The organism is Pontibacter ruber (genome assembly GCF_023630205.1).
In the GTDB taxonomy this organism is placed as follows: domain Bacteria; phylum Bacteroidota; class Bacteroidia; order Cytophagales; family Hymenobacteraceae; genus Pontibacter; species Pontibacter ruber.
The window spans coordinates 57,672-288,357 of the sequence record NZ_JALPRR010000003.1; the positions used below are offsets into that span (position 1 = coordinate 57,672).

The 230,686-nt window shown below is 48.2% G+C and carries 178 protein-coding genes, 6 tRNA genes and 1 riboswitch (2 of these 185 only partly in view); of the genes, 79 read left to right on the forward strand and 105 right to left on the reverse strand.

Translation table 11 applies throughout. The features are described 5' to 3' along the window. Together MJ611_RS12170 and MJ611_RS12175 are read left to right on the forward strand one after the other, a co-directional pair. Window positions 1-3,209: the 3' portion of a T9SS type A sorting domain-containing protein gene (locus MJ611_RS12170; RefSeq protein WP_250430089.1), read on the forward strand. Its footprint begins 112 nt before the window's first position; only the last 3,209 of its 3,321 coding nucleotides appear in the window; its start codon lies off the left edge, out of view; the stop codon is at window positions 3,207-3,209. A 288-nt stretch (window positions 3,210-3,497) separates the two neighbouring features. After that, on the forward strand, window positions 3,498-7,280 hold the full coding sequence (locus tag MJ611_RS12175) for an outer membrane protein assembly factor BamB family protein (protein WP_250430090.1): 3,783 nt from the start codon (window positions 3,498-3,500) through the stop codon (window positions 7,278-7,280). Between the two features lie 77 nt (window positions 7,281-7,357). On the opposite strand, the gene MJ611_RS12180 is transcribed toward MJ611_RS12175, so the two are convergent. From MJ611_RS12180 to MJ611_RS12205, 6 genes are all read right to left on the reverse strand, one after another. Next, window positions 7,358-7,897, reverse strand: a complete 540-nt coding sequence (locus tag MJ611_RS12180; protein WP_250430091.1) for a cupin domain-containing protein — start codon at window positions 7,895-7,897, stop codon at window positions 7,358-7,360. A 165-nt stretch (window positions 7,898-8,062) separates the two neighbouring features. After that, entirely contained in the window at window positions 8,063-8,314 is a 252-nt protein-coding gene (locus MJ611_RS12185; protein ID WP_250430092.1) for a hypothetical protein, read from the reverse strand. A 62-nt stretch (window positions 8,315-8,376) separates the two neighbouring features. Then, window positions 8,377-8,532: a hypothetical protein gene (locus tag MJ611_RS12190; RefSeq protein ID WP_250430093.1), complete on the reverse strand. Its 156-nt coding sequence runs from the start codon at window positions 8,530-8,532 to the stop codon at window positions 8,377-8,379. A 364-nt stretch (window positions 8,533-8,896) separates the two neighbouring features. Beyond that, window positions 8,897-9,658: an endonuclease/exonuclease/phosphatase family protein gene (locus MJ611_RS12195; RefSeq protein ID WP_250430094.1), complete on the reverse strand. Its 762-nt coding sequence runs from the start codon at window positions 9,656-9,658 to the stop codon at window positions 8,897-8,899. Window positions 9,659-9,836: 178 nt separating this feature from the next. After that, window positions 9,837-10,577 carry a class I SAM-dependent methyltransferase gene (locus MJ611_RS12200; protein ID WP_250430095.1) on the reverse strand — a complete coding sequence of 247 codons (741 nt, stop codon included), beginning with the start codon at window positions 10,575-10,577 and terminating at the stop codon, window positions 9,837-9,839. 10 nt (window positions 10,578-10,587) lie between these two features. Further along, window positions 10,588-11,046: a hypothetical protein gene (locus MJ611_RS12205; RefSeq protein WP_250430096.1), complete on the reverse strand. Its 459-nt coding sequence runs from the start codon at window positions 11,044-11,046 to the stop codon at window positions 10,588-10,590. 317 nt (window positions 11,047-11,363) lie between these two features. Here MJ611_RS12205 and MJ611_RS20640 point away from each other — a divergent pair, with 317 nt between their 5' ends. Together MJ611_RS20640 and MJ611_RS12215 are read left to right on the forward strand one after the other, a co-directional pair. Next, window positions 11,364-12,974 carry a T9SS type A sorting domain-containing protein gene (locus MJ611_RS20640; protein WP_250430097.1) on the forward strand — a complete coding sequence of 537 codons (1,611 nt, stop codon included), beginning with the start codon at window positions 11,364-11,366 and terminating at the stop codon, window positions 12,972-12,974. Window positions 12,975-13,095: 121 nt separating this feature from the next. Further along, complete coding sequence (locus MJ611_RS12215; RefSeq protein ID WP_250430098.1) at window positions 13,096-15,294, forward strand: M3 family metallopeptidase; 2,199 nt, start codon at window positions 13,096-13,098, stop codon at window positions 15,292-15,294. A 170-nt stretch (window positions 15,295-15,464) separates the two neighbouring features. Here the strand turns inward: MJ611_RS12215 and MJ611_RS12220 are convergent, their stop codons facing one another. After that, window positions 15,465-17,231 carry a chloride channel protein gene (locus MJ611_RS12220; RefSeq protein ID WP_250430099.1) on the reverse strand — a complete coding sequence of 589 codons (1,767 nt, stop codon included), beginning with the start codon at window positions 17,229-17,231 and terminating at the stop codon, window positions 15,465-15,467. 811 nt (window positions 17,232-18,042) lie between these two features. Between MJ611_RS12220 and MJ611_RS12225 the strand changes: the two genes are divergently transcribed. Then, window positions 18,043-18,450: a hypothetical protein gene (locus MJ611_RS12225; protein ID WP_250430100.1), complete on the forward strand. Its 408-nt coding sequence runs from the start codon at window positions 18,043-18,045 to the stop codon at window positions 18,448-18,450. 141 nt (window positions 18,451-18,591) lie between these two features. Here MJ611_RS12225 and MJ611_RS12230 read toward each other — a convergent pair whose 3' ends face one another. Next, a complete protein-coding gene (locus MJ611_RS12230) occupies window positions 18,592-18,996 on the reverse strand; it encodes a response regulator (protein ID WP_250430101.1) in 405 nt (134 codons plus the stop codon). Window positions 18,997-19,044: 48 nt separating this feature from the next. Continuing rightward, window positions 19,045-21,156 carry an ATP-binding protein gene (locus MJ611_RS12235; protein WP_250430102.1) on the reverse strand — a complete coding sequence of 704 codons (2,112 nt, stop codon included), beginning with the start codon at window positions 21,154-21,156 and terminating at the stop codon, window positions 19,045-19,047. A 218-nt stretch (window positions 21,157-21,374) separates the two neighbouring features. Between MJ611_RS12235 and MJ611_RS12240 the strand changes: the two genes are divergently transcribed. The 3 genes from MJ611_RS12240 to MJ611_RS12250 all read left to right on the forward strand — a co-directional run bounded on the left by MJ611_RS12240 (window position 21,375) and on the right by MJ611_RS12250 (window position 26,220). Further along, window positions 21,375-21,821, forward strand: a complete 447-nt coding sequence (locus MJ611_RS12240) for a GNAT family N-acetyltransferase (protein ID WP_250430103.1) — start codon at window positions 21,375-21,377, stop codon at window positions 21,819-21,821. A gap of 2 nt (window positions 21,822-21,823) precedes the next feature. Continuing rightward, window positions 21,824-22,069 carry a DUF3820 family protein gene (locus MJ611_RS12245; protein ID WP_250430104.1) on the forward strand — a complete coding sequence of 82 codons (246 nt, stop codon included), beginning with the start codon at window positions 21,824-21,826 and terminating at the stop codon, window positions 22,067-22,069. A gap of 308 nt (window positions 22,070-22,377) precedes the next feature. Beyond that, on the forward strand, window positions 22,378-26,220 hold the full coding sequence (locus tag MJ611_RS12250; RefSeq protein WP_250430105.1) for an SBBP repeat-containing protein: 3,843 nt from the start codon (window positions 22,378-22,380) through the stop codon (window positions 26,218-26,220). Between the two features lie 118 nt (window positions 26,221-26,338). On the opposite strand, the gene MJ611_RS12255 is transcribed toward MJ611_RS12250, so the two are convergent. Beyond that, complete coding sequence (locus MJ611_RS12255) at window positions 26,339-26,620, reverse strand: hypothetical protein (protein WP_250430106.1); 282 nt, start codon at window positions 26,618-26,620, stop codon at window positions 26,339-26,341. Window positions 26,621-26,943: 323 nt separating this feature from the next. Between MJ611_RS12255 and MJ611_RS12260 the strand changes: the two genes are divergently transcribed. Further along, window positions 26,944-28,506 carry a glycerol-3-phosphate dehydrogenase/oxidase gene (locus MJ611_RS12260; protein ID WP_250430107.1) on the forward strand — a complete coding sequence of 521 codons (1,563 nt, stop codon included), beginning with the start codon at window positions 26,944-26,946 and terminating at the stop codon, window positions 28,504-28,506. 71 nt (window positions 28,507-28,577) lie between these two features. Here the strand turns inward: MJ611_RS12260 and MJ611_RS12265 are convergent, their stop codons facing one another. The 4 genes from MJ611_RS12265 to MJ611_RS12280 all read right to left on the reverse strand — a co-directional run bounded on the left by MJ611_RS12265 (window position 28,578) and on the right by MJ611_RS12280 (window position 32,118). Beyond that, complete coding sequence (locus MJ611_RS12265; protein WP_250430108.1) at window positions 28,578-29,039, reverse strand: DUF4268 domain-containing protein; 462 nt, start codon at window positions 29,037-29,039, stop codon at window positions 28,578-28,580. Between the two features lie 261 nt (window positions 29,040-29,300). After that, window positions 29,301-29,543: a hypothetical protein gene (locus MJ611_RS12270; protein WP_250430109.1), complete on the reverse strand. Its 243-nt coding sequence runs from the start codon at window positions 29,541-29,543 to the stop codon at window positions 29,301-29,303. A 60-nt stretch (window positions 29,544-29,603) separates the two neighbouring features. Further along, window positions 29,604-30,503: a phosphogluconate dehydrogenase (NAD(+)-dependent, decarboxylating) gene (gene gnd, locus MJ611_RS12275; RefSeq protein WP_250430110.1), complete on the reverse strand. Its 900-nt coding sequence runs from the start codon at window positions 30,501-30,503 to the stop codon at window positions 29,604-29,606. 58 nt (window positions 30,504-30,561) lie between these two features. Next, entirely contained in the window at window positions 30,562-32,118 is a 1,557-nt protein-coding gene (locus tag MJ611_RS12280) for a gluconokinase (protein ID WP_250430111.1), read from the reverse strand. Window positions 32,119-32,369: 251 nt separating this feature from the next. Between MJ611_RS12280 and glgX the strand changes: the two genes are divergently transcribed. Both glgX and MJ611_RS12290 read left to right on the forward strand, forming a co-directional pair. Further along, the gene (glgX, locus tag MJ611_RS12285) at window positions 32,370-34,508 is read left to right on the forward strand and encodes a glycogen debranching protein GlgX (RefSeq protein WP_250430112.1); all 2,139 of its coding nucleotides are present in this window, start codon (window positions 32,370-32,372) and stop codon (window positions 34,506-34,508) included. 67 nt (window positions 34,509-34,575) lie between these two features. Beyond that, complete coding sequence (locus MJ611_RS12290) at window positions 34,576-34,854, forward strand: GNAT family N-acetyltransferase (protein ID WP_250430113.1); 279 nt, start codon at window positions 34,576-34,578, stop codon at window positions 34,852-34,854. Window positions 34,855-34,948: 94 nt separating this feature from the next. Here the strand turns inward: MJ611_RS12290 and MJ611_RS12295 are convergent, their stop codons facing one another. Beyond that, window positions 34,949-35,554, reverse strand: a complete 606-nt coding sequence (locus tag MJ611_RS12295) for a superoxide dismutase family protein (protein WP_250430114.1) — start codon at window positions 35,552-35,554, stop codon at window positions 34,949-34,951. A 406-nt stretch (window positions 35,555-35,960) separates the two neighbouring features. Between MJ611_RS12295 and MJ611_RS12300 the strand changes: the two genes are divergently transcribed. Then, on the forward strand, window positions 35,961-36,359 hold the full coding sequence (locus MJ611_RS12300) for a helix-turn-helix domain-containing protein (RefSeq protein WP_250430115.1): 399 nt from the start codon (window positions 35,961-35,963) through the stop codon (window positions 36,357-36,359). A 128-nt stretch (window positions 36,360-36,487) separates the two neighbouring features. On the opposite strand, the gene MJ611_RS12305 is transcribed toward MJ611_RS12300, so the two are convergent. The 3 genes from MJ611_RS12305 to MJ611_RS12315 all read right to left on the reverse strand — a co-directional run bounded on the left by MJ611_RS12305 (window position 36,488) and on the right by MJ611_RS12315 (window position 38,822). Continuing rightward, window positions 36,488-36,946 carry an META domain-containing protein gene (locus tag MJ611_RS12305; protein WP_250430116.1) on the reverse strand — a complete coding sequence of 153 codons (459 nt, stop codon included), beginning with the start codon at window positions 36,944-36,946 and terminating at the stop codon, window positions 36,488-36,490. 137 nt (window positions 36,947-37,083) lie between these two features. Then, complete coding sequence (locus tag MJ611_RS12310) at window positions 37,084-38,022, reverse strand: hypothetical protein (protein WP_250430117.1); 939 nt, start codon at window positions 38,020-38,022, stop codon at window positions 37,084-37,086. A 125-nt stretch (window positions 38,023-38,147) separates the two neighbouring features. Then, on the reverse strand, window positions 38,148-38,822 hold the full coding sequence (locus tag MJ611_RS12315; protein WP_250430118.1) for a VOC family protein: 675 nt from the start codon (window positions 38,820-38,822) through the stop codon (window positions 38,148-38,150). A gap of 465 nt (window positions 38,823-39,287) precedes the next feature. On the opposite strand from MJ611_RS12315, the gene MJ611_RS12320 reads away from it, so the two are divergent. The 4 genes from MJ611_RS12320 (at window position 39,288) to thiL (ending at window position 45,934) form a co-directional block, all read left to right on the forward strand. Next, entirely contained in the window at window positions 39,288-40,961 is a 1,674-nt protein-coding gene (locus tag MJ611_RS12320) for a catalase (protein WP_250430119.1), read from the forward strand. A 217-nt stretch (window positions 40,962-41,178) separates the two neighbouring features. After that, window positions 41,179-42,186, forward strand: coding sequence for a DUF3667 domain-containing protein (locus MJ611_RS12325; RefSeq protein ID WP_250430120.1), 1,008 nt, complete (start codon window positions 41,179-41,181; stop codon window positions 42,184-42,186). A gap of 143 nt (window positions 42,187-42,329) precedes the next feature. Beyond that, window positions 42,330-44,129 (forward strand): M61 family metallopeptidase, encoded by a 1,800-nt coding sequence (locus MJ611_RS12330; RefSeq protein ID WP_250430121.1) that lies wholly within the window; start codon window positions 42,330-42,332, stop codon window positions 44,127-44,129. Window positions 44,130-44,908: 779 nt separating this feature from the next. Beyond that, complete coding sequence (gene thiL / locus MJ611_RS12335; RefSeq protein WP_250430122.1) at window positions 44,909-45,934, forward strand: thiamine-phosphate kinase; 1,026 nt, start codon at window positions 44,909-44,911, stop codon at window positions 45,932-45,934. 140 nt (window positions 45,935-46,074) lie between these two features. On the opposite strand, the gene MJ611_RS12340 is transcribed toward thiL, so the two are convergent. Continuing rightward, the gene (locus MJ611_RS12340; RefSeq protein ID WP_250430123.1) at window positions 46,075-46,446 is read right to left on the reverse strand and encodes a hypothetical protein; all 372 of its coding nucleotides are present in this window, start codon (window positions 46,444-46,446) and stop codon (window positions 46,075-46,077) included. A gap of 93 nt (window positions 46,447-46,539) precedes the next feature. Next, window positions 46,540-47,892 (reverse strand): 23S rRNA (uracil(1939)-C(5))-methyltransferase RlmD, encoded by a 1,353-nt coding sequence (rlmD, locus tag MJ611_RS12345; protein WP_262921680.1) that lies wholly within the window; start codon window positions 47,890-47,892, stop codon window positions 46,540-46,542. 521 nt (window positions 47,893-48,413) lie between these two features. Here rlmD and MJ611_RS12350 point away from each other — a divergent pair. Then, the gene (locus tag MJ611_RS12350) at window positions 48,414-49,223 is read left to right on the forward strand and encodes an SDR family oxidoreductase (RefSeq protein ID WP_250430125.1); all 810 of its coding nucleotides are present in this window, start codon (window positions 48,414-48,416) and stop codon (window positions 49,221-49,223) included. 142 nt (window positions 49,224-49,365) lie between these two features. Here the strand turns inward: MJ611_RS12350 and MJ611_RS12355 are convergent, their stop codons facing one another. Continuing rightward, entirely contained in the window at window positions 49,366-49,911 is a 546-nt protein-coding gene (locus MJ611_RS12355) for an SH3 domain-containing protein (RefSeq protein ID WP_250430126.1), read from the reverse strand. A gap of 261 nt (window positions 49,912-50,172) precedes the next feature. Between MJ611_RS12355 and MJ611_RS12360 the strand changes: the two genes are divergently transcribed. Next, window positions 50,173-50,245, forward strand: a tRNA-Lys gene (locus tag MJ611_RS12360). 149 nt (window positions 50,246-50,394) lie between these two features. Further along, window positions 50,395-50,467, forward strand: a tRNA-Lys gene (locus MJ611_RS12365). A gap of 158 nt (window positions 50,468-50,625) precedes the next feature. On the opposite strand, the gene MJ611_RS12370 is transcribed toward MJ611_RS12365, so the two are convergent. Further along, window positions 50,626-51,987 carry a ribosome-binding factor A gene (locus MJ611_RS12370; RefSeq protein ID WP_250430127.1) on the reverse strand — a complete coding sequence of 454 codons (1,362 nt, stop codon included), beginning with the start codon at window positions 51,985-51,987 and terminating at the stop codon, window positions 50,626-50,628. A 95-nt stretch (window positions 51,988-52,082) separates the two neighbouring features. After that, window positions 52,083-52,841 carry an ABC transporter ATP-binding protein gene (locus MJ611_RS12375; protein WP_250430128.1) on the reverse strand — a complete coding sequence of 253 codons (759 nt, stop codon included), beginning with the start codon at window positions 52,839-52,841 and terminating at the stop codon, window positions 52,083-52,085. A gap of 398 nt (window positions 52,842-53,239) precedes the next feature. On the opposite strand from MJ611_RS12375, the gene MJ611_RS12380 reads away from it, so the two are divergent. From MJ611_RS12380 to MJ611_RS12390, 3 genes are all read left to right on the forward strand, one after another. Then, a complete protein-coding gene (locus MJ611_RS12380) occupies window positions 53,240-55,507 on the forward strand; it encodes a TonB-dependent receptor (protein WP_250430129.1) in 2,268 nt (755 codons plus the stop codon). A 117-nt stretch (window positions 55,508-55,624) separates the two neighbouring features. Beyond that, a tRNA-Leu gene (locus MJ611_RS12385) sits at window positions 55,625-55,706 on the forward strand. Window positions 55,707-55,911: 205 nt separating this feature from the next. Then, a complete protein-coding gene (locus tag MJ611_RS12390) occupies window positions 55,912-57,126 on the forward strand; it encodes a site-specific integrase (RefSeq protein ID WP_250430130.1) in 1,215 nt (404 codons plus the stop codon). A 380-nt stretch (window positions 57,127-57,506) separates the two neighbouring features. Here the strand turns inward: MJ611_RS12390 and MJ611_RS12395 are convergent, their stop codons facing one another. Beyond that, window positions 57,507-60,038 carry a S8 family peptidase gene (locus tag MJ611_RS12395; RefSeq protein ID WP_250430131.1) on the reverse strand — a complete coding sequence of 844 codons (2,532 nt, stop codon included), beginning with the start codon at window positions 60,036-60,038 and terminating at the stop codon, window positions 57,507-57,509. Between the two features lie 3 nt (window positions 60,039-60,041). Next, window positions 60,042-61,061: an AAA family ATPase gene (locus tag MJ611_RS12400; protein WP_250430132.1), complete on the reverse strand. Its 1,020-nt coding sequence runs from the start codon at window positions 61,059-61,061 to the stop codon at window positions 60,042-60,044. A gap of 621 nt (window positions 61,062-61,682) precedes the next feature. Between MJ611_RS12400 and MJ611_RS12405 the strand changes: the two genes are divergently transcribed. From MJ611_RS12405 to MJ611_RS12430, 6 genes are all read left to right on the forward strand, one after another. Continuing rightward, window positions 61,683-62,792 (forward strand): AAA family ATPase, encoded by a 1,110-nt coding sequence (locus MJ611_RS12405; RefSeq protein WP_250430133.1) that lies wholly within the window; start codon window positions 61,683-61,685, stop codon window positions 62,790-62,792. A gap of 562 nt (window positions 62,793-63,354) precedes the next feature. Beyond that, on the forward strand, window positions 63,355-63,696 hold the full coding sequence (locus MJ611_RS12410; RefSeq protein WP_250430134.1) for a hypothetical protein: 342 nt from the start codon (window positions 63,355-63,357) through the stop codon (window positions 63,694-63,696). Between the two features lie 639 nt (window positions 63,697-64,335). Continuing rightward, window positions 64,336-67,122 carry an McrB family protein gene (locus MJ611_RS12415; RefSeq protein ID WP_250430135.1) on the forward strand — a complete coding sequence of 929 codons (2,787 nt, stop codon included), beginning with the start codon at window positions 64,336-64,338 and terminating at the stop codon, window positions 67,120-67,122. Beyond that, on the forward strand, window positions 67,115-68,386 hold the full coding sequence (locus MJ611_RS12420; RefSeq protein WP_250430136.1) for an McrC family protein: 1,272 nt from the start codon (window positions 67,115-67,117) through the stop codon (window positions 68,384-68,386). Before MJ611_RS12415 ends, MJ611_RS12420 begins: the two co-directional genes overlap by 8 nt. Window positions 68,387-68,527: 141 nt before the next feature. Further along, window positions 68,528-69,547: an HNH endonuclease domain-containing protein gene (locus MJ611_RS12425; protein ID WP_250430137.1), complete on the forward strand. Its 1,020-nt coding sequence runs from the start codon at window positions 68,528-68,530 to the stop codon at window positions 69,545-69,547. 2 nt (window positions 69,548-69,549) lie between these two features. Beyond that, the gene (locus MJ611_RS12430) at window positions 69,550-69,915 is read left to right on the forward strand and encodes an HIT family protein (protein ID WP_250430138.1); all 366 of its coding nucleotides are present in this window, start codon (window positions 69,550-69,552) and stop codon (window positions 69,913-69,915) included. Window positions 69,916-70,040: 125 nt separating this feature from the next. On the opposite strand, the gene MJ611_RS12435 is transcribed toward MJ611_RS12430, so the two are convergent. After that, window positions 70,041-70,319 carry a hypothetical protein gene (locus MJ611_RS12435; protein WP_250430139.1) on the reverse strand — a complete coding sequence of 93 codons (279 nt, stop codon included), beginning with the start codon at window positions 70,317-70,319 and terminating at the stop codon, window positions 70,041-70,043. A 92-nt stretch (window positions 70,320-70,411) separates the two neighbouring features. Between MJ611_RS12435 and MJ611_RS12440 the strand changes: the two genes are divergently transcribed. Then, complete coding sequence (locus MJ611_RS12440; RefSeq protein ID WP_250430140.1) at window positions 70,412-71,071, forward strand: SOS response-associated peptidase; 660 nt, start codon at window positions 70,412-70,414, stop codon at window positions 71,069-71,071. A gap of 59 nt (window positions 71,072-71,130) precedes the next feature. Here the strand turns inward: MJ611_RS12440 and MJ611_RS12445 are convergent, their stop codons facing one another. Further along, complete coding sequence (locus MJ611_RS12445) at window positions 71,131-72,132, reverse strand: hypothetical protein (protein ID WP_250430141.1); 1,002 nt, start codon at window positions 72,130-72,132, stop codon at window positions 71,131-71,133. Between the two features lie 250 nt (window positions 72,133-72,382). Between MJ611_RS12445 and MJ611_RS12450 the strand changes: the two genes are divergently transcribed. The 5 genes from MJ611_RS12450 (at window position 72,383) to MJ611_RS12470 (ending at window position 78,678) form a co-directional block, all read left to right on the forward strand. Then, a complete protein-coding gene (locus MJ611_RS12450; RefSeq protein ID WP_250430142.1) occupies window positions 72,383-73,918 on the forward strand; it encodes a coiled-coil domain-containing protein in 1,536 nt (511 codons plus the stop codon). Window positions 73,919-73,973: 55 nt separating this feature from the next. Next, window positions 73,974-74,537 carry a hypothetical protein gene (locus tag MJ611_RS12455; RefSeq protein ID WP_250430143.1) on the forward strand — a complete coding sequence of 188 codons (564 nt, stop codon included), beginning with the start codon at window positions 73,974-73,976 and terminating at the stop codon, window positions 74,535-74,537. Window positions 74,538-74,709: 172 nt separating this feature from the next. Then, window positions 74,710-75,174 (forward strand): LexA family protein, encoded by a 465-nt coding sequence (locus MJ611_RS12460; protein WP_250430144.1) that lies wholly within the window; start codon window positions 74,710-74,712, stop codon window positions 75,172-75,174. Then, window positions 75,171-76,448 (forward strand): Y-family DNA polymerase, encoded by a 1,278-nt coding sequence (locus tag MJ611_RS12465; protein ID WP_250430145.1) that lies wholly within the window; start codon window positions 75,171-75,173, stop codon window positions 76,446-76,448. Before MJ611_RS12460 ends, MJ611_RS12465 begins: the two co-directional genes overlap by 4 nt. 82 nt (window positions 76,449-76,530) lie before the next feature. Further along, complete coding sequence (locus tag MJ611_RS12470; protein WP_250430146.1) at window positions 76,531-78,678, forward strand: nuclease-related domain-containing DEAD/DEAH box helicase; 2,148 nt, start codon at window positions 76,531-76,533, stop codon at window positions 78,676-78,678. A gap of 915 nt (window positions 78,679-79,593) precedes the next feature. Here MJ611_RS12470 and MJ611_RS12475 read toward each other — a convergent pair. The 5 genes from MJ611_RS12475 to MJ611_RS12495 form a co-directional block, all read right to left on the reverse strand. Then, window positions 79,594-81,165 (reverse strand): NFACT RNA binding domain-containing protein, encoded by a 1,572-nt coding sequence (locus MJ611_RS12475; RefSeq protein WP_250430147.1) that lies wholly within the window; start codon window positions 81,163-81,165, stop codon window positions 79,594-79,596. A 168-nt stretch (window positions 81,166-81,333) separates the two neighbouring features. Further along, window positions 81,334-82,095: an MBL fold metallo-hydrolase gene (locus MJ611_RS12480; RefSeq protein WP_250430148.1), complete on the reverse strand. Its 762-nt coding sequence runs from the start codon at window positions 82,093-82,095 to the stop codon at window positions 81,334-81,336. After that, window positions 82,092-82,367, reverse strand: coding sequence for a hypothetical protein (locus tag MJ611_RS12485; RefSeq protein WP_250430149.1), 276 nt, complete (start codon window positions 82,365-82,367; stop codon window positions 82,092-82,094). The genes MJ611_RS12480 and MJ611_RS12485 overlap by 4 nt, the downstream gene beginning before the upstream one ends. Window positions 82,368-82,381: 14 nt before the next feature. Then, complete coding sequence (locus tag MJ611_RS12490) at window positions 82,382-82,762, reverse strand: response regulator (protein ID WP_250430150.1); 381 nt, start codon at window positions 82,760-82,762, stop codon at window positions 82,382-82,384. Between the two features lie 9 nt (window positions 82,763-82,771). Beyond that, the gene (locus tag MJ611_RS12495; protein WP_250430151.1) at window positions 82,772-88,012 is read right to left on the reverse strand and encodes a PAS domain S-box protein; all 5,241 of its coding nucleotides are present in this window, start codon (window positions 88,010-88,012) and stop codon (window positions 82,772-82,774) included. 336 nt (window positions 88,013-88,348) lie between these two features. On the opposite strand from MJ611_RS12495, the gene miaA reads away from it, so the two are divergent. After that, window positions 88,349-89,269: a tRNA (adenosine(37)-N6)-dimethylallyltransferase MiaA gene (gene miaA, locus MJ611_RS12500; RefSeq protein ID WP_250430152.1), complete on the forward strand. Its 921-nt coding sequence runs from the start codon at window positions 88,349-88,351 to the stop codon at window positions 89,267-89,269. 122 nt (window positions 89,270-89,391) lie between these two features. On the opposite strand, the gene pfkA is transcribed toward miaA, so the two are convergent. Continuing rightward, window positions 89,392-90,363: a 6-phosphofructokinase gene (gene pfkA / locus MJ611_RS12505; protein ID WP_250430153.1), complete on the reverse strand. Its 972-nt coding sequence runs from the start codon at window positions 90,361-90,363 to the stop codon at window positions 89,392-89,394. Between the two features lie 331 nt (window positions 90,364-90,694). On the opposite strand from pfkA, the gene MJ611_RS12510 reads away from it, so the two are divergent. Together MJ611_RS12510 and MJ611_RS12515 are read left to right on the forward strand one after the other, a co-directional pair. After that, window positions 90,695-91,123 carry a TerB family tellurite resistance protein gene (locus MJ611_RS12510; protein WP_250430154.1) on the forward strand — a complete coding sequence of 143 codons (429 nt, stop codon included), beginning with the start codon at window positions 90,695-90,697 and terminating at the stop codon, window positions 91,121-91,123. Between the two features lie 16 nt (window positions 91,124-91,139). Next, window positions 91,140-91,478, forward strand: coding sequence for a hypothetical protein (locus tag MJ611_RS12515; RefSeq protein WP_250430155.1), 339 nt, complete (start codon window positions 91,140-91,142; stop codon window positions 91,476-91,478). A gap of 54 nt (window positions 91,479-91,532) precedes the next feature. On the opposite strand, the gene MJ611_RS12520 is transcribed toward MJ611_RS12515, so the two are convergent. The 3 genes from MJ611_RS12520 to MJ611_RS12530 form a co-directional block, all read right to left on the reverse strand. Further along, window positions 91,533-92,147, reverse strand: coding sequence for a hypothetical protein (locus MJ611_RS12520; RefSeq protein ID WP_250430156.1), 615 nt, complete (start codon window positions 92,145-92,147; stop codon window positions 91,533-91,535). 40 nt (window positions 92,148-92,187) lie between these two features. After that, complete coding sequence (locus MJ611_RS12525; RefSeq protein WP_250430157.1) at window positions 92,188-93,945, reverse strand: SLC13 family permease; 1,758 nt, start codon at window positions 93,943-93,945, stop codon at window positions 92,188-92,190. Between the two features lie 714 nt (window positions 93,946-94,659). Next, window positions 94,660-95,847, reverse strand: a complete 1,188-nt coding sequence (locus MJ611_RS12530) for an aspartate aminotransferase family protein (RefSeq protein WP_250430158.1) — start codon at window positions 95,845-95,847, stop codon at window positions 94,660-94,662. Between the two features lie 383 nt (window positions 95,848-96,230). Here MJ611_RS12530 and MJ611_RS12535 point away from each other — a divergent pair, with 383 nt between their 5' ends. Next, window positions 96,231-98,177 carry a PAS domain-containing sensor histidine kinase gene (locus MJ611_RS12535; RefSeq protein ID WP_250430159.1) on the forward strand — a complete coding sequence of 649 codons (1,947 nt, stop codon included), beginning with the start codon at window positions 96,231-96,233 and terminating at the stop codon, window positions 98,175-98,177. A 59-nt stretch (window positions 98,178-98,236) separates the two neighbouring features. Here the strand turns inward: MJ611_RS12535 and MJ611_RS12540 are convergent, their stop codons facing one another. Further along, complete coding sequence (locus MJ611_RS12540) at window positions 98,237-98,962, reverse strand: Dph6-related ATP pyrophosphatase (RefSeq protein WP_250430160.1); 726 nt, start codon at window positions 98,960-98,962, stop codon at window positions 98,237-98,239. A gap of 188 nt (window positions 98,963-99,150) precedes the next feature. Here MJ611_RS12540 and MJ611_RS12545 point away from each other — a divergent pair, with 188 nt between their 5' ends. After that, window positions 99,151-99,339 carry a hypothetical protein gene (locus tag MJ611_RS12545; protein ID WP_250430161.1) on the forward strand — a complete coding sequence of 63 codons (189 nt, stop codon included), beginning with the start codon at window positions 99,151-99,153 and terminating at the stop codon, window positions 99,337-99,339. 51 nt (window positions 99,340-99,390) lie between these two features. Here MJ611_RS12545 and MJ611_RS12550 read toward each other — a convergent pair whose 3' ends face one another. Continuing rightward, window positions 99,391-100,470 (reverse strand): MBL fold metallo-hydrolase, encoded by a 1,080-nt coding sequence (locus MJ611_RS12550; protein WP_250430162.1) that lies wholly within the window; start codon window positions 100,468-100,470, stop codon window positions 99,391-99,393. 491 nt (window positions 100,471-100,961) lie between these two features. On the opposite strand from MJ611_RS12550, the gene MJ611_RS12555 reads away from it, so the two are divergent. The 3 genes from MJ611_RS12555 (at window position 100,962) to pepE (ending at window position 102,354) form a co-directional block, all read left to right on the forward strand. Then, a complete protein-coding gene (locus MJ611_RS12555; RefSeq protein ID WP_250430163.1) occupies window positions 100,962-101,159 on the forward strand; it encodes a hypothetical protein in 198 nt (65 codons plus the stop codon). Window positions 101,160-101,257: 98 nt separating this feature from the next. Continuing rightward, window positions 101,258-101,506, forward strand: a complete 249-nt coding sequence (locus tag MJ611_RS12560; RefSeq protein WP_250430164.1) for a hypothetical protein — start codon at window positions 101,258-101,260, stop codon at window positions 101,504-101,506. 128 nt (window positions 101,507-101,634) lie between these two features. After that, on the forward strand, window positions 101,635-102,354 hold the full coding sequence (pepE, locus tag MJ611_RS12565) for a dipeptidase PepE (protein ID WP_250430165.1): 720 nt from the start codon (window positions 101,635-101,637) through the stop codon (window positions 102,352-102,354). 101 nt (window positions 102,355-102,455) lie between these two features. Here the strand turns inward: pepE and MJ611_RS12570 are convergent, their stop codons facing one another. From MJ611_RS12570 to MJ611_RS12610, 9 genes are all read right to left on the reverse strand, one after another. Next, window positions 102,456-102,896 (reverse strand): Spy/CpxP family protein refolding chaperone, encoded by a 441-nt coding sequence (locus MJ611_RS12570; protein ID WP_250430166.1) that lies wholly within the window; start codon window positions 102,894-102,896, stop codon window positions 102,456-102,458. 7 nt (window positions 102,897-102,903) lie between these two features. Beyond that, entirely contained in the window at window positions 102,904-103,347 is a 444-nt protein-coding gene (locus tag MJ611_RS12575; protein WP_250430167.1) for a hypothetical protein, read from the reverse strand. A 34-nt stretch (window positions 103,348-103,381) separates the two neighbouring features. After that, entirely contained in the window at window positions 103,382-103,921 is a 540-nt protein-coding gene (locus MJ611_RS12580) for an RNA polymerase sigma factor (protein ID WP_250430168.1), read from the reverse strand. Between the two features lie 272 nt (window positions 103,922-104,193). Then, window positions 104,194-105,150 (reverse strand): transketolase family protein, encoded by a 957-nt coding sequence (locus MJ611_RS12585; RefSeq protein ID WP_250430169.1) that lies wholly within the window; start codon window positions 105,148-105,150, stop codon window positions 104,194-104,196. Then, window positions 105,151-106,542, reverse strand: a complete 1,392-nt coding sequence (locus tag MJ611_RS12590; RefSeq protein WP_250430170.1) for a vWA domain-containing protein — start codon at window positions 106,540-106,542, stop codon at window positions 105,151-105,153. A gap of 63 nt (window positions 106,543-106,605) precedes the next feature. Beyond that, window positions 106,606-107,463, reverse strand: a complete 858-nt coding sequence (locus MJ611_RS12595; protein WP_250430171.1) for a transketolase — start codon at window positions 107,461-107,463, stop codon at window positions 106,606-106,608. Window positions 107,464-107,553: 90 nt separating this feature from the next. Continuing rightward, a complete protein-coding gene (gene bcp / locus MJ611_RS12600; RefSeq protein WP_250430172.1) occupies window positions 107,554-108,009 on the reverse strand; it encodes a thioredoxin-dependent thiol peroxidase in 456 nt (151 codons plus the stop codon). A gap of 8 nt (window positions 108,010-108,017) precedes the next feature. Next, window positions 108,018-109,910, reverse strand: a complete 1,893-nt coding sequence (locus MJ611_RS12605) for a M23 family metallopeptidase (RefSeq protein ID WP_250430173.1) — start codon at window positions 109,908-109,910, stop codon at window positions 108,018-108,020. Further along, complete coding sequence (locus tag MJ611_RS12610) at window positions 109,897-110,508, reverse strand: fumarylacetoacetate hydrolase family protein (protein ID WP_250430174.1); 612 nt, start codon at window positions 110,506-110,508, stop codon at window positions 109,897-109,899. Before MJ611_RS12610 ends, MJ611_RS12605 begins: the two co-directional genes overlap by 14 nt. Window positions 110,509-110,895: 387 nt before the next feature. Here MJ611_RS12610 and MJ611_RS12615 point away from each other — a divergent pair, with 387 nt between their 5' ends. After that, the gene (locus tag MJ611_RS12615; protein ID WP_250430175.1) at window positions 110,896-111,693 is read left to right on the forward strand and encodes a M48 family metallopeptidase; all 798 of its coding nucleotides are present in this window, start codon (window positions 110,896-110,898) and stop codon (window positions 111,691-111,693) included. Window positions 111,694-111,714: 21 nt separating this feature from the next. Further along, entirely contained in the window at window positions 111,715-112,338 is a 624-nt protein-coding gene (locus MJ611_RS12620) for a hypothetical protein (protein WP_250430176.1), read from the forward strand. A 103-nt stretch (window positions 112,339-112,441) separates the two neighbouring features. On the opposite strand, the gene MJ611_RS12625 is transcribed toward MJ611_RS12620, so the two are convergent. Both MJ611_RS12625 and MJ611_RS12630 read right to left on the reverse strand, forming a co-directional pair. Next, window positions 112,442-113,254: a 3'-5' exonuclease gene (locus tag MJ611_RS12625; protein ID WP_250430177.1), complete on the reverse strand. Its 813-nt coding sequence runs from the start codon at window positions 113,252-113,254 to the stop codon at window positions 112,442-112,444. A gap of 4 nt (window positions 113,255-113,258) precedes the next feature. After that, window positions 113,259-114,641, reverse strand: coding sequence for a UDP-N-acetylmuramate--L-alanine ligase (locus MJ611_RS12630; protein WP_250430178.1), 1,383 nt, complete (start codon window positions 114,639-114,641; stop codon window positions 113,259-113,261). A 135-nt stretch (window positions 114,642-114,776) separates the two neighbouring features. Here MJ611_RS12630 and dnaB point away from each other — a divergent pair, with 135 nt between their 5' ends. After that, window positions 114,777-116,351 (forward strand): replicative DNA helicase, encoded by a 1,575-nt coding sequence (gene dnaB, locus MJ611_RS12635; RefSeq protein WP_250430179.1) that lies wholly within the window; start codon window positions 114,777-114,779, stop codon window positions 116,349-116,351. Between the two features lie 869 nt (window positions 116,352-117,220). Here the strand turns inward: dnaB and MJ611_RS12640 are convergent. The 3 genes from MJ611_RS12640 to hppD form a co-directional block, all read right to left on the reverse strand. Then, window positions 117,221-117,808: a nitroreductase family protein gene (locus MJ611_RS12640; protein ID WP_250430180.1), complete on the reverse strand. Its 588-nt coding sequence runs from the start codon at window positions 117,806-117,808 to the stop codon at window positions 117,221-117,223. Window positions 117,809-118,008: 200 nt separating this feature from the next. After that, window positions 118,009-119,742 carry a phospho-sugar mutase gene (locus tag MJ611_RS12645; protein ID WP_250430181.1) on the reverse strand — a complete coding sequence of 578 codons (1,734 nt, stop codon included), beginning with the start codon at window positions 119,740-119,742 and terminating at the stop codon, window positions 118,009-118,011. Between the two features lie 294 nt (window positions 119,743-120,036). After that, window positions 120,037-121,161 (reverse strand): 4-hydroxyphenylpyruvate dioxygenase, encoded by a 1,125-nt coding sequence (gene hppD / locus MJ611_RS12650; RefSeq protein WP_250430182.1) that lies wholly within the window; start codon window positions 121,159-121,161, stop codon window positions 120,037-120,039. 150 nt (window positions 121,162-121,311) lie between these two features. On the opposite strand from hppD, the gene MJ611_RS12655 reads away from it, so the two are divergent. Further along, entirely contained in the window at window positions 121,312-121,710 is a 399-nt protein-coding gene (locus MJ611_RS12655) for a hypothetical protein (RefSeq protein ID WP_250430183.1), read from the forward strand. A 131-nt stretch (window positions 121,711-121,841) separates the two neighbouring features. On the opposite strand, the gene MJ611_RS12660 is transcribed toward MJ611_RS12655, so the two are convergent. After that, window positions 121,842-124,070: a heparin lyase I family protein gene (locus MJ611_RS12660; protein ID WP_250430184.1), complete on the reverse strand. Its 2,229-nt coding sequence runs from the start codon at window positions 124,068-124,070 to the stop codon at window positions 121,842-121,844. Window positions 124,071-124,924: 854 nt separating this feature from the next. On the opposite strand from MJ611_RS12660, the gene MJ611_RS12665 reads away from it, so the two are divergent. Together MJ611_RS12665 and MJ611_RS12670 are read left to right on the forward strand one after the other, a co-directional pair. Continuing rightward, the gene (locus MJ611_RS12665; RefSeq protein ID WP_250430185.1) at window positions 124,925-125,266 is read left to right on the forward strand and encodes a hypothetical protein; all 342 of its coding nucleotides are present in this window, start codon (window positions 124,925-124,927) and stop codon (window positions 125,264-125,266) included. A 317-nt stretch (window positions 125,267-125,583) separates the two neighbouring features. Then, entirely contained in the window at window positions 125,584-128,067 is a 2,484-nt protein-coding gene (locus tag MJ611_RS12670; RefSeq protein ID WP_250430186.1) for a family 16 glycosylhydrolase, read from the forward strand. 164 nt (window positions 128,068-128,231) lie between these two features. Here the strand turns inward: MJ611_RS12670 and trpS are convergent, their stop codons facing one another. The 11 genes from trpS to MJ611_RS12725 all read right to left on the reverse strand — a co-directional run bounded on the left by trpS (window position 128,232) and on the right by MJ611_RS12725 (window position 138,139). Further along, window positions 128,232-129,206 (reverse strand): tryptophan--tRNA ligase, encoded by a 975-nt coding sequence (gene trpS / locus MJ611_RS12675; RefSeq protein ID WP_250430187.1) that lies wholly within the window; start codon window positions 129,204-129,206, stop codon window positions 128,232-128,234. Between the two features lie 70 nt (window positions 129,207-129,276). Further along, window positions 129,277-129,819 (reverse strand): copper resistance protein NlpE, encoded by a 543-nt coding sequence (locus MJ611_RS12680; protein ID WP_250430188.1) that lies wholly within the window; start codon window positions 129,817-129,819, stop codon window positions 129,277-129,279. Between the two features lie 40 nt (window positions 129,820-129,859). Continuing rightward, the gene (locus tag MJ611_RS12685; RefSeq protein WP_250430189.1) at window positions 129,860-130,339 is read right to left on the reverse strand and encodes a hypothetical protein; all 480 of its coding nucleotides are present in this window, start codon (window positions 130,337-130,339) and stop codon (window positions 129,860-129,862) included. 153 nt (window positions 130,340-130,492) lie between these two features. Next, window positions 130,493-131,404 (reverse strand): EamA family transporter, encoded by a 912-nt coding sequence (locus tag MJ611_RS12690; protein WP_250430190.1) that lies wholly within the window; start codon window positions 131,402-131,404, stop codon window positions 130,493-130,495. 229 nt (window positions 131,405-131,633) lie between these two features. Then, window positions 131,634-132,569, reverse strand: a complete 936-nt coding sequence (locus MJ611_RS12695) for a ketopantoate reductase family protein (RefSeq protein WP_250430191.1) — start codon at window positions 132,567-132,569, stop codon at window positions 131,634-131,636. 15 nt (window positions 132,570-132,584) lie between these two features. Beyond that, a complete protein-coding gene (locus MJ611_RS12700) occupies window positions 132,585-133,370 on the reverse strand; it encodes a queuosine precursor transporter (RefSeq protein ID WP_250430192.1) in 786 nt (261 codons plus the stop codon). Window positions 133,371-133,597: 227 nt separating this feature from the next. Further along, window positions 133,598-134,077, reverse strand: a complete 480-nt coding sequence (locus tag MJ611_RS12705) for a hypothetical protein (RefSeq protein ID WP_250430193.1) — start codon at window positions 134,075-134,077, stop codon at window positions 133,598-133,600. Between the two features lie 90 nt (window positions 134,078-134,167). Beyond that, window positions 134,168-135,085, reverse strand: coding sequence for a ribonuclease Z (locus MJ611_RS12710; RefSeq protein ID WP_250430194.1), 918 nt, complete (start codon window positions 135,083-135,085; stop codon window positions 134,168-134,170). Between the two features lie 14 nt (window positions 135,086-135,099). Next, entirely contained in the window at window positions 135,100-135,477 is a 378-nt protein-coding gene (locus MJ611_RS12715) for an STAS domain-containing protein (RefSeq protein WP_007657896.1), read from the reverse strand. 46 nt (window positions 135,478-135,523) lie between these two features. Further along, window positions 135,524-136,480 (reverse strand): phosphoribosylaminoimidazolesuccinocarboxamide synthase, encoded by a 957-nt coding sequence (locus tag MJ611_RS12720; protein ID WP_250430195.1) that lies wholly within the window; start codon window positions 136,478-136,480, stop codon window positions 135,524-135,526. A gap of 192 nt (window positions 136,481-136,672) precedes the next feature. Further along, entirely contained in the window at window positions 136,673-138,139 is a 1,467-nt protein-coding gene (locus MJ611_RS12725; protein ID WP_250430196.1) for an SDR family oxidoreductase, read from the reverse strand. Window positions 138,140-138,393: 254 nt separating this feature from the next. Continuing rightward, a riboswitch (SAM riboswitch) is annotated at window positions 138,394-138,503 on the forward strand. Between the two features lie 276 nt (window positions 138,504-138,779). On the opposite strand from MJ611_RS12725, the gene MJ611_RS12730 reads away from it, so the two are divergent. The 4 genes from MJ611_RS12730 to MJ611_RS12745 all read left to right on the forward strand — a co-directional run bounded on the left by MJ611_RS12730 (window position 138,780) and on the right by MJ611_RS12745 (window position 143,333). Then, entirely contained in the window at window positions 138,780-140,108 is a 1,329-nt protein-coding gene (locus tag MJ611_RS12730) for an O-acetylhomoserine aminocarboxypropyltransferase/cysteine synthase family protein (RefSeq protein ID WP_250430197.1), read from the forward strand. 8 nt (window positions 140,109-140,116) lie between these two features. After that, on the forward strand, window positions 140,117-141,175 hold the full coding sequence (locus MJ611_RS12735) for a homoserine O-acetyltransferase family protein (protein WP_250430198.1): 1,059 nt from the start codon (window positions 140,117-140,119) through the stop codon (window positions 141,173-141,175). Beyond that, window positions 141,156-142,412, forward strand: a complete 1,257-nt coding sequence (locus MJ611_RS12740) for a homoserine dehydrogenase (protein WP_250430199.1) — start codon at window positions 141,156-141,158, stop codon at window positions 142,410-142,412. The genes MJ611_RS12735 and MJ611_RS12740 overlap by 20 nt, the downstream gene beginning before the upstream one ends. Before the next feature lie 234 nt (window positions 142,413-142,646). Next, window positions 142,647-143,333, forward strand: coding sequence for a hypothetical protein (locus MJ611_RS12745; RefSeq protein WP_250430200.1), 687 nt, complete (start codon window positions 142,647-142,649; stop codon window positions 143,331-143,333). 90 nt (window positions 143,334-143,423) lie between these two features. Here MJ611_RS12745 and lysA read toward each other — a convergent pair whose 3' ends face one another. From lysA to MJ611_RS12810, 13 genes are all read right to left on the reverse strand, one after another. Beyond that, window positions 143,424-144,569, reverse strand: a complete 1,146-nt coding sequence (gene lysA / locus MJ611_RS12750; protein ID WP_250430201.1) for a diaminopimelate decarboxylase — start codon at window positions 144,567-144,569, stop codon at window positions 143,424-143,426. Further along, window positions 144,562-145,893, reverse strand: a complete 1,332-nt coding sequence (locus MJ611_RS12755; protein WP_250430202.1) for an aspartate kinase — start codon at window positions 145,891-145,893, stop codon at window positions 144,562-144,564. Before MJ611_RS12755 ends, lysA begins: the two co-directional genes overlap by 8 nt. Before the next feature lie 323 nt (window positions 145,894-146,216). Next, window positions 146,217-150,638 carry a beta strand repeat-containing protein gene (locus MJ611_RS12760; RefSeq protein WP_250430203.1) on the reverse strand — a complete coding sequence of 1,474 codons (4,422 nt, stop codon included), beginning with the start codon at window positions 150,636-150,638 and terminating at the stop codon, window positions 146,217-146,219. A 475-nt stretch (window positions 150,639-151,113) separates the two neighbouring features. Continuing rightward, on the reverse strand, window positions 151,114-152,319 hold the full coding sequence (locus tag MJ611_RS12765; RefSeq protein ID WP_250430204.1) for a beta-ketoacyl synthase N-terminal-like domain-containing protein: 1,206 nt from the start codon (window positions 152,317-152,319) through the stop codon (window positions 151,114-151,116). A gap of 126 nt (window positions 152,320-152,445) precedes the next feature. After that, window positions 152,446-153,762 carry an adenosylmethionine--8-amino-7-oxononanoate transaminase gene (gene bioA, locus MJ611_RS12770; RefSeq protein WP_262921673.1) on the reverse strand — a complete coding sequence of 439 codons (1,317 nt, stop codon included), beginning with the start codon at window positions 153,760-153,762 and terminating at the stop codon, window positions 152,446-152,448. A 73-nt stretch (window positions 153,763-153,835) separates the two neighbouring features. Then, on the reverse strand, window positions 153,836-154,450 hold the full coding sequence (gene bioD, locus MJ611_RS12775) for a dethiobiotin synthase (RefSeq protein ID WP_250430205.1): 615 nt from the start codon (window positions 154,448-154,450) through the stop codon (window positions 153,836-153,838). Then, entirely contained in the window at window positions 154,447-155,568 is a 1,122-nt protein-coding gene (locus MJ611_RS12780) for an aminotransferase class I/II-fold pyridoxal phosphate-dependent enzyme (RefSeq protein ID WP_250430206.1), read from the reverse strand. The genes bioD and MJ611_RS12780 overlap by 4 nt, the downstream gene beginning before the upstream one ends. Window positions 155,569-155,659: 91 nt before the next feature. Continuing rightward, entirely contained in the window at window positions 155,660-156,658 is a 999-nt protein-coding gene (gene bioB, locus MJ611_RS12785; protein WP_250430207.1) for a biotin synthase BioB, read from the reverse strand. Window positions 156,659-156,911: 253 nt separating this feature from the next. Next, window positions 156,912-158,555 carry an amidase gene (locus MJ611_RS12790; RefSeq protein ID WP_250430208.1) on the reverse strand — a complete coding sequence of 548 codons (1,644 nt, stop codon included), beginning with the start codon at window positions 158,553-158,555 and terminating at the stop codon, window positions 156,912-156,914. 199 nt (window positions 158,556-158,754) lie between these two features. Further along, entirely contained in the window at window positions 158,755-160,077 is a 1,323-nt protein-coding gene (locus tag MJ611_RS12795) for a toxin-antitoxin system YwqK family antitoxin (protein WP_250430209.1), read from the reverse strand. Between the two features lie 31 nt (window positions 160,078-160,108). Beyond that, window positions 160,109-160,642 carry a HEAT repeat domain-containing protein gene (locus MJ611_RS12800; protein ID WP_250430210.1) on the reverse strand — a complete coding sequence of 178 codons (534 nt, stop codon included), beginning with the start codon at window positions 160,640-160,642 and terminating at the stop codon, window positions 160,109-160,111. Window positions 160,643-160,760: 118 nt separating this feature from the next. Continuing rightward, window positions 160,761-161,210: a hypothetical protein gene (locus tag MJ611_RS12805; protein WP_250430211.1), complete on the reverse strand. Its 450-nt coding sequence runs from the start codon at window positions 161,208-161,210 to the stop codon at window positions 160,761-160,763. A 97-nt stretch (window positions 161,211-161,307) separates the two neighbouring features. Then, window positions 161,308-162,492 (reverse strand): acetyl-CoA C-acyltransferase, encoded by a 1,185-nt coding sequence (locus MJ611_RS12810; RefSeq protein ID WP_250430212.1) that lies wholly within the window; start codon window positions 162,490-162,492, stop codon window positions 161,308-161,310. A gap of 671 nt (window positions 162,493-163,163) precedes the next feature. Here MJ611_RS12810 and MJ611_RS12815 point away from each other — a divergent pair. Together MJ611_RS12815 and MJ611_RS12820 are read left to right on the forward strand one after the other, a co-directional pair. Beyond that, window positions 163,164-166,061, forward strand: a complete 2,898-nt coding sequence (locus MJ611_RS12815) for a S9 family peptidase (RefSeq protein WP_250430213.1) — start codon at window positions 163,164-163,166, stop codon at window positions 166,059-166,061. 339 nt (window positions 166,062-166,400) lie between these two features. Continuing rightward, window positions 166,401-166,736 (forward strand): hypothetical protein, encoded by a 336-nt coding sequence (locus tag MJ611_RS12820; RefSeq protein ID WP_250430214.1) that lies wholly within the window; start codon window positions 166,401-166,403, stop codon window positions 166,734-166,736. A 122-nt stretch (window positions 166,737-166,858) separates the two neighbouring features. Here MJ611_RS12820 and MJ611_RS12825 read toward each other — a convergent pair whose 3' ends face one another. Next, window positions 166,859-167,299 carry a PaaI family thioesterase gene (locus MJ611_RS12825; protein ID WP_250430215.1) on the reverse strand — a complete coding sequence of 147 codons (441 nt, stop codon included), beginning with the start codon at window positions 167,297-167,299 and terminating at the stop codon, window positions 166,859-166,861. Window positions 167,300-167,453: 154 nt separating this feature from the next. Here MJ611_RS12825 and MJ611_RS12830 point away from each other — a divergent pair, with 154 nt between their 5' ends. Continuing rightward, entirely contained in the window at window positions 167,454-167,840 is a 387-nt protein-coding gene (locus MJ611_RS12830; RefSeq protein ID WP_250430216.1) for a VOC family protein, read from the forward strand. Between the two features lie 62 nt (window positions 167,841-167,902). Here the strand turns inward: MJ611_RS12830 and MJ611_RS12835 are convergent, their stop codons facing one another. The 5 genes from MJ611_RS12835 to MJ611_RS12855 form a co-directional block, all read right to left on the reverse strand. Next, window positions 167,903-168,547 (reverse strand): HD domain-containing protein, encoded by a 645-nt coding sequence (locus MJ611_RS12835; protein ID WP_250430217.1) that lies wholly within the window; start codon window positions 168,545-168,547, stop codon window positions 167,903-167,905. 55 nt (window positions 168,548-168,602) lie between these two features. Next, the gene (locus tag MJ611_RS12840) at window positions 168,603-169,109 is read right to left on the reverse strand and encodes an acyl-CoA thioesterase (protein WP_250430218.1); all 507 of its coding nucleotides are present in this window, start codon (window positions 169,107-169,109) and stop codon (window positions 168,603-168,605) included. Between the two features lie 49 nt (window positions 169,110-169,158). Next, the gene (locus MJ611_RS12845) at window positions 169,159-169,764 is read right to left on the reverse strand and encodes a TetR/AcrR family transcriptional regulator (RefSeq protein WP_250430219.1); all 606 of its coding nucleotides are present in this window, start codon (window positions 169,762-169,764) and stop codon (window positions 169,159-169,161) included. Window positions 169,765-170,506: 742 nt separating this feature from the next. Continuing rightward, window positions 170,507-171,475, reverse strand: a complete 969-nt coding sequence (locus MJ611_RS12850) for an aerotolerance protein (RefSeq protein WP_250430220.1) — start codon at window positions 171,473-171,475, stop codon at window positions 170,507-170,509. Next, entirely contained in the window at window positions 171,472-172,443 is a 972-nt protein-coding gene (locus MJ611_RS12855; RefSeq protein ID WP_250430221.1) for a VWA domain-containing protein, read from the reverse strand. Before MJ611_RS12855 ends, MJ611_RS12850 begins: the two co-directional genes overlap by 4 nt. A gap of 344 nt (window positions 172,444-172,787) precedes the next feature. On the opposite strand from MJ611_RS12855, the gene MJ611_RS12860 reads away from it, so the two are divergent. From MJ611_RS12860 to MJ611_RS12875, 4 genes are all read left to right on the forward strand, one after another. Further along, window positions 172,788-172,874, forward strand: a tRNA-Ser gene (locus tag MJ611_RS12860). A gap of 115 nt (window positions 172,875-172,989) precedes the next feature. Beyond that, window positions 172,990-173,063: transfer RNA gene (locus tag MJ611_RS12865), tRNA-Pro, on the forward strand. A 72-nt stretch (window positions 173,064-173,135) separates the two neighbouring features. After that, window positions 173,136-173,209 (forward strand) — tRNA-Arg (locus tag MJ611_RS12870). Window positions 173,210-173,388: 179 nt separating this feature from the next. After that, on the forward strand, window positions 173,389-173,958 hold the full coding sequence (locus MJ611_RS12875) for a hypothetical protein (protein ID WP_250430222.1): 570 nt from the start codon (window positions 173,389-173,391) through the stop codon (window positions 173,956-173,958). Between the two features lie 9 nt (window positions 173,959-173,967). Here MJ611_RS12875 and MJ611_RS12880 read toward each other — a convergent pair whose 3' ends face one another. After that, complete coding sequence (locus tag MJ611_RS12880; protein WP_250430223.1) at window positions 173,968-174,579, reverse strand: recombinase family protein; 612 nt, start codon at window positions 174,577-174,579, stop codon at window positions 173,968-173,970. Window positions 174,580-175,274: 695 nt separating this feature from the next. Here MJ611_RS12880 and MJ611_RS12885 point away from each other — a divergent pair. Next, window positions 175,275-176,774: a hypothetical protein gene (locus MJ611_RS12885; protein WP_250430224.1), complete on the forward strand. Its 1,500-nt coding sequence runs from the start codon at window positions 175,275-175,277 to the stop codon at window positions 176,772-176,774. Between the two features lie 62 nt (window positions 176,775-176,836). Here MJ611_RS12885 and MJ611_RS12890 read toward each other — a convergent pair whose 3' ends face one another. Continuing rightward, the gene (locus MJ611_RS12890) at window positions 176,837-177,109 is read right to left on the reverse strand and encodes a hypothetical protein (RefSeq protein WP_250430225.1); all 273 of its coding nucleotides are present in this window, start codon (window positions 177,107-177,109) and stop codon (window positions 176,837-176,839) included. Between the two features lie 443 nt (window positions 177,110-177,552). On the opposite strand from MJ611_RS12890, the gene MJ611_RS12895 reads away from it, so the two are divergent. Genes MJ611_RS12895 through MJ611_RS12915 form a run of 5 tightly spaced genes read left to right on the forward strand, consistent with a single transcriptional unit; the run spans window position 177,553 to window position 186,785 of the window. Next, complete coding sequence (locus tag MJ611_RS12895; RefSeq protein ID WP_250430226.1) at window positions 177,553-180,795, forward strand: helicase-related protein; 3,243 nt, start codon at window positions 177,553-177,555, stop codon at window positions 180,793-180,795. Window positions 180,796-180,797: 2 nt separating this feature from the next. Next, complete coding sequence (locus tag MJ611_RS12900; RefSeq protein WP_250430227.1) at window positions 180,798-181,547, forward strand: DUF4391 domain-containing protein; 750 nt, start codon at window positions 180,798-180,800, stop codon at window positions 181,545-181,547. 52 nt (window positions 181,548-181,599) lie between these two features. Then, the gene (locus MJ611_RS12905) at window positions 181,600-183,450 is read left to right on the forward strand and encodes a site-specific DNA-methyltransferase (RefSeq protein WP_250430228.1); all 1,851 of its coding nucleotides are present in this window, start codon (window positions 181,600-181,602) and stop codon (window positions 183,448-183,450) included. A gap of 30 nt (window positions 183,451-183,480) precedes the next feature. Then, window positions 183,481-186,456, forward strand: a complete 2,976-nt coding sequence (locus MJ611_RS12910) for a type III restriction-modification system endonuclease (RefSeq protein WP_250430229.1) — start codon at window positions 183,481-183,483, stop codon at window positions 186,454-186,456. A gap of 53 nt (window positions 186,457-186,509) precedes the next feature. Then, window positions 186,510-186,785: a hypothetical protein gene (locus tag MJ611_RS12915; protein ID WP_250430230.1), complete on the forward strand. Its 276-nt coding sequence runs from the start codon at window positions 186,510-186,512 to the stop codon at window positions 186,783-186,785. A gap of 60 nt (window positions 186,786-186,845) precedes the next feature. Here MJ611_RS12915 and MJ611_RS12920 read toward each other — a convergent pair whose 3' ends face one another. Next, window positions 186,846-188,330: a site-specific integrase gene (locus tag MJ611_RS12920; protein ID WP_250430231.1), complete on the reverse strand. Its 1,485-nt coding sequence runs from the start codon at window positions 188,328-188,330 to the stop codon at window positions 186,846-186,848. A gap of 618 nt (window positions 188,331-188,948) precedes the next feature. Here MJ611_RS12920 and MJ611_RS12925 point away from each other — a divergent pair. From MJ611_RS12925 to MJ611_RS12940, 4 genes are all read left to right on the forward strand, one after another. Continuing rightward, window positions 188,949-189,407, forward strand: a complete 459-nt coding sequence (locus MJ611_RS12925) for a hypothetical protein (RefSeq protein WP_250430232.1) — start codon at window positions 188,949-188,951, stop codon at window positions 189,405-189,407. A gap of 298 nt (window positions 189,408-189,705) precedes the next feature. After that, on the forward strand, window positions 189,706-190,116 hold the full coding sequence (locus MJ611_RS12930) for a hypothetical protein (RefSeq protein ID WP_250430233.1): 411 nt from the start codon (window positions 189,706-189,708) through the stop codon (window positions 190,114-190,116). Window positions 190,117-190,242: 126 nt separating this feature from the next. Next, window positions 190,243-191,193: an NAD(+) diphosphatase gene (nudC, locus tag MJ611_RS12935; RefSeq protein WP_250430234.1), complete on the forward strand. Its 951-nt coding sequence runs from the start codon at window positions 190,243-190,245 to the stop codon at window positions 191,191-191,193. Window positions 191,194-191,335: 142 nt separating this feature from the next. Then, complete coding sequence (locus tag MJ611_RS12940) at window positions 191,336-192,220, forward strand: carboxypeptidase-like regulatory domain-containing protein (RefSeq protein WP_250430235.1); 885 nt, start codon at window positions 191,336-191,338, stop codon at window positions 192,218-192,220. Window positions 192,221-192,226: 6 nt separating this feature from the next. On the opposite strand, the gene MJ611_RS12945 is transcribed toward MJ611_RS12940, so the two are convergent. From MJ611_RS12945 to MJ611_RS12970, 6 genes are all read right to left on the reverse strand, one after another. Next, on the reverse strand, window positions 192,227-192,652 hold the full coding sequence (locus MJ611_RS12945; RefSeq protein WP_250430236.1) for a c-type cytochrome: 426 nt from the start codon (window positions 192,650-192,652) through the stop codon (window positions 192,227-192,229). Continuing rightward, entirely contained in the window at window positions 192,630-193,292 is a 663-nt protein-coding gene (locus tag MJ611_RS12950) for an SCO family protein (protein ID WP_250430237.1), read from the reverse strand. Before MJ611_RS12950 ends, MJ611_RS12945 begins: the two co-directional genes overlap by 23 nt. Then, entirely contained in the window at window positions 193,279-193,707 is a 429-nt protein-coding gene (locus MJ611_RS12955) for a hypothetical protein (protein WP_250430238.1), read from the reverse strand. Before MJ611_RS12955 ends, MJ611_RS12950 begins: the two co-directional genes overlap by 14 nt. A gap of 50 nt (window positions 193,708-193,757) precedes the next feature. Beyond that, window positions 193,758-194,687, reverse strand: a complete 930-nt coding sequence (locus tag MJ611_RS12960; protein ID WP_250430239.1) for a phosphate/phosphite/phosphonate ABC transporter substrate-binding protein — start codon at window positions 194,685-194,687, stop codon at window positions 193,758-193,760. A gap of 115 nt (window positions 194,688-194,802) precedes the next feature. Then, complete coding sequence (locus MJ611_RS12965; RefSeq protein ID WP_250430240.1) at window positions 194,803-195,228, reverse strand: DUF2267 domain-containing protein; 426 nt, start codon at window positions 195,226-195,228, stop codon at window positions 194,803-194,805. 226 nt (window positions 195,229-195,454) lie between these two features. Next, entirely contained in the window at window positions 195,455-195,784 is a 330-nt protein-coding gene (locus tag MJ611_RS12970) for a DMT family protein (protein ID WP_250430241.1), read from the reverse strand. A gap of 148 nt (window positions 195,785-195,932) precedes the next feature. Here MJ611_RS12970 and MJ611_RS12975 point away from each other — a divergent pair, with 148 nt between their 5' ends. Both MJ611_RS12975 and gyrB read left to right on the forward strand, forming a co-directional pair. Continuing rightward, window positions 195,933-196,580: an SIMPL domain-containing protein gene (locus tag MJ611_RS12975; protein ID WP_250430242.1), complete on the forward strand. Its 648-nt coding sequence runs from the start codon at window positions 195,933-195,935 to the stop codon at window positions 196,578-196,580. Between the two features lie 371 nt (window positions 196,581-196,951). Then, a complete protein-coding gene (gene gyrB / locus MJ611_RS12980; protein WP_250430243.1) occupies window positions 196,952-198,913 on the forward strand; it encodes a DNA topoisomerase (ATP-hydrolyzing) subunit B in 1,962 nt (653 codons plus the stop codon). Between the two features lie 84 nt (window positions 198,914-198,997). On the opposite strand, the gene MJ611_RS12985 is transcribed toward gyrB, so the two are convergent. Then, window positions 198,998-200,365, reverse strand: coding sequence for an alginate export family protein (locus tag MJ611_RS12985; RefSeq protein WP_250430244.1), 1,368 nt, complete (start codon window positions 200,363-200,365; stop codon window positions 198,998-199,000). 135 nt (window positions 200,366-200,500) lie between these two features. Between MJ611_RS12985 and MJ611_RS12990 the strand changes: the two genes are divergently transcribed. Beyond that, window positions 200,501-201,121 (forward strand): HAD family hydrolase, encoded by a 621-nt coding sequence (locus MJ611_RS12990; RefSeq protein WP_250430245.1) that lies wholly within the window; start codon window positions 200,501-200,503, stop codon window positions 201,119-201,121. 104 nt (window positions 201,122-201,225) lie between these two features. After that, window positions 201,226-201,801 carry a GNAT family N-acetyltransferase gene (locus tag MJ611_RS12995; RefSeq protein WP_250430246.1) on the forward strand — a complete coding sequence of 192 codons (576 nt, stop codon included), beginning with the start codon at window positions 201,226-201,228 and terminating at the stop codon, window positions 201,799-201,801. Here MJ611_RS12995 and MJ611_RS13000 read toward each other — a convergent pair. Next, on the reverse strand, window positions 201,796-202,737 hold the full coding sequence (locus MJ611_RS13000; protein WP_250430247.1) for a DUF5996 family protein: 942 nt from the start codon (window positions 202,735-202,737) through the stop codon (window positions 201,796-201,798). The genes MJ611_RS12995 and MJ611_RS13000 overlap by 6 nt on opposite strands. Before the next feature lie 306 nt (window positions 202,738-203,043). On the opposite strand from MJ611_RS13000, the gene ppk1 reads away from it, so the two are divergent. Then, a complete protein-coding gene (gene ppk1, locus MJ611_RS13005; RefSeq protein ID WP_250431391.1) occupies window positions 203,044-205,149 on the forward strand; it encodes a polyphosphate kinase 1 in 2,106 nt (701 codons plus the stop codon). A gap of 79 nt (window positions 205,150-205,228) precedes the next feature. Here ppk1 and MJ611_RS13010 read toward each other — a convergent pair whose 3' ends face one another. Both MJ611_RS13010 and MJ611_RS13015 read right to left on the reverse strand, forming a co-directional pair. Continuing rightward, complete coding sequence (locus MJ611_RS13010; protein WP_250430248.1) at window positions 205,229-206,128, reverse strand: Ppx/GppA phosphatase family protein; 900 nt, start codon at window positions 206,126-206,128, stop codon at window positions 205,229-205,231. A 97-nt stretch (window positions 206,129-206,225) separates the two neighbouring features. Further along, window positions 206,226-207,578, reverse strand: coding sequence for a M23 family metallopeptidase (locus MJ611_RS13015; protein ID WP_250430249.1), 1,353 nt, complete (start codon window positions 207,576-207,578; stop codon window positions 206,226-206,228). A 184-nt stretch (window positions 207,579-207,762) separates the two neighbouring features. On the opposite strand from MJ611_RS13015, the gene MJ611_RS13020 reads away from it, so the two are divergent. Further along, a complete protein-coding gene (locus MJ611_RS13020) occupies window positions 207,763-208,599 on the forward strand; it encodes a murein L,D-transpeptidase catalytic domain family protein (protein ID WP_250430250.1) in 837 nt (278 codons plus the stop codon). On the opposite strand, the gene MJ611_RS13025 is transcribed toward MJ611_RS13020, so the two are convergent. From MJ611_RS13025 to treZ, 5 genes are all read right to left on the reverse strand, one after another. Further along, window positions 208,565-209,137 carry a thioredoxin family protein gene (locus MJ611_RS13025; RefSeq protein ID WP_250430251.1) on the reverse strand — a complete coding sequence of 191 codons (573 nt, stop codon included), beginning with the start codon at window positions 209,135-209,137 and terminating at the stop codon, window positions 208,565-208,567. The genes MJ611_RS13020 and MJ611_RS13025 overlap by 35 nt on opposite strands. 161 nt (window positions 209,138-209,298) lie before the next feature. Then, window positions 209,299-210,807, reverse strand: a complete 1,509-nt coding sequence (gene malQ, locus MJ611_RS13030) for a 4-alpha-glucanotransferase (protein WP_250430252.1) — start codon at window positions 210,805-210,807, stop codon at window positions 209,299-209,301. Between the two features lie 114 nt (window positions 210,808-210,921). Continuing rightward, on the reverse strand, window positions 210,922-213,651 hold the full coding sequence (gene treY, locus MJ611_RS13035; protein ID WP_250430253.1) for a malto-oligosyltrehalose synthase: 2,730 nt from the start codon (window positions 213,649-213,651) through the stop codon (window positions 210,922-210,924). A 6-nt stretch (window positions 213,652-213,657) separates the two neighbouring features. Continuing rightward, a complete protein-coding gene (locus MJ611_RS13040; protein WP_250430254.1) occupies window positions 213,658-216,081 on the reverse strand; it encodes a DUF3536 domain-containing protein in 2,424 nt (807 codons plus the stop codon). A gap of 5 nt (window positions 216,082-216,086) precedes the next feature. Then, entirely contained in the window at window positions 216,087-217,919 is a 1,833-nt protein-coding gene (gene treZ / locus MJ611_RS13045) for a malto-oligosyltrehalose trehalohydrolase (RefSeq protein ID WP_250430255.1), read from the reverse strand. A 217-nt stretch (window positions 217,920-218,136) separates the two neighbouring features. Here treZ and MJ611_RS13050 point away from each other — a divergent pair, with 217 nt between their 5' ends. Genes MJ611_RS13050 through glgB form a run of 3 tightly spaced genes read left to right on the forward strand, consistent with a single transcriptional unit; the run spans window position 218,137 to window position 225,790 of the window. Then, window positions 218,137-220,158, forward strand: a complete 2,022-nt coding sequence (locus MJ611_RS13050) for an alpha-1,4-glucan--maltose-1-phosphate maltosyltransferase (protein WP_250430256.1) — start codon at window positions 218,137-218,139, stop codon at window positions 220,156-220,158. An 18-nt stretch (window positions 220,159-220,176) separates the two neighbouring features. Beyond that, a complete protein-coding gene (treS, locus tag MJ611_RS13055) occupies window positions 220,177-223,512 on the forward strand; it encodes a maltose alpha-D-glucosyltransferase (protein ID WP_250430257.1) in 3,336 nt (1,111 codons plus the stop codon). Next, complete coding sequence (glgB, locus tag MJ611_RS13060; RefSeq protein ID WP_250430258.1) at window positions 223,505-225,790, forward strand: 1,4-alpha-glucan branching protein GlgB; 2,286 nt, start codon at window positions 223,505-223,507, stop codon at window positions 225,788-225,790. Before treS ends, glgB begins: the two co-directional genes overlap by 8 nt. Before the next feature lie 130 nt (window positions 225,791-225,920). Here the strand turns inward: glgB and MJ611_RS13065 are convergent, their stop codons facing one another. After that, entirely contained in the window at window positions 225,921-226,520 is a 600-nt protein-coding gene (locus MJ611_RS13065; RefSeq protein WP_250430259.1) for a DUF2179 domain-containing protein, read from the reverse strand. Window positions 226,521-226,596: 76 nt separating this feature from the next. Beyond that, a complete protein-coding gene (locus tag MJ611_RS13070; RefSeq protein ID WP_250430260.1) occupies window positions 226,597-227,688 on the reverse strand; it encodes a mechanosensitive ion channel family protein in 1,092 nt (363 codons plus the stop codon). 299 nt (window positions 227,689-227,987) lie between these two features. Here MJ611_RS13070 and MJ611_RS13075 point away from each other — a divergent pair, with 299 nt between their 5' ends. Then, on the forward strand, window positions 227,988-230,213 hold the full coding sequence (locus MJ611_RS13075; RefSeq protein ID WP_250430261.1) for a bifunctional alpha,alpha-trehalose-phosphate synthase (UDP-forming)/trehalose-phosphatase: 2,226 nt from the start codon (window positions 227,988-227,990) through the stop codon (window positions 230,211-230,213). A gap of 80 nt (window positions 230,214-230,293) precedes the next feature. On the opposite strand, the gene xseB is transcribed toward MJ611_RS13075, so the two are convergent. Together xseB and xseA are read right to left on the reverse strand one after the other, a co-directional pair. Next, window positions 230,294-230,563, reverse strand: a complete 270-nt coding sequence (gene xseB, locus MJ611_RS13080; RefSeq protein WP_250430262.1) for an exodeoxyribonuclease VII small subunit — start codon at window positions 230,561-230,563, stop codon at window positions 230,294-230,296. Next, a protein-coding gene (xseA, locus tag MJ611_RS13085; protein ID WP_250430263.1) for an exodeoxyribonuclease VII large subunit crosses the window boundary here: on the reverse strand, window positions 230,556-230,686 show its final stretch. Its footprint extends 1,435 nt past the window's final position; 131 of the gene's 1,566 nt are visible here — the last part of the coding sequence; its start codon lies off the right edge, out of view; the stop codon is at window positions 230,556-230,558. Before xseA ends, xseB begins: the two co-directional genes overlap by 8 nt.

Below are 230,686 nucleotides of genomic sequence, written 5' to 3' on the forward strand. Positions count from 1 at the left end.
ATGTCTCTATCCGCTACGATGCTGCCACCGGAAATAAGATTTGGAAAAGCTTCTACAACGGAGGAGGCAATTCCAATGATTTTGCTACAGCCATTGCTGTAGACAATACAGGAGGGGTTTATGTTACTGGGTCAAATGATCAGGAATTTACAGGCTCCGACTACGTTACCGTCTGCTACGATGCTGCCACTGGAAACAAGATTTGGGACAGTCACTACAGCAAAGGAGGTTATTTTGGAGAGGCGTTCATTGCAGTGAACAACCAAGGCGGAGTCTTCATAACCGGCACTACCTATAGTAATGAAACAGGATACGATATTACCACCATCCGCTACGATGCGGCCACAGGCGAGCAGAAATGGGTTAAGACCTACAACGGGGGAAGCAACTACCCCGATTGGGCAAGAGACATTGCCGTCGACCATATGGGCAGTGTATACGTCACAGGATTAAGCAGCGACACTTACATAGATTCTAAGTACATAACTATTCGCTACGATGCGGCCACAGGCGACCAAAAATGGACAAATTTTTACAATGGGGAAGGCAACAATCCGGATGAGGCAAATGCCATCGCTGTCGATAACGTGGGCGGTGTCTATGTGACTGGTACCAGCCAAACCGGGAATAACTCTTACTTATTTATAACAATTTACTATGAAGGAGCCACAGGTATTCAAAAGTGGATCACCTCTTATAGTGGAAAGGACAGCGGCTTAGATGAAGCAGGAGGCATTGTCACAGACAATCAAGGCAGTGTTATAATTACTGGACGCGACTACACTAAAAACACAGGACCTGATATCGTCATTGTCAGTTATAATGCCACTACCGGCGGCAAAGAGTGGGAGCAGCGCTTTAACAGCTTTGGTAGTCAAAGTGATACTGGCATAGCTGTGACAATTGATGCTGCAGGCAACAGTTACGTCACAGGTACCAGTTACAACGATAATTCATACAAAGCCAATATAGTAACCATCAAATATTCCCCTACAGGTGAAGAACTTTGGATAAAAGTATACGAGAAAAACCGAGATAATCATGTTTCTGGTATCGCAGTTGATAACCAAGGTGGAGTCTACGTCACTGGACGCAGCGAAACCGACTATATTACCATACGTTATGACGCCTACACCGGAAAGCAGAGTTGGAGTAGACGTTACAACGGGCAAAGCAATGGCTGGGACCAGGCTGTAGACATTGCTGTCGACAGTGCAGGAGGTATCTATGTGACCGGTTCCAGCCAAACGGGGGATAACACATCAGATTACGTGACTATTCGCTACGATGCAACTACAGGGAAGCAGATATGGGCTACTCCTTACAAAGGGAAGAGCATCAGCAATAATGGAGCAACGGCCATTGCAGTTGATAATCAGGGTGGCGTATATGTTACCGGACAAAGTGATGGGGACTACGCCACTGTCCGTTACGAAGCTACTACCGGCAAAATGAATTGGGAAAGACGCTACAACGGAGAGGCCAATGGTTATGACGAGGCTATAGATATTATCCTAGATAATCTTGGTAGTGTTTATGTTACTGGCAACAGCAGTGGCATCGGGACCTTTTCTGATTACGTCACTATCCGCTACATGGCAACCACAGGAGAGCAGAAATGGGACAGCCGTTTTGATGCTGGAAGGAATGGTTATGACTATGTAGCAGCCATTGCTGTTGATAGTACAGATGGTGTCTATGTGACAGGTCGCAGCCAGAGTATAGGTGGTGAGGATGTGGAGTATGCGTATGACTACGCAACTGTAGGCTACAAAGCGTCTACCGGAGATGAGATGTGGCGTAATCGCTATGATAATAATGGCAGCAATGATTTTTCCACATCTGTAGTTGTTGATAACCAAGACGGCGTGTATGTCACCGGGCATAGTGAGCATAGTGAGGAAGGATCTGGAGGAGGGGTATTTAAAACAATCAAATATAACAGCATAAATGGAGCTCAGATATGGGACATACAGACAGCAAGAGGTGTACTCTATGACACAGGAAGGGATATAGCTCTTGATTCTGAAGGAAGTGTAATTGTAACTGGTTACAGCTTTAGTCTCGGTACGGGCAACGACTTTCTCACTGTCAAGTACAGGCAGAACCAATGCCCAGCTTTAGCAGACGCAGCCATTCAGGGCAACTCTACAGCTGCCATCAAGACCAATAGCTCTATATACTCCCTTTCAGATTCCAGTGCCACTTCCTTTACCTGGCGTATTACCAATGGCAGCGGGGCAGATTACACCAGCTTCAGCGGCCAGGGCACTAACACGATCAAAGTCAACTGGCCTTCAGAGCCTGACATGTATAAAATGCATGTGACCTATGGCGGCGAGGCTGGCTGTCCTACCCGGGACACCACGCTGTACGTGCACGTGTTTGACCCTCAAGCAGGTTTTGTGACCGGCGGGGGCTGGATCACTTCTCCGGTGAACAGTGCATACGAGTTCATGCAAAAAGGCACCAAGGCCTACTTCGGGCTGATGGCCAAGTACAAGAAAGGCGCGGAAAACCGGCTGCAGGGCGAAACGCAGCTGCTGCTCGAAAACGGCTCGTTCTACTTCAGGAGCATTTCCCAACTCTCCCGCACCTTGGTTATCTCCGGCAACCAGGCCTTCTACCGTGGCAGAGGCAAGGTATCCTACAGAGACGACCAGGGCAAGCTGGTGACGGATCCGCGCAAGTTCATGTTCCTGATTTCAGCCACAGACGGGCAGCTCAATAAAGCCAAAGAAGCAGACAAGCTGCGCATACTGGTGTGGGAAATACAGCAGGACGGCACCCGCGGGGCTGTGGTGTATGACAACCAGATCGGCTGCTCCACGAACCTGGGCGAGAACGCAGAGGCTTGCCAGACCATCGGCGGGGGCAACATCGTCATCCACCGCAACGGCGTCAAGAGCGTGAGCAGCCAGTCGGCTCTGGCAGCAGCTGAGCCGGAGAGGGGAGGACTGCAGGCGTATCCGACTGCCTTCTCTAAGCGTACCACCCTCTCCTTTACCAGCGGAGAAGACGCCGAGTATACACTGGAATTGTATGATCTGAAAGGCGCGCTCATCAAGCGCATTGCTGCCGGGTCAATTCAAAGCGGCCAGCGCTATGAGCATGAGCTGCAGGCAGACGGCTTGGACAAAGGTATGTACCTGGTGCGCCTTACCAGTGGCAGCACCGCGCAGACGGTCAAACTGGTCGTGCAGCAGTAAAGTAATCCATAGTAGAACTTAAACTAACCCGCCGTTTTATTTTGGGGAGGCGGCGGGTTATTTAATTCCCTGTCTTTTACAATTTTTAACCTGATCTACACAGTCGGTTACTTATTTTATACTATACCTAATCATATTCATTGTTAACTAAATACAAATACAACGTATTATCAAATAAGTACTTCCCTCACCATATCCTGTTTCCTGCTTTGCGACCTTCCTTTGCCTGCTTGACCAGTAGGAGTAAGTTTTACTGAGCATCTACTCATCATCTATTAGTCAAATATTATGAATACAAAATTACTTTACAGCCTGGGGCTTTTGCTCTGTTTCTTCAGCATAACAGCACCGGCACAACAGCCAACAGAAGAGTGGGTCAGACGGTATGATAGCAAGGGCAGCCAAAACGAATCCTTTGTTGATATTGCCGTGGATGAAGCTGGAAACAGCTACATCACCGGTACTAGTAATCGCACAGAAAGTGGATTAGCATCTACAGGTAGTATTGTGACAGTTAAGTACTCTCCTTCAGGAGAAGAGCTGTGGGCAAAGGTGTTTAGGCAGGATCAATCTACCGGAGCTACAGCTATAGCCGTGGATAACACTGGGGGCGTCTACGTTACGGGGCGTAGTGGTTATTATGGTAATGAATACGATTATATCACTATCCGATACGAGGCGGCTACTGGAGAAGAGAGTTGGGTAAAATATTATAACGGGACTCCCAATGGTTATGATATGGTCAGCGATATTGTGGTTGATAATAACGGGGGAGTCTATGTAACAGGCGCAAGTTCCAATTACTCTTTCGGTATCATCATAACGGACTACGCTACCATCCGCTATGATGCAGCTACCGGCAAAGAGAGCTGGGTGCAACGCTACAATGGGCCCGATAGTGGCAGTGATTATCCTGCTGCCATTGCTGTAGACAGCACTGGTGGCCTATACGTCACTGGGTTTAGCGGCAAGAAAGACGGTAACGGATTAGATTATGCAACAATATCTTATGATGCCTACACCGGTTCCCAAAGATGGGTTACGCATTACGACAGCGGAAGCAATATTTACGATGAGGCAAGGGCCATTGCTGTCGACAACCAAGGTGGCGTTTACGTTACTGGATACAGCTTTGGCAGCAACAATACCAGTAATTTTGCAACAATTCGTTATGATTCCGAAACTGGTGAGCAGACTTGGCTTGTACTCTATACAGGGGAAGAGAACAGTAATAATATCGCCGAGGCCATCTCTGTTGACAATGAAGGTGGTGTTTACGTTGCCGGCACATCTTCCAGAGCAGGGAATAGTTTTGTCTCAGACTTCGCTACTATACGCTATGATGCAGCCACCGGCAAACTGAGTTGGGAGCAGCGTTACAATGGAGAAGGCAGCGGTACTTACATAGCCCGAGCTATTGCCGTAGACAACAAAGGGGGTGTTTTTGTTACTGGCAGCAGCGGCTACTATGGCAGCGACAGCGACTATGTTACCATCCGTTATAATACACCTGATGGCAACGAAAGCTGGGTGCAGCGCTACAACGGACCAGCCAACGGTTTGGACCAGGTCAGGGCCGTTGCTGTCGGCAACACAGGAAGAGTTGTTGTAACAGGCTACAGTGAAGGAAGCGGCACCGGACCTGACTTTGCCACAATCAGCTACGACGCAAAAACCGGTACCCAAAGCTGGGCCAGTCGGTACGATGTTATTGGGGATCTAGCGGATTATACTATAGCCGTGGTTGCGGATGCAGAAGGCAACAGCTACGTCACTGGTACCAGCAGCTATGAATTTGACATGATACAGAATAGGTCTAGTATTGTTACAATCAAATATTCACCATCTGGTGATACGCTTTGGGTGCAGGAGTACAAAGGGGAACAGAGTAACCGAGCTACTGCTATCGCTATTGACAATCAGGGAGGGCTGTACGTAACAGGCTACAGTGACAGAGGTCAGATGCAATATGACTATGTCACCATCCGCTATGATGCAGTTTCGGGCCAGGAAAGCTGGGTACAAAGTTATAATGGCAAGGGTAATGGCAGAGACATTTCCAGGGATATTACTGTAGATGATCAAGGAGGAGTTTATGTTACCGGCTACAGTTATAGCTATACCAACAGCAATGAAACTGAGTTTGGTGATTATGCCACCATCCGTTACGAGGCCTCTACAGGAGAGCAAACCTGGGTAAGCCGCTACGAAGAAGGATCTGCCACTGCAATTGCCATAGATGATAAAGGAGGAGTTTATGTCACTGGTTCCTCTGCCACTATCCGATACGAAGCAGCCACTGGTCAGGAAACCTGGGTGCAACCAAACAATACAGGGGAAAACAAGAGGAGCTTCTTCCAAGATATCTCTGTAGATAAGTCGGGGGGCGTCTACACTACGGGTTCCTTCAGTGACTGGACAGCAAACATTGATAACTATTTGACAGTTCGCTACGACGCAGCCACTGGCAAAGTGGTTTGGTCTCAGCAATATGCCGGCCCTGTAGGAGGTAATGAAGGTGCTTCCGCCATTACTGTAGACAACAAAGGTGGCGTCTTCGTTACGGGTAGTAGCGCAGGCGACAACTTTGCTACAGATTACACTACCATCCGATACGAGGCTTTCACTGGTCAGGAAAGCTGGGTGCAACGGTATAGCAGAGTAGGAAAAGGTGTAAGTTATGACAGAGCTAGTGCAATTGCTGTGGATAGCCTGGATGGTGTTTATGTAACTGGTACGAGTTGGCTTGTAAATAACGATAATGGATTAAGCACGTCCGACAGAGTCTTTAGCACGATAAAGTATAATGCTGCTACTGGTACCCAACTCTGGGATATACAAACTGCCGGACCTAATGAGAGTGCTGTAGATATGGCATTGGACAGGGCAGGCAATATCATCGTCACCGGCTATAGTTTAAATGACATTACAGACTACGACTTCCTGACCGTCAAGTACAGCCAGAAGCAGTGCCCTGCTTTAGCTGACGCAGCCATACAAGGCAAAGCTACCGCTTTAGTCAATATCAAAGGCTCCACCTACACCCTTGCTGACTCTGGTGCCACCACTTTTACCTGGCGCATTACCGACGGCAGCGGCTCTGATTACACCAGCTTCAGCGGTCAGGGCAGCAACACCATCAAGGTCAACTGGCCTTCCACACCTGATGTGTACAAGCTGAGCCTGACGTATGGCGGTGAGGCTGGCTGTCCAGTAAAAGACACCACGCTCTACGTGCACGTCTTTGATCCTCAAGCAGGCTTTGTTACGGGCGGGGGCTGGATCACTTCTCCGGTGAACAGTGCCTACGAGTTCATGAAGACCAATGGCAAGGCTTACTTCGGGCTGATGGCCAGGTACAAGAAAGGCGAGGAAAACCGGCTGCAGGGCGAAACGCAGCTGTTGCTCGAAAGCGGCTCGTTCTACTTCAGGAGTATTTCCCAACTCTCCCGCACCTTGGTCATCTCCGGCAACCAGGCCTTCTACCGCGGCAGAGGCAAGGTATCCTACAGAGACGACAAGGGCAAGCTGGTGACAGATCCGCGCAAGTTCATGTTCCTGATTTCAGCCACCGACGGGCAGCTCGACAAAGCCAAAGAAGCTGACAAGCTGCGCCTACTGGTCTGGGAAATACAGCAGGACGGCACCCGCGGAGCTGTGGTGTACGATAACCAGATCGGCTGCTCCACCAACCTGGATGAAAATGCAGAGGCTTGCCAGACCATCGGCGGAGGCAACATCGTCATCCACCAGAGCGGTGTAAAGCGCGTGAGCTCTCAGTCAACTCTTGTGGCTGAAACAACTCCGGATCAGACAGGACTTGTGGCCTATCCGACTGCCTTCAGTGACCGCACTATACTTTCCTTTGCCAGTGAAGAAGACGCTGAGTATACACTCGAGCTCTACGATCTGAAAGGAGCACTAGTCAAGCGCATTGCTGCCGGATCAGCTCAAAGCGGGCAGCGCTACGAACACGAGCTCAAGGCAGAGGGTCTGGGCAAAGGCATGTACCTGGTGCGCCTGACCAGTGGCAGCACTCTGCAAACGGTCAAACTGGTCGTGCAGAAATAGGTTTGCAACTAAAAAGCAGAGGCCGCTATTCAGAAAATAGCGGCCTCTGCTTTTTAGTTAAGTATAACAAGTATAGCCTAGCGACCAAAATCGTCCTGTACTCTTACGATATCTTCTTCGTCTGATGGCTTTCCTGCATCGGTGTGTTGCCATATTTCAGCCAGCACGCCCCAGTCATCGAGCCCTACCAGGCGGTGGCGCTCGCCCTGTTGTAGTTTTATTTTATCGCCGGGACCCAACGTTTTCCGCTCACCTTCTTCATCGGTATCGCTGGTGACCACGCCTACGGTACCTTTTATTACCTGCCAAATCTCAGCTCTGCGGTGATGATACTGCCATGATAGTCTTTTTTCCGGGGCCACCACTAAGATCTTTGGGCTAAGCTTTCCGGAAATCTTTAAATCATCAACAGAGATACCATCAAAATAAGTATCTGCAAAGCGCTGGGCCTGCTCCTCATCTATCACAAAAAAGCCACCCCATGGCCGGGTGCGATCCTGTTTTTCTACTGTAAAGCCTTTTGTTTCAAGCTCATGCTTCAGCTCTTCAAAAAGTCTTGTTTTGTTTTCTTCTTCCGATACCATGTTTGTATTGTAATCGTCCTCTTCGGGGTTCATCTGTTTAAGCTGGAAATATAATAATACTTATTAAACCAAAGAAATTTTGTTGTAGTCAGTCTGTTCAACAATAGTAGTTTACTGCTTAAGAAAGTGTTTACTTACTTTGTGCAAGTATAGTTAAACGGTAATGTGAAAAGTGGAGAAATAACTAAGCTGTACCTTCTAGAAGTCAAGCATCTCCAGCAGGTTGATCTGGTTGAGATAAGGCTCGAGGGCTTTCTTGCTACTAAAACCTCTTACCAGGCTAATGTGCTCACTTTCGGGGTTGTACCAAATTTCAGCAAAGAAGTTGCCAAGATCATACAAGGCAATACGATAACCTCTTCTGGCACGATACGCCAAAAAAGTACCATGTGCCCAGATTATTTCTAATCTACCTGCAAGGGTGTGGGTGTTGAATAAAGTGAGGTTCATGCACTAGTATACGATGGCAATCAGAAAAGGAAGCAGCCTGTACAGGCTTTGTTACACTATAGTCAGGATGCAGCCCTGGAATGCTGGTCATACTCTTCTTCACTCTCAAAATCCCAGTATACTTCCAGTGTTGTTGGTCCGTCGAGATAAGCCGGAATAGGGGTGTAAATAACCAACCCCGCTTTAAATATCCGCTTTCCGGATCTGGCTAACCGCACAGCTTGCCACATAAGCCTGCTATATATCTCTGAACCAACAGGTCGCCTGCTGTTAACATAAGGGCTCCCTTCTTCGAACTTAAACACAGTTGTATACATGATTCCATTATTCAGGAGGTGCAAAATCTTCTGTATAATATTCTACGTATGTTTTTGTTCATAGATATACAACAAAGCTGAAAACATCTTGTTAAAGTATAGCTTATAACCTGAACAGCCTCTTCAGATCAATCTGTGCCATAAAATTTGTGATAGGATAAGTAGGGAGGAGCTTATAAGCAGCAGGGAGAAAAATGGAGGGCTGACAACAGAGAATCAATTTAGATGTACTCTCTATTGTCAGCTCTTCAGAAGCTCATCAAAACTACTTTTCAGTAACAAAGCTTATTTTAACCAGGATCGGGAAATGATCTGAGGGAAATTTTCCGTTATACGTATCGGTCAGCATTCCCCATTTAGATACATTAAAGTCTTTCGTCACAAAAATATGGTCGATGACTTCGTTGCCTTCATTCTGTTTACCAAAGGCATTGAAGGAGGAGCTGAGCGCATACGGCTGTTTTACTTCTTTGAATGTATCTTTCAGAATATCTGAATTCGCTAGTGCCTGATACCATTCACTGCTGTGATTGCCGTTAAAATCGCCGGTTAAGATGACTGGTTCTTTGCCCGCAATCTCACGGATCTTGCGCAACATGAGTTTGCTGCTTTCGCGGCGGGCTTGTACCCCCTCGTGGTCAAAATGTACATTAAAGACGTAAAATTTCTTTTTTGTTTTGAGGTCCTGTAAATAAACCCAGGATGCAATCCGGTTGCAGCAGGTGGCATCCCAGCCAAGAGATGGTTTGTCCGGTGTTTCGGACAGCCAGAAATCTCCTTTGTTCAGCAGCTTGTACTTGTCCTTCCTGAAAAAAATGGCAGCGTGCTCTCCTTTTTCTTTTCCGTCGTCCCGGCCTACACCGTAACGGTCGTACTCGGTCAACGCTTTGCTTAGGTCATCCAGCTGATTTTTAAAGCCTTCCTGGGTACCCAAGATATCAAACTCATGAAAGCGGATCAACGCCGCTACGGCTGGTGCGCGGTCTTTCCAGAGATTGCCAATGTCGTTGGGGGTGTCTAACCGCACATTGTAGGAACCAACTGTTAATTGCTGTGCTCGGGTTAAAGCTGTAACATTTAGCAGGAGCAGAAGGGAAAGAAGCAATGCTTTTAAATACATAAAATCCATCATTACAAGTAAAATGCAGGCTTTTAACGTACAGCTTTGAAACTATACAGTTGAAGCTTGAACAGTTAAGTTATACTTAATTTTCAGTTTTTTCGAACAACATGAAATGCTGAATGGGAAGAAAGTCTTCCTGTTTATAGAGTCTGAAACCGTTAGCTTCTAATTCCTTTCTGATCTGTTCGGCGCTCATCTTGTGCAGTTCCCTTATGCGAACATCCGGATCCTCTGCCCGGTACTCAAGCAGTAGCAGTTTGCCTCCTGGCTTCAAAGCCTTGTGAATTGCCTGCAGCATTTCCTGCGGGTACTCCAGCTCATGGTACACGTCCACCATAAAAGCAAGATCGAGGGAGCTGTCAGGCAGGTTTATACTTTGGTTTCCTCCTTTTACTACTTCCACATTTGCCAGGCCTAGTTTCTGTTGCCGTTCTTTCAGGGAGGAGAGGAACCTGTCCTGTACCTCCACGGCGTACACCTTACCATCCAGCACTTTGGGTGCAATGCGGAAAGTATAAAACCCGGTGCCAGCCCCAATATCGGCTACCACGCTGTTGGGTTGCAGCGGCATATTTTCTATGGCTAACAGTGAGTTTTCTTCTTCCTGCCGTGAATCTCTGTCCAGCCAGCTTCCGCCTGTTGCCGTCATGATGGCGGCTATTTCACGGCCCATGTATACTTTGCCTGTGCCGCCGTTTTGGGGCTTTTTAGTAGTATAACCCCTGGTAGCAGTCTGCTCTTGCTGAGCCTGGCAGGAGTTGCAGGAACTCAGGGCCAGCACCAAAAGCATCACATACAGCCGGAGTGAAGCAGAGATACGCATTTGATTTATTCTAGGAGGCCAGATTTTCAAGTCGTTGTGTTATATCGTCAATCAGCTCTTCGCTCCACCTTTCAGCCAGTGTCTCGTACTCGGCTTTGTCCCAGCGTGAAAAGTATTCTTTCTCCGGCCAGCTATCACCTTTGCCAGGACCAACCGTGTAGCTGCTGCGGTCGAGTTTAAAGACCAGGTCCTTCGTTATATCGAATGTTTCTGCCCCGGCTTTCTGAAAACCTTCCAGTCGTATTCTCAGACCAAGTTGCTGCACATTGCCATTCTCTATACTTATCTCAACGGCAGAGTCGGCGGCGGGGTCTTTGGTCCAGGTGTCCACCATACGTTCCAGGTTAAAGTTGTCGAATAAGGGTATGACAGCCGCTAAGTTTTGGTGCACATGCTGCGCCAGCGCAGGAAGGATGGCATTGTAAAGCTGCTGTATGGATTGTTTATCGCGTATCGGTTGGTCTTGCATGGGTTCTGTTTAGGACTAAATAGTTATATACGTGGCCTGTTCAAAAGCAGGTTTGTACCATGGATGTATGGTCGAAATTGTGAATTTCCTTTAAGAAATAATATAGAAGAATATTTATAGTTAAAGATAATGATATGCGTTCTTTATATATAACAATTAAAAGTGCAGGTCGTACTATAGTATTATTTTCTCCCCTCCTGTGTGAGCTGTGTATGATCGGAAAATTTATACTTAGATATACTATACTTTTTGCATGCGCAATATTAAGTTCGTTCAATTCAGCGGCTCAATTTACCTCTATTACCAACCTTACGCCCGTGCCTGTTTCCACCGGTACGGGTGAGAAGCCCCAGTCGAAAGTATGGAAGCACGCTGGCCGGTACTGGTGCGTGCTGCCCAACTCGAGCGGCACGCACCTCTGGCGGCTGGAGGGCACAAGCTGGACGCCGGTTCTGAAGCTCTCGAGCAGGACTACAACCAAAGCCGACTGCAAGCTGGTGGGCAACCTGGCCCACATCCTGCTCTTCCAGGGGGCTTCCTCGCAGTTCGTGTCGGTGGAGTATCTTTCAACTTCGGCCACTTACCAGCTTTGGTCTAAACGCACCTCTACCGTGGGCCTGAACCTTGAGAAGGGCGTGGAAACGGCGACCATCGATATGGACGGCACCGGCCGCATGTGGCTGGCCTCGGACGGGAGCACCACCATCCAGGTGCGCTACAGCGATGTCCCGTACCACACCTGGAGCAGCCCCATCACCCTTGCCTCGGATGTGAGCACCGACGACATTGGAACCGTGATTGCCATGCCCGGCAAGATAGGCGTGCTCTGGTCCAACCAAACCACCCGCCGCTTTGGCTTCAGAACCCACCGGGATGGAGAAGATCCTGGTGAGTGGACTGAAGACGAGGTGCCTGCCTCGCAGTCGGCCCTCAATGTTGGAGCAGGCATGGCCGACGACCACCTCAACATGGCCGTAGCAGCAGATGGCACGCTCTACTGTGCCGTCAAGACCAGTTACGACAACAGCCGCTACCCTGAAATTGCCTTGCTTGTCAGGCAGCCCTCCGGCGAGTGGGACGATTTGTACGAGGTATCGAAAAAAGGCACCAGGCCAATTGTTGAGCTTGATGAAAAAAACGATAAAGTGATCGTAATATATACTGCAGGAGATACTGGAGGAGACATTCTTTACAGAGAGTCCATGCTTTCTTCTATAACCTTCAGTTCGCAAATGATATTGATGAGCGGAGGGGCTTATAACAACTCGACCAGCACAAAAGACAACTTCAGCGAGGACGTTGTCATTTTAGCATCGACTAGCAAAGAGGCGGTAGGAGTGCTGGCGAGCAATAAACTGGAGCCTCTGCCAGTAGAGTTGTTTAGCTTTGAAGCAAAACTGGTGAACGACGATGTGGTGCTCAAATGGATAACTGCCTCGGAAAAAAACAACGAGTATTTTAGTATAGAAGCAAGTACCGACGGGCACAATTTCATTTCGATCGGTACCGTGCCCGGTAACGGCACTACGCAGGTACAGAGCCGTTATACGTTTACAGACAAAGACATTTTCCACTATAACGCCGCTCAGGTATACTATCGGCTAAGGCAGGTGGATTACTCAGGTGAAGCAACGCTCAGCCCTGTACGGTTTGTGCAATCTCCTGCTCTGGCAAAGGGGCTTTCGCTTCAGGTCTTTCCTAACCCATTCAAGTATGATCTTCAGGTACAGATAGGCACGGATAAAGCGGAACCTGCCTCGCTGACGTTATACAATGCTCAGGGCAAGGTATTGCTTTCCCAGCAGCCGCTGCTCAAAGTCGGGCAAAACCACATCCTTCTAAACGAGCTTCCCCTCGCGCAAGGCATCTATTTTTTGTCAGTCAGAACAGCCAGCCAGCAGCGGGTTGTAAAGTTGGTTCGGGAGTAAAAGCATTTCTTTGTTGTTGTAACAAGTAAAACCCGTTAGGGTGTTTCGGTTTTTTCGTAACTTGTGATCTGTTACAACAACAGAGTTTTGACTCAAATCTTTTACACCCTTTAAACAACCTATGGGAAACCAATTTATTTCAGCTGGCAAGAAATCAGGTTTGATGGCTTTGCTGGCTTTGGCAAGCTGCACTACTGCACAAAAACAGGAGCAATCGCAGCAGGCACCTACTGCCATGGAACAAAAGCAAGTTGAAACCAACCCACTGTTGAAAGAGTGGACAGGGCCTTACGGTGGCGTTCCGGCCTTCGATAAAATGAACCTGGCCGACCTGAAACCGGCTATGGAAAAAGCAATGGCGCTGAATCTGAAAGAGATCGAAGCGATTGCCAACAACACACAGCCTGCCACTTTCGAGAACACCATCGAGGCCATGGAACGTGCAGGCGAAGAGCTGAACCGTGTATTTGTATACTATGGCATCTGGGGCAGCAACGTGTCTACTCCGGAGTTTAGAAAAGTACAGGCTGAACTGGCTCCACAAATTTCAGAATTCAACTCTAAGATATCGCAGAACGAAAAGCTTTTCCAGCGCATCAAAACGGTTTACGAAAACGCACAGAAGAACCCGCTTCCAGCCGATCAGCAGCGCGTGGTGCAGCTCGTGTACGAAAACTTTGCCCTGGAAGGTGCTGACCTGAGCCCGGAAGCAAAACAGCGCTACGCCGGGATCAATAAGGAGCTTTCGTCGCTATACACTGAGTTCTCCAACAACATTCTGGCAGACGAAGAGAAGTACGTGGTATACCTGACCAAAGACCAACTGGGTGGCCTGCCGGAGTCGTTTGTGAAAGCAGCGGCCAAAGCAGCAGCAGATCTGGGCCAGGAAGGCAAGTATGCCATCATCAATACCCGTTCATCCATGGACCAGTTCCTGACTTACTCTACAGAGCGTGCGCTGCGTGAGAAAGTATGGAAGAACTACTATTCGCGTGCCGATAACGGCGATGAGAACGACAACAATGCCAACATTGCCAAAATACTGAAGCTACGCAACGAACGCGTGAAGCTGATGGGCTTTAACAACTATGCTGAATGGCGCCTGCAGAACCGCATGGCCAAGAACCCCCAAGCTGCCATGGACCTGATGAACGCCGTTTGGCCGGCTGCTCTGGCCCGCGTGAAACAGGAAGTAGCCGACATGCAGCAGGTTGCGAACAAGACCAGCAAAACCAAGATCACCATCGAGCCCTGGGATTACCGCTACTATGCTGAGAAAGTACGCCAGCAGAAGTATGACCTGAACTCCGATGAGGTGAAGCAGTACCTGGAACTGGGCAACCTGACGCAGGCGATCTTCTTTACCGCCGGTGAGCTGTTCAACTTCAAGTTCACGCCGGTAGCGGAGGGTTCTGTACCAGTATTCCACGAGGACGTGAAAGTATGGGAAGTAACGGACAAAACGACTGGCGCGCACATTGGCCTGTGGTATCTTGATCCGTTTGCGCGCCAAGGCAAACGTTCCGGTGCCTGGGCAACTACGTACCGTGCCCACACTACTTTCGACGGCAAAGAAACCGTGCTGGCATCCAACAACTCTAACTTTGTGAAGCCTGCTCCGGGCGAGCCGGTGCTGGTGTCGTGGGACGATGCAGAAACGTTCTTCCACGAGTTTGGCCACGCGCTGCACTTCCTGGCGTCTAACGTGAAATACCCAACCCTGAACAGCGGCGTGCGCGACTATACCGAGTTCCAGTCGCAGTTGCTGGAGCGCTGGCTGTCTACCGACAAGGTGATCAACCAGTTCCTGAAGCACTACAAGACCGGACAGCCAATGCCGAAAGAGCTGGTGGCCAAGATCGAAAAAGCTGCTACTTTCAACCAGGGCTTTGCTACGACCGAGTTCCTGGCGTCTGCCCTGATGGACATGCACTTCCACCTGGCAGATCCGAATGGTTTGGACCCGGACAAGTTTGAGCGCGAAACACTGGCTAAGATGAAAATGCCGAAGGAGATCGTGATGCGTCACCGTTCGCCGCATTTTGGCCACGTGTTCTCCGGTGAAGGTTATGCTACCGGTTACTACGGTTACCTGTGGGCCGACGTGCTGACATCCGACGCTGCCGAAGCCTTTGCCGAAGCGCCAGGCGGATTCTACGACAAGGAAGTTGCCGACAAACTGGTGAAGTACCTGTTTGCGCCGCGCAACTCCATGGATCCGGCAGAGGCGTACCGCAAGTTCCGTGGCCGCGATGCCAAGATAGACGCGCTGATGCGTGACCGTGGTTTCCCGGTACCTGGACCTCAATCTAAAAAATAATACTTTCGTTGCTTAGGTAAAGAACGAAGTATAAAGTATAAAAGCCCTGCCGACTTAATGTTGGCAGGGCTTTTATACTTTCAGCTCCATGCAAACCCGGTGTTATTTGAGCATCTGAACTGAGTGTGTTACCAGCAAATTAGCGCGGTTATCATCCCGGTTACTATTGACTAGAAGAACCTGTTCACTTTGGTTAATTCCTGGCGGTACTGGGTCAGCAACCGGTTTTTGGAAATGAATCCTTTGAACTTGCCATTTCGCACCACCGGCAGCGACCATAGTTTATACTTGTCCAGTTTGTCCAGCACCTCCGTAGCAGGCTCATCCATCTCCACCACTGCCTCAGGCGCATGCATCAGGTCGCGGGCCAGAATGGTATCATAGTTGGACGTATCGCCCAGGCGCTGCCTTAAGTCATTCAGGGTAATAATGCCGACGAGCCTTCCCTGCTCATCCAATACCTGCTGCACATCTTTATCAGACTTCGTAATACTTTCAATCACATCCCGGAAAGTAGCCGTTTCTCTTACAGGTGTTCCATCCTCTTCTACAAGTTGCTTTATACTTAGTTGGTTGAGTAAAATGCGGTCTACGCGCAGGGCTTTGCTCTGGCCCATGGGTTGCACAACGCTACGGCGCAGGTTTTCAACGTAGTACTTCAGGAAATACGAAACTGCGCAAATCAACATCAATGGCACAAAAAGCTGGTAACTCTGCGTGATCTCAGCTACAAGGAATATAGCTGTTACCGGTGCATTCATGATGCAGGCAAAAACGCTGGCCATACCCAAGAATATGTAAGTAGCCTGGTTGATCTGGTAGAAAGGGAAAAATAACACCACCACCTTGTAAAACAGAAAGCCCAGGAGCCCGCCGGTAATAATAGAGGGTGCAAAATAACCGCCTTCGCCCCCGGAGTTAACGCAAATGCCGGTGCTTATGGGTTTTACCATTGTAATCAGGAAGAAGAAAAACAGGTTAGCCCATGCAGTGTTGGGCAGCACAGCCAGCGGCGAATTTACAAAAAGCGACCGCTCTTCGTTGTTGAGCAGCGCGTCTATACTTACATAGCCTTCGCCAAACAGGGGTGGCAACAAAAAGATAATGCTCCCGAGAGCAACACCTCCCACCAATGCCCGCAGGTAGGCATTCTTGATGCGCGAGAGGTACAAGGCACAATAACTATAGGTCCGGAGCAGGTAGTTCGACATCAGCATACCTAATACCCCTAGTATAATTACCAGCGGAATCTGCTCGTAGGCAAAATCTGTCAGCGGTACCTGGAAGCGGAGGTGCTCACCCATGATGAACTCGAATAAGATCTTACCCGCGGCAGCGGCTACCAGCAGCGGAATCAGCAGGGTTGGGGTAAACTCCGGAAGGATGGTTTCGAGGGCAAAAATAAAGCCTCCCATAGGAGCGTTGTAAACAGCCGAAATGCCAGCTGCCACGCCACACCCGATCAGCAGGGTACGCAGGCGGTAGCCCAATCCTAAAAAGCGGCCCACATTGGAGCCGACAGCCGCCCCACTCGAAATAATAGCTGCTTCTACACCGGAGCTTCCTCCAAAACCGATGGTAAGGCCTGTTGTAACGAACTTGGAATAAACGAGGCGAAGCCGGATGATGGACGAATGATTTTCAATGGCATCGATCACATGCCGGGCACCGCCAAAGTAGGCTGTTTTGCTGAAGATGTTGCGGTTAAGAAACGTAACCAGCAGGAAGCCCACCAAAGGCAGCAGAAAATAGAGTAGCTTGGGAGCAAAGTATACGGCATACTGCTCGATGTAGAAGATGATGGTCTTGATCAGGATTGCCGACAACCCCACAATGAGGCCAACGACCATGCTCAGCATAAAGGGCATGATACGGTTGTTGCTCTGCCGCCTGCGCCACTTTAAAAATGCCAGTTGGTATCGGTTTGGTCTGCTCATGTTGTGCTGATCGTATGCATGATATCGTTTCTCAGGAATACACTTATCTTATGAAAAGCCTTTATTAAAACGGTTCATTTACATGATTTTATTTTCCTGGATCAGGCTCACCTCCTGTTAAAGAAACCTGAAATTAATGGCTGCCCTTGTTATAGTTGCTAAGAGCCTATACGCTTCTTTCCCTGTTATGTCAAAAATGCCGGCCAGGCACAGTGCTCCCAATTGATACAAAGATAAACCGTGCCATCTTAATGGCGGGCGAGGTTTTAAAAATTGAAGTGAATTTTTCAGGTAAATGGTAAGAATGCGGGTGTGCCCCGGATGGAGGAACGGCAAGGGCAATATAACCTGAATGAAATGTTTGCCTTCAGCAATGAGTGAACTGTATAAAAACACAAAAGACTCCCGCCAAGGAGTCTTTCATGCATCGAAAATTTTATTTTTCAACTTTTAGCCATGCTTTTATACGTGGGTGTTAGGGTAGGAGGTTACATAATTTTGAAATTTTTTTAAACCTCCTGTAGTAAGTATAGCTGCTATAGTTCGATAGTTATTAAGAGAGTATCGGTTTGTTTCATCGGCAGAGAGGAGATGTTGCAGTTTTAGCGTTGTTCAGGACAGGGGCTGCAAAAGTATAAATGCCGGATGTGCTATGTGATGACTCATTGCTTTATAACATTGGATGTAGTGATACGTGTATGTACATTTTTTTTACACTTTTTGAAGGTCAGGAGATTAATCTGATTGCCATTCTTTGTACTTTCACGCATTCTCTTTTAGTTGTGCAGCGTCGCAATTGTATTGTTATTATATGCTTGAATTAAATTTGCCCTACCTGAACATTGCTGTTGAGGAATACGAAGGTATGATGTATTCGGAGTGGATACGGCAACCTACACACGAGGAACACCTGGAAGGGATATCAAAAATTGTAGAATTTCTGCAACGCTACGCCATTTCACATTGGATAAAGGATTCTACGCTCCTGACATGGCTTCCGCTGGAGAGCATGAAGCAGGAACTACGTCAGATCTTACCGGCCATTACAACTTCTTCGCTAAAGAAAATTGCCTGCCTTGTAACCCGGGATTTTGACTACATGGCTTTGTTTGTAACGATAATGAAGGAAGAGAACATTGTAGTAAACACCCCGATTGACGCGCGGCAGTTCCGCACCTACAAAGCCGCTGCCGATTGGATAGCAGACATACGAGCCTGAGAGAACAGCACGCAGAAATCGCTGTTGCATAAATGAGCATCAGGGGAAGTCTGTGAAGGTGTTGGCGTAAAGCACAGCCTTACATACAAAAGCTGGTTTAGAAGTATGCTACTGTGCTTGTTTTGCTCTTCTGAAACCGGTTTAACTTTCCTCCAACAGGCTGCTAAGTTGCTGCGATGAGAGCGGCTTGTTCAGAAATCCTTTGATTACGTATTCTTTGGCACGCTCTACATCTTTTGTGTTAAGCGAGGTGGAGAGCAGCACAATTTGTACGCCTTCTTTCCCCGGGCAACTCAGCTCCTCAAAAGCCTTCAGAAAGCCGAAGCCATCCAGCACCGGCATGTTTATATCGAGCAGTACCAGCTCCGGTAGTCCGGGGTTGCCCTGCTGTGCTTCGCAAAGTTGCCTGATAAGCGTGATGGCCTCCCTGCCGTTACGGGCAACGAGGATATTCTCAGCAATATCCAGCTTCTTAATGATCAGCTCGTTTAGGAAATTCGTCGCTTCATCGTCGTCAACAAGCAGAATCGTATTTAGTTTTTGCATTGAATGCTGGGTAAAATTAACATATTACGGTTTAGAGTAGCTTATACGTTAATGTTTGAAATTTATTTTAAAAGTAGTGCCTTCGCCGAGCTTACTTTCTACTTCTATACTTCCTCCGGCATTTTCCACGATCTTTTTTACAATGTACAGACCCACGCCTGATCCTTCTACGTGGTCGTGCAGGCGCTTGAACATGGAAAATATTTTATCCTTATCTGCCATGTCCATGCCCAGACCGTTGTCTGATACCGTAAGGATTGTGTACTCAGGCGTACGTTCAGTACGGAAGCGTATGTGTGGTGGCCGGTCCGGAGAGCTATACTTCAGGGCATTGCTCAGCAGGTTGTAAATAATACTTCGGATATTCTTTGCCGAAAAACGTATGATCCCGTCCGAAAAATCAGTTTCTATGCGGGCACCCATAGCTTCGATTATCGGCTCAAAATCAAGGCATACTTCGGCAACTACCTCCGGAAGGTCTACCACCGTGATGTCTTCTCCGGTATCGCGCTGCAGCTTTGCCACTTCAGTAAGATCGCTTACGGCACGTTTAAACCTGTCGATGGATGTTTTGATCATGCTGATGAGCCGCTGCACCATCTCAGAGCTGAGGGTTTCGGCTGGCAGGTACTCTTCCAGCGCTACCATAAGCCCCTCGATGTTGGAAATGGGCGCTTTCAGGTCGTGCGAGGCCGAGTATACAAAATTATCCAGGTCGGCATTGATGGTGAGCAGTTGCCTGTTGATGGTTTCAATCTCTCTGCGGGATTTTACCTGTTCGCTTATGTTTATGGCTACCGCAATCACGCCGCTAACAAATCCCTGTGAGTCGCGCATGGGATGGTAAAGAAAATCGAGGTAGGTCTGCTCCATCTCTCCGTTCCGCTCCAATACGACGGGCAACTCATTGGCAATAAAGGGCTGCCCTGTATTTACCACCTGGTCGAGCAGTGAAATAAAGCCCTGTTCACCGGCTTCAGGAATAGCTTCTATAACCGGTTTGCCTAAAACTTCTTCGGGTTTACGACCCCAGATCTCGCATACTTCAGGGTTAGCCAGGTCAATGATATACTGAGGGCCGCGCATGATGGTAATGCCCACAGGCGCCTGCTGAAAAACATCCTGAAGAAATTGCTGTTGGTGGATCAGTTCTTCCCGGGCCTGCAGGCTTGTGATAGAAGTTGCGATGTGCCCGATCAGCAGCCTGTGGAAGTTCTGGTAATCAGAATTATACTCCAGCCTTGGGCTTATGCCTGAAATAAAGAAACCGATCACCTGATCCAGACCAGGCCTGAAAACAGGATGTATGGCTACCTGATTTGTATTGGTTAAACCTTCCTGCAAAGCATTGTTCCGCATTTGCTGATCTATAAGGATCATCTTTTTGGTTTGAAAGACCTTTGCCAGAGGACAGTTATCCTGCCCCTCCAGATCGTTCATGTTTATTAAAACAGGTGCAACCTCAGGCCTAACGTCTCCTGCCATTCCTACCAGACGGGCCTCACTGCCTGTAGCGTTCAGCAGGTAGATCATACTGAATGGTATATCGCTCTGGTTGGCATCTATAATTTCGCACATCGACTGGCAGGCTTCTTCCAGTTGATGGACCTGGGCAGTGGCATCCGAAATGTCTTTCAGTGTTTTCAACCTTCGCTGACTAAGCAGGGTATTGGTCACTTCAAAACAGGCGCAGAATATACCTTCTACCTGGCCGGCATCATTAAAGGCTGGGCTGTAAGAAAACGTCCAGTACGTTTCTTCGATAAAGCCTTTGCGATCCATCAGAACAAGCAGGTTTTCAGCATAAAATGGATTGGCATCCTGCATGATACCTTCTGCCACTTTGCCGAGTTGGTCCCAGATCTCGGCCCACATTATACGTGCGCTTGCCCCCAACGCTTTCGGATGCTTGTTGCCCAGGGCAGGCAGATAAGCATCGTTATGGAACATGTAAAAATCTTCCGACCACCAGATAAACATCGGGAAATCAGAATGCAGCAACAGGCGGATGTTCGTTTGCAAACTCTGCGGCCAGGTTTCAGGGTTACCGAGTGGGTGGTTGTCCCAGTCGTACGCCCGCATCAGGGCGCCCATTTCACCCCCTCCCTGAAAAAGACTAAAGGTAATGCTGTTAGAAGTTTTGTTTTCCGGTTGAGGCATCGGGATGATAGTTTGATAATAAGAGGCCGTTGTCTTAAAGGTACTAAATTAAATTTTAACGAATAAGAAACAATATCGGTTGGTTACGCCGCAAGTATAGCAGAGGAGGAATGGTGCATTTATTTTAAGTGGCTTTGGCACCGCAAAAACAGACCGGCTGCTGTATATTTGCCTGCGCTACGCCTGGTACGTAGCTTTTACTTTATTTGGATTACTGCATGGCACTTACTAAAATTTGCAAAGCTTTCAACGAATTATCTGCCAACGAACTCTACGACATGCTCCGGGTGAGGAGCGAAGTATTTGTGGTGGAGCAGAACTGCGTGTTCCTCGACATGGACGATAAAGACCAGCTTTGCCATCATATCCTGTTTTACCAGGATGGAACGCTCGTGGCAACTGCCCGCCTTGTGCCGCCGGGCGTATCTTACCCCGAGATGTCGATCGGCAGGATCGTGACCAGCCCCTTGGTACGCGGAACCGGCGTCGGGAAAGTGTTGGTCGACATGGCCATTGAGGAGTGTTACAGGTTGTTTGGCACAGGGCCGATAAAAATCGGAGCTCAGCTGTATGCAAAGGGCTTCTACGAATCGTTTGGCTTTGTGCAGTCCAGCGACGTATACGACGAGGACGGCATCGATCACATTAAAATGATAAAGGCCTAAGTATGGAGTTAGCGGACCAGCCGAACACAGGGATACTGCTTGACCTGGTAAAGGCGAAGATGCCTTTCGGGAAGTATAAAGATACCATACTTTGCGACCTGCCTGTTTCTTACCTGGAGTGGTTCAGCCGGGAGGGCTTTCCACCGGGCAAGTTGGGCATGCAGCTGGCCACACTCTACGAGATCAAGATCAACGGGCTAGGCTACCTGCTGGAGCCTTTGAAGAAGAAAAACAACATGCGGCGCTAGTTTAAAAGCGCCCCTCTGATTCTCTTACACAAATTCTTCCCCCTGACCAGGTGTAGTTTTGCATGCCGTAGGTCTATGCACGCTATATCTGGCAACTTTTCTTTTTGATAAGCTTACATATTAACAGAGGCTCGCATACTACGGATAATGTGGTGATGGCTTGCGCCTCTCTGTTAAGGCGTCTGTTTGCACCTGCTATAATCAGCAGCTGCCACCCCAATTCTTTTCTACCGCCACACCTGCCCTTCAGGTGATGGAATCCCTCTTGGCTATTTTTGATCTGATTCGGCTCTAATCCATGTTACACCATGATCAGTATTTTACCCAATTTTCTAAAGGGGATGTTGTTGCAACGTTTCCTGCTCTTTCTACCTTCACTCATACTTTATTTTAATGTAGCACCTGCCATTGCACAAAAGGTGGCTGCCGAATGGGAGCAGCGTTATAACGGACAGGGGCAGAGCAAGGAATATTTCCAATCTTCTGCCATGGACAAGGAAGGCAACCTATACCTGACAGGAACCAGCTATGGAGCACCTGCTTTCCGGTTCGGTGCAAGCCGGGAACACGGAGAAATTCTTACGGTAAAGTATGCGCCATCCGGAGAAGTACTCTGGAGCAACACGTTTGTAGCAGACAGCTCCCGCGATATCTTTGAGTATAGTGAGGTGGCGTATGGTATAGCTGTAGATGAATCAGGTGGGGTGTACGTCTCGGGTGTCAGGCAAATCCAGACTAGCGATCTTGAAATAAACCAGAAGGTTATACTTTTCAGGTTGAATACAGCAGACGGTGCACAGGTCTGGAACACGACATTTTCTGTTGAAAATGAAGTCTTTGAGCCGGCTGCCATCACCGCAGACCGATCCGGCGGCGTTTACCTGACCGGTACCAGCTACCGGACCTTTAAGTTTGATGCCCGCACCGGTAGCCGGATCTGGAGCGCACGCTATACCGGAGCGGTAGGCAGCAGCGGCGGCAGTGAAACAGACATAGCCCGTGCTATTGTGGTAGATGAGAAGGGAGGTGTAGTTGTTACCGGGCGAAGCTTCCTGAAGTTTCTGTATCATGTTGGGCACGGGCCTGCTTTGCCGGTGTATTCTTACGCCACGGTAAAGTTCGATGCTGCCACAGGCGCCAGCCTGTGGGAAGCACGCTACACCGGCGATACCACCTCCACAGTGGAAAACGATGCCAGGGCCATGGCGCTGGACAGCGCAGGCGATGTGTACGTTACCGGAACACGCAGAGGCACAGTGGCAGACGAAGGCCTTGTTACGATAAAGTATAGCAACAGCAGCGGAGAGCAGCTTTGGACCTCCAGGAACAGCAACGGTTACGAGTCCAATGCCATTGTAACAGATGATGCCGGTGGTGTATACATAACAGGAAGTAGTTATCAAGGTAGTATGTTGCACGATGCGCTTCTTACAGTCAAATATAGTGCAGCAAGCGGACAGCAACTTTGGGAAAACAAACATCCGAAACCACCCGGCGCAGGTTATATCACGTCTCGTACCATGGCCGTTGGTAAGGCAAACGATGTATATGTAGCAGGTATAAGTGGCGATCAGCTGCACAATACCGGTTATACCACCATCCGCTACAATGCTGCTTCAGGATCTACCCAATGGAGAGATTTTTACAGGGTGAGCCTGTCCAGGGGCAATCTCAATATCCACTTGAACAGCAATGGTAATGTTTTTGTGGCAGGCTCCGCCTTTAATGAAGGCTTTGCAAACAGCGATTACGTGTTGCTGAGATACGCGGCAGCTACGGGAGGCCAACCGGAAGTAAATAGATATGAAGCACTTGATAACGCAAACGAGACTGCTATAGTAGTCGCAGTAGATGAGACTGGTAATACTTATGTGGCGGGTATCAGTTTCATGGAATTTAGCGTGGGAACAGGCATCGATCTGGTTATAGTTGCCTACGCTCCGACGGGCGAAGTATTGTGGGAGAAAAGGGTCGATAAAGGATCAGAAGACAGGCCATCTGCTATTGCACTGGATGATGCCGGCGGCATTTATATAACAGGCAGTGCCGGCGACCAGGGAACAGCCGATTACCTGACAATGAAGCTACAGGCAGCGGACGGTGCAGTGGTGTGGGAGTCGTTTTACGATAGCGGAGATAAGGAATTTGACAGTGCCCTCGGACTTGCCCTGGACGGTAGTGGTGGGGTATACGTAACTGGGATGAGCTACAAAAAGGTTGGCGCTACCTCCAACAGCGATTACGCTACGATTAAGTATGATGCTGAAACCGGTGCACAGGTATGGGTAACACGATTTGACGGTGGCCTGAACCTGAGCGATGAAGCCTATGCCATAGCAGCTGATAGTGCCGGTGGCGTGTACGTAACCGGTGGCGCAGCTTTTCAGCCGGACGATTACAATGGGAAAGACTTTGCTACGCTGAAGTACAACGCCGCCAACGGAGAACAACTCTGGCTGGCTCGTTACGATGGCGGAGTTGGTTTTGATGCGGCAGTCCGGATTGCAGTTGCCAACAACCAGGACGTATACGTGGCCGGACAAAGCACTGGTGCCGATACGCTCGTGAAGTATACTACCATCAGGTACACGGCCACTGACGGAAAGCAGCTGTGGCTGTCGGACTACAAAACGGCTAATGAGACCGCTGTTGTAAAAGACATGGCAGTAGATGATAAGGGCGGTGTATACGTGACCGGTTACAGCTATTCTTATGTGGCGGGGCAGCTGTTGTATGCAGATTATGCCACTGTAAAGTATAATGCTGTTGACGGAGCGCAACGCTGGGTGCAACGGTTCGGAGAAAGGAATACCATTTCTAATGCCGCTGCGCTGGCGGTGGATAAGGCTGGGGATGTGTACGTAACCGGGCAACAGATTATGGACCGTGATGGTGGCAGAGCAGGCGTTGCGGCTACGCTAAAGTATAAAGGAGAAGACGGAACACCTCAATGGACAGCACTCACGGCAGGAATTGATGATAGCGGTAATGATATTGCAGTTGATGCGAAGAGCAATATTTACGTTGCAGGCAGCAGCTACTCCACCCGTACCTTCCTGGATTTACTGACGATCAAATACAGGCAGGGGGCTGCTTGTGTACCTGTTGCGGCCAGAGCCATTGCCGGACAAATAGCCATACGTGCCGGTACACCACAGCGCTTTGAGTATAGCTTAACGGGTGCTGGTGCTACCTTGTTTACCTGGGCTGTAACCGGAGAGGAAAGTATAGCTTTAAGCGGGCAGGGCAGCGATAAAATATCCGTTGCTTGGCCAGCTAGCGCATGCGTGTATGAGGTAAGAGCCAGCTATAGTGCCGGGGTCAGCTGCACTGTACAGGATACCTCGCTGACAGTGGCTGTTTTTGATCCGAATGCAGGTTTTGTAGTAGGTGCTGGTTGGCTTGAGTCGCCTGTTGCCATACCGTTGGAGCCAATGCAGCAGACGGGTCGTGCCTATTTTGCCTTTGCTGCCTGGTATGGCCGCGATGGACGTTCCGTACAGGGGCAAACAGCCTTCAGGCTGAGTACCGCAGGCCTGGATTTTCGAAGCAGCCAACATACGCCCATGCGTCTAGTTATAGCGGGCAACAGGGCAAACTATACCGGGCAAGGCATGCTTAATGGGCAGGTGGGCTACGGATTTCTTGTTTCGGCTGTAGACGGAGACCTGGCGCAGGGAAGGCTGCAGGACCGCCTTCGGGTGAAAGTATGGAATCTAGCTACAGGAGAGATCGCATATGACCTGCAAACCGGTGCAGGCGAAGGGGCAATAGCTTCTACTGCCATCTCTAGAGGTCAGATCGTCATTCATCGACCGTTGGGCCGTCCGCTGGATTTGTTGGCCTCAGAAGCCGAACAACTGAGCCAGGAGCTGGCGTTATTGGAGCCGGAACAAACCCTTACTGTCTACCCGACTGCCTTCTCCGATCGTGCGATAACTTCCTTCACACTGCCTTTTGAGGAAGCTTATACGCTGGAACTCTATGACCTGAAGGGAGCGCTGGTGCGCCACATTGCAAGTAGCAGGGCAGAGGCCAGGCAGCGACAGGAGCATGTAATAGAGGCGACCGGATTGCCTGGTGGAATTTACCTGTTGCGACTCTCCACCGCATCCACTTCGCAGGCAATAAAGCTGCTGATAAAGCCTTAGGAAAAGCTTAAGCAAGTATAAAGGTTGGCGATATGACTATGCCGAACACAGATAAGGAAAGGAGACTGAAGGTATAAGGGTGAAGCTGTTATAAATCATAGGGATGCTGATAATAACCCTATGATTTATAACAAACAATATAGGTAAGTGCAGAGAGCATGAGCGGATGTTTTTCTTTCATCTTTTCCAACAGTTGCTCCATTACCAGGTAGTCGCTCACATTGCTGCTGATCTCGTCGCAAAGGAGCAGGTACTTATACCTGATCACACTTATATAACATTTGTCGTCGTTGTCTAGCAAGTAGTTACAGATCCTGTAATACAGCTCGTGAGACTCCCGTTCACTTAGCTCTACTTCCAGTGTATCCTTTATCGCCTTCTTTGCACTTCTTCTTTGCATAGCAAGATTTCGTTGTTACAGGTAACTACTGAATACGAGATTATTTCCTTTGGTATGCTGTAAACATTAAAAATATTTTCTCAAGGGAAATAAGCTAAAACAGAAGCTGTAGTACGTAATTATGCTTGCCAGTGTTTAACCGGAAGCCGCTGGTATCCCGTTTTATGTTGAATGCTGCACGTAAAGGGCACTAAAATTTCTTTTTGTATTATTCTGTGGTTGTATAAATAACCTGGCGTCGTTGGTTCCAGTATAAATGCTCATAATCCTACCTACTTACTACAGGCGAGCCGCTGTACTTACTTAAAGAAAGTAGCACCAACATGAACCGTACAAAATTACTGGAACAGCTGCATGACCCTCACATAAGTTGGGACATCATTGTGATCGGGGGTGGCGCAACTGGTTTGGGCGTTGCCATGGATGCGGCCATACGAGGCTACAGAACACTGTTGCTAGAACAAGCAGACTTTGCCAAAGGCACCTCCAGCAGAAGCACAAAGCTGATCCATGGAGGGGTGCGCTATCTGGCCCAGGGCAAAGTGGCGCTGGTGCTGGAGGCCTTACGCGAACGGGGTTTGTTGCTAAAAAATGCAGCGCACGTCGTTAGAAGGCAAGCCTTTGTGATCCCATACTATAACTGGTGGGACGGCCCTTTCTATACAATAGGGTTAAGGCTTTATGACGTGCTGGCCGGAAAGCTGAGCCTAGGAGCCTCCCGGAGGATCAGCAAAGAGAAAACAATTGAAGCCTTGCCTGTCATCGAAACAAAAGGGCTGAAAGGAGGCATTGTATATTACGACGCGCAGTTCGATGATACCCGCCTGGCAGTGTATCTGGCACAAACGGCCGTGGATAACGGCGCCTGTGTGCTGAACTACATGCAGGTAGTGGGCCTGCTGAAAGATGATACCGGTCGCGTAAGCGGCGTACAGGCACGGGAAACCGAGAACGATAGTACCTACCTGCTGAAGGCCAAAACAGTGGTGAACGCAACCGGCGTGTTTGTAGATGCCATACTCCGGATGGAAAACCCGCAGGCCGAACCGCTGGTGCGCCCCAGCCAGGGCGTGCACGTCGTGCTGGACAGCTCTTTCCTGCCCGGCGACAATGCATTGCTGATCCCTAAAACGGCTGACGGGCGCGTGCTTTTTGCCGTGCCCTGGCACAACAAAGTGCTGGTAGGTACCACCGATACCCTGCGCAGAAAAGTTGAACTGGAGCCTCAGGCGTTGGAAGAAGAAATTAATTTTATACTTGATACAGCCGGCCAGTATCTTACCCGGAAACCCACCAGAAAGGATGTGTGCTCTGTGTTTGCAGGCTTACGGCCCTTGGCCGCTCAGCAGGGCAAAAGGCAATCGACAAAGGAAATATCCCGCAACTTTAAAGTGATGGTAACTGCATCCGGGCTGGTAACCATTACCGGTGGCAAATGGACCATTTTCCGGCTGATGGCAGAGCGCACGGTCGATGCCGCTATTAAGGCTGGTAAGTTATTGCCCAAGCCGTGTACCACCCAGTCACATCCTATACATGGAAACAAACCGTTTGTGCACTGCAACAGCCATTTAGCCCTTTACGGAGCCGATATGCCTGCCATACAGCAACTGATGCAGCAGGAGCCGGAACTCGCACAGAAGCTTCATCCGGATTTCCCCTATACCAAAGCCGAAGTAGTATGGGCCGCCCGCAAAGAGATGGCGCGGACTGTAGAAGATGTGCTGGCACGCAGGGTAAGGCTGTTATTTTTGGACGCCCGCGCTGCACTGGCAGCAGCCCCCGAAGTAGCCCGCCTGCTCTCCCTGGAGCTGCAAAAAGACGAAACCTGGCGTGAACAGCAGATCGCCGGATTCACAGCCTTGGCCCGGCATTATATCCTCTGATGCAAGTATAGACTATACTTGGTAAGTCTAAACTGATCCCATATTTTGGCGACCGTGAGAGCCGGCGAATTCTACTTTAAACTATCAAAGCTATACTTGGCGTCGCTCCAGAATTCATCCAGCGCAATGATGCGGGGTTTAAAGAACGAGATCAGTGTAGGCCAGTCGTCTTTGTTGAACACGTTGGCAGGGGCTATTTCCTTGTAAATGCGGCTTACGGTGCGGCCGTTTTCATCGGTAGTGTGCAGGTCCCATTCCCATTCTTCCCCCAGGGACTCGTGCAGTAAAGTTCTGAGTTCCTCAAATTGCTCAAAGTATAACTGCTGTATTTCCAGGTCGGGGTGCGTGAGTTCGATGGCGATGGAAGCCGATTTCTTTTCTGCTTGCATGCGGAAGTATACATGCTTGATACCGGTTTTATAGTTCGACCAGTTGGTCTTCAGGCCTTCGGCGGAGAGGTGCGGGGATAGGTATTGTCCGAATGCGGTCCAGAAAGCCTGCCGGAGCTGTGAAGCCTGTTCTCGTGTATACATGAATGCAAATTTAAGTATAAAGTAAGACTTTACGGAAGAAAGGAGGACAAGGGCAGCATGCGTAAAGTATGGAGAAGAGAGGGAAATTGCCCTGAACGCAGGTTTCTAAAAAAAATGCAAAAATATTTCAGCCTTTTGTAACAACCGCTAAACTGCCTCCGTATAAAAGCATGGCTAAAAGTTGAAAAGTTAATTTTCACAGCGAAGGCTCCTCATCGTGGGAGCCTTCGCTGTTTTTGTTTTAACCTGTCTCAACTAGCCTCACCTGTCATTCCCCAGGTGCTTCACCAACTCGGTGTAGGCCTGCTCTGCTTCGGCTTTTTCAAACATTTTCTGAGAAGCTCCGAAATCCAGCACCAACTTGGCTGTCTGGCTGCCGGTTTCCGGTTTGTAGGTAACGTAGCAAAGCTTGTTCAGGTCCAGCATTAGCACCGACCGTACGTCGCCGCTCCCCAGGTTTATGGTTATAAAATTTGTTTCCGGCATTGATCTGTCTCTTTCCATCACATCCTCCGCTCTGTTTTATACTTTATACGACCAGCCGCAGGCAAAGGAGCAAGCCATTTAGTCTGCTTTGTCTACCTGGTGCCCTCCAAACTCGTTGCGCAGGGCCGCCACAACTTTGCCGGTGAACGTATCGGTTTCGAGCGAGCGGTAGCGCATCAGCAGCGAGAGCGCGATCACGGGGGTGGCCACCTGCATGTCCAGGGCTGTTTCCAGGGTCCATTTTCCTTCACCGGAAGAGTACATGATGCCCTTGATGGCCGATAACTGCGGGTCTTTGCGGAAGGCATTCTCGACCAGTTCCATCAGCCAGCTCCGCACCACCGAACCATGGTTCCAGACACGCGCTACCTCCTTGTAGTTGATGTTATACTCGCTTTTGTGCAGCAGCTCAAATCCTTCGGCAATGGCCTGCATCATGCCATACTCCACGCCGTTGTGGATCATCTTCACAAAGTGGCCGCTGCCCGGCTTGCCCACATACAGATACCCGTTTTCAACCGACACATCCCTGAAAATTTCCTCGCAATATTGAAACGCTTCGGGCTCGCCACCTACCATGGTGCAGGCGCCGTTCCGTGCCCCGCTCAGGCCTCCGCTGGTACCACAATCCAGAAAATACATATCCGTAGCTTTGAGCTGTTCGGCTCTCCGGACAGAGTCTTTGTAGTTGGAATTGCCGCCATCGATGAGGATGTCCTGGGGGTTCAGGTGCGGCAGCAGCTGGGAGATCACCGTATCGACTGCGGCACCGGCAGGCACCATGATCCAGATCACTTTTCGGCCGGACAGTTGCTGGGCTAGTTCCGGGATCGTATATGCCGGTGTGATACCTTCCGCGGCAGCACGGTCTATGTTTTCGATGGCGATGTCGAAGGCCGTAACGTGGTGCTTGTGGTCGCGAAGGTTGAGGGCAAGGTTGTAGCCCATTTTGCCAAGTCCGATCAGTCCTATTTGCATGGTGTTTTTTTTAAAGAGGTTACAGGTATGGCTGGTCAGGCCTGAAGTATATACTTGATTACTCTGTTCGCTTAGCGATAGTTGTACCCGGATGAAAGTTGGCGATCTGGCCAAATGTGTCCTTCAGTTTGGGGTATAGCGACTCGAACAAGGTATAGCTCTGCATGTAGAGCTGGTGAAGCTCAGGGTCGGGTTTATACGTCTTTTTTACCCGGATCATACTTCCGGCGTCCTCCAGTTTTTCAAGTATACCCAGCGCGTGCATTCCCAGTAGGGCAGCGCCAAAAGCAGAGCCCTCCGGGGATTCCGTCAGGTGTACCTCTTTGTTGAAAACATCTGCCAGCATCTGCACCCATACTTCGGATCTGGAAAAACCGCCGTTCGCATACAGGCAGGCAACCGGCCCGTTGGTTTGTTCCAGTGCTCTCCCAACGTGGTAAATGGTGAAGATCACCCCTTCCATCAACGCCCTCAGGAAGTGTTCGCGGGTATGGGTATAGTGTGCCCCGATAAAACAGGCGCGGGCTGCGGCATCCCAGATAGGGGCGCGCTCACCCAGCAGGTAAGGCAGACACAAGAGGCCGTCTGCTCCGGCGGGTATGGTGGCTGCTTTGTCGCAGAGCAGGGCATACGTATCAATATCTTGTTGCCGGGCTGCAGCCGTTTCGGAAGTATAAAAGTTGTCGCGGAACCAGCGCAGGGCTACGCCGCCGTTGTTCACCGAGCCCCCGATCACGTAATGGTGCTCGTTGAGCACATAACTGAAGAGCCGCTCCTGCAAATCAGTAACAGGCTTATTGGCCATCACCCGAATGGCGCCGCTGGTGCCAATGGTTACCACGGCCTCGCCGGCCCGCACCGCATGTGCACTTAAGTTGGCCAGGCATCCGTCGCTGGCCCCGATGATAAACGGAACCTCAGGCGGCAGTTGCAGGAGCGTAGCATAGGAAGCGTTCAGGTTCCGGAAAGAATAGGTAGGCGGTACGGGCTCGGGCAACTGTTCTTTGGTGATACCTGCTATCTTGAGGGCTTCCGGGTGCCAGTCCAAGTTAAAGAGATTGAACAAGCCCGTAGCCGAAGCCACCGAATAATCCGTTTTATACTTCCCGAAAAGCCGGAACAGCACATACTCTTTTATACCGATGAATTTGCCTGCTTTCCGGAAAATTTCCGGTTGATGGTCGCGGAGCCAGCACAGCTTGAACAAAGGCGACATGGGGTGCAGCGGCGTGCCGGTATGCAGGTAAAGGTGGTGTCCTGCGTCTGTGCTTTTGAGTTTAGCAACATACTCTCTGCTGCGGGTATCGGCCCAGGTGATCAGGTTGGTAAGCTTGTTCCCGTGGGCATCGACAGCCATCAGCCCGTGCATGGCACTGCTGAAGCTGACACCCTCCAGCTTATAAGCTGCCTGGTGCAATAATCTGATTACTGCACCTAAGGTTTCCAGCACAGCCTCCAATACCTGTTCCGGGTCTAGTTCTGCCGTACCCGGCCCTGGGCTTAGGAGGGGGTATTCTTTTGCTTCCTGAAAAAGCACATGTCCCGTTATGCCGAAAGCTACAGCTTTGGTACTGGTCGTGCCGATATCCACACCAACAATCGCTTGCTTTCTCATAGGTTTCATGGCTTGCACGTATAGTACGCAACAAGGGCAAGAGGCAGTTATACTTGCCGGAATGGTTCTCCTCAAACGGAGCTGCTGTAGGCCATTTTGTACTACTTCGTACTTTCCTCTTCCAGTGCTCCCACAGTCAAATCATGCTATACTTTTTAACTCAACAGACTACCTTTTGTATTTTCCGTACATGAGTTAACCTTTATTTAAAATTTAAAATAGTATCACAACCGCTATTAGGTTAGCTTTATATGACGAAAGAAAATATTACAGTATACCCGGGCAGCCCTTTTCCGCTGGGCGCCACATGGGATGGAAACGGAGTGAACTTTGCACTGTATTCTGAAAATGCAACAGCGGTGGAGTTGTGCCTGTTTAACAGCACCACCGACGAGAAAGAATATGCAAAAGTTAAACTGACCGAGCGGACACACCACGTATGGCATACTTACGTGCCGGAGCTAAAGCCGGGGCAGCTGTACGGTTACCGGGTACACGGGCCTTACGAGCCGCATAACGGGCACCGTTTCAACCCAAACAAGCTCCTGATCGATCCTTATGCAAAGGCAGTGTCGGGTACCATCGAGTGGCACGATGCCCTGTTTAGCTACGACATCGGCAACCCGAAGGAAGACATCAGTATGAGCAAGACCGACAGTGCTCCTTTTATACCGAAGTCTGTGGTGGTCGACCCTAATTTTGACTGGGGAAACGATAAGTCTCCGAAGATCCCGTACCACAAGTCGGTTATTTATGAAACGCATGTAAAAGGATTTACAAAGCTGCACCCCGATATTCCGGAAGAAATCCGCGGTACCTATGCCGCCATTGCGCACCCGGCCACTATCAATTATCTGAAAGAACTGGGCATTACGGCAATAGAACTGTTGCCCGTGCACCATTTTGTGACGGACCGCCATCTGCATGAAAATGGTTTGACCAACTACTGGGGGTATAACTCCATCGGCTACTTTGCCCCCGATGTGCGTTACTCCAGCAGCGGCACCCTGGGCGAGCAGGTAATCGAGTTCAAGAACATGGTGAAAGAGCTGCACAAGGCGGGCATCGAAGTGATCCTGGATGTGGTGTACAACCATACCGCAGAAGGCAATCACATGGGCCCGACGCTCTCTTTCAGGGGTATCGACAACGCCTCTTACTACCGGCTTACCGAAGACAAACGTTATTACATGGATTATACCGGCACGGGTAACACGCTCAACGCGATGATGCCGAGCGTGTTGCGCCTGATCATGGACAGCCTACGCTACTGGGTATTGGAAATGCACGTGGATGGGTTCCGATTCGACCTGGCCTCTACGCTGGCACGCGAACTGCACGAAGTAGACCGCCTGGGCTCTTTCTTCGACATCATCCACCAGGATCCTGTTATCTCGCAGGTAAAACTGATCGCAGAGCCTTGGGATATTGGTGAGGGCGGTTACCAGGTGGGCAACTTCCCGGCTGGCTGGACCGAGTGGAACGGCAAATACCGCGACTGCATACGCGATTACTGGCGCGGAGCCGAAAGTATGCTGGCCGAATTTGCCGAGCGCTTTACCGGCAGTTCCGACCTGTACCGGGATGATTACCGAAGGCCAACTGCCAGTATCAACTTCGTGACAGCGCATGATGGCTTTACGCTCAACGACCTGGTTTCTTACAACGAGAAGCACAACGAAGCGAACGGCGAAAACAACAACGACGGCGAGAGCCATAACCGCTCCTGGAACTGCGGCGTGGAAGGCCCGACAGACGACCCGGAAGTACAGAAGCTGCGAAAACAACAGAAGAGGAATTTCCTGACCACGCTGTTTTTGTCGCAGGGGGTGCCGATGCTGCTGGCCGGCGACGAGATAAGCCGCACCCAGAAAGGGAACAACAACGCTTACTGCCAGGACAACGAAATTTCCTGGGTAAACTGGGAAGCTGCCGATAAAGAGTTGCTCCGCTTCACACAGAAACTGATTCATTTCTACCGTAAGCACCCGGTTTTCAGCCGCCGCGGTTGGTTCCAGGGGCAACCTATCAAAGGGATCGGTATAGAAGATATTGCTTGGTTTCTGCCGGAGGGCGACGAGATGTCGGAAGAGCACTGGAACAATGATTTTGCCAAATCCATGGCGGTGTTCCTGAACGGGCACGGGCTGCGAAGCAAAGGTCCGAAAGGGGAGCATATTGTGGATGATAACTTTTATGTGATCTTTAACGCGCACCACGAGCCGCTGGAGTATAAGCTACCGGAAAAGAAGTATGGCCAACGTTGGGTGAAGATTTTAGACACCCATGAAGGCAAGGTAGATGAGAACATCAGCACCCATAAGCACGAGGAGGTGGTAACGGTAGCCGGTCGTTCGGTGGTGCTGTTGATCGAGGCCGGGAAAAAATAAGAATCGTAGAAAGGAAGAGCAGCAGTGCTGTGGTTTAGAGTATGTACAGATTAAATTTTTACCTAGGATGGAGATCAAGATAGTTCACGATGAAGAGTACCAACAGTTTACAATAGAGATGGGAGAGGACGATGCCGAACTGGCCTACTCCAAACCGGCGCCCGATACACTGGACTTTACACATACGTATGTACCGGAGTCAGCGCGCGGCAAAGGGATAGCCAACAAGCTGATCGAGGCCGGGCTGTGCTATGCAGAAGAAAACGGGCTACTCATTGTAGCTACCTGCCCGGTTGTAAAGAAGTTTATCAGCAGGAATCCTGATTATCAGAAACTGTTAAAATAAATTTTACAGCATATAAAACAGGCCTTTGGAAAACCAAAGGCCTGTTTCGTTTTAAAGGATTAGGAGCGGTTAATTCTTTATAATTGCCTGTTGCTTACTTACCGTTGTTCATTGTTCTGATCTGGCCGCAGGCGATGGGGAGTGTAGCTTCGTAGGTGCCATTTACTGTCATGCCGTGCAGTACAATCACATCGTTCTGAAGCGGCAGCAGGTCTATATTTTTAGTAATATCAAAGGTCATTTTATAATCGATGGTGCCATCTGGTGCAGTTGAGAACGGCGTTAACGAAAGCAGCACATCACCATAGTATGGCAAGCCTTCTGCCAGCTCCACGAGCCCGTCTCTGTCCGTATCAGCCGACATCGGCGGGCAAACAGCATTCTTGTTTTTGTCTTTAAAGCCGTGAATATGTTGTGGGTGCAGCGCATCAGGCTCCAGCCCTGTTGCCTGTACATGCACGGTCAGCATATCTCCTTCCAGCATCAAGGTGGCAGTGCCACTTACCCCGGAATTGTTCAGCGGCATGATGTCCACGGTGTAGGTTTTGTTCTGGTTCAGAGAGTTTAACCGATGACTTTCCTGCACCTGCTTGGCTGCCATTGTGGCGTCTGGTGCGACTTCCTCATCGCTGCAGGCACTGAAAACAAACAGGGTACTAACTGCCAAAAAAGCGGATGGTTGTAAGAATAAGTTCTTCATAGTTTTGTTGTTAAGTTGTAAATTTTTTGATGTGCGATACTTACGGTTAACAATCGCTGAACCGGACAAATGTTTGAAAGGTAGTGGCGAATGGATATCAAAGGATGGTGAAAGGTAGGTTTTAGTTAGTGAATGGAAAATCCGGCTGCTTTTGAGCAACCTCAAGGAAAATGACTGGCTATGATTTTCTTTAGGTTTTGCACCATTGCCCAAGGTGTGCCAACAGACAGCCCGGCCTTTTCAATGGTCTTCAAGATGATAGCACTACTACTTGAGTCAGAAGCTGTTCAGGAATTGAGGTTGAGATCATACTTGTGCTGCTCAGGAATTTGAGATTTCATACACACATCGTACACAGTAATTGCCTACTTTTGTGTATCCATACCTGGCACAAAGTGCAAAGCATATGCATAGAGGAGAGATCATAAAAGAAGCTATAAAGACAAGCGGCATCGCCATGAGCGTAGTAGCCGACAAACTGGGCATCAGCCGGAAAACACTCTACAATAAGTTTAAGGAATCGGCAATACCCTATAGCTTTATACTTCGCCTGGGCGAGGTAATACACCACGATTTCTCAAAGGAGTTTCCGCACCTGAACAAGAGCATCAAAAAGGAAACCTTGCCACAAGCGCCGGCTAACCTGCTATTGCCTTTCGACGGCGAGCCGCAGGAAGCACCTAAGCCCAACACGTTGAAAGACTGCGAAGCAGAGCTGCTGCAGTTGCAACGCAAGTATATTGCCTTGCTTGAGAAGTTTAATGAGCTGCTCCTGAAAACCCAGCAGGAAGAAATGAAGATGTAATCAAATCGATTTCCAGATGTTCCAATTAGGTAAGCTCACCCTAGCCCTCTCCTGAGCGGAAAGGGAGCTTTTTACCTGCTAACTTTTCCTGCTATAGCACAAAAGAACAGCTTATGGAGCTTTACCTGTTACCTTGCCTGTGGGAGTTCATCGGCACTGCCGGTACGGAAGGTGGCAACGGCTTTGTCGCCCTTGTAAAGCGTAAGAATTTCGCCTGCTATTCTGTAGGTTGTAACCTCTTCCAGCGTTTTGAGCAGGTAGTTTTCCAGCTCCATGTGCGGGCACGACATCCTGGTTACCGAAAGCTCATAGATCTTTAGCCTGTCACCGGTCAAATTATACTTCCCGCTAAACCGGTTGCACCCGGCAAAACCTTTTACATCACGGTCCTTGGCCTCGAACCTGAGGAAGCAGGGAGTGCCTTCGTCTGGAGCTATTTTTTCCTCACTGATAGAGTACAGTATCCAGTAGGTTTCTACTAGCGCGGTTGGCTCACCAATGGGTTGGGATGTAGGTACGGTGCAGGAAGTACCGAAGAGAAGTATAAACGCTATAAGTATGGCGAAAGCAGGGGCAGGTGTCAGCATAGTAAAAGTCTTTTTTGCAGATACGTACTGATAGCAATTAAGTATAGCTATACTTTGAACAGAGAAGGGTTGTAACCGTTCCCAAAAACAAAAGCCCACAACCATGGTTGTGGGCTTTTGCAATTTTACGGGTTGGTTTATCCTCTCAGGTCGCTTTGTCCCTGGCTGCTGATCGGGGAGTCGGCTGACCAGTCCGGGCCTGATTTACGGCCATAGCCACGCGGGCTGCGGCTTGGGTAATTATCGCTGGTGTGGTCGAAGAGTCCTTCGTCGCGGTCTTGCCCGTGATCGGCTAAGTAGGCTTTGTTAGAGCTGTAGCTGCCGGTCGAGTAGTTATCGTTGCGTCCTTCGCGGTTACGGTTGCGGCTGTCGTAGTTGGAGCCGTAATAGTTGCCATAGTCGTTCTGGCTTCTGTCGCGGGTATGCTCGCCACGATCGTAGTAGCGGTCGTCGAGGTTTTCGCTGTTTTCTATGCTGCGTCTGCCCGTCTGGGAGCCGTGTGCATAGTTATAGTTCTCGTCTGTTCCATACTGATCGAACCTTCTGCCATGCCCCGTGTTGCGGTAGCTGTTCTCCTGGCGGCTGTAGCGCTCGTTGTTGTTGTAATCAGCGCCGCCTTCGCGCCAGCCGGTGCCACGGGTTCTCTCATAACCGCCGTTGCGTTGGTTGCTCATGTATGGGTTCGGGTCGCCGTAGCGGTAGTGGTCTCTGCTTCCGGAGCCGGAATTGTAATTATCCTTATCCCGGTCGCCTTCGCCGCGGTGGCTGTAGCCCGTATTTTCCCACTGGTTCTGGTGCTGTTGTGCACCCTGCCGGCGATTGCCCTGCTGCTCGAAAGCGCCACGGTGGCTGCTGGCCCCGTAACCACCTACCGGACCCGGTGTGTTGCTGCCATAGTAAGATCCCTGGCTGCTGCTTACATTGCGGTATACATGCTCCTGGTCGGGCATGCCGTAGTAGTTGCCCTGGGTGGCGTTGTATCGGCTCAGGTAATTAGACAGGTTATAATCTCCTTCGTTCTGATCGTACGATCTGTTCTGGTTCTCTCGGTCGTAATAATGCTCGTTTCTATTCATAGCTCAATTGTTAGGATAAACATGGTTAACTCTGTTTTTAAACGAGCCTGCGCCTACAGTGTTTGAAAAATCCCTGAAAAGGCATGCCTTCTCAGAAGAACATCGGAGCATACTTGGGGCCTTGCTTATACAGCCTGGACAACCTGGCTGGAGCCGAGCGTTAATGTTCCGGGGTTGCCTGTCTGTACCGTAACGTGCATGGGTTTTGGGATGGCTTGGTTCAGTGTCGGGAACCACGGGCGCTGTTCCTCCACCACGATAAACATCCCTTCTTCATCACCTACTGCCTCAAATTTATCGTTTGCGGTTTTCCATCGTTGTAGCTGCAGCCGTGTTTTCAGTTCATTGGCACACCCCGTAACATCAGGTACAGGCAGGCCCACTTCTGCTATACTTAGTATTTGTGTTGCATCAAAAGCGCCCTCAGCGGTTGGTGCATTCCGGTGGGAGATCAGCTCGAGTATGTTGAAGTCAGGGTCGTAAAAGTATAAGGCCTGGGCACCCCATTCTTCGTGCTGTATCACAGGGGTTGCGCTTCCGGACTGGTACAGTGCTGCTGCCCGGTTGTTTAGCCACGAAGCTGCTTCTTCTATTTTGCCAGCGGGAATGTTGAAGGCAAAATGGTAAGGTCCTTCTTGAGATGTTTTTGTTGCTTTTCGGAAGGAGAGTGTGCTGCTTCCTACTGCTACCGTAAAGTAATTTTCTTCCTCTGAGATCAAAGGGAAACCCAGCACGGAAGTATAGAATTTCTTCAGCCTGGGAAGTAGGTTAGCTTCCAGCTCTAATGCGGTTATTTTCATGGTTTTATGGTATGCAACGTTGGTAAGTAAGATACGAAAGCAGTGACCTGATTGCCGCCTTTGACCTTTGCTTTTAACTTAAGATTTGCAAGCTATATTTTCTTATCCATCTGTTACACCGGACCTGGCTTGGCATGTACACGTTAATAAAAATTGATACTCCTCTCTTTTGTAACGGTTGCCGCTGTGCAGCAATTACCTTTTAGAGTTTTGAACTACTACCGGACTGCCTGTTTGCTTAGATGAACAAAAAGGCTGCTTTAGATCTGACACTTTTAAGTATACCAAAGGTGTGGGTTCGCAGCCTTCCTCATACTTCCTAATCGCAGCATATCGAAAAGCGGGTGCAGATAACAATGACGTATGATCGGCTGTTATAGAAGAAGATCGTTTTTCAAGCTGCTCATAATGAACACTATCGGGATAATGTCGTAAAAACAAAGCTAAGATTAAACCAATATTTTTATGGATAAAGATAAAAAGACATCAGGTAACGGATCTGCTTACAGAAAGGCCTCCAAATCCAACACACGTCAGCAAGGCAACGGCAAAGCTGGCGGCAGCACCCTCACCACCCGCCAGGGGCACCCGGTTACCGATAACCAGAACATCCGCACCGTAGGTAACCGCGGACCAGCCACGATGGAGAACTACCACTTCATCGAAAAGATCTCCCACTTCGACCGGGAGCGTGTGCCTGAGCGCGTGGTGCATGCGCGGGGAGCCGGTGCGCATGGTGTGTTCCAGTCTTACGGCATGGTAGGCAACGACCCGGTGGAGAAATTTACCCGCGCCAAGGTGTTCAGGAAGGGCAAAGAAACACCGGTGTTTGTGCGCTTCTCTACGGTAGGCCACGGCACCCACTCCCCGGAAACACTCCGCGACCCGCGAGGCTTTGCTGTGAAATTCTACACCGAAGACGGCAACTGGGACCTGGTAGGCAACAACCTGAAGATCTTCTTTATCCGCGATGCCATGAAGTTTCCGGACCTGATCCACTCGCAGAAACCGGATCCGGTAACCAACATCCAGAGCGCCGAACGTATTTTCGACTTTTTCTCTGGTACGCCAGAGGCAACCCACATGATCACGTTCCTGTACTCGCCCTGGGGCATACCGGCTACGTACCGCCAGATGCAGGGCTCCGGCGTGAACACCTACAAGTGGGTGAATGCCGATGGCGAAGCCGTGCTGGTGAAGTACCATTGGGAGCCGATGAAGCAGGGCATCCGCAACCTGACGCAAAAGGAGGCGCAGGAGATACAAGCCAAGAATTTTAACCACGCCACCCAAGACCTGTACGAAGCCATAGAACGCGGCGATTTTCCGGAGTGGGAACTGAATGTACAGATCATGAGCGACGACGATCATCCGGAGCTCGACTTCGACCCGCTCGACGATACTAAACTATGGCCAAAAGAGCAGTTCCCGTGGTACCCGGTAGGCAAGATGACGCTGAACCGTAACCCTGTAGATTATTTTAACGAGGTAGAGCTTTCTGCTTTCGGTACCGGTGTGCTGGTAGATGGCCTCGATTTCTCGGATGATAAAATGCTGCAGGGCCGTACTTTCTCATATTCCGATACCCAGCGTTACCGCGTAGGAGCCAACTATTTACAGTTGCCGATCAATGCGCCGAAGACGCACGTAGCCACCAACCAGCGCGGCGGCCAGATGGCGTTCGATACCGACTTTGCCGAAGGCCAGAACATCCACGTAAACTACGAACCCTCTATACTTGGCGGGCTGCAGGAAGCGCCTAAGCCGGGTAAGGACTATACGCCGCGCTACGAAGCCAACCTGGTGCGACAGCCCATCGAGCGTGCCAATCCGTTCAAGCAGGCCGGTGAAACGTTCCGCAACTTCGAGGACTGGGAGCGCGAAGAACTCATCAATAACCTGGGCAACGACCTGGCCAAGTGCGACAAGCGCATTCAGGAGAAAATGCTGGAGTACTTTACGCAGGCCGACGAAAACTATGGCCGCCTGGTAAGAGAGCGCATCGAGCGGGCAACCAAAGAACTGATGAAGATGAAGCAGGCGAAGATTGCCGGCACCGATGGTCCGCTGGGTAATGTTACCGGCGAGGCAGGTGTAGAGCAGGCGCAGCAGGATTCTCACTCAGCGAAACCCTATTAAGTATACTTTTGCCAAAGTATACTTAGTATAATCCGAAGCCGTGATCAGTTTTTCTGGTCACGGCTTTTCTTTTAACCTACAGGCCAGATTGCGGCTTTTACTTTCTTCAATTACTTCTCTAACTTTTAATATATTCGGTTTCTTAAATATTTACTTTTAAGTATAAGTCAGGAAAGAATAAGTTGCTTATTTTTGAGCCTCGTTCTGCAACTAAACTATGAAAAAACATCACCGATCCGATAACAACTGCCTTAACTGCGGCTCAACTGTTCCCGATAAATTCTGCTCAAACTGCGGCCAGGAGAACCTGGAACTGCATGAAAGCTTTCTGCACCTGGTGCTGCACAGCGTAGGCCACTACTTCCATTTAGAGTCAAAGTTCTTTAAAAGTATAGTGCCGCTCTTAACAAAGCCGGGATACCTGACGCAGGAGTATTTTGCTGGTAAACGCGCCTCGCATCTCAACCCGATCAGCATGTACATCTTTATCAGCATCGTGTTTTTTTCGCTTTTCACTCTCAACTCAAACAGCAACAAAAAGGAAGTGATAAAGGATAAAGCTGTCGCGGAGAATACTTTAACCAAAGCGGAAGCGGAGCAGGTAAAAAAAGTTGTCGGCAGTGCAGTATCTGAAGAAGCGGGTGAACAAACGTACAACCTCCTCGACAAAGAGCAGGCAATTGCAGACAGTACCGGCAGGAAAAACGAGGCAGTAGTTGCTGCCGCCCCTCCTGTAACACCCTCAGATGTGGCAGTAAATGTTTTTGGAAACAATGCTGTATCACACTCTCTGAAAACAAAATTCAAGGAGCTGAAGGAGGATGAAGTGAAATGGGAGCTCTTCAAGATCAAACTGGTGAGTCACCTGCCCAAAATGATGTTTATCCTGCTGCCCTTGTTTGCCCTGATCCTGAAGCTGGTAAGCTACCGCTCTTCCAAGTATTATGTAGAGCACCTGATCTACTCCATCCATGTGCACTCGTTCCTTTTCCTGTTTGGCGCTATCCTGATTGTTGTGCAATGGATACTGCCTTTTCTCTCGGACTGGATACAGGGCCTCGGGCTTTTAGTCATGCTATGGTATATCTACCGGTCCATGCGCAACATTTACAGGAGTTCACGCTGGGGTACAGTCAACAGGTTTTTATTGCTCGGGTTTGCCTATAGTATACTGATGTTGCTGAGCGGCACCATCGTAACACTTGCCACCCTTTATACCATGTAAGTTGCTGCCGAAGTATAACAGCAAAGGTCTCTGCTTATACTTTCCCGCTGCTGGTCGAGAAGTATAACAGGTTAGTCTATAACTTTCTTCCATTGAAAAATGATTTCATACTTTAGTCGATTGAATTATCGTTTGACTAACCTATGAAAAGACTAACCATTGCCCTTGGGTTATTTGCCCTGTTTACTTTATCTCCGGATGCCCAGGCTGGCAAAACACCCGAACTGACCTACCACGTTAACCTGAATGACCGCGCCGACGATCGTTTTAAGGTGACGCTGAACGTGAAAGGGTTGAAAGAAGAAAACAACATCTTCCAGTTTGCTGCCACCGCCCCCGGCACTTACCAGACCATGGACATCGGTCGGTTCGTGCGCGAGTTCAAAGCCTACGACAAGAAGGGGCGTGAGCTGGAAGCCAGGCAGATCAGCACCAACCAATGGCAGCTGAGCAACCCGAAAAAAGTACGCAAAATAACCTATCAGATCGCCGAGACCTGGGACACCAAAGTAGATAAAAATACGGTGTACTGGATGTGCGGCACCTCGCTGGAGCAGGACCACGCGCTTATTAACGGGCAGGGGGTGTTTGGCTACATAAAAGGATTGCAGGCAGCTCCCTTGAAAGTAAAACTGGACTACCCGCAGGAGTGGCTGGTGGGTACGGCCCTGAAGCCGGACAACAAAGGCTACTACACCGCCACCAGCTACGACCACATCGTGGATTCGCCTATACTTGCCGGCAACCTGACCAAAGCCGAAACGAAGTATAACAACACCACCATCGACATTTATACTTACTCCAAAACCGGCAAAATCAAGTCGCAGGACCTGCTGCAGAACATGACTACCATGCTGGAAGCTGCCCACAAGTTTGTGGTCGATTTTCCGGTAGACCGTTATACTTTCCTGTATCACTTCGAGGATGCATCGTGGGGCGCCTGGGAGCATTCGTATAGTTCGGGCTATGTGATGGAGGAGCAAGACCTCACACCTGCCTACGCACAGCATATTACGGATATTGCTGCACATGAATTCTTCCATGTGATCACGCCGCTCAACATCCACAGCGAGATCATCGAGCGGTTTAACTTTGTAACCCCTACGCCGTCGCAGCACCTGTGGCTGTACGAGGGAACTACCGAATGGGCCTCCGACATCATGCAGCTGCGCGGGGGGCTGATGGACCTGCCGGCTTATCTGGAGGATATCAGCATGAAACTCAGGTATGCAGACCAGATGGACAAGAACTACAGCCTGCAGAAACTGGCTTTAACCTCTTATACTCCGGAAGGGCAGAAGCAGTACGGCAACATCTACAACCGGGGTGCGGTAACAGCAGCCTTGCTCGATATCCGCTTGCTGGAGCTTTCGGGTGGTAAGCGCGGCCTGCGCGAAGTAATAAACGAACTGTCGAAAGAGTATGGCCCGCAAAAAGCATTCCCGGAGAACGAGTTCTTTGATCTGTTTGTAGCCAAAACCTATCCGGAGATCGGCGACTTCTTCAACCGCTACATCATCAACGCGGAGCCCCTGCCGCTGGCCGAGTATTTCGGTAAACTCGGCATCACCTATGTTCCATCTGTTTTAACAGGGAAGAAAATACCTGCCATGGGCTACGACTTCGGCTTTGTGGATGGAAACCTGATCTTTACAAAGCCCAACGAAAAGATACAAAAGATGGGCTTACAGGAGCATGATGTACTGGTAGCCTTCGAGGGCACAGCCATCACGTTGCAGAACGCCAATAAGGAGTTATCCAGGCTTGCCACCCTAAAGCCCGGCGATACCTATACCTACACCGTGCAGCGTAACGGCAAGCAGCAACAGGTAAAGCTGCAGCTGTTGGAAAGAGAAGAGGAACTGGAACATCAATTTAAAGCAAACGAGCAGGCTACCCCTGAACAACTGGCCCTGCGCAACAGCTGGATGCAGAACCTGTAGAGATTGAGATTATACTTTAAAGCCCCTGCACAAGTGCAGGGGCTTTTTGTTTTTAGCCTTTATAGTTGATAAAGTTATGCATCAATATGGCGCGAGCATCCTTGTTCGTGACTTGCTATAGTCGGCCTCTGGCCTAGTTAAATTATAGAATCAATTTTATATGTTTATTTGTAAAGCATGAAATAAGCCTTAGGTATAAACAAGAGTTATACTTTCAAAGTTACTGATGTCCAATCACCCCTGCCCCCTCAGAGCTACGCTCGCTAGCTTCGAACTCGCGTTCTCGCTAGTCTAAGGAGGCGAATTTGTTTGTTGCCATACACGATCCTTTGTTATCCTGAAAGGATCGTGTGGGAAGGGAGGGGAGGGGACCTAATTCTGCTATACTTGAAAGTATAAGTTTTATAGCTGCTTCTAGGTCATCCCCCTGCCCCCTTCAAAGGGGGACTAGGTTCCAGTTCCATGGCAGCTTACGAAGCGGTGTTATTTCCAGTCCTTGGGTTGAGCGCCTTCTGGGTTTCCGGTGCCCTTTAGGGCATTGCGACCGAAGGGTAGCAAAGGAAAGCTAGACAGCGCGATGCCCAAGGACGAGGCCCCGCGGCCTTGAGCGCACCAAAGTATAAAATGAAACTATAGGCAAGTAAAGCTGAGGAAAACCAGCTGCTACGAAGCAACAGGCTTGCCGGCAAAAGTATACCTCAGATTACACAGTTAACTTATCCTTCACAAACATCTCTCTATAAATTCGTACCTTTGCAAGTATAAAGCAGAAGAACACGATGAGTAACTATACGCCGTTAAGCGAAGTTGGCGAATTTGGCCTGATCAAACGAATCAAAGACAAAGTGGAGCTGAGAAATGAATCCACTATCAAAGGAATTGGCGATGATGCCGCGATCATTGAGCCGGGCGAGAAACAGATCGTAGTCACCAGCGACATGCTGCTGGAAGGCGTACATTTCGACCTGACATTCTGCCCGCTGAAGCACCTGGGTTATAAAGCCGTAGCCGTGAACGTTTCGGACATCGCGGCCATGAACGCGAAACCTACGCAAATCACGGTAAATATCGCGTTGGGTGCCAAGTATACAGTAGAGGCGGTGGAAGAACTATACGAAGGTATTTCCCTAGCCTGCGAAAACTATAACGTAGATCTGGTAGGCGGCGACACCACCTCTTCCAGAACCGGCCTGATCATCAGCATCACGGCCATTGGCGAAGTTGCCAAAGGCGAAGCCGTATTGCGCAGTGGCGCCCAGGTTAACGACCTGATCTGTGTGACCGGCGACCTGGGAGCGGCTTATTTGGGCTTGCAGATACTGGAGCGCGAAAAGCAGGCTTTCCTGGCCGACCCGGAAATGCAGCCGCAGCTCGAGGACAGACAATACATTGTTGGTAGGCAGCTGCGCCCGGAGGCACGCATGGACGTGATCCACGACTTCAAGGAGCGGGGCATCAAACCTACCTCCATGATCGATGTGTCGGATGGGTTAGCATCAGAGCTTTTCCATATCTGTGCCCAATCTAATGTAGGGGCCACCATCTACAAAGACAACCTGCCGGTAGACGAGCAGACATTAGAGGCCGCCATGGAGTTTAGCCTCGACCCGATCACTTGTATTCTAAATGGGGGAGAGGATTACGAACTGCTCTTCACGGTGCCGCTGTCAGACTACGACAAAGTTAAAAACCACCCGGACCTCAGCATCATCGGCAAGATCACCGAGCGAAGCGAAGGCATAAACCTGGCCAACAAGCACGGCCAGTCGTTCCCGCTAAAAGCCCAGGGCTGGCAGCATTTTTAAGTTTCTTGACAAATGACATAAGACAGTTTGACAAAAGACTAACTTGTCATAACAAAAAAGAGAAGCGATTTCGCTTCTCTTTTTTGTTTGAAGTCAATTCAGGAATAAATGTCCTTTGTCACGTTGTCATTTGTCTAAAATCAATCCTCCGGATAAGGGATAAAGACGAAGTTGGTAAAGTTTTCACCGTCTACTACAAACAGGCAGCAGTATTCGTCCGGGTCTTTGTAGGCAGCCACAAAATCCTCAATCTTTTCTTCATCTACCAGCTTATGGCGTATAAAATCTTCGAGGTAAGAAGCATAAATATGCCACTCCAGCGCCAGGTCTTCTTTCGCCAGGAACAGCGAGCCAATCGGTACATCGGTGCGGCTAAACACAAAAATTGGGTACTTCGATATGTCTCTTTTGCGCACCTGGTACGACGCTTCTTTTAGCGTTTCGGCCACCACCACAAAATCCTTGGAGATGGTGCCCAGGTATTTTCCATTCAGTTCCGGATCGTTTTGCATATACTTATTTGCGTATCATGTAGCACGTATCAAGTAGCAAGACTTTCGTGTATTTTTGTCGTGATACCTGATACGTACTACGCGATGCGTATATTATTTCGCTGTTAACAATACAATATTTTCTACGTGGTGCGTCTGCGGGAACATGTCCACAGGCTGCACGCGGGTTACCTCATACTTCTCCGAAAGCCACTCCACGTCGCGGGCCTGCGTGGCCGGGTTGCAGCTCACGTACACTATGCGTTCCGGGTGCACCTGCAGCAATTTCTTCACCACATCCTCGTGCATGCCGGCTCTCGGCGGATCCGTGATCACCACATCCGGTCTGCCGTGTCGTGCAATCAGCTCATCCGATAGGATATCCTTCATGTCGCCGGCGTAGAAGGTAGTGTTGGTGATGTTGTTGATCTGCGAGTTGATTTTCGCGTCTTCGATAGCACTTGGCACATACTCGATACCGATCACTTCTCGGCATTGCTTCGCCACAAAGTTGGCGATGGTGCCTGCTCCGGTGTACAGGTCGTATACCAATTCGTTGCCGGTCAGTCCTGCAAATTCGCGGGCCTTGTCGTACAGCACATAAGCCTGCGTGGCGTTGGTTTGGTAAAACGATTTTGGTCCTACCCGGAAACGGATGCCTTCCATCTCTTCGTGGATGTAGGGCAGCCCCTTGTAGCAAACCACCTCCAGGTCGTGAAAGGTTTCGTTGCCCTTGGGGTTTACGATATACTGCAGCGACGTGATCTCCGGGAACTTCGCCTGCAGGTGGTCCAGCAGCCCTATTATTGCTTCCTGGTCGTCGTAAAATACCTGCAGGATCACCATCAGCTCCATGGTGTTTGCGGTACGGATGATCAGGTTGCGCAGGAAACCTTCCTGACGGATCACATCAAAAAAGGACAGGTTGTGCTCGCGGGCATACTGCTTTACCTCCAGCCTGATATCGTTGGAAGGAGCAGGCTGCAGGTAACAGTTCTTTATGTCCAGGATCTTATCGAAACGGCCAGGTATGTGGAAGCCCAGTGCATTGCGGTCAAAATCTTCTCCTGATTTGATCTGCTCGTTTGTAAGCCAGCCGTAGTTGGAGAAGGTAAACTCTAACTTGTTTCGGTAAAAGCTGGTAGGGCTGGAGCCAAGTATAGGATCGAACTCCGGCAGCGGCACTTTGCCAATGCGCTCCAGGTTGTCCTTTACCTGCTTCTGCTTGTAATGTAGCTGGGTATCATAGCCAATGTGCTGCCACTTACAGCCACCACATACGCCGAAGTGTTCGCAGAAAGGCTCCACACGCAGTTCTGAAAACTCCCGGAAGCGAACGGGCTCCGCCTCCATAAAGCTCTTCTTTTTGCGTTTGATCTGCAGGTCCACTACATCGCCGGGCGCTACACCAGCCACAAAAATAACCATGTTGTTATGGCGCGCCAGGCATTTGCCTTCAGCCACCATCTCTTCAATTCGTATATTTTCGAGTATCTCGAATGTCTTCTTGTTCTTTCTCACAGTACTGCAAAATTAGCTAATTTTTGGGAGAAGGTCATTAATCGTCATTTGTCCGACCTGAGAAACCTCTTTTAGCTGAAGTTTATACTTATTGCATATACAAGAGGACAGGGGGTGGTTGAACCATAGCAACTATGAATCTCATACTTGCAAAGTGACAACAGGCAGAGAATCCTTTCTAAAGAGGGGTAGGGGTATGTAAAAATCCTGTTTATCTTTAAATCCCGCAAATCCTGATGCAGACCCTCCCTGCCTGTCCCTGCGGGCCAGTTGAGTCGGAGACTCTGGCACCATTGTTAGTCACAAATCTGGAGATTCGCGCCAGGAATTAATAATTTCTTATTCATACTTATAAAAAGTGGACTGTTGTAGCACTCCCAACAATTTCCAACAACATTTCCTGCATAAATAGTAGCTTTGCCAAAGCAACTGTAACATACAGTTACTGCAGGATTTGAATTGTAGCAATGAAAAATAAAGTAGTCTTAATTACAGGCGGTACATCAGGTATTGGCAAAGCCTGCGCGTTTGTGTTTGGCAAGGCTGGAGCAAAAGTGGCTATCTCAGGGCGTAACCAGCAAAACCTTACGGAAACTTCTCAGGAATTGGCAGCAGCTGGAATCGATAACCTTGCGATAAATGCCGATGTGAGTATAGAGGAGCAATGCGAGCGAATGGTGGCGGAAACGGTTGCCAAGTATGGCCGCCTCGATGTACTGATCAACAATGCCGGTATTTCGATGCGAGCCCTTTTCGAGGACCTGGACCTGGATGTGATCCGGAAGGTAATGGACATCAATTTCTGGGGCACTGTGTATACTACCAAGTATGCACTGCCGCACATCATGGCCACCAAAGGCTCGGTTATTGGTATTTCTTCTATTGCAGGCTACAGAGGGCTCCCGGCGCGCACGGGGTACTCGGCTTCAAAATTTGCCATGCACGGTTTCCTGGAGACACTCCGCACCGAAATGCTGCACAAAGGCGTGCACGTACTCATCGCTTGTCCGGGCTTTACAGCTTCCAACATCCGCAACACAGCTCTGGCGGCAAATGGTCAGCAGCAGGGCGAATCACCGCGCAATGAAGGAAATATGATGACTGCCGAAGAAGTAGCCGAAAGAATTCTGAAGGCTACCCTACAGCGCAAGCGTGATCTGGTAATGACCTTTCAGGGCAAACTTACCGTGTTTCTGAACAAGTGGTTCCCAAGCCTTACCGATAAACTGGTGTACAACCACATGGCCAAAGAGAAGGACTCTCCGCTTAGTAAGTAAGTTCGTTGATCGTGTTTCGTTTGTCGTTTTTTGATTAGGGAAGTATACTTTAAGGTATAAGCTGTTGTAGTAGCTGCAGGGTACAATTAGCGTATCCAAATTAAGAACGCGACAAACGAAACACTAAAAACGACACACGAAACTAAGGCAGTTCCAGCAGGTTGGTCTTGCGGATGTAAGCTTTCTCGCCTTTCCATTTAATCTCATACCAGATATCCTGTTCGCCCGTAATCGGAACTTTGTGGCCTTCTGAGGCCGTAGTTACCCACGATGCCCCCGCCGAAGGAGCCGACATAATGGCTACGTGGTTGTTCTTGATGATGCCCGCATCTCCCAGGTTGAGGAAGTTGATGTAATAAAGAATAAAGAACAGGTACAGGATAAATCCGACTTTAAAAGTAGGAGTGAATTTGTGCCCTTTTCGCCAACTGATCACCATAACCGTAACGGTTACAACAGCTGCCAGAAGCATCAGTTCCAGTATGCGCATGTAGTGTTTGCTGAACTGTGTTTTAAAGAACTGCAGGTCGTTGTACTCGTAGCCCAGCAGGCGGTGTGCCTGTGCCAGCTCTTCCATCTTTTTAAGCACAGAACGGCTGGGCTGCTTGGTGTAGAACAGGTGGAGGTAGTACATGGCCCCGGTATAATCGCGAAGACCTTCTTTGATGTAGGCCATCTTTAGCAGCATTTGTGGGGAGTATTGCCGCTGCTGTTGCAGAATATCTTCGTATAAGGTAAAAGCTTCGGTGTATTGTTGCCTGTTAAACAACGAATCTGCCTGTTTTATAGTAAAATTATTTGCCTGACTATAAACAGGTTTGCACAATAGCAGTAAAAAAACGAGCACAAAACCCGATAATTTGGAACAAATATTTTGCATTTAATCAGATAGCTGTTACTTTTGCAACGCAATTCAGGGAAACGCCTTGAGAATGCAAGTTAACAAAAAGATTCTGTAGCTCAGCTGGTAGAGCAATACACTTTTAATGTATGGGTCCTGGGTTCGAATCCCAGCGGGATCACAAAAGAAAGCATCAGCCTTTTCCGTAAGAGAAGGCTTTTTCTTTCTCCTTCTTCTGAAGAAGGGTTGTTAAAGAAGTTTAAATTTTGTTTTGCTTTTTAAAATTTAGCTTCTAATTTTGCCCTCCCTAACAAGGGAAAAACAAGTACCGATTCTGTAGCTCAGCTGGTAGAGCAATACACTTTTAATGTATGGGTCCTGGGTTCGAATCCCAGCGGGATCACTGAAAATGAAAGCCACTCCGAAACGAGTGGCTTTTTTGTTTTTATACCTCCTGCCTTTATCCGCGCCTACAAAGTATAAGCCCCTGCTATAACATAATAGCAGGGGCTTATACTTTATCTAAAACTGTTAATTGCTTATTGTTTACTGATAACTGTTCTAAGCTTCTGTCTTGTAAAGGGTTTCGAAGATCTTGTACTTATACTTTTGATACACCCTGAGCACTGCTACCATCGCAAACAAGGCACCACCAATAAGAAGCGGGTAAAGCAGGTACAGGAGCGGATGCAGCAACGGCGTGAACAGCAACCCCATCAGGAAAATAGAAACAAAGCTGAACAAATACGATGTTTTGGCACCAAAGCTCATAATTCCGCCACTTACCACCTTCGGACTTACAAACGACGCGATCAATGCCACAGGAGTTAATACTAGTACCGATGCTGCATACAGCAGTAGTATAAAGGTTGCATGCTCATGGTTAAACAGGGCCACGTAAAGTATAGCCAGCGTTGCATCGATCAACAAGGGCACACGGAGGGGCATCAGACTGGCCAGCAGAAAGTCTTTGTAATTGCCGGTAGCCCGCTCGGTTGTTAGCCAGAGGTTTTTATAAAATCCCCAGATGTTGTTGAACACATACGAGTAAAGCACCACTGGCCCCATAAACAGCCAGATGGTAGGATTCTTGTCCAGAATGTGGTAGCCTTTGAGGGTATAAACCAGCGCGTCTACCGCCAGCATCAGTACCTTAAAGCCTAAGCCGAACAGTAGCAGCGGGCGAGCTGTTTTGTGGTTTTTGAAGAGCCTCCAGGCAAGGCTGCGCCGGGCGTTCTGGCTATAGTTTACTACCCTGCGCTTTGGCTCGTAAGCAGCCTGCTCCAGAAAGTAATTAGAAGCCAGGAAGGCTCCCAGTGAGGCCAGGTGCACCACCATCAGGGGCAGCTGGTAAGTCGGTTCATACATTGGTACCCGCACCTGAAGGGCCACAAAAGCGGCTGCCATTACAGCTGCTGCAAAAAACATGCTGTGGCGCCACCTGATCTTGCGTTCAACCAGTATCTGCAGCGAGCGACGTGTTACGTGGGCCGTAATCAATACAAGTAGTCCCTGCAGCAGGTGCAAAAAATTGTAATCCGGCGAAAGCAGGAACAGCACGAACAAGAAGTTGAGCAGCACAAAGTAAAAAGGAGATACCAGCTCTACGGCCAGTTCGGTCCAGAAGCGCTGGAGTGGGGGAATGGGGTAAATCCGTTGGATAAATTCTGTCCTGGGGATATAGGCTGGGAAAAAGCCGCGCAGCACGGTAAAAGCCAGCAACAGCAGGTTGGCATAGCCTAACACTTTTTCCACGCTTGGGTTGATGCCTCCTTCGTGCGCCTTTTGCAGCAGCAACGTAAAGATCCAGCTGTAAAAACCGGACAGCACAATGCCAAGTGCCAGCAGCAGCACACGCTGCAATCGCTTCTGACGGAAATAGCTGTTTAGCCTTGCTTTGCAGGAATAAAGAATCAGATCCATTAAATAAAGTAAAATCTTAGTTAAAGAATTAAAGAGTCGGAGAGTTAAAGAGTCCCATGTTGCGGCTCTGTAACTCGGGTGGCTTAACTCTTACCCTAATTTAACATCCAGTCAATGTTAGCTTCGGTGTTGTGGTGCGGCAACAAAAGCTGGAAGAGTGCCTGGTCGATCAGGTGCTTGCCATTCATCGTGAACTCCTCAACAGAGCCGTTGTACATCAGCTGGCCATCGTTAAGCACCCCGATATGCGTCGCCACACGCTCCACGTAATTCAGGTCGTGAGAGGAAATAAGCACCACCCGATTCGGGTTCCGGTAGCTTCGGATGAGTTGTACCAGCAACTGCGCCGCAATCGGGTCAAGGCCTGTAAAGGGCTCGTCAAGTATGAGCACGCTTGGTTTGTGCAGGATCGAGGCGGCTATTCCTACTTTCTTCTTCATACCCGTTGAGTAACCGGCTATGTTCTTGTGCAGCGACTCCCTGTCTGTGAAAAAGTAATTGGTCAGGCTGCTGATGCGCTCCTGGGCCTCTTCCGGCGACAGGCGGTACAGCTTTGCCACAAAGTTGAGGTACTCCAGGCCTGTAAATTCTTCAATCAGCGGATTGTCCTCGCAAAGCGCACCGAGGCTCTGCTTTACCTCCAGGTTATGGTTATGATAATCTTTGCCCAACAGCGTTATGGTGCCGGCATCAGGCTTGATCAGGTCAAGTATACAATTCAGAAAAGTGCTTTTGCCGATACCATTTTTGCCCAGGAGGCAGTAGCACTGGCCATTTTCTATAGTTAAGTTCAAATCTTGCAGCACTTGCTTCTTGCCAAATGCTTTTGATAGTCCGCTTATCTCGATGCTCATATATAATGTACTTTTGGCAACTACCTGTATAGTCTAACCGCTTGCTATACAGTGATAAAGGTAAGGATAAGCTCCAAAAAGTCCTAACAGGAATTAAGAACGAAGCCCCCGGCATGTATTTTTTAAGGTATCAGCAACAAAAAATACATCTCTAAGCAGGACAACACACTATTTACCTAATATGGTTTCGGATTTCCTGTTTTGTTTCAACATTATACTTGCGCCTTTAACTAAGATACTGTTTGTCAGTTTCTTCCCTCCCTATTATGCAAGATAAACCGCTTATTTAGTAGCTTGTTATTTTTTAAATTAGGCTTAAGTCGATATTTAGGCTAACCTAAATTAAAATTTATAGTATGTTTGATGTATAGTTAAGATAAATTTAAACTAATGAAACTATGGTCAAGCTATACTTATTCTTGTTGATGTTCTTACTGCCGTTGCTGATGTTTGGCCAAAGTGGCAACGTAACAGGGCGGGTAGTGGCCAATGGCACAGCTGTACCTTATGCAAGTATAGGCTTGCAGGGAACATCCCTTGGTACAACTGCCTCAGATAAAGGTATTTTTGAAATTATGAGTGTACCTGCCGGATCGTATAGGCTAAGGGTTTCGGCTGTTGGCTTTGCGCCTTTTGAAAAACATATAGAAGTGCAGTCAGGACAGGCAACGCAGATAGAGGTAGTATTGGAGCAAAGCCAGGCAAGTATAAAAGAGGTGGTGGTAACCGGCACCATGCGCGAAACCTTCCTGCTGGAGTCGCCGGTAGCTGTGGAAGTATACACGCCAAAGTACTTTCAGAAAAATCCGACACCCGCCTTATTTGAAGCATTGGAGCTCGTGAACGGCGTGCAACCACAGATCAACTGCAATGTGTGCGGCACCGGCGACATCCATATCAACGGCATGGAAGGCGCTTATACCATGGTGCTGATAGATGGCATGCCCGTTGTGAGTGCACTATCCACGGTTTATGGACTCAGTGGCATCCCCAACAGCCTGGTGGAGCGGGTAGAGGTAGTAAAAGGACCTGCCTCTACGCTGTATGGCTCCGAGGCCGTGGCTGGCCTTATCAACGTCATCACAAAAAGCCCGCTGAAAGCACCTCGTATAGCTGCCGATGTTTTTTATACATCGCATGAAGAACTGAATGCTGATGTTGGCCTGAGCAGGCAGTGGGAGAGGGCCTCCACCATCCTAAGCACCAATTACTTCAGGATGAATAATCGCCGGGATGTTAACAACGACAATTTTACGGACACCCCGCTGCAGCACCGGATCTCTTTGTTTAACAAATGGAGCCTGGCACGTAAGGATAACCGCATCATGAACCTGGCTGCGCGTTATTATTACGAGGATCGCTTTGGTGGCGAAATGCAGTGGTCTCCTGCTTTCCGGGCCGGTGACAGCATCTATGGGGAGTCGGTGTATACGAGGCGGTACGAATTACTGGGTGCATACCAGTTGCCTGTAAAAGAGAAGCTGTTGCTGAGTTATTCCTACAACGACCATGACCAGAACTCGGCTTATGGTACCACCCTGTACAAAGGGCGGCAGAAAGTGCTGTTCGGGCAGCTGGTGTGGGACAAAGCATTAGGAGCCCGGCATAATCTATTGCTTGGTTCCGCCTACCGCTATACTTTCTACGACGACAACACACCTGCAACGCAGACCACTAACGCGTCGGAGTCTGTAAACAAGCCGGTTTATACTTCGCTGCCCGGCGTTTTTGTGCAGGAAGAGTTCAAAGCCTCGTCTGCTACTACGCTGCTGGCCGGCCTGCGCTATGATTACAACTCTGATCATGGCAGCATACTTACCCCAAGATTTAACATGAAATGGTCGCCGGATAAAGAGAGTACCTTACGTCTGAGCCTGGGAAATGGATACCGGGTGGTAAACCTGTTTACGGAAGACCACGCGGCCCTTACCGGTGCCCGGAAGGTAGTGATACAGAACGAGCTGAAACCGGAGCGCTCCTACAATGCCAGCCTGAACTACCAGCGCTATTTTAATCTGAGCAGCGGTTACCTGGACCTGGAGGCGACCACCTTTTATACGTACTTTACCAACAAGATCGTAGCAGATTTCCTGACAGATAACAACCTGATCATCTACGATAACCTCAGCGGACATGCCATTTCCAGGGGGGTGGCTGTTGATCTGGACATGGCGTTTACATTTCCGCTGCACCTGAACGCCGGACTTACTTTGATGGATGTATACCAGGTTGAGGAGCAGAAGGGGGAGGGGAGAAGTATGAAAGTACCGCAACTGCATGCCCCTAAGTTCTCGGCCACATTTGCAGCTACCTATAAATTACCAAAGTATGGGTTGGCCATCGACTACACAGGAAGTATAAAAGGGCCAATGCACCTGCCGGTACAGGAGCTAGACTTCAGGCCGGGAAAGTCGCCGTGGTTTACGTTGCAGAACATTCAGCTTACCAAAACTTTTGCAGGAGGGTTGGAAGTATACGGAGGCGTGAAAAATATTTTTGATTTCATGCCCGAGAATCCACTCATGCGTCCTTTTGATCCCTTCGATAAAAACGTAGCAGTTGATAACCCCAATAACTATACATTTGATACAGAGTATAATTATGCTCCGCTGCAGGGCCGCCGAACGTTTATAGGCGTAAGGTACAACCTGGCACAGCCCGACTGATCGCCTGGTGTTTGTTATTTGCAGTGGAGAAAAATTTGTAGTTTTATTTAAAGTGGAGCAGGAGGTGATATTGCATATATCGTAACTGCTCGCTACTTTTGCAACCACATTTAACCCGCGCACGTGGTGAAACTGGTAGACACGCCATCTTGAGGGGGTGGTGCCTTCGGGTGTGGGAGTTCGAATCTCCCCGCGCGCACTTCAAAAGCTCTATTCTAACGGATAGGGCTTTTTTGTTTGTAAGGGGCTGTTTTGTCTCCATCTTTCCTATCTCACAGTGACCAAACCAGTGACCTAGAATTTTCATGTGTTTCAGGTCACGAATAACGCTGTAAGTAACTGATGAACTAGACTTTACAATAGATTAACTTGTAGTCAATTGGTCTTCATAAACACCATAAATCATGAAGACACAGCACACATTCGCCCTTCTGGCAATGGTCAGAAGAAACAAGCCCAATAAACTCGGGGAAATACCTGTTTTCATTAGAGTAACTATCAATGGGAATAACACTGAGATAGCTACAAAACACTTTGTTAAGCCTGAACTATGGGATACCTCCAAGGGGAAGGTGAAAGGTAGATCAGACCTTGCTAAAACCATCAACGATACCATAGACCTCTTCAAGCTAAGGGCTAAGCAACATTATAATAAGCTAATAGAGGCAGGTAAAGAAGTTGACCTATTAGCTATCAAGAATGGAGTTCTGTGTATAGAAGAAAAGCAACCCACTTTACTGGAAGTGTTCTCCAAGCTCGTAAGAGATGTGCATGCCAAGATAGGGGTAGAGTATAGTATGAGTTGTTACAGCGCATACAGGGCTTCAGAGAACCATCTGGTGATGTTTCTTGAAGAAGAATATAAGTTGCAGGACTACAAACTTAAGGATCTTTCCTTTAGGTTTATCGCTGACTTTGAACATTACCTAAAGACAAAAGGTAAGTGCAGGCAGAATGGAGCCATCAAGCATATTCAAAGGGTAAAGAAGTCAGTAAGGATAGCCTTAAAGTATGACTACATTCAGAAAGACCCTTTTCTTTTACATTCTATGGGCAAGGATAAGGTTATCAGGCTACCTTTGAACGAAGGGGAATTGAAGACCTTAGAGGCTATGAAGGTCGATGTCGAGAGACTAGAGATTATTAGAGACATGTTCCTCTTCACCTGCTACACAGGCTTAGCATTTATTGACGCTAAACACCTTAAGAAAGAGAATATTGGTATTGGGATAGATGGGGAGGAGTGGATATTTACTGAGCGCCAGAAGACAGGTAATACCTGTGCTATCCCACTTCTTCCACCAGCTAAAGCAATTCTTAAGAAGTATGCAATCCATGACAAGGTGCTCACATCAGGCTATCTGTTGCCTATTCCATCCAACCAGAAATTCAATGCCTATTTAAAAGAAATAGGAGATTTGGCAGGGGTTAGGAAAAAACTCACTGTACATATTGGAAGGCATACTTTTGCAACTACCATAGCCTTACAGAATGGTGTTCCTATGGAGGTCGTAAAACAAATGCTAGGACATGACAACATAAAGACTACCCAGATTTATGCTAAAGTGGAGACACGTCTTATAGCTGATTCTATGAATGCTCTGAGGAAGAAGTATTAATTAGAAAAAATGAGTAGTCATATGCTGACAGTATATAATTCTGTAAATCCTGGTATCGTTCGTTAGTTTGTAGTGATCATCACCAGAAGCCCTCGCTTTAAATAGCGAGGGTTTTTGGTTTTATATAGTTCCTTGCGGCTTTCTCTAAGCCTTTCCACTCACTTGTAATAAACAGATAAAACATTGTTGAATGTGCGTGATAAACCGCATAAAGCTACTGTTAAGTTTCATCTGTCTCACTAAACAAGGTCAATCGATTGATGAAATTATTAGAGCTTTTGATATTAGTTTGTGCCTCTAATACTAAAAATAAAGAGCCCACACATGCTTGGGCAGGCTAATTTTAATTCCACTATTATGCAAACTTAATATAAAGTTAACTAAGCTTCATTTACATTAATCTGTTGTTGAATCTCGATTTCTTGCCTTATCTCATCATAAATTTCAAGATCCTCATCTAGTGCTGTAAAACTAACAACAATAGCATACGGTACTTTAAATTTCAAATCCTTCTGCCAACCAGCATGAGCAACGACAGCGAATGAGATCTCATCTGGTAATTCGAATGAATTAACATCTGTCCAATCCTTCTGAAGAGTAGAATTTATCAATCTCACATCACTAGTTCCTGAATTTACCTGCCTTCCTATAACCCATGGAATACTACGAAATTGGGAAGCAGAAGCAGCTCTTTGATCTTCAGCACTATCTTCTTGTAATGAGCGAAGAATTCTAGCTCTAAAGTTAGAATATGGTTCATCAAACTTTGAGCTTTCCCAGTGGAGCCATGTAGACAGGTAAGACTTAATTTTCCGTCTCGTAAGCCTTGGTAAAGCCTTATAAGATAATGTAACCTCAATTCTTATCCTATGATTCGTAGCTGGATTCCTTAGTGACTCAGGAACTGGCACAGTATAAATGTATGCTTCCTTTGCTGCGATTTGGTTTTCTGCAAATAATGTTACTCTATAATCAGTATTACGAGTAGCCCTCTCTACATCTGGTATTCCGTAGCCATAAAACCTCAGGTTTTGCAAGGCTTCTCTCGCTCCTTCAGCTACTTCAGGCCACTGTGCTGACTGAACAAGTAGTGCACGATACAGCAATGCCGAATACGAGGGCAATACTCTTTGAATTTCGCCTAAAATGTACGATACTTTAGGTGCGGTGAATGAAGTTCCAACCTTATCTTTTCTTAAGGCACTTTGTCCATCAAGTGTTGAACACACCAAAAGAGGCGAAGTTTCTTCGCAGTTTGATAAATTATGAGAGCTATCGTAAAGAAAGTCTCCACCATATTCAACTACATCAGGCTTAAGAGTGTCCCAAATACCTAAGCCTGTTCTAGAGAAGCTAGATAATTCGCCAAGATTTCCAAAAGACCTGCGATCACTACTTGACTCTATAAACTGCTCAAAGCAGATTGACCCTACTGTGATTGAGTTTAAACTGTGAGCAGGGTTAGCAATTTTACACCCGTCTTCAAGAAGGTAATTGGGATATATGTTCCCTGATGTTAAGTAGTCTTGAATACCTGGTAATAGGCTGTCATTAGAGGCTCTTGAAAGGTTCCCTGCCGCGATAATAAAAAGAATGTCTTTTTTGAAAGTTAGATTATCAATTTCTCCTGCCCATGGAGACATATGTTTAGTCCTATATGGGGCTCTTTCTGCAACAGATAAATTAAATAATCTTACTCCATACTCGCCATGATATCTTTCTACCACGTCATTAGTGACCTCTGCTGGCATCTTAGTCTCAGGAAACGATGCGCTAGAATCAAGTATTTTAGCGTTAAATATCCAAAAGGGCAACTTGTACTCTCCATCTAATGAAGGTCCATAAGGATAGAGAATAGCTCCTGCTACTCTAGTTCCATGTCCTCCATCTGGGACTAAATCAGCTGTTCCTATTTCAGTAGGCACAAAAGACATAGATGCTTCTCGTACGATAGCAGGACTCAGGAGCAAGTGCCCTTCCTGTATTCCACTATCGATCACACATATTTTAGGGGAATCAGGATCAGGAGGCAGAGGCACTAATTCGCAATTAGCTCTTGAGCTTTCCCCACTACTAATAGGTACGCCTTGCAATAGATTAGGCTCTGACACATCGAAGAGATAGCTGTAGGTAAGCACTAAATCCTTAAGTCCTCTTCCATTTATTTTAATCCTACAACAAAAACTATCATTGAAATCAATAAACCCAGAAAGTAGCTCCCCCTCATATTGATCAAGGTATTCTTGTAGCTTATCTTCTAGATTCATTGCTAACTCATCTCTCTTTACTTCCGCTTCTCTAATCTGCCTTTCCCTTCTTTGTATTGTTTGCTCAGATGCATCATCTGCTGGCGACTCTGGCACATATATCTGACAGGCTATCCCTAAGTCCAGAATGTAAAGTTCCTCTAACTCAATTACCCCCCACTTACTTAACAAATCTGGAGACAGCACTTGTTCTGGTCGCCAGCTGTAACCCTCTATTATTTGCCAAAGTTGAGCCGCCTGATTACGGTCTTGTCTACTACTTTCTGCTCCTTCTAAAAACCTTTCGATTTTTGTAGAGAGGCTTGTGAAATTATCAACAGAGGCCCCAACAATGTAACCATCTTCATTTTCGCTAATTACATGGATACCAAAGCTTCTAAGAGTATCTAACGAAAGGCTCTTTGTGTCAACTTGTAAAAAGACAGGTATACCTTCAGGTGGCGCGGGAAGGCCTGCCTCTTCTCTTTCCTGTTTGATCTCAGACCATCTCTGAAGATTACTTTGAACCGACGTTTTTAATCCATTACCATGCTGATCACGATTCTGTCGATTTTGAATTGTTCTGATTGACTGACTGCCGAAGCCGCGTAGATAAGCTGGGCCAACAATTTTAAGTGGCAGAGGTAGATGGGGAAAGTTGCTCATTATTTAGTAGGTCGATCGGTTTATGACTTCCGATAATGCAGACTCAAGATGATTCATTCTGATAGTATTGTCACCAGCAACAACACATGCTTTTGCAGCATCTCTAGCAACTTTAACAACCTGTGCTGCAGAAAACCCATCCATTTTATCAACTATTTTATTGAAGTTTAAGCCTTTATCAACATTGATGGAAGATAGAGAAGTAAGCAACAAATCATGCACTTCTCCTTTCCCAGGCTTAGGCACCTCTAGAACTTCATCAAATCTTCTAAAGATCGCTTTATCTAGAGTCTCTTCTAGATTGGTTGTTGCTACCAATAAACCTTGTGCATTATATTCTTCCAAGAGATAAAGTAGCATATTCACCATTCTTGACATTTCTCCTACGTCTTGTCCTATGTTTCTAGATTTTGCAATGAAATCACATTCATCTAATAACAGAACACAAGGGGTATTCTGAGCAACATCAAAGACCTTTCGTAAATTACTTCCTGATTCTCCTAAGAAGGACGATAACAGAGATTCAAAACGTACTTTATAGAATGGCAAACCTATATCCCAAGCAAGTCGTTCTGCACCCATACTTTTACCACAGCCAGGAGGGCCATATAACAAGATCTTCTGTCTAGGTTTTAGTCCATAATGAGCTAAGCGATCGCTAGCAACATATTCTTTAATTACCCTTTGAAACCTTTGTTCTATTTCATTGGGAAGAATCATTTCGTGCCTTAGATTCTCTCGCTTAACTTCCATTAAAAGAGGCTGTTGGTCTCTTTTAGAAAGAGGCAATGAAGTTAGTCTACTAGTACTAAGAGTGTTTAACGTGCCGCTTTTAGATACATAGCGCTCAGAAGTAGCTTGAGTAGCAGATGTTTCTTTTAGAATATTTGATAGTTCATGTGCTAACTTATCATGCCCCTTCTTCCTCTCATCATCTAAAATTACTTGAGCAATCTTTATTAAATCTTGGGTTGGTTCTCGCTTAATAGAGCGGAATAACCTTTTTAGAGTTTCAGATCTCATAGCCAAATCTATTAAATATTTGTAAGATTTCTATTTATATATATGAAAACATATATTTTAAATAATCTGTTTTCTTAGCTTTCTGAAATTGTTAGACACCCTCGATGATAATTCACCACAGCAGATATTACAAGACCATTTAAACAATCAAAAACTTATTGCTTTTGATTTGAATTTATTTAATATATGTACGAGAAAGTCTATAGTAAAATATTTATTCTTCACCTTTGGTATAAATTCAAATATTAGCTCTATCTTGGCACCAGCAAATTATAGTGTCACCTAACAGCGGATATTGTTCAGTGCACTAGTAAAGCTCTCATCTTTCAAAAAGGCGCTTAAGCAGAAGACATCGCAGCCCCTTGCGTAAACTTAGTCTCTCGAGCCCCTACTATTATCTTTCAAATTAAAACTAATATGGATTCTCGTCCCTTATAGGATCGAGAAACAGTTCTCTTTTTGTTTTTGCCTTTAGGCAAGATTCAACAAAGGCTAAGAATTGGTATTTGCTCTTATATCCATCAAACTATTTTCTTTCCTGTAAAGGAATAAGAACCAAGAAAATGTAACAGGGATAAGACTAGAGCTTCAATTATGCTTAGTCTATAAATTATAAACACAATGAAAGATTTTAATCAATCAGCTTCTGAAGAAATGGACGCTGTACCAAATATAATAACTGCGAAAGCCTTGGCTCAGCTAAAGGCGCCAATATCCCGCTACTTGCTTGAACCCTTTTTACCCACTTCTGGAACTGCATTAATTGCTGGTAAGCCTGATACAGGTAAAAGCCAGTTCGCGAGGCAGCTCGCAATTCAGGTTTCCCAAGGTTCAAGCGAGTTCCTTAATTTTAAATTGTCTCTTAAACACGGTAGATCTGTTTATGTGGCAACTGAAGATGACGCATGGAATACTCAGTATTTAATTGCTAAACAACACCAAGGGTTGGGTTATGAGCCAAATGAAAACTTGTCGTTTCTATTTTCTAATAGTATGGATACAAAACGAGTAATAAAAGAACTGGACAAGCTGCTAACCTTAGCTCCAGTAGATTTGATAGTTGTGGATGGCTTTAGCGACATATTCTCTGGCTCTGACATGAATTCAAATACACAAATGAGAGAATCAATAAACAAGTTTGATTACATAGCTAAGAAGCATCACTGCCTAATTCTTTTTGTACATCATATCAACAAGAGCGCCTATGATAAAAAAGCAACACAGCAAAGCATACAAGGTGGTGGAGCTTTAGCACAAAAGGTAAGGTTAGCTTGGCAGCTAACGTCACAGGAAGGCGGGAATACCAAATTCTTAAATGTAACAAAAGGTAACTATTGCCCTCGTGAGTATAAAGAAAAACCTCAAGTCTTGGTATTCGATGAGAGTCATTTTACATTTACAAAAAGCAGTAACCCTATAAACGAGAAGCAGCAAGAGCTAAATCTGGAGCCCGCTTTATCAAAAAACGAGAGTAAGTTATTAAGTTTTTTACAAGACATTAAGACCAAGCTTTTAGAGACTCAAGGCATTAAGTATGGTGCTTTTGTTAAATTCATGATGGAAGAAGGTCAATTTCCAGAGGCGTCAGCTAAGAGACAAATTAGCCAATTAAAAGAACAGAACTATATCGTTAAAATTGATGATCTGTACAAATGGGAAGAAAAACCAATCAGAAAATTGAACAATAGAGAGATCATAGAAGGAGACATCTCCTTGGATGATGTTGCATAACAATTAGTATCAAAGGATCAGTAGTATCAAACCCTAGTGCACAAATACTGCTGATCCTAATGATACCTATCTTTTAGCTATCTATACTTTATATAGGATCAGTTAATAAAAACATACAATCGTATTAGTCCCCAAAGGGATCACGGTATCAATGATAATTATATACTATAGTTTTATACCATTGATCCTTGATCCTACATAAGAGAATGAGAAAACCAACTATACTAAATATCCATCAAAACTAGTCTGACAGCATACAATACAAATTAAGACATATCAATTATATAGCTTTCTTCACTGAGTTTATCAATTCCAACTCTGTAAATCTGACTCAGGAAACACCAACAGATTATCTTTCCCAACCTCAGTTGATAAACTGCAACAGCATTACTCTCCTAAATATTCTATGAACTTCATGGAGTTTATCAATGCCCTCTCCCAAATTTTTTTTTTATTTTTTCTGAGTTCCACTGAGCAGGCCAGCCTACTTCTAAACTTACCCCACTTAGGGATCAGGGTTGGATGTACCGCCCCATGATGTATAACCATAATTAATAAACACATGGTAACGATTACTGGCTTTGCCAAAAGAAAGAATTCTGCTGACGAGGAATTCAACGTGCTACTTCTGCAGGGGGAACTGGAACTGATCCAGTCAAAGGAATCAGGAAGATTCTATGCTACTGCTAAAACCTGTAGCATCGCCTGTACTTTTAATGACGCTATCTGTGCTACTCTAGTTGGGAAAACCCTCCCAGGCCAGATCGAGAAAATTCAATGTGATCCTTATGACTACCATATTCCAGGTACTGACGAGATCATTTCACTTGCCTACTCCTACTACTACGATCCTATCGAGAGGACGATAGAGCAGGAGGTATTCCAAATGAAGCCTGCAGCTTAGCTTGCGAAGGGTAGTCTATTACTAGGCTACCCTTTTTCATTTACTCCTTTATAGTTTCTAGACAATGATTACAAAGTACTTATTGAATTCTGAGCCAAGCAGGTTCTCAGACAGTTGCCTGTTCCTGTCGAAGTACAAGCTCCAGAGGGTTTATTGTCCATTCGAGGTAGTCTGCACCAGAGCTATTCGCAAAATTAATGAAGGGGAGAGGCTATGGGTAGATAGAATCTTAAGTTGGCATTCAGGAGTGATACTTTTCTTCATTCAAGGTAGGCTCTACCCGCACAGTCATTTCAGCTATAAACCTCCTACACAGTTCGTAGCGACAGGGATAAAGTAGCTGAGATAGGAGTTATGCTGAATTTCTTAGGCATTGTTCTGTGAGATGGTTACTCCTTAAAATCAAACCACTGAAAGAACGTAGCAAAAGACTTATAGCTATTTGTCTGGAGGGGGTAACATTTGTTGCCCCTTTTACTTTACCACAACCATTGCACTCAGAAATAAAATACAACTTCAGCACAAGATGTTGGATAACGTCTCCTATACTAAATTAAGTAAGCTTAAATCTTCTTAAAATATAATAGGATGTTTATATATTGTGGTTTGAACATAAATACAACTAACCCCAATCTGAAAATGAGCTTAACCACACTTATTGATAAATCACCTACATATAACCTGTCTGCAGATTGGATCAAGGTCAACGAAGACAACAGACAGGCTTTTGTTCAGAGGTTCCCTCTCGATAAGCTGAATAATCTTTCTTTAGAGGAATACGCACTTGGAACAAACAGAAATAGCCTTTGCTACTGGCTAGAATACAAGGATACTCTGTTTGGTATCGGAGGCGGTAATTCCTCTAAGTTTGGCATCTATAAGGCACATGAAGACGGACAATATTATAAAGGAAAGGGCAAAAATAAAGTAGCTCTGTCAGATCAAGCTGCAGAAGACTTCTTTAGAAGCATAAGAGATTCTGTTATACAAGCCTTGGAATATGTACAGCAAGATTCCGTTGAGAAAATCAGGGGATTACAAATTCCATTGTGGAGCATGGTCCTACAGAATGTACTTTCAATGTACTTCCCAGAGAAGTTCCTGACTGTAGGAGCCCCAGACGTCATTCTAGAGTGTGCGCGTGACATACAGATCGAAGAGACAGACCTAACTGCAGATAACTCCATTCTAATAAACTACCTGTGCAAACAGAAGCTAGATAAGCAGGACGCATTCAAAGATTGGAGTTATCTCAAATTGGGACAGTTTATCTGGAGCGTGTATCACGAAGACTCTAAGAGAGACTATTACATTATAGGGTCGAAGTATGGGGATAACGCTAGAATAGATATTTTCCCTCAAATGCTACAGCGATCTGTTGTAGCTACAGGATTTGCTTCACACATTGATCTTACTGATTATTATAGACAAAACCATTCTACCATTCGAGATTTTTTAAAGCAGCAAGGAGAAGAAAATAGATCTCATAATGCTCTGAAATATTTTCTCAACCTTAAGCCAGGTGACAGAATAGCCATTAAAGCTGATGGTTCCCCTAAAGGCTCACAAGGCTTTTTGTCTATAATTGGATTAGCTGAGGTATGCGAAAGGAATGGTAAGACCTATGAGTATGATCCAGATGAGCTAGGCCATATTGTTCATGTCAAGTTTCTGAAAGCTCCAGTTTATAAGGAATTTCCACAAGGGGGCTTTGGTAGCACTCTTCATAAGCTATCGGACCCTAAACACATCAAGATGATTTTCAAGTCACCATACGAGGATAACGAGAGAGTGAAGCGCTTTAAGGCATGGCTAGAAGGAGTATACAAGCAAAGCAATGGCCCTGCCTTGAGCGAGAGAAGCGTGTCAAGCTACCTGAACGGTATCAAGTTCATTGAGCGAGAGATAATTGATAAAGCTTTGTACAGTACACCCTTATTTGCGATCAATGAAGTTGGGGTTTTACAAGGGCTGAAGAGTAAATACTTTGCAGTGCCTGACATAAAAGAGAGAGATGAGAAGGGCAATCAAATGTATTCCAATGCTTTTAAAAGATACATTGAGTTTATGGAGTACGAAGTGGCATCCTCACCAAAACTATCTGATAGTAATCAAAATGAATTCAAAATGCCATTGAACACAATCCTTTATGGCCCTCCAGGAACAGGTAAAACTTACAGGCTGAAGAACGAGTACGTCGACAGGTTTACGGACAAGCAGGCGGTACAGACTTTAGATGAATTATGCGAAGGGCTTGTAAAGGATCTGGCATGGTGGGAGGTTATTTGCATTGTAGTCCTTGACCTAGGAAGAGGAACGGTTGCTCAGATTTATAAGCACCCTTTGTTGCAAGCCAAGCTGAGGTTGTCTCAGAATAAGACTCCTAAGAATACAATCTGGATGTGGCTACAACGTCACACCAAGGCTGACTGCCCGCATGTAAATATTCAAAAGAGGAGCCTCCCACAACTATTCTGGAAGGATGAAGAGGGGAGCTGGACAGCCGATGAAGCTGTTGCCAAGGTAGAGACACCAGACTTCTACGATATTCTCTTGCAGTATAGGTCTTATGAGCCCAATGCGAAAGAAGAGAAAAGATATGTATTCACTACCTTCCATCAGTCTTTTGCTTATGAGGATTTCATTGAGGGAATCAAACCAAGACTTACAGAAGGAGAGGAGACAGACGAGTTGCAAGACATAAGCTATCAAATCAGCAACGGCATTTTTAAAGAGATTGCTGAAAAAGCTAAAAGCAAACCAGATAAAAAATTTGCCATCTTTATTGATGAAATCAACAGGGGTAACATCGCTAACATATTTGGTGAACTGATTACCCTAATAGAAGAGGACAAAAGAATAGGTAGGCAGAATTATCTGCCAGCTGTACTCCCTTATTCTAAGAAGGAATTTGGAGTGCCAGATAATCTTTATATAATCGGCACTATGAACACTGCTGATAGAAGCGTTGAGGCATTGGACACAGCCTTGAGGAGAAGGTTCTCCTTTGTTGAGATGAATCCAGAGCCAAAGATTCTATCTGAGCCTCAATTTAAGTGCAATGGAATTGAACTAGACAGGCTGTTGGAAGCCATAAATGACAGAGTCGAACTGCTACTCGACAAAGACTACTGCATTGGGCACTCCTATTTTATGACCATTCAAGATAGAGAAAACCCTGTTTCAGAGTTAACATCCATTTTCTCAAACAAGGTGTTACCGCTACTGCAAGAATACTTTTATGGCGATTGGGGAAAGATACAGCTTATACTAGGTAAGGGTTTTGTGGCAAAGAAGGTAAGTAAGGTAGCTTTTCTAGCATCAGACGACACAGATGAATACCAGGACTATGAGGATAAGCCTATTTATTACTTTACTGAAGCTAAGCAATGGACTCTAGATACATTCAGAACCATCTATGAGTAGGGATCTGATTCAGGTGTTTGAGCACCAAACTTTGTTGGTAAATAACGATAGCAAGTTTACAGATACTCACTTTCGTGCCCTTGTGTCCTATGGGTATAAAACAAAGGAGAAGTACTTCAGGGTTGGGCACAACAGGATCAAGTTTACTAACTATGTTGGTGTGCTGCAAGTCAAAAACCTTACCATAGAGGTGCTTCCTAAAGCTGACAAAGCTGATGATGGTGATGAATCAAAAAAGAAGTGGCATGGTGCCCTAATAGATATGCTGCATGTCTGTAGACAGCTTAAGCTAGACTCTATTGCTAATGCTAGCCTCAAACTACGATCTGCTTCTATACTTGACCTATATTTTGATGCCTTCTTGTCTGAGGTTGAAAAGCTGTGCAGGCATGGTCTTAGAAAATCTTATCGTACTGTTGCAGAGAATTTAACCAAGGTAAAGGGAAAGATCAGTTTTACAGAGCATATTAGGCGGAACTACGCTCATAAAGAGAAAGTGTTTGTAGAGCATCAGGTGTATGACATCAACGCAAAGCTCAATCAGACAATATTAAAAGCGTTATTAGTTCTTTCCAAAATCTCTTACAACTCTTCATTCACTGCCCGCATCAAAAGGTTATTATTGCATTTCGATACTGTGGATGAGGTACATATCAGTAGTTCTTGGTTTGATTCTATCATCTATAATCGAACAACAGAGAGGTATAAACCTTCCATAGCATTGGCTAAGATGATTATCCTTAAACATTCTCCTGATTTGAAGGGAGGGAGGGAGGATGTCTTGGCTCTGATGTTTGACATGAATGCTCTGTATGAAAACTACGTATACCGCAAGCTTAAAGTCTTAGAGGCAGATTCTAACATACCTGTTCTTAAGGTTCGTGAGCAGCAAAGAAAGCCTTTTTGGGAAAGAAGGGGGATAAAAGCGGATATTATTATTGAAACTGAAATTGGTCAAGTGGTGATTGATACAAAATGGAAAGTGCTGAAGAATAATACTCCTTCTGACGAGGACCTTAAACAGATGTTTGTTTACGGGTTACACTATGATTCTCCATTAAACATCCTGCTCTACCCTAAGACATCTGTACCTACAGGAACCAAGAAGCCATTTAAAAGAGATAGCTATAAGGGGGTTAACTGTCAGGTGGCATTTGTAAACTTATTTCAAAAAGGAAGCTTACTTGATAAAGAATTAGGTTATAAGATCTATAAAGAACTACTAGAACAGGAGATTTTATCTTTAGCCAAGTCCTCTCATTAGTAGGGTTTATCAACTGCGATAAAAACTAAACTAAGAATTTCTATACCTGCCCCAGTTTTGAGAAAGGTAAAATCATAGAGGATTTATCTAGTGATAAGTCGACTTTGGATGAGAACTAGGGCGATCCTTCTAAATTTGTTTATGGTTAGATTTCAAATCGAAGACCCTTCTCTTGAATCTCAATGGAGAGCTATCATCCTTTTTGGTAAAAATACTGCGACTTACAAATTCGCATTTGCGAAAGCATTACTTGAGATGGTTGAGAAGGAAAAGGTATCAGTTTCTCTCAAAGACCTCGCTGAGCCATTCTCGCGACATATAGTAAACCACCTAAAGCAGAACAACAGGCAGGGTAACTTTACATCAAGTACATTTCTAGACCAGTGCAGGAGCTTCATCAACAATGAGATTACCAAGGAAGAGTTGTTGATTCAAACTGAGAGGCTAGGGTTCAATAATGTTGTGGACGCCTTTCAGGTTGTGAACAGAGACACGATCCCAGATCCTTTCTACGAGAAAAACTACACTAAGGGGAACAAAGAAATTGTCATCACAGACAATCTAATGAGACTGAAGGAGTCCTTCCATTTCCAGAACTTTGAGCAGGAAACAGAGGCCCGCTGGAATCTGGTAGAGACTGCATGGAACCTGAATATCAATCCCAATATGTTGGAGGTTCAATATGATTCCAATAAGGAGCAGTTCTTCATCGAGAATAACTTTATGCGCAGGGTTGACATCACCTCAGTTCGAGACGCATTGAATGGGTATCAGAAAGGAAAGTGTTTTTACAGCTTCCAGGACATTTCTGTAAGAAGCCTATCCCCTAATCTATGTGAAGTAGACCATTTCCTGCCTCATGCCAATAAACAGTATCATCTGCCAAGCAATATAAACGGGGTATGGAACTTGGTATTGGCAGACAAGGATATAAATAGGGATAAGTCCTCAAGGATACCTGAGCCAAAGTTCCTGTATCGTCTCTATAACAGGAATGAATTCTTTATCGAAAGCAAGCACCCTTTAGCAGAGACTATTATAAACCAAACTGGTGACACACCTGAGAAGAGGAGGCGTTTTCTAGAATGTCACTTCAAGATTGCAAGGGCCAACTCTATACACCTATGGAAACCTAGCATAGAATTACCTGCTACATTTTAACTATGAGCGTTTTTTTTCAGATACCAGAGGACAGAATCCTCTATAAGGATGACCTATTCTTCATCATCAGGGACAAATACCCTGTTTCAAATGGACATTCTCTTATTATTTCCAACAAGCTAAGGACAGATTACTTTGATCTAAATGAAGAAGAGAAGCTACATCTAATAAAGGTAATTGAGGTTTGTAAACAACTAATTGAAAAAGAATTTACCCCAGATGGCTATAACATTGGGATGAATTGTGGTGAGGTTGCTGGTCAGACTGTAATGCACTTCCACTGCCACCTGATACCACGCTATAAGGGTGATATGGATAACCCTAGAGGTGGTATTAGACACTGTGTAGTAGGAAAGGGATATTATTAATGTGTAAAAGCTCAGACTAGAAGTATAATTTGTACTTTTTAAGATATCCACCTACTATGAAATCAGTAGGTATACCTCTGTGGGTTGGGTTTACAGATCATATTAAGATATTGTATCATACTGTATTAATGACATGCCTTGCATGGCTTCCTCTTGTGGTTTACTTCTGCTTCCTTCTTAGCTACAGCTTCAATGTCTCGTGTACAGTAGGTTAATCCTTCACAAGCCCTGCTCTTATGGTAAGCGTAGGCTGAGCTTCCTTTACAGATATATACACTAGAGTCAGTTTTACTTATAGGCTGAGCATTAGCCTTTTCAGTTTCTTTTAGATGAGTTGCTTTGGAAACCTGAGCATGTACTGCGAAGCTGCTCATAATAAGTAGAGAGAGTAAAAGGTTCTTCATGTAAGATCTTGTTTAACTAGTCTAAAACTTCTTGTAAGTACTATAGTATCTATAACTTAGTGGCACTAACTCTAGACCTCAACTAAAAGTTTATGTGTGGAAGATATTCAGTAATACCCAAAGCAAAAGGAAAATCTAGAGCTAATAAACTCCTGGAAGATCACTTAAAGGAAGCACATTATAATGCAGCTCCTTCCCAAAACCTACCTGTTGTGACCAACAAGCAACCCAATGCAATTCAATTCTTTTCATGGGGATTGCAGCCCTTTTGGGCCAAAGATGTGAAGTCAATTAAGAGATCGATCAACGCAAGGGCTGAAACACTGACAGAGAAGCCTTCCTTTAGGAACCTGCTCAAGACGAAGAGGTGCTTAGTACCTGCTGATGGTTTCTATGAATGGCAGGTCACACCTCAAGGAAAAGTGCCTTACAGGATACTGCTAAAGAACGAGGAGCTGTTCTCTTTTGCTGGTTTATGGGATGAGTGGCTGGATAAGGATACTGGGGAAGTGCTGCATACCTACACCATCATTACGACTGACGCGAATGATCTGGTAAAGCCTATCCATGATCGCATGCCTGTGATCTTGTCGCCAGAAGCAGAGGAACTATGGCTGGACGAATATGGAACTCAGGAAGATCTACTTACCCTGCTAAAACCCTATCTAGCAGAAGAAATGAAAACTTTTCCTGTGTCGCCATTAGTAAACTCTCCTCTTAACAATGTTCCTGAAGTCATTAATTCTCTCTAAAGGTTTAATTTATGATCTAAACCTCTTTTAATAAATCGACATTTGGTACTTGCACTTATTTAAAATGGTAAATCATTATCTACTTCAGATGAGTAGAAACTAAATCCTTTTTTGTAATCAATATCTTGACAGTTCTTACAAAGTCTCATTCCAAGCTGTTTAAGATAGTCTTCTATCACAACATAGAACTTAGTTTCTTTATTAGAACCAAAAACCTTTGTATTAGCGTGAAATACACCATTCTCATCGTAATCATTGTGTATACTTTCGCATTGATGAACATGATTATGAGTAGGGAAATACTTATAGCGAGAAACATGCTTGTGGAATACCTGTCTCCTAAATCTTTCTGCTATTTGCTCAACCGGCCCATGTCCCTCTAACATCAACAATGCCTTGGCGTGGTTTGACAAGTTCATTAGATGATTCTCGAACCTATCGTTTTCGTTCATCTCTTTGTAAAGGTTTAGGAAATAGGCGCTCTGTTTCTCAAAGCACAGTAACAGTTCTTCTATAGTAAACCTTCTACTATTCAGATTCTCCAGCGATAGGTTCTTTCTCAGCTTATGTATCTGGCTAGGTGTGTAGCCTTGAGTATTGAGATAAATCATAGCATAGCGAGCCATTGAGCTGGCGGTGGCATTTGTGACATATCGATTACGAGCATTGTTGTCGCCACCCATACTCGCATCTGCTTCATAATAATTGTCCTTGAGAAACTGAAGTGCCTCACCTGTGTCTTTTATCTCAATAGTATCATACCTATAGTATAGCCCTCTTTCAGTGTGACTATCGAATTGGAAACACTTCCAAGCGATATCTATATCATAGTCATAATTATTCGGGTCGAAATCGAATGGATGATCTTGGGTGATAATTTTTAGATATGCATGGTCAAAGACATCACCAATGCGGCAGTTATAGTTGATACTTCCAATTGTATAACCTGTCACTCTCTCCTTCTTCTTTCGATATCCTGGGATATTGGGCAAATCCTGCTCTACAGTTATTGACACAAGTTCAGGGTCAGGAAGAGCCTTTATTTCAATTACTCTTATCATTTACTTAGTTTAAATGTGCCTTCTACTATCATTTGTCTTAATCTTATTGATAGTGGTATCTGCAGTATATCATAAACCGCAAAAGATATAGAAGTTTACTAATAATAGGCATGCTGTTTGTTGTATATTAGTAACAATATATAGTATAAACATAGTTATAACAAATAGTTAAGATTCAATTATCGCCCTTGATGAGGTGATAAGCTTCAATTCTTTAGTATTCACCATCAGTATTACACATGATAGTTCAATGATTAAGATCAAGGAAGTTGCATTTGAGTATGCCAAGTATAATACTGGAGAAGTCCTGCATATCACCTCTGCTCAAAGTGGGGCTAATGGCTACTATTGTATAGGCTGCAATTCCCAAATGATAGCCTATTTTGGCAAGAGACAACCTCACTTCAAGCACCACCCCAACGATGTTGAGAAGAGCCAGGAGTGCACTTGGTCTGATGAGACCTACAGGCATAAGATTGCTAAGGAAATTCTACAGAGGCTAAAAGAAGTGCGTGTACCTAAAGTGTCTATTGCTGTTCCCAAAGAACATGGTGGAGGAAGTGTTACTATTGCCCCCGCTAGTACAGTGAGGGCAAGCAAAGTATTGATAGAACGCTATATCTACGAGGATGAACATGGGCAGATAAAGATTGGGAAGGAATTTGACGATATGGGTGGTAGAAGGCACCTTCTGGTAAAGCCTGATGTCCTCTTCCTGAACGAACAAAACAAGCCAATCCTCATTATAGAGCTTTGCGCTACCCATAAAACAGATGAAGAGAAACGAATGAAGCTTATGCACCTAGGCATAGACTCCATCGAACTGCTAATACCCAAAGCAGCCAATCCTCAAGAGATAGAGAAAAACATAATATCGTTGAACAACAGCAAATGGCTTTACAGCAATGAGCAAGCAAAAACCAAATTCAATCCAGCCGCCCACCTTGCTAACAAGCCAGGTATTGTCATTGATCGAGAGCCAGGAGACATTCCTAAGGGGGAGACCCTCCAGTGCCGCTTGTTTAGAATTAAAGAGTGCATACGAGGAATTAAGAAGTTTATGGGAAGCGGTGACTATGCAGAGGGAAGAAGAGCAGTTGAAGATGGTTTATCAAGAGCTAAGGGAAACGCAGAAAGAGCTGGAGAAGAGTTGGCAGACCGCGATAGAAGAGCAAGAGCAACTGCTAAGGGAGCAATACTCCAGCTTGTTGACATTGAGCGTGCAAAAGCAAAAGCGCTTGAACCAGAAGAAGAATGTATTAGAAGAGAGGAGGATAAAGAGAGAGGCCTTGATAAAGAACAGGAAAGAGATTATAAAAGCCTGGAAGAGCGATATTACGAAAAGAGAGACAGACTTATCAGAGAGCAAAGCGAAGTACGAGCAGGAGAAAGCTACCCAGATGGAGAAATGGGTAGCAGAAGAACAGAGCTTATTGCAAGAGTTACAGAGCTTAGAGAGTATCAGTCAAGACTTGAACGAATTAAAAGAGAAAGAATCAAGCTTGGAACTGAAGAAGCAGGAATTAGCAGGTATAAGGGACAGCTTAGAGACGAAGAGAGAAGAATTGAACTGGAGGAGAAGCAAGCTAATGACGCTAGCGAAAGAGCAGCAAAGCAACGAGAGGCTTTTAGCAAGGAATGTGAGCAACAAACCGCCAACATCACAAGAGTGGAACAAGATATCCGCGAGATGGAGGAAAAGCAAAGAAGAGCTCGAGAATGCAGAGAGAAGCTTGCAAGGATTAAGGACAGAGCTATTGACGCTAGGTTTAATAGACGAGGGTGACACATTAGTGGAGTAATTCTGTTTCTTCCATAGCCATATTCAAGACATAAACATCATGATTAATTTCAGTGAACTTCGCCTGAAGATGAAAGGTGAATATATCCCTTATCAAGTACTCTTGACTACTGCAGAATGGAATGAAAAAAGAAAAGCGATATTAGAGCGAGACCATTTCGAATGTACTCAATGCGGTAAAGGAGAAACGTTGAGCGACTATGACGCAGCACAAAGAGAAGTGTGGCATTTCTGGGTTGATTTCGATGTGCTGGTTAAGCAGGAAGATGGGACCCATAAAAGACATTCTATGGACTTTGCAATCGCTGACAAGCCATACCACATGCAAGTGCACCACATGCGCTACATCAGGAATAGGCTTCCTTGGCAGTATGCAAATGAAGATCTAATCACACTTTGCAACTGGTGTCATTCCCAATTCCATGAGGAATATGAGGTGTGTGTATATGCAGAAGATGAAGAAACTTTATTGGAAGGCTTTAAACGTTGCAAAAGGTGTAACGGGGTAGGAAGCCTCCCTGAGTACAACCATGTTCAAGGTGGTGTCTGCTTTAGCTGTGGAGGAGAAAGGTATGAACAACCTTTAGTAAGAGTTGTCTTATAGATTTAAGTTAATACAGTTGAGCCATTAATATTGATTAATATCAAAGTAGTAAACTTGGAATCAGATTAGTGTGAATAAGCTGTTGATAAAAATAACTAATTATTTTAGCGTATAACATATAATAGTTCGTATTTGCTAACAATATTAGTTTTACAATATAATAACAGCTGTTATGTGTACTGCCAAGGTTATTCCCATATCCTCTCATGTTCTGGAAAACTTTGATTTCGAAGTCTTAGATAATATAGAGCTGCCCTTATATGCTTCCTACGTTTCAGCTGGTTTTCCCTCTCCTGCCGATGATTACCTGGAAGACAGGATTGATCTATCAAAGTACTTAATACAGAACCCTACTTCTACCTACATGATGAGGGTGAAGGGTACTTCCATGCAAGACGCCAACATACACGATGGCGATCTGCTAGTGATTGACAAGGCGTTGAAGCCAGCTGATGGGCTTCCTGTCGTCTGTTTTCTGGATGGGGAGTTTACTGTCAAGACCTTTCGAAGGATTGAGGGCAAAGCTTACCTCTATCCAGCCAACCCTGCTTATAAACCTATCGAGATAACAGAGGAAATGGATATGCGCGTATGGGGCGTAGTGGTGTGGATACTACACAGGCCTGTAAAGCTATGACCAGCCTGTTTGCCCTCTGCGACTGCAACAACTTCTACGCTTCCTGCGAGCGGGTCTTCGATCCCTCGCTGAATGAGAAGCCTGTCGTGGTACTCTCTAATAACGATGGGTGCGTGATCGCCAGGAGCAACGAAGCGAAGGCATTAGGCATTCAGATGGGTGACCCTTTCTTCCAGATCAGGAACTTGGTGGAGCACAAGCAAGTGCACGCCTTTTCCTCCAACTACGTGCTGTATGGGGATATGTCTGACAGGGTCATGCAGACGCTCTCGCAATTTACGCCTCATGTGGAGATTTATTCCATCGACGAATGCTTTCTGGACCTGGGTGACTTCTACGACATCGACCTCTTTAGCTATGCCTGGGAGATCAAGCGAACAGTAACGCGATGGACTGGTATACCAGTTAGCTTAGGCGTAGCACCTACCAAGGCACTTGCTAAGGTAGCCAACAAGCTGGCTAAGAAGTCTGCTAAAGCCAATGGTGTGTTAGTTTTAACAGAGCCTTACCATATTCAAAAAGCGCTGGAAGCTACCAAAGTGGAGGATGTATGGGGCATTGGAGGCCAGTACGCTAAGTTCCTGAAAAAGCATAACATCCATACAGCCCTCGACTTTACCAACGCTTCAGAGAACTGGGTGAGAAAACATATGACTGTGGTAGGAGTCAGATTATTAAAAGAGCTAAAGGGCGAATCATGCCTGGAGCTGGAAGAGGTGGCACCTGCTAAGAAGGGTATCTGCACTTCCAGAAGCTTTGGCACCAAGCTTACATCTTTAAAGGATGTAAAGGAAGCAACAGCCTCTTATGCAGCCAAGTGCGCCAAGAAGCTCAGGAGCCAGAAGAGCTGCGCCAGACTGGTCACAGTGTTTGTGCAGACCAATCCTTTCTCTGAGCACGACAGGCAGTACTACAACAGTAGGACTATCGCTATGCCTGTAGCTACCAATTCAGACATAGAGCTGATCCATTATGCTACACTTGCGTTAAAAGCCATCTTTAAACCAAACTACTACTATAAGAAGAGTGGCGTGATTGTAACTGAAATCATCCCTGAGAACCAGATTCAGTTTGACCTGCTCGACACAGTGGATAGGGACAAGCACAGCAGCCTGATGAAGGTGATGGATAAACTCACAGACAGGTTTGGGAGAAGCATGGTACAGGTAGCTGCGCAGGGGCTTAACAAGAACTGGCTACTGAAGTCTGACTATAAGTCGCCTTATTATACAACTAGAGTAGAAGAGATACCTACAGTTTACATACGCATTTAAATTAGCAGAATCATATATACCAAACACTTAATAGTATTGTATAAATTATGCTATATTTGATAGGAGTTTAACTATCATTTATATGGCTATCTTTTACCCATCCTTAGAGAAGATAAACGAATTAAAAGTAAAACCTGAACCAGGAGAGTGGTACTTACTGAATTTTCTCAAAATTATTTTGAGCAATGCGTATGAGGTATTCTTCAATCCTTTTCTTAATGGAGACAGACCAGATATAGTAATCTTGAAGAAAGGGGCTGGAATTTTGATTATAGAGGTAAAAGATTGGGAGTTCAGACATTACTCCATTAATGAGAGGAAAAAGTGGGAAGTAAAGGGGAAAAACTCTGCGTTTATAAAATCTCCTATAGATCAGGTGCTTCAATACAAACAGAATATCTATAACCTGCATATAGAAGATCTCCTATACAAAAAGATCATGGATTATAAGTATTGGAATGTGGTTAATTGTGCTGTTTATTTTCATAAGGAGAGCAGAGAAAGCATCACTGATTTCATAGTTTCTCCTTTTGAACATGATGAGAAATACATGAAGTTTTTAAACAAGAACATATCCTTTTTAGGCTATGATGATCTCGAATCAAAGATCTTTAAAGACCTTCTATGGAAGAAATACATGACTCTAAATAACTCTAAATATTTTAAGGAAGATCTCTACCAAAGCTTTAAAAGATATTTACAGCCACCAGTACATACTATTGAGGATGGCAAAGTTATCAAGTACAATCAAGAACAACAGAAGCTTATTAATAGTGAGCCTGTAGAAGAATTGATAAAAGGCGTTGTTGGTTCTGGAAAAACGACAGTACTAGCTGTGAGAGCAGTAAATGCACACATAAGAACAGGGGGAAGAGTTCTTATCCTTACGTATAATATAACACTTAAAAACTATGTTCATGATAAAATCAGCCAAGTAAGATCTGAGTTTAGCTGGGAGAATTTTTACATCACGAATTACCACTCGTTCTTAACCGCAGAGTTCAATAATGTAGGAATTTCTGTAGTAGTACCAGAAGGCTTCGAAAAGTGGAACGATGATGATAAGAGTGAATACTTTGAAGTAAACTATTATTCAAATGTAAGCATCTTTGAACCATATCAAGACCATCTAGAGAAATATGACGCCATGTTTATTGACGAAATTCAGGACTATAAATTCGAATGGATGGAAATCTTGAAGAAATACTTTCTAAAGCAGGGTGGAGAATATGTTTTGTTAGGAGATGAAAAGCAGAATATATACGACAATAAGCTTGAAGAAGAGGAGCGCGAAATAATTACCAATATCAGAGACAAGAGAAGGAAAAGAAAATTAAATATATCTAATAGGTTTGGTGATAAGATTGGTCGTATAGCACTTGACTTTCAAAAGCAGGTGATGGCTAAGAAATATAACATAGATAGTTTAACTACAACTGGAGGATTGGACCTCGGCTTTGTTAAGTACTTCTATATTGAAAAGGGTGAAGATATAAGCCCTTTATATAATCATGTCCAATCGATCATCTCAGATTTAAAAGAGCATCCCAGCAATGTCGCACTACTTGGTTATACTATAAAACTGCTAAGGGAATATGACTGTTATTATCGATATAGGACAGGGGAAAAGTCGAAAACAATGTTTGAGTCGCAGGAGGTTTACTATAAATTCATATTTGATAATTATATAGAGCAGCCTGCGATACAAAAAGGAATAAACCTGCTAAATAACTCAAAGCTGAAGGAGAATTACAAAAAGGTAACTCAACTTGCTATACTGTTTACTGTTAGATCCTTATATGAGAAATATAGGTTGCACAGCTTCATGGTGAGGCTTCAAGAAATGCAAAAAAAGTATCTGGTAAATATAAACGAATTCGAAAGCTGGTTTGAAGATGAAAATCTTCAAAAGCTTCTAAAGGCGCCTCTCGACTACAAAATAAGGGAGAAGATTAAGAATGTGAGGGATAACAGAAAGCTCCATTTTTGGTTCAACAGTGGGACAATGAAACTTTCCACTATTCATAGTTTTAAGGGATGGGAAGCGCCTACTCTATTTTTAATTATTGAAAAAGAGTATCTTGAAGGTGATTTTAAAATGTCTTTTGAAGAATTAATTTATACTGGTTTAACCAGAAGCAAGGAACGATTAATAGTTATCAACTATGGGAATATGGAGCAACATGAGAAACTAAAAAATATATTCCCTCACAATCTTGCACTCGCTTGACTTAAATCAATTATGGTATCTAAACTTAGAATATCCTCACAGTACGAAAGCTCTATAACATCTATGTAGGGTTTATCAACCCATGCTATAGGTAATAACATCTGATTAAACTTAGTCGTACATTTACAGTCATACATTATATTTTAACTTCGACCATTTGACTAAGAGTATTTAGTGTAAAATGACCTAATCAGTGACCAAAGCGATGAATAAGGGTTATAGTCCTGTTAAATAGAGCATTAGTGTGGGAGTTCGAATCTCCCCGCGCGCACATTAGGTATAAAAAAGGCCTGCTCTAGAGCAGGCCTTTTTGTTTTGTTCCCAGCCTGTCCATCTTTCTTAGAACCATAAGTATCTGCCAAAGGGTATACCCTTAACACAACACTTACCAGTTTTAAATTTAAGTTCTTGCCTGTCCTTTAGTAGGCGCGTTTTTTTGCTATACTTCAAAGTATAGGATACAAGGCAGAAGTATAAACCCACCCCTGCGCCCCTCTCGAGGAGGGAATATCTGCCTTTGCCTCTTTGCAAGTATAAGTTTCATAGTTGCTATGGTCCAACCACCCCTGCCCCCTTCGAAGGGAACTTGGTTGAAGTTGCATAGTCGCTTACGAAGCAGTATCGTTTCCAGTCCTTGGGTTGAGCGCCTTCTGGGTTTCCGGTGCCCGCCAGGGCATTGCGACCGAAGGGTAGCAAAGGAAAGCTAGACAGCGCGATGCCCGAGGACGAGGCCCCGCGGCCTTGAGCGCACCAATGTATAAAATGAAACTATAGGCAAGTAAGACTGAGGAAAACAGACAGCTACGAAGCAAAGGCTTGTTGGATTGAAGTATAAACTGAAGCTATAGTATAGACTTCAGAAAAGAAGTATCAGATTTCTCGTTGCACTCGAAATGACAGGAAAATAAAGCCGACTTATACTTTCCTTTCGAACGGATTTTCTGGCTTTACCAGCAGCACTTTCTCGCGTTCCACAACAACAGCGCCTGGGGCGGAACCTTTGGGTTTGCGGACATACTTTTTAGGTGTGTATAATACCGGGCAGAGCGAGTCGCTTTTACGTTTGGAGTAATAGGCTGCGAGTTGGGCTGCTTTCTCCAGCACTGTAGTTGGGATAGTTTTACCTGCCTGGTACTTGATCACAACATGCGAACCTGACACATCCTTGGCATGCAGCCAGAGGTCATCTTTGTACGTATGGCGCTGGGTAAGTTCGTCGTTGCTTTTCGAGCTTTTACCAACCAAGATCTTAAAGCCTTCTGTCTCAAACAGCCGGAATGGGATCTCCAGCTGAGCCTTCTGCTTGGAGGTGAGCAGGTGCGCATATTCCCGCAAGTATACTTTAAGAGCTTTGTAATCTTTTACTTCCGTTAAGGACTGCAAGGCATCTTCCAGCACAATTACCTCTTCCAGTTTGCGTTCCAGTTTTTCTTCCAGCTGGCGAACCTCCACGTGCTGGTTCTTCGCCTTCCGGTACAGGCGCTCCGCAAATCGTTGTGGCGACTCGCTCTCTTTTAGTTTAATTGTGCGGAGCTGGGCTGTGTAGAAGTCATAGAGCTGGGCTTCGGCTGCACGCGGCGGAATATTCGTGAGGTTCGCCATGATGACATCGGCAGTCTGGGAGTAGGAGCGGTCGTGGCGAAGTTCGTGCAACTTGCTTTCTGTCTGATCCAGTACGTGCTGCGTGCCGTGTAGCTTCTTGGTCAGCTGCTGCCTGGTCTGTTCGTACTGCTGGCCATAACCCGTCTCGTGCAGGTAGTTGCGGGTATATGCATTCAGGGCTTCCAGTGGGTTATGGTATGTCTGTTGTACCTCGCCAACCGGCAGTAATGTTAAGCGCATCTTCCCATCCAGTTTTACCAGATAGTATGCTTCCGGCGCCTCCAGTTGCTCCAATACCTGCTGCACCAGCTCCCACTTAGCCTCCAGAGGCTGGGCATGGTAGTCTTGCTGCTCCAGGTACAAAGCAGGAATATCGCCAAAAGTAGGGTATACTTTTTTCAGGTTGCCCTGCGCAGCGGCAAAAGCCTCATAGTTTTGCCTGATGGGCCGGTCCATGTGCAGCGGATCGAGCTCCAAGTCAGCCTGAAACTTTTTATGGAACAGGTCTATTGCTTCGTTCTCCTCATAAAGCACGATGTTGGAGCGGTTGCCGAACAACTTGAACAAGAGGCGTATGTTTCCCGATAGCTCCAGATAGAAACTGCGCTCATTCAGGTGTTGCACCATGTCCAGTACTTGTTGCCCAATAACAGGCGCTAAAAGGTTGATCGTATTTGCACGGGCTCTTTTAAAGTCTGAAGGAAAGGAGAGGGCTGAGAAATGCGATGTAAGCATGGCCCGGATGTAAAACACATCTGCATCGCTGGCAAAGCCAAGTATCAGCTCGTCTTTGTTCTGGCTAAAGCAGGTAACGACCTGCCTGCCCACCAGGTGCGGGCGGAGTGCCTGCGTTAGCTGCCTTAAAAAGTAATAGTTCTGGTGCACCTTTTTAGAATTACGAATTACGAATTACGAATTACGAATTACGAATTACGAATTACATTTCCTTAAGCAACAAAATCAGGAGCAGGTATAACGTCTGTTGTCTTATGTCCTACGTCTTGTGTCTAATCTTACTCGTAACTCAGAACTCGAGACTCAGAACTCAAAATATTATACTTCAAACTGAAGACCGTCGTAGGCCAGGCGAATAAATTCGGGCAGGGTAGGCTCTACCTCGCGGTGCGGGCCAAGCAAATGGCTGATGTGTGTAAGATAACCACGTTCCGGTGCAAGATCTGTGAGCAGGTCTACGGCCTCCTGCAGGGAGAAATGAGAAATATGCGGCTCTTGCCGGAGGGCATTCAGCACCACAACTTTAGAGCCCCGGATCTTATCCATTTCCTCTTCCGGTATATGGTTAGCATCGGTGATGTAGGTAAAATCTCCTACGCGGTAGCCTAACACCGGCAGTTTGTAATGCTTCACGCGGATAGGACGGAACAGCACACCGTCTATTTCAAACGGGGTTTCTGTTATCGGGTGTAGCTGCACTCTCGGGATGCCCGGATATTGTATGCCGGAGAAGATGTAGGCAAACTCACGCTTGAGTTGCTCCAGCACACGCTCCTCCCCATACAGGGGCATGTCCTTGTTCTGGGAGAAATTGTAGGCACGGATATCGTCGAGACCGGCGGTATGGTCTTTGTGCTCGTGCGTGAAGATCAGCGCATCCAATGTCCGGATACGCTCGCGCAGCACCTGTTGCCGGAAATCGGGACCGGAGTCGATGATAAAGCTCTTGCCCTCCACCTGCAGGTGCACCGATACCCGTAGCCGCTTGTCGCGGTAGTCAACAGAACGGCACACCTCGCAGGTGCACCCGATAACGGGCACACCCTGCGAGGTACCAGTACCTAAAAATGTGACTTTCAATTGGTTTTTGCCTGATTACAGATTTCCAGATAGAGTTGCCGGTTCTTTTCGCTCAGGCGGCTCTCATCCACTGAAATAGTGCGCAGGATATCGTACAGGCAGTTGATCTTCCCCTCCAGGCTGAAATATTTATTCACCACGGCTACCTTCATGTCTTTCAGCACACAGTAGCCGGCTTTGAAGTTGCCTTTCTCATAGCGCAGCACAAAGTCCGACTCTGCAAAAATATCCTCCAGTTTGCCCAGGAACGGCCGCGTGTACTTTAATTCCATGTATGCTACTTATGCTATTTTACTGTATATTTTTTTACAGTTTGCACCAGCATGTCGAAGTCAAGAGGTTTAGGAAGGTACTCGTTGATGCCGGCTTCTTTAAAGTCCTCCATCGTATAGTTGTTGGCATTGCCGGTTACAGCAATGATCGGAATATTTGCGATCTGCTGGTCTTTGTGTGCACGGATCTCGCGCGTACATTCCATCCCGCTCTTTACAGGGATGTTCAGGTCCATCAGTATCGCATCTATCTTGTTCTGCTCCACCTGCTTCATCACTTCGCCACCGTTCTTAGCGGTCAGGATCCTGTATTGTTGCAGTTCCAGGATTTTCTTCGTCAGGTTAAGGATTACAGAGCTATCTTCTGCAATCAGTATGGTTTTGCTTTCTGCCATAAGAAATTATCAAATAATTAGTTCTTTGTAAGCTTTACGGTAAAGTTCGTACTGCTCCAGCAGCTTAGAGAAATTTTCGTCTACAGATTCGAGACGGTCTTGTTTTATATCGTGCTCGAGTTGCTTTGCAAGTTCTGCCAGAGGGTTTATACCCAAAGTAAATCCAGTTCCTTTTAGCTGATGCAATGTACTCAAAATACTTGTGTATTGTTGTGCCTTCAAATCTTTTTTGGCCTCCTCGAGCAACTGGCCGGCTTCCTCCTCAAATTCGGTGTACAACTGCTGGGTAAAAGCGTCGCCGCCGATCATTTTCAGCTGTTCCATAACCTGTTCATCGATAATGGATTGTGCCGCAGGCTCAGGCGCGTTTATTTCTTCTGCTGCAGGGGCTTCTTCAGGCTGTGCGTACCAGCTCTTTTCCTCCCACTTGCTGATTACGGCAAACAGGTCCGAGCTCTTCACAGGTTTGGATACATAGTCGTCCATGCCCTGGCTCATAAATTTGTCCGCATCATCTTTCATCGAGTAGGCAGTCATGGCCACAATAGGAGGGCAGGCGTCGCCAAGCTTTTCCTTGATGTGGCCTGTTGCCGTAATACCATCCATTTCCGGCATCTGGATGTCCATGAAGATGATGTTATACTTGTTGGTGGTTGCCAATGCAATTGCCTCAAAACCGTTAGAGGCAATATCCATGCGGCAGCCAAGTCGCTCCAGCAGCTTTTGTGCTACCTTCTGGTTTATCTGGTTATCATCCACCAATAATACGTATGGGCTGTTCTCCAGAACTTCCACCTCCGCATTCTGCAGAGACTGGCGCTGCAGTTGCTCTTCTACCTCCTGGCCATTGGCTTTTCTTACCCTGATGTTAAACCAGAACGTGCTGCCTTCGCCTGGAGTGGAATCCACGCCAATGTCGCCACCGAGCAGGTGTGCCAGTTGTTTGGATATGGCTAAACCCAGTCCGGTGCCGCCAAAGGTTTTGGTAGAGGAGTTGTCGAGCTGTGTAAAGTCTGTAAAGAGCAGCTGCTGGTCTTCCGGAGTAATGCCAATGCCCGAGTCTTTTACCCGCACATGCAGCATGTAATCCCCTTTCTTGTTCAAACAAGTGCTGTCGACAAGTATACTTACGTCGCCGGCGTTGGTGAACTTGATGGCGTTGGAAGTCAGGTTAGACAGGATCTGCAGGAACCTGGTCTCGTCGGTCTGGATGTAACGCGGCGTGTCCGGCGTAACGCTGTAGGTAAAGGTCAGGTCTTTTTGCTGCGCGCGGTTGGCAAACAGCGAGTGGATCTTGCCCAGCGTGTCGTGCAGGTCGATGCCGTTGTTGCTGATGACCAGCTTGCCGGCCTGTATCTTGCTCAGGTCCAGGATGTCGTTAAGTATAGCCAGCAACGCATCGGATGATTTGCGCAGGGTATCGATGTACTCGCGCTGCTCCTCGTCGTTGCTGATCTGGCTGAGCAGGTCGATCATGCCAATAATGCCGTTCATTGGCGTGCGCAATTCGTGGCTCATGTTGGCCAGGAACTGGGTCTTTACTTTCAGCAGGTTTTCCGCTTCTTCCTTGGCTTTGAGCAGGGCCACCTGTGTGCGCTTCAGCTCCGATACATCCCGTAATACCCCTTCCAGGTAAACCGGTTTGCCTTTTTCATCAGTCACAAGGCGGGAGTCTAGTACCACAGTTTTGTGTGTACCATCCTTGCAGATCATTTCAACTTCATAGTCGCGAATGCTCTTTTCAGCCATCACGCGTTCTTTCAACAGCTTCCGGTTTTCCGGGTTTACATAGAAATCGTTGCTCTGACTGCCCACAACTTCTTCTTCACGATAGCCCAGCAGGTTGTAAACAGATGGGCTGATCAGCTCCAGTCTTCCGTCAAGGGTAGTGCGGTAATACACGTCCTGGAAAGACTCGAAAATGTGGCGGAACTTCTCTTCACTCTGTGATAATGCCAGCTGCGATTTCTTCTTATCGGTAATATCGAGTGCGATACCGGAAATCTCATCAAAGCTGCCGTCCTCGAGGAAGATCGGGTTAAGGTATACTTCGTGCCAGCCTTCATGATAGTTGAGCTGCACTTCAAAATGCTGGGGTTGACCTGCAAATGCCCTGTTGTACTTTTCTCTCCAGAAGTCGGCGGATCCTTCGTGCGTCGGCAGCATGTTGTCTTCGAAAAGATGGGTAAATGGCTGCAGGGTAGAGCCTGTACGCTCGGTAAAGGCGTTTGCAAAGTTGCGGTTAAAGGAGGTCAGCTCGTTGTTGCGGTTCAGCGACCACATCTGGTGCGAACCACTTTCAAAAATCGCATTCAGGCGTGCGTTCTGCGTGTTGATCTGCTCTTCGTTTCGCTTACGCTCAATGGCAAGCGCCACCTGGTTCGAGATAAAGTGCAGGATCTCGATATCGGTGTGCACGTAGGCATCGGGATTCTGGTAGTCCTGCAGGGTGATCACCCCGATGATGCGGTCGCCGATGGCAAGCGGGGAGCAAAGTATAACTTCCGGCATGGCACCCTGTATGGAGAAGTTCTGCTTTCGGGAAAGCTCCAGAAGGTCCGCTTTCTGCATGTAAAGCGGTTTGCCTGTTTCAATAATGTATTCGGAAAGACCAACAGAGAATGGCCGTTTCAGATGCGTTTTAGAAGAACGGTCGCTGAACTGATCCACCAGGTACACAAAGTTCAGGTGGGTACGGTCTTTATCGCAGAGCGCAATGTAGATATTGCGTGTTTCGATAATCTTGCTCAGCTCGCGGTGTATGGCACTGTAGAGCGAGTTAAGGTCTTTACTGCTGATGGCCAGGTTGGCAATGCTGTAGTATACTTTCTGCAGGCGCTCGGCTTTGATGCGGTCGGTAATGTCGTGCAGAATGGCTCTGGTAGCCACAGGGCGACCGTCCTGCCAGCTGCAGGTTATACTTCCGATCAGGTGCACCGGCTTGCCTGCCTTGGTCAGGAACACCGTCTCGATCTTATTTACATTCTCACCTTTGTACAGGTTGCGAAGCTGGTAAATGAGCTTGGCCTTGTAGTAAGGGTGTACAATATCGTTGAGCGTCAGCGACTCAATGTCGTGGTCGGTGTAGCCGAGGCGGTCTTTCCAGGCTTTGTTTACAAATATAAATTTGTTGTCGACAGAGATGTTCTGGATAAGGTCGTGCGCGTTGTCGAAGAGGTCCTGCAGGCGGATCTTGTTGTCTTTCAGCGCTTCCATGGCGATGCGCTTGTCCGTCATGTCCTTGCCTACGCTGGTTACGCCAATGATCTCCCCGTCTGTGTTGTACTCGAACATGCAGTTCCAGCGCATGGTCTTGAGCTGGCCGGATTTAGTAACCACGTCGCGTTCGTAATACGGACTGTGCTGCTTGTTCTCAAGCGACTTCAGGAAATCGAGCCGGCGCATCTCACGGTCTTTCTCCGGTACCAGCATTTCATAGAAGTCCTTGCCAACCACTTCCTCTTCGGTATACTCCACATAGTTCAGGAAGTAATCGTTGGCATAGGTGATCCTTCCCTTTGTGTCGATGCTGTAGTAGATCAGGTTCACCTTCTCCAGGAAGTTGCGGAACTGCTCCATCGACTGTTCCAACACCAGCTGGCGCTGCTGCGCGGACTGTGCCAGCTTGCGCTGCGTAATATCGCGCTTGAAGGCGTGCACGTGGTATTTGCCATCGATCAGTACCCGGTTGAGGTTGATCTCAGCGAAAAACAAGGTGCCGTCTTTGCGGCGATTCTGCCACTCAAAAGAAATAGGAACCCCTGTTTCCAGGATCTGCTTCATCAGAAGGCCAACTTTTTCGGTAGAGCGCATGCCATCGGGCTGGAATTCAGGAGAGAATTCTATTGGAGTATTGCCTACCAGGTCTTCGCGCTTGCAACGGAAAAACTGCAACGCTCTTTCGTTACAGTCCACAACCTTGCCATCCCTGAACAGCAGGATTGCCTCGTAAGACGCCTCGAACAGGGCTTTGTACTTGTCTTCGGAGTAAGAGAGCTGCTGCGATAATTCCTGCCTGGAAATATAATTGCCCAAGGCAGTACCTATAAAATCGAGCAGCGACAGGAAAGACTGCGTGATACGGGTATCGTTGTTTGACCATACCACCAGCAGCGCCAGTAATTCCTGGTCTGTGCTAACCGGCACAACTGTAAGCGAGCGCTGAAATTTCTGCTGGAGGATTGTGTTTAACTCGGTAACGGCTTTGCGTTTTTCGTCTGTAAGCAGCTGTTCTGTCACCCGCACAGGCAGCAGCAGGTCCGCCGGCAAAGTGGTATCAGCCACGCTGCCTGCCGTGTACAACAACTCGGCGGTGCCGGTTGCAGGCGTATACGTGTACACGCAACCGCCAATCACATCGCTTTTTTCCAGCAGCTCGTCCAGCGTATACTTCAGTACTTCGTTCTTGCCGCCTGATGCCGAAAGGTTGGTGATCAGGTTGTTGACAAATTCCAGTTGGTGATTACGGAAGCGCACGTTTCGCTCAGCACCGACTGCCTCAAAAAGGTTTTTGGCAGATCCGAAAATTACATCCTCGCCGTTGAACGTACCTTTCTGGAGCGAGATCTCTACCGGCAACAGCTCCTGGTTCTGCTCATGAAGCCACCACTCAAATTTCTGAGGATCGCCGTTCATCGCTTTCTGCAACTGGTTGCGTAAGGCGATGCGTTCAAACAGGCTCAGTCCAAAACTGCGGGATATCGACATGCCCACGATCAACTCTTTTTGCTGGCCAATAAGCTTGAGCGAGCTGCGGTTCAGGTCGATGAAGTTGCCAAACCTGTCAAGTATAAACAGGGGCTCGGTACTGTTTTCAAATACATCATGGTAACTGTCCAGGGCCACGGCCTCCTGCAACATCAGTTGGTCTGCAGCAGATAAATCCATGCAAATGAACGACTGATCCTGAAAATGCATGAGTTGGCAGGTGTACCGGCAAGAGACCTTTAGCGAGTTCTTGAGCGCCGGCAGCTCGCCGTATACTTTCTTCCGGTCCTGAAGCTTGTTCAGAAACGCATCATAGTCCTCGATGGCCTGCAGCTCCAGGAGTTCCCGGATGTTCAGTTTGCTAACCGTAGTGTCAGAAGGGAGGTAATTTATGGATTGGGCATTGGCAGCCAGCACCTGGCCGGAGGGCAGGGCAATCAGCAAGCCGTTAGCCGGCATAAAAACCTGTGCCAGTACCTGAAGTAAACTGTTTGCTTGCGTGGTTAGCTGCTCTGCAGGCTGACGGGTTGGTATGTAAGGCATTCTTGTTTCTTCAAAGTTGCAGGAAACCGTTGGCTCCGGTACTCCTTTAGATAAAAGTATAAATTTATCCGATAAATTAGCAAAATTTTAGCTGCTGTTCGGCTGCTTACTACCCGTGTAACACAAATTGTCTTTTTTTTGTGCAGTTACAACACGGGAAATTTAAGATTTACCTGTATTTTACAAAAAGGGAATTGCCGGACCTTAGCTGCCAATTGCCTGTTTAAGCCATAACAGGTGCTTTTCTGCAGGATTTCAGGCTAAATTACAGTCAGGCAGAAGAGAATAGAAGCAAAGAGCAGCTTGAACAAGTTACATTACATATTTACAGCATAAATGACTGTTTCGAAGGCAAACAAGTACCTGATTGTAGTGGTGGGGCCTACAGCGGTGGGCAAAACAGACCTTTGCGTACGCCTGGCGAAGTACTACAACACCGAGATCATATCGGCTGACTCACGCCAGTTTTACAAAGAAATGACCATCGGTACTGCCAAGCCAAGCAGGGAGGAGCAGCAAGGTATAACACACCATTTTGTAGACTCCCATAGTATAACCGAGGATTACAACGCCGGTGCGTACGAGCAGGATGTGCTGACGCTGCTGCAGGAGCTTTTCCGGAAAAAGGATGTCGTGCTACTTACCGGCGGCTCGGGTTTGTATGTACGCGCCGTTTGCGAAGGAATGGATGAAATACCGCAAGCCGATCCGGCTGTGCGGGAGCAACTTACGGAGCTTTACGAAGCACAGGGGCTTGCCCCCCTTTTAGAACAGCTCCGGCAGCTGGACCCGGTCTACTATGAGCAGGTGGATAAAGCAAACCCCCAACGGGTGATTCGTGCCCTGGAAGTATGCCGGAGCAGTGGGCAGCCCTACTCTTCGTTCCGGGTTCAGGAAAAGCGGGAGCGCCCTTTTAACATCATCAGGATTGGCCTGAACCGCGACCGCCAGGAACTCTACCAGCGCATCGATCAACGCATGGATCAGATGCTGGACCAGGGACTTTTACAGGAAGCTGAAAACCTCTACACGTACCGCGAGCACAATGCACTGCAGACGGTGGGCTACAAAGAAATTTTCGATTACCTGGAAGGCAAGTATGACTGGGAAGAAGCCGTGCGATTGCTAAAGCGCAACAGCCGCCGCTATGCCAAAAGGCAGCTCACCTGGTTCCATAAATTTCCGGAGTATGCCTGGTTTCACCCACAGCAATGGCAGGAGATCATCGGTTTTATTGATGGGCAGATGAAGGGGTAATTGCTAAGTGTTATACCTCTTTGCTTAAAAAGAAAGGCTGACACATTGCTGCATCAGCCTCTTGATCTGCTCAAATTTCAATTACTCAAAATTCACACATTCACGAATTCGCTCAATCAAAATTAAACCGAAAGTATATCCACCATCCGGGTGAAGTTCGGGTTGATGAGCTTTTGCTTGGTTATTGTTTCGATAAACGGGGTGTAAACCAGTTCCCTGTTCACGATACCGGCCATTTCGGATGTGCGCCCGGCCAGTAGTCCTTCCACGCAGGCGATGCCTATTTCACTTGCCAGCATTCGGTCGGCAGCGGTCGGTGCACCTCCGCGCTGTACGTGGCCCAGGATCGTAACACGGGCATCCATTTTCGGGAGTGCTTCCTGCACTTTGGCTGCAATCGTGGTGGCGTTGCCTGCATCGTCGCCCTCTGCCACAATAATGATGAAAGAGGTTTTAGAACGGCTCCAGCCATTTTTAAGTGCATCGATCACAGATTCCAGCGTGGTTTCTGTTTCCGGGATCATCACGATTTCAGCACCGCCGCCAATGGCACAAGGTATGGCTATGTAGCCCGAGTCGCGGCCCATCACTTCCACAAAGAAAACACGCTCATGGCTGTCGGCCGTGTCTCGGATCTTGTCAATGGCTTCGAGCGCGGTGTTTACGGCTGTGTCGTAACCGATGGTAAAGTCAGTACCGTACAGGTCGTTGTCGATCGTGCCCGGAGCACCCATGGTTGGTATGCCAAACTCCTCGTGGAAGATATTGGCACCGGTAAACGTACCGTCACCACCAATGGCCACTAACCCTTCGATACCGAATTTCTGTAGCTGATCGTATGCTTTCTGCCTTCCATCACGCGTGAGGAACTCCTTGCTTCTGGCTGATTTAAGTATAGTACCACCACGCTGGATCACGTTACTCACCGCGGAAGATTCCATTTTAAAGATCTCCCCGTTAATCATGCCATTATACCCTCTTTTAATGCCGTAAACTTCAACTCCATGGTAAACTGCGGCACGCACCACCGCCCGGATGCAGGCATTCATGCCTGGGGAGTCGCCTCCGGACGTAAACACTCCTATTTTCTTCATTTAAACTGTATTATCTTATTCTAATCTGTCAGGCAGCTTATTGCTCAAACAAAAGAAAGCATGTACATAATTTGCGCCAACCGAAGCGTTATACAAGCGCCCGGACTAGACTACCTACGGATAATTAAAACAATGTTTAAAAAAAGAAGCAAAAGCTTATCTCTCTAAATAGTAAAAACCGTATGTAGAAGCGACGGCACACAATCGTAATGCTCCAGGCTTGCACTTTTTTCCTGCCTGCTGCAATTAAGCTAATAACTGCGATAACATAAAGCTATAAACTATAGTTATCGAAAACTAAGTAAAAGATTTTCATAAAGAGAGGCAACGTATGTTTGGTTTTTTTGAAAGTGAGGAAACAAAAAAATTAAAGAGTCACATCAAAAACCTTGGAGCACTGGCCAAGGTCGATGGCCATGTGGATTCTACCGAGATGAATTTTATCATTTCCATTGGGCGCAAACATGGCATGAAGCCCGACGATGTACGTAACCTGCTCTCGAGTTCGTCTAAAATAACGCCACAAATGCCCACCAACGATTCGGAGCGCTTTGACCAGATCTACGACCTGGTGGAGATGATGCTGGCCGACGGGATCGTGGACGAGAACGAAATGGATTTCTGCATTAACATGGCAACCAAACTGGGCTTTAATAAAACGATTGTAGGGGTGCTGGTTCGTAAGATCTCCATCGGTGTGAAAGACGGCCTTTCGCGTGAGCACATAAAACAGGAGGCACAGTCTTTCCTGAACTATTGATCTGATTACCTTTCTGATGATTAAACTACGCTTACAGTACGGAGTAGTGATACTCGCTCATACTATTTCGTTATTCGTTCTGGCTTACCTTTTCTTTACAAAAGACCTGTACGCCTACCATTCTCCTGATGAGGGTCTTTCGGTTGATTTTACCTTACGGTTTGCGGCTTTCTGGTTTATCAGTTTTCTGGTTACTCTGCTGCTGTACCTGATCTACCTGGGTACGAGCAGTGCGTGGTTGCCGGCCCATGAAAAACAGCGCGCGCTCAGCATGGGCAAATTGCTGTTCAGCCTTGGCATGTCTGCTGCCCTGATCGTACTGTTTACCTTCTTCATGCTGTTAAGAGCAGTATAAACCTGTATTTTTATACTGTTGCCGTAGGAACTACTTCTTAAAGTTTATCCCAGCTTAATCAGCGTCTGCGGAAGTATAGGCACTGAACGTTGTGCCGTCCCAGGCATAGATCGTTTCTCTGTCAGGAAGCGCGACAGCAACGGCATCATGTGGTGCAGTTGTTACTGCCTTGGTTTTGATGTGCTGCAATTTGCTCCCAGCCTTAATAAGGGACAAGGTATAGAGGCTTTTAAATTCTCCGGCCTGGTTTGGGAGTTTCTGCTGCTCCAGCTCCTGCGCTGCAATTTTGCCATTTTGCTGTTGCCAGGTGGCAAGTATAAGTACCTTGTTCTTGTGCTGCAGCTGAAATACCTGGTCCTGTTGGCCGTCGCCGTTAAAATCTCCGTTTAACACAAAAGGACCTTGCGTCGTCTCCTCGGGTTGCCTGCTAGCCTCGGCACTTAACATCGGTTTTTCCCACCCGGCATAATGCGCTGCCAAGTACTGCATAACAGGCTGCGGCAGCACAAAATCCGGATCATTGAACGTATGCGTAGTTGCGGTGCCGTCTTTGTTTGTGTTTGCAACTGAGTCTGTCGCCGCTTCCAGTTCGCGTGGGTTTACCTGTTCCCGTTTCACCTCCTCGTTCTTCGGCTGACAGGCACCGACCAGTAACGTGCCTAGTAACATTATAAAGCTGTGCCTCATCCTGCTCATGTATAAGTATAAGTTACAGTGGCCAGAACACAGGTACAAGCAGCAGGATAACCACAACCAGCAGGAAAGTGAGCGGCGTGCCGATCTTGATAAAATCAGAGAAGCGGTACTTGCCTGGGCTATACACTAAAATACAGGCAGGTTCAAATGGCGTAACCAGCGACACCGAAGCTGCCAGCATGATGGCAATGGCAAATGCCCGCGGATCTGCGTTGAGCTCCGCTGCAGTGCGCAACGCTACCGGCACAATCACGAGGGCTGCTGCTGCATTCGACATGGGTTGGGTCAACAACACCGTAAGCACCACAAAACCTGCCAGTACGGCCATCTTGCCAAAGGAGCCCAGTAAATCGACGATGCCCTGCGCCAAGAAATCAGCGGCGCCGGAGTTTTCCATGGCTGTACCAAAGGCAGTCATACCACCTATCAGCACCAGCAGGCGCCAGTCGATCGCATTATAAGCTTTTTCGGTGCTGATGCAGCGCAACAAAATACTGGCAATGGCAGCCATCAGAAAGGCAATGGACAGCGGCAAGATGTTAAGGGTACCGGCCAGAATGGCTACCACAAAGCACGAAACAGCCATGATGCCTTTTCGCTTTTTAAACAGCAGCGGTTCAAAAGCATCCAGCACGGCCAGGTTGCTCGAGCCCCTCAACTGATCGAGCCGCTCGGGCGAGCCCTGCACCAGCAGCAGATCGCCAAGCTGCAGTCGTATACTTCCGATTTTGGTCCGGAGTGTTTCGCCGTGTCGTGATACGGCGAGTACCACCAGGCCGTAGCGTTGCAGAAAGTTTACTTCTTTGATGCTGCGGTTGATCAGGTTGGATTGCCTGGTGATGAGGAGCTCGGCCAGCCGGATGTTTTCCGTTACAAGGTCTTTTTCTACGATAACATCGGCCATGATCTCGATCCCCTTGGTTTCCTTTACTTTCATGAGGTTGTCCAGGTCTCCTTCTACCAGCAGCACGTCATTGGCGGCAATGCGGGTACGGAAGTCGGGCAGGAAGTTGTCTTTGCCGCGTATTATGTTCAGCATCCGGAAATTGAGCGTGGTCAGGTCCGAGGCAAATATCAGCTGCCCTACCAGGGGGGAGTCGGGCATTACCACAATTTCTGTCAGATATTTCTGCAGCTTGTATTCATCGGCTAGTTGCTGCTCTTCGTTGCTTGGCAGCATGCGTTGGCCTATGGTCATCATGTACACAATGCCTACCACGAAAATGGCAAATCCGATACCTGATATCTCGAAGAGCCCGACAGGCTCAAGCCCAGCCTTGGCAATGTAGCCACTGACCGCCACGTTGGTGGACGTGCCGATAAGTGTACAGGTACCCCCAAGTATGGCGGCATAGGCAAGCGGCATCAGCAGCTTGGAGGCACTTGTATTGATCCGTTTGGATAAACTTACAAGTGGTGTTACGAACATGGCGGTAACGGTGGTGTTGTTCATAAACGCTGATACAATGCCAGTTACAAGCATTACCATCAGCAGCATGAGGTTGGTGCTTTTCCGGGCCAGGCGGACGAGCGTTACGACCACAAAGTCAAGTATGCCTGTTTCTTCGAGGGCCGCACTAAGTATAAAAATAGAAGCTATAATAATGATAAAGTCGCTGCTGAAACCAGCAAAGGCCTCTTCGGGCGATATGATCCGCAGGCCGGCAAGTATGATCAGCATGATAAGGGTGACAAGCTCAACGGAGAGCTTTTCAGTGGCAAAAAGCACCACTGCGATCACCAGCAAAGTCAGCACAATGGCTATTTCCATAAAGTTTGAGGTATTAAGACTATACTACATGTATAGAGGTGCTCGGTTGCCCTATAGTTTGGGCTTTTACGTGCTGATGCTGCCGACGGTACCAATTTTATGTATTTTTTTGGTACAAAGGTGTAGGAGAGAGGTAAGGAGGTGGTAAAGGGGGATTTAATAAAGAGAGTTATTTGGGGTTATTCAGTAGTTGGTTAAATGCTTAGTATAGGCGTTTATACTTTGCGCTGACAAGCCTTTGCTTCGTAGCGGCCTCCTTTCCTCAGTCTTACTCACCTATAGTTTTATAGCTGCTATTGGTGCGCTCACGGCCGCGGGGCCTCGTCCTCGGGTATCGCGCTGTGTGCCTGAAGCTGCTCCTCGCTCCGCTGCGGGCTGCCACTGGCGTGGCACCGCAACATGCACAAGGCGCTCAACCCAAGGACTGGAAATAACACTGCTTTGTGAGCTGCTTTGCAACTTCTGCCAAGTCCCCCTTTGAAGGGGGTAGGGGATGTTAAGACAGTAGCTATGAAATTATACTTGCAGCATAAGTAAGTTCAGGCTCCCCTCCTTAGACTAGCGAGAACGCGAGTTCGAAGCTAGCGAGCGTAGCTCTGAGGGGTTAGGGGTGGTTGGACCACAGCAACTATGAAATCTATACTTGCAAAAGGGAAAGGCCAACTCCCCTCTTGTGATAGGGCTAGGAGTGGGTTTATACTTTCCCCATACTTATTACACTACCTCATCTATAGAAGTCAAAATAATTGCGCAGGCTTCCCGGATCTGCTCTTCGGTGATTGTCAGGGGAGGGGCAATGCGCATGGAATTATCGCAGAACAGGAACCAGTCGGTAAGAACACCATTAAGTATGGCCCGATCAATAACAGGTTTCAGGGTATCGAAAGACGCAAACTCCGCAGCCATCAGCAGACCACAATTCCGGATCTCTTTGATAGCAGGGTGAACGAGCAACTCCCTGAACAGCGCGGCCTTCTGCGCCACATCGGCAAGCAGGTTTTCCTCCTGTATGGTTTGGAGCGTTGCCAGCGAAGCCGCACACGACACCGGGTGTCCGCCAAATGTGGTCAGGTGGCCAAGTATGGGATCGTTCTTGAATACGCCCATGATCTCCTGCGGGGCGATAAAGGCCCCGATCGGCATGCCGCCGCCCATCCCTTTGGCACAAAGCAGAATGTCCGGTTCGATGCCGAACTGCTCAAAGGCCCAGAACGTGCCGGTACGACCAAAGCCGGTCTGGATCTCATCAAGTATAAGCAAAGCACCTACCTCCGTGCAACGCTGGCGCAACTGCTGCAGGTACGCCTTATCAGGTATACGAACACCGGCTTCGCCCTGTACCGTCTCCAGTATGATTGCCGCCGTGCGGGTAGTGATCTGCTCCAGGTCGGCAACAACATTGTGGTTGATGATGCGCACATCCGGAAGCAGTGGGCGAAACGCATTCTTGAAACTTTCGCTGCCGTTCACAGACAGGGCTCCCTGCGTAGACCCATGGTAGGCGTTGCGGCAGGAGATAAGTTCGGTACGGCCGGTATAGCGTTTGGCAAGCTTCAGGGCGCCTTCTACAGCTTCGGTGCCGGAGTTGAGTAAATATACATTGTTCAGGCGCTCCGGCAGGGTGCTGCAAAGCGCTTGCGCCAGCTGTGCCTGGGGTGCCTGCACAAATTCGCCGTACACCATCAGGTGCATGTACCGGTCTAACTGGTCGTGAATTGCCCGTAGTACTTTAGGGTGGCGGTGGCCCACATTGCTTACCCCAATCCCCGAGATCAGGTCGATGTAACGATGGCCGTCGCTGCCATACATGTATATGCCTTCTGCTTTCTCCACTTCAATCATCAGTGGGAAATCGCTTGTTTGTGCCTGGTGCTGTAGAAATAACTGCCGTAAAGAAATCATACTGCAAAGGTAGGAATTCGCACTGTAAAGACCTTACTTGCTTTATTGTACCCACTTTTAACTCTTAGGGGCTGTAAGCATATCATAGTGGTGGGCTGTTAGCGCATGGTTGTTGTATTTTATCCGGTCATCCATGGAGGATTACACAGATATACAATGATTGATGTTTAAACATTTGTGTAAATTTGTAATCAGGCGGAAGGAAGTTAACAATAGCTGAATGCGGGGAAAGGTGATTTTCCTGTGGTGATAGACGGACTGGGAAATTAATCTCAGAGCTACATACACGAACATTTCAATTTTACAATATAACCCATTCCCCTTTTACATAGTATTACTATTTAGCTCCCCTGCTTTGCAGCTGAAGCAGATACTTTTACAACATGAATAAAGAAACTGATCTACCTGAATCTTTAGAGTTCTTATCACCTAATTTGAATAAAGAGGAGGCTGATTATAAGCTTGTGATCGATGGCATCGAGGATTACGGAATCTTCATGCTGAATACCGACGGCCACATAATAAGCTGGAACCAGGGGGCACAACGCATAAAAGGCTATACCGCTGACGAGATCATAGGCCAGCACTTTTCTGTCTTTTACACCAGAGATGCTATCCTCAGCAAGTACCCGCAGTATGAGCTGCGCATGGCCGAAAAAGACGGGAAGTTTGAAGACAGTGGCTGGCGCATCAGAAAGGATGGCAGCACCTTCTGGGCCAACGTTATCATCACGGCAATGCGGGGTGAGCATGGCGAACTGATCGGCTTTTCCAAAGTTACCCGCGACTTGTCGCTTCGCAAGAAGGCCGAAGATGACCTGTACCGTGCCTTCCAGGAGCTCAAGGAAAGTGAGGAACGCTTCCGTTTGATGGTGGAAGGAGTAAGAGATTATGCCATCTTTCTGCTTGATGCCGCCGGCAACGTGGCCACCTGGAACAAAGGCGCTAAGAACATAAAAGGCTATACCGCTGATGAGATCATCGGCAAGCACATATCAAGGTTTTATAGCAGCGAAGACGTAGAGCGCGGCTATCCGCAGAGCGTGCTGGAGGAAGCCAGGAAGAACGGCCGCTTTGAAGGAGAAGGCTGGCGATACCGCAAAGACGGCTCCGCTTTCTGGGCCAGTGTGGTCATCACTGCCATCTACAACAAAGAAGATGAGCTGATCGGTTTTTCCAAAATAACCAGGGACCTGACCGATCGCCGCCAACTGGAGCAGCAACTCTACCGGGCAAACGAAGAAATGCGTGAAAGCGAAGAACGGGCCCGTTTGCTGATCGAAGGCGTAAAAGACTATGCTATTTTCATGCTCACCCCGGAAGGTTATGTCAGCAGCTGGAACAAAGGTGCTGAAAGAATAAAGGGCTATACGGCATCAGAGATTATCGGGAAGCATTTCTCTAAGTTTTACAGCCGGGAGGCGCTCGAAAAAGGATTTCCGAAGTATGAGCTGGAACAGGCCAAGAAGGACGGACGCTTCGAGGACGAAGGCTGGCGTATCCGGAAGGATGGAACCGCGATCTGGGTAAATGTGGTGATCACAGCGGTGTATAACAAAGCAGGCAAACTGCTTGGCTTTACCAAGATCACCAAAGATCTGTCTGAAAAAAGAAAGAATGAAGAGCTGATGCGCAAGAACCAGGAGTTGCTCAAGATCAACAGCGATCTGGACAACTTTGTATATGCCGCATCACATGATTTGAAATCGCCTATCTCTAACCTGGAAGGCCTTGTCAATCTTCTGAAAGAGGATATGGGGGATGAAGGGAAAAAACACGAAGAGGTGCTGGAGCGGATAGACCATTCCATCAACAGGCTCCGGAAAGTGATCACTGACCTGACCGACATCACGAAAGTGCAGCAGGATACTTCGCAGGCAGAAGAAGTGGACCTGCAGGAGCTGTTTGACGAAGTGGTAGACGGTATGAGCGATTTTATCTCCGCTTCCAAGGCCAGTGTAGCTGCAGATTTCAGGGAGCAAAACACGCTTCGGTACTCCAGGAAGAACCTGCGAAGTATACTTTTCAATCTGATCTCGAATGCCATCAAATACGCTTCACCGGATCAAAAGCCAGAAGTAAAGCTCAAAACCCAGGTTGTAACTTCGGATACCCTTTTGCTATCTGTAACAGACAATGGCCTGGGCATAGAACCGGGGCAGCAGCAAAAGATCTTCTCGATGTTCAAGCGGATGCACCAGCACGTAGAGGGTTCGGGCCTTGGTTTATACATCGTAAAAAGGATACTCGAGAACTCCGGCGATACTATTGAAGTTGAGAGCGAAGTAGGAAAAGGCTCCACTTTTAAAGTATACTTTAAGCTTGCTTAGAGCAAACTTGAAAGACAGCAAAAGCGCGACAGCAGTATAAAACTGCTGTCGCGCTTTTTTTATGCCGGCAGCAGGTCGCAGAACCAGAATCCTGTATCGTAGATGGGTGTAGCTGCTTTGGCAAAGCAGTCATCATCCGGTTTGGCGGAGGCTCCGTAGGTGCGGTGCACTCGTTCGCTCAGTTTATACTTTACCGGCTCTTTAAAGATCGGGCCGTCAAACACAAAGGTATGGTATTCTCCGTTCTCGCCGGCAGGATCGACACCTGCAGGTAAATCCTTTAGAAACTGCTCATCCAGCAGGCGGCCTGTAAACGAAGCATCCAGCAGACGCGCGTTCACGCATACCACTACGGCCTTAAAGCCCAAGTGGATAAACTCCCGCACCAGCTCATGAGTTGGCCGCCCCCACAGCGGAAAAACGGCCTGCATTCCTACATGCGCCAGCTGCTCTTCGCGGTACTTTCGCAGGTCTTCCAGGTTGATGTCGCCGTAAATGGACTGTTTTATACCTTGCTCCCAAAGTGGGCGCAAACTAACCTGCATCAACTCGTTGTAGGCATCTATGCCGGCATTTTCCGGTAACAAGACCTGTTGCAGCGGCAAGCCTATACTTTGTGCCTGTTGCTGCAGTAGCTCCTGCCGCACGCCGTGCATGGTTACCCGTCGGTTAGTGTTGCTCAGGGTAGTAAGCAGCGCCTCTACCTCATACTTGCCCTCTTGCAGCACATGGTGCAAACACAGCGCGGAATCTTTGCCGCCGCTCCAGTTGAAGATACATTTCATAACGAGAAATCAGGTGCAATTGTAAAAGTATAAAGTATAAGCTGCGGCGCAAGCTCAGCTATAGAACAGCAAATGTATGGTTATTCAGACATAGGCATTTTCGGCTGCTCTGCTTGCAAAAACGTACAAACAGGTAGAGCAGCCATCAAGGGCAGCTAAAGTATGTGTAACGTAATAAAGGAGGAAGTATGCCACAAGGAGATAAATCAGCTTATACAGACAAGCAGAAGCGTAAAGCAGAGCACATCGAAGAAGGATACGAGAAACGAGGCGTCAGCCACGAAGAAGCCGAAAAGCGTGCCTGGGCCACTGTGAACAAGCAGGATGGAGGCGGTAAGAAAAGCGGCTCCGGTCGTGCCAGCCACAAAAAGGATTAAGTATAAGCATAAAAGTAAAAGGGCCGGAAGTATAATCCGGCCCTTTTACTTTTATGGATAGTTGTTGGTATGAGCAGCTGGGTCATCCTGACCGTAATCGCTTGCCGGGGGCATACTTGCTACCGGCCTGTTATGGGAGTAGGGGCGTTCTGCCGCAAACCTGCGTTTGGTACGCACTTTACCGTTGCGCCTGTTATAAGCCACCAGGGCAGCACCAGCTAAGGCCACTATGCCGGCAGCCGCCAGCACTTTTGGTACCGGGTTTCCTGCAGCAGGTGGCACCGATATCACGCCCTGCTCATCGGCAATGGCAGGTTCGTGTATGTAGCGTCCGTGCGAAGGCACAGCCACGGTCCAGAAGTTGCGCACCAGCTCTTCCAGTTGCCGGTGCAGCTCCTGGCCGTGCATCGGCAGGCCGTGGCCAGTAGCTGCCACACGAGGGTTCAGGTTCAGCAGCTTTTCTACAGAGTGGTGGGCGGCGCCCCAGTCCGAAGTATAGTAAGCCGGTGGCCCGTGTACTTCCTTCTTTTGGGTCATTACGGCCAGCACCGACTCGCCATCGCGCGTAACAAAGGCATCACCAGCTAACAGCACCCGGTCGTGCTCCCGGAAAAAAGAAACGTGGCCTGTTGTATGCCCCGGCGTGTGTATCCATCTCCATTCCGGTAAGCCGGGCACCGATCCATCCTCAGGCAGCAGCTCAATGTGATTGCTGATGTTGATCGGTTTTTTGGGGTACAGGAAGGACATATAAGCCATGCCGCCGCGGCCAACACTTGGGTCTGGTGGCGGGTAGCTGGAGCGGCCGGTCAGGTATGGCAATTCCAGCAGGTGGGCGTATACCGGTACATCCCATTCTTCTGCCAGTTCTTTTACGGCCCCAATGTGGTCGAAATGGCCGTGGGTGAGCAAAATGGCCCGGGGGCGATTCTGGTATCCAAAGAGCTCTCCCGCAGCTGTTTTGATTTTAGCGGCTGAGCCGTAAACGCCGGTATCCACGAGTACCCATGTACCATCGGGCTCACTGACAAAAAATAAATTAACGAAAACTGTTTTCATGCCCCATACACCGGGTGCCACAGCAAAGGTATGTTTGCTGCTGCTTTGGGTAGCGCGCTCAGATGCCTCCATAGTTTTAGATTTAGGTTGAAGCTGAATAATACTGAGTTTTTAAGTACGAGTTAAACCCGGAACAGGCTACAGTATTGCAGGTATACTTATCAAAGTATTTCCGGACACAGGAGTAGGTAAGATTTAAGCAGTAGGAAAGTAACGTTTTTGAAATATACCAAAGCAGTTGAGCAGGGTTAAGGTTAAGATTGGTAAAATACAATTTATGAGCAGATAACAACTCACTGCCATTCTGTACCCCAATGACACTGACAGAAGCGCCGGTGCACCACGACTTTTATCAGAAAGTATAGTTTGGGTGCCAGGTGGGGCAAAAGCAAAAGGAGGCATACTTTTTGACGTTACCAAGGCGAGCAGTTGTTAAAAACAAAACACCTGCATTTTCTGGTAAGCAGGAATTTTTTATCTTTCTGCAAAGTTTAATAGATATGGTAAACTTATTCGTACCCCCAGCTTATATGGCCGTTTACGCGAAATGCGTGGATGCATCAATGCCAGCATTTGAACCGGAAGAGTGGATTGAAGAAGGTAAAATATACCCGGTAAAGCACTTCACAGAGCCTCTGAATCAGGGCGATGGATTTGCTGTTACGATTATGGATGAGGATGGCGTAGAGATACACCCTTCCCCGTCGCACTGGAGTTTTGCTTCTCACCGTTTTGAGCTCTATACACTCTATCTGAACTAAACCAAAACGCACGTATTCACCGTTAAATACATAAAGGCTACCGTATGGTAGCCTTTTTTAGTACCATTTTTATAAGTAATAGGAGTATAGATGATTTTATGCTTACACCCGGCGAATTTAATGAAATGCCACCGCAGCTACAGGCCGAACTGGTGCTGAAGCAGGGGCACTATTTACATCATATTATCAGAGGATGGTGTAAGATTGATCTTTACTGGTTTCATGATTTCTATGTGGAGCTCTGGTTTCTCTACGATCTGAAGAGCATAGGCCTTGTACGCGCACTTACCAGCCATACGGCCCTGGAGCCTTATCTGGAAACCATCCGCCTGAACGTAAAAACATGAAGCTGAAGCTGCATAGGGTAAAGAGAAAGTATGAAGTATAGCGTACCCTTCTGGTGCAAGCTGATTTATAGTTTATACCTTTGCAGGATTCATTCCTGATTTTAAAACTAAACCACAGTATTGGGCTGATGAGCAGAAATTTACTTTTAATAAGTACCTCAAGTACCCACGGCACCGGCTATCTGGAGCATTGCGAAGCAGAGATAAAAGAATTATTGCAGGGCAAAAGCAGTGTATTGTTCATCCCGTATGCCCGCCCCAGCGGTATTTCGCACAAAGACTACACCACCAAAGCCCGAGAAACTTTCGAAAGAATGGGCTTTACGCTGACTGGCGTGCACGAAGCTACAGATCCGGTAAAGGCGGTAGAGCAGGCGGAGGCAGTGTTTATAGGCGGTGGTAATACCTTTCTGCTGCTCCGGCAGTTGTATGCCAATAAATTAGTGGCACCATTGCAGGAGCGTGTAAAAAAAGGCATGCCGTACATCGGTACCAGCGCCGGCACCAACGTAGCAGGTAAAACCATCGGCACTACCAACGACATGCCCATCGTTTTCCCGAAAACGTTTGATGCGCTGCAGCTTGTTCCTTTCAACTTTAACCCGCACTACCAGGATCCGGAGCCGGACTCAAAGCACATGGGCGAAACACGCGAAACAAGAATAAACGAGTTTCATGTGCACAACACCCAGCCGGTGGTAGGCCTGCGCGAAGGAAGTATGCTGCATGTTACCGGCGATAAAATTGAACTCAAAGGACCACTCACTGCCCGCATATTTTTACAGGGGCAGAAGCCGCAGGAGTTCAAGCCGGGTGAGGATATTACCTTCTTGCTGGAGGCAGTGTAAGTAAAAACAACTTATACTTCCGCAGAGGTATACAGTATGGCTATAAAACAAGCGAGGCGCTGATTTTCATCAGCGCCTCGCTTGTTTTATATTGGTTGAGACTATTGATTTGGCCTTTTACCGTTATCCAGTCGTTTGAGTAGCATTTTAGTAAACTCACGCTCGCCACGGTAAAGCAGGATCAGTTGTTTTGCCGTGATTACCCTGTTGTACCTGGCTACATATTCTTTCTCCAGATCCAGTTCCCGCTCGCGAACTGCAAACATGCTGTCGATACGGGCTTTGGCTTCCTGCTCACTCAGTTCATCCACATCCTGGCGGTAGCCGCCGCGGTAGGCTTTTACCAGCTCACGTCGCTTTGCTTCATATTCGTTGTAAATAGGCCAGAACTTCTGCGACTGCTCCGATGTCAATGCCATCTTGTCTGTCAGGAAGGCAACTTTGGCGGCCTCTACGTTTTCTCTTCTGTCCTGGGCAAAGGCAGCGGTTGCGCTAAGTATAACAGCACAGAAGAGCGTTAAAAGAAAAAGGTAAGGTTTCATGGGTGATCTATAATCCGGTTGTATCAAGTCGTGCGTATTCCAGCTCCTCTTCGGCTGAAGAGGCACTTACATTCAGAAAGTCGGCCGGTAATACCTGGCCTGATATGGAATGTACCTCTGCCAGGTCTGAGCTCTCGAGTACAGCGTAGGTGCTCAGGTAATCTACAATCTCTTTGTCGCCTACAGCAGCCAGGTTGGCAATATGCTTTTCAGAATCACTTTGCATGTTCAGCACATACACCACTGCAAAAGCCAGCAGTAAAGCAAGCGGCGCCATGGCAAGGCGAAGCGGCCTCCAGAAAGACGTATACCAGGCCGCAGCCGCACTTTCGGGCGCTGCCACGCGGTCCATTACACGCATCGGCAGGCTATCAAAATAACCTTCCGGTACCTCGTATATGTTGCGCTTGGGGATGTCTTCCAGTCTGATATGTTGTTTCTTGTTTGTCATGTACTGTTATTAGATACAGAACCATTCCTATAGTTTAATCCTGCTTCAGGAATTCTTCAATTTTTTTTACAGCCAGGTGATAAGAGGCCTTCAGAGCGCCTACTGAAGTCCCCAGAATCTCGGATATTTCTTCATACTTCAGTTCGTCGTAATACTTCATGTTGAACACCAGGCGCTGCTTTTCGGGCAGGCGCAGCAGTGCTTTCTGCAACTTGAGTTGTACTTCGTCGCCATCAATACCAGGTGTAGAATCTATCTTCTCGGCAAGCTCTGCAGCCACATCGTTTAGCGGCAGAAAAAACTTTCTTTTTTTGCTGGACAGGAAGGAAAGGCACTCGTTGGTCGCAATACGGTAGATCCAGGTATAAAGCTGCGCATCCTGCCGGAAATTTTCCAGGTTCTTCCATACCTTCACGAACACTTCCTGCGTCAGGTCGTCGGCATCGTCGTGGCCGATCACCATCTTGCGGATGTGCCAGTATACTTTCTGCTGGTACTTCCGAACAAGCTGGTTAAAGGCCAGGTTGCGGCTGTCAGGGTTAGCGAATTTTTCGAGTAGCTCTTTGTCTTCCACTTTCTCAGGTAGCAGGAAACCTTGATCAGTAAACAGTTAACAGTAAACAGCAAACATCCTAACTGCCGGAGAGGGTACTGATCGGTTTCTTACATGATACTGCAATATAGGCAGTAAAAATAAAAAGGTCTTAACCGTCAGGGTTAAGACCTTTTTATTTTTATCAGTGACCAGTTAACAGTTATCAGTTAACAATTACCAGTAAACAATCCCAGACGAACAAATACTGCTAACTGTTTACTGCTTACTGCTTACTGCTTACTGTTCCCTGTTTACTTTTTACGGGCTATTACGCGCTCTACGGCAGCTACAATATCATTCTCCGTCAGGCCATATTTTTCCATCAGCTGATCCGGCGTGCCGGATTCTCCGAAGGTATCGTTTGTAGCAACATACTCCTGCGGGGTCGGGTTGTTCTTGGCAAGTGTCTGCGCTACGCTGTCGCCCAGGCCGCCGATGCGGTTGTGCTCTTCAGCAGTTACCACACAGCCGGTTTTAGCTACTGATTTCAGGATCGCTTCTTCGTCCAGCGGCTTGATGGTGTGGATGTTGATAATCTCAGCGTTGATTCCTTTTTCTGCCAGGATGTGTCCGGCAAGTATGGCTTTCCATACCAGGTGACCCGTTGCTACGATCGTAACGTCTGTACCTTCGTTCAGCATCACGGCTTTTCCGATCTCAAACTTCTGATCGGCAGGCGTAAAGTTAGGCACTACCGGGCGACCAAAGCGCAGGTATACCGGCCCGTCGTGCTCGGCAATGGCGATGGTAGCAGCTTTCGTCTGGTTAAAGTCGCAAGGGTTGATCACGGTCATGTGCGGCAGCATTTTCATCATGCCGATGTCTTCCAGGATCTGGTGCGTGGCACCGTCTTCGCCCAGCGTTACACCGGCATGCGATGCGCAGATCTTCACGTTCTTACCTGAGTAAGCTACCGACTGGCGAATCTGGTCGTACACGCGACCGGTAGAGAAGTTGGCAAATGTACCCGTGTAAGGTATTTTACCACCGATGGTCATACCGGCGGCAAGGCCGATCATGTTGGCTTCGGCGATACCTACCTGAAAGAAACGCTCTGGAAACTCTTTCTGGAAAGCGTCCATTTTCAGCGAGCCGGTCAAGTCAGCGCAAAGGCCAACCACATTAGGGTTAGTGCGGCCTAGCTCCAATAAACCTGCCCCGAAGCCGGAACGTGTGTCTTTTTTCTCTGAATACGGAAACTCTTTCATTTATCTGTTGAAAATTTTTACAGTTGTTGTTGCGCCCGATCTGATCGTGAATTCCTGCACGTCAGTAAATTTACTCGCCTGGGCGGACTTCATGCGGTAAACCAATCTATACTTGCCTGGCTGTAGCGCCAGTACTGTTTTGCTGCTTTGCTCGGGCAGGTTGTATACCCAGCGCTGCGTACCATCTTCCTCCAGGGTATAAATGCTGCCATACCCCTGCACATCAGAAGGGATCGACAGTTGACCCGGAGGCGGGAACGTGATGGTGTTCGTTTCCCCCTGCTTTACCTCCACACCCTTCATGTAAATGCGGGGGAGGGTGAGCAACTCTAAATCATACTTGCCGGCCAGGTAGTTGTGCCGGCTGCCAAAACGCTGCACGTTCAGGGTACGGTCTTTATCCTGCTCGCGCACGATCACAGACAGCTGCCCGTAAGGCGATGGCCCGCTTTGGCGCAAATAAAGCTCGCCTTGCGGCGCTACAACCGGTATCACGTTGTTGCGACCGGGTTTAATATCGAGCTTGCGCTCCACTACAGGCGGCACCGTGTTCACCACCAGGTCGTAAGGCAGCAGGGCGTCTATTTCCAGCACATCCGATTTGCCTTTGCTGTCCATGTAGTGCACAAAGTTATACTCCGGGTCACCAGTCAGGGCGTTCAGAAACGTTAGGTTCACGTTGCCGGGTACCGACTTTCCCTGTTCGTCCTTCAGCTCTACGGTTACCGTTGTCTTACTCAGCGTCTGCGACACAATCTGGGTCAGCACGTTCTGGAAAGTGCGGATATCAGCTGCATTAAAATACTGGCCAATGCAGTTAAGCTGCTTTTCCTGCTCCTGTTCGATACCGATGCCGATCACAAAAGGCCGCAGAAAGATGCGTTTCTTTTGCAAAGCCAGCGATGTGGCACAAGGGTCGCCGCCGCACGATTCCAGACCATCTGTTATCAGAATGATCACGTTGCGGGAGCGCACTACTTCCGGAAAATCGCCCGCCGCCTGCTGCAGCGAGTACGTAATGGGTGTGTTGCCTCTCGGAATGATCTGTTCCAGTTTTTTCTTTACCGGCTCTGCATTCTTTTTGGCAAACGGTACTTCGAGTTTGGTATCCTTGCAATCGTTGCGTTCGCGGCCAAACTGGTGGCCGTACACGCGCAAGGCTACTTCCACGTTCTCGTAGCGTGCAAGCGAGTCTACAAGTCCTGCCAGCAGTCGCTTGGCTACCGTCATACGGTCACTGTCTTCCCACTTGCCATACATGCTGCCCGAAGCATCGAGCAGGAACAGGATGCGCGTGGTTGGCTGCTGTTTCTGTTCCTGGGCAAAGGCAGTTCCGGCTGCCGTTAGCAGCAACATACAAAGTATAAAGTATGTCTTGCGCCAAAGTGCCATGGCTGCCAGTGCTTTATAGTTTATACTTAGCAGAATGGGTGTATCGCTGGTTTGCGTTACTTATTAGTAGTCAGATGCTTCCTGTACCTGTAGTTGCTGCAGGGCTTTCTCCAATTGCTCATCGTTCGGAGCTACACCGTGCCACTTGTGTGATCCCATCATGAAATCAACGCCATAGCCCATTTCGGTGTGCATCAGGATGATAACTGGTTTGCCTTTGCCGGTTTCGTTTTTGGCGTTCTCCAGTACTGGCAATAGTTGCTCCAGTTCGTTGCCGTTGCCTTCCAGCACGGTCCAGCCGAAGGCTTCGAACTTGGCGCGCAGGTTACCCAGCGACATCACTTCTTCTGTAGAGCCATCGATCTGCTGGCCGTTCAGGTCAATTGTAGCGATGATGTTGTCTACTTTGTGGTGTGCGGCATACATGGCAGCCTCCCAAACCTGGCCTTCTTCCAATTCGCCGTCGCCCATCAGCACGTACACCAGGTTGTTGTCCTGGTTCAATTTCTTAGCCTGCGCAGCACCAACTGCTACGGAAAGACCTTGGCCAAGCGAGCCGGAAGCAACACGAACGCCCGGCAGGCCTTCTTCTGTAGCCGGGTGGCCCTGCAGCCTGGAGTTAAGCTTACGGAACGTAGCCAGCTCATTTACCTCAAAGTAGCCGGAGCGTGCCAGCACACTGTACCATACCGGCGAGATGTGGCCGTTCGACAGGAAAAACAGGTCTTCGCCATTGCCGTTCATGTTGAAGGCTGGGTTGTGGTTCATTACGCGGAAGTACAACGCAACCAGGTAATCGGTGCAGCCAAGGGAGCCGCCCGGGTGACCAGAGTTTACGGCATGTACCATGCGCACAATGTCACGACGCACTTGTGACGCGATCTGCTTCAGCTCTTCAACGCTTTTATTGTGTGGATTCACGTTAATTGATTATGAATTGTAAATGATGAATTAAGAACTATACTTTGGTATTACGAAAAAACGCAGCCGCCTGTGTGGCAGCTGCGCTTCTTATCTTTTGCTCAGTATCTGATTCGTATGGTCGGCGGTCTTTACTTTGGTGATGATGTCCTGTATCATTCCATTTTCATCGATCACGAACGTATACCGCATGGTGCCCATGTACTTGCGCCCATACATCGATTTCTCCTGCCACACGCCGTACTGCTCGACAATCTTTTTATCGGTGTCGGCGATGAGGGTGAAGGGCAGGTTATACTTGCCGATGAAGTTCTGGTGCGACTTTTCGCTGTCAATACTTACCCCGATCACTTCGTAGCCATCCTTTAACAGGTCGCTGTAGTTGTCGCGGAGGTTGCAGGCCTGCGCGGTGCAGCCGGAGGTATTGTCCTTTGGGTAGAAGTATAAAATTACCTTTTTCCCTGCGTAGTCACTTAACCTGACGGTATGGCCGTTCTGGTCCTTTCCTTCAAATTCCGGCGCTTTGTCGCCTGCCTTTAATTCCATGTAAAGTTTTAGATAACAGTGTTGAAAACAGCTTCGTTGCCGGCGTTGTCTTTCACCTTCAGCACCACTTTGCCAGACAAAGGTATGCTTTTATCTAATTTTTCAGAGTATATCGTAGCAGTTTTGTGTTCATACTTCATCAGCAGCCACTGTCCGTTCACCTCTGCCCGGAAGGAATTGATACCGGAAAGGTCATCGCCGATGCGGAAACGGATCTGTACTTTGCTTTTGCTCAGCAGTTTTATACTTGGCGGTCTGGTGTCTTCCAGTACCTTAAACTTGCCCATGTTGCTGGTGCTGAACGTAATGCTGTTGCCGTTCCAGGTGCCGCCCAGCATGCCGCGGCCTCTACCCAAACCAAGGAAGTATACCGCAGCTTTGGTCTTATCATTAATCACCTTTTCAGGCGTAATGGTTACTTTAATTGGCTTGTGCAGCGGCGTATAGAAATCGCCGATGGTGTACACATCACCTTCTAGTTTCGTTTCCAAGTACAGCGTGTCGTAGAGCGATTGCTTGTCGAAAATGACATTCAGGTAATTGTTCTTGTAATTAACTTCCTGCCCAGGCGGAACCACAAGCTGGTAATTAAGTCGTTTGGAAATGCCGCAGAACGTCATGGAGTCGGGGAGGCCAGCGCGCATATCGTACAGGCTCACCGAAGTGGAGTTCCTGGTATAGCTCGGTACCAGGCTCATGCGCCGGTTGCCCTTGTACAGGTCAACGTTGCGTGGGCTGCTAGCCGTGTCGGTCGCATTGATCTTCAGGATGTTGCCCTGTACCTCATACGTTAAAGCAGGTTGCTTTACCGCTTTCGAGAACGTCTGGGTAAAAGTTGGCTTCTGGCCTTTTATCACGAAGCTCAGGGTAGAGGCATTGTTGTAAGAGTCTTTGGCTACAAGCCTTACCTGGTACACCGAATCTGCGGAAACAACGATCCGGCCACGGTTACGCGGGGCTGTGTACAGCGGCAGGTCGTTGCCGTGGTCTACGTAGGCCTTCTGGAAGGTACGGCCCTGGCGCTTGTACATGGTATAGTTGATGTGCTGCGACACTTGGCGCGACAACTCGAACGGCACCTGGTCGATGTGGTGGTTGTAGATCTGCTTGTTGTTGATATACAAAGTTACATCCTGCGTGCCGTTGCGGTTCTGGGTTCCGTCGTAGCGGTCGTTTGTCTGCAGTTCAAGTCCCAGCATACCATGCGCATACACCGTGTCCGGCAAGGTATAGGTGTTGCCGTTTTTCACAGGTGTAAATTCCACTCTTTTAAACTCCTGGTTTACGCGCCCATAAATGTTCAGGGGCTGCAGGCCTAGGGTAAAAATATCCGGCGGCGTGGTGTCGATGATCTCTGAAAAGCCCCACTTCAGCGGGTTGTACAGCCTGTCTTCGGTATCGCGCACCTCGAAGTGCAGGTGCGGCCCGCCAGAGCCCCCTGTATTACCGGATAAACCGATTACCTGCCCTTTCCGGATCGGGAACATAGTCTTTTCCGGGAACAGCTCCAGCTCAAAGGTCTGCTTCTTGTACTGGTTCTGCAGCATGTACTTGGCAAGGTCGTCGTAAAACGACAACAGGTGCGCATAGGTAGTTACCAGTCCGTTCGGGTGCGTGATGTAAACAATGTTTCCGTAGCCATAGGTAGACTGCTTCACCCGGGATATATACCCATCAGCAGCGGCATACACCGGCAAACCTTCACGCTGGTCGGTCTTGATATCAAGCCCGCCATGGAAGTGGTTCGAGCGGATCTCGCCCATGGAACCGGAAAGGAAGTTACGCTGGCCCGGTTTAATCGGGAACAGGAAAAAACCTGGCTGTACGCTTGGCTGTGCGGCAAGACCCAGCGAGGTAAAAGCAAAAAGTAAGAGGAGCGCTGCGCGCTTATTTAACTTCAAAATCCAACAGTTTTTTATCTTCAACATATCCTTCCAATCTATCTCCGATCTTAACAGGTCCTACACCTTCCGGCGTACCTGTAAAGATGATATCGCCTTTCTTTAAGGTGATAAAGCGGGAGATATACGCAATGATGTCGTCAAAGGTGTTCAGCATCATACCCGAATTTCCTTTCTGCCTGGTCTGCCCGTTCACATCCAGCCTGAAGTTGATGTTCTGCAGGTCGGGGAACTGCTCCAGCGGCAGGAAGTCGGAGATGGGAGCGGAGCCGTTAAAGCCTTTGGCCAGCGTCCAGGGCAGGCCTTTGGCTTTTGCCTTGGCTTGTATATCACGAGCCGTGAAATCGATACCTAAGCCAATGGCATCGTAGTATTTATGTGCAAATTTCCTGTCGATGTTCTTGCCCTCGCGGCTTACGCGCAGGATCAGTTCCACCTCATGATGGATGTCGTTGCTGTAATCCGGGAAATAAAAGGGCTCGTTATTCTTGAGGATGGCCGTGTCAGGTTTGAAAAAAATGACAGGCTCGTCTGGTACTTCGTTTTTTAGTTCAGCAATGTGCTCCGCGTAGTTGCGGCCTATAGCTAGTATTTTCATAAAGGAGATAAAAGCAATCTTTTTTCAAAAATAGGACTTCTATTGTTTTTGCACCTAGTAAAGTAGAGAAAATAATAACAGCTGCATTCCTGGCCACCTAAGTACGATAATTTTTGCACTGCTATACTTAAGGTATTTATTAGATAACACCCGTCAGAGCCTTTTAGTATATAGCAAAGCCACAATAACATTTTATATAGCTTTCGTCGTATACTTGAGCAGTAACAATTGCACTTTTGACAGCGGCTGGCCCGGTTGGTAGAGAGAAGATAAATAGTTGCTGATATATAGCATTTTACTGATTTAGTTCGTTACGATGTTTGCAATCTTACAAATTGGTTTAAAATTTGATATTAATTTGTAAGAGCCATTTTAAACTTAAAGATTATGTATAAGAAGATTATTGCTTTTTCTATGGCTGCTATGTTGATGGGCTCAAGCTGTACTACAGTGCCTATCACGGGTAGAAGCCAGCTAAACCTGGTGTCGGATGCGCAGATGCAACAAATGAGCTACGATGCCTACGACCAGTTCATGAAAGAACACAAGGTGTCCAGAGATGCCCAGGCAACGGCCATGGTAAAGCGTACCGGACAGCGTATACAACGTGCTGTGGAGCAGTACATGGCACAAAACAACATGTCGGACCAGTTACAGGGATACCAGTGGGAGTTTAACCTGATCGAAGACCCTCAGGTGAATGCCTGGGCCATGGCGGGTGGTAAAACGGTAGTGTATACCGGTATACTTCCGGTAGCTAAAAACGAAACGGGCCTTGCCGTCGTAATGGGACACGAGATTGCCCACGCCATTGCCAAGCACGGCAACGAGCGCATGAGCCAGCAGCTGGCCCAGCAGTTTGGTGGCCAGACGCTGTCTGCACTGGCTGGTGCGCAGCCAGGCGTAGCGCAGAACCTGATCATGACAGTTTACGGTGTCGGCTCAGGTTTAGGCCTGCTCAAGTATGGCCGTACCCAGGAAAGCGAAGCCGACCGTTTGGGTTTGATCTTTATGGCGATGGCAGGATATAACCCACAGGAAGCAATTCCTTTCTGGGAGCGTATGGAAGCCAAGTCAGGCGGTCAGGCACCACCGGAGTTCCTGTCAACGCACCCGAGTGCCGGAACACGCCAGGCAGACCTGAAGAAGCACATGCCGGAGGCAATGCAATACTATAAAAAATAAAACCACACGATAACCAACCACATGATCAGAAACACCCTTGTAAGCAGCCGCTCTGCTAAAATGGCTGTTTACGCTTTATCGCTGCTGTTGCTGCTGGCAACGGCCTGTACACGTCGCGAATCTTTTCCGGAAGAAAGCGAGGAGGAACCATTGGAAGCAGGAGCAGAAGGGGAGGCAGGGCCGGTATACGACGGGCAACTACTGGCCCAGGTTGTTTTTGATAGTGTGGACTACATTGTGCCACGGCAGGAGTTGCTTCAGCCCTTTATAAAAGAGTTTGGAGACGGCACCGTAGTGGACAAGGTGATGATCCGGAAGGTGCAGGATAAAAAAGATGCGGCTCCGGCTTATTACCTGGTGGGGCTGGGAATGCGCAACGGTGCTTTCCGTTCGATGGCGCTGGAACTGGATGTCACTTCGGATAACAGTTTATACCTGAGCAGCAAAGGCGGTAAGCATATGTGTACGGCAAGCGCAGGCTGTGGCTTCTGCTACTTTACCTTTTCAGGGAATAAAATAGTAGGTTGCGAGTGCGATTCGCGTGTACCCGGAAACAACTGCGAGCACAAGGTGAGCGCCACCAACCAACTGCTGAAAGGAGCAAGGCTGAGCAACCAAAGACAAGACGAGAGGCCGCGGCCATAGTACGGATAAACGCTTTTAACATATAAAAGGCCGTCAGTTTATACCTGACGGCCTTTTTATTTATACTTCAACTATATCTTATACTTCGTCTATACTTTGCTTTCTAAGAAACGCTGCTCTGCATGTTGCGCAGCCTGATGCGGGTCAGGATCTTTTTGGTGTAAAGCGGGAAGTCGCCCTTCATCATCCAGTCGTAATAGCTGGGCTCCTTCTGCAGCACTTCCTCTACCGATACATTCTTATACTTGCCAAAGTTAAAAACTTCCTGCCCGGCGTTGTTGTATACGATGCGGCCCGACAGATCGGCCGTTTTCTGGAACGTGAACTTGTGCAGCTGCTCCATGTCGTTTTTTACCGGGTACTCTTCAATACCTTCCTTTGTCTCCAGCGGGGTATTCTCGTATCGGTCCAGCTGCGCCATCAGGATTTCATAGGTTGCTACTGTATCTGCCTCTGCACTATGTGCATTTTCGAGTGACTTGTTGCAGTAAAACTTGTAGGCAGCTGACAGGGTGCGTTGCTCCATCATGTGAAATACCCTGCACACGTCTACCACACTGCGGTTGTCCAGGTCAAAATCAATGTTGGCGCGCAGGAACTCTTCTGCTAATAGCGGTATATCAAACTTCACCAGGTTGTACCCGCCCAGGTCACAGCCTTTCAGGAACTGGTCCAGGTCTTTTGCGATCTGGTTAAAGGTGGGGCAATCCTTCACGTCCTCATCGTAGATCTTGTGTATCAGGCTTGACTCCAGCGGTATCGGTATGGTGGGGTTGATACGGCGGGTCTTTAGGACCTCTTCTCCGTCCGGTTTTATTTTCAGCACGCTGATCTCCACAATACGGTCTTTGCAGATGTCGGTGCCGGTGGTTTCCAGGTCGAAGAAAACGATGGGGCGCTTCAGGTGAAGTTTCATAAGGTTATGCGTTAAGAACCGCCTTTGTCAGCGCCTCGAGGTTAATGTTGTTGTAAGTGCCGGAGCTCATGAGCAGCAGGTTGGCATTCTGCCAGTTCTGCCCTTTCAGGTAATCGCTCAGCTTTTCGGAGTCGGTAAAAACTTGCAGGCGTGGGTTTTTGAATGCGGCTTTCAGTTCTTCTTCCGTCAGCATTTCCATGCGCTTGTGTTCAATGGTTTTCGGGCTGAAGTATACAATGGCTTCATCCGCTTTATCCAGGGCGCCTTCGTACTGCGGCAGGAAGTTCCTGTTCAGGCTGCTGAACGTATGCAGCTCGATAGCCGCTACCAGGCGGCGCTGCGGGTATTGGGCTTTCACGGCTTCGGTCGTGGCTTTCACCTTAGACGGAGCGTGTGCAAAGTCGCGGTAGATAACGGTGCTGCTGCTTTCGCCCAGTTTCTCCAGTCGTTTGGCGGCACCTTTAAAGCTGCGCAACGCTTCGTAAAAGTCATGGACTTTGATCCCCAGCTTCTTGCAGACTTCCTTTGCTGCGTTGATGTTGCGCAGGTTGTGTTCCCCGAAAAGCTGTATTTCTACATCGCCTTCTTTTTTAGTATGCAAAATGGTTTTGCCATTGCGGATAGTATGCTCGTGTACGCCGTAGCCAATGTAGTTTACATCCGTATTGCGTGGTACGCATACCAGTTGCACCTGCTCGTCGTCTTTGTCATAGATCAGCGTGCCGGCTTTTGGCGTCATCTCCGCAAAAATGCGGAACTGCTCGCGGTATACTTCCGGATCTGAGAACACATTGATATGATCCCAGCTGATCCCGCTAATCACGCCGATGTGGTGGTGGTACAGGTGGAACTTTGGAACGCGTTTGATTGGGTCAGAGAGGTACTCGTCGCCTTCGATGATGATGATCGGGGCATCGTCTGTCAGTTTTACCATGCGGTCGAAACCTTCCAGTTGGGCGCCAACAGCGTAGTCGAAGAGGCGGCCCTGGTGCCGGAGCACGTGCATGATGATGGAGGTGATGGAGGTTTTGCCATGGCTGCCACCGATCACAATACGCTGTTTGTCTTTTGACTGCTCGTAAATAAACTCCGGGAAAGAGTATACCGGAATGCCAAGCTCCTGCGCTTTTTTGAGTTCAGGATTATCAATACGGGCGTGCATACCAAGTATAACGGCATCCGGTCTGGCGTCCAGCTTTTCGGGATACCAGCCTTCCTGTTCCGGCAAAAGGCTGGCAGCGGCGAGCCTGCTTTTGGCAGGTTCAAAGATTTCGTCGTCAGAGCCGGTTACTTTCAGCCCTTTGTCGTGCAGCGCAAGCGCCAGATTATGCATGATGCTCCCACCGATCGCAATCAGGTGGATGTGCTTAAATTCCTGTCTCTCCATAAGCCCTTCCATGTAGGTTAGCAAACTCACAAAATTAGAATTCCTTGCCTAAATAAAAATAGCTATACGCTAATATGTGGATATCTTCTGTATTTTGTGGATTACTTGGAAAGCTTACTTTTTAAATTTGTGCTTATGGAGGAGATGAAAATGAATGTGCGGCAAGCGGGAAACCGTGGCAGTTGGAGCAAAAAAGCGCCTGCCGTAACGGACCTGGGCAAAAAGCCACCGCAGGCACTAGATCTGGAAGAGGCCGTATTAGGCGCTCTGATGTTGGAAAAGGACGCCCTTACTACGGTAATCGATATTCTGCGACCGCAGAGCTTTTACAAGGAAGCGCACCAGCGCATATTTAAAGCCATACTTGCGCTGTTCGATAAGTCGGAGCCGATCGATATCCTGACGGTGACGCAAGAGCTGCGCTCAAGCGGCGAACTGGAACTGGCAGGCGGCGCTTATTACGTAACGCAGCTGACTTCCCGCGTAAACTCAGCGGCAAACATTGAATACCACGCCCGTATCATCACGGAAAACTCCATTAAGCGTGACCTGATCTCCATTTCTTCGGAGGTGCTTTCCAGTGCTTTTGAAGATACCACAGACGTTTTCGAGCTACTCGACAAAACAGAAGCCAAGCTCTACGAAGTATCGGAATCGAATATTCGCAAGAACTTCGACGACATGCGCTCGCTCATGCACCAGGCCATCAAAGAACTGGAAGAGAAACGCAAACAAACCGACGGTTTGACCGGTGTGCCAAGCGGCATGACGGCCCTGGACCGTGTCACCTCCGGATGGCAGCCTTCTGACTTGATTATTTTGGCGGCTCGTCCGGCGATGGGTAAAACAGCCTTCGTTCTTTCCTGCCTGCGCAATGCGGCGGTAGATTTTAAGAAAGGTGTGGCAATCTTCTCGCTGGAAATGTCCTCGCTGCAGCTGGTGAATCGTCTGATCTCATCAGAAGCAGAACTCGATTCTGAAAAAATCAAAAAAGGAAGCCTGGAAGAGTATGAGTGGGCACAGCTTAACCACAAGATCGCGAAACTAACCGAAGCGCCGATCTTTATCGACGATACTCCGGGTCTTTCGATCCGTGAGCTGCGTACCAAGTGCCGCCGTCTAAAAGCGCAGTACGACATCCAGATGGTAATCATTGACTACCTGCAGCTGATGAGCGGTAACGCCGATGGTAAAAGCAGCGGTAACCGTGAACAGGAGATCGCTTCGATTTCGCGGGCCATGAAAATGCTGGCAAAGGAACTGAACGTACCAGTAATCGCGTTGTCGCAGCTCAGCCGTGCCGTGGAAACACGTGGTGGTGACAAGCGTCCGCAGCTGTCTGACCTTCGTGAATCCGGTTCCATTGAGCAGGACGCCGATATGGTGCTTTTCCTGTACCGTCCGGAGTACTACGGTATTACTGAAGACGAAATGGGTAACCCGACAGCAGGGGTAGGAGAGGTGATCATTGCCAAGCACCGTAACGGCTCGCTTGAAAATGTTCAACTTAAGTTTATTGGTAAATACACAAAGTTTACTAATTTAGATTCAGATTTCGGGGGCGACAGCATGGGTGGCTTTGCTGCCTTGCCAAATAGTACCTTCGATTCTGAAGCACCAGGGTCGATTCGCCTGGGCAGCCGCATGAACGATGGGGGCAGTAGTGGTGGTTTTCCTGCTTCTAACTTCGACGAGGAACCTCCGTTCTAATATTTGAAATTTACTATACCTGTAAATACCTTAAGCCAAAGGAAGATTAGCCACTGCGCCAAAAGCCAGTGGCTTTTCTTTTTTATACTATGTAGCTATCCAGACTTCGCTTCGTAGCTACTTCTGTTCCTCAGTCCTACTTATCTTTAGTTTCATTTTATACTTTGGTGCGCTCACGGCCGCGGGGCCTCGTCCTCGGGTATCGCGCTGTCTATTGAAGCTGCCATCGGCTGCGCCTGTAGGCTGCCCTGCGGGCACCGCAACAATAGAAGGCGCTCAACCCAAGGACTGGAAACAGTTCGATAGCTGCTGTCTATGCAATTGGAAACCATTGTAGGGACAGGTCGCGACCTGTCCGCGTGATGTCTACAGCTATGAAACGCATACGTGAGCTATAGCAACAGGCAGTAAAATTCCCCTCTTGAGAGGGGTGCAGGGGTGTGTTAAAACAGTAGCTATAAAACTTATACTTTGATGTATGGCAGTAACAATGTTCCCCTCCTTAGACTAGCGAGAACGCGAGTTCGAAGCTAGCGAGCATAGCTCTGAGGGGGCAGGGGTGGTTGAACCACAGCAACCATGAAACTTATACTTGAAAAGAGGCAACAAGCAGAACTCCCCTCCTCGGAGGGGTGCAGGGGTGGGTTGATACTTTATCTGAAGCAGATTTCTCCTTTAGTCGAAATAACAGAAACAACAAGTATATATTCGATCAGATAGGAAGGGGCAAAAATGATGAATCAAGTATAAAGTCCTTGTTGGCTGACACAATACAGTACTTTACAAATTCATACTTTGCTCCTCAGTCCCCTTCAGAAATGCCCATTGAACAAACTCGGAACTCAGCACTCGTAACTCAGAACTCTTATCTACATCCACTCCACTTTCTCCTCCAGCGGCACTGTTCTCTTGCCCTCAGAAGCTGGCTTGTTGGAGTAGCCGAAGTATAAAACTCCCAATACCACGTCTTCTTCACGTAGCTGCAGCATTTGTTTCATGGCAGGGTGGTAGGCCATGCCGCCGGAGCCCCAGTAGCTGGAAATGCCCAGAGCAGTAGCGCCCAGTAGCATATTCTGAATGGCACACGAGGTTGCGGCTATTTCTTCCAAGGCAGGTATTTTAGGCAGATCGCCCCGTCGCATGTAGGCTACCATTACGTGCGAAGCTTTGTCGCCCATGTGCAGGAGCTTTTCATATTTGTCTTGTGTATACTTTTCAGCATCCGTATGCTGTTTGTACAGCTCCGCATGTGCCTGACAGAAGTCCTGTACTTTATCACGGGCATAGACTTTGAATCGCCAGGGTTCTGTGTAGCCATGGGTAGGAGCCCAGTCGGCTAAAGCCAGAAGCAGCTTTATGGTTTCATCCGGTATGCGGTTGCCATTCATCTGGGCAGGCTTAACAGTCCTGCGCTTCCGGATCACATCCTTTATACTTGCGAATAATTCTTCTTTCATAAACGTTTGAGTTATGCTACGCTGCAGCCTGAGTATTATTCATTACGAGCCGGAAGGTGCAAAGAGCGGAGCAGCAAATTATACTTTATAGTTTCAGTGCTTAAAAGTACAACTAGACTTCTCAGAAAAAGAAAATGGCTAAACTGCCGGAAGGTATACTCACCGACAACTTAGCCATTCAACAATGTAGCAATTTATACTTATTTCAGCTTCAGGTCCACCAGGATCTGCTCGATCTTCTGGTTCAGCTTCTGTTCCGTAGCATCATACTCCTCAGTAGAGGCCAGCGGTTCATTCACGCTGATGTAGAACTTGATCTTCGGTTCGGTACCGGACGGACGGGCGGAAATTTTGCTGCCATCTTCGGTCATGTACTGCAGCACGTTGGAGCTTTCCAGGTCCAGTTTGCTTTCCTCGCCGGTTACCACATTTTTGCGGGTGCTGTGCTTGTAGTCGCTGATCTCTACTACCTTGGAGCCGGCTATACGTTGCGGCGGATTGCTGCGCATATCGGCCATCATCTGCTGGATCTCTTCGGCGCCGCGCTGTCCTTTTTTGGTAAACGAAACCAGCTCTTCCTTGTAGAAGCCATACTTCTCGTACATCTCCACCATCATCTCGAACAGGCTCTGGCCGTGGTCTTTGGCTACAGCAGCCATTTCGGCAATAAGCGCACAGGCTGAGATGGCGTCTTTATCACGCACAAAGTCGCCGATCATGTAGCCGTAGCTTTCTTCGCCTCCGCCAATGTATACTTCCTTGCCTTCCAGTTCGCGGATCTTCTCAGCGATGTACTTAAAGCCTGTCAGCGTTTCGTACATGGTTACGTTGTAGCTGTCGGCAATGTCTTTGATGAGGTCAGTAGTAACAATGGTCTTTACCACGAACTCTTTGCCCGTCAGCTTACCAGCTTGCTGCCATGCCTGCAGCAGGTAGTTGATTAGAAGGGCGCCAGTCTGGTTACCATTCAGCAACACAAACTCACCTTTCAGGTTTTTTACAGCAATGCCTACACGGTCAGAGTCAGGGTCAGTAGCCAGCACAATGTCGGCGTCTATCTCGGCGGCTTTTTTCAGGGCCAGTGTCATGGCTTCTTTCTCCTCCGGGTTCGGATATACCACCGTCGGGAAGTTGCCGTTGGGCTCGGCTTGCTCGTCTACGATGGTTACATTTGTGAAGCCGAAGCGCTGTAGCACTTGTGGCACCAGGGTAATGCCGGTTCCATGCAGCGGCGTGTACACGATCTTCAGATCGTGCTGGCGCCGGATGGCGTCCTGCGAGATGGAAAGGCCAAGTACTTTTGTGATATAGGCCTCATCCATTTCCTCACCCAGCATATGAATGTTGGTCTTCTTCGCCTCAAACTTTACTTCATCAATCGAAGTGATCTTGTTCACTTCGGCGATGATGTTCTTGTCGTGCGGGGCGGTTACCTGCGCGCCGTCGTTCCAGTATACTTTGTAGCCGTTATACTCTTTGGGGTTGTGCGAGGCGGTTACCACTACACCGCTCTGGCAGCCCAGGTGGCGGATCGCAAACGATAGCTGTGGGGTAGGGCGAAGCGCCTGGAACAGGTATACTTCAATGTCGTTGGCCGAGAAAATATCGGCAGCTATGCGCGCAAACTCAGGGGAGTTGTTGCGGCTGTCGTGGGCAATAGCCACCTTCACGCGCTCGCCCGGGAAATTCTGCTTCAGGTAGTTGCACAGGCCCTGTGTTGCCATACCTAAAGTATAGCGGTTCATGCGGTTGCTGCCTGCACCCATAATGCCGCGCAAACCACCGGTACCAAACTCCAGGTCGCGGTAAAAGGCGTCAGAAAGCGCTTCGTGCTCATTGCGCTCCAGTAAGCCGTTTATCTCTGATTTGGTTGCCTCATCGTAGTTGCCGTTCAGCCAGGCGTTAATTTTCTGCTGTATAGCTTGTTCGATCATAGTTTCTTTGGTAATGTATTTTAATGTCTCTTTATAGATGGCGCGAGCGTCTTCGCTCGTGGTTTGTTATCGTGGGGCCTCCAGCCCGGTTATGAATCAGTAGCTGCCAGAGGCCACCTCTATAATAAGCACGAGCGAAGACGCTCGCGCTATTATATGTATACTATTTACAACCCACAAAAAATCACACCAGCTCTTCGCTTACCGCATAACGGCTAAGAACTGGTGTGATGTAGATATATCAAATAGATTGGTTTAGCCCGGTTTTACACGCGGCTATACTTTGATTACAAGTTAAAGGTTACCGCGCAGGGCCTGCTCGCGTTCGATGGCTTCGAACAAGGCTTTGAAGTTACCTTTACCGAACGATTTGGCTCCTTTGCGCTGGATGATCTCATAGAATACAGTCGGACGATCTTCTACCGGCTTGGTGAAGATTTGCAGCAGGTAACCCTCGTCGTCGCGGTCAACCAGGATGTTGAGTTTGCGCAGGTCTGCCATATCTTCGTCGATGTGGCCGATGCGCTCGATCAGGTCTTCGTAGTATGTTTCCGGTACGCGCAGGAACTCCACGCCACGGCGGCGCAACTCAGCTACCGTATGCAGAATGTCGTTGGTAGCTACGGCAATGTGCTGCACGCCGGCACCACGGTAAAACTCCAGATACTCGTCGATCTGTGACTTCTTCTTGCCTTCGGCCGGCTCGTTGATCGGAAATTTGATGTAGCCGTTACCGTTCGACACTACTTTCGACATCAGGGCAGTATACTCGGTGCTGATGTCGTTGTCATCGAAGGTCAGGAGAAGTTTAAAGCCCATCACATCTTCGTAGAACTTCACCCACTCGTTCATGCGGCCCAGCTCCACGTTGCCTACGCAGTGGTCTACATACTTCAGGCCAACGGGCTCCACCTGTAGTTCTGAGGTGCGTGACACGTAACCTGGCATAAACACGCCGTTGTAGTTCTTGCGCTCCACAAACGTGTGGATAGTTTCGCCATAGGTATGGATAGAGGCCATTTTAACTTCGCCAAACTCGTCGGTAATCGTTATTGGCTCCATCGCTGGTCTGGCACCGCGTGCTACCGTACCACGGAAAGCCTCCTCGGCATCATCAACCCACAGGGCCAACACTTTTACACCATCGCCGTGCTGGTGCACATGCTGGGCAATTTCAGAGTCCGGGTAAATGGCAGTTGTTAGCACCAGGCGGATCTTTTCCTGCTGCAGTACATATGAAGCGCGATCGCGCACGCCGGTTTCAGGGCCGGCATAGGCTACCAGCTTAAAACCGAAAGCGGTCTGATAAAAATGAGCTGCCTGTTTGGCATTGCCTACAAAAAACTCTATGTGGTCGGTGCCGTTCAGCGGCAGGATATCGGTAGTGGTGGTTTCGGAAGTTATCGTTTTAGTAGTCATAGTTCGGTGGTAATGGGTTTATACTATATTACGTAAAAATACACCTTTTATAGTATTAATAAAACGAAAGCAACAGGTGGTTAAATTATCACAGGGAATATTTGCAATTACTGAGGCATGTTTCCAAATTTGTAGAAAACAAACGCAGCTATGAACGCAACCGCTTTAAATAACTCCCTTGTCGCTATTATTCAGAAGAAAGAAGAGCTAAACGCGCTTGATTATAACGATGCGCGCTATGACGATATTGAGGAGGAACTACACGATCTGGAAGACGATTTTAACGAAGAATACGGTGACTACCTGGAGGATGCGCTGGAGGAAGTACACGGCCGACTGAAGTCGGATGCTGACATCCTGCTGCCAACAGCATACCTGGCCAGCTCCCTGAACGGTGCCCAGGACGATGACGACGAGGAGCGCGAAGGTGTATGGGTAGAGTCGGATGAGTTCCCGGGTGTGGAGATGCGCCTGGTGCTGGTAGCTAACCCTGCCCGCTTCGTGTTGCTGATCGGCGACCAGCAGCGTGTGCTCTGGACAGCTGAGTAAGACTTTACACTTCTTTATCAGGGAGCGATCAATTTCCCACTGATCATGGAACAAAAAATGCGCCTGCCCTTGCAGCAAGACAAAGGCAGGCGCATTTTTTGTTCCATATCTGTTTTGCCAGTCACATACAATTAATCAGTAACTATAAACTTCCGCTTCGACAGCTGCTTATCTCCAAGTAGGTTGACAAAGTACATTCCTGTCGGCAGATCTGCTGTATTGATGAAGAAGGTGCCGTTGATCCTAGAAATTGTATGAACTGTACGGCAAGCTATGTCGGTGACAAAAGCCTCCGCAGTTTCCTGCTCCTCTGTCCTCACAGTTATAACCGTTCCTCTCTTGGCGATTGTAGGATATACCTTCAGCAGCTGGATTTGATCCTTCTCCATGTTCTGATCATTTAACATGATATTTTTACCTGTGGAGATCTGCTCTGATAAAATAGAGATGTTGTTGCCAATAGGCTCCATAGTTTCACGTGTAGATGCAGCATTGCCAATTTTTACCTCATCCACATACCAGACGCGTTTGGTAGTGTTCGTGGTGCCCCCATCATTCCATTTCCATTTGTATATTCCCATCTTCCAACGGCCATATGGGCCTTCGAACATAGTTGCTCCTCCTTGTATGTTGAGTTTAAGATCACCATTTATCCAAATTTGCACAATACCATCTGTCAGGTGCTGTTTGATATGTATGATAATTTCTACCCATTGATCTTTCACCAACGGCCCCAAATCATAACTAATTGAAGGAGCGCCTCCCACTCCAACTCTATAGAAGGCAAAACGGTCGTTAACGGTCCTGAAAGTTAGCATTGGACTACCACTAATACCTTGATGCCATTGATTAAAAACTTCAGGATAGGTGTCTATTAAATAATCTACTGACGGAAAATAACCTGCGTAAGAATGCCACGTCTCCTGCTGTGCCAACTCTGCAGTGAACAATACCTCTGTTCGGGTGCCATTTGCTGCAGGAGGGTCGCCGGCCCGAAGTTCCCAACGACCTACTTTTACTCCACTATAGGTTGGTTTATCAACTACCATCAAACCATAGGATGTACTACTTTGAATATGCATGCCAGCAAATGCTGTCCCACTTTCAAATCCTTCATAATAAAGAATCTTAGGATCTGTAGGAGGCAAAGTTTGCTGTATGGTATAGCTTTGGCCGCTGGTGTAACCTCCCTGTATGGCATTACCGATTATATCAGTAATGCCGGTGCCGCTGCTCTTTAGGTCCAGGCGCAGCGTACCCTCTCCGGTAATAGAGCTGACAGTAATATCATAGATTGTGGAGCTTACAGAAACCACATTGGTTACAGTCCCCTTTACTGTGCCTGAAACAGTTGTGGCCGTGAAGTCCGCTGCGTCCACGCCTATGACTTGCTCAGAGAAGGTGGCTCGAAAAAATACGGTAGTGGATGTGGTGGTTGAAGTTGTGGGATTTTGGCGGTTGATGCTTATAACGGTAGGAGGGGTTGGGTCTACAGGTGGCGCTGCGGTAATGGTCACGCTCACGCCTGTTGATGTAGTTGAGGCTCCGGCTGCGTCGGTTGCCCTGGCCGTCAGGGTGTAAGAGCCTGTTGTGGCAGGCGTCCAGGACACGCTGTAGGGGCTGGTCAAATCCTTGCCCAAGCTGGTGCCACTGGCAAAGAACTCCACCTGGGCCAGGGAGCCCTCCGGATCACTGGCCGTGGCCGCAACAGTAATTGGCTGGCCTACAGCAAAGCTTGCCCCTTGGGCAGGACTGCTGATAGAGACGGTTGGCAGCTGGTTGACAGGTGGCGGAGCCGAGCCTGCGATCAGTTGCAGGTCAAAGGCCATGTCGGGGGTGTTGGCCCGCTGCTGGTGCACTTCCACAGCAATAACATTGGTGCCGCTTGTAAACGCCGAGGCTGGAATGGTGAACGATTGGGCAACAGTGCCGTTGTCTTTGGCATCTGTGGCTGTGGTGGTGTAGGTGATGGTACCCGTAGGCATGTTGTTGCGGTATACTTCCACGCCGTTTACATACACCACCACTCCGTCGTCGCGTTTGACTTCCCCCGTGTAAGAAGTGTAAGCCGAGGCACTGGCAATGGTAATGCTTTTACGGAAGTAGGTGGTGATGTACTTTTTCTTGGCATTAGGCCCGTAGCTTACCACAGTGGTGGCGTCTGAGATGCCGTAGCCGAACTTGCCGCTGCCTGTTTTCCAGGTTAGATCACTGAAGGAGGTGCTGCGCCAGGCTGTACCCTGGTTAGAACCGTTGTCGAGGTATTTCCACTCAGAGCCGAACGGTACAAGCGTGGTCTGGGCTGTTGCCTGAAGTACGAACAGTACCAGGAAAGAAAAAAGAAAAGTAAATCTTGACATAAGGAGAGAGGTAAATGGCTCATCCTTGAAAAGGAAAGAGAGCATTGGGTTAGGAAGGAATGCAAAAAGGCAGCGGGATCGCTGAAGCGCGATCTTCTCACCTGTAACTGCTTTTTCCGCAAGAATAGCAGTTACAGGTGAGCGATTAGAACATACTTTTTGTACGGTATATTTTACATTTATACACTAATTTATTGTACTAATTAGCGTGGGTTTTTGGTGGCGATTGGATTTGGATAAGTGAAAATGCAGCTCGTATTAGTAAAGGACTCCATTATTAGAGCTCCAAAGCAGAAGGGGAAAGTAATATTAAATATTCGTTTTATATTGTAATTGCTGGTGTTGTAGGGAAGATGCTTTGTTGTAGAGGTAATGTGCAGAAAAACAACCCAGGGGAATAGCACCAAAGAGACTGGAGCAAAGGCTACGTAATTGTACTGAGTACTACTTCTTTGCTGCAGACCGCCCAAAGCAAACAGCCCCGGTTATTACCGGGGTATAGAATTTAATATTTACCGCTACAAACAAGTTGAGCTAGGAGTTGACAAGAAAGCTATACTAGTTTATGCGTACTCCAAAAGAAGCTACGGCAATAAGATCACCCCTTTCCTCCAGAACTTGAAAAGTGACAGAACTGATCTGCTGAACGAGATGATCCAAGCGGAACTGCCAACTGTAACAATCAGTGAAGATTAAGCTTTGGCCTAGAGGAAATTCTGATAGCACACACGCTAAAAGCCAAAGTGGCAGCTGATATGCAGGCTGCCGCTCCGGCTTTTAGCGTTATGGTATAGTATTTGTTATATATTTAACAATATTAATTTAATAGTGTTAACCCTAACTTAACTACAGCCATGAACAAAGCTATACTTTACACCCTCATCTTTGCCGTAGTTGCCCTCTTCGGCTTTAAGCAATATGAGAAAGGTGCAGCCAGAGAAACCATGACAATCATCGCTAAAGGAAATCAGGTACACATTTCAGGAAGCAACCAGTCTTTTCAAATGAAAAAACTTAAAACTGATGAGAAGCCAGCAGTTGATAGTAAGTATAATACCAGCGCAGTACTGAAGCTGCTGAACGAATACCAGAACAACGGGTGGCACATCAAGAGCAGCAATTTAGCAAGTACTTCCGATTTTATAGGCGAACAGTCTTTTGAGACTCATACATTATACTTTCTGCTGGAGAAGTAATACAATAACCTTAAACAGAAGGGGCCGCTGATTTCTCAGCGGCCCCTTCTGCTTTATCAGCAAGTATAAACGTAATGACCTCGCACAGGGCATTCACCTATTACCCATCAAGCCAACCATTAAAAATTAAAAAGTGCGTAGTCGCTTCTGTGCTTTCTCCATGATGTGTGTCTGAAAGCATAATAATCACGCCTTCTTATAGCAATGAAGTACTCGTGACGTAGGGATGCTGTATTCATGATGTAATCGATTCCTGAACAATCGATTTAAATGCAAGTACATCTAAAACTTATGTACAACACCTTAAACTTCAGATTATGATGAGAAACATTTACAAAAGATGGGTAATAGCGACAATACTGATAGCTGCAGCAATGCTCTGTCCGAACTTTATTTATGCGCAATGCCCTACAATTGTATGGGCCGATGAATTTGACGGCACTGCCCTGGATGTAAACAAATGGAGTTACCAACTTGGCGATGGATGCGCAGAAGGAATTTGCGGTTGGGGAAACAATGAATTGCAATATTACCAGGAAAGCAACGTAACCGTCAGCAATGGCCAGCTTCATATTACAGCCAAAAAGCAAAGAGTGCAGTCAAAGTCCTATACCTCCGGCAGGGTCAGGTCCATTAACAAAGGAGACTGGACCTATGGGAGATTTGAGGCACGGATAAAGCTGCCGGCAGGCAAAGGCTTGTGGCCGGCTTTCTGGATGCTGCCTACCGACGAAACCTACGGCACATGGCCGAAGAGCGGGGAGATTGACATCATGGAGTTTGTAGCTGCGCAACCTGATCAGGTGTTGGGTACAATTCATTATGGAGACGCCTATCCCAACAATCAGAACCAGGGTGCTCACTTTGATTTAAATTCCGGTTCGTTTGCAGATGCGTTCCACAATTTTGCCATTGAGTGGGAACCGGGCGTAATTCGCTGGTTTGTAGATGACATTCTTTATCTCACCAAAACAACACAGGACCTGGCTCCTTATAACTGGCCTTTTGATCAGCGCTTCCATTTTCTGTTGAATGTTGCCGTCGGGGGCAACCTGGGAGGCCCTGTGGATGATGCCATATTCCCTAAAACCATGGATGTAGATTATGTTCGGGTTTACAACGGGTTTAAGCCCTATGCCAACGGCAAAAGAGTGGTGCTGAATAAGGAGACGGGAGTTACTTATAGTATTGGGAACGTGGCTGCAAATACCTCCGTCAATTGGACCGTACCAGCTGGGGCAACTGTAGTTTCGGGGCAGGGTACACCCAATATTGTTGTGAATTTCGGAAATACAAGTGGCAACGTTACAGCTGCTTTTTCAACTACCTGCGGTTCGCAACAAATTACTGTTCCTGTAGAAGTAGAACCTCCTTTTTCTAAGGAGTACAGCTTCGAGAACTTCGATGAGCCGGCCAAAGCCACCATCGGTACATATACCGGTACGCTCACCAAAGTAACAAACCCCTCACCAGGTGGCGTGAATACATCCGCTATGTCAGGTAAGTATGTCCGGAATTCCACACAGCAGTATGATATTCTGACTTACAACGTTTCAACGATCACGGATGCCAGCCTATACGCTGATAAGAGCAAGAAATTCTACATTGATGTATACACTAGTGCTCCTGTAGGAACAGAGATCATACTTCAGTTAGAAACATCCACAGCCACCTCAAGCAACTATCCGACAGGAAGACACAGCAGGTACACTGGTAAGACGACGGTGCAGAACCAGTGGCAGCGTATCCCTTTTTCGTTGCTCGATAAACCAGATGCCGCCGCCTCAAATACAGGGGTCACAAAAATGATCCTTCTTTTTGCCTCCAATACATTGACCGGGGATACCTACTATTTCGACAACCTCGATAGTTATCAGGCAGGTACCGTCAACGCACCTCCAGGTGTTTCCATCACTTCTCCTTCCAGCGGCGCGACATTTGTACCAGGAGCCACGGTTACTGTTACAGCGAATGCAACGGACTCGGATGGCTCAGTTACGAAGGTAGAATTTTTTGCCAATGGCAATTTGATCGGCACCGCTACCAGCAGCCCTTACAGTATTAACTGGCAGATTGGCACCGGAACCTTCACGCTTACTGCCAAGGCTACCGACAATGCAGGCGCTACCACTACATCGGCTGGCGTTTCAGTTACAGGCCAGAGTGGCACTGCGACTTCGCTGTCTGTCTCTTCAATCACGACAGGCACAGTGAGCGCCGGTGGCGGTAGTATGTATGGTCGGGCAACAGTAACGGTTAAAGACAATTTGGGCAATCCTGTACCCAACGCTACTGTATCAGGTACCTTTTCCGGCACCTTTACCGAAACCAAAAGCGGTACAACCGGGGCAAACGGCTCCGTAGATATTGTGACCACCAGCAAGGCCAAAGGCACAGTAACCGTAAACTTTTGTGTAAACAGCGTTACCCATGGTGCCCTGACTTACGATCCGTCTAAAAACACGATAACCTGTACGGGAGCAGCAAGCAGTATGAGTACAAGCATAACCGGCAACCTGGAAAAGAACGCTCCTGCCTCCAATGCAGTAATGATACAGGCTTATCCAAATCCATCCCGAGGTATATTCACTGTAGGAGTTGAGTTGCCGGAAGAAAGCGATGTAGAACTAACATTATATGATATGGTGGGGAGGGTGATCGACCAGAAACCATCTTCCAGAGTAAGTGCCGGTATGCATACATTACAGTTTAACAGGCAGCTAAAAGAAGCAGGGCTGTACCTGATAAAAGTACGGATCAATGACGAGGTATACCAGATACGGCAGGTAAATGAAAAGTAAAGGCAGGATATATGCTTCGGCTCTGACGTATACCTACAAGTACCAGCCTGTAATCTGTCCTGCAAGCGACGAGGTAATGAAGGTAGGGCTGAATTGACCCTGTCTAAACAAAAGAGGCAGCTGAATTTTCAGCTGCCTCTTTTGTTTTATCAGCAAGTATAAACTTAGTAGCCCAGTTTCTGGCGCACGCGCTGTAGCACCGGCGTGGCAATGGCTTTTGCTTTTTCAGCGCCTTCCAGCAACTTCTTGTCGATCTCCGGCAGGTTGTTCATGTAGTAATTAAACAGCTCCCGCTCCTTGGCATACTTGGTAATAATGAGCTCGTAGAGCGCCTGTTTGGCATGACCGTAACCATAGCCGCCGTTTAGGTAATTCTGACGCATGGTCTCGATCTGCTCCGGGCTGGCCAGTAAGCTATAGAGCTTAAATGTGGTGTCTTCATACGGATCTTTCGGCTCCTCCAGCGGGGTGCTGTCCGTAACAATGCTCATGATGGTTTTGCGAAGCGGCTTGTCTGCCTCAAAAATATCGATGATGTTGCCGTATGACTTGCTCATCTTCTCGCCGTTGATACCCGGCACCGTCATTACCGTTTCGTCGGTTTTTGCCTCCGGCAGCACAAACGTTTCGCCATAGATGTGGTTAAAAGCGCTTGCTATATCGCGGGTGATCTCCAGGTGCTGGATCTGGTCTTTGCCCACCGGTACAAAATTGGCGTCATACATCAGGATGTCGGCAGCCATCAGCACCGGGTAAGTAAACAGGCCTGCATTCACATCTGCCAATCCGCGTCGTGCAGATTTATCCTTGAATGAGTGTGCGTTTGCCAGCATCGGGAAAGGAGCAAAGCAGCTCAGGTACCAGGATAATTCTGTTACCATCGGCACATCCGACTGCCGGTAAAGAATATGCTTATCCGTATCGAAGCCGAAGGCAAGCCAGGCAGCAGCCACGGAATACGTATTATGTCGCAGCACCTCCGCATCACGGATGGTGGTAAGCGAGTGCAGATCTGCTATAAAGTATAATGCTTCCTGATCCGAGGTTTTAGAGAATTCCACAGCCGGAATAATGGCACCCAGCAGATTGCCCAGGTGCGGCCGGCCTGTACTCTGTATGCCGGTAAGGTAACGTGCCATAGTTAATGGTTTTTGTGTTTCAGTTGCAAATTAATGCAAAATGCCGGAAACCTCTCAACCTGGCACAAATCTATTGCTTCTTCAAATTATAGTTATGCTTGCTCTTGATGGCATTCTGTTTGCGATCCAGCATTTTCAGTTCTGAGCCACTCAGCTGCTGAAAGTAGATCGGCTCGTAATTGCCTTTAGGGATGAGTTGCAGGATAAGCACGTTGGGATCGTCGTGATTGCCCTTGGCCAGAAACCAGGTGCCGTTGCTGGTGGTATTGTTTTTTCCGGCTGGCTTACCCAAGTATGTCTGCTTCAGGGTAAACGTGCGACCCTGGCCTTTAGGCGAGCCATTGAGGTTAAGCTCCATTTTGATGCCTTCGCAATCGGCGCAGGGTACGGTGCCTGAGAAGAAACCAGCTGGTGCTGCAATTGCTGCTTCTTTAGCACTTGTTTTTACAGACTTTGCTGCTTTTGTTGAAGTCGTTGTTGCTTTCGCTGTTGTTTCGGTTGTTTTAGCTTTTTTGCCGGCTGATTTTCGCCATGCTTCGTAGCTGCTTTGTGCTGATGCGGATACGCTCACAAACAAAGCAGCCATCAGAAATAAGGATGAAAGTGTTTTCATATAGGATGTTGGATAAATATGTACTTCGGCTTTACTACAACTACTGTGCCCGTTGCAGGCGCTCCTCAATTTCTTTTGGAAGATAGAAGTCTTTGCCCTGCGATTGGTATTGCCGCCGCTCACCTTTATTAACCATCGAAACGTGCAGTTTATTGTTCGCAGTATCTACCAAAAGAAAGGCAAACCTGTCGGGTGCCGTATGGTCGGGGTAGGTGCCGATCGTGTACAGAACGCGTTCCTGTTGCAGAGGTTGCGCTTCCTGCATGGTCTCCAGAAATTCATCCAGATCGCCGTTCAGAAGTTCCTGCAGGCGCGTGCGCAAAGGCTTAGTCTGCCACAGGTTTACTTCTGCAGGGCGCTTGCCTAGGTAAAGTTTCAGGTAGTTCAGGCTATCTGTTTTAAAAGTGGGTGCTGCCGAAATGCCGAGGCTGGTATGATCCACATCCGGAACAGAGGCAGGTTTGTTATAAGAACAGGCAAGTAACAGAAGACTGGAGAGAAGCAGGCAAAGATTCTTCATAGCATGTTGTTTGGCTGCTTACAGGTACGGCAGCTGCTTGTTGCCTGTTCCGGGTTAACTGCAGAAGCAGAAGGCTAGAAATATAAAACAGCAAAGGGTGAAGCGTTTGCACGATCTCACCCTTTGCTGCTTTATAAGTATAATTTAGTTCTATCAGGTAGTGGCTAACTGCCCCTGCCGGCGGCTTTTGCGAAACGAGTGGAGGTTTGAAACTGCAATGGCTGCCAGTATCAGTACCACGCCCAGCCACTGTACCGACCATACTTCTTCCTGCAGCACCAGGCTCGACATCAGCACAGCAACCGGCAATTCGGCAGCGCTAAGTATGGCGCTCAACCCCAGGCCTGCTTTTGGAATACCATAAGCAAAAAACAGCGGCGGAATTACCGTACCGAAAATGGCCAGTACCAGCCCCCATTTAAACAATCCCTGGCCCAACGCACCATTTACAAGAAACACGGGCGGGAAAACAGTAAAGACAAGGATGCAGGCACCCGTAAGTAGCAGCGCGCTTTTGGTAGTAGGATGCAAATGATTGCCTGCCGACCCATTAATGGTCAGGAAGATAGTATAGCAGAAAGCTGCCAGCATACCAAAACCGATGCCTGCCCAGTCGAAGGTCGGTATCTGGTCGGAGAATAAGCGGCCTGCCATGCAGGTTCCGAGCAGCACCAGCAGCACCATGGCTACTTGCGGGAACTGGGGGAGCCGGCGATTGAGGATAGAATCCATCAGCAGGCTCATCCAGGTAAACTGCATGAGTAAAAGTATAGCGATAGAAGCGGGTACTAACTGAACGCATTTGTAGTAAAAAATGCTCACCAGGCCGGTGCTGGTGCCCATGGCCACTAGTTTCAGCATTTCTCCGAATGAGGCGCTATTGCTTTTGCTGCCAAGCAGCTGTCGCAACAGCACAATCATCCAAAGAAAAATCAACCCAAAAAATACCTGGGTGCCCGTTACATCACCCAAGGTAAAGCCTTCTTTATAAGCCAGTTTAACAAAAGTCGAAAGTATTCCGAAGCTGCACGCTCCGAGAAACACCAAAACGCTTCCTCTGAACATAATTGTTCCTGGTCCGGAGACCTGAAAAGTAAATCAAAAGTTAATTATATGAGGCCTTAGCAACCTCTACTACGGGTAAAGAGGAGCTCTTACAGGTCGTGGAGAACGTAGCCTGTAATAAAAATCTGTGTATGTGCTAAGTGTGCAGTCATTTTGTTTTGCGGGGTGCAAAGGTAGCAGAAATATTTATACTGCCAATAATTGAAAGTATAAAATCAAAAAATGTTGTTCAGGATCCTGCACCGGCTCTTGTCTGGAGCGCTGCGTACAACGTTTTGTAGGTAGGAGTTGGCACCTGCAGTTGTTCTCCCAGCCTTACAACATAGCCCGTTAACGATTCCAGCTCCGTTGCCTTACCTTTCTGAAAATCACTGTGCATAGAAGAAGTGGTATCGTAGGGGAGCGAAGACATTTTATCAAGTGTTGCCTGGATACTATTTTGCGGAAGGTTAATCCCTCTTGCGTCTGCAACAGACTTTATCTCCGCTAAAAGCAAGTGGAGCAGGTCCTGGTATTCCTTGTTAGCCAATATAGCACCCATGCATGCGTCGAGGTAGGAGGTAAGTGTTGCTATCGTAGAGATAAAAAGGAATTTTTCCCAGATGGTTTGCTCAATATTGTCGGACAGAACGGCCTGAATGCCACCTCTGGTAAAAAGCCTTTCTGCTAATGCAAGCTTCTGTGCGGAGCCATCAGTAGATCCAAAGTACAGGAGCCCGATGTTGCCTGTTTCTTTTACCAGACCAGGTTCTGCAAGCCTGGATACTACATAAACACAGCCTTCCCATACTTCATTTTCCGGATAAACGGCCTTGATCCGTTCTGTGCTATCCACGCCGTTCAGAAGCGGAAGTATTACGGTTGCTTTGTTAATGCAAGACTTAAGCTGGGTTATGCTTTCCTCTAAGTGGTAGCTCTTTGTGCAGCAGATCAGGAAGTCGACTACGCCTATCTCATTAGGGTCTGAAGTGACCAGTTTCGGAACGGCTGTGAAAGCGCCTTTCGTGGTTTCTACTTTCATGCCGTGTTGCCTGATGACTTTTTCATGCGCTCCCCGGGCAATAAAGTATACTTCAACTTCGGTTGAATTTTGAAAATGCCGTGCCAGAAGGCCACCAAAATAGCCGCCGACTCCTCCAATACCTGCTATTGCAATCTTTATCATATACTTACGTTTACTTTAGTCTCCGCTCTCTACTGCTGCCTCTTCGATCAGTGCCTCTGCCTGCCTGTGGCCCAGGTAGCCATCTATCAGGTAATGTGCCAGGTATAACACCGGCGTAAGAAGGATGGCAACAGCGAACTTGTAGATGTAGTTGATAGCCGCGACCGACAGCACCAGGCGCAGCGGCCAGTTTCCGAAAAAGTAAAACGCCACCAGCAGCACCACAATGCTATCGATCAGTTGGGAGACCAGCGTAGACCCTGTAGCCCGCAGCCATATTTTTTTACTCCCCGTAAAGCGCCGCAACCAGTGGAAAACAGAAGCATCGAGGAACTGGGAAACCAGGAACGCCACCACAGAACCTATGATGATGCCGAGCCCCTGCCGGTAAATGGAGTTAAAGGCAAAATCGATGTTAAAGGGATTGCCCTGCGGATCTTGTTTGTTGAGTTCCAGCCAAAAGGCAGCCGGCGGCAGGACGGTTACAATGGTTATGATCAGGAAAGTATAAAGTATCAGCATTACCGTTAAGATACTCACTTTCTTTACGCCGCTCTTGCCAAAGTACTCGTTGATGATATCGGTGGTAACGAAGACCACCGGCCAGATGATAACGCCTGCTGTGAGGTTGAAATCGTACTTTTCGCCCATGATCCCGATCTGCGCACCTGGCAACCCTAGCAGCGCCTCACCTGAAAAGATTTTTACGCCGATCAGTTCAGCCAGCAAGGCGTTGGAAATGAAGATGCCGCTCAGGATCAGGAACAGGTTGGTGCGCTTTTTTTCAAGAATGGGTGTCATACGTGAGCTTCTGTAAATTGAGGTATAAACCAACTGAAGCATTAGTAGTTTATACCTATATCCTGGCAAGATAAAGATTATTGACAGAAGTATGAAAAGGAGCAAAAACAGGAGCCTGCGTAGAGCTGCCGGGTATGAAAGACAGCAGGAAGACCAGGAAGTATATGGCTCGCTTGTTTCCTGTTATAGTATAAATTCAGACGAAACCAGGAACTGTGCTGTACAGGTCAGGGGCAATCGGTTTTTGTAAGTATAATGCCGCCTCCATAGCGCACTCTGCTTCGGGTACCCGACGCTGATTTGCCATTTTGTTTGTCTCCGGTGCCGTACCCTTCCACTAACTCATCTCCTTTTTTCATAAAGGTCAGATCCCGCACCGATTCTGTTCCTTCCGACATAAAAGTATACGTTGCAAAAAGGGTATCTCCACGGAATTTTCCTGTTATGGTCCCGGTATTCCTGTCTTTCTCAAAGATGCTGTAGATCAGGCTGCCTGTTACGTTGTTGCCCTGCCTGCGCATATGCAGCAGCACCGTGTCTTTTGGCGATGTGGAAGTATAACAGGAGCTATCTCCCAGGTTTTTACGCGCTTCGTTTACAGCAACAGGTGTATCGGGAGTAGCTGGGGTATCAGAGGTGTCAGGTTTGCTGTTGCAGGCAACCAAAAGTGGCAGGAATATAAGCCATAGGAAGTATAAGTGTTTCATGGGAACTGGCAGAACAAGATGGTAATTCCTTCTACGGGAACGCAGAAAGTATAGCATTAAAAGGAAATAGCCCAATCAGGAAAGTACAATTTAGTCGCGCACGCAAAAGACGCTGCCTTCAATGGCCAGATCAGCTTTCGGGAATACTTCCAGCGCTTCGAGCAGCAGGGGCGTGAGGTCTTTGTAGCGCACCGAAAAATGACCCAGCAGCAGGTGGCGCACCTGTGCGGCAGCAGCCATTTCGGCTGCCTGCCGTGCCGTACTATGGAACGTATACGATGCACGTTCGCGCATATCGTCTGCAAAGGTTGCCTCGTGGTAGAGCAGGTCTACGTTGCGCAGGTAAGGGAGCAGGTCCGGCTTATAGCGGCTGTCGGCGCAATAGGCATAGCTGCGGCTGCGCTTGGGCTCCAGGGTTACATCCCCGTTGCGCACAAGTATGTTTCCTTCTTCGTCTCTGATGTCTTCGCCCCACTTCAGGCGCACCAGTTGCGGTGGCGTCAGGAAGGCAGGAAGCTTTTCTTTGATGAGCGGCCTTGGCTTTGGCTTTTCTCGGAACAGGAAACCACAGCAGGGCACGCGGTGCTCCATGGGGATGGTGTGTACCGTGATCTGCTTGTCTTCAAAAATTCTTTTGCAGACTGTGGTATCGAGCTCATGGAAAACAAGCTTATAGCTCAGGTTGGTGCCGGAATACTTGAACTGAAGGCTTAAGATATCGGAGAGGCCGGGAGGGCCAAAGAGATGAAGAGGTGTTTGCCGGCCCTGCAGGTGCATGGTGGAGAGCAATCCGGGTAAACCAAAGTAATGGTCGCCGTGCAGGTGGCTTATGTAGATATTGCAAATGCGCTGATGCTTTATCTTGTATTGCATCAGCTGCATTTGCGTACCTTCACCGCAATCGATCAGGTGATACTGATTGCCGATGGTTAATATCTGGGCTGTATGGTGCCTGTTTGCCGATGGCGTGGCCGACGAACTGCCTAATATCCTGAGTTCGAAATCCACAGAGGCACTACGGCTTAGTCTTCTTTATTTGTCAGGTCCTGCTCGATCTCGTGCAGGAATACACGGTCAATTGCTTCTTCAACCGTAGGAAGTATGTTCAGCACAGACTCCAGTTTAGAGATCGTGATTAACTTCATTACGTGGTCCTGCAGGCTTGTCAGAATCAGCAATCCGTTAGAAGAGTTGCAAAGTCTGTTAGCGATCAGGATAGAGCTAAGTCCTGAAGAATCAGTGTATTTAACATTATTTAGGTCAAGAATCAGATTGGTGATCCCCTCAGCATTCAATTTCACGAACTCTGACTTCAGATCCGGAGCAATGGATGTGTCCAGTTTCTTCTCATCTATCGTGATAATTGTGTAGTTTTCTTTCTTATCAATCGTGTACTTCATAGATCTACCAGTAAAGGATTTAAACGCGAATGTACCAAAATCTACTTTAATTATTGTAATCTTTTGGGCTAAAAATGTTTTCTGTTACCTGTTGCTCAATGCGTTTGAGGGCATTGGCATAATCTTGTTTTTGAAACGTATGGCCTGTGAATACCTCGAACAACTCGATGTAACGCTCTGAAATTCTGGCAATTACTTCGTTTGTCATTTCCGGTACACTTTGGCCGTCTTTGCCCTGGAAACCGTTCTCGATCAGCCACTGGCGCACAAACTCTTTCGAGAGCTGCTTTTGCGGCTCACCCTTCTCCTGGCGACTGGCATAGCCTTCGCTGTAGAAGTAACGGGAGGAGTCCGGGGTATGGATCTCATCGATCAGGTATACCTGGTCGTTGTACTTGCCGAACTCATACTTGGTATCCACCAGGATGAGTCCTCTTTGCTTTGCAAGCTCTGTGCCACGTGCAAACAGCGCCCTCGTATAAGACTCTAATTTAGTATAATCTTCCTCAGACACAATGCCTTTGGCCAAAATATCTTCCTTAGAGATATCTTCATCATGGCCCTGATCTGCCTTGGTAGTCGGGGTGATGATCGGCTCCGGAAGCTTGTCGTTTTCCTTCAGGCCATCCGGCATGGTAACGCCGCAAAGGGTGCGCTTGCCTGCTTTGTACTCGCGCCAGGCATGGCCGGCCAGATAACCACGTATCACCATCTCTACCTTAAATGGCTCGCAGCGGTAACCAATGGTCACGTTCGGGTCCGGGGTGGAGATCACCCAGTTCGGAACGATGTCAGCGGTGGCTTTCAGGTTGATGCTGGCAATCTGGTTGAGCACCTGCCCTTTGTAAGGAATGGCGCGCGGCAGTACCACATCGAAGGCAGAGATACGGTCGGTGGCCACAACAGCCAAGCGATCTCCGAAGTAATAAACGTCGCGAACTTTGCCTCTATAAAAACCGGTTTGGCCGGCGAAGGAGAAGTTAGTTTCTTTTATGGCCTCCATTTGTTGTTTAGGTTTATAGGCAAGCAAAGTTAAGTATATTTTAGAGGGTGCGAAAAAAATCTGGATTAAGTTCGGGATTCAGCTTTTCAGGCGGTTATATAGTTTCAAAAGAATATTGCAGTATACTGATGAGAATATCTTAAGTTTTACACTTAACGCGCTATACTTTGCATTTTAAGCAGAACTTATACTTCAGGCAGGCGCCGGCTGCTTCTGCCTCTCACCATACCCGATGATATTCCGGATCATGCCGCCAAAGATGATGAAGTGGAAAGGCACCAGCACGTACCAGTACAGGCGACCGGCCAGGCCATACGGGCGGAAAACGGCCAGTTGCTCGAGGTAATTTCCGTCCGGTTCTTCGCATATTCGGAACTGCAGCCAGGCCTCGCCGGGCACTTTCATTTCGGCATAAAGCAGCAGGCGTTTGCTTTTCCGGTCGGCCAGCAGCACGCGCCAGAAATCGATGCTGTCACCAGCCCGCAGGTCATGCGGGCTGCGCCTGCCACGACGCATGCCCACGCCTCCTACCAGTTTGTCCAGGAGGCCCCGGATCTTCCAAAGGAAATCGGTTTTGTACCAGCCTCTTTCACCGCCTATGCTCCAGATGTTGTCCAGAACTTCTTCCGGATCGCGGTCAAACTTCATCCGTTTTTTATCTTTCAGCACACCGTGCTCTGGTACCTGAATAAAGTCCATGTAGTGCAGGGGCATGGTGCCGCTCACCAGGGCATCAGACCAACTGGAAACCACCGCATTCTGCTCGATCCTGGTAAAGGCAAGCCGGATAGCATCTTCGTAGGGCAGGCACTTGTGCGGAATAAGCTGCTGAATGGTGTTGTCTTTCACAACCACATCGTTGCGCAGACTTTCCACAAGGTTGCGGGCGATGGAGTAACTGGTGCTGGTTACAAAGTATAGCCAGTAGGAAGAGAGGCGTGGCGTGAGCACGGGCACATTAAAAATGTAACGCTTCAGGTGCCGTACTTCGGCAAACTTCTCCAGCATCTGCTTATACGTCAGCACATCCGGGCCACCGATCTCAAAGCGTTTGTTGTAGCAATCTTCCCGGCCGATTACATCGGACAGATAAGTTAGTACATCACGTATGGCGATCGGCTGACACCAGGAGTTCAACCAATGGGGAGTGATCATCACGGGCAGTTTTTCCACCAGATCCCGGATGATCTCAAAAGAGGCACTGCCGGACCCGATGATGATAGCGGCCCGCAACACGGTGAGTGCCGCTTTCGCCTGGTCCAGGACATCTTCCACATGCCGCCTCGACGCCAGGTGCTTTGATAAGCGGGCATCGTTGGCAATACCGCTCAGGTAAATGACCTGACGGGCACTCGTGGTATCCAGGTAAGAAACAAAATTCTGTGCAGCGGCTGCTTCCGATGCTGAGAAGTCTTTGCCATCGGAGCCCATGGAGTGGACCAGGTAAAAGGCTACTTTGATGTCTTTGGGCAATTGGGTCAGCGTTTCGGGGCGCAGCAGGTCTCCTTGCACTACCTGTACCTTATGCCGGAGCGTATCTGCCAGTTCAAAGCGGCGCGGGTCACGCACCATGCACACCACCTCGTGTTGTAATTCCACGAGCAGGGGCAGGAGTCGTTTGCCTATGTAGCCGTTTGCACCGGTCAGGAGTATCTTCATTATACTTTGGTATACGTTTTTGCCGCTGTACTTATACCTGCAACAGGCTGGGGCAGTCGATGTTTAAAAATAATTATACTTTTCTAATTTGTTTGATCGGCCCGGGTTTAGGTGTTATACTTTAAGTAGGTGTAAGCGCCTGTATCCCAAAAGGTTAATATTGTATTTTTTGAAAAAAGTAAAAATTTATTTTGCCTTTTAATTTTGTTGACCGTAATATTGCAACATCAAGTCAATGATCCTTTGCGGTTGTTGATTTATAAAGAAGCGTGGAGAGACAGGCTCTGTGAAGCGCTAGCAACCTAACCGCCGTGGTTAAGGTGCTAATTCCTGAATCCGGAAAGAACCCGGATGAATATAAATTGATAACAAGATGAAAAAGGGAATCAAGCAAACACAGCAACAGTTTATTTTTTCGCCGGCAGCCCAACTGCCGCAGCACGCGCATTCATTTGCTTCTGGGCTCATGTCTATGGCCTGTATGTGTTGCTGTTGCTAGCAATCTAACACCCATACTTTTGGCATAGTGGGTTATGCAGCAGGTTACGTCTGCTGCAGCGACTCGTGCTATCCTTCTTCTTCCGAAGACCTTAATTCAAACTAATCTATACTTTATTTAATCCATTTAACCAGCACAACCATGTCTAAATCATTGCATATCGAAACTTTGCAGCTGCATGCCGGCCAGGAAATAGATCCAACCACACAGTCGCGCGCTGTACCTATTTACCAGACATCTTCTTATGCCTTTAAAAACGCGGAGCACGGGGCCAATTTGTTTGCCCTGAAGGAGTTTGGTAACATCTATACCCGTATCATGAACCCGACCACCGATGTGTTTGAAAAACGCGTGGCAGCCTTGGAAGGGGGAGTGGCAGCGGTGGCAACTGCATCGGGGCAGGCCGCGCAGTTTCTGGCGCTCACCAACATCCTGCAGGCGGGCGACAATTTTGTTTCTACCAGCTTTCTGTATGGTGGTACTTACAACCAGTTTAAGGTTTCTTTTAAAAGACTAGGCATAGAGGCGCGGTTTGCCGCGAGTGACGAAGTGGACAGCTATGAAAAGCTGATCGACAATAACACCAAAGCCATTTACGTGGAAACCATCGGCAACCCGCGTTTCAATATACCCGATTTTGAAAAGGTGGCAGCGCTGGCCCGCAAGTATGATATTCCGCTGGTGGTGGACAATACCTTTGGTGCCGGCGGTTACCTGTTCCGTCCGCTGGAACACGGCGCTAATGTAGTGGTTGAGTCTGCTACCAAATGGATCGGCGGGCACGGCACTAGTGTTGGCGGCGTGATCGTAGATGGCGGTAACTTTAACTGGGGCAACGGTAAATTCCCGCAGTTCTCAGAGCCATCCGAAGGTTATCACGGACTTGTTTTCTGGGATGTGTTCGGAGAGAACGGTCCGTTCGGCAACATTGCCTTTTCCATCCGGGCGCGAGTAGAGGGATTGCGTGATTTTGGCCCTGCCATCAGCCCGTTCAACTCCTTCCTGCTGCTGCAGGGGCTCGAGACGCTTTCGCTGCGTGTGGACAGAACCGTGCAGAACGCACAAGCGCTGGCCGAGTGGCTGGAGCAGCACGAACTGGTGGAAAGTGTGAATTACCCGGGCTTGCCATCAAGCAAATACCACAACCTGGCGCAGAAGTATCTCAAGCGTGGCTTTGGCGGTGTACTTTCCTTTAAACTACGAGGCGATAGAAAAGAGGCGGAGCAGTTTGTGAACAGCTTGCAACTGGTAAGCCACCTGGCCAACGTAGGCGACGCCAAAACGCTGATCATCCACCCGGCCTCTACCACCCACCAGCAACTAAGCGACCAGGAACAGCTGAATGCTGGCGTTGATCCGACATTGCTGCGCGTGTCGCTGGGCATCGAGCACATCGACGATATTAAAGCAGATTTTGAACAGGCCTTTGCCAAAGTACGCGAAGTACAGGGCGAAGCCATCCTTAATTAAGTATAAAAATGCCAGAGCATCACATATTCCATTACCAACAGGAGTTTTTACTGGAGTCGGGGGCATCGCTTCCCGGCTTCCAGCTCACCTATACCACCTATGGCCAGCTGAACGCGCGGCGCGATAACGTGGTGTGGGTGTGCCACGCCCTTACCGGCAACTCCGACTTCACCGATTGGTGGGCCGGTCTTTTTGGTGAAGATAAACTTTACAATCCCGCGGAGTGGTTCGTAGTTTGTGCCAATACGCTGGGCGGATGCTATGGCTCTACCGGCCCTTTATCTATCAACCCCAGAACACTAAAGCCATACCTCCACCAATTCCCGCAGCTTACCAACCGCGACATTGTAGCGGCCTTTGACCTGCTGCGACAAGAGCTGGAGCTGGAGCACGTGCACACCCTGATCGGTGGCTCGCTGGGTGGTCAGCAGGCGCTGGAGTGGGCGATACAGAAGCCGGACGTGTTTGATCGGCTGGTGCATGTGGCCTCCAACGCCCGTCATTCGCCTTGGGGTATCGCCTTTAACGAGAGCCAGCGCATGGCCATTCGCCAGGACCCAACCTGGCTGACCGACAGCGAAACTGCCGGATCGGAAGGACTGAAGACGGCGCGCGCCATTGCCATGCTGTCGTACCGCCATTATACTTCCTATGCCAAAACGCAGCAGGAGCCTGGCAACAGTATTACGGATGATTTCAGGGCATCTTCTTACCAGGTATACCAGGGCGAAAAACTGGCCAAACGCTTCAATGCTTATACCTACTGGCTGCTCTCCAAAGCCATGGATTCGCACCACGTGGGGCGGGGCAGGGGCGGCCTGGAGAAAGCACTGGCGCACCTGAAAGCCAGAACGCTCTTTGTAGGGGTGGACTCTGACCTGCTGTTTCCGGTGGAAGAGCAGCGTTTCCTGCACGCGCATGTGCCGGATTCTTGTTTCGCCATACTTCAGTCTGATTACGGGCACGATGGTTTCCTGGTGGAAACAGCACAGCTGGATCAGGCAATCCGGGAATTTTATGAAACCGAGCATGTAAGCAACTTATACTATGAAAATACAGAAGTTTAAAAAACGGGTTGGCATCATCGGCTTTGGCTGCGTAGGCCAGGGGCTGTACGATGTGGTGGAAGCAAACAAGCACCTGGGGCTGGAGGTGGGCCGGATCTGCGTAAAGGATAAGGAAAAGCCTCGTACGCTGCCCGTTGCTGCTTTTACTTACAATGTGCAGGATCTGCTGCATGACAAATCGTTGGACATACTGGCCGAGCTGATAAGTGATGCCGATGAAGCCTTCCAGATCGTGCGGGAGGCACTAAGATTGGGCAAGACAGTGGTATCGGCAAATAAAAAAATGATTGCCGAGAACCTGCCCGAACTGGTGAACCAGCAACAGCGACATGGCGGTGTGTTGCTTTACGAGGCCTCTGTCTGCGGCAGTATCCCGATCCTGCGTACGCTGGAAGCCTATTATGGCGCAGAGCCGCTGCTGCAAGTGCGGGGTATTCTGAACGGCTCTTCCAACTACATCTTAAGCAAACTGTACCAGGAGGGAAGTACGTATGCAGCGGCCCTCGGGCAGGCGCAGGCGCTTGGGTTTGCGGAAGCCGATCCGTCCCTGGATGTCGAGGGTACCGATGCGGCAAACAAGCTTTGTATACTGACAGCGCATGCTTTTGGCGCTTTTGTTCATCCCAGCCAGGTGCTGTACTTTGGCATCAACAGCATTACCCCGGAAGCGGTAGAGCTGGCCAAAGTCTTAGACTGTAAAATAAAACTGGTAGCCTCTGTCAAAAGCATTGGTTCTGGTCAGGTATCGTTGCAGGTGCTGCCTGCCCTGGTGCCAGCAACTGATGAACTATACTTCGTTGACGCAGAATTTAATGGCGTAGAGATTAATGCGCAGTTTGCCGGGCAGCAGTTTCTGAAGGGGCGCGGTGCAGGGAGTCATCCTACAGGGTCTGCCGTCTGGGCAGATATAACGGCTGCTTTCAAAGGCTACCATTATACTTTCCCGAAACTTTGCGTAGCCAAAGCGACTGCCGCCGCATCGGAAGCGCCGCTTACCCTCTTGTTGCAGGGTACCAAAAACTCCCTGGCAACTGTATTGCCCCAGTTGCATCCTGCAAAACTATACTTAACAGAAGACGGAGCGTGTGGCCTGGCACGGATCAGTTATACTTCTTTGCAGGAGCAGCAGAAGCTGGTGAAACAGGCGGGGATTTTTGTAGTGCAGTTACCTGCTTCAATCTCAGAAAATGAGGTGATCGCTGCATTGGAGGCATCCAAGACCGTTGCTGCCGCCTGAAGCTTCTGCAGGGCTATTGAGCTGGCTTTTCTGCTTACCGAACTGCTAACAATTGAATTAAGAACAAGTGCCTGAAAATGAGTTAGCTATACTTGGGTAAATACTGCTATACGGTGCAAACAGAGGCAAGAATAAACAGTAAAATCAGGCCGTTAATTTTTGCACAATTTGGATACCTGTAAATTGCGATGACTCGTACATAAGAATATCTAGAAAGATATTAAATGTACGGCGATGAAAAATATACTACCCTTTATAAGCACAATCCTGGTCATACTTGTCTTGTCTTCCTGTAGGCAGGAATCCGTTTCCCCGATCCGGAACGTAAAATTCGATCCTAATTTACTGAATCCAGTTAAGGCGGGTAACACTACGTCCTGTGTCAGTCATACTTATTATTATGGCGGTACAGCCAAAGATCTTGGCGTTGTTTATTCTAAAATGGTGCTGGTAGCTTTTGACGAAGGACTAACGCAGGCAAATGTTTCTGACGTGGTGATGAACTACGGTTTTGTTGCAGGTTTAGGAACTCCAATCAGTTCCAATTCCGCCAGTTTGTACCCTGTTGAACTGGTAGCTGGACTGAGCTGTGCGCAGGTAGAGCAGGCAATATCTGAACTGCAGAGTGATGCAAGCATAGCCTATGCGGCTCCCTGCTTCCTATCAGGTGGCACGCAACTGCTGGGTATATCAAACGAGTTTATAGTAACGCTTACCGACTCTAAGGATGCAGAAATGCAGCTTAACCGACTTACAAAAACCACAGGCACAGCGGTTGTAACTTCACTTGGCAATCAGGTATACGTGCTAGGTGCCGACAAGAACTCTGATGGAAATGCACTGGAAATGGCCAATTATTTTCAGGGGCAACGGGGCGTAGCGAACGCCGAACCGGATTTCCTGTTGTGGCAAACAAATTAGAACCATAGCGGATAGTTTATAAGTATAAAAAGGCCTCCCTTCTTACTTGAGGGGAGGCCTTTTTATACTTATGAAGTATGTTTATACTTGTTAATTCAGGTATAAAGCAGCTGCCTTGTCGCGCAGGTTATAGGCCGAAGACATCACCTCGCCGTAAGCTCCTGCCGTGTGGATGGCCACCAGGTCGCCGCGCTCTGTTTCGGGCAGCATCACCGCTTTTCCAAAGCAGTCAGATGATTCGCAGATCGGGCCAACTACATCGTAACGCTCTTCCTGCTTGTTGCTGGTCAGGTTCTCGATCTTATGGTAGGACTGGTACAGCGCCGGGCGGATCAACTCGGTCATGCCGGCGTCAAGTATGGCAAAGTTGGTGCTGATACCTTTTTTGATGTAAAGCACCTTCGATACCAGTGTTCCGCATTGCGCTACCAGGGCTCTGCCTAGTTCAAAATGTACCTGCTGGCCCGGGCGCAGTTCCAGGAACTGGTTGAACAAACCGAAGTATGCTTCAAAATCAGGGATCGGTTGCTGCTCCGGGTTATAGTAATCCACCCCCAGGCCACCGCCTACGTTGATGTGCTCCAGCTGAATCTTGCGTGCCTCAAACCACTCCTGGAACTCGTTTACACGGGTGCACAGGTTTTTGAACACGCTCAGGTCCGTGATCTGGGAGCCGATATGGAAGTGAATGCCGATCAGTTGCAGGTTGGGCAGTGTTTCCAGCAAAGCTATTACACTTTCCAGTTCCCAGGCATTGATACCAAACTTGTTCTCTTCCAGACCGGTAGTAATATACTTGTGCGTATTGGCGTTCACGTTCGGGTTGATACGCAGCGCAATACGGGCTGTTCTGTCCTTTTTCTCTGCCAGTTCGTTCAGCACGATCATTTCGTGGCTCGACTCGCAGTTGAAACAGAAGATATCCTGATCCAGCGCATAGTTGATCTCTTCATCTGACTTGCCCACACCGGCAAATACCACGCGCTCCGGACTAAAACCGTTTTCGATGGCACGTTTCACTTCGTTGCCGCTTACGCAGTCGGCACCAAAGCCTAGAGCCCGTACTTCGTCGAGTATAGGTGCGTTGGCGTTGGCCTTTAAGGCATAATGCACATGGTAGTTATACTTAGCCGATTCCTCTTTTGCCTTCTGCAGCGTCTGGCGCAACAGGCTGATGTTGTATACATACAGGGGAGTAGGGTGCTGCTGCAGCTTCTGCAGGTTTTGCTTAAGCATGGTTCTGGTTCCTTTCAAAAATTCCTTCGTTCAGCGAGGTAAGGGCTGCTACCTTGTCTGACGTGTTGATCAATACACTGATGTTGTTGGTGCTTCCGCCGTAAGAGATCATGCGCAACGGAATATTTTTAAGCGACTCAAATACTTTGAGACCTGCGCCGCTGCGTTCGGCAATAAAATCGCCTACCACACAAACAATGGTCTGGTTCTCATCCACCTCAACCTGTCCAAACTCCATGATCTCCGCCAGGATGTCCTGCAGGTGCTTCGGGTTGTCGATGGTCAGGGAAACGGCCACTTCCGAGGTCGTGATCATATCGATTGGGGTTTTATACCTTTCGAAGATCTCGAACACGCTTCTTAGGAAACCATAGGCCAGGAGCATGCGCCCGGACTTTATCTTGATCGCCGTAATGCCGTCTTTGGCAGCAACTGCTTTGATGGAGCCGCTCTCGGTTTTGTTACTGATGATGGTGCCCCGGGCGTCCGGCTGCATGGTGTTGAGCAGGCGCACGGGAATGTTCTTTTGCTTAGCCGGCTGCACGCTGGAAGGGTGCAGGATCTTGGCTCCGAAGTATGCCAGCTCGGCCGCTTCGTCAAACGACAGTTCCGCAATCGGGTACGTGTTCTTTACCACGCGCGGGTCGTTGTTGTGCATGCCGTCTATGTCCGTCCAGATCTGGATCTCAGAGGCATCGGCAGCCGCACCGATCAGCGAAGCAGAGTAGTCCGAACCACCACGCTTAAGGTTGTCGATCTCGCCGAAAGCGTTGCGGCAGATGTACCCTTGTGTAATGAACAGTTTGTTGTCTGGATACTTTTCCAGCTCCGCCTTCAGGTTTTTCGCGATGTAATCGTTGTCCGGCTCCTCGTTCTCATCGATCTTCATAAAGTTGAGGGCTGGCAGCAACACCGACGGAATGTTATGCTCTTCCAGGAAGAACTGGAACAGCGCCGTAGAAAGCAGCTCGCCCTGCGCCAGCACGGCACGCTCTTCGTGAATGGTGAACAGGTCCTGGGTGAAAGCCCGGATGTAGTCGAAGTGATGTGCGATCAGTTCGCTTGCCTGTTTTTTCTTTTCTGAGGTGGTGTAGAGCTCTTCTACTACCTGTTTATACTTATCGTGGAGCGCATCTATCAGCGCATTCGCTTCCTGGTTCTGATTCTGATACAGCTTCTCTGCAATTTGTACCAGCTGGTTGGTAGTGCCCGACATAGCCGACAGCACTACAATCTCTGGCTCATCGCTCTGGATGAGCTCGGCAACCGACTTCATTCTTTCAGCAGACCCTACCGAGGTACCACCGAATTTGAGGATTTTCATTGAGTGTTGTTAATATGAGCTTTTTATTGGCTGCAAAATTAATAAAAACTGGAGAGTATCGGGTGTTAAACCTGTTCTGGTCGAAGATAATTCTAACCATAAAAGTGCGTGCTCATTCAGCTCTCTAAAACATGCAGCATCAAATGTTTCAAGTAGTAAAGTTATACAGGCACCCTCGCCAGGTGCTTCTGTTGGTAACTGTTGCCAGGCTTCTATTGTTCCGAGGCCCTGAATTATGTGCCCGAAGAACTGGCTAAAACAAAACAGCAGGGGCCGCACTTTAGGCAGCCCCTGCTGTTTTTATACTTTATACTTTGACTTTTCTAGCGGTTCTTGATGATCTTTGTTGTTTCGTCAATGCCACCGCCAACTGCCTTCAGTATGTACATGCCATTGGCTAACTTTTGCAACGGCAACTCAATTTGGTTTACTCCTTTGTCCAGCTCCACTGACTTGCGCAGTACTTCACGTCCCTGCAGATCAATGATGATCAGTTGCGTTTGAGCCGGCTGCTGCACGGTAAGTGTAACGTTCACGTTGCTGGTGAAAGGGTTCGGGTATACCTGCATAAGCTTATCAGAAGTAGTACTGCCTCCGGAGCTAGTGGCCACTACATTGCTGTATTCGAAGCTGCCGTCCACATCTACCTGCTTCAGCCTGTAGTAAACCGTGCCCTTGAGGGGTGCTTTGTCTGTAAAGTTATACTTGATGGCCACGTTGCTGTCTCCTTTGCCTTTCACAGTTCCGATTTTGCTGAACGTTCTTCCGTCGCTGCTACGCTCTACTTCAAAGCGGTCGTTGTCTTTTTCGGAAGCAGTAAGCCATTGCAGCTCTACCTTTCCTTTGCCTGCAACAGCCTTGAAGTATACCAACTCTACCGGAAGTGGGGCCAGGGTTGGAGAGGTGCCGTAGATACGCAGGGTAATCGGTGTGACCGTTTCTACGCCATTCGCGTCCCGGGTTCTGACACTGAAATTATAGGTGCCCGGCATCAGGTAACCTTCCGAAGCGTTGGCAACTACAATGTTGCCATTGGCTAGCAGGCTTGCGCCGGCAGGGAGTGAGCCGCTTCCGGTTACCACGTTGGCCTGGGAAATGGCTCCATCAGGATCAGAGACTGTGGCAAGTACATCATTTACTTTGTACTCTTCTCTATACTTAGGCGGTGCTATATTATACACAGCCGGGCAGTTGACAACTACAGTTACATCGGCAGAAGAGGAACTGTTGGAGCCACCGCAGCTGGATGTTACCGTCCAGGTAAAGGTGTAGCTGCCGGAGACAAGACCCGTAACCGTAGTTGCAGCACTGGTTGCCGCTGTAAATGTAGGGTCTGCGCTTCCTGTAGGTTTGCTTCTTACTGACCAGCGGCCGGTGCCTGGAGCAGGATCACTACCTTGCAGGCTGGCCGTGCTACTACAAACGGTCTGAGCTGTACCAGCTGTTACCGGTGCGAATGTGGCACTTACTTCCAAAGTTACCCGGTTAGCAAGGGTTACAGTACAGCCCCCCGATACCGAAGCGGTTACATAGAAAGTGGTGGTTACAGTTGGGCTAACTGTAATTGCCTGGCGCTGGCCTGTACCGGTGAAGGCAGTACCAACCTTAGCATTGTCAGAGGAGCGGTACAGCTGGTAAGTAGCTCCGTCGTTATTGGTTTGCACATATACGATCGCTGGGCTGCCAGAGCAGGTCTTGGTGGTGCTGAGGCTTACTTCCTGGTTTGCCGCAGGTCCTGTAACAGTATAGGTAACTGTGTTGGTACCTTCTGCAGAACAGCCTGTGGTGGTGTTAGTAACCAGTATACCAAAAGTAGTAGTAGTGCTGACAGACGCCACATTGAAGGTAATAGAGCTGCCATTGCCCGCTTTAGGGTTTGTGTCGCCAGATGTAACTGCTATTGGCGCTTTGGTTGTACTGTTTATCAACTGATAGCTAAGGCCTGTTTGCGTACCAGCAACTGTTATAGTTTGTGCTAATCCGGCGCAACCGGAAGAGCTACCAATGGTAAGCGTATTTGTGTTTGCTGGAGGTGTGTTTACCGTCACATTTGTACTTCCTGACAAGATAGTAGTACATGCGGTACCACTAACTTTTCGCGCTCTTACTCTAAGCGTTGTTGCGCTTGTGATAGGGAAAGAGGTAAGCGTAATGGCGCCTCCTGTACCTAGTACTGAGTTTCCTGTCTCTGTTTCCGTAGTGCCACTCACAGTTATCAGGCGGTAAGCTACCCCTGCTTCTGAATTGTTTACAGTAACCTGTGCAGTGCCTCCGCTACAAATAGTTAAAGCCGATGGGGTAACTGTTGGAGAAGAAGAAGGCGGGCTACATTGTACAATAACAGGCGCTATTTTCTCGCTCGCACAGTTATTACCTGTAAGTTTATAGTTGGCCGTTACAGAAGCACCGGCAAATACCTCCAGTGATGAAAATCCGCTTGCTGTCCAGATGCCGTTGGAGTTGGTGGTTACAGGGGAGAAGGGCGTTCCTTCAATGTAAACTGTTACCTGCGAGCCTGCCGGTGCTGTTCCGGTAATAGTGGTTTGCCCTTCGGTAATCGGAGAGGCAATGGTTAAGGTGCCTGTTGGGGCTGCTGTCGAGGTTACAGCAGCAGAGTTTACACTTCGCACCTTGCCGACAGCTTTTGCCCTTGCTGTTACTGGTGTTCCGGCTGCAATACCGCCACCTGCTGCAGAAGACAAATCAACCGACCACGTACCTGTCGCTGATACTGTTGCAGTTAATGGAGTGCTGGTGCCACTCTGCGTGATCAGGCTGCCATCGCGTGCTCCTGCTGTGCCATTGGTGTAAAACTGTATTACTGTTCCGGCTGGCTCAGTAGAGGTACCGGATAAGGTCGTAATCTTGCCACAAGTAACAGGACTGATGGATGGTGCTGCTGTGGTTCCCTGTACAGTTAAGAAGTTAGAAGCACTTGAAAATGAGTTAGGGCAGCTAATGTTGCCCCCACCGGTAAGTGTCCTTGTCGTTCTAACATTAACAGTATTACCAGGCTGCAGGACACTCGCTGGAATTGTTAATGACCATGGGGTTGCGGCTGTCGTCGAAGTGGTTATAGTTACCCGCTGACTCTGCTCTGTGGCATTGATAAATAAGACCACCGTTGTGCTGACACTGGTTGAGGTAGCAGCAACTGTACCTGAGATGGTGGCAAGATTGGTTGGTACTTCTGACCAGGTGGTAGAATTTGTACTGTTAAACGTGGCATTGTCGTAGGCCACACTTGTAATGGAAACAATCTCCGTATTCACACCTGGATTTTGCCCATTACGGAAACAAAGCTGATTAGACCTTAAAGACTCACAGCCGCTGTTATTGCCCGAAGCGTCTAACGGTGTAGTTGTTGCATAGTAGTTGTTTTCAGTGATCGTAAAGGCAGGCGTTGTCCAGCTAAAGGTTGGGCCAGTTCCGGATGGAGTATAGTCATAGGTGCCAATTAAGGTCCCGGATGTATTGTAAATGGTAATTTTTTGCCTTTGATTTAAAGTGGTTGTACCTACAAACTGCTTTGAAGTGTTACCTGAACTGGCTAACCCGGTAAGTACTGGTGCCGGAGTGGCGGTACATACTCCAGAAATAACAGTTACTGAATTTGATACGGGCGATATGGTCTTACCAGATGGAGTAACCCGGGCTGTAATCACATCGCCAGCTGTTAACAATGTACTGGATAGGCCACTTAATGTCCAGGTACCGGTACTGCTCACGGTAGGGCATGCAGGCTGACCCGTGTTGCCACAGATAGCTACCCCATTTCGGAGTACCGTAACTACTGACCCTGCGGCTTCTACCGACGTCCCCGAAATAGTAGTGCTGTTAGCAGTGATCGGGCCACTGACCACAGGCGCTGTAGCTGTTACTGCCGCAAATCCGGTGGTCTGTATACTCGTTAAACTGGTAGGTGGGAAACCGTTGATAAGTGCTCTCCAGGCGCTGGGCGCATCGTAGTTGTAGGCTTGGAAGTTTACGCCACCCACATCAGAAACAGTACCTGTTAGACCACTTTGCGCACTGGTAATGGTAATGCCGCTCATTCGCAGCGGGGTAGCAGCAGTTATACCTCCCTGGAAAGCTGTAAGCGGAACATAGAAGTCATAGAAGTAGTCGGCGTTGCCACTACCTGTAGAAGCAGCAACCGATCGTTGCGAATACTGGTCTACGGAGCCGGAGAAAATAGTGGAGCTACCCGTTGGAGTATGTTTGATCACCTGAACAGCAAAGCTCGCAGCAAGTAACACTTCATATTCGAAGCCCGGATTGGCGCCGGTTCCTGTAAAGGTCTGGTCTGAGTCGATCAGTACGCTGTAACCTTTCGGCGAGGTAGAGGAGGAGCCAAGCCGTACCCGGAAGAGAAGGTTGGTGCCATCAAAGTATGTTGCTATCGGAGAGCCCGTAGAGGGTGTGGAAAGAGGTGTAGTAGGGGGTACCAGGTCGGTATGGCCTCCCGTAGTGCCTGTATTTAAATCTCCTATAGGTTCGGTTGTCAGTGCAGGAAAAGGACGATACGGGATCTCGCTGTTGGAAGCTCCTTCGTCTTTTCCGCCCGTAAATCCTGCTTTTGTAGTAGAAATATAGCCATCCTGGTTTGGGTCCAGAACTTTGCTGCCTCCCGCAGTGGCAGTCTTATAAATAAACCCAGGTGTCTGAGCTACAGCCTCAGGTAGGTTTGCCGCTATCATCACAAGAATAAGCGAACACATAATCCGGTAATAGTTTGCTCTCATAGATAGATGGTTAAAGGAAATGGACCTGTTTTGTGAAATGTTATATGTTTATTTTTGCACTATTTGCTTGTTGCTATAAAATGTATGAAGACTTCAAGGAGTTTATCCTGCAATGGTTTTCGACAAAATGTCATACTGATTGTTTGTAGATGCTCTAGAAAAAAGTTTGCTGCTTTAAATTGTTCAACTCCTGTAAATAGTATCTCTGCTATAACTGGGAGACAATTGTACTTGTAACACAAAACAGAGGTTGTAAAAATTGTACCTAATTGAGCGTTGAATAAAACAAAACTTTATTCTAGATGGAAGCAACTCAAGTGGTATGCCACATTTCTTAAAGCATTATGAGGCAACATGTTAGGGTAAAGTATTCCCGGTTTGAAGCACTTTATTGTCTGATTTTGGGAGGTCTGTCTATAAGTGGGATTGTCTATAGAGGGATAAACAGGTACTCGGTAGTTTAAAAACTTTGCTTTTAGTGTAATGTAACAATTACACTGGCTGCATTGCCGCCAAAGCCGGCAGCGTTTACCATCACCCTTTTTAGCTGTGGCGTGTTGGTGTTGTTGATTTGAGAGGGATAAGGGAAATCTAGAATTTGCTGCTGACGGAGCAACTGAATCGCATACTGTATGCTTAAAGCGCCGGAAGCACCCAAGGTATGGCCAAGCAGCCACTTGTTGGTGGTGAGAACAGGATGTTGCTCTCCAAAAACAGCACCGATTGCGGCTAATTCGGCTCTGTCGCCCGCGCGGGTGCCCGGTGAGTGGGTGATGATGGCGTTTATAGTATCGTCTGATGGGAGCTGTGACAACGCGTGGCGCATGGATTTCTGGAAATTGATTCCCTCCCTCGATATGCCCGTTTTGCTTTCGATCTTTTCAAATCCGACGCCTATGGCTTCGATAACAATATCACCGGAAGTTATACTTGTTGCAGTAGCTTTTTCAAGCGCAAAAACGGCAGCGCCTTCTCCCAGCACGAAGGTGTTTCTTTTCTCCAACGCATAAGGCTGGCAAGGGTAAGGAGTATCTTGTAACGGAGAGTAAATGCCAACCGCCTTCATCTGAGCCAGCGTGAAATTAGTGAGAGGGGCTTCGGTACCACCAGCTAAGAATCTGTTGGCCATGCCCGCTTTTAACCAGGCCATACCGTTCGCCAATGCCATCAGGGCGGTGCTGCAGGTGATGGAATGACTGATCTGGGCACCCCCGGCATTTACGGCATGCGCCACCCAACTGGAAACGTTGCCCAGCGTGGTAGTAGGAGAGGCGCTGGAAGAAACCATACCTGCTTCATTGTTTTGGAAACCGGAGAAATGCTGCTCGAACAAACCGGTAGCCCCGCGCGAAGAGCCGATGTTCACAGCCAGATCATCTGAACTATTGATGTCATTGTTCAGCCATCCTGCCCGGGCAGCGGCTTGCCTGGCGGCGTAGATTGCCAATAATACAGAACGATCCAGTTGCAGGTAGTGAGGATTAGCTACGATTAGTTGCTGTAGCTCCTGTTCAGCGGCTGCTGATAGCGCTGCAACAGGAGTAGGGTTGCCTTGGTGAAGAATATTACTAAAGGCAGGCTTGCCTGAAAGGTATGCTTGTGCGGAGGTCTTCTGGTCGAACCCTAGCGGAGAGATGGCACCGCAGCCCCTGATGACAATATGTTCTTTCGCTTCCTCCAAATCGTGTGCAAAGGTAACTAGTAATGAGTAATGGCTAAATAAGAATGACCAATTTACAAGAGGGAAGGAATGATAAATAGTGGTTAGGGCTTTTCATTACGAGCCATTACTCATTACTAGATATCATTAATCATGGAGGGTTGTCTTGGTTGGCGGCTCAAAATAGCGGGTGCCAGTGATCAGTTGCTGCATACCTAGTATCGTCTGATACACCTTATCGAGTTGCTTGTCTGTAATGCAGTAGGGAGGGATTACGTATATAATGTTGCCCAACGGACGTAGGATCACTCCTTGCTCTAACCCGAAACTGTAAAGCGTGTCTCCCATTTTATTGAAGTAGGAGGTGCCATCTGCTTCAAACTCTACGGCCAGTATCGTACCCTGCTGCCGTACTTCCTTTACCTTGGGCAACGTTCTGCACTGTATAGCAAAATCCTGGTGGCGCTGACTGATGTGTCGGGTGCATTGCTGTGTGTCCGGCAACAGTAACAGGTCTAAGCTGGCAAGCCCTGCCGCACAAGCCACTGGGTTAGCGGTATAGCTGTGGCCGTGGAATAAAGTTTTCCGTTTGTCGTCGCTCAGAAAGGCTTCGTAAATCTTCTCATTGCAGGAGGTTGCTCCCAGGGCCATCGTGCCACCCGTCAGCCCTTTCGACAGACAAACCATATCCGGTTTGTGCTGCACGTAATCGCTGGCAAAAGTGCGGCCGGTGCGGCCAAAGCCTGTCATTACCTCATCGGCAATGGTAAGGATGTTGTGCTGCTGGCAGATTTCCAGAAGCCTGTCCAGTACCTCGTGCTTATACATCACCATGCCTGCGGTGCCCAGCACCAGGGGTTCGTAAATAAAAGCGGCTACATCACCGGCAATGGCAAATACCTCCAGTTGTTTTATAGTTTCTTCTTCGTTGCCCGGTACAGGCACATCGATAAAATGAGGCTCAAACAGGTATGGCCAGAAAGGAGCCGTAAATGCGCTGCGCGCACTTACCGACATTGCTCCAAAGGTATCACCATGGTAGCTGTCACGGAAGGCGATGATCTTTTTTTTGGGTGTGCCTACGTTCTCCCAATATTGAATAGCCATTTTCAGGGCTACTTCGACAGCTGTAGAACCGTTATCAGAATAAAAAATGCGGCTCTGGCCTTGGGGTAAAATTGAGATCAAACGCTCGGCAAAAGTAACAGCAGCAGGATGAGTGAAGCCGGCAAAAATAACGTGCTCCAGCGTCTGCAACTGCTCGGCTACTTTCTGTGCAATGTAGGGATGTGCATGGCCGTGCAGGTTCACCCACCACGACGATACCGCATCAATATAGCTTTTACCATCTTCTGAAAACAACAGTGCTCCCTCGCCCCTTACGATAGGTATAGGAAGGGCAGCCGTTTTCATCTGCGTGTACGGGTGCCAGATTATATTATGATCGCGTTCTGCTAAGCTCAATTTTGAGTTACTGAATAAGTGAATGACTGAATCTTAGTAGAAGTCTGTTATCTATAGTTCTGCGGCTAACGTTTTACAAATGCCCAACAAAGGTCCTGGCGTACTCGGCTACGGCTTCTTGGCAAAAATCGGCTTCCTGGCGAATGGATGGCAGACGACGCAGACCCGTATACTTGATGATGAAATCCTCTGACGTTGGATTCTCCTCACCGTTAAAAATGATACCGGCAACCGGAACCTTGCGGTAACGCAATACCTCAGCTGTTAACAAAGTATGGTTTATACTTCCCAGGTAATTACGGGATACAAGTATAACCTCCAGCCCCAGTTGCTGCACCAGGTCCAGCACCAGGTAACGCTTGTTCAGGGGTACCATCAGTCCGCCAGCCCCTTCCACGATCAGGTTGTTCTGTGTTTCCGGTAGCTTCAGTCCGTGCACATCTATTTCAATTCCTTCGGCTGCCGCCGCTTTGTGTGGCGATGCTGCCATCTTCAGGCGGTAGGCTTCCGGGTGAAAAACAGAATGCTCGTTCGAAACCAGACTTTTTACCATGTCTGTGTCGGTGAAGTCGAGGCCACCCGCCTGTACGGGTTTCCAGTAATCGGCTTGCAGTGCTTCGGTAAGTATGGCTGCGGCAACTGTTTTGCCTACGTCCGTTCCGATGCCTGTTACAAAATATCGTTTCATGTACCTTTAGCTATGGCCTGCGCGAGGCCCTCAATTTCTTCTTCTGTATTAAATGCATGCACGATCACGCGCAGCCGCTCGGTGCCTTTCGGCACGGTTGGGGCCAGCACGGGGCGCACGTCATATCCATCGTGTTGCAGCGCAGCCGCCAGCAGTTTAAGTTGCTCCGGCTGTTGCAGGAAAACAGAAAGTATAACACTGTTCTCCGGGGTGCAGCGTATGCCGCTAAGTTTGTTTAGCTTTTGGTACAGCAGGTGTGCCAGCTTTTTTGCCCGCTCCCGTTCCTGGGAAAGCTGCGGCAGAAACGTATAGGCACACTTTAAGGCCACCAGCGCGTGCGTTGGCAAACCTGTGGTATAAATAAAAGCGCGGCTGTAGTTGATGAGAAAATCACGCAGTACCTTAGGGCCCACCACCGCAGCGCCGTGGCTGCCCATGGCCTTTCCATAGGTAATTACCTGTGCAAACACCTGATCCTGCAGCCCTAAGGCTACGGTCAGGCCTTCGCCTTTCTCACCATAGAGACCCACAGCATGGGCCTCGTCTACAATTAAAGCAATGGAATGCTCGTTACACAATTGAGCCAGTTCCTGCAAGGGGGCTTTGTCGCCGTCCATGGAGTAAACCGACTCTACCACCACGTATACCTGCCCGGTCGCGTGCTTCAGCTTCTGCCTTAGATCCTCCACGTTGTTATGGCGAAAGGCATAGGTTTTGGCAAAGCTCAGGCGCAGGCCGTCCTTCATGGAGGCGTGGCTAGCCTCGTCATAAAACACGGTATCGCCCCGCTGCGGCAGCGCCGACAGCAGGCCCACATTGGCCGTATATCCTGAGTTAAAAAGTAGTGCCGCTTCCCCTTTGTGGTAGGACGCAATCATACCTTCCAGCTCTTCGAAAAGGCCGTGGTTACCGGACAGTAAACGGGAGCCAGTTGCCCCCAAAGGCAAATGTTTATACTTGTCCTCTTCCTTGTGGATGAGTGCCCGCAACTGTTCAGAGCGAGCAAGGCCGAGGTAATCATTAGAGCAGAAATCGATAAGGCCGGCGGTGGTTTTAAGCGCACGCAGGTTGCCCTGCGCTGCCCTTTCCGCCAGCTTCTGCTGAAGTTTATTTGACAAAGGACTAGTAGACAAAGAACAAAGGAATTAATGATATTGCTTTAAAGTATAAAGTCTTTTGTCTTTTGTCAAACAGTCTTTTGTCAAAAGACTAGCAAACGTGCTGCACTCCCTCCTTAAAAGACTTTCGTGGTGTCAGACCCAATAGGTCGAACATGGCTTTGTCTGCATCGAAATCCGGGTTAGGAGTTGTCAGCAGTTTTTCGCCGGTGAAGATGGAGTTTGCGCCAGCCAGGAAGCAAAGTGCCTGATCAGTTACGCTCATGCGCTCACGGCCAGCCGAAAGACGTACCATGGTTTTTGGCATCAGAATACGGGCTGTTGCGATCATGCGCACCATCTCCCACACGGTTACCAGCGGCTGGTTTTCCAGCGGCGTACCTTTTACAGGAACCAGGGCATTAACTGGAACTGACTCCGGGTGCTGCACCATGGTAGACAAGGTATGAAGCATGCCAATTCGGTCTTCGTCTGTCTCGCCCAAACCGATTATACCCCCAGAGCATACCGAGATACCTGCCTTGCGCACGTTTTCTATCGTGTCCAGGCGGTCGTCGTAGGTACGGGTGGTAATGATATTGCTATAGTTCTCTTCAGAGGTATCCAGGTTGTGATTGTAGGCATACAGGCCGGCTTCTTTCAGCTTTTCTGCCTGGTACTCGTTCACCATACCCAGGGTACAGCAAACTTCAAGGCCCATTTCATTTACGCCCTTTACCATGTCCAGCACCTTGTCGAAGTCGCGGTTGTCGCGCACCTCGCGCCAGGCAGCACCCATACAAAAACGGGTAGAACCACCGTCTTTTGCGCGCTGTGCAGCCGTAAGTACCTGCTCCTGGCTCAGCAGCTTATGCACTTCCACATCGGTATGGAAACGGGCAGCCTGCGGACAGTAAGAACAGTCTTCCGGGCAGCCACCTGTTTTCACTGACAATAAAGTACATACCTGCACCTCTCCAGTCGCCTGGTGTTGCTTGTGCACGTTGGCCGCTTCTACGATCAGCTCCAGCACGGGCTTGTAGTAAATCGCCTTTATCTCTTCCAGACTCCAGTCGTTGCGGATATCTGTGTTCAGTCCGTTTTGCGTCATGGTGCTTGTGTTTTGGGTTACGAAGGTAATTTGAAGATTTAGGAATAAAAAACCAAGATATGGGTAGCTTCGGTGGATAAATAGTTAACTTCTTAAGCTGCTGCAGCATTTCTGTGGAAAAATTGGTTTGTTAATTTGTTGAGAGATTGGCTCGCTCGGACCTGAGTTCATGAAAGGCGAGCAGACAGGCTCAAACAAAAACGGCCACTGCTCTCCAAAGCAGTGGCCGTTTTGATAGACTTGTGGTTTTGTATTACGATGGGTTTGTCGATTTCCGGAAGGTAGGAACGGTTCTCTTTTTAGATGCCTGCTCGTAGGCATACGCTATCCGGATCAGTTCCGGCTCGCTGTAGGCAGTACCGAAGAAAGAAAAACCGATCGGCAAACCATACACCAATCCCATCGGAACCGTGATGTGTGGGTAGCCAGCAATAGCCGCCGGGGTAGATAAACCATAGCCCGAAAAGGAATCCCCGTTCACCAGGTCAATGCACCACGAAGGGCCGTAGGTTGGGCCGGAGATGGCGTCCAGCTTGTGCTCCTTCATTAGGTCGTTGATGGCCTTACGCGAAGTGGTCAGGTTCTTCTGCAGTGCCTCTTTATACTCTTTGCTGTTCAGGTCGCCCAAATCCTCGGAGCTCTCCAGGATCTCCTGTTTGAAGTAGGGCATGGCTTTGTCTGCGTGCTGCTTGTTGAAGGCGATCACCTCCTTCAACGACTTCACCTTCGCATTGGAAGTAGCCAGGTACTTGTTCACTCCATCCTTGAACTCGTACTGCAATACCTTATACTCACTGGCGCTGAGCTCGTTTATTTTCTTGATGATCTCCACTTCCACGATCGTGGCGCCTTTGCTTTTCAGCAGATCGAGTGCCTCCTGCAGCATGCTGTCGATGTCCTCATGCCCTTTCAGAAAGGATTTCTCCACACCGATACGTTTGCCTTGCAAGCCATTTACATCCAGGAACTTGGTGTAGTCGGTCAGTGCTTTGCCCGTGCTTTCTTTTGTAACAGGGTCTGCGGTATCAACACCGGTTAAGGCTCCTAAAAGTATAACAGCATCGGTTACTGTTCTGGCTAGAGGGCCTGCGGTATCCTGGGTATGGGAGATCGGAATGATACCTGAGCGACTCAGCAAACCCACCGTTGGCTTGAAGCCTACCACGCCATTCACGGAAGCCGGGCACACGATGGAGCCGTCGGTTTCGGTGCCGATCGCCACGGCGCACAGGTTGGCAGCTACAGCCACACCCGAGCCAGAGCTGGAGCCGCAAGGTGTGCGGTCGAGTATGTACGGGTTTTTGTTCTGGCCACCCCTGCTGCTCCAGCCGCTGGCGGAACGGGTAGAGCGGAAGTTGGCCCACTCGCTCAGGTTGGTTTTGCCTAACAGCACCGCGCCGGATTCACGCAGCTTCGCCACAATAAAAGCATCTTTGGAGGCTCTGTTGCCTTCCAATGCGATGGAGCCTGCTGTGGTCAGCATTTTATCGGAGGTGTCAATGTTGTCTTTTATCAGGACAGAAATGCCGTGCAGCGGGCCGCGTACTTTCCCTGCCTTTCTTTCCTGGTCCATGGCGTCGGCTATACTTAGCGCATCCGGGTTTACTTCGATCACGGAGAGCAGCCTCGGGCCATTGTGATCGATTGCCTCGATGCGCTGCAGGTATAGTTCTGTGATAGCCCGGGAAGTATACTCTCCGCGCTGCATCTTCTGCTGCAGTTCTCCTATGGTTGCCTCTTCCAGCGCAAAGCCCTGGCCGGCTGATTTGTCTTCTGTATTGCTTTTATTTTCGGCTTTCTTTTCTTCGGGAGCGCTTGTCTGGCATGCTCCCAGTGCAAGCGTCGAGAGTGTAAGGCTTGCAAGAGAGGTATTTCTTAAAAAGTTTCTTCGGTTCATAGTTTGGATTTTGTAGAAAGATAACTTTTTGTGGAGCAATTAGAAATACCTCCGCATAGATAATTGAGGGAAATAAAAAGATGCTGCATTAGAATAGAAGCAGCTGTGAATTGCTGTCTTTGGAGAAAGAAACAGGGATACGGTTATACTTTCTGTAGCAGCAGCAAATAAAAAGGGCAGGCTCTAAAGCCTGCCCTTTTTATTTATCTTTTTCCTCCACTACCTGCCCGTTCCGGTAAAGGCGGGTTTTGATCACTTTGCCTTCTTCGTTGTAGTACTTCCAGGTGCCGGTTTCGCGGTTGTTGCGGTGCTGGCCGGTTACCTCTACTTTGCCGTTTTCGAAATACTGCTTGTATGGCCCGAACCGCAGTCCGTCTTTGTGGTTTGTTTCGGAGCGCAGCTTGCCGGACGGATGGTATGTATAGCTCAGGCCTACGATCTTGCCGTTCTCATACGTATACTTCTCTTTTACCTGGCCGTTCTCGTGGTATACCAGGCGCTCGCCTGTCAGTTTATCATTGGCATAGTTTTCGGATACTTCTACTTTTTTGCCGGGTGCGTCAAAGTATGTTTTCCAGCTACCGTGGCGCAGCTTGTTTTTTGTTTGCTCCTCCGACTGCAGATTGCCGGAAGGGTAATAGCGGCTTACTTTGCTGTCGTCGCCATTGTTGCTGTAATTGCCTTCTTCTTTCAGCTTGCCGTCCTCGTAAAAGATTTGCGTAAGGCCATTCGGTTTGCCATTTTTATAGTTGATCACGCTGCGAGGTTTTCCGCTCTCGTAAAACGATTTGGAAGGTCCATGCATTTGCCCTGCCAGGAAACCGCCTTCCGTGCTCAGCTTGCCGCTGCGGTAATAGCTTTTAAAAGTACCTTCCTTTTTGCCTGCCACATTCACTACTTCTGTTTCGAGCTGGCCATTGTCGAAATATGTTTTGTAGGAACCTTCCAGCATGCCGTCCCGGTAGTTGGCTTCTGTTTCGAGCTGGCCATTCGGGTAGTAGGTTTTAGCCGGGCCGCTCTGTTTGCTGTTCTTGTAGTTGATTTCTGATTTCAACTTTCCTCCAGTGTAATACTCCTTCACCAGTCCTTCCGGAAAGCCATTTACAAAGTTGGTCTCTTTGCGGATGGTGCCATCGGTGTTGAAGGTTCGGAACACATTGCTTTGCTGGTCTTTCTCGTAACTGCCTTCCTGCAGCAGGTTGCCGTTGGAGTGGTACGCTTTAAAAGGCCCCTGCTTCACGTCCTGCACATAGGTTACCTGCAGCTTGGGTTTACCGGATGGATAGTATTCGGTAAAAACGCTGTCTTTTTTCCCGTCTACAAATTTGGCAAAAGCCTCGCGCTCGCCGGTAGGGTAGTAGCGGTTGTAGTACCCTACTATGGCAGAGTCCGGGGTGATGAAGTATACTTCCTTTATTGAGGTTCGGGCCTCGTCGTGGTAAGTAACGACTTTGTTGCCTTGCCCCAGGGTAACAGTGCTTACAAGGGAGAGTGTGAACAGGATGGACAGTAATTTATACATGAGTATGGTGTGCAATGCGTGAAGTATAAGCTTATACTTTCTTTTTAATGATCTCTTTAGCTACCAGTTTCATAAACGGGTCAGGGTCTTTTAGATAACTTTTTGCAAACTCAGCAGCTTTCGTGTGGTTTACTTTTTCCAGGCTCATCAAAGCCCTACGGATCACATACTTGTCTTTATCACGGTTGATCAGGTTAACGAGTAGTTTCTCCCGGTCTTCCACTTCCGTGCGCCCAAGTAATTCGGCCATTTGCCACCTGGCTTGCGGCTGATTTGAATTGAGGGCCTTTTTAACGAATCTGAGTTTAGATTCCAGCTTGTCGTCTACTTTCTGAAGTATAGTTTCTGATTCGTTATCTATGGCAAGCACAAAAACCAGTTGTTGAGCCAGGTCGTGGTTGAACTCTTTGTTTAAAAGCTCTATTACCAGGTCCGCAGCTTTATACAGTTCATCCCAACCTGGATAATCAATTTCCCACTCGCCTAATCCCCTTTCTTCGGTATAGGTGTCGGGAGTCATGTTGGCCCAATCCCAGAATTTAGCTAACTCGGTTTCTAATGACATTTCTTCTTTAGTATAGATCAACACCAAAAGTATGGAAAACAGTTTAATGTGTTGGCTTGGTTGTGAATACAATGTGTTATGCTTCAGCTAAAGTATAACACATTGTATCATAAACTATTTACCTGTTAGTTTTTGATTCCTGTATATGAGGCTCTTCACATGAAACTACATCAATAACTTCATTCTCGGTACCTATCCTGTAGTGCTTTGCTGGCCCAATAGAATGTATATACCATCCATGGTATTTGTTGATATACTCGAAGTACTTTGAGTTCTGAATAACCTGTAAAGTGCCTAAAGAGTCTCTAATCTCATTCTCATCGAAGTTATACCATGACTCATCTATTACTTGCCATGCAATGACATGTTCAAATGAAATAGTGAATTGTCTGCTGCTCTCTGTTGGTTTGATAGGATAACATTTCAAATTAGAATTTTCTGTTATCTGTATGTCTACTTGCTCCTGCTTTACAAATGCTTCTATCAAAATTACTTGTAAACTTCCACTACCCCTGTAGAGAATATCACCAAGGTAAAAGGCATAAGCTGAATCAAGGATAGATTTCAATGTTTTATAGGTTCCTGTTTTACATCTTTAAAGTATAAAAAAGAAGCCTTACGAATAACGTAAGGCTTCCTGCAAATAATATGCCTTTTGGCTGTGATTACATTTTCTCGATAACCAGTGCAGATGCACCGCCACCGCCGTTGCAGATACCGGTTACACCGATCTTGCCACCTTTTTTATCGAGCACGTTGCAAAGTGTAGTTACGATGCGGGCACCGGAAGCACCAAGCGGGTGACCAAGCGATACGGCACCACCAAACACGTTCACCTTGCCGCCTTCGAGGCCAAGCTTCTGGTTGTTAGCGATAGATACTACCGAGAAGGCTTCGTTGATCTCGTAGAAATCTACTTCTTCCGGCGTAACGCCTGCATTTCTCAACGCTTTAGGTATAGCCAGCGCTGGTGTTGTTGTGAACCAGATCGGATCCTGCTCCGCATCAGCAAAGCCACGGATCTTCGCAATAGGCTTCACGCCCAGTTCTTCGGCTTTCTCTTTGCTCATCAACAGGATGGCAGCAGCACCGTCGTTCAGGGTAGAAGCGTTGGCAGCTGTTACTGTACCTGCTTTGTCGAACACCGGCTTCAGGCCAGGGATTTTATCGAAACTTACTTTTCTGTACTCTTCGTCTTCCGCTACCAGGATAGGGTCTTTGCCACGCTGCGGTACTTCTACCGGCACTATCTCATCCTTCAGCAAACCAGCTTCAGCAGCGGCAGCTACTCTTTTGTAAGAGTTGATCGCATACTCGTCCTGCATCTCGCGTGTGATCTTCAGTTCACGGGCCGTGTTCTCAGCGGCATTACCCATGTGGAAGTCGTTGTATACATCCCACAGGCCGTCTTTGATCAGGCCGTCTGCCATCTGAACGTTACCCATTTTGGCACCCCAGCGTGCTTTGTCTACATAGTAAGGCACGTTCGACATGCTTTCCATACCACCGGCTACGATCACATCTTTGTGACCGAGCATGATGGCCTGCGACGCATACATGATGGCTTTTGTACCGGAAGCACATACTTTGTTGATGGTCGTACATTCCACGTTATAGCCCAAGCCCGCTTTTACAGCAGCCTGACGCGCAGGCGCCTGGCCTAAGTTGGCAGAAAGCACGTTACCCATGATCACTTCCTGTACCTGCTCTTTGTCAACGCCGGCTCTTTCCAGCGCGCCTTTGATAGCAATAGCACCCAGTTCTGTAGCAGAAAGGCTCGAAAGGGCACCACCAAAGCTGCCGATCGGAGTACGGACAGCCGAAATGATATATACTTCCTTGATTTGCATAAAATTGAATTCTGTTGTTTTAGATGTGTGAATTTATTTAGATTATGGAAGAAAAACAAACATTCGTTAGGTAAAGGAGAGAGGAGAGGTTAGACTCTATCTTTCTTTAATAAACGGGAGTAAGGGTATAGAAGTATAGGTGAGGCTTTGTGGGTGATGTATTATCAAATACGTTTTGTAAACTTTCTGCCTTAGCTATACTTCAAAGTATAAGTTTCATCGCAAAAGTATAAACATCCCCTACCCCCTTCGAAGGGGGACTTGGTTCCAGTTGCATAGCCGCTCACGAAGCAGTGATGTTTCCAGCCTTTGCGTTGAGCGCCTTCTATTGTTGCGGTGCTGAGCTTGCTCAGCAGCCCGTAGCGGAGCGAGGAGCAGCTTCAATAGACAGCGCGATGCGCAAAGGCGAGGCCTCGCGGCCTAGAGCGCACCAAAGACAACTATGAAACCAGTAGCTGGTAAGACTGAGGAATACAAGCAGCTGCAATAGCAAAGGATTGTTAGCCACAAGTATAAAACTCCATATATAAGTATAAGATTTCTCACTACCGTTCGAAATGACATTGAATCTCTTCACTCTTGTTTCAACATTCTTTACACCCCATGTTAAGAAAATTACTAATTTAGAAACCGAAACAACAACACAACTGATCTTAACCAATTAACTTACCATGAGGAGAGTTTTACTGCTGATGGCTTTGTTTGGCGCAGGACTCGGACAGGCAGAGGCACAGCAACAAACAGCTAAAAAACCGCTTACCCACGATGTGTACGACAGCTGGAAAGCCGTGGAAGGAGACATGATCTCCAACAACGGCAAGTACGTGCTGTTCAACGTAAACCCGCAGGAAGGCGACGGTGCTTTGTACATTAAGAACTATACTGCCAACAGCATGCAGCAGTTTGCGCGAGGTTCCAAAGCTGCCATTACCAATGACAGCCGCTATGCTGTTTTTCAAATCAAGCCGGAGTATAACAAGGTACGTGCGCTCAAGCTGAAGAAGAAAAAGGCCGATGATCTGCCTAAAGATTCGCTGGCTATTGTGGCGCTGGAGAACATGAGCGTGGTGAAGGTGCCGCGCGTGAAATCGTATAAACTGCCGAAGGAGGCTAGCAACTGGATCGCATACCAGTTGGAGAAGCCACTGCCGGGCAAGAAGGAAGCCAAGAAGGACGAGCCGAAAGTAACGGAAGGTGCACCGACTGAGAAAAAAGCAGAGGCTCCTAAAACAGCTGCCGCCAAGCCTGCTGCCAAAGGAAAAACCAAAAAATCAGAGGGTACAGAACTGGTGTTGCGCAACCTGCAGACAGGCCAAGAGCATCGTTTTACGCGCGTAACGGATTATTTCCTTTCCGACAAAGGCAACATGCTCTACTTTGTGAAAGACGAGCTGGACTCGCTGCACAAAGCCGGCGTGTTCGCCTTCAGCACCTCTGATCTGAAAGTGATGCCAGTGGATACCGGCAAGGTAACTTATAAAGCAATCAGTGCTGATAAAGCCGGCGAGCAGCTGGCCTTCGTCGCCACCATGGATACTGTGGGCGCCGACATTCGCTATTTCAACCTGAACTACTGGACGAAGAAAGAGAACAAGGCCCGTGTGCTGGCCGATACGCTGAGCAAAGGCATGCCCAAAGACTGGATGGTAAGCGAGCACGGCAACCTGAAGTTTTCGGAAGACGGCAAGCGCCTGTTCTTCGGTACCTTCCCTCGCCCGACCCGCTACGAAAAAGATACCACCAAGCTGGAAGAGGAAAAAGTAAGCCTCGACATCTGGACTTACAAAGATCCGCTGATCCAGCCGATGCAGCTTAAGCAGCTTGACAAAGAGCTGAAGCGTTCGTTCCTGGCCCTGTATGACCTTAAAGGGAAGAAAATGCAGCAGCTGGCATCGCTTGAAATGCCGGACGTATACCTCGACGCTTACGGACAGGCTGATGTAGCACTGGGTGTGAGCGATGAAAAGTATAAAATGACCATCGGCTACGATACGCCTACCAAGAAGGACGCTTACCTGATCGACCTGAAGAAGGGTACAAAAAAGCAGGTGCTGAACGAGACACGCGGCTTGCCACAACTTTCGCCGATGGGCGAGTTCGTTTACTGGTACGAACCTACTGACAGCAGCTGGCATACTGTGTCGGTAAAGGGAGGCACTAAAAAGAACCTGACCAAGAGCATTGGCGTGCCTTTCTTTGAAGAGGACAACGACATGCCAATGCTGCCGGGCAGCTACGACATGGCCGGCTGGGTCGAAAAAGACAGCTACCTGCTGGTATACGACCGCTACGACATCTGGAAACTGGACCCAAGCGGCAAAAAAGCACCCGTAAACCTCACCGACAAGTATGGCCGCACCAACAAACTGCGCCTGCGTTATGAGCAGCTCGACCCGGAGCAAAAATTTATCCCTGAAAACGCTACATTATACTTAAGCGCGTTCAACTATACCGACAAGTCCTATGGTTTCTTCCGCGACTTCGTGAGCAAAGCAACTCAGCCTGAGAAACTGGTGATGACGCCGAACTCATACTTGTCGTTGAAAAAGGCAAAGAATGAAAACCGTTTCACGTTCCGTAAAGGCTCCTACCGCGAGTATACCGATTTGTACAGTGCTGATCAGAGCTTTGCTAACGCCGAAAAATTGAGCAATGCAAACCCGCAGATAAACGAATACCTATGGGGGAATGTGGAACTGGTGAACTGGAAATCGACGGATGGAAAACCGCTGGAAGGTCTGCTCTTCAAGCCCGATAACTTCGATCCGAAGAAGAAATACCCGATGCTGGTATACTTTTACGAGCGCTCGTCTGATGGATTGCACCAGCACCGCACGCCGGCTCCAAGTGCCTCAACCATCAACATCCCATACTATGTGAGCAACGATTACTTGGTTTTTGTGCCGGATATTGTATACACCGACGGCTATCCGGGCGAGAGCGCCATGGACTGCATCATACCGGGTGTACAAACACTGGTGGCGCAGGGCTTTGTTGATGACAAGCGCATGGCGCTGCAGGGCCAGAGCTGGGGCGGTTATCAGATCGCTTACATGGTAACGCGCACCAACATGTTCCGGGCTGCAATGGCCGGTGCACCGGTGTCGAACATGACGAGTGCTTACGGTGGTATCCGCTGGGGCACAGGCCTGAGCCGTCAGTTCCAGTATGAGCGCACGCAAAGCCGTATTGGCGGTACGTTGTGGGAGAAGCCAATGCAGTATATCGAGAACTCGCCGCTGTTCTTTGCCGACCGCGTGAAGACGCCGCTGCTCATCATGCACAACGACCAGGATGGTGCGGTGCCTTGGTACCAGGGCATTGAATACTTTATGGCCCTGCGCCGCCTGAACAAGCCAGTATGGATGCTGGTATACAACGGCGAAGACCATAACCTGGTGCAGCGCAAGAACCGTAAGGATCTTTCGGTGCGCATGTCCCAGTTCTTTGACCATTACCTGAAAGGCGCTCCGGCTCCGAAATGGATGCAGCAGGGCGTACCGTCTACCGTGAAAGGGAAAGAGTATGGCTTTGAACTGATCGAAACAGCTGCTGAACCGAAAGAGTAGCAGTTATAGAACATGTAAATTTCAGAAAGAGCAGGCCTTAAGCCTGCTCTTTTGTTTTCTACACAGGCTGATTTCTCATAATGATAAGCACATGATTCAGCTATACTCTTCTTCTGTTTTTTTGATCAAATTATCCCTCCAAGCTTCATTAATAATAAACTAACTAAAAACCTTTTAATGGTTAAAACAGGAAAATTTAAACCCTGTCTGCCTTTACTGATTTGATGAAGAAGCTATTCTTTTTACAGTCCAATTTTGAAAATATTGTCTGAAATTATTTTATAAAATTTAGAACTTTTTTGAAGGTGCAGGTGTAGTAAAGTTAACAATTTAGTACTTATGATAGATTTGAATAGACTGCACGAAGGATTGCTTAATAGCACAACCCTAGTTGTCAAAGACTTAGGTAAGGAAGTAGAGTGTTCTTTCATTAAAGAAGGTCTTGTTACAAGTACTTTCAATATTGAAGAAGATGTGTTGATTGCTGCTCTGCGCGAAAAAGGGCTCAATGGAATTGTGGAAGGAACACAATTTGCAACCTTTAAAAATAACTTCAAAAGATTTACCCTGTGTGTAAAAGCCCGGAGGTTGTTCAAAGAGCTTTGCTATAGCTTACCGGAAGAGGCAAATACCGTTGTAAAGCAGCCGGCGTACAAAGAGGCGATGGTTGCCTGATCAATTTAGTTGATTTCTTATCTCAAAATATAAAGCCATTCGGCAAAACAAAGCTTGCTTGTATCCTACAGGCAAGCTTTGTTTTTTACCCCTGCCATACTTAGTACTTACCTGATCTAAGATCAAGCATACCCGTTCAGGTTCTCCAGTAGCTGCGTTGTCCGCATGAATTGGCCGGTACCAAATGCTACTTCCTTTCCTTTTTCATTTAGCAGTCGGGCCTCGGCTACGTACAGGTTCCTGGATTTGGAGCGTACCGTACCAATGGCGTGTAAAGTGCCGCTTGATACAGGGCGCACCAGGTTCAGTTGAAACGAGGAGGTGACAATAAATACATCTCTTACCAGCGATGCTACTGCAAAATAGGCAGCATCATCAAGTAACTTAAAGTATACCGACCCATGTATGGCCTGTGCCCCGTGAAAGAACTTCGGTGCTACCGGTAAGGTGATCTCTGTCCGCTCATGGCTTACCTCAATCGTACTATCGCTGTAAAATTCCTGGATCTTTGCTACGTGGTATAAGCGCTCTAGGCGCCGGTAATGTTCTGTTATTGGCTCCATATACTTTTTGCTTCAGAGAAAGCAAGTATACGTAAAGCTGCCTTACCTGCCAACCTCAATGCTACGGAGCGGGAGACTTATCGCTTTCTCAGGATTTGTGCCATGGGACAAAATAGTTTATACTTGCCCCACAACATCATACCTGCACAAAGCAATGAGTTACAAGTACGGACCCGGCATTAACCACCTCGAGTTCTGGGTTAAAGACCTGGAGCAATCGGTTGCCTTCTACAAAGCATTGTTTCCACTGATCGGGTGGTACGCGCTCAACGAAACATCCTATAGTTGTGGTCACCAGGAGATCTACTTCAAAGAGATGCCGGTTGAGTTGCACGATAGCCTTGGCGTGCGACACATCTGCTTTCATGCTACCAGCCGTGAGGTGGTTGATACGGTAGGGGAGTGGCTGCTAAGTATAAATGCCACCATTATCCGTGGCCCGCAGGAGATGGAATATACTGAAGGGTATTATACCGTAGATTTTCGCGATCCCAATGGCTTTGTGCTGGAGGTGTCGCATACACCAAATGTGGTGTTGTAATACGCTGCAAGCAGAAAGTATAAAGGCTCCTGAAACTGAGCCTTTATACTTGTAAGCTGATATTAACTTGCGCTCCCTGTAGCTGCTTTTTTCGCGATGCGCTCTCTTAAAGAAGAGGTGCAGATGCCGGCTGTCTCCAATTTCAGCACTGCCATTTCTTCGATCAGTTCCCGGAACTGCTCCAGGCAGGAATCGAAGCCGGTGTGCTTGCCCATCAGGAAAACGAACTCGTGCTCGATCTCGATCCAGGTGGAAAGGTCGGCGTGGTTGTGCTGGATTTGAACTTCCAGCTTGTCCAGTGCATTGGCTACTTTGGCCTCGTAGGTTGCTTTATCTTCAAACTCATACCATAGCTCGTAGATGTGCTGGCCAATTTCAGGCCCTAGCTGCTGGCGCAGGTTTTCGATGGCCTGTTGCTCTTTGGCCTGCTTCAGCTCTTTGGCACTGGCATCCAGTACATTAAAGGCCGGAATATCACCTGCTTCAGCCTCCACCAGGTCGTGCACGATGATCATTTTAAGCGTGCGGGCCATGTCGAGTTTCTGATCCAGGTAAGGCTCCAGCAGCACTGCCATCAGCGACATGCGCCAGGTATGCTCGGCAACGCTTTCCTGCCTGCCATTCGACAGCCAGCTGTGGCGAAGCTCAAACTTCAGTTTTTCGGCCAGTGCCAGTACCTCCAGCACTTTCTTCAGTTCATTTTTCATGAAAATGTTAGGTCAACGTTTATACTTGCAAAGGTAATGTAGAGCAAAGTACAAATCAGCCGACTGTAGCTAAACTGCGCAACTCTTTCACACGCTCTTCGAAGTAAGCGGTGGGCTTGCCTTCGCCTTCAACCACTACTTCCCGGAACAGCTGCAACAGGTCGTCTCCATGCTCTGCCTTCTGCCCTTTGCGGATGTCGATGTACGTAAAGCGGGTCCAGATAACGGATTTAATGGCGCCGGTTTCCAGGTCCAGCATCTGGCCTTCCATCCACAGGTCTGAGCCACTGAACCAGCGCAGGGAGGTGCGTATTGTAACGGTTTCCATAAACTTTACCTCGCGCAGGTAGGCGATTTGGTTTGCAGCTACCACCCAGGCCTTTCCGGAGGTCTTGCTGTGGGCGTAAATGTCGAGCTTATAGTTGTCGCGCAGCTGGTCTTCGCGGGCATTGAGATAGTAATCAATGTAGCGGCCGTTGTTCAGGTGACCAAAAGGATCGCAATCTTCGAAGCGAACCAGCGCCGTACTTTCCAGGATTTTAGATAATGTAGTTTTTGCCATAGCTTTTGAAGTATAAAAAGACCGATTGGTTTATTTATAGATAAAAAAATTAGAATTTAAGTTCCTGATCAATCATCAGTTCCAACTGCTGCAATACTGTAGCCAGGTACTTCGGGTCGCCATACGCCTTGGAAACCATCACGCCGCCTTCTACCATGCTCACGAAAAGTATGGAGAAGCGCTCGGCATCGGCAGAAGCCTTGAACTCACCTTGTGTAATGCCTAGCTTTACTATATTGGCAACGGACTTATGCAACCTGTTGAGCACCCGCACCACACTGGCACGCAACAATGGGTTGGTGTCATCGGCTTCTACCGAAGTATTCAGCACCGGGCAGCCACCCTGCACAGGAGGAGCTATCAGATAAGTTTTGTAAAAGGAGAGGAGCGCCTGCAGCTTAGCTGTAGCAGTGATTTTTGCGGCTATCTTTTCTGCAAGGAGTTGCGTTACCACACCGGCAGCATGTTCGAAGGCAGCCAGCGCAATTTCCTCTTTGCTCTCGAAATGGCCGTAGATCCCGCCTTTGGTAAGTCCTGTGGCAGCCATAATATCCTGCATAGACGTACCGGCATACCCTTTCAAATTAAAAAGGTGCGCTGATTTTTCCACGATCAGGTGGCGGGTCCGTTCTGCTTTGCTGCTTGTAGCTTCCATGGTTTAGGTAATAACGCAAAATAAACCAATCGGTTTATAATAAACAAGTGGTTTATACTTTAGATATAGTAAAATGTTTTGGAAGTGGAGAGGTGAGGTAGAGGAACACTAAATTATAAACCCACCTCTAGCCCTATCACAAGAGGGGAGTTGGCCTTTAGCTTTTGCAAGTATAGATTTCATAGTTGCTGTGGTCCAACCACCCCTTGCCCCTCAGAGCTACGCTCGCTAGCTTCGAACTCGCGTTCTCGCTAGTCTAAGGAGGGGAGCTTTACTGGCTGTTGCTATACATGAAAGTATTAGTTTCATCGTCCAAGTATAGACACACCCCTGCACCCCTCTCAAGAGGGTAGTTTCTGCTACTGCTATAGCTCATGTATGCGTTTCATTGCTGCTGCTGATATAACACGGACAGGTCGCGACCTGTCCCTACAAGGAGTTTCAGTTGCATAGGAGCTTACGAAGCAGTGTTGTTTCCAGTCCTTGGGTTGAGCGCCTTGTGCATGTTGCGGTGCCACGCCAGTGGCAGCCCGCAGCGGAGCGAGGAGCAGCTTCAGGCACACAGCGCGATGCCCGAGGACGAGGCCCCGCGGCCTTGAGCGCCCCAAAGTTAACTATGAAAGTATAGGCTTATAAGACTGAGGGACAGACAAAGGCTTGCCGGCGCCGAGTATAAACGATAGCTATTAAGAGATAGGCTAAGCTAAGTTAAACAACAATCATTGTTATACTTCAAACTCTTTTACCAATCCGGCTTTGAGGGATCAGGTTTGTACTTTGCTTTTTTAGGAAGCTGCTGAATGTATTGCAACTCGGCATTGCGCATGGCATCGAGCAGCATGTTAGCCTTTTCCTGGCTTATTTTTACTTCTTTCAGGCGGCTGCCTCGGGTCTGAGCACGTTTGTCCTGGTCGCCTGCCTCTTCCGCGCTGCCAGTCCGCTGTTGCTGACCCGGATCAAAGTTATTGTTGGTATTCAGTCCTTCCTGGTCGCCCTGTTCTTTGCCAGATTGCTGCTCCTGATCTTTTTGCCCCTCCTTGTTTTGTTTGCCCGGTGTGCTTCCGTCTTTGTTATCGCCGCCTTTGTTTTCCAGCTCACCGCTATCAGCTTGCTCAGGTTTCTCTATTTCTTCCTCCCGGTCGCCGTTGTTGTCTGGCTTCTTTTTAGGTTGCGGCTCCAGGTCTTCTTCTGCAGGAGGAGGCTGGTCATTGTTTTCTTCCTGCTGGCCCATCTCATCCATTGCTTGCTCGTCTTCCGGCTCTTTGTCTAGCTCCGGGTGCTGGTCGAGGTACTTTTTCAGCAGCTCGTAATTGTAGCGGGCAGTTTCGTTGCCTGGCTCTGCCACGAGTGCGTTCCGGAACAGAGCCAATGCCTGCTTATACTTTTTGCCTTCTGCTGCAATGTTGCCCATTTGCAGCAGCGCCATGGCACGCATGCGGCTGGAAGGATGATCGGTTAAGGCGGCGTATTGCTGCTGTGCCTTTTGCAGTAAGCCTGCACGGAAGTAAGTATGGGCCAGGTTTAATCGCAGTTGGTCGTCTTCTACATCCAGGTCATTGAGGAGGTATTCGTAGGCATGCATGGCCGTGGTGTAATCTTCCTGACCGTATGCCTGAGCGGCCTCTTTGGCATACTCGTTTATTTTGGTGATCGTTTGAAGGCCACCGGTAACCAGGCTGATCAGAAATATGACGAAGAACAGCGGTTTCATATCCTGATAAGCTTAATGGTGATGAGCACATCCAGCACGATCAGAAACAGCGCCAACGCCAGCGGGTAAATATACTTGTTAGCGGTTACGTCTATGGTTTTGCTTTCGCGCAGTTCTCCTTCGATGTTATTGATGGCGCTGATCAGGCGGCTGACTTCGCTTACCCGGTCGTTTACTTCAAAGTATTGCCCATCGGTTTGCTCCGCCAGCTGCACCAGTTTTTCCGGGTTTAAGCGGGTGACAACTGTTTTGCCCTGCCCATCTTTTTTGAAGCCCTGCGCTGTAGGAATGTTGCTGCCGTCTGTTGTGCCAATGCCGAGCGTAAAAACACGGATATTCTGTTCACGCAGTTGATCCGTGAGCTTGGTCATGTCTACCCCGAAATCCTCGCCATCACTTATAAGTACAAGCACGCGTGCTTTCTGCTCCTCAGCATTCCGATTGGCCGGCTGCCCGAATTTCTCTGATACCAGCTGCAGCAAAGGGCTATAGTTGGTGCCGGTGTTGGGTACAAGCCCTGTGCGGAGTGTTTGGGTGTAAAGGTGCAGGGCATTCTGATCGTAGGTGAGGGGGCTCTGAATAAAAGCTTCTGAAGAGAAAACGATCAGGCCGATCCGGTCGGAGTTGAAGCGGCTGATCAGGCGCTGTATCTCTTGTTTGGCTTTTTCCAGTCGGGAAGGCTGTACATCGGTGGCCTCCATCGACCCGGAAAGATCCACAGCGATGTAAAGGTCTTTACCAATTGTTTTGATCTCCTTTTTCATTGCCCCAAAAGAAGGGCCCAGCATAGCAACAAGCAGCAGGCCTACGTACAGATGGCGCAACACGAACTTGAACCAGACGGCATGCGGCCGCTGTCCGAAAAAATTGGCTACCCGGCGCACCCGCAGCAAATACCCGATGTACAACCCCAAAAAGAGGGTGCCGAACAGTATTTCGAGTAAAGTAATTGTCTGGTACCAGGTCATGTGCTTTAGTAACAGGGGCCATTTTATACGTTAGTTACCCTGCCATCGACAAATATACTAAAGGCTGCCATAACTCGGCAGCAAAAGTACCTGTATTGCTTTCAGTGAGGTTTATAGTGGGTAAAGAGGCAGTAAAAAGAAGGGTGGCAGATTTTTTTTCTATTTGCTTAATTTTTTTTCGGGAGGTTGCTCAATAGCAATTCGTATATTATCAAATACTTATGTTTAAGTGGAAGTATAAAAAGAGATTTGAGGGTAGTTTGAGGGCATAAAATTTATTGCAAGGTGTTGCTTGGTCTGAGGGAATGTTGTATGTTTGCAATCTCTTCAGCAGGGAGAGACCCGGAGAGGTGGGTGAGTGGCTTAAACCAGCAGTTTGCTAAACTGCCGTACTGGAAACGGTACCGGGGGTTCGAATCCCCCCTTCTCCGCAAGCGAAAAAATATTTTAAATAAGTTTTGACAGTTTAAAATCTTCGCTTACTTTTGCACCGCGTTCAACAATAACAGCGACACAGTCGCTTCCGGAGTTGAAGGTAAATCAGTTCGGGGTGTAGCGTAGCCCGGTATCGCGCCACATTTGGGATGTGGAGGTCGTAGGTTCGAATCCTGCCACCCCGACTAAAAAAATTTCGGAAGCAATTCCGAAATTTTTTGTTTAAGGGTAGAGCATCTGCTCTCCTGACAAACGCTGGTCTCGTAGCTCAGCTGGATAGAGCAACTGCCTTCTAAGCAGTAGGTCTTTGGTTCGAATCCAAACGGGATCACGATTTAAACAATGGAAACCCTCTTTACAGTATTGTGGAGAGGGTTTTTGCTTTTATGTACAACATTTGTTGTACATGGATTCTCTAAATACTTACTTCTGTTGTACTTGCACCTTTAGAAAGTAGAAGGTACAAAAAGTTAATCAAATACGAAAAGGAATAGCTCGTCTCTATAATTTATGGTAAATTTTATAGCTCAACGAATGTCTGGAGGATATACATATACACTAACGACCTACGCTACTAAGTACTTAGCTGAGGCTGAAAGTTTGTATGGACCTAGAATGACTAACTATATATATGCCGGAATAGAACTAGTTGCAGAGGGAGGCCCAAGAACATGGTATCCTCAAAATAAGTATGTTGTAATTCAACTTACGCATTCTACTGCCTCCAATTTGAGACAAGGGATTTTTCAATTATCACACGAAGTAATTCACCTACTGTCTCCCAATGGTATGTCGACTACAAACAATCTAGAAGAAGGTTTAGCAACTTTGTTTTCGAAAAAGGTTACAGACAGAGATACCGGTGATGAAGACTATGCGGAAATATCCATTGCCCCAACTAAATATTATTACCCTTATACTTTGGTGAGCCAACTTCTTGATATTAATCCGGATGCAGTGATTGAGTTACGTAAAGTGCAGCCTATGATCTCAAGTATTACAAAAGGCGATTTCCTTAAAGCTAATTTGGAAATCCCTGAGGAGTTGATAGAAGAGTTGGTAAAACCGATGGAATATTAAATGTTCATTCTATAATTGCTTCTTTACCCTCTGCACTGTGCTTACTCCTACGCCAGCCAGTTTTGCTGTTTCCCTAATAGACTGACCAGCTTTGAGGTACTTCATTACCTTAGGGTGTTGCTTGCAAATATCCTTTTTGCTACCGGCTGGTCTTCCCAATACCTTACCTTTGCGTTTCGCTTCTGTAAGTCCTGATTTCACCCTTTCAATAAGGGTAGCACGTTCCATTCTGCCAATATCGAGTAGTATGGTTGTGAGGAATAACCCCATTGAGTTTACCGAACCATCAGCATTCAACGTTTCAATCTGGTAGTTCTTAACCACTACTGATACTTTGTGATCATGCAAGGTTTCCAAGGTTGCCAATGCTTCAGGTGTGTTACGTCCTAACCGGCTAACCTCATGTATCAGCACCTTGTTTATCTTTTTGCTTTGGGCTAACAGCAGCAAGCGTTGTATGCCTTTACGTTCCGCATTCTTTTTTGCACCTGACACTGTTTCGCTAATAACCTCTACAATAGTATAGCCTCTTGCACCGGCATACTCTGTCAGTTCTGTTATCTGCCTGTCTGTACTTTGTTCTGCTGTTGAAACCCTAACTAGTAAAGCTGCTTTGTCCATTGTCTGATGTTCTAATGTTAGTATAAAGATAGGTTAATATATTCAAATAAATTAATGTTTAAGTGAATACAATTTTAGCTCCTAAAAGTGTGCGATAACGTGTGGTATATGCTGGTTTTTCTGCAGACCTTTTTCTGAACACACCTTATACTAAACAATAGTTATTTGGTGTATCAAGAAATCATGTTAATGTTTCGTTTAACGCATTAACTCCTCCAGATCAAGATCATCCAAGTATGGTTCTAACAGCTTCCGGTCAACGAAGCCATGGACCAACACTATCTGATTATCCTCCGGTGAGTACCATACTTCGGCTAAAAAGCTTGGCATATGATAGAGCGCTACGCTGCAGCCCATGTACGAACGAATAGCAAGAAACCGTCCATGCTCCCATACAAGTTCGGCTCTTTGGCTGCTTGCGTAGCAATTAAATTTGTAGTAGTCCATTTGATCAGTCTATACCAGGTGATTGGCCCTTATACCTTAAATAAAGTTATCTTTCAATAGTAATCAGCCATACGTTTCAAAATTGATAAAAGCATATTTGTGGAAATGGATGGCCAACCAATGCTGCGAGTGCAGCTATCGTCATCCTCCTTTACCCGGATTCTTATACGGAGAAGGAACATTACTTCGGGCGGTGAAGAACTACTAATAGAGGATCTCCAACGACCCACCCCTAGTACCATGTTTAGTTGCAAACTAGAATTACCGTAGCCCCGGCCCTTACTTATAAGGACGAAATCTACAACGAATCAATTAACAGAACTTCGGTCATCGTGCTTGACCGGTTACAGGTGAACTTAGTACCGTGTAACAAAAACATAACTTATAGCAAAGACTACCTAGCAAGAACTTATTCAACGAGAATTGAGGGGAAGTATAAAATCACAGACTCCATCATTCTGGCCTTAAACCGAAATGGCTTACCTGGTTTTAGTTACTCCCTGAAAGTTTACTGCAACGACGTACTGGTGGGAGAAATGGGTATAACACCCTATGGCCGAGGTATTGATACTAGACTAATTAACTTCCGATTGGATAATCGTTTGCTCTACACAGAGAATTGGTTGCAGTACTACGATAACGTAAAGCAAGCACTTGACTTAGAGTTCAGGAGCTTCAACTATGTTGAGATTGCCTATGACAGCCATGGTAAATATCCTTTGATTAAGCACCTGATAGATAACTCTACAGACAAAGATATAGGAGCAGAAAACCATAAGTATAAAAAAGTAACGAGAACGACAGCTGTTCCTACTGAGAGAGGGTATAGAGTAGGGAGTAGCACATCTAGTAAACTTCTTTTGGTTTACATTAAGTTAAGACCAGGTAAGGAAACTGATAAGCCTCATATTGATGACTTATACAAAGTGATCGGTATGAATACTAAGCAACAGATCGACCGGGTAGAGGCAAGATTAAGAAACAAATTCCTTCACCGGTATCAGCTCACTGAAGAAGATTTTACCAATCCTGTTGTGCTTGAACAACTCTTCGCTGACGCTGTTGGGAATGATCTGAGTTATTATGTAATCTCCTCTATGTATCATGATCACCATGGTAACAAGAAATACAGTGAACGCATAGATCTTATTGATTTGACCAAACTAACAGGTACTTCGATAACGAAAAGGATACCCATTCCTGTAAAGGAGGAAGTCAAGATCAGAAGAAGTTTTACCATTACGTTTAAAAAGCTGCTAACTAATTATCTGAGAGAGGGAAGAATGGAAGATTTGGTGTACTTAAGGCACTACATAAGCCAGGAGTGCAACGCCATTGTCCCCATAGCCGGTCATCATATCAGCGATGATCACGATATGAATCAGGCGCTGAACAGGGAGAAATATAAGGCTTTAGTGAATATCTGTATCGATGACTACGATGGCATAATAAATGGCGAGGTGCTAGAGAGGATGGAGACGGTAGTAGGCAAGCTCTTTGAGACAAAAGAGGATAACACCGTCGTTGCTCAGGTAACTAGGAAACCTATTCATGTATACCCTCCAATCAAAGACACTTGGAGAGTACAGAGAGAAAAAGTAAAAAGTAAGGTCAAAACGAAGACGATCAGAGTGCGAGTGGATGAGATCATGTACACCCAGTTCAAGGAGATATGCGAGAAAAAGGAGAGTAGTTATAGCAGCGTTATCAGGAACCTGATAGATAAATTATTGATGTCAGAAGTATAAGCTTAAGACCTGCGGGTGTTTCCTTATCAACGTTATCGCGTGATAGGTACACCAGCAGGTAGCTACTTCTTACCATGCGCCTCAATGATGTCTCTAGCTACCTTCGCTACTTCCTCTTTACTGCCGGCAATAATCTCCTGGCCATTAACGAGAGTAGCAGCGTTATTCATATACGAAAGGTAGTAAGGTTTGATCCCACGGAAGATAGTGCCGGAGAAGTCTCCGTAGCGCTCTATTACCAGGTTATACTTCTTATTCGTCCACAACCAAGACTGCACTTTTACAAAGCCAAGTTCGATAAATGGATCGATAGTGAGGGCTTGTGTGTCTAGCATTCGATGAACTCTTTCTTAATTGATTTGTTGGCTGTTCGAATCATTGTAACGAAGCCGATTAGACATAATTGTACTTGACACAGGAGCTCCAGATAAGAGTTTTCATAGCGTACCTTAATGAGCTTTAATCGCACTAATACCAACAATAATAGTACTTTATGTGCCTTTTTGTACCATTTTTGATGAAGTTTTTGACCTTACACCCACCCGGTATCCCTATAACCACCACCACTCCCCCCTTTCACAATGTCTTAGGTGGCCGCAGACGTGATGCAGGACCAGTTTTTGAGTTTTAATTTCAGAAAATGAATAGAATACCCACCCCCAGATTTTCACGTGGCAGGGCCAAAATTTTGTTAGCAAAAATTAGCTAATAATAATCATATATTATAATATTTTATATTTTTTATGTACTTTCAAGACTAGAGTTATAACATCACATCATGGAAAGTACATCTACCGAGCATAAACAGCATAACCGTATCGGTCTTACTTTGAAGGAGAGCATAACGAAAGGATCTAAACTCTCTGTCATCTCTTCCTACTTCACCATTTATGCCTTTCAGCAGCTACAGAAGGAACTGGAAACAGTAGAAGAGATACGGTTTTTGTTTGACAACCCAATTTTCGCTTCAGGGCCGGTTAATCCTCACACTATTTCTCCGGTGCAGCTTTTAGGAGACTATTCGGAGAACGTATTCAAAACTAAACTCAATCTCCAGAGAGTAGCTAAGGAGTGTGCTGAGTGGATAAGCACGAAGGCAAAAATAAGAAGTGCGAAACACACCAACTACATTGGTACAAAGCTCCTCCATGTACACAACGTAATACCCGGACCCGTCGCTATCAATACTTCCAGAGCTGACTTTACCGCCACAGGCCTCGGCTTTGCTCCAAGTAATACGCGATTCTTCTACAACGTAGTTACCAGGGAGAGTGAAACTATGGACATGCTACAGTTCTTCAACGAGCAGTGGGGGAATCCAGCTTTCGTGGATGATATCAAACAGGATGTATTGAAGCAACTGGAGTACGCATATAAAGACCAAACACCACAGTTCCTGTACTACTTTACGCTCTACAATCTCTTCAAAGATTATCTGGAGGAGCTGGACGAAGAGAGAATTGTAAAGTCGAAGACCGGCTTCAAGGAAACGTTGGTTTGGAACAAGCTCTACAAGTTTCAAAAAGATGGTGTTCTAGGTGCTATTGATAAGATTGAACGTTACAACGGCTGTATCATTGCTGATTCAGTCGGCTTAGGGAAAACGTTCGAAGCACTGGCAGTTATCAAGTACTACGAATTACGAAATGACCGGGTACTAGTGCTTTGCCCAAAGAAGCTGCGGGAGAACTGGACAGTTTATACGCTAAACGACAGACGCAACCCACTGGTAGAAGATCGTTTTAACTACGATGTGCTGAATCACACCGACCTCTCCAGAGAAGAAGGTTTATCCGGTGAGATCAATCTGAAAACCATCAACTGGGGTAATTATGACTTGGTAGTTATCGACGAGTCCCACAATTTTCGGAACAACAATGCACACCGGGATCACCAGACCAGGTATACTCGGTTGATGAACCAAATCATAAAGGCTGGTGTGAGAACGAAGGTGCTCATGTTGTCGGCTACACCAGTAAACAACCGTATGAATGACTTGAAGAACCAGGTTGCATTCATCACGGAAGGCGATGATACTGCTTTTGAAGCGAACGGCATCGATAGTATCCATGAGGTGATGAGACGCGCTCAAGCCCAGTTTAATAAGTGGCTCAGTGATGAAGAGATGGATAAGACGGTAGAAAGCCTACTGGAGACGTTAGATTCACGTTACTTTAAGCTTTTAGATCTGGTTACCATTGCACGTTCTCGTAAGCACATCGAGAAGTACTACAACATCAGTGATATTGGCGAGTTTCCCAAACGTAACAAACCAGACAACATCAAATCAGATATTGATCGGCTAAATCAGTATCCATCGTTGCACCACGTGAACATGGAGATCAGACGGCTGAACCTCAGTGCTTATGCACCACTGAAGTACATAAGACCGGATAAAGAAGAAGAGTACAGCGCCAGGTATGACATGGTGGTTGCATCCGGAAGGCATTTCAGGCAGAAGGACCGGGAAGAGAGCTTGATCCATCTGATGCGTGTGAACATGCTCAAGCGTATGGAAAGCTCCATCAACTCATTTGGCATTACACTACAACACTTACTTAAGAAGATAGATCAGTTGCTTGAGAAAATACAGAATAAGTCAGAGTACTACGACGAAACCTTATCTATTGAATCTGTAGACTTCGAAGACCCGCTACTGGAGGACTTCCTTATTGGCAGCAAGACCCGGGTGCTCCTGCAGGATATCGATGACGTACGCTGGAAGGATGATCTGCTGGAGGATCGGAATAGACTCCAGCAATTGCTCGATGCAACCCTCCAGGTTGATTCGGAACGAGACAAGAAGCTCCTGGATTTAAAGAATCTGATCAGAAAGAAGGTTGAGCACCCAATCAATCCTGGTAACAAGAAAATTATCATTTTCACGGCCTTTGCCGATACAGCCAACTACCTATACGACAAGATAGCGGCTTGGGCAAAAACAGAGCTAGGTGTGTCTAGTGCCCTTGTTACCGGTGCCGGTCAAAACAGAACAAATCATCAGGGAGTACGAAGCGACCTTAATGAGATACTGACAAATTTTTCGCCGGTATCCAAGGAGCGCAACCACCAATACCCATATGCTAAAGGTGAAATTGACATACTCATAGCTACTGACTGTATATCTGAGGGACAAAATCTACAAGACTGCGATTACCTTGTAAATTTTGATATTCATTGGAATCCAGTGCGAATCATCCAGCGTTTTGGCCGGATTGACCGACTTGGTTCTAAGAACAACGTCATACAGTTGGTAAACTTCTGGCCTAACATGGATTTGGATGAATACATCAATTTGGAAGCGCGTGTAAGCGGCAAAATGGTGTTACTAGACATTTCAGCAACTGGTGAAGAGAACGTAATTGAGCAGACAGAGAAGGATCAGATGAATGATCTGGACTACCGTCGTAAGCAGCTGGAGCAGCTTCAGGATAGTGTGGTGGATCTGGAAGAGATGCATGGCGGTATATCTATCACAGACCTGACACTGAACGACTTTAAAATGGAGTTGATGGAGTACCTCAAGACACACAAAGGGGATCTGGAACGTACTCCTACAGGTGTTCATGCCGTTGTTGCTTTCGCTGAGCCGGACATACAACCTGGCGTTATCTTCTGTCTAAAACACCTGAAGGAAGCAGCCATTTCAAAGCATACTCAAAATGCACTGGCACCTTACTACATAGCATACGTGAGCGATACTGGTGCAATCGTAAATGGCTTTACCCAAAGTAAAAAGATATTGGATATCTATCAGAAAGTATGTGGTGGCCGGAAAGAAGTACTGCCTGAGCTTCTCCAAGGGTTTAAGAAAGATACCAGACAGGGGAACGACATGAGCCACTATCAGAAGCTTCTGGAGGACGCAGTACAACACATAAAAGGTAAGAGCTTAGAGAAAGGTGTGATGAGCCTGTTTAGCCCAGAAGGCACGGCCACTTTTAAAGAACAGATACAATCCATAGCGGATTTCGAAGTAGTATCGTTCCTGGTAATCAAGAATCCACAAGAACAGGTATAGCCATGGATTTCCTGAGTATACTCAACATACCAGCTGCTTGCCTGGTTGATCAACGTATACCGAAGACAAGCATCATAACAGGAGCTGAACTCTGTATAGCCGATAAAAAGTTATTACAGGACGAGGCGCAGGAGGTTAGATGGATAGCAGCATTCAAGCCAAATAATGCCGCCATACCTGCCTATACCGATGAGCTTTACAGTTACAACGAGGTGCACTACATCCTGCTAGAGCTGAAGCAGGAGGCTAAGTATAAGAAGGTGGCAGAACTGTTGCAGAAAGCAATGCCGTACCCGCTGGTGCTTTGGATCGTGGTTGATAATAAACTATGTGTATGTACTGCCAACAAGCGCATAAATCAGAACGATACGGGTAAACGCACCATTGAAAACGTTACCTTTGCACCCTGGTTGCCACTGTTAGTTGATGACAGTATTACTCTTGCATTTTTAAGCAGCTTGGCAATAGAACTTCTTCCACAGCAAGATCTGCGAGCGTTTTACCAAAGTATAACAATCCGCATTCACAACCTGGAGGCAGCACAGCTAACCGGAGCCTACACTGTAAAAGGAGCTGACAGCACCCGCAGGGACGTGGAGAGGCTGGCAGCGCTAAGGAAGCTGACCGAGGAGATAACACGGTTAAAGAAAGAAATAAAGTCTAGCACGGCTTTTGGGGAAAAGGTTACGCTGCACATACGGCTGAAGAAGCTGGAGGATGAGCGGGATCAGCAGCAGAAGGCCCTACAGTAAAGCTGCCCTATATTATCAACATACATCACTAACGACATACCATATATATACTATGGACACCATTACCAAAGATCATGAACTGGCCCAGAGCCAGAACATAGTGGCCGACAACATTAATAAGCTTAAGCAATTATTCCCAAGAGTCTTTGTTGAGGGGAAAATAGATTTTGATGAGTTGCGCTCAGTTTTAGGAAACTATGTAGAGAAGGAGAACGAACGTTATCATTTTACTTGGCATGGCAAGGCACAAGCGATACGCGAGGCACACAAAACATCCACTGGTACACTACGCCCATGTCCAGATGAGAGTGTGAATTGGGAGAATACAAAAAACTTGTACCTAGAGGGAGATAATTTGGAGGTGCTCAAGCTACTGCAGAAGAGCTATCACAGTCGCGTAAAGATGATCTATATCGATCCTCCATACAATACCGGTAAGGATTTTGTTTATAAAGACAATTATTCGGACAACCTCAAAAACTATCTGGAACTGACGCAACAGGGAAAGGATTTTGGGACAAACTCAGAAACCAGCGGACGCTACCACTCTAACTGGCTCAACATGATGTACCCTCGACTCAAGTTGTCCCGAAATTTGCTGCGAGAGGATGGAGTGATCTTTATTTCGATTGATGATACTGAAGTTGGTAACTTAAGGAAAATAGCTGATGAGATATATGGAGAAGAAAATTTTGTAGCAAACGTGATTTGGCAGAAGAAGTATAGCCCACAAAACGATGCTAAGTATTTTTCGGATAGCCATGAGCATATCATTGCTTATGCTAAAACAAAAGAAGCATTTAATATAGGTTTACTTCCAAGAACTGATGAAGCGAACGAGAGATACAAAAACCCAGATAATGATCCGAGAGGAGCATGGAAATCAAGCGATCTGACTAGGCAGGAGTTTAGACCTAATGATTACTATCCAATAGTTAGTCCCAAAACCGGTAAGAGCTTTTTTCCTCCAAAAGGTAACAGTTGGGGCAGACCAAAAGAAAAAGTTGAAGAACTCATATCAGATAATAGGATATGGTTTGGCCCTGATGGAAATGGCCAACCCTCACTTAAAAGATTTTTATCGGAAGTAAAACAAGGAATTACTCCGCAGACTATATGGGAACGAAAAGATGTCGGAGATACACAAACCGGTAAAAAACTTATAAAAGAATATTTTGGAAATGTTTCAATTTTTGAAACTCCTAAGCCTCCACAACTCATAGAGAGAGCAATGGTCATTGCTAATGTTAATGAAGGAGATATTATACTTGACTTTTTTAGTGGCTCAGCCTCTACTGCAGAGGCAGTATTAAGATATGATAAGACACTTAATTATGTTTTAGTGCAAATACCGGAACCAACATCTGAAAACTCAGAAGCTTATAAAAGTGGTTTTCATACGATAGCTGAAATTGGTAAAGAACGTATTCGTCGTGTTATCGAAAAGATCAAAGAAGAAGATCAAGAGAGAGCTAAACGTGTTGATATTGGATTCAAAGTATTTAAACTTGATAGCTCCAATATAAAAGATTGGGATCCCTCTACAGTAGAAATTCAGAAGAGTTTATACGACAGTATTAACAATATCAAAGAAGACCGCAGCGAGTCAGATATACTTTTCGAGGTGCTGCTCAAGTACGGCTTAGATCTAACACTACCAATTGAGGAGTATAAAATAGCCGGCAATACAGTATTCAGCATTGGTAGTGGTATACTTCTAGTCTGCCTGTCTCCAAACCTTAACTCAGATACAATTGCTGGTATGGGTGAGTTGAAGGACGACCTGTCGCCGGAGGTGTGCCGTGTGGTACTACGCGACAATGGATTTAAGAATGATGTGGCAAAGACTAACGCTATGCAGGTGCTTAAACGCTACGGCATAGAAGACGTGAAGAGCATCTAAACCAAGGATCAACCTTAGCCATTGTGAAGTATGAAAATTAAATTTGAGGATAAGCTGGACTACCAGCAGGAAGCTATTGCAGCTATCACCGGCATATTCGAGGGCCAGGAGACTTGTCGCACTAACTTCAGCATTACCCCACAGGCCACTGGTCAAGCAAACTTGTACCAATCTGATCTAGGAGTAGGAAATAAGCTAACGTTGCTGGAGGATGAATTGCTAAGGAACGTTCAGGGTATTCAAACTCGATTTGGGCAGAAACAAACAAAGAAGCTGGACAAAAAGGACCTGCACTTTTCAGTGGAGATGGAAACCGGCACGGGAAAAACGTACGTCTACCTGCGCACCATTTTTGAGCTGAACAAGGCCTACGGATTTACTAAGTTTATCATCGTAGTGCCTTCCATTGCTATCAAAGAAGGTACAAACAAGTCGCTACAGATTACGAAAGAGCATTTTAAGGGACTGTACGATAATATCAACTACGACTTCTTCACTTACGACTCACAGAAGCTAGAGCAGGTGCGCAGTTTTGCTACTAACGACTATGTTCAGGTCATGGTCATCAACATCGATGCTTTCCGAAAGAGCTTTACTGACCCAGACAAGGAAACCAAAGCCAACATCATCCATCGTACAAACGATAAGTTGAGCGGTTACAGGCCCATTGACTTTATTCGGGAGACAAGTCCTATTGTTATAATCGATGAGCCACAGAGCGTGGACGCTACGCCCAAGTCGAAAGAGGCTATCCGTAGCTTAAACCCACTGTGCACACTGCGTTACTCAGCTACACACCGCGAGAAGCACAACCTTATGTACCGTCTAGACTCTGTAGATGCTTACGAGCGCAAGCTAGTGAAGCAGATAGAGGTAGCCTCGCTGGAGGTACAAAACTTCCACAACCAAGCTTATATTAAGCTCCTGAAGGTAGACAGCAAAAAGTCCCCAACTACAGCCACAGTAGAGATAGACATTAACCAGGGAGGTAAAGTCAAACGTGTAACGAAGGTGGTGAAGCAAAACACCGACCTGATGGAGCTAACCAAGCGTGATGTGTATGAAGGCTACATCCTGAAAGACATATACTGTGCACCTGGCAACGAGTACATCGATTTTACTAGTCAGCAACACGAAGTGCGTTTAGGTAAGGCTATTGGGACAGTAGATGAAGATGTGTACAAACGCCAGCAAATCCGGAAGACTATTGAGGAGCACCTGGAGAAGGAGATACGGCTTAACCCTAGAGGTATCAAGGTGCTTAGCTTATTCTTCATTGATAAAGTAACTAACTACCGCACCTACGACGCTGACGGAAACCCGCAGAAGGGGAAGTATGCCGTCATGTTCGAAGAGGAGTATAAGAAGCTGATCAGCAGCACTAAGTATCACTCGTTGTTCGGTGAAATAAAAGATAAAGATGAGCTAGCTGCTGCCGTACACGACGGATATTTTTCCGTTGATAATAAAGGGAAGGCAAAAGATACGAAAGGTGATACTTCTGCTGACGATGATACTTATAGCCTCATCATGCGGGATAAGGAGCGTCTCCTGAGTTTTGATACGAAGCTGCGTTTCATCTTCTCCCACTCAGCACTAAAAGAAGGCTGGGATAATCCAAACGTGTTTCAGATCTGTACGTTGAACGAAACTAGCTCTGAGATGAAGAAGCGCCAGGAGATCGGCCGTGGCCTTCGTCTGGCGGTTAACCAAGATGGAGAGCGTGTCCGGGGCTTTGAGGTGAATACACTGACGGTTATGGCAAATGAGTCTTACCAGGACTTTGTAGACGCGCTACAGAAGGAGATAGCCGAAGAGGAGGGTATACGTTTTGGTGTAGTGGAGGACCATACCTTTGCTAACATCGTTACCGGTACTGACGAGGATGACCAACCAACTTATTTAGGACAAGAGGCTTCAGAGAAGTTCTACGGCTATTTGCTGCGCAAGGGGTACGTTGACCTTAAAGGTAAAGTACAGGACGATCTACGCCATGATCTGCGCGAGAACAAGGTAGAGGTGCCGGAGGAGTACGAACACGTAAAGCCACAGATCATTCGACAGCTGAAGAAGATTGCAGGAAACCTGAATATTAAAAATGCTAACGACCGTAAAAAGGTCTCTGTGAACAAAGGTGTCTTGCTCAGTCCGGAATTTGAACAGCTTTGGAGCCGGATCAAGTATAAAACTACGTTTTCTGTTGACTTCGACTCCGATAAGCTAGTGCAAAAATGTGTGGAAGCCATGCAGAACCAGCTGGTGGTTGGTAAAGGCAAGTTCATATTCAAGAAAGCACTGACGGAAGCATCTAAAGGTGGTCTAAGCGCTAAGGAGATACATGAGTCAGCATCCCTAATAGAGCAGCAGTCACAGCCGCTTCCGGACATCGTGAGTTATCTGCAGAACGAGACGCACCTAACTCGCAAATCCATTGTAGACATCCTGATAAAGAGCGGTAAGTTAGACATGTTCAAGAACAACCCTCAGCGCTTTATCGACGAGGTGATCGACATCATCCGGACGCAGATGCGCCACTTCATCGTGGACGGTATCAAGTATGAAAAGCTTGGTGATCAGGAAGTATATACACAGGAGTTATTTGAGAACGAAGAGCTATTCGGTCACCTTAGATCCGATATGGTGGAAAGTACCAAATCACCATACGACTACGTGATCTACGATTCTGCCATTGAAGCCAACATGGCACAGCACTTTGAAAACAGCGCTAACGTGAAAGTATATGCGAAGCTACCAGCCTGGTTCAAAATCGACACACCACTAGGTACCTATAACCCAGATTGGGCGGTACTGTGGGATAACGAAGGTCAAGAGAAGTTATACTTCGTGGTAGAAACCAAAGGTGCGTTGTCGTGGGAGTTCCTGCGTCCAGCAGAGAAAGCCAAAATCGAGTGCGGCCGGAAGCATTATAAAGCCCTCAGCGATGACATAGGTTTTGAAGTGGCAGAGAGCTTTGAGACGTTTAGCGATAAGGTACTGGCTGGATGAATCCTTTTTATATGATAGTAAGTAATATAGCTTTATCACATATCAAAAATTTCATGGATACTAAGGAAAGAGCAGAAGATGGTATACTACAACTTCACAAAAGGTTAGATGAGTTAGAAGACAAAGAACGTAGGTTAGCTGTTTCACCCAAGTTAAGCGATAAACAGGAAGTTTTAGATTTTGCTCAGGATCTATACAACGATACCTTGTCATATCAAAGGGGATACTCAAGATTTAACGATAACTCAGATATCGTGAATTATGTAGACCAGGCAAATCATTTGGAAACAGCTGTTTCAAAAATTATGCTAAAACTTCGGAAGAAGTAACCTCCTGCTACCTCATGTTAAAACGAAAGCCACCTGTGAGTGGCTTTCGTTTTTATCAAACTAGGCAACGCATAGCAGTGCTTTTTTCCTCTCTATTTTATTTGTTAGGTGATTCGTCTTCAACTTCAAGTACTTCATCAGTTCCTTGTCTGATTTTGTACCAATGATCTCTTTTATATCCCGAAGTTCCAAACCAAAATCATACATATAGGAAACGAACCCTCGCCGGTTACAGTGACTTGTATATAATTCCGCAAACGTATGTTGAGTAACGAAAGCTTCCTTCAGTTTGTACCTAGTAATGGTTATTGGGTGTTGGTGAATATTATTATGATTGCAAAATTCTGCCATTATAATCTTGATGGTCCGGTTGTACTCAACCTCTGAGAACAAGTTCATATCATAATTATACTTTAATAGTATTTCTAAAACTCTGTCGTCTACGTTGAGTGGTACCTTGAATTGATTTTTAGTTTTTTGGGTCCTTCCAAGTAGGTAATTGTTAACGAAACGAAACCCCTTTGCCTTCCTAACATCACTTATGCGTAAGCCGGTGAAAAAGCTAAATACAGTGAAATCGATGTATTTCTGATAATTGTTTGCATCGTTGTGTACCCGGTTTTTCGGCTTGTATTCCCATAGTAGGTCGATGTCTTCTTTTGATAGACAAACGATTTCTTTTTCCTCTTCCACTACTTTAAAACCCTTGTATCTCCTGTCAACCGCCACAAGTTTATTAACTTCTACCCAGTTCAAGAACGTTTTGAGTTTGCTGATGTGTCTGCCAAACGTATTATTAAAATAGTCATGACCTTCTGGATTCATCAAATATGAAGCGTAGGTGTTGTAGAACTTCTCATCCAATGTCTGCAAATCAAACGTTAATCCTGCTTTCTTCGCCTCTTTGGATTGTGTAAAACCGACAAACGTATTGGCCCACGATCTGAGCTGTCTATCTGTACCGGAAAGTTTGTTACAACCATGCTTCGCTTTCATCTGAAGCGGTATACCCGTTTTAAGCTCAATGTACTCATAAAGCAGATCCAGCATCATCGGTTTAACAGCCGTTGCTTCAATTAATGGCTCTGGTAATGCACCTGCGTGACGTAAGTTTTTGCGCTCCCTCCTTTTTAGAATTTCTATTTGAGCCTCCAGCTGTTCGATTTCGGATCTGTGCTTTTTTGCCTGTTCCAAGAAGAGTGGCCGGTTTACCTCAGCGTCCTGTTTTAACTTATTCTTCCAATAGATATGATGTGCGTAATGTCCTTTTATTTCTTCTACAGTAGGCTCTATACCCAGCTTAATACATTTATTGCTCAATAACTCGAGTGCGCTGAATTCATCGTTAATGACTTTATTTATATCAGTACTCTCTGCGTATTTGAAGTCTAGCCGGTTTCTCTTCTTATCCCACTTCTTCAAGTCGATGGTTATGCCTAGTGGGAAAGGGTGTGAAGTTCGGGCGTAAGTATAACGTATTGTAACGTTTGCCTTCGTTTTATCCTTATTAGGCCTGAGGTGAATGGTTAGTCCAGGTTTTTTCATCGGTTTCTACTTAGTTGAGTTTATAATAATTTCCATCTATATAAACACCGCGCAATATTCGACTGTTCAAATAGACTAAGAGGTTATTTTTAAACTATGTTCAACATCGTGTACATCACCTGGATAAAATGTGACCTAGAAGCATTAAAAAGGCCTTTTTTTATATGTTTTATATCCAAACGGGATCACTTGAAATCTGAAAAGCGCCTGTAAATCATGATTTACAGGCGCTTTTGTTTATGGCTTTATGCTTCCATAGTTGCCTAATCAAGTAGTTGCCTAATCAAGTCTGCTTCAACCTGCTTTCGTATCTGTATACAAAGTATAATCTGGATCCGCCTTTATAGGAGAGGCATTTCAAATCAGTAGTAAAAAGTTAGCACCTAAAATAAAGCAGAGCCTTATTTTCTATGTCTCCTCCCTGATATTACTATACTCGAAATACGCAACTCCTAGTGCCAGGTATTCTTTAGAACTGTACATATGACTAGTATGATTCTTGTAAGCAAGTATTGGATAAGTACAAAATTAAAGAGGAGTATAAAAGTAAAAACCATCTCCTGAATTATACTTAAATTTGCACTCCGAAAAAGGAACTTATACATCCTATATAGTTGTATGAAGACTACTACATGCGTCTGCACAACTATATTAATTACGCCACGAATGGTACTGTTTGAGAACAGCATTTTAAAATTAAATTACAATCCGGCCACAGATATTCTTGAGGTGGAGTACCCCGATCTGCACGATTTCCTTCTTCCCGAGATCAAACATTCGATCACGCAGATGATAGAGGTTATCAAGAACTACGATGTGAAACGATTGCTTCTGGACTCAACTAAAACGCTTATTGCCGTAAGCGAAGCTGAAAGCAGGGAAGTGGCTGTATTTTTGGCTGGTGCCTTAACAAAAACGCGTGTTCTGAAAGTAGCACGGGTACAGTCGCCGAGCTCCACTATTGAAAAGACCGCACAAAATAATATCCGCCATATAAAGGCTCAATCACTATCATATCAACTGCAAAACTTTACCAGCAAAGCCGACGCCGTAGCCTGGTTGAGGGAGCAGGCATAATTATAACCTTACTCAGCACGACGAGTGCTTTATTGCTGATTTTAGCTTTTCAATAATTGAGATTGCCGTAGTTAAAGAAGATAAATTCAGCAGTTGTAGTATGGTTTTGCGTAAGCGGTTCTATAGAGAATTCATCATTCCTAATCGCCCGGATCAGTTTGCTGGATGCATCTAATCAAAAGTATGTCGCTTGTGACCAGTTGGAGCAATATGGATATACAGCCTGCACCTGAAGCACGCATACAGCTTCGGGTTGGTTTTTAACTAATTTTGTCCACTACTTTTTAGTTAGCTAGATATGATCATATTCAGTAACGGATTGATAACGCTGGACTACGAGCCTGCCACAGATATACTTTCTGTTGCCTTGCCAGATATCCGGAACTTCGGGACCACCGAAGTAGAGCGTTCGCTGGAGATCATTGTAGAAAGTATTACAAATTACGATGTCAAGAAGCTGTTGCTTAACTCCAGCAAAGCGATCATCGAGGTAGAAGACGTCGTCTACAGGAATATTATCATGAAGTTTAGTTCGGACCTGATGAAAACCCGTTTGAAGTACCTGGCCAGGGTCGGCAGCAACATGGAAGAGCAAGAGAAACGGGCCAACAAGGTGGCAGAAGAAGTCAGGTATGTTACAAACACCTCGATAACATTCAGAAACTTTACCGATAACTCCGAGGCAATGGAGTGGCTGTTGAAGCAATAACTTAGCTTGCCGGAGACAGGCCAGAGCAGTGAGTAAAGTATAAATTACATGCCGATCAGCATGTGTAATCGTTTTTACATACTTTGTTGATTTTCCCCTACAGATAAACGCTGTCAGAATAGACCGATGAACTTCTTTAGCGACAACATCCTGAACCGACACAGCGAACTCCGTACGAATGCAGCCTTCATCCAGGGTAAGTTGTCAGCTGATACTACCCGTTTTATATTAGTGTGTGATAACAAAAGCCTGGTGCTTTCAGGTGAAAAGCCGAAGGCAGCCTTGTTACAGCGGCACGAACTGGGCGATCTGCTGGAGCAAGCAGGCCTGCAGGTGTTCTTAGGCGTAGAGGACGAGGTTGCTTATTTCGCGTTGGGCCTCGATGGCATGCAGGACCAGGTAGAAACGCAGCTCGGGCAGGCGTACACGTTTACAGACCTTAAAACGGTGGCCCTCCAAATGCCCCGCAAGCAAAGTGCCCTGCTGGCGTATGCCCGTGCCATGGTGCACTGGAACCTGCGCCACCTGTTCTGTGCCGACTGCGGCAACCCCACCCAATCCTCCGAAGCAGGGCACGTCCGGAAGTGCAAGCAGGAAGGATGCGGCAAGTCGCATTTTCCGCGCACTGATACAGCCGTTATTGTTCTGATCTCGGAAGGAGATGCCTGCCTGCTGGGGCGGGGTGCTGCGTGGCCGGAAGGCAGGTACGCAACCGTGGCCGGTTTCCTGGAGCCCGGCGAGACACTGGAGCAGGCAGTAGCCCGCGAAGCACAGGAAGAAACAGGCGTAGCCTTGGAAAGTATAAGGTACCATTCCTCGCAGCCCTGGCCTTTTCCGGCTTCTATTATGGTAGGGTTTATGGCCACCGCCAGCAACAGGCACCTGCAGGTAGATTATACAGAACTGGAAGATGCCCGCTGGTTTACACGGGACGAGATTGTGGAAGGCCTGCAAAACGGCACTTTGATCCTGCCGCCACGCGTATCAATTTCCTACAACCTCATCAGGGATTGGTTTGATCAGCTGCCGGGATATCAGTTAGAGAAGTTCCTGAGGCAGGAGCAAGGTGGCTGGTAACGTATAGATCTGCCCAAGTATAAATTCCTCTTGCGCCTCGGCTGCCAGAATGCAGCGCAGACCAGAGTATGTGCACAAATACTCAGTACGAAGCAACCTGCAGCTTCTTTCTGGGGTCGTCTGATAAAGTCACCCTAACCTCATGGAAAGAAGCATCTTCCTCATTCTTTTGTGCTGCGCCTTCTGCAGCAACCTGTTTGCACAAAGTATAAAGTTGCAAGGCAAAGTGATCAACTCGGATACCGGGCAGCCGGTTGCCTATACTTCGATAGGCGTTGTGGGCAAGGAACTGGGTACTGTCGCCAATGCCCTGGGCGAATTCCGGTTTAGTGTAACTCCTGAAAGTATAAATGATGCGGACAGTGTAGTCATCTCCAGTGTTGGATTCAACAGGCATGTAATGCCGGTCTCGGAGTTACAGAAAGGAGGCGTAACGATAAAGCTAACCCCGCAAGCTGTAACACTGAAAGAAGTGGCAGTGAGGCCTCAGAAGCTAAAATCTAAGGTACTGGGAAAGAACGACCGGGAGTACCTTACGCATTCGGTATACTTTACTACTTATGAAACTATAGATGACAAGCTGGGCAGGGAGATGGGAAACATCATCGCACTGAAAAAGGGATGTTTTGTAAACGACTTTAACTTTTATGTCTCCTACAACCAGTTTAAAAGTATAAAATTCAGGTTGAACCTGTACAGCGTAGCAGACGGCATGCCCGGCCAGACCTTGCTGAAAGAAGACATCATCTTTGACGTGAAAGACCAGCAGAAAGGTTGGGTGAAAGTAGACCTCCGCAAGTATAAGCTCCGCTTTGAGAACCTGGATAAAGTAGCCGTAACCATGCAGTGGCTGGAAAGTATAGCCGCTGACGAAAAGAGCAAGTTCTTTGGGTTCTCCACAGCCATATCGGCAGCGCACAAAGCCGTACGGCGCGAAAAGAGCGAAGCGCCTTGGCAGAAAAGCAGTACCTACCACAGCATGTACTTCAACGCCGACTGCTACAAAGATACCGAAGCTGCCGATTAAGATCTGCTACTCGAGCAGGTGGCGGCATTTGTCGAGCTGTTTCTCCACTTCCTGTATGGTGAAGCGCTCGTTGCTGTTGCCAAAGTTCGTTTGTATGTAGTTCAGGATGTTGGTGATCTGGCCTTTGTTCAGGTGCTCCGCTCCGGGCATAACATGATTGTAAGTAACCCCGTTCACTACAATTTCGCCCTGTTGCCCGTGCTGAATGATGCAGGCCAGGTCGTCGCGGTGGCTCACCAGGTAATCGGCTTTAGCCAGAGGTGGAATCAGGTTGCGCAGGCCGCTGCCGTCGTCCATGTGGCAGTTGGCGCAATGCTGCGCATACAGGCGCTCCCCCTCGTTCTGTTTGTTGGTGAAACACTGGGTAAGGGTAGTGAGCACCGCCGCGCCTGCCACCATGCCCAATAGCCTATTTCTTTTGATGCTGCTCATTCAGTAACACCGGTATATCTTTCAGAAGCTTATCCACCTGATCGGGTTGTGTGCCGTCGTAAACACCGCGAATGTGGCGGTTCTGGTCTACAAGTATAAAAGCACCACTGTGCACAAAGCCGCCGGCTTCCTGCTCGTCCTCCATGGCAGTTACCATGTACTTCTGGGCAATGCTGTAGATGCTGTCTTTTTCGCCGGTCACAAAATGCCATTTATCGCTGCTAACGTTCAGGCGTTCTGCATACTCTTTCAGTACCGCCACAGTATCATGTTTCGGGTCGATGGTGTGGGAGAGAAGTACCACCTGCGGGTTATCTTTATACTGTTCGTACACGCGCAGCATCTGGCTTTTCATTTTCGGGCAGATGGTAGGGCAGGTGGTAAAGAAGAAATCCGTTACGTAGATCTTTCCTTCAAATGTTTTGGCGGTAACCTGCTGGCTGTCCTGGTCGGTAAAGGAGAAATCCGGAATTTGTTGATACACAGTGTCCGCAACCATTTTACCGTTAACTTCCTGCTCCACCACATCGCGGTGCCCAAGTATTGGCAGGGTGGCTTCGGATTCGTTGCCGGAGCAGGCATACAAGGCGGCAGAGGCAGCTAATGCAAGTATAAATTGCCTGATGTTATTGCTGTTCATGTTGTTGAAGGGTGTTTCGGGCAGCGGTAATGGTGCTGTCCATTAAGTGTTTAACACGTTCCATTTTAGTTTGTTCCTGCTGCAGGTATTTTATGGCTTCCTGGGGCGGCTGCTCCTCGGCAGGAGCCTTGTACTGCCGCATCCAACTCATCATCGCTTCGTCGGCTATTTCGAGCTGCCCGATCTCGCGAGTGAGTTGTTGCGTGGTGGCCGTGTTCTTTGTATTGGCAGCAAGGGAATCGCGCAGGCTGGTAAGCTCACGGCGCAGCGTATAGATGGTACCCATTTCGGCCATGGCCTTGTCATGTAAAGCCATCACATCAGCCTCCAGTTTCTCTCTCTGTTCTGCCTCTGATGGTCCGCTCAGGCAAGCTGTAAAAAGCAGAAGCAACAGGCATAGCAATCTTCTAGTCATAGTTCTTAAAGGTTAATGTATGCCAGCCAGAAACTGTCAAACCTTTATACTTACTGAATGTAGGCTTGGAGCAGGCGCCTGAAATCCTTTTTATTGCCGGCTAAATTGCTGATATACTTGTAATAATCCTTCGTTACCGGTACGTATTTGTCTGCGTCCCGGGCTTCGGTCCAGGCACGTTTTATCTGCAGCACGGCTTCCGGGTTCTTCTTATGCACCTTAAGCAACGCTTTCCGTAGTTTACGCTGATCTTTTACAGGCATTGTAGTTTTGCATACCACCGGGCCCAGCGGTATTTCTTCTGATTTCCAGATCAGGTTTACATCCCCTTCTTTCAGTTGGCCGCTCTCCAGCATTTTATAGTACTCCATGATGCCAAATGCACCTAGGTCAGAGTTGCCGGTTTTTACATCCAGCAGCGTGTTGGCGTGGCTGTTCAGGTAATGCACTTCATTAAACTGCTCTTCCGGGTTGTTCAACCCAAGTGAGTTCAGGTATAGCCGGGGGAGCAGGTTGCCTGAGGTAGAGTACTGGCCGGCAAACGTGATGTTATACTTATGTGCGTTATAAACCAGATCGTCTGTGCTGCGGATACTAGACTTTCTGCTGGCCACCAGGCAGGAGCCGTACAACCCATGCTTTTCGGCAGGTACTTCCAATGTAGCCAGCGGCACCATACTTTGTACCGGATCGGTTTGTAGAAGTAAATAGCCGAAGGTGTTCACAAAAGCCACATCCACGTTCCCGGCGCGAATCTGCTCGATCAGTTCCTTGATGGTTGCAAAGCTTTGCAAGCGAACGCTTGCCCCGATCTTGTTGGCAAGGTATTCGGACATGGGCCTGATGTTGGCCAGGCGGTCGTTGTCGCCATAGGTATAGGTGGCGAACACCAGTTCTTTCTGCTGCGAGGCTGGCTGACCAGACACTGCTGTTGCCAGCAGTAGAAAGCTGAGCAAGAAAAACACCTGTAATTTTTTCATAGTAGTTGTAGGATGAGTGCAGGTATCGTGATTGCAAAGCTAGCGTATTTATTGCTGGGCAGAAAAGCAAAAAGCCTGAACTTGTCAGGCTTTTTATAATGGTAGTTATTATGGTTTAAACCGGTACAACAATCTCAGAATGAAGTGCGTGCTCTATCTGCAGGTACTGGCCTTCCGAAATATGATCGCGCAAGAAACGCATTACGTCCATAAAGGCATAGTGCACGTGGTCCAGGGTCGGGAAGTCGCCGTTTTCGGCAAAAGCATCTTTAGAGCGGATAAACTCCAGCCATTCTTCTTCGTGACGGATCCTAACAGGCTCGTGCAGCGAGAAGCCGTCGAAGTAAATACCTTTCCATACTACAGGTAATTGGGCTGCCAGGTGTATGGCCTCGCCTGGCTGTATGCGGTCCCGGATGGCGTGCAGCACTGACCGGAATATACGTGCGCTCTTGGCTTCATCTTCTATGCCCAGGTACTGGCAAAGCTCGTGTAACCATGTTTTTGCTTCCTTGTGATAATTCTCAAAGTTCATTGACATGTTTACCTCCTTTTTAATAAATTGAAACATAACAACCTCTATTACTAACGATGCTGGTATAGGAGGGTTATGGATAAACCTGTAAGAAGTATAAGTATTGCGTGAAGGCTTGTGCGTAACTGGTAATCCGCAGTTTGGTAGCTCGCAGCGGCTCTGCAGGACAAGTATACAGCAGAAGATCAGACCAGGCTCTCTCCTGAACAAACAACGAATTAGCAAGCAACGATTACCACTTCCTGAACACAAAGAACACGGCAGCCAGAATAAGTATAAAGCCGACGATGTAATTCCATTTCACTTCCTCGCGCAGGTAGAGTACGGAAAAGCCGATGAACACCACCAAGGTAATTACCTCCTGAATGGTTTTGAGTTGAAAAGCGGTAAACTGCCCATGCCCGATGCGGTTGGCCGGAACCTGAAAGCAGTACTCGAAAAAAGCGATCAGCCAGCTTACCAGAATCACTTTCCAGAGCGAAACATCCTTGAATTTAAGGTGGCCGTACCAGGCGAAGGTCATAAAGATATTGGAGATCAGTAGAAGTATAATCGTTCTCATAGCATACAGCGAAACTGCAAATTTCTTCTTTTTCTATTAGCCAACCTTCGTTTAGCTCCACAATTTTTAAGATCCATAGAAGTAGCAGCAGAAGCTATTTGGCATGATTCTCGTTAGTAAAATACTATATAGCACATCCCTCTAAACTATGAAAAATTTATACTTGAAGCACCTGGTACTTGTCTTTGTACTTGGGGCGCTGAGCAGCTGCGAAAACCAGACAATTACCGGAGGCGAGCAGAATTACCTGGAGGTGATCGGGGAGCATGAACAGACCTACGAAGAGGCAGGTTACCGGATTAACCTGGCTTACAACGGGCCGCTGAGCATGCGCGACCGGTTTCAGCAGTGGGCCGACTCGCTGCAGCAGAAGCACCCGGGTATGGTGAAGGTAAACGATAATCTTTTTGTAAACTACATGCCCGAGCAAATGGACAAGAAGATCAGCAGGAGCATGTTCCAGGTAGGGGTAACGTATAACCTGTACGTGGCTGATACGGCTGTCTACAATCAGATTACCCGCGATGCACTCCGGAGCGGTTTTCCCTTTAGCATCAACGTGACGGGTACTTACATGAGCCCTGCCCGTAAGATAGCGCTCCAGAAAGACATGATGCAGAAGGCACTCGATAATGCCAAAACCAAACTCGATTACCTGAGCCGCGCTTCCGGTAACCGCGCCTATACGATTGTAGGGGTAGAGGAACTTGACGCCAATGTGCCTTTTGGTCCGGAATATTACGATTATAACCGCCGCGCTGTATCCAGGCTCAAAGTTAAGGCAAGGCTGGAGTAGCGCTATAAATTAAATTGGTAATTGGCCAAGAAGAAACATGTGTCCAGACCTGCTGTTTTCAGCTTTTGATTCACGGCACCAATTCGTAGTTCGTAACTCCTGATTTGTATTTTAACTAGTTCTTTTTTCTGTTTTTATAGGATTGAAAAGCTGCCTGTAACAGGGCGGCTTTTTTGTGTTTTTTATAGTGCAGTGTCTTGATAAAGAGGCACTAAAGCGGTTGTAGGTTTGTTTATACTTAGATGCGTAGGTATAGACGCTATACCTACCTGCAGGTGACCGCGATTTCTACTGAAACGACAGGCACGAAAAGTATAGCTAAAACAAAATAAAAGTGGTAATTTTACCTAATAATCTATCTTTTGATACACATGAGTGAAGTGGAAGAAAAACAATTGCATAACAATTATTCAGCAGATAGTATTCAGGTATTGGAAGGACTGGAAGCCGTACGCAAACGTCCTGCCATGTACATCGGCGATATCGGTATCAAGGGCCTGCACCACTTGGTGTGGGAGGTTGTAGACAACTCTATTGACGAAGCTCTGGCCGGTCATTGCGACGAGATCAACGTTTCCATCAACCCGGACAACTCGGTTACAGTGTCTGACAACGGACGTGGTATCCCGACAGATTTCCACCAGAAAGAAGGCCGCTCGGCGCTGGAGGTAGTACTTACGGTACTGCACGCAGGTGGTAAGTTCGATAAAGATACCTACAAGGTTTCCGGTGGTTTGCACGGTGTGGGTGTGTCGTGCGTTAACGCGCTCTCTACGGACCTGCACGTAACCGTACACCGCAACGGCAAGATCTTTGAACAGCATTATAACATAGGCGTACCGGCCTACCCGGTGCGCGAAATTGGTGAAACAGAACGTACGGGTACTACGGTACAGTTTAAGCCGGACGATTCCATCTTCACCACCACAGAGTATAAGTACGATACCATTGCCAGCCGTCTGCGCGAACTTGCGTTCCTCAACAAAGGCATTCGTATCAACCTGCAGGACCTACGCGAACTCAACGAAGAAGGCCAGCCACTGCATACAGACTCGTTCTACTCGGAAGGTGGTCTGAAGGAGTTTGTTGCCTACCTGGATGAGACACGCGAGAACCTGATCCCGGAGCCGATCCATGTGGAGAGCGAGAAAAACGGCGTGCCCGTAGAGATTGCCCTGCAGTATAACACCTCTTATACCGAGAACATTTTCTCGTATGTAAACAACATCAACACCATTGAAGGTGGTACGCACGTAGCCGGTTTCCGCCGTGCCCTTACCCGTACCCTGAAAGCCTATGCCGAGAAATCGGGTATGCTGGATAAGGTGAAGATCGACATCAACGGCGATGACTTCCGTGAAGGACTGACGGCCGTTATCTCTGTTAAAGTGCAGGAGCCGCAGTTCGAAGGCCAGACCAAAACCAAACTGGGTAACTCCGAAGTTTCCGGTGCGGTGGATGTGGCAGTGGGCGAAATGCTGAGCCAGTTCCTGGAAGAGAATCCGAAAGAAGCCCGTACGATCGTACAGAAAGTTATACTTGCGGCACAGGCTCGTTTTGCTGCCCGGAAGGCGCGCGAGATGGTACAGCGCAAGAGCGTACTTTCCGGCACCAGCTTGCCCGGCAAACTAGCCGACTGCTCTGACAACAACCCGGAGAACTGCGAGATTTACCTCGTGGAGGGTGACTCTGCGGGTGGTTCTGCCAAGCAGGGCCGCGACCGTAAGTTCCAGGCGATCCTGCCGCTGCGCGGTAAGATCCTGAACGTGGAGAAAGCACAGGAGCACCGCATTTACGAAAGCGAAGAGATCAAGAACATGATCACGGCACTGGGTGTAAGTTTTGGTACGCCGGATGACGACAAGGCCCTGAACATGGAGAAGCTTCGTTACCATAGGATCATCATCATGACGGATGCGGACGTGGACGGTTCGCATATCCGAACCCTGATCCTGACGTTCTTCTTCCGTTACATGAAAGAGCTGATCGAGAACGGTTATATCTACATCGCACTTCCTCCGCTTTACTTAGTGAAGAAAGGCAAGGAAGAGCGCTATTGCTGGAGCGAGCAGGACCGCGTGGACGCAATTGCCGAGCTTGGCAAGGGCAGGGACGAAAGCGTTGGCGTACAGCGTTACAAAGGTCTTGGTGAAATGAACCCGGAACAGCTCTGGACAACTACCATGGACCCAAGCGTACGCAGCTTGAAGCAGGTAACCATCGAGTCTGCCGCTGAGGCTGACCACCTGTTCTCGATGCTGATGGGCGATGAAGTAGGCCCACGTCGTGACTTTATTGAGCGCAACGCTAAGTATGCACGCGTAGACGTGTAAGTTTCAGAAGTATACTTTAACAGCGGCGGCTATACTTGCAAAAGTATAGCCGCCGCTGTTTTTAGCTTATAATAGTCGCTTTACCTACTCCTCCTTGTCAATCGCTTTCAGCAGGATCTTTGGCTGTATGTTTACCATCACCCAGCCCCAATCGGCGTAGGTGTCTGAATTGCCTCCCTTCAAGGCTTCCATGGATTTCCCGGCAAATAGGGTGCTGTAGCCCAGCGAGAAGCTTACGCTCTCTGAATGTTTGTATTGGAGTGCGGCGTCCAGTTCCGAGCCCAGGTACTTGTTTGTGGTGGCAGGTAGCTTTTCTGTTGCCGGTATGTTGTGCGCCAGCATAAAGTAATGGTAATCCAGGCCAAGGTTATACTTTGGGTTACTGCTGTAACCAATCTTCAGGTAATTATCCTGAAGGCCTCCGCTCCGGGTATCGGCCGGCACGTTGATGAAATAATCCATGTGGCCGTAGTACTTGTGGTTGGTAGCATACAGCGTATTGAAAGCCCGTACTTTGTTTTGCTGCCCTGCAGCGCCGGACAGGTAATTTACCCCGGCTGTAAACTTAACAGGATTGATGGTATACAGCAGTTCGGCCACACCGAAATACGCTTCTATCGTTTTGCGACTCACATCTGTTCCTGATTGCCTGTACATCGCTCCATTGAACTGCAGCCTGTCTCCTTTTAAGGTCAGATCAAGGCCGTAGGTGTGCCGGAACAGCACATCGTTCAGTGTATCCCTGCTCTGGAAGCCGTCTGTAACATAAAGCCCTGATAGTGTCAGGTTCTCATGCAGCACTTTCCTGGCCCAGGCAAAGCCCAGCACTTTGTAGTTGTTGAGGCTGTAGTTTCGCTTGCTCAGTTGTTCCTTTTCCTGGTTATAGGCGCCGCCAGCATCCAGGCTCCAGCTACCCGTGCGTGCTTTCAGGAGAACCGCATCGTGGCTGCGGGCCTGCTGTGCCCAGTCCACATTGCCAAGTAGCCGGTCATCGTTGTACATCAGCTCCTGCCGACCCAGCTTTACCGAGAAAACATCAGATAACGGGACCTCGGCCCATGCTTCGTGTACCGCCATGGAAGGGATGTCCTTTTGCTGTTCTTCATCTCCCCAAACCCGCACATCCTGCACACTAAACTTCAGCAGCAAACGCTCCTGCTGGTAATCCAGGTTTAGGCGCGACCGTTGCCCGATAAAGAAAGCTGCTTCGCTGTCGTCGGTGGGCAGGGCTTTGTACCCGTTTCGCCATTCTGCCCGCGGTCGCACCTGTGGCGTGAGGTATACTTGTGCGGCAGCAGAGCCTACAGTTAAAAGAAAAAGGATGCTCAGCATCCAAAAGCGCGTTGTAGATTTACTTTCCATACTTTCCGGTTTTAGTTCTGCCGTCGCAACAGGCGGCTTATCGGTAACAAGTACAGCAATATCCAACCCTTCTCGTATGACCAGCGTCATGCCCACGAATGACTTTGATTAGTTTTCAGTTGGGGTAATTTGCAGCCAGTAATACGCCTGATTTCTGAAACTGCCCAACCAACAGGCCCTGTCTGACGTGTTAGTAGCATTGCGCTACACAAAGAACAAACTGAAATGACAACGAAGAAGGAAGAGGAGATAGAAGTGATTGTTTTCGACCTGAACGGTACGTTTTACAACAAGAGCTCGAAGGATGAATTCTACAATTTTATCTGTACCAAAAGGCCGAAGCGGGTCAGGTTCTTCTTCGAGATGATGTATTACAAGTTACTGCACAAATTCAAGCAGATGCGGCAGACAGAGTTCAAGGAAAACTTTTTTAATTACCTGGATGAGTTGCCGCCGGAGAAAGTGAAAGAATATGCCCGGGAGTTCTGGAAGAAGGAGTATCCGGAAAACTTTAACAAGGAATTGCACCAGCACTTCGATAAAATGAAGAAAGAAGGCAAACAGCTTTTCTGCGCTACCGGCGGCCTCGAAGTATACGTTAAGCCTTTGTTCGACCTTTACCCGGTAGATGGCTTTTTCGGCACCAAAACACGCTACGAAAACCAAACTTACCTGGTGGAAGGAGAGGCCTGCAAGGACGAAGAGAAGATAAAGCGGCTGGATGAGCATTTTAAAGGCAAGCACTACACCATTATAGAAGCCTATTCCGACAGCAAGGAAACCATACTCGAAAAGGCAAAAAAGGCATTCCTGGTGAAGGATGGGAAGATCGTGCCTTTTGAATGATCGCTGGCGCTGGTATACTATGAAAGAAAGCCTTATCTTCAAGTATTCTGAAAAGCTAATTCGAAAGTACAAAAGGTACTAGCTGTTAAATCTAATGCCGGCCTATGATCAGCTTGACGCATATCAAAACCAGAACCGCTCAGAAAGAAGATATTGAAAGCGTTCTTGCTCTCCAGAGCCTGTACCTGTACGATAACCTGTCAGAAGAAGAGCGTCAGGAAGGTTTTGTAACCACTCCGTTCACAACAGAGCAACTGGAGCAGATCATAGAAAGGGAAGGACTTTTTATTGCAACAGACAAGGAGCAGATCGTTGCGTATGCCTTCGCCGGCGGCTGGGACTATTTCAGCCAGTGGCCCATCTTTCCGTACATGACCTCCCGTTTCCCAAGTCTACATTTCAAAGACTTTGACATCAGCACGGAAAACAGCTTTCAGTATGGCCCGGTGTGCATCGATATACCTTACCGGGGCAGCGGGCTGCTCAACAACCTGTTTGAGTACATGCGCAGGCAGATGGTCGTTAAGTACCCCTTGAGTGTCACGTTCATCAACCAGGTAAACAAGCGCTCTCTGAACGCACACGTAAACAAACTGGGCTGGACTGTGATCGACGAATTTGACTTCAATGGCAAGCAATACTATGGCCTCGCATTTGACATGCAGGAATCGGTGTTATAGTTCCTCCAGCGGTACCACCCTTAACTCTTCGATGGGCCAGTCAGCTAAGCTGGCTCCTGCCTGGTAGGCACTCTCCAGAAAATCCAGCAGCACCTGCTTTGGGTTCTCTTCCTGCCGCATTTCCTCGTATGGGAGTAAGGCCATGGGGCTGCCGTTCGAGTCTACCCAACTGGCGCTTCTTGCCTGCAGAAGTTCCTTGTCGATGCCGGCAGGTGCGGGGTATGTATAAGAGTAAAACGCCGGATACATGAAGTTGTCGTCGCCGGGCCAGAAGCCAAAGCTGATCACCTCGTGTGAATAAGCGTCTTTTTCAACTTTGCCTGCTTCCGGCCGATAAGGCACCGAGCGACCAGAGAAGCGTGTTACCACCAGATCGAGGCTGTGCCAGAAGAGGTGTACCGGGCTTGTCTTGCCGTAGAAGCGGCCGCTGAATTCTTCAAATATGCCATTCGTCAAGGTCAGTATCTGCCAGAAGCGCTGTATGTGCTCGGGGTTGTAGGTGGCATGGGTATGATCCTCGGCAAAGGCAATGTCGCTTTTGAGCTTATAGGGCTTGGCCAGTATGTCCACCTTGATGCCCAAAACATCCAGCGCCTTGAAAAGTGACGTATAAAACTGTGATACCGACAGCCCGTCCTGCAGCGCAAACGTCTCCCGGGCACCGGTGCTGGTTTCGATCACTAGCTGGTGATCGATAAAGTCGAACCGGATCTCGAAGGCATAAAACGAGTAGGGGATAGGACCTGTAGTAAGCCCGCGTGCATGAACATAGAGCGGCACATGCCACCAGTGGTTCTTGCGCGGCATCAGCTTCAGCCTGATCTTCCCCACGATCTGCAGGTACCGGTGGAATGTCTCTTTCGTAGCTTCCCACTCCGTTAGCGGGAGCGGCGGAAACAAAGGAGCAGAATTTTGAGCTGTGGTGTCGGTATTCATAGCTGTAGGACTTTAGGCAACTCGCTTATTTATACTTGTACTTGCTCTTCTGCTATACGTTGCAGGATATGTTATGCTGTCGGCTTCAGGAATAAAAACGCACCTTGTAAGTATGGCAGCTTCAGAGGGCAATTCCGGCAAGTATAACAGCGGGTTTTTAGTAAAAAATTCAAACAAATTGGTATACAAAATCTATATTAGCAGTTATACTATATATCACTCTTAGATCAACGTAGGCAACGGTAACATACGCCTGGGTAGCACATGCTGCCGCGAAAGGTGCCGGCGCCTGCTACAACTGAAAACATGCTTGTCAACAAAGTATCCGACCAGATAAAGAAAAGTAAATACATCAGCCGCGACCTGAGCTGGCTGCGGTTCAACTACCGTGTGCTCGATCAGGCTCGCGACACCAACAAGAGCTTCTTCGACAGGCTGAAGTTTATGGCCATCACCTCGTCTAACCTCGACGAGTTCTTCATGATCCGGGTAGGCAGCTTGTACAATTACCTCGACTACGGCAAAGAGCGCACCGACTACTCCGGCCTGCGCGAGCTGCCGTTCCGTAAGAAGCTGCTGGACTACGCACACCGTTTCGTAAACGACCAGTACCTGACCTTTAACAGCGAACTGAAGCCGCTCTGCGAAAAGCATGGCTTCGACATTCTGATGGTGAGCGAACTGACCGAGATCGAGCAGAAGAAAGTGGATTCCTACTTCAAGAACACGATCTTCCCGCTGCTCACGCCCATGGTGTACGACAACTACCACGGCTTCCCGCTGCTGATGAACCAGCTGCTTACCTTTGGCGTGGTAACGCGCACTACCGAAGAACAGAAGGCGCAGGACCGGGTAACGTTCGTGCAGATTCCGCAGAACCTGGCCCGCTTTTACGAAATTAACCGCAAGGAAAAGATCATCTTTGTGCCGATCGAGGAGATCATTCGCTGGAAGATCAAAAAGCTTTTCCGCAACGTCGAGATCGTGTCGGTAAACCTGTTCCGCATCACGCGTAACGGCGACTTTACTTTGGAAGAGTCTGATGACATCGAAGCAGACTTTGTGCAGGAGATCAAGTCGAAGCTGAAAACCCGTAAGAAGGGCCGTGTGGTAAGACTGGAGGTGGAGCGCAATCCGTCGGCTTTCATGATGAAGATCCTGAAAGAGCGCTGGACCATCGACAATGCCAACGTTTTCACCATCAACAGCCTGATCGATCTGCGGGCGCTCTGGCAGATCATTAACCACCGCCAGTTCCGCGACAGAGGCTTTAAACAGCCGGCGCCGGTAACACCGCTCAGCCTGCCCGGCGATGGCGTGGATATGTTCGAGTACCTGAAAGAGCACGACGTGCTGCTGCACCACCCTTACAACAGCATGGAGCCGGTGGTACAGCTCCTGGAGCGAGCCGCCGAAGACCCTTATGTGCTGGGTATCAAGCAAACCATTTACCGCCTGGCTGACCAGAGCCGTGTTACGGCTGCCTTGCTGAAGGCGGCTGAGAACGGCAAGCACGTATCGGTGTTGTTTGAGGTGAAAGCGCGCTTTGATGAAGAGCGTAACCTGCGCGAGGGAGAGCGCCTGGAGAAGGCCGGTTGCTTTGTAATCTACGGTATCAGCAAGTATAAAACGCATACCAAGATGCTGATGATCATCCGCAAGGAAGGGGAGAAGGTAACGCGTTACATCCACATCGGCAGCGGCAACTACAACGAGCAAACCGCCCGCCTGTACTCCGACATCAGTCTGCTGACCACCGACGAAGTATACGCCCATGACGTATCGGAATTCTTCAACGTAATTACCGGCCACTCACGCCCGAACGAATATAAATACCTGCTCACGTCGCCGAAGAGCATGCGCCACCAACTCATCGAGCTCATCCGAAACGAGGCGCGCAACGCCAAAAAAGGGTTGAAGAGCGGTATCGTGATCAAGATAAACTCGCTGGAAGACAAGGAGGTAATGGATGAGTTTTACAAGGCTTCCAAGGCCGGCGTTCCGATCAAACTCATCGTGCGGGGTATCTGCTGCCTGCGCCCGGGCCGCGAAGACCTGAGCGAGAATATCTTCGTGAAATCCATTGTGGGGGAATACCTGGAGCACAGCCGCATTTATTACTTCCACAACAACGGCGATTCGAAAGTATACAGCGGCAGTGCCGACATCATGGTGCGCAGTTTTGACCGTCGTATCGAAGCGCTCTTTTTGATCGTGAACGAAGAGCTGAAGCGGGAGGCCATCAACATCCTGTACTACAACCTGCAGGACAACGTGAACTCCTACATCATGCGCGAGGATGGTACGTACCTGAAGAAACGCCCCGTTGCCGGCGAGGAGGTGGTGGACATTCACAAGGTGTTTTACCACTACAAAATGGTAACCGAGGTTCCCGAGCCAGAACTCGTTTAAAGAATTATAAAGTATAAAAAAGCGATCGCCCGGGCTTTGGTCCGGGCGATCGCTTTTTTATACCTGGTTAAAAGGAATCTTAATTGATGCTGTTAATTACGAAGCGCTCGGAGTGAAACTGCTCGTAAAGAGCATGGATCATACCGTCTTTCAGGCCAACGGCCGGCACCAGCATACTTTCGAGCTTTGCCCATTTCATGGCCGAGAGGTAAATCTCAGCGGCAGGAAGTATCACATCGGCACGGTCCGGGTTCAGCATCAGCTCGGTCAGGCGCTGCTCCATGGTCATGCCTGCGATGCGGTCTACAATCTCCTCAATCTGTTTCCGGAAGATGGGTTTGCCTACGGTTTTGCCGGCCAGCTCAAAAATCTTGTTGATGTTACCGCCCGTACCGATGGCGCGGCTCAGGTGGTATTTGCGGGTATTCTCCTCGATCCAGAGGCGCATGCTGTTCCAAAGCTCCTGCGAGTCTACGCCGTGCATGTGGCGGATAGAACCCTGCTCAAACGACTGCGAGGCCATCTTTTCACGATTCACGTAAATGTTGAACTCAGTGCTGCCACCACCCACGTCGATGTGCAGGTAGTTGCGCTCGTCCAGGAAATTAACGATCACTTTGTTGATCAGGTCGGCTTCTGCTACGCCGTCAATCACCTGTATTTCGATGCCCAGTGCTTCCCGCACCCGTTCCAGTATTTCCGGCGCGTTCAGGGAAGAGCGCATGGCAGATGTAGCACAGATCATGAAATGATCGATGTCGTGCACCTCTATCAGCAGCTTACAGGCGTGTAGTAACTTGATGAACTTCTGGATCTTTGGTTCGCTGATGTAGCCGGTGCTGAACACATCCTCGCCAAAGCGCATCGGGTAGCGGATGTATTCTACCCTTTTAAAAATAACATTCCCGTTGTGGTTCAACACGTTGGAGATCTGGCATCTCACTGCGTTCGAACCGATATCAATGGCAGCTAACTTCAAAAATCGTAAAGTTGTGAGCGTTAAACAGTGTTTTTTATACTTCAAATATAACTATAAAACCCAAACCTGCGCTACCGCTCCCTTCTCTTTCTGATGCTTACTCAGCTATCGAAATCCAGCCGAGGCGCCCGTCCTGCTGCCGCACCAACCCGAACGTATGAAACATGGCAACAACCGGTACAGAGCTGCCGGCTGACAACTGTTCCATGGGGGCTGCCTTGGGGTGCGCATCATCCAGCAGCGGCTGGTCCTGCTGCAGCTTCTTGTAGCGGATGGGCTTGTTTATACTTTCGACAACGTTGCTGGCAATGTAGGCTTCTGTGTTGTCGGGCAGGCGCACCCGGTACCAACTGGCTACTGCCCCGGTTATCTGCAGGGGCGTGTGTTGCCGAAGGCTTTTATAAGTTGACGATTTTACGGAGGGTTGTAGCCTGGTATTGGCCTGCCTGGTAGCTACCCGCACCCAGGTACCTAAGCGAGTAGCATCTACTTTAACCGGCGGTACAGGTTCCGTAGGTTGGTGCACGTACGGATAAGGATTGGTAGCGCCCTGCCCGTAGCGGTAAATGCCGAAGTGCAGGTGCGGCGCAGTAGAACTAGCATTGCCGGTATTGCCCACAAAGCCCAGTGTATCGCCTGCAACCACCCGCTGGCCTGGAGTAACCGATTGCCTGTCGAGGTGCGCATAGTACAGGCTCTGGCCGCGGCTGAGATCTGTGAGCCATACTACCTTACCGCCCCTGGGGTTGGTGCTTACACTCCGGATCACGCCAGCAGTGGACGCGATAACAGGTGTGCCACGCGGTGCAAACACATCAATCCCTTCGTGGCGCCGTGCGCCTGCATCGCGTGGATCGCCCCAAATGCTTGCAATGTTCCGGCTCGTTTTGCCGGGTATCGGAAAGGCGAGCGTTGGCTGCTTCTGGATCGTGATGGTATACTGCCCGCTTCTTAGCAACTCAGGCTGCACGCGCAGCAGGTGCTGCTGGTCTTCTTCTACCTCGTAGGTCAGTGTAGCAGAAGTTGTATCTGCTGTGGCCAGGTGCCTGGGTTTCGGGTTGTCGCCGGATGGTACTTCAAAGAGATCCATAAACACCTGGAAGGTTTCCTTTGCTTTCAGCTCCAGGTGCACAATGATTTGTTCTCCCCGGTTGGCAGGTATACGGTAGCTGAGCGCCCGGGGTCTGTCAGCAGCAAAGTAGCCTGTTTCCTTAAAAGGCAAGGTAACAGAGATGGAGTCGTGTAACGCTTTTTCGCCTGCTGCCAGCCAATCTTTTCCCAGAGCGGTATGGTCCAGGTTGGTGTCTTTCAGCGAAGAGGCGTAACGCTCGTAGGGCGATTGCGGTTTAAGTACGCCCCGCAAGGTTTGTTTGCCACCACAGCCTGCCACCAGCAGCACCAGTAAAGTATAAAGTATAAAAGGGAGTATTCGGGAGCTATTTCTGCGCATGGTATTATCAAATTTCCGCATATCGGAATGTATAACAGTATTTTAGCCAAAAAGGTACCAGCGCCAGAAAAAATATACTTCGGAGTGTAAAGCAGGATGAAGGCGGAGAGTGGGATTGGTGTGGCAGACGAACTGAGTGCTGTGTAGTCCGTACAAATAAGTTACACCAAAGAAAGATAATCTTATGAGACGACAGAATTGGAGGAGTAAGCGGAAACGTGTTGCAAAAAGGTTGCTCCCTCTGTTTGCCCCACTTATACTTTCGCCAGTTGCCACACCGGTAGGCACAACCGCGGCAAAGTCTGGTAGTGCCAGGAACCTGAAAGCCCGCATCGCAGAGCTGAAGGTGGTACAGTTTGAACAGGTGGCATATGGGCTTTATGAGCAGATGGGCTTGCAGCAGCAGGGCCTCCGTTTCGAGGTGTTTGACAAAGCATTAACAGGCTATTACAACCTGAAGCGCGAAGGAAGATTGTCAGACAAGCAGGTGCTTACCATCGTCGACTTTACCAAATCTTCTACAAACAAGCGGCTATGGGTACTCGACCTGGAAAACAAAAAAGTGCTGCACAATACGTACGTCGCCCACGGCCGGAATTCCGGTGAAGAGTTTGCAGAAAGTTTCTCAAACGACGACAAATCCTACATGAGCAGCATCGGCTTTTACGTGACACAGGATACCTACCAAGGCAAGCATGGATTATCGTTGCGGCTGGATGGCTTGGACGAAGCGTTCAATACCAATGCCCGTGATCGCTGCGTGGTGATGCATGGCGCTGAGTATGCGAGTGAAGCGTTCATCAAACAAACAGGCCGCCTGGGCCGAAGCCTGGGCTGCCCGGCTTTACCGATGAAGGAACATAAAGAGATCATCAAGTCCGTGCTGGGCAGGACCACGCTCTACATCCATGCTGCCAACGATGCTTATACTTCCCAGTACCTGGACCATGCCAATGCCATGGCTGAACTGCTGAACGAAGAGCAGCCTACCCTGCCATCCGAGACTGGCCCTTCCATTTAATGCCGCAGCCTACGCCCGGTTTCTGCTCATGGCTAACAGCCTGACCCGCCAGCAGTTCCTCAAGTGCCTGTGTAAGGTCTTGCCCGGTTATGGGTTGTGCTGTTTTGGGTCTTGAACTATCAAACTGGCCATGGTACGCCAGCCGCATGTTACGGTCAAAGACATAGAACTCGGGTGTGCAGACCGCATGGAAGGTGCGGGCAACCTGCTGGGTCTGGTCGTAAAGGTATGGGAAAGGAAAATTCAGTTCACGTGCGAGCGCTTTCATCTGTTGCGGTCCGTCCTCCGGAAAGCTTTCTGCATCATTAGCATTAATGGCTACAAAGTTCACCTCTTGCTGCCGATACTCCCGCGCGATAGAGATTAGCTTTGGGAGTACATGCTGCACCTGTGGGCAATGGTTGCTCATAAACATGATCACGGTTGCCTTTTTGGAGGCCACGTCATGCAGCGAAACCAGCCGGTCCGATACCGTATCGAGTAATGCAAAGTTTGGGGCGACCGTACCCAGAGGAAGTTCAGATGTAGAGAATGCCATTTTTGTTTAAGGTTAGGAGTGGAGTAAGACAGCTATACTTGTTCTGAGCAACTAAAATAGCAATATTATCCACTATAACAAACAAAAAATGAGCAACTTATGTTGTTCTAAGTATAACTGCTTATGCACATATACATAAAAGTAGTATGGCTGGTACAGCGCTATCTTCCGTAGAGCTGCACCAGTTTCTTTAACTTTTTAGATTCCTGCTTCGAGAACTGCTCCGGCTTCAGACGCCAAGCCCAGTTGCCATCCGACGTGGAAGGCTTGTTCATGGTGGCCTCTGCCCCTAATCCCAAAATATCCTGCACCGGAAGTATAGCTAGTTGTGCCACCGACATGTAAGCCAGCCACGCCATCACTTCATGTACATTCTGTTTGGATATTTCCTGCCGGCTGTAGTCGCGGAGGCGCCTTTTATCTCCGGCAGCTGCATCTTTCTCGTACCAGCCACGAACCGTGCTGTTGTCGTGTGTACCGGTATAGGCAATGCAGTTCGGAACGTACAGGTGGGGGGCATATATGTTTTGCGCCATGTCTTCCCCGAGGCCAAAGAGCAGCACACGCATGCCGGGCAAATCAAACTGCTCCATCAGGTCGCGTACAGGTTTGTCGATGTCTCCCAGGTCTTCGGCAATGATGGGCATATCCGGGAAGCGCTCGCGTATGATGCTTAAGAGTTCGGCACCGGGCGTTTTCACCCACTTGCCGTTGATGGCTGTTTCCTCATCTGCCGGCACTTCCCAATAAGCAGAGAAGGCGCGGAAATGATCAAGGCGCAGCAGCCCGAACAGCCGCAGGTTGTGCGCTATCCGTTGCACCCACCAGTCGAAGTTGTCTTTTTGCAGGGCTTTCCAGTTAAACACGGGAGTGCCCCAAAGCTGACCGGTCTCGCTGAAGTAGTCCGGTGGAACCCCTGAGACAGCGGTAGGAGCGCCTTCTTTATCCAGCTTAAAAATCTTCGGGTTAGCCCAGACGTCGGCGCTGTCGTGGCTCACATAAAAAGGCATATCCCCAATAAAGGTAATATCACGGGCTGCGCAGTACGCTTTGAGCTGTTCCCACTGGCGGTAGAAAAGAAACTGCAGCAGTTGCTCGTGCTCGATGTCTTCTGCGAGTTCCTCTGACAATTGTTTCAGACCCTGCTTTTTCCGGTTCCGGATCTCGTCGGGCCATTCGGTCCATTTCTGGTCAGCAAAGTGGTTCTTAAAGGCAACGTACCTGGAGTAGTCTTCGAGCCAGGCGCCATGCTCTTTTTTAAAATGCTCAAACTCCTGGCTTAACTTATGCGGAGCCGTACGCCGGTAGTTGGCAAAAACCTTTTCCCATAACCCTCTTTTGAAAATGGTCACCGGTTCATACTCAACCTTAGCGTCGCTGAACTTATGGGGCAGCTTCAGGTCCTCCTGTTCCAGCAGTCCGTCTTCTACCAGCAGCTCAGGGCTGATCAGGAGCGGGTTAAAAGCAAAGGCCGAATGGCTGCTGTAAGGCGAGTTGCCGTAGCCTACCTCCGTTGGGTTAAGCGGCAGGATCTGCCAGTACCGCTGCCCGGCTTCGGCCAGACGGTCTGCAAACTTATACGCCTCGGGACCCAGGTCACCGATGCCGAAAGGCGAGGGGAGGGAGGTGATATGCAATAAGATGCCGCTGCTGCGTTTTGGTATGATCATAGTAGGGTAAAAGAATTTGGGAATTAGAGAGCTAAAAAGTTAAAAAGTTAGTTGTATAGGCTTTAACGAACCCAACCGACTAATAACGAACAACTATAAACGAATAACCAGTAACTAGCTTTCGGCAGTTAACAACGCCACCGGAAAAGTTTTAAGGAGCGTTGACAGAGAAAGTTTATTTTGTTCTGCCTTTACTTCTTCCTGTGAGAATGCATGCTGCCATTGCTGGGGCAGATCAGCAGGCAGTTCTATACTTGTATCGCCCCAAACCTGTTCGCCTAACGGCAGCTCATCTTCTTTCACAAGGCTCGCCAGCAGGCCGGGTACCACCACCAGGCACCACTGCCCCTGGTAGTGCCGTGCAAATGCCATGGCATGGTTTTCCTTACTTCCTATCACAGTTAAAGGCAGGTAGTTGCCCTTGCTGAACAGTTCCTGCATTTGGCGGCGCAGGTGCAGGGTTTTGCTGAGCAGGTATAGTTTTACGCGTGCATCGGCAGGGTTTTGCAGTAATTGCTGGTGCAGTTGCTGCGGGTCGTTTTTTTCCTGCTGCCGGATCTCCTGCAGGTACTGCTGGCGCAGCTCGTAATCTACCGGCCGGCGGTTGTCCGGATCTACCAGACTGTAATCCCAGAACTCGCAGCCCTGGTATACATCGGGCACGCCCGGGCATGTAAGTTTGAGCAAGGTCTGCGTCAGGGAGCTGAGCCAGCCGTAGTGCGCCACCCGTTTAAAGAAAGGCTTAAAGGAAGCCATGAACGCTTCGTCTTTTTGCAGCAGCTGTTTCGTCAGGCCTTTCAGCGCATCTTCATACTTCTCGTTCGGTTCGGTCCAGTTCGAGTTTGCTTTTGCCTCACGCAGGGCTTTAGGCAGAAACTCCTCCAGGCGCTGAATGAGTGTATCATCTACGTTGCCATCCATCGGCATCACCCCAAGCAGCGTCTGGAACAGGAAGTATAAATCGTTGCGCGTGATCTTAACCTCACGCGCATTCTTCTCTGCAATTTCCATCCATTGGGCTGCCTGCTTTTCCCACTCATCCGGTATTTCGCTCAGGGTGAACAGGCGGGTACGGGCATCTTCGCCCCGCTTGGTATCGTGGGTGGCAGTGGCGTTAAGCGAGTGCGGGTACGTCTCCAGTTTATACTTCATCCGCTCATGAAATTCCTCCCGGCTCAGGCTGAAGATAGCGGGGCTGTTGCCTACTTCGTTCAGGGCAATGAGGCGGTTATAGTTGTAGAAGGTCGTGTCTTCCACACCTTTGGCAGCCAACGGACCTGTAAACTGCTGGGTGCGCATCACAAAGTATAACTTCTGCTTCTTTCGCTCCTCATCTTCATGTTCGTTAGCCTCGAACAGGCTACGCAGGTGCATCAGGGCAGCTTCCGACTGTGGTGCACGCCTGCGTGCTTCTGCAAAGGCTTTATCAACGACTGGCAGCGCGCCCTCCGGCAACGGAAAGCTGCTGCCGTAAATGCGGTACACGGGGAAAGCGGCGAGCAACACGGTCAGGGCTTCACGTACCTGTTCTTCCGGCTGCTCCTGCGGCATCAGGTTGCTGGTTTGCAGCAGGCGCAACAGGTTTTGCAGCTCGCCGCGCATGTGGTGCTCCAGGATGTAACGCTTCTTTTCGAACACCAGATCTTCGTAATCCGGAGCTGCATCCGGCACCAGGTTCTGGTATACGTTGGTAAGCTTTTCTTCTCCATCCTGTGCAGTCAGCAGGTTGCTGACCCAGGCCAGGTAATCGTACCCGCTGTTACCTTGTATCGGCCAGTAGTCGGGCAGGTTTTCTTCACCTTCCAGTATCTTTTCCACGATCAGGTATACTTCCTCGCCGGCTAATTCGCGCAGCCGCTGCAGGTACGTGTCCGGGTCGTAGAGTCCGTCTACGTGGTCTACTCGCAGGCCCTGCACCAGTTTCTCATCGCAGAGCTGTTTAATAAGCCGGTGGTATTTGTCGAAGGAATCCTTGCGCTCCATGGCCAGGCAGATGAGCTCGTTCACCGTAAAAAAGCGGCGGTATCCCATCTGCTTTTCGGTGTCCTGCCAATAGCAAAGTATGAAATATTGCTGCTCCAGCAGCTCTTTCAACTTATTCTGATCGCTGTTTATACTTTGAAGCACCTGCTTTAATGCTGTCTGTAGCTCTTTGTGCAGGTGTAGTGTCTGGTGCAGTTCTGCGATGGCTTTTTTCCAGCCCTCTCCGTCTATAATATCGGATTCAGTAACCATTTGCAGATGGTGCAGTTTAGCTTTAAGAGCTGCGCCGGCGGCTTCGGTTTCTGCTTTAGCTGCTACCTGGTTCAGCAACGTTTCGTAGCCAGCCAGGTTGAGCGGATAATTGCTGTCGAAATAGCTGATGCAGAAACCTTTATTTGTGAATTGTAGCTTGAGTTGTTCCTGTTCCAGCACCTTCTCCAGCGGCTCTCCTAAAAACGGCACCATTACTTTTCCTTTGAAGTCAGGATGGTTAAAGTCGATGTCGAAGAAAGTATAAAACTCAGACTGGGGGCCTTTTTCCAGCACATCCATCAGCCACTCGTTTTCCGGGCTGAACGCCATGTGGTTGGGCACGATGTCCTGTAGCCAGCCCATCCCAAGTTCCTGCACCTCTTTTGCCAACTCCTGGAATTCCTGCAGCGTGCCTGCTTCCGGGTTGATCTGGTGCGGGTTCGTAACGTCGTATCCGTGGGCGCTGCCGGATTTTGCACTGAAGAAAGGGGCCGCATACACGGTGCTGATTCCTAACTCTTTCAGGTAAGGAAGTATGCGCCGGGCATGCTCCAGTTTAAATTCAGGAGATATCTGTAATCTGTATGTGGATGAGGGAATATATACCATGTGTTGTTATGCTTTCAGGTTTAGGCTGTCGTAAAGCGTTTGAAATTGTTTGCACCAGTTAAGAGAGGTGGGATCATTCAGTTCGCACCGCACTTCGTGTTCCTTGTACACGGTCTGCTTCATTCGGAAGGCAATGTTCTGGGCATGCCAGTAATCCGGCTCCAGGGGGGAGTTTTCCAGAGCACTTAGCAGCTCAATGATCAGCTGCATCAGTTCCTGGTTTTCCGGTTCCTGCTCCAGTTCTCTCATCAGGGAATCGACGCGCTGTGTCGCGTAGAAATTGATGGATTCGGTTTCGAGCTTAATGCCCATGCGCTGTACTTCGGCGTGCAGCTTCAGCAGTTCGTCAACATCCAGTTCTACGTCTATGAACACGTTCTGCATCCGGCTGTTTACCACGTATTCGATGGTAAGCTGCAGCGGGCGCGGCAGTTGCAAGCCAAAGTTTTTCATGGCCAGCATCAGCGGGTAGTTGTTGTCGTATACCTGCTTGAAATCGTTTTCGATACCCTGCATTGTGTTGGCCAGTACCTGGTCCAGTATTTTTCGCTGATCGTCTTTAAAGAGGTGCCAGAAAGAGTAGTTGTGCGACTCAAAGTGCTTGTCGAGCTGCATGATTACTTCGCTTACGCTGCCCTTGTCGAATGAGCTGGTCATTTCCTGTTCGAGCGCCTGGAATGCCTCCGGGCTTACAAACTGGCGCACGCCTCCATACAACTGGTGGTCGCCGAGGTGCAGCACGGCAAAGGTAACTTCGGCCTCTTCCCAGGTTATCTTGGATCGGATGGTTGCCTTACCGATTGCCATGCGCTGCCGCCCGGCTTCAAGCCGCTTATACTGTTTAGAGGTGGCTTTATAACTGTAAAGATCCAGTTCCTCAGGGTACTTGGCGAAGAGCGAAGAAATAGCATAGTGTGCCCCTACACGGAGCAGGTCCAGCATGGTGGTTTTTACTACTTTGCGGTAAGCAACGCCCGCATTCTCTTCCTCCTCTACATTGCTTTTTGCTTTTTCAAGTATGGCAATAAAGTTAGTCTCAAAATCCTGGCCGCTAAGCTCATGCGCCAGTTGCAGGGCACGGGCGGCATAAAAGATATCCTGCATTGTTTCGATGCCCGTCACTTCGTCGAAGAACCAGCCACAACTGGTGTACATCAGCATGGTGTGGTACTGCATTTCCAGCAGGTTCAGGAACCGTATCTGCTGCGCTTTGTCCGATTCGATCTTGGTGTTGAAGTTGATGAACTCCAGTACGTTCTCCTCCGACCTATCCATGATCACCTCGATGTACTTGTTACGCAAGCCCCAGGGATCATCTGCCAGTTTTAGCATTTCCGTTTCATAGAGCGGTGCAAGTTGGTCGCGCAGCCAGTCGAAGGCTTCGCGCAACGGACCCCGCCATTCCTGGTTCCATTCCGGGTGCGCGCCTGTGTTGCAGCCGCAGTTGCTACGCCAGCGCTCTACCCCATGCACGCAACTCCAGGAAGAGTTCTCGACGATTTCGATCTCGTGCTGCGGCGGGTGTTTGACCAGGTATTCGCCGTACACTGTGCGCTGCGCCAGTTTCTCCTGCTCGATGTGGTTGAGGGCATAGGAGAGGGCCATCTCACCGAAGCGGTGATGGTGGCCATAGGTTTCGCCGTCGGTGGCAATGTGCACCAGTTGCGGATCCTTGGAGTGGCTGCTGTAGCAACTTGTCAGGCGCTCTGCAAACTTATCACCGTTGCTAAGCAATCCCTCAAAGGCAATGCCCTGCGATACGGGCGCATCGTAAAAAAAGATAGCGATGCTTTTGCCCGATGGCAGGTTGCATAGGTAAGGCTTTCTGGAATCGATCTTACCCCCCGAGGCATTGTGCCACTCTTTGGTTCCGATCTTGCGCACGCGCTTTGCCTGGTAGGGCGACAGGATCGTGAATTTTATGCCGTGCTCTGCCAGCACTTCCAGGGTAGGGGAGTTTGCAGCGGTTTCGCTCAGCCACATGCCTTCGGGGTCGCGGCCAAACCGTTTCTTAAAATCATAGATTCCCCAGATTACCTGCGTGTGCATGTCGCGCTCGTTGGCCAGCGGCATGATCATGTGGTTGTATACCTGGGCTAAGGCCGAGCCATGCCCGGAGTACTGGGCCTGACTTTCTTTATCTGCATCCAGAATGGCTTTGTAAGTATCCGGTGCTTTTTTAGCCATCCACTCCAGCAGCGTCGGGCCAAAGTTGTAGCTGATACGGGAATAGTTGTTCACGATATCCACGATCGTGCCCTCATGGTCGAGGATACGGGAAGCAGAATTCCGGGCGTAGCACTCGTCGTCGATGCGCTCGTTCCAGTCATGAAAAGGATGTGCTGACTCCTGTACCTCTACCTCGTTGAGCCAGGGGTTTTCGCGGGGTGGCTGGTAAAAATGCCCGTGTATGCAGATGTATCGGTTCATGGCATTTAGGTTCTGCTTTGGAATATAACGAGCGATTCAGGCGGAAGTAGAAGCTTTCCGTTCTGCGGCCTGGTGTCGGCGGATTCCTCCCCGGAGCCGCCCCACCGGGCATCCGCCGAGTGCAGCAGGAGTTCAAGTTGCTGGCCGTTTTGCAATTGTGTTTCCTGTGGTTGTTTACTTATGTTAAACAGGCAGCGCAATTTTGGGTTGGTACCGGAGTAGTTCAGGTGAAGAACGCTTTCTGTATCATCGAAGTATGCTTCGAGCTGCGATTTGTCCGGGTTTACAAGTATGGATTTACGCAGCTGGATGAGCGTTTTATAGAACTCCCGCAGCTGGTTCTGGTCTTCGTTTTTCTTATAGCTATGCTGCAGCCTTGATTGATTGAATGTCTTTTCCGACTGCGGGTCCGGTGCTTCTCCCTGCCAGGCAAAGGCAGAAAACTCTTCTTTGCGGCCCTTGCGTACGGCCTCCACCAGGTCTTCATCGGTGTGGCTTACAAAGAACAGGAACGGGTTCTCTTCCCCGTATTCTTCCCCCATAAACAACATAGGAGTGTAAGGAGAAAGTAAGTATAAGCCAGCTATCACCTTCAGCATATCCGTCGATACCAGACTGGTGATGCGCTCGCCCAGCATGCGGTTGCCGACCTGGTCGTGGTTCTGGGCACATACCACAAACTGTTTAGCCGGATTACTGGTAGCGTCGCTGCCAATGGTGCGCTTGCGGTATTCGGAATAAATGCCGTTGTAAATAAAAGAGTGCTTCAGTGCTTTTACCAGGTGCTCCGGCTTGCCAAAGTCAGCATAGTAGCCGTCTTTTTCGCCGGTAGCAAGCGTGTGGATCGCATGGTGGTAATCGTCCATCCATTGCGCTGCCAGGCCGTAGCCACCCTGGGCTATCGGGTTGATCAGGCGCACATCGTTCAGGTCTGTTTCAGCGATCAGCAGATAGGGGCGGCCCTGTTGTTCCTCCAGTTGCTGAGCATGTTCCTGTAGTTCCTGCAGAAAATGCCTGGCACCGGTATCCAGTATGGCATGCACGGCATCCAGGCGCAGGCCGTCTATGTGGTAATCGCGCAGCCACATCAGCGCATTCTGGAAAAAGAAATTGCGGACATGATCGGAGTGGGCATCGTCGAAGTTCAGGGCCTTACCCCAGGGCGTATTATACTTGTCGGTGAAATAAGGACCGAAATCGTTCAGGTAGTTACCTTCCGGACCCATGTGGTTGTATACCACGTCCAGGATCACGGAAATGCCTTCTTTGTGGCAGGCATCCACCAGGCGCTTCAGACCCTCCGGGCCACCGTAGGAGTTTTGCACGGCAAACGGGAAAACACCATCATACCCCCAGTTGCGGCTCCCCGGAAACTGGGCTACCGGCATGATCTCAATGGCCGTAATGCCTAGGTCTTTCAGTTCTGGCAGTTTGTTTATCACTCCGTCGAAGGTGCTTTCTTCGGAGAAAGTGCCTACGTGCAGTTCGTAAATGATGAGTTGTTCCAGGGGCAGGCCTTTCCAGTTCTCATCGGTCCAGGCGAAGCTGCTATGGTCCACTACCTCAGAGGCTTCGTGCACACCTTCCGGCTGCGATTGTGAAGCAGGATCGGGGCGCTCGAGTTCGCCGTTTAGCCGGTACAGGTACCGTGCTCCGGGTGCAGCCTCTTCCGAAAGGCCGGTCCAGTAACCGAACGCTTCCCGCTGCAGGGTAACAGCTGCCTTATCTTTTGATGTGGTAAGTACGGCTTCTACGGTATCTGCCTCAGGTGCCCAGACAGTAAAAGTGGTGCCGCTATCTTTCGTGTATTTTGTCCCAATCTCTCTTAATATCGCCATAAAATACGCTGTTATACATAGCAGCTATTAACTCGCTAACAGCTGTTTTGGTTGTCTGCTTTTAGGTATTTGTAGTACCCTGAGGGCTTATCGTCACTAATGTAACGGTAAGGGTTGCCCTTGCGTTAGTTAGGGTTTTACTGGTTAAATAAATATTGTCCGTAACCTATTTTATATAGTGCAGTAACTACACTATCCAAAGGACAAAACAGACTACATGGACGCACTGGAAGGAACAAAACGTGTTATCATTGAGAATGTAAAACCTGAGCTGAACTGTGGCCAGTACCCGGTAAAACGGGTGGTTGGCGAAGCCATTACGGTAACTGCAGACATCTTCAGCGACGGGCATGACGAGGTAAAAGCTGTGCTGCTTTACCGCCACGCAAAGCAGAAGAAGTGGCAGGAAGTGCCAATGGAGTTCCTGGGCAATGATCGCTGGCAGGCCACTTTTACCCCGGATAGTATGGGGCGCTACATCTATACGTTACAGGGTTGGGTAGATCATTTTCATTCCTGGCAAAAAGGACTGAAGAAGAAGTACGAAGCCAACCAGGAGATAGGAGTAGAGTTGCAGATCGGGGCCAACTACATGGACGAAGCAGCTGCGCTCGGCAAACCCGGGCAAAGTAAACGGCTGCGCAAGTGGGCCGAACAATTGCGCGGCGGCCTGTCAGGTGGCGACGCAGTGGCACTGGCCACCGGCAGGGAAGTAACCGAACTGATGGACGCTGCCAGCGACCGGCGATACGCAACTTTCTACAACAAAGAACTGGGTGTGGAAGTGGAACGGCAGAAAGCCTTGTTCAGCACCTGGTACGAATTTTTTCCGCGTTCTTCGGCACAGGAAGCCGGCCGCCACGGCACTTTCCGGGACTGTGCACGCCTGCTGCCCCGCATCGCAGAGATGGGCTTTGACACCATTTACCTGCCGCCAATACACCCGATAGGGCGCGCCTTCCGAAAAGGAAAAAACAACTCGGTAACTTCTGAGCCCGGCGAACCAGGTTCGCCCTGGGCCATTGGTGCAGACGAAGGAGGGCACGACGCCATACTTCCGGATCTGGGTACGCTGGAAGATTTCCGGGAGTTTGTGCACCAGGCGCGCGAGCATGGTATTGAAGTGGCGCTTGATTTTGCCATCCAGTGTTCCCCGGACCATCCGTATGTAAAAGAGCATCCGCAGTGGTTTAAATGGCGCCCCGATGGTACAGTACAATACGCTGAAAACCCACCCAAAAAATACCAGGACGTACTCCCGGTTAACTTCGAAAACGACGACTGGCAGAACCTCTGGCAGGAACTGAAAAGAGTATTGTTGCACTGGATCGCGCAGGGAGTGTACATCTTCCGTGTAGATAACCCGCACACCAAGCCGTTCAGGTTCTGGGAGTGGGCAATCCGTGAGATCCGGCAGCAGCACCCGCAGGTCATTTTCCTGTCAGAGGCGTTTACACGGCCACGGGTAATGGAGCAGCTGGCTAAGATCGGCTTCACGCAATCCTATACTTATTTTACCTGGCGCAATACGGGTGCCGAAATGAAGGAATACCTCATGGAGCTGACCCGTACTGAAATGCGCGAGTATTTCCGGCCGAACTTCTGGCCAAACACACCCGATATACTTCCGGTAGCCCTGCAAACTGGGGGAGAGGCAGCTCATATTACGCGTGTGGTAATGGCTGCAACGCTCTCATCCAACTATGGCCTGTATGGGCCGGTGTACGAATTTGGCATCAACGATCCGGTACCAGGCAAAGAAGAATACCACAACTCAGAAAAGTATGAAGTAAAGCACTGGGACTGGGGCAAGCTGACCAAGATCCGCGAGGTGATCACGCTCATCAACAAGATCAGAAAAGTGAACCCGGCGCTGCAGACAACCTGGAACGTGCACTTCTCTGATACCGACAACACCCAGCTGCTCTGCTATGCCAAATGGGATGATGCCCGCACAAACAAAATGCTGATGGTGGTGAACCTGGACCCGCATAACACACAAGCGGGCTGGGTGAAGGTACCGCTGTATGAGCTGGGAATAGAGCGCCACCAGCAGTATGTGGTACACGACCTGCTGACAGAGCACAAGTATACCTGGACCGATGAGTGGAACTACGTGGAGCTGCGCCCGAACGAAATGCCGGTGCACGTATTCCGCATCGAAGCACCAACACCTGGCATGGGCCACCAGAACCTGGATGATACCTGGCTACCAAACGAAAAAGGTACAAACGAATAAAACGTACAAGACCAATTTATGGCAGACGAAAACACCCTTTTAGACGACAACATACACTGGTACAAAGACGCCATCATTTACGAGCTGCACATCAAGGCCTTTAAGGATGGCAGCGGCGATGGCATCGGCGACTTTAAAGGCCTGATGCAGAAGCTGGATTACCTGGAAGACCTGGGGGTGACGGCGATCTGGCTGCTGCCCTTTTATCCTTCGCCACTCAAAGACGATGGGTATGACATTGCTGACTATTTCAGCATCAATCCGTCGTACGGCAACATGCAGGATTTCAAGCTATTCATCCGGGAGGCGCATCGTCGTGGGCTTAAGGTAATTACAGAGCTGGTTATCAACCATACTTCCGATCAGCACCCGTGGTTCCAGCGGGCACGCCGTGCCAAAAAAGGCTCGAAGTACAGAGACTGGTATGTATGGAGCGACGATCCGAACAAGTATAAGGATGTGCGCATCATCTTTACCGATTATGAGCCCAGCAACTGGACCTGGGACCCGGTGGCCGAGCAGTACTACTGGCACCGCTTTTTCTCCCATCAGCCTGACCTGAACTACGATAACCCAGCCGTGCAGAAAGAAGTGTTCCGGACGCTGGATTACTGGTTTGACCTGGGGGTGGATGGTTTCCGTCTGGATGCCGTGCCATACCTGTTTGAACGGGAAGGCACCAACGGCGAAAACCTGCCGGAAACACACGACTTCCTCAAAAAGCTTCGTGCCCACGTCGACAGCAAGTATACCGGCAAGCTGCTGCTGGCAGAGGCCAACATGTGGCCTGAAGATTCGGCATCATACTTTGGTAACGGCGACGAGTGCCACATGAATTATCACTTCCCGATCATGCCGCGCCTGTTCATGTCTCTGAAGATGGAAGACCGTTACCCGATCATCGACATTTTTACCCAGACGCCGGAAATACCGGAAACCTGCCAGTGGGCCATGTTCCTGCGCAACCACGACGAGCTGACGCTGGAAATGGTGACCGACGAGGAGCGCGATTACATGTACAAAGTATACACCAAGGATCCGCTGGCCAAGATCAACCTGGGCATCCGTCACCGCCTGGCGCCGCTGCTGGGCAACGACCGCTCCAAAATAGAGTTGATGAACGTGCTGCTCTTCTCGATGAAGGGTACGCCGGTAGTATACTATGGCGATGAGATCGGTATGGGCGATAACTACTACCTCGGCGACCGCGACGGGGTACGCACGCCAATGCAGTGGAATGATGACCGCAACGCTGGTTTTTCCACTGCTAATCCGCAGAAGTTATACTTGCCAGTCATCATCGACCCGGAGTACAAGTATGAATCCGTGAACGTGGAGACGCAGGAGCACAACAGCAGCTCGTTGCTTTGGTGGATGCGGCGCACCATCAACATGCGCAAGCGCTACAAGGCATTCGGCCGCGGAAGTATAAAATTCCTGAATCCTAGTAATTCCAAAGTACTGGCATTTGTGCGCTCTTACCAGGACGAGAACATCCTGGTTCTGGCCAACCTGTCGCGCTTTCCGGAGGCGGTGGAGCTCGACCTGCAGGATTTTAAAGGCTATGTGCCGGTGGAAGTATTCAGCCGCAACAAGTTTCCTGTTGTAAAAGAAGACAAGTACCTGTTTACACTGGGTGCTTATGGCTACTACTGGTTTGAGCTGCAGCCGCAGGAAGTTACCACCATGATCAGCTCCGAACAGCAGCGGCCAGTATTGGAACTTGCCCCACTTCGGAACCCGCTGCCGGCCAAGTCGCTGAAAGCCCTGGAAAGCAGGGTACTGCCGCCGTATATTCTAAACAAGCGCTGGTTCGGAGGCAAAGCCCGTACCATACAGCGCATGCAGATCGTGGAAAACATTCCGCTTCCGGTAGGCAGGCAGGGGGCCATGCTGCTCTTTATTGAAGTAAGTTACAACGAAGGGTTGCCGGAACTGTACCAACTGCCGATTGCCTTTGCCACAGGCGACCAGGAGCAGGAGCTTATTACAACGCAGCCCAACAGCGTAATTGCCAGGGTAGCTGTCGACTCAAAAGAAGGTATACTTTACGATGCGCTGTACTCGGAAGACTTCCGCCAGTTTGCCTTGCAGTCGATCGCCAAACGCAAGCGGGCTAAAACGGAAAAAGGAGAAGTAGTGGGCTACAGCAACCGTACAGTAGGCAAAATGCTGGGCGAGGTGGAGCAGCCGGTTACTTCCAGAATTCTCAGCGCCGAGCAGAGCAACACGTCCATCATCTACAACAATCTCTTCTTCCTGAAGTTTTACCGCAAGCTCGACCGCACCATCAACCCGGATATGGAAGTAGTGGAGTTCCTGTCGGAGCGGGTTGGATTTAAGAACGTGCCGCTTTTCCTGGGAGCGATAGAGCATCAGCAGGAAGGCCGGCCACCGATGGTGCTGATGATGCTGCAGGAACTGGTGCCGAACCAGGGCGATGCCTGGAACTACATGGAAGAATCGCTGAAACGGTTCTTTGAGCGCCTGCAGACCCAGACAGAGCACGTATCGGCCAAATCGCCTGTAGGTACGCTGTCGCGGCCGGTTGCCTTTGCAGATATACCGGAAGAGATACAGATGCAGTTGGGTGGTGCCTACGTGGAGCGGGTTGAGCTGCTGGGCTTGCGCACCGCAGAGATGCACCTGGCGCTGGCTTCTGTACACGATCACCGCGACTTCACACCGGAAGATTTTTCGCTGCACTACCAGCGCTCGCTGTTTTCTTCGCTTACGTCGCTGGTGCGTAGCAACTTCGATGCCTTGAGCAAACACCTGCCCAACCTGCCTGAAAATGTGCGGGGCGAAGCCGAGGAAGTATTGCAGATGCGCGGCCAGATACTCGAGCGCATGAAGCGCATTTTTGCCCATAAGATCGACACGCAGAAGATCCGTACGCACGGGGACTATCACCTTGGCCAGGTGCTCTTTACAGGCAAAGACTTCTTCATTATCGATTTTGAAGGCGAGCCGGCACGCTCTTTCAGCGAACGCCGTCTGAAACGTTCGCCCTTACGCGACGTGGCAGGTATGATACGCTCGCTCCACTATGCTGCCTACAACGCGCTCTTCCAGCAAAGCAGTATGCGAAAAGAAAATATAGCGTACCTGGAGCAGTGGGCAGAGCAGTGGTACCATTATGCCAGCGGTTTCTTTATGCACTGTTACCTCAACAAAACCATGGGTACCGGCGTGGTACCTGCAAAAGAAGAGGACTTTGACGTGCTGATGGAAACATTCCTGCTGGAGAAGGCAATCTATGAACTGGGGTATGAACTGAACAACCGTCCTGATTGGGTGCTTATCCCGATCAGAGGCATTAAGTATATCATGAGGAAATATCAGAATGGCTAAAAGAACGGAAGGTAAGGAAGACCAGGAAAAACTAACAGGTACAGGAAAAGCAGCAGGCAGGCGATCTGCTGCAAAGGGAGTTACGCCGGACGCAAGCGTGCCACCGGAAATGCCCGGAGAGCAGCCTGTCCCTAAGCCACGAGCTACCAGGTCGCGGGCCAATACTGCCGAGCCAATGGCCCCGGCAACAGGTGAAGCAGTACCGGTAAAACGCGGCAGGCCAAGAAAAAGCCCGGGTACTGAGCAGGTGATCCCGCCGGTAGCACTGCCGGAGGCACCTCCGGTAGCGGCAACGGTTGCTGCGGCAGAGGCAAAGCCGCAGGAAGAGCGCAATGTGTACTACGATGTGAGCCGCCTTACCGAGTTCGATATATACCTGTTCAGAGAAGGCAAACACTTTACGCTGTACGAAAAGCTTGGCTCGCACCCAATGGAACATGCCGGCAGTCAAGGTACGTACTTTGCCGTGTGGGCACCCAATGCGGAGCAGGTCTCTGTGATGGGCGATTTTAACCACTGGAACCGTGAGAGCCATCCGCTGCAGGTGCGCGAAGATCATTCAGGTATCTGGGAAGGCTTCATTCCGGATGTAAAGGCGGGCATGCTGTACAAATACCACATCAAGTCGCGCTACCACCTGTATCATGTGGAGAAGAGCGATCCGTTTGCCTTTGCCCGCGAAATGCCGCCGCAGACTGCGTCCATCATCTGCGACATGAAGTATACCTGGAACGATGAGGCCTGGCTGCAGAACCGCAAACAGCTGATCGGAAAATCACAGCCGTTCTCCGTGTACGAGCTGCACGTGGGATCCTGGCGCCGCAAGCCCGAAGACAACAACCGTCCGCTCGCTTACCGCGAACTGGCAGAGGTCTTACCGGCTTATGTGAAAGAAATGGGCTTTACGCACGTAGAGTTCATGCCCGTGATGTACCACCCGTTCAATGGCTCGTGGGGCTACCAGGTTACCGGTTATTTTGCCGCTGCCAGCCTCTACGGCTCGCCGCAGGACCTAATGCACCTGATCGATGCGCTGCACCAGGAAGGCATTGGCGTAATACTGGACTGGGTGCCCTCGCACTTCCCGACAGATGAGCACGGCCTGGCCTATTTTGATGGCACGCACCTATACGAGCACGCGGACCCGCGCAAGGGCTACCACCCGGACTGGAACAGTTACATCTTCAATTACGGCCGTAACGAAGTACGCTCCTTCCTGATCAGCAATGCGCTGTTCTGGCTGGACAGGTACCACGCCGATGGCCTGCGTGTGGATGCCGTGGCCTCTATGCTGTACCTGGATTACTCCCGTAAGCACGGCGAGTGGATCCCGAACGAGCAGGGCGGGCGTGAGAACCTGGAGGCTATTTCCTTTATCAAAGATTTTAACGAAGCGGTGCACGAGCGTTTCCCAGACGTGCAGACGATAGCCGAGGAATCTACGGCATGGCCGGCAGTAACAGGCGATGTGGAGCATGGCGGACTGGGTTTCAACATGAAATGGATGATGGGTTGGATGCACGATACGCTCAGCTATTTCTCAACCGACCCGATCTACCGCCGCTACCACCAGGGCGATATCACGTTCAGCATGATCTACGCGTTCTCTGAGCGGTACATGCTGCCGTTGTCGCACGACGAGGTGGTGCATGGCAAGGGATCGCTGATCCGTAAAATGCCGGGCGATGAATGGCAGCGCTTTGCCAACCTGCGCGCCCTGTATGCTTACATGTATGCACACCCGGGAGGCAAGCTGATGTTCATGGGAGGGGAATTTGCCCAGACCAGCGAGTGGAACCACGACAGCAGCCTCGACTGGCACCTGCTGCAGTACAACAACCATGCAGGCGTGCAGCAACTGATGCGGGAACTTAACCACCTGTACCGTCAGGAAACGAGCCTGTACGAGCGCAGCTTCGATAGCAGCGGCTTTGAGTGGGTGGATATTGCCGATACGCACAACAGCGTTATCAGCTTCCTGAGAAAAGGAAACTCGCCGCAGGACCACCTGCTGGTAGTTTGTAACCTGACACCCGGAACGCACGAGCATTACAGAATCGGTGTGCCGGAAAACGGAAGCTGGGAAGAAATTTTGAACACAGACGACAGCCGTTTCGGTGGCAGCAATGTGCTGAACAGCGGGCCGCTGCAAACAGTGGCAGAGCCGTACCACGGGCGCAACTATTCGCTGGAGCTGACGCTGCCGCCTATGGCCGTGGTGTACTTCAAGTACAGGCCCGGAACAGGTATAGCAGACACCACCAATGCAATAGGATAAACCAGAAAACAGAAGCCTCAGAAGTATAAATTCTGAGGCTTCTGTTTTTTAAATATGGAGCGCTCTGTCAGCAGATCACCTTCCGCCGCCCTTTGGCAGCAGAAAGTATAAACCGCTTTCTGAAGTATAATTATTTGCCTTTACGAAGCGGGAAGTACTTCATGAAATTGATCTTTCGTTCCTCATCTTCCTGGGGCAGGTTGTGCTCCGACACCGAACGTACATCCTCGATCGAGTAAAATGCCTGCGGGTTGTAGTCGCGGATGATATCGAGCACGTGGGGCAGTTTCTTGCGCTTCACGATCATGAACAGCAGGTTAACCTTGCCACGGGTGCCGCGGGCATCCACACAAGTTAGCCGGTAGCCATGCCCTTTCAGCCGGTCAATGAGTTTATCGGCAGGCTCCACCGTGATAACACGCACTACCATCTGCCCCAGCGCCAGTTTCTGCTCAATTCGAAGCCCTAGGAAGTTACCGGTCGCAAAGCCGCCCGCCCAGGCCAGGTAAGAGGCCACGTTGCTCAGGTTCTGCATTACCTGCGTAATGGCTACCAGCCAGATGAGTACTTCCAGAAAGCCAAGCAGCGGGGCGATGGTTTTGTTTCCTTTAGATATGAAAACGATCCGCAGCGTTCCCAGCGTCACGTCCATAATCCTGGCCATAAAAATGAGTAGCGGAATGATGACCCATTCTACAAGGGCCGGGTCGAGGCCTGCGAAGTAGTTCATGTGCAGCGTATGCCAGCGCCATGGCTGGTGTTTAAGGGTGGTTGAATGTTATACTTTAAGAGTTTATATTTTATATTTATACTTGCTGGCGGCCGAGTAGCTGGATTGCTTCTCCAACCAGTTCGGTTCTTAAACGAGGCAACGATTGCGGGTATTTTTGCTGGATATAAGTTATCAATTTCTCCCTCACCAGGCAGCGCAGGTCCCAAGCCTCTCCCGATCCGTCGGCGCTGACCAGCGCCCGGAGCTGTACGGTATTTTCCTTCGCATCTGTTACCTGCAGCCCTGCTACTTTCCTGTTCCATAGGTTGGTGGTTGCCAGGATACGATCCAGTTCCTGCCGCAGTTCGTCAACAGGTATGGTATAGTCGGTGTACAAATACACAGTAGCCAGGATGTCGGAGCCGGTGTGGGTCCAGTTCTGGAAGGGCTTCTCGATAAAATAGTTGAGGGGCAGTATCATGCGGCGCTGGTCCCAGAGGCGGAGCACCACGTGTGTGAGGGTAATTTCCTCAACGCGCCCGAACTCGTTTTCCACCACCAGCACATCGTCTATGCGGATGGGCTGCGAAAAAGCGATCTGAAGCCCGGCAAGCAGGTTGGCAAGTGAGCGTTGTGCCGCAAAGCCCACAATGATACCAGCTATACCTGCCGAAGTAAGCATACCCGTGCCAAGGCGCTTAACAGACTCAAAGCTGAGCAGGATCAGCGAGATCGTGATAAAAATGATCATGATAATGGTAAGCCGCTTGATGAACTGAAGTTGCGTAAAAAGCCTTCGTTCCCGGATATTATCGGGTTTTTCGATATGATACTTCAGCTGCACCATATCCTGGGCCACATACGTCACTTTCACAAGTATCCAGCCAAAGACAGCGATATTTACCAGTTCAAAAACCCGCCTGAACGTGTATAATTGCCGCTCGTCGAATGGGGTGGTGGGCAACGCAAAGGAGGCAAACAGCAGGGGCAGGAACACGGTAAAAGCGCTGCTCAGGTGCCTGGTAATCGACAAAGTCAGATGGGGAGACTCCCGTTTATTGTACAAATCGAGCAGCCTGAAAAGAATATACTTAACAAAAAGCCCCGTCAGAGCGGCTATTGCTAAAATAGCAAGCCCTATCACGAGGTTATCAACCCGGCTGAACAAAAGGCCTGAATCTTCCATAAATTAATTTATCTGATCTGATCCGGTTGCAAAGGCAACTATCAGAGTTGGTACTCCTGAAAATGGCTATAGGTTATAACCACACTTGTTATCAGAAAATAAATAGCTGATGTTTTTGGGTTTATAGTTGTTCTTCTATATAGCCAAAACGTGTAAAACGCTTGTCACGTATGATAAGGGAGAACTTGCAACCGATCCGCAAACTATAAACAACAAACAACTACAAAACAGACTTCTGAATTGCAGTACATCCGCACCAGTGTACTGTTGGTCAGCTGCCTGTATAAGAAGTACAGCAAATGGCAAAACTGATCATTGTATCGAACAGGCTTCCGGTTAAGCTCCAGGAGAAGGAGGGGAAGCTAACCTATAAGCCAAGCGAAGGCGGGTTGGCAACAGGCCTGGGGTCTATTTATAAAGAAGGCGACAACATTTGGATAGGGTGGCCCGGCATGGTTGTAGAGGATGCTGAAAAACAGCAGCAGATACACGAAGACCTGCACAAGGAGAGCATGCACCCTGTATTTCTGTCGGAAGCTGAGATCAAAGAGTTCTATGAAGGTTTCAGCAACGAGACCTTGTGGCCCACTTTCCACTATTTCAGCCAGTATGCCATATACGACCAGAACCTCTGGGAAACTTATGTGGAAGTAAATCAGAAGTTCTGCGACGAAGTGGTAGCACAGGCCGGCCCTGAAGACACCATCTGGGTACACGATTACCAGTTGCTGCTGCTGCCTTCCATGCTTCGCGAAAAGCTGCCTGATGCCACCATCGGCTTCTTCCTGCACATTCCGTTTCCGTCGTATGAGGTGTTCCGGCTGCTGCCCTGGCGCAAAGAGATACTCGAAGGCATGCTGGGTGCCGACTTGCTTGGCTACCATACCTACGACGACATGCGTCACTTCCTGAGCTCTGTGAACAGGATCATCGGTCATGGAAGTATGCACGGCTGGATCAATACCGGTTCGCGCTCGCTGCTGGTCGACTCGTTCCCGATGGGCATCGATTATGAAAAGTATGCAACCGTGGCAGGCTCGGATGAAGTGAAAAAACGGGAAAATATTTACCGGGCCAATTTCAAAAATCAGAAAATCATACTTTCCATCGACCGCCTTGACTACTCCAAAGGCATTCCGCAGCGCCTGAAAGCGTTTGAAATGTTCCTGGAGCGGTACCCGGAGTTTCATGAAAAGGTAACGCTGGTGATGCTGGTAGTGCCTTCAAGGGATGCCGTGGAGAAGTATAAAGAGCTGAAGGAAGAGGTCGATGAGCTGGTAGGTCGTATCAACGGCAAATATAGCCACATCAACTGGAACCCGATCCAGTACTTCTACCGCTCGTACCCGCTCGAAACCCTTTCTGCCTTCTACCGCATGGCCGATGTGGCGCTGGTTACACCGATGCGCGACGGCATGAACCTGGTGTGCAAGGAGTACATTGCCAGCAAGCTGGACCAGAAAGGAGTGTTGATACTGAGCGAAATGGCGGGTGCTTCCAAAGAGCTTTCAGAGGCCTTGCTCATCAACCCCAACGATATAAACCAATTGGTAGAGTCGCTGCACGCTGCCTTGGTAATGCCGGAAGAAGAGCAGGTGCAGCACATGCGTAACATGCAGGTTTCCCTGCGGCGCTACAACATCCATCACTGGGTGAGCATGTTCATGGATCGCCTGGCATACGTTAAGATCAAGCAGCTGTCGCTTGCTACTTCGTACCTCGACGATGCTATTTACAAGGAACTAAGCGACTCCTACAACACAGCCAGCTCGCGCCTCTTCTTCCTGGAGTATGACGGAGCGCTGGTAGATTACCAAGGGGCGCCGCTAAGGGCAGAGCCGGATAAGGATTTACTGGAACTGCTCGATACCCTGAGCAGCAGCCCGAAGAACAGGGTAGTGGTCGTAAGTTCGCGCGACAGAAATACCATGCAGGATTGGCTGGGCCACCTGAAAATAGACCTGATTGCCGAACACGGCGTCTGGATAAAGCAACTGGGAGCCGGCTGGCAAACCATGCTGAGCCTGATGGATGACTGGAAGAGCGACATCCGCCTGATCATGGACTTGTATGTAGACCGTACACCGGGATCTTTTATCGAAGAGAAGGAGTACTCGCTGGTTTGGCATTACCGGAAAGTGGAGACCGGCCTTGGCGAGCTGCGTGCCCGGGAACTAGTGAGCCACCTGAACTTCCTGTCGACTAACAGCGACCTGCAGGTGATTGACGGGCAGATGGCTGTGGAGATAAAGGCACAGGAGGTAAACAAAGGCAAGGCTACCAACCACTGGCTCAGCACGTATCCGCACGATTTTATACTTGCTGTCGGAGACGACTGGGGAGATGAAGACATCTTCAAGGCCATGCCGCGCGATGCGTATACGGTGAAGATCGGCAACTCTTACTCTGTGGCAAAGTACCACCTGGATTCCTGTTCGGAAGTACGCCGCCTGCTCAACAGACTGGTAGAGCCTGAAAAGAAAGAAAGAACACAGGAGGAAATCAACCTGGGGAAAAAGGCCTAAAGTATGAACTTAAAGTATAAACCATAAATGAAAAGGCCCCTGCTACTCATTAGCAGGGGCCTTTTCATTTATCAAAGTGTCTAAAAAAGCTTACCGTTACCCTGCGGATTCCGGTCGTCGGTTGGCTGCGACTTCTGAGGAGGTTCGCAGTTCTCCTCGTTGAATACCTGGTTGATGGCATTCTCGGCACTGCGCAGCTTGTCTTTGCAGAGCTTGATGAGTTGGGAGGAACGCTGTACTTTCTGGGTGAGCTCGTCAACGTCGACGGCGTCGTTCTCAATGGCGCGCAGAATCTCGTCCAATTCCTGAACGGCCTCGCGGTAAGTCATGCTGTTGATATCTTTATTCATTGTTTTCGTCTTTATTTACAATCAGGCTGTGGAGGGTACCGTCCTTGAGCCTGGTTTCTACTACATCTCCTGTTTTTACTTCTCCTATACTTTTAATGATCTTCCCGTTCAGCAAGGTAAGGG

Excerpts from the sequence above, each read along its gene's own strand:
- MJ611_RS12755 (WP_250430202.1), bottom strand. The coding sequence starts at position 145,893 with ATGAAAATCCTCAAATTCGGTGGTACCTCGGTAGGGTCTGCTGAAAGA.
- MJ611_RS12910 (WP_250430229.1), top strand. The coding sequence starts at position 183,481 with ATGAAAATTAAATTTGAGGATAAGCTGGACTACCAGCAGGAAGCTATT.
- glgX (WP_250430112.1), top strand. The coding sequence starts at position 32,370 with ATGACGAAAGAAAATATTACAGTATACCCGGGCAGCCCTTTTCCGCTG.
- MJ611_RS12730 (WP_250430197.1), top strand. The coding sequence starts at position 138,780 with ATGTCTAAATCATTGCATATCGAAACTTTGCAGCTGCATGCCGGCCAG.
- MJ611_RS12995 (WP_250430246.1), top strand. The coding sequence starts at position 201,226 with ATGATCAGCTTGACGCATATCAAAACCAGAACCGCTCAGAAAGAAGAT.
- MJ611_RS12325 (WP_250430120.1), top strand. The coding sequence starts at position 41,179 with ATGAAAAAACATCACCGATCCGATAACAACTGCCTTAACTGCGGCTCA.
- MJ611_RS12820 (WP_250430214.1), top strand. The coding sequence starts at position 166,401 with ATGATAGATTTGAATAGACTGCACGAAGGATTGCTTAATAGCACAACC.
- MJ611_RS12990 (WP_250430245.1), top strand. The coding sequence starts at position 200,501 with ATGACAACGAAGAAGGAAGAGGAGATAGAAGTGATTGTTTTCGACCTG.
- MJ611_RS12390 (WP_250430130.1), top strand. The coding sequence starts at position 55,912 with ATGAAGACACAGCACACATTCGCCCTTCTGGCAATGGTCAGAAGAAAC.
- MJ611_RS12175 (WP_250430090.1), top strand. The coding sequence starts at position 3,498 with ATGAATACAAAATTACTTTACAGCCTGGGGCTTTTGCTCTGTTTCTTC.
- MJ611_RS12975 (WP_250430242.1), top strand. The coding sequence starts at position 195,933 with ATGAAAAATTTATACTTGAAGCACCTGGTACTTGTCTTTGTACTTGGG.
- MJ611_RS12715 (WP_007657896.1), bottom strand. The coding sequence starts at position 135,477 with ATGAAGTACACGATTGATAAGAAAGAAAACTACACAATTATCACGATA.
- MJ611_RS13040 (WP_250430254.1), bottom strand. The coding sequence starts at position 216,081 with ATGAACCGATACATCTGCATACACGGGCATTTTTACCAGCCACCCCGC.
- MJ611_RS12940 (WP_250430235.1), top strand. The coding sequence starts at position 191,336 with ATGGAAAGAAGCATCTTCCTCATTCTTTTGTGCTGCGCCTTCTGCAGC.
- MJ611_RS12620 (WP_250430176.1), top strand. The coding sequence starts at position 111,715 with ATGATCAGAAACACCCTTGTAAGCAGCCGCTCTGCTAAAATGGCTGTT.
- MJ611_RS12215 (WP_250430098.1), top strand. The coding sequence starts at position 13,096 with ATGGGAAACCAATTTATTTCAGCTGGCAAGAAATCAGGTTTGATGGCT.
- MJ611_RS12850 (WP_250430220.1), bottom strand. The coding sequence starts at position 171,475 with ATGAAACCGCTGTTCTTCGTCATATTTCTGATCAGCCTGGTTACCGGT.
- nudC (WP_250430234.1), top strand. The coding sequence starts at position 190,243 with ATGAACTTCTTTAGCGACAACATCCTGAACCGACACAGCGAACTCCGT.
- trpS (WP_250430187.1), bottom strand. The coding sequence starts at position 129,206 with ATGGCACGTTACCTTACCGGCATACAGAGTACAGGCCGGCCGCACCTG.
- MJ611_RS12680 (WP_250430188.1), bottom strand. The coding sequence starts at position 129,819 with ATGAAAACACTTTCATCCTTATTTCTGATGGCTGCTTTGTTTGTGAGC.
- MJ611_RS12410 (WP_250430134.1), top strand. The coding sequence starts at position 63,355 with ATGGTAACGATTACTGGCTTTGCCAAAAGAAAGAATTCTGCTGACGAG.
- glgB (WP_250430258.1), top strand. The coding sequence starts at position 223,505 with ATGGCTAAAAGAACGGAAGGTAAGGAAGACCAGGAAAAACTAACAGGT.
- MJ611_RS12395 (WP_250430131.1), bottom strand. The coding sequence starts at position 60,038 with ATGAGCAACTTTCCCCATCTACCTCTGCCACTTAAAATTGTTGGCCCA.
- MJ611_RS12890 (WP_250430225.1), bottom strand. The coding sequence starts at position 177,109 with ATGCTAGACACACAAGCCCTCACTATCGATCCATTTATCGAACTTGGC.
- MJ611_RS12220 (WP_250430099.1), bottom strand. The coding sequence starts at position 17,231 with ATGAGCAGACCAAACCGATACCAACTGGCATTTTTAAAGTGGCGCAGG.
- MJ611_RS12735 (WP_250430198.1), top strand. The coding sequence starts at position 140,117 with ATGCCAGAGCATCACATATTCCATTACCAACAGGAGTTTTTACTGGAG.
- MJ611_RS13075 (WP_250430261.1), top strand. The coding sequence starts at position 227,988 with ATGGCAAAACTGATCATTGTATCGAACAGGCTTCCGGTTAAGCTCCAG.
- MJ611_RS12700 (WP_250430192.1), bottom strand. The coding sequence starts at position 133,370 with ATGACACCCATTCTTGAAAAAAAGCGCACCAACCTGTTCCTGATCCTG.
- MJ611_RS12490 (WP_250430150.1), bottom strand. The coding sequence starts at position 82,762 with ATGGCAGAAAGCAAAACCATACTGATTGCAGAAGATAGCTCTGTAATC.
- xseB (WP_250430262.1), bottom strand. The coding sequence starts at position 230,563 with ATGAATAAAGATATCAACAGCATGACTTACCGCGAGGCCGTTCAGGAA.
- MJ611_RS12570 (WP_250430166.1), bottom strand. The coding sequence starts at position 102,896 with ATGAAACCTTACCTTTTTCTTTTAACGCTCTTCTGTGCTGTTATACTT.
- MJ611_RS12340 (WP_250430123.1), bottom strand. The coding sequence starts at position 46,446 with ATGCAAAACGATCCGGAACTGAATGGAAAATACCTGGGCACCATCTCC.
- MJ611_RS12225 (WP_250430100.1), top strand. The coding sequence starts at position 18,043 with ATGCTTGAATTAAATTTGCCCTACCTGAACATTGCTGTTGAGGAATAC.
- treZ (WP_250430255.1), bottom strand. The coding sequence starts at position 217,919 with ATGGCGATATTAAGAGAGATTGGGACAAAATACACGAAAGATAGCGGC.
- MJ611_RS12550 (WP_250430162.1), bottom strand. The coding sequence starts at position 100,470 with ATGGAGGCATCTGAGCGCGCTACCCAAAGCAGCAGCAAACATACCTTT.
- MJ611_RS13050 (WP_250430256.1), top strand. The coding sequence starts at position 218,137 with ATGGACGCACTGGAAGGAACAAAACGTGTTATCATTGAGAATGTAAAA.
- dnaB (WP_250430179.1), top strand. The coding sequence starts at position 114,777 with ATGGAGGAGATGAAAATGAATGTGCGGCAAGCGGGAAACCGTGGCAGT.
- MJ611_RS12645 (WP_250430181.1), bottom strand. The coding sequence starts at position 119,742 with ATGATCGAACAAGCTATACAGCAGAAAATTAACGCCTGGCTGAACGGC.
- MJ611_RS12930 (WP_250430233.1), top strand. The coding sequence starts at position 189,706 with ATGATCATATTCAGTAACGGATTGATAACGCTGGACTACGAGCCTGCC.
- MJ611_RS12955 (WP_250430238.1), bottom strand. The coding sequence starts at position 193,707 with ATGACTAGAAGATTGCTATGCCTGTTGCTTCTGCTTTTTACAGCTTGC.
- MJ611_RS12425 (WP_250430137.1), top strand. The coding sequence starts at position 68,528 with ATGGTTAGATTTCAAATCGAAGACCCTTCTCTTGAATCTCAATGGAGA.
- MJ611_RS12590 (WP_250430170.1), bottom strand. The coding sequence starts at position 106,542 with ATGGCACTTTGGCGCAAGACATACTTTATACTTTGTATGTTGCTGCTA.
- MJ611_RS12515 (WP_250430155.1), top strand. The coding sequence starts at position 91,140 with ATGATTAAACTACGCTTACAGTACGGAGTAGTGATACTCGCTCATACT.
- MJ611_RS12465 (WP_250430145.1), top strand. The coding sequence starts at position 75,171 with ATGACCAGCCTGTTTGCCCTCTGCGACTGCAACAACTTCTACGCTTCC.
- treY (WP_250430253.1), bottom strand. The coding sequence starts at position 213,651 with ATGGTATATATTCCCTCATCCACATACAGATTACAGATATCTCCTGAA.
- MJ611_RS12370 (WP_250430127.1), bottom strand. The coding sequence starts at position 51,987 with ATGGATCTGATTCTTTATTCCTGCAAAGCAAGGCTAAACAGCTATTTC.
- MJ611_RS12510 (WP_250430154.1), top strand. The coding sequence starts at position 90,695 with ATGTTTGGTTTTTTTGAAAGTGAGGAAACAAAAAAATTAAAGAGTCAC.
- MJ611_RS13070 (WP_250430260.1), bottom strand. The coding sequence starts at position 227,688 with ATGGAAGATTCAGGCCTTTTGTTCAGCCGGGTTGATAACCTCGTGATA.
- MJ611_RS12240 (WP_250430103.1), top strand. The coding sequence starts at position 21,375 with ATGGCACTTACTAAAATTTGCAAAGCTTTCAACGAATTATCTGCCAAC.
- pfkA (WP_250430153.1), bottom strand. The coding sequence starts at position 90,363 with ATGAAGAAAATAGGAGTGTTTACGTCCGGAGGCGACTCCCCAGGCATG.
- MJ611_RS12905 (WP_250430228.1), top strand. The coding sequence starts at position 181,600 with ATGGACACCATTACCAAAGATCATGAACTGGCCCAGAGCCAGAACATA.
- MJ611_RS12230 (WP_250430101.1), bottom strand. The coding sequence starts at position 18,996 with ATGCAAAAACTAAATACGATTCTGCTTGTTGACGACGATGAAGCGACG.
- MJ611_RS12180 (WP_250430091.1), bottom strand. The coding sequence starts at position 7,897 with ATGAACCCCGAAGAGGACGATTACAATACAAACATGGTATCGGAAGAA.
- MJ611_RS12350 (WP_250430125.1), top strand. The coding sequence starts at position 48,414 with ATGAAAAATAAAGTAGTCTTAATTACAGGCGGTACATCAGGTATTGGC.
- MJ611_RS12625 (WP_250430177.1), bottom strand. The coding sequence starts at position 113,254 with ATGAAACTTCACCTGAAGCGCCCCATCGTTTTCTTCGACCTGGAAACC.
- MJ611_RS12305 (WP_250430116.1), bottom strand. The coding sequence starts at position 36,946 with ATGCTGACACCTGCCCCTGCTTTCGCCATACTTATAGCGTTTATACTT.
- MJ611_RS12740 (WP_250430199.1), top strand. The coding sequence starts at position 141,156 with ATGAAAATACAGAAGTTTAAAAAACGGGTTGGCATCATCGGCTTTGGC.
- MJ611_RS12895 (WP_250430226.1), top strand. The coding sequence starts at position 177,553 with ATGGAAAGTACATCTACCGAGCATAAACAGCATAACCGTATCGGTCTT.
- MJ611_RS12270 (WP_250430109.1), bottom strand. The coding sequence starts at position 29,543 with ATGGAAAGAGACAGATCAATGCCGGAAACAAATTTTATAACCATAAAC.
- bcp (WP_250430172.1), bottom strand. The coding sequence starts at position 108,009 with ATGGAATTAAAGGCAGGCGACAAAGCGCCGGAATTTGAAGGAAAGGAC.
- MJ611_RS12185 (WP_250430092.1), bottom strand. The coding sequence starts at position 8,314 with ATGAACCTCACTTTATTCAACACCCACACCCTTGCAGGTAGATTAGAA.
- MJ611_RS12545 (WP_250430161.1), top strand. The coding sequence starts at position 99,151 with ATGCCACAAGGAGATAAATCAGCTTATACAGACAAGCAGAAGCGTAAA.
- MJ611_RS12245 (WP_250430104.1), top strand. The coding sequence starts at position 21,824 with ATGGAGTTAGCGGACCAGCCGAACACAGGGATACTGCTTGACCTGGTA.
- MJ611_RS13065 (WP_250430259.1), bottom strand. The coding sequence starts at position 226,520 with ATGAACTACTTCGCAGGCCTCGACCCGGCCCTTGTAGAATGGGTCATC.
- MJ611_RS12485 (WP_250430149.1), bottom strand. The coding sequence starts at position 82,367 with ATGGAATTAAAGTACACGCGGCCGTTCCTGGGCAAACTGGAGGATATT.
- MJ611_RS12845 (WP_250430219.1), bottom strand. The coding sequence starts at position 169,764 with ATGGAAGCTACAAGCAGCAAAGCAGAACGGACCCGCCACCTGATCGTG.
- MJ611_RS12630 (WP_250430178.1), bottom strand. The coding sequence starts at position 114,641 with ATGGAGAGACAGGAATTTAAGCACATCCACCTGATTGCGATCGGTGGG.
- MJ611_RS12375 (WP_250430128.1), bottom strand. The coding sequence starts at position 52,841 with ATGAGCATCGAGATAAGCGGACTATCAAAAGCATTTGGCAAGAAGCAA.
- MJ611_RS12960 (WP_250430239.1), bottom strand. The coding sequence starts at position 194,687 with ATGAAAAAATTACAGGTGTTTTTCTTGCTCAGCTTTCTACTGCTGGCA.
- MJ611_RS12470 (WP_250430146.1), top strand. The coding sequence starts at position 76,531 with ATGGCTATCTTTTACCCATCCTTAGAGAAGATAAACGAATTAAAAGTA.
- MJ611_RS12575 (WP_250430167.1), bottom strand. The coding sequence starts at position 103,347 with ATGACAAACAAGAAACAACATATCAGACTGGAAGACATCCCCAAGCGC.
- MJ611_RS12265 (WP_250430108.1), bottom strand. The coding sequence starts at position 29,039 with ATGTATACACGAGAACAGGCTTCACAGCTCCGGCAGGCTTTCTGGACC.
- ppk1 (WP_250431391.1), top strand. The coding sequence starts at position 203,044 with ATGCTTGTCAACAAAGTATCCGACCAGATAAAGAAAAGTAAATACATC.
- MJ611_RS12695 (WP_250430191.1), bottom strand. The coding sequence starts at position 132,569 with ATGATAAAGATTGCAATAGCAGGTATTGGAGGAGTCGGCGGCTATTTT.
- MJ611_RS12745 (WP_250430200.1), top strand. The coding sequence starts at position 142,647 with ATGAAAAATATACTACCCTTTATAAGCACAATCCTGGTCATACTTGTC.
- MJ611_RS12950 (WP_250430237.1), bottom strand. The coding sequence starts at position 193,292 with ATGAACAGCAATAACATCAGGCAATTTATACTTGCATTAGCTGCCTCT.
- MJ611_RS12280 (WP_250430111.1), bottom strand. The coding sequence starts at position 32,118 with ATGAGAAAGCAAGCGATTGTTGGTGTGGATATCGGCACGACCAGTACC.
- MJ611_RS12380 (WP_250430129.1), top strand. The coding sequence starts at position 53,240 with ATGGTCAAGCTATACTTATTCTTGTTGATGTTCTTACTGCCGTTGCTG.
- MJ611_RS12875 (WP_250430222.1), top strand. The coding sequence starts at position 173,389 with ATGGTAAATTTTATAGCTCAACGAATGTCTGGAGGATATACATATACA.
- MJ611_RS12520 (WP_250430156.1), bottom strand. The coding sequence starts at position 92,147 with ATGTTACTAGGCACGTTACTGGTCGGTGCCTGTCAGCCGAAGAACGAG.
- MJ611_RS12610 (WP_250430174.1), bottom strand. The coding sequence starts at position 110,508 with ATGAAAATACTAGCTATAGGCCGCAACTACGCGGAGCACATTGCTGAA.
- MJ611_RS12300 (WP_250430115.1), top strand. The coding sequence starts at position 35,961 with ATGCATAGAGGAGAGATCATAAAAGAAGCTATAAAGACAAGCGGCATC.
- MJ611_RS12830 (WP_250430216.1), top strand. The coding sequence starts at position 167,454 with ATGAGTTACAAGTACGGACCCGGCATTAACCACCTCGAGTTCTGGGTT.
- MJ611_RS12760 (WP_250430203.1), bottom strand. The coding sequence starts at position 150,638 with ATGAGAGCAAACTATTACCGGATTATGTGTTCGCTTATTCTTGTGATG.
- MJ611_RS12400 (WP_250430132.1), bottom strand. The coding sequence starts at position 61,061 with ATGAGATCTGAAACTCTAAAAAGGTTATTCCGCTCTATTAAGCGAGAA.
- MJ611_RS12690 (WP_250430190.1), bottom strand. The coding sequence starts at position 131,404 with ATGTTCAGAGGAAGCGTTTTGGTGTTTCTCGGAGCGTGCAGCTTCGGA.
- MJ611_RS12900 (WP_250430227.1), top strand. The coding sequence starts at position 180,798 with ATGGATTTCCTGAGTATACTCAACATACCAGCTGCTTGCCTGGTTGAT.
- MJ611_RS12945 (WP_250430236.1), bottom strand. The coding sequence starts at position 192,652 with ATGAGCAGCATCAAAAGAAATAGGCTATTGGGCATGGTGGCAGGCGCG.
- MJ611_RS12435 (WP_250430139.1), bottom strand. The coding sequence starts at position 70,319 with ATGAAGAACCTTTTACTCTCTCTACTTATTATGAGCAGCTTCGCAGTA.
- MJ611_RS12560 (WP_250430164.1), top strand. The coding sequence starts at position 101,258 with ATGCTTACACCCGGCGAATTTAATGAAATGCCACCGCAGCTACAGGCC.
- MJ611_RS12685 (WP_250430189.1), bottom strand. The coding sequence starts at position 130,339 with ATGAAGAATCTTTGCCTGCTTCTCTCCAGTCTTCTGTTACTTGCCTGT.
- MJ611_RS12835 (WP_250430217.1), bottom strand. The coding sequence starts at position 168,547 with ATGAAAAATGAACTGAAGAAAGTGCTGGAGGTACTGGCACTGGCCGAA.
- MJ611_RS12450 (WP_250430142.1), top strand. The coding sequence starts at position 72,383 with ATGATTAAGATCAAGGAAGTTGCATTTGAGTATGCCAAGTATAATACT.
- MJ611_RS12970 (WP_250430241.1), bottom strand. The coding sequence starts at position 195,784 with ATGAGAACGATTATACTTCTACTGATCTCCAATATCTTTATGACCTTC.
- MJ611_RS12255 (WP_250430106.1), bottom strand. The coding sequence starts at position 26,620 with ATGCAAAGAAGAAGTGCAAAGAAGGCGATAAAGGATACACTGGAAGTA.
- MJ611_RS12840 (WP_250430218.1), bottom strand. The coding sequence starts at position 169,109 with ATGGCAAAAACTACATTATCTAAAATCCTGGAAAGTACGGCGCTGGTT.
- MJ611_RS12495 (WP_250430151.1), bottom strand. The coding sequence starts at position 88,012 with ATGCCTTACATACCAACCCGTCAGCCTGCAGAGCAGCTAACCACGCAA.
- MJ611_RS12615 (WP_250430175.1), top strand. The coding sequence starts at position 110,896 with ATGTATAAGAAGATTATTGCTTTTTCTATGGCTGCTATGTTGATGGGC.
- MJ611_RS12330 (WP_250430121.1), top strand. The coding sequence starts at position 42,330 with ATGAAAAGACTAACCATTGCCCTTGGGTTATTTGCCCTGTTTACTTTA.
- MJ611_RS12455 (WP_250430143.1), top strand. The coding sequence starts at position 73,974 with ATGATTAATTTCAGTGAACTTCGCCTGAAGATGAAAGGTGAATATATC.
- MJ611_RS12530 (WP_250430158.1), bottom strand. The coding sequence starts at position 95,847 with ATGATTTCTTTACGGCAGTTATTTCTACAGCACCAGGCACAAACAAGC.
- MJ611_RS12705 (WP_250430193.1), bottom strand. The coding sequence starts at position 134,077 with ATGAAACACTTATACTTCCTATGGCTTATATTCCTGCCACTTTTGGTT.
- MJ611_RS12670 (WP_250430186.1), top strand. The coding sequence starts at position 125,584 with ATGATGAGAAACATTTACAAAAGATGGGTAATAGCGACAATACTGATA.
- MJ611_RS12415 (WP_250430135.1), top strand. The coding sequence starts at position 64,336 with ATGAGCTTAACCACACTTATTGATAAATCACCTACATATAACCTGTCT.
- MJ611_RS12260 (WP_250430107.1), top strand. The coding sequence starts at position 26,944 with ATGAACCGTACAAAATTACTGGAACAGCTGCATGACCCTCACATAAGT.
- MJ611_RS12720 (WP_250430195.1), bottom strand. The coding sequence starts at position 136,480 with ATGGAGGCCATAAAAGAAACTAACTTCTCCTTCGCCGGCCAAACCGGT.
- MJ611_RS12250 (WP_250430105.1), top strand. The coding sequence starts at position 22,378 with ATGATCAGTATTTTACCCAATTTTCTAAAGGGGATGTTGTTGCAACGT.
- pepE (WP_250430165.1), top strand. The coding sequence starts at position 101,635 with ATGAGCAGAAATTTACTTTTAATAAGTACCTCAAGTACCCACGGCACC.
- bioD (WP_250430205.1), bottom strand. The coding sequence starts at position 154,450 with ATGAAACGATATTTTGTAACAGGCATCGGAACGGACGTAGGCAAAACA.
- MJ611_RS12535 (WP_250430159.1), top strand. The coding sequence starts at position 96,231 with ATGAATAAAGAAACTGATCTACCTGAATCTTTAGAGTTCTTATCACCT.
- MJ611_RS12405 (WP_250430133.1), top strand. The coding sequence starts at position 61,683 with ATGAAAGATTTTAATCAATCAGCTTCTGAAGAAATGGACGCTGTACCA.
- MJ611_RS12800 (WP_250430210.1), bottom strand. The coding sequence starts at position 160,642 with ATGTCATTAGAAACCGAGTTAGCTAAATTCTGGGATTGGGCCAACATG.
- thiL (WP_250430122.1), top strand. The coding sequence starts at position 44,909 with ATGAGTAACTATACGCCGTTAAGCGAAGTTGGCGAATTTGGCCTGATC.
- MJ611_RS12810 (WP_250430212.1), bottom strand. The coding sequence starts at position 162,492 with ATGCAAATCAAGGAAGTATATATCATTTCGGCTGTCCGTACTCCGATC.
- MJ611_RS13020 (WP_250430250.1), top strand. The coding sequence starts at position 207,763 with ATGAGACGACAGAATTGGAGGAGTAAGCGGAAACGTGTTGCAAAAAGG.
- MJ611_RS12315 (WP_250430118.1), bottom strand. The coding sequence starts at position 38,822 with ATGAAAATAACCGCATTAGAGCTGGAAGCTAACCTACTTCCCAGGCTG.
- MJ611_RS12920 (WP_250430231.1), bottom strand. The coding sequence starts at position 188,330 with ATGAAAAAACCTGGACTAACCATTCACCTCAGGCCTAATAAGGATAAA.
- MJ611_RS12665 (WP_250430185.1), top strand. The coding sequence starts at position 124,925 with ATGAACAAAGCTATACTTTACACCCTCATCTTTGCCGTAGTTGCCCTC.
- MJ611_RS12825 (WP_250430215.1), bottom strand. The coding sequence starts at position 167,299 with ATGGAGCCAATAACAGAACATTACCGGCGCCTAGAGCGCTTATACCAC.
- MJ611_RS12725 (WP_250430196.1), bottom strand. The coding sequence starts at position 138,139 with ATGAAGATACTCCTGACCGGTGCAAACGGCTACATAGGCAAACGACTC.
- MJ611_RS12525 (WP_250430157.1), bottom strand. The coding sequence starts at position 93,945 with ATGGAAATAGCCATTGTGCTGACTTTGCTGGTGATCGCAGTGGTGCTT.
- malQ (WP_250430252.1), bottom strand. The coding sequence starts at position 210,807 with ATGATCATACCAAAACGCAGCAGCGGCATCTTATTGCATATCACCTCC.
- MJ611_RS12640 (WP_250430180.1), bottom strand. The coding sequence starts at position 117,808 with ATGAAAGAAGAATTATTCGCAAGTATAAAGGATGTGATCCGGAAGCGC.
- gnd (WP_250430110.1), bottom strand. The coding sequence starts at position 30,503 with ATGCAAATAGGACTGATCGGACTTGGCAAAATGGGCTACAACCTTGCC.
- MJ611_RS12655 (WP_250430183.1), top strand. The coding sequence starts at position 121,312 with ATGAACGCAACCGCTTTAAATAACTCCCTTGTCGCTATTATTCAGAAG.
- MJ611_RS12880 (WP_250430223.1), bottom strand. The coding sequence starts at position 174,579 with ATGGACAAAGCAGCTTTACTAGTTAGGGTTTCAACAGCAGAACAAAGT.
- MJ611_RS13015 (WP_250430249.1), bottom strand. The coding sequence starts at position 207,578 with ATGCGCAGAAATAGCTCCCGAATACTCCCTTTTATACTTTATACTTTA.
- MJ611_RS12925 (WP_250430232.1), top strand. The coding sequence starts at position 188,949 with ATGAAGACTACTACATGCGTCTGCACAACTATATTAATTACGCCACGA.
- MJ611_RS12790 (WP_250430208.1), bottom strand. The coding sequence starts at position 158,555 with ATGAACCGAAGAAACTTTTTAAGAAATACCTCTCTTGCAAGCCTTACA.
- MJ611_RS12965 (WP_250430240.1), bottom strand. The coding sequence starts at position 195,228 with ATGTCAATGAACTTTGAGAATTATCACAAGGAAGCAAAAACATGGTTA.
- MJ611_RS13000 (WP_250430247.1), bottom strand. The coding sequence starts at position 202,737 with ATGAATACCGACACCACAGCTCAAAATTCTGCTCCTTTGTTTCCGCCG.
- MJ611_RS12460 (WP_250430144.1), top strand. The coding sequence starts at position 74,710 with ATGTGTACTGCCAAGGTTATTCCCATATCCTCTCATGTTCTGGAAAAC.
- MJ611_RS12985 (WP_250430244.1), bottom strand. The coding sequence starts at position 200,365 with ATGACGCTGGTCATACGAGAAGGGTTGGATATTGCTGTACTTGTTACC.
- MJ611_RS13025 (WP_250430251.1), bottom strand. The coding sequence starts at position 209,137 with ATGGCATTCTCTACATCTGAACTTCCTCTGGGTACGGTCGCCCCAAAC.
- MJ611_RS12540 (WP_250430160.1), bottom strand. The coding sequence starts at position 98,962 with ATGAAATGTATCTTCAACTGGAGCGGCGGCAAAGATTCCGCGCTGTGT.
- MJ611_RS12420 (WP_250430136.1), top strand. The coding sequence starts at position 67,115 with ATGAGTAGGGATCTGATTCAGGTGTTTGAGCACCAAACTTTGTTGGTA.
- MJ611_RS12295 (WP_250430114.1), bottom strand. The coding sequence starts at position 35,554 with ATGAAGAACTTATTCTTACAACCATCCGCTTTTTTGGCAGTTAGTACC.
- MJ611_RS12795 (WP_250430209.1), bottom strand. The coding sequence starts at position 160,077 with ATGTATAAATTACTGTCCATCCTGTTCACACTCTCCCTTGTAAGCACT.
- MJ611_RS12355 (WP_250430126.1), bottom strand. The coding sequence starts at position 49,911 with ATGCTGCTAAAGATGGCCTACATCAAAGAAGGTCTTCGCGATTATACC.
- MJ611_RS12310 (WP_250430117.1), bottom strand. The coding sequence starts at position 38,022 with ATGAATAGAAACGAGCATTATTACGACCGAGAGAACCAGAACAGATCG.
- lysA (WP_250430201.1), bottom strand. The coding sequence starts at position 144,569 with ATGCTTAAGCAAAACCTGCAGAAGCTGCAGCAGCACCCTACTCCCCTG.
- MJ611_RS12815 (WP_250430213.1), top strand. The coding sequence starts at position 163,164 with ATGAGGAGAGTTTTACTGCTGATGGCTTTGTTTGGCGCAGGACTCGGA.
- MJ611_RS12855 (WP_250430221.1), bottom strand. The coding sequence starts at position 172,443 with ATGACCTGGTACCAGACAATTACTTTACTCGAAATACTGTTCGGCACC.
- miaA (WP_250430152.1), top strand. The coding sequence starts at position 88,349 with ATGACTGTTTCGAAGGCAAACAAGTACCTGATTGTAGTGGTGGGGCCT.
- MJ611_RS12585 (WP_250430169.1), bottom strand. The coding sequence starts at position 105,150 with ATGAAAGAGTTTCCGTATTCAGAGAAAAAAGACACACGTTCCGGCTTC.
- MJ611_RS12205 (WP_250430096.1), bottom strand. The coding sequence starts at position 11,046 with ATGCAAGACCAACCGATACGCGATAAACAATCCATACAGCAGCTTTAC.
- MJ611_RS12430 (WP_250430138.1), top strand. The coding sequence starts at position 69,550 with ATGAGCGTTTTTTTTCAGATACCAGAGGACAGAATCCTCTATAAGGAT.
- MJ611_RS12320 (WP_250430119.1), top strand. The coding sequence starts at position 39,288 with ATGGATAAAGATAAAAAGACATCAGGTAACGGATCTGCTTACAGAAAG.
- MJ611_RS12200 (WP_250430095.1), bottom strand. The coding sequence starts at position 10,577 with ATGCGTATCTCTGCTTCACTCCGGCTGTATGTGATGCTTTTGGTGCTG.
- MJ611_RS12235 (WP_250430102.1), bottom strand. The coding sequence starts at position 21,156 with ATGCCTCAACCGGAAAACAAAACTTCTAACAGCATTACCTTTAGTCTT.
- MJ611_RS12915 (WP_250430230.1), top strand. The coding sequence starts at position 186,510 with ATGGATACTAAGGAAAGAGCAGAAGATGGTATACTACAACTTCACAAA.
- treS (WP_250430257.1), top strand. The coding sequence starts at position 220,177 with ATGGCAGACGAAAACACCCTTTTAGACGACAACATACACTGGTACAAA.
- MJ611_RS12445 (WP_250430141.1), bottom strand. The coding sequence starts at position 72,132 with ATGATAAGAGTAATTGAAATAAAGGCTCTTCCTGACCCTGAACTTGTG.
- MJ611_RS12555 (WP_250430163.1), top strand. The coding sequence starts at position 100,962 with ATGCCAGCATTTGAACCGGAAGAGTGGATTGAAGAAGGTAAAATATAC.
- gyrB (WP_250430243.1), top strand. The coding sequence starts at position 196,952 with ATGAGTGAAGTGGAAGAAAAACAATTGCATAACAATTATTCAGCAGAT.
- hppD (WP_250430182.1), bottom strand. The coding sequence starts at position 121,161 with ATGACTACTAAAACGATAACTTCCGAAACCACCACTACCGATATCCTG.
- MJ611_RS12440 (WP_250430140.1), top strand. The coding sequence starts at position 70,412 with ATGTGTGGAAGATATTCAGTAATACCCAAAGCAAAAGGAAAATCTAGA.
- rlmD (WP_262921680.1), bottom strand. The coding sequence starts at position 47,892 with ATGGTGGCTGAAGGCAAATGCCTGGCGCGCCATAACAACATGGTTATT.
- MJ611_RS12660 (WP_250430184.1), bottom strand. The coding sequence starts at position 124,070 with ATGTCAAGATTTACTTTTCTTTTTTCTTTCCTGGTACTGTTCGTACTT.
- bioB (WP_250430207.1), bottom strand. The coding sequence starts at position 156,658 with ATGACGCAAAACGGACTGAACACAGATATCCGCAACGACTGGAGTCTG.
- MJ611_RS12290 (WP_250430113.1), top strand. The coding sequence starts at position 34,576 with ATGGAGATCAAGATAGTTCACGATGAAGAGTACCAACAGTTTACAATA.